Origin of the sequence: Paenibacillus intestini, assembly GCF_030803945.1 — a bacterium.
GTDB lineage: Bacteria > Bacillota > Bacilli > Paenibacillales > Paenibacillaceae > Paenibacillus > Paenibacillus polysaccharolyticus.
The window spans coordinates 346,029-576,714 of sequence record NZ_JAURUN010000002.1 but is presented as its reverse complement, the minus strand read 5'-3'; the positions used below and the strand labels follow the sequence as shown (position 1 = coordinate 576,714).

Annotated in this window: 197 protein-coding genes, 1 tRNA gene, 1 pseudogene and 1 riboswitch (2 of these 200 only partly in view); of the genes and pseudogenes, 172 read left to right on the top strand and 27 right to left on the bottom strand. The window is 45.8% G+C overall.

Annotated elements, in window-relative coordinates:
• A protein-coding gene (gene cimA, locus J2T16_RS07755) for a citramalate synthase (protein WP_221786527.1) crosses the window boundary here: on the bottom strand, positions 1 to 169 show its 5' end (the start). Its footprint begins 1,451 nt before the window's first position; 169 of the gene's 1,620 nt are visible here — the first part of the coding sequence; it begins with the start codon at positions 167 to 169; its stop codon lies off the left edge, out of view.
• Positions 170 to 526: 357 nt separating this feature from the next.
• Between cimA and J2T16_RS07750 the strand changes: the two genes are divergently transcribed.
• From J2T16_RS07750 to J2T16_RS07740, 3 genes are all read left to right on the top strand, one after another.
• Positions 527 to 1,804 carry a DNA polymerase IV gene (locus J2T16_RS07750; RefSeq protein ID WP_221786554.1) on the top strand — a complete coding sequence of 426 codons (1,278 nt, stop codon included), beginning with the start codon at positions 527 to 529 and terminating at the stop codon, positions 1,802 to 1,804.
• A gap of 120 nt (positions 1,805 to 1,924) precedes the next feature.
• Positions 1,925 to 2,167 (top strand): ferredoxin, encoded by a 243-nt coding sequence (locus tag J2T16_RS07745; RefSeq protein WP_090924741.1) that lies wholly within the window; start codon positions 1,925 to 1,927, stop codon positions 2,165 to 2,167.
• 174 nt (positions 2,168 to 2,341) lie between these two features.
• Positions 2,342 to 3,781, top strand: coding sequence for a L,D-transpeptidase (locus J2T16_RS07740; RefSeq protein WP_154960068.1), 1,440 nt, complete (start codon positions 2,342 to 2,344; stop codon positions 3,779 to 3,781).
• Positions 3,782 to 3,867: 86 nt separating this feature from the next.
• Here J2T16_RS07740 and J2T16_RS07735 read toward each other — a convergent pair whose 3' ends face one another.
• Complete coding sequence (locus tag J2T16_RS07735; protein WP_167375854.1) at positions 3,868 to 4,005, bottom strand: hypothetical protein; 138 nt, start codon at positions 4,003 to 4,005, stop codon at positions 3,868 to 3,870.
• Between the two features lie 255 nt (positions 4,006 to 4,260).
• Here J2T16_RS07735 and J2T16_RS07730 point away from each other — a divergent pair, with 255 nt between their 5' ends.
• The 3 genes from J2T16_RS07730 to J2T16_RS07720 all read left to right on the top strand — a co-directional run bounded on the left by J2T16_RS07730 (position 4,261) and on the right by J2T16_RS07720 (position 6,816).
• Positions 4,261 to 5,358 (top strand): quinone-dependent dihydroorotate dehydrogenase, encoded by a 1,098-nt coding sequence (locus J2T16_RS07730; RefSeq protein WP_499018194.1) that lies wholly within the window; start codon positions 4,261 to 4,263, stop codon positions 5,356 to 5,358.
• A 134-nt stretch (positions 5,359 to 5,492) separates the two neighbouring features.
• Positions 5,493 to 6,308: a GTP diphosphokinase gene (yjbM, locus tag J2T16_RS07725; protein WP_090924744.1), complete on the top strand. Its 816-nt coding sequence runs from the start codon at positions 5,493 to 5,495 to the stop codon at positions 6,306 to 6,308.
• A complete protein-coding gene (locus tag J2T16_RS07720) occupies positions 6,295 to 6,816 on the top strand; it encodes a DUF309 domain-containing protein (protein WP_090924745.1) in 522 nt (173 codons plus the stop codon). The genes yjbM and J2T16_RS07720 overlap by 14 nt, the downstream gene beginning before the upstream one ends.
• A gap of 107 nt (positions 6,817 to 6,923) precedes the next feature.
• On the opposite strand, the gene J2T16_RS07715 is transcribed toward J2T16_RS07720, so the two are convergent.
• The gene (locus J2T16_RS07715) at positions 6,924 to 7,472 is read right to left on the bottom strand and encodes a thioredoxin family protein (RefSeq protein ID WP_145412612.1); all 549 of its coding nucleotides are present in this window, start codon (positions 7,470 to 7,472) and stop codon (positions 6,924 to 6,926) included.
• Between the two features lie 220 nt (positions 7,473 to 7,692).
• Here J2T16_RS07715 and J2T16_RS07710 point away from each other — a divergent pair, with 220 nt between their 5' ends.
• The 6 genes from J2T16_RS07710 to J2T16_RS07685 all read left to right on the top strand — a co-directional run bounded on the left by J2T16_RS07710 (position 7,693) and on the right by J2T16_RS07685 (position 14,440).
• Complete coding sequence (locus tag J2T16_RS07710; protein WP_499018073.1) at positions 7,693 to 9,387, top strand: RsmB/NOP family class I SAM-dependent RNA methyltransferase; 1,695 nt, start codon at positions 7,693 to 7,695, stop codon at positions 9,385 to 9,387.
• Positions 9,384 to 10,145, top strand: a complete 762-nt coding sequence (locus J2T16_RS07705) for a pseudouridine synthase (RefSeq protein WP_336122312.1) — start codon at positions 9,384 to 9,386, stop codon at positions 10,143 to 10,145. The genes J2T16_RS07710 and J2T16_RS07705 overlap by 4 nt, the downstream gene beginning before the upstream one ends.
• A gap of 22 nt (positions 10,146 to 10,167) precedes the next feature.
• On the top strand, positions 10,168 to 10,971 hold the full coding sequence (locus J2T16_RS07700) for a Cof-type HAD-IIB family hydrolase (protein ID WP_253495647.1): 804 nt from the start codon (positions 10,168 to 10,170) through the stop codon (positions 10,969 to 10,971).
• A 129-nt stretch (positions 10,972 to 11,100) separates the two neighbouring features.
• Complete coding sequence (locus tag J2T16_RS07695) at positions 11,101 to 12,192, top strand: hypothetical protein (RefSeq protein WP_341181863.1); 1,092 nt, start codon at positions 11,101 to 11,103, stop codon at positions 12,190 to 12,192.
• A 204-nt stretch (positions 12,193 to 12,396) separates the two neighbouring features.
• Positions 12,397 to 12,942, top strand: coding sequence for a GNAT family N-acetyltransferase (locus J2T16_RS07690; RefSeq protein WP_341181864.1), 546 nt, complete (start codon positions 12,397 to 12,399; stop codon positions 12,940 to 12,942).
• Positions 12,943 to 13,315: 373 nt separating this feature from the next.
• Complete coding sequence (locus J2T16_RS07685; protein WP_336122316.1) at positions 13,316 to 14,440, top strand: glycosyltransferase family 4 protein; 1,125 nt, start codon at positions 13,316 to 13,318, stop codon at positions 14,438 to 14,440.
• A 68-nt stretch (positions 14,441 to 14,508) separates the two neighbouring features.
• On the opposite strand, the gene catA is transcribed toward J2T16_RS07685, so the two are convergent.
• Both catA and J2T16_RS07675 read right to left on the bottom strand, forming a co-directional pair.
• Entirely contained in the window at positions 14,509 to 15,159 is a 651-nt protein-coding gene (gene catA / locus J2T16_RS07680) for a type A chloramphenicol O-acetyltransferase (RefSeq protein WP_499018070.1), read from the bottom strand.
• A 148-nt stretch (positions 15,160 to 15,307) separates the two neighbouring features.
• Positions 15,308 to 16,366, bottom strand: coding sequence for a YkvI family membrane protein (locus J2T16_RS07675; RefSeq protein WP_154886543.1), 1,059 nt, complete (start codon positions 16,364 to 16,366; stop codon positions 15,308 to 15,310).
• Positions 16,367 to 16,570: 204 nt separating this feature from the next.
• Between J2T16_RS07675 and J2T16_RS07670 the strand changes: the two genes are divergently transcribed.
• From J2T16_RS07670 to J2T16_RS07655, 4 genes are all read left to right on the top strand, one after another.
• Positions 16,571 to 17,152, top strand: a complete 582-nt coding sequence (locus tag J2T16_RS07670; RefSeq protein WP_090924753.1) for a xanthine phosphoribosyltransferase — start codon at positions 16,571 to 16,573, stop codon at positions 17,150 to 17,152.
• 98 nt (positions 17,153 to 17,250) lie between these two features.
• The gene (locus J2T16_RS07665; RefSeq protein WP_024629266.1) at positions 17,251 to 17,580 is read left to right on the top strand and encodes a hypothetical protein; all 330 of its coding nucleotides are present in this window, start codon (positions 17,251 to 17,253) and stop codon (positions 17,578 to 17,580) included.
• A 118-nt stretch (positions 17,581 to 17,698) separates the two neighbouring features.
• On the top strand, positions 17,699 to 17,917 hold the full coding sequence (locus tag J2T16_RS07660) for a hypothetical protein (protein WP_090924754.1): 219 nt from the start codon (positions 17,699 to 17,701) through the stop codon (positions 17,915 to 17,917).
• Between the two features lie 180 nt (positions 17,918 to 18,097).
• Positions 18,098 to 18,427: a carboxymuconolactone decarboxylase family protein gene (locus J2T16_RS07655; RefSeq protein WP_090924755.1), complete on the top strand. Its 330-nt coding sequence runs from the start codon at positions 18,098 to 18,100 to the stop codon at positions 18,425 to 18,427.
• A gap of 138 nt (positions 18,428 to 18,565) precedes the next feature.
• Here the strand turns inward: J2T16_RS07655 and J2T16_RS07650 are convergent, their stop codons facing one another.
• Positions 18,566 to 19,030: a C40 family peptidase gene (locus tag J2T16_RS07650; RefSeq protein WP_145412618.1), complete on the bottom strand. Its 465-nt coding sequence runs from the start codon at positions 19,028 to 19,030 to the stop codon at positions 18,566 to 18,568.
• 5 nt (positions 19,031 to 19,035) lie between these two features.
• A riboswitch (cyclic di-AMP (ydaO/yuaA leader) is annotated at positions 19,036 to 19,167 on the bottom strand.
• 375 nt (positions 19,168 to 19,542) lie between these two features.
• Between J2T16_RS07650 and pelA the strand changes: the two genes are divergently transcribed.
• Together pelA and J2T16_RS07640 are read left to right on the top strand one after the other, a co-directional pair.
• On the top strand, positions 19,543 to 20,496 hold the full coding sequence (pelA, locus tag J2T16_RS07645) for a pectate lyase (RefSeq protein ID WP_244159453.1): 954 nt from the start codon (positions 19,543 to 19,545) through the stop codon (positions 20,494 to 20,496).
• Between the two features lie 199 nt (positions 20,497 to 20,695).
• Positions 20,696 to 20,780: transfer RNA gene (locus J2T16_RS07640), tRNA-Leu, on the top strand.
• Positions 20,781 to 20,972: 192 nt separating this feature from the next.
• Here the strand turns inward: J2T16_RS07640 and xynC are convergent.
• Positions 20,973 to 22,658: a glucuronoarabinoxylan endo-1,4-beta-xylanase XynC gene (gene xynC / locus J2T16_RS07635; protein WP_154887411.1), complete on the bottom strand. Its 1,686-nt coding sequence runs from the start codon at positions 22,656 to 22,658 to the stop codon at positions 20,973 to 20,975.
• A gap of 368 nt (positions 22,659 to 23,026) precedes the next feature.
• Here xynC and J2T16_RS07630 point away from each other — a divergent pair, with 368 nt between their 5' ends.
• The 15 genes from J2T16_RS07630 (at position 23,027) to J2T16_RS07560 (ending at position 40,808) form a co-directional block, all read left to right on the top strand.
• Positions 23,027 to 24,373: an extracellular solute-binding protein gene (locus J2T16_RS07630; protein ID WP_154983991.1), complete on the top strand. Its 1,347-nt coding sequence runs from the start codon at positions 23,027 to 23,029 to the stop codon at positions 24,371 to 24,373.
• Positions 24,374 to 24,489: 116 nt separating this feature from the next.
• The gene (locus tag J2T16_RS07625; RefSeq protein ID WP_090924368.1) at positions 24,490 to 25,371 is read left to right on the top strand and encodes a carbohydrate ABC transporter permease; all 882 of its coding nucleotides are present in this window, start codon (positions 24,490 to 24,492) and stop codon (positions 25,369 to 25,371) included.
• A complete protein-coding gene (locus tag J2T16_RS07620; RefSeq protein WP_154983989.1) occupies positions 25,371 to 26,195 on the top strand; it encodes a carbohydrate ABC transporter permease in 825 nt (274 codons plus the stop codon). The genes J2T16_RS07625 and J2T16_RS07620 overlap by 1 nt, the downstream gene beginning before the upstream one ends.
• A gap of 86 nt (positions 26,196 to 26,281) precedes the next feature.
• Positions 26,282 to 27,274 carry a substrate-binding domain-containing protein gene (locus tag J2T16_RS07615; protein ID WP_154983988.1) on the top strand — a complete coding sequence of 331 codons (993 nt, stop codon included), beginning with the start codon at positions 26,282 to 26,284 and terminating at the stop codon, positions 27,272 to 27,274.
• A 192-nt stretch (positions 27,275 to 27,466) separates the two neighbouring features.
• Positions 27,467 to 28,438: an alpha/beta hydrolase gene (locus J2T16_RS07610; RefSeq protein WP_336122317.1), complete on the top strand. Its 972-nt coding sequence runs from the start codon at positions 27,467 to 27,469 to the stop codon at positions 28,436 to 28,438.
• A gap of 119 nt (positions 28,439 to 28,557) precedes the next feature.
• Positions 28,558 to 29,535, top strand: a complete 978-nt coding sequence (locus J2T16_RS07605) for a carbohydrate kinase family protein (protein ID WP_336122318.1) — start codon at positions 28,558 to 28,560, stop codon at positions 29,533 to 29,535.
• Entirely contained in the window at positions 29,525 to 30,994 is a 1,470-nt protein-coding gene (gtfA, locus tag J2T16_RS07600; protein ID WP_499018192.1) for a sucrose phosphorylase, read from the top strand. The genes J2T16_RS07605 and gtfA overlap by 11 nt, the downstream gene beginning before the upstream one ends.
• A 27-nt stretch (positions 30,995 to 31,021) precedes the next feature.
• Positions 31,022 to 31,837, top strand: coding sequence for an alpha/beta hydrolase (locus tag J2T16_RS07595; protein WP_499018067.1), 816 nt, complete (start codon positions 31,022 to 31,024; stop codon positions 31,835 to 31,837).
• A 112-nt stretch (positions 31,838 to 31,949) separates the two neighbouring features.
• A complete protein-coding gene (locus tag J2T16_RS07590; RefSeq protein WP_499018066.1) occupies positions 31,950 to 33,713 on the top strand; it encodes a sensor histidine kinase in 1,764 nt (587 codons plus the stop codon).
• Positions 33,714 to 33,727: 14 nt separating this feature from the next.
• Positions 33,728 to 35,341, top strand: a complete 1,614-nt coding sequence (locus J2T16_RS07585) for a helix-turn-helix domain-containing protein (RefSeq protein ID WP_499018065.1) — start codon at positions 33,728 to 33,730, stop codon at positions 35,339 to 35,341.
• A 198-nt stretch (positions 35,342 to 35,539) separates the two neighbouring features.
• Complete coding sequence (locus J2T16_RS07580; RefSeq protein ID WP_336122322.1) at positions 35,540 to 37,075, top strand: ABC transporter substrate-binding protein; 1,536 nt, start codon at positions 35,540 to 35,542, stop codon at positions 37,073 to 37,075.
• 81 nt (positions 37,076 to 37,156) lie between these two features.
• Positions 37,157 to 38,080, top strand: coding sequence for an ABC transporter permease (locus J2T16_RS07575; RefSeq protein ID WP_336122323.1), 924 nt, complete (start codon positions 37,157 to 37,159; stop codon positions 38,078 to 38,080).
• A 12-nt stretch (positions 38,081 to 38,092) separates the two neighbouring features.
• A complete protein-coding gene (locus tag J2T16_RS07570) occupies positions 38,093 to 38,986 on the top strand; it encodes a carbohydrate ABC transporter permease (protein ID WP_154886526.1) in 894 nt (297 codons plus the stop codon).
• A gap of 30 nt (positions 38,987 to 39,016) precedes the next feature.
• The gene (locus tag J2T16_RS07565; protein WP_336122324.1) at positions 39,017 to 39,823 is read left to right on the top strand and encodes a Nif3-like dinuclear metal center hexameric protein; all 807 of its coding nucleotides are present in this window, start codon (positions 39,017 to 39,019) and stop codon (positions 39,821 to 39,823) included.
• Between the two features lie 112 nt (positions 39,824 to 39,935).
• Positions 39,936 to 40,808, top strand: coding sequence for a divergent polysaccharide deacetylase family protein (locus tag J2T16_RS07560; RefSeq protein WP_499018063.1), 873 nt, complete (start codon positions 39,936 to 39,938; stop codon positions 40,806 to 40,808).
• Here the strand turns inward: J2T16_RS07560 and J2T16_RS07555 are convergent.
• On the bottom strand, positions 40,783 to 41,532 hold the full coding sequence (locus J2T16_RS07555; protein ID WP_464680723.1) for an N-acetylmuramoyl-L-alanine amidase family protein: 750 nt from the start codon (positions 41,530 to 41,532) through the stop codon (positions 40,783 to 40,785). The genes J2T16_RS07560 and J2T16_RS07555 overlap by 26 nt on opposite strands.
• A gap of 191 nt (positions 41,533 to 41,723) precedes the next feature.
• Here J2T16_RS07555 and J2T16_RS07550 point away from each other — a divergent pair, with 191 nt between their 5' ends.
• Positions 41,724 to 41,921, top strand: coding sequence for a YqzE family protein (locus J2T16_RS07550; protein WP_221786543.1), 198 nt, complete (start codon positions 41,724 to 41,726; stop codon positions 41,919 to 41,921).
• A 116-nt stretch (positions 41,922 to 42,037) separates the two neighbouring features.
• On the opposite strand, the gene J2T16_RS07545 is transcribed toward J2T16_RS07550, so the two are convergent.
• The 3 genes from J2T16_RS07545 to J2T16_RS07535 form a co-directional block, all read right to left on the bottom strand.
• The gene (locus J2T16_RS07545) at positions 42,038 to 42,991 is read right to left on the bottom strand and encodes a hypothetical protein (RefSeq protein ID WP_499018062.1); all 954 of its coding nucleotides are present in this window, start codon (positions 42,989 to 42,991) and stop codon (positions 42,038 to 42,040) included.
• 129 nt (positions 42,992 to 43,120) lie between these two features.
• Positions 43,121 to 44,251: a YqhG family protein gene (locus J2T16_RS07540; RefSeq protein ID WP_464680724.1), complete on the bottom strand. Its 1,131-nt coding sequence runs from the start codon at positions 44,249 to 44,251 to the stop codon at positions 43,121 to 43,123.
• Between the two features lie 5 nt (positions 44,252 to 44,256).
• Positions 44,257 to 46,017, bottom strand: a complete 1,761-nt coding sequence (locus J2T16_RS07535) for a DEAD/DEAH box helicase (RefSeq protein WP_090924384.1) — start codon at positions 46,015 to 46,017, stop codon at positions 44,257 to 44,259.
• 227 nt (positions 46,018 to 46,244) lie between these two features.
• Here J2T16_RS07535 and J2T16_RS07530 point away from each other — a divergent pair, with 227 nt between their 5' ends.
• From J2T16_RS07530 to J2T16_RS07485, 10 genes are all read left to right on the top strand, one after another.
• Positions 46,245 to 50,126, top strand: a complete 3,882-nt coding sequence (locus J2T16_RS07530) for a ribonucleotide reductase barrel domain-containing protein (protein ID WP_499018061.1) — start codon at positions 46,245 to 46,247, stop codon at positions 50,124 to 50,126.
• Positions 50,127 to 50,466: 340 nt separating this feature from the next.
• A complete protein-coding gene (locus tag J2T16_RS07525) occupies positions 50,467 to 50,643 on the top strand; it encodes a hypothetical protein (RefSeq protein WP_221789920.1) in 177 nt (58 codons plus the stop codon).
• 111 nt (positions 50,644 to 50,754) lie between these two features.
• Entirely contained in the window at positions 50,755 to 51,240 is a 486-nt protein-coding gene (locus J2T16_RS07520) for a hypothetical protein (RefSeq protein ID WP_499018060.1), read from the top strand.
• A gap of 604 nt (positions 51,241 to 51,844) precedes the next feature.
• Entirely contained in the window at positions 51,845 to 53,941 is a 2,097-nt protein-coding gene (locus tag J2T16_RS07515; RefSeq protein ID WP_499018058.1) for an acyltransferase family protein, read from the top strand.
• A 294-nt stretch (positions 53,942 to 54,235) separates the two neighbouring features.
• Positions 54,236 to 55,549 (top strand): extracellular solute-binding protein, encoded by a 1,314-nt coding sequence (locus J2T16_RS07510; RefSeq protein WP_499018057.1) that lies wholly within the window; start codon positions 54,236 to 54,238, stop codon positions 55,547 to 55,549.
• A 152-nt stretch (positions 55,550 to 55,701) separates the two neighbouring features.
• The gene (locus tag J2T16_RS07505; RefSeq protein ID WP_499018056.1) at positions 55,702 to 56,583 is read left to right on the top strand and encodes a carbohydrate ABC transporter permease; all 882 of its coding nucleotides are present in this window, start codon (positions 55,702 to 55,704) and stop codon (positions 56,581 to 56,583) included.
• Positions 56,584 to 56,598: 15 nt separating this feature from the next.
• Entirely contained in the window at positions 56,599 to 57,474 is an 876-nt protein-coding gene (locus J2T16_RS07500; RefSeq protein WP_090924391.1) for a carbohydrate ABC transporter permease, read from the top strand.
• Between the two features lie 30 nt (positions 57,475 to 57,504).
• Positions 57,505 to 59,322, top strand: coding sequence for a cache domain-containing sensor histidine kinase (locus J2T16_RS07495; protein ID WP_154886500.1), 1,818 nt, complete (start codon positions 57,505 to 57,507; stop codon positions 59,320 to 59,322).
• Positions 59,319 to 60,920: a helix-turn-helix domain-containing protein gene (locus tag J2T16_RS07490; RefSeq protein WP_154886498.1), complete on the top strand. Its 1,602-nt coding sequence runs from the start codon at positions 59,319 to 59,321 to the stop codon at positions 60,918 to 60,920. Before J2T16_RS07495 ends, J2T16_RS07490 begins: the two co-directional genes overlap by 4 nt.
• A 20-nt stretch (positions 60,921 to 60,940) precedes the next feature.
• The gene (locus J2T16_RS07485; RefSeq protein ID WP_499018055.1) at positions 60,941 to 63,520 is read left to right on the top strand and encodes a beta-mannosidase; all 2,580 of its coding nucleotides are present in this window, start codon (positions 60,941 to 60,943) and stop codon (positions 63,518 to 63,520) included.
• A 106-nt stretch (positions 63,521 to 63,626) separates the two neighbouring features.
• On the opposite strand, the gene J2T16_RS07480 is transcribed toward J2T16_RS07485, so the two are convergent.
• Positions 63,627 to 64,757: an FAD-dependent monooxygenase gene (locus tag J2T16_RS07480; protein ID WP_499018054.1), complete on the bottom strand. Its 1,131-nt coding sequence runs from the start codon at positions 64,755 to 64,757 to the stop codon at positions 63,627 to 63,629.
• Between the two features lie 286 nt (positions 64,758 to 65,043).
• On the opposite strand from J2T16_RS07480, the gene J2T16_RS07475 reads away from it, so the two are divergent.
• Positions 65,044 to 65,526, top strand: a complete 483-nt coding sequence (locus J2T16_RS07475) for a MarR family winged helix-turn-helix transcriptional regulator (RefSeq protein WP_090924395.1) — start codon at positions 65,044 to 65,046, stop codon at positions 65,524 to 65,526.
• A 95-nt stretch (positions 65,527 to 65,621) separates the two neighbouring features.
• Here the strand turns inward: J2T16_RS07475 and J2T16_RS07470 are convergent, their stop codons facing one another.
• A complete protein-coding gene (locus J2T16_RS07470) occupies positions 65,622 to 65,921 on the bottom strand; it encodes a hypothetical protein (protein WP_499018052.1) in 300 nt (99 codons plus the stop codon).
• A 198-nt stretch (positions 65,922 to 66,119) separates the two neighbouring features.
• On the opposite strand from J2T16_RS07470, the gene J2T16_RS07465 reads away from it, so the two are divergent.
• From J2T16_RS07465 to J2T16_RS07450, 4 genes are all read left to right on the top strand, one after another.
• A complete protein-coding gene (locus J2T16_RS07465) occupies positions 66,120 to 68,150 on the top strand; it encodes a Na+/H+ antiporter (RefSeq protein ID WP_499018051.1) in 2,031 nt (676 codons plus the stop codon).
• Positions 68,151 to 68,229: 79 nt separating this feature from the next.
• Positions 68,230 to 69,021: a polysaccharide deacetylase family protein gene (locus tag J2T16_RS07460; protein ID WP_499018050.1), complete on the top strand. Its 792-nt coding sequence runs from the start codon at positions 68,230 to 68,232 to the stop codon at positions 69,019 to 69,021.
• Positions 69,022 to 69,313: 292 nt separating this feature from the next.
• Positions 69,314 to 69,526: a YwbE family protein gene (locus J2T16_RS07455; RefSeq protein WP_090924399.1), complete on the top strand. Its 213-nt coding sequence runs from the start codon at positions 69,314 to 69,316 to the stop codon at positions 69,524 to 69,526.
• Entirely contained in the window at positions 69,523 to 70,134 is a 612-nt protein-coding gene (locus J2T16_RS07450; protein WP_499018049.1) for a DUF4269 domain-containing protein, read from the top strand. The genes J2T16_RS07455 and J2T16_RS07450 overlap by 4 nt, the downstream gene beginning before the upstream one ends.
• On the opposite strand, the gene J2T16_RS07445 is transcribed toward J2T16_RS07450, so the two are convergent.
• Entirely contained in the window at positions 70,127 to 71,542 is a 1,416-nt protein-coding gene (locus J2T16_RS07445) for a hypothetical protein (protein ID WP_221789931.1), read from the bottom strand. The genes J2T16_RS07450 and J2T16_RS07445 overlap by 8 nt on opposite strands.
• Positions 71,543 to 71,842: 300 nt before the next feature.
• Here J2T16_RS07445 and J2T16_RS07440 point away from each other — a divergent pair, with 300 nt between their 5' ends.
• From J2T16_RS07440 to J2T16_RS07345, 20 genes are all read left to right on the top strand, one after another.
• Complete coding sequence (locus tag J2T16_RS07440) at positions 71,843 to 73,636, top strand: sensor histidine kinase (RefSeq protein ID WP_090924401.1); 1,794 nt, start codon at positions 71,843 to 71,845, stop codon at positions 73,634 to 73,636.
• A complete protein-coding gene (locus J2T16_RS07435) occupies positions 73,611 to 75,224 on the top strand; it encodes a response regulator transcription factor (RefSeq protein ID WP_221789905.1) in 1,614 nt (537 codons plus the stop codon). Before J2T16_RS07440 ends, J2T16_RS07435 begins: the two co-directional genes overlap by 26 nt.
• 181 nt (positions 75,225 to 75,405) lie before the next feature.
• Positions 75,406 to 76,392, top strand: coding sequence for an ABC transporter permease (locus J2T16_RS07430; protein WP_186809556.1), 987 nt, complete (start codon positions 75,406 to 75,408; stop codon positions 76,390 to 76,392).
• Positions 76,393 to 76,409: 17 nt separating this feature from the next.
• Entirely contained in the window at positions 76,410 to 77,318 is a 909-nt protein-coding gene (locus J2T16_RS07425; RefSeq protein ID WP_221789903.1) for a carbohydrate ABC transporter permease, read from the top strand.
• Between the two features lie 144 nt (positions 77,319 to 77,462).
• Positions 77,463 to 78,992: an ABC transporter substrate-binding protein gene (locus J2T16_RS07420; RefSeq protein WP_336122338.1), complete on the top strand. Its 1,530-nt coding sequence runs from the start codon at positions 77,463 to 77,465 to the stop codon at positions 78,990 to 78,992.
• A 177-nt stretch (positions 78,993 to 79,169) separates the two neighbouring features.
• A complete protein-coding gene (locus J2T16_RS07415; RefSeq protein ID WP_154886482.1) occupies positions 79,170 to 79,868 on the top strand; it encodes a hypothetical protein in 699 nt (232 codons plus the stop codon).
• Positions 79,869 to 80,378: 510 nt separating this feature from the next.
• On the top strand, positions 80,379 to 82,133 hold the full coding sequence (locus J2T16_RS07410; RefSeq protein WP_221789899.1) for a sensor histidine kinase: 1,755 nt from the start codon (positions 80,379 to 80,381) through the stop codon (positions 82,131 to 82,133).
• A 26-nt stretch (positions 82,134 to 82,159) separates the two neighbouring features.
• Entirely contained in the window at positions 82,160 to 83,788 is a 1,629-nt protein-coding gene (locus J2T16_RS07405; protein ID WP_221789897.1) for a response regulator, read from the top strand.
• Between the two features lie 124 nt (positions 83,789 to 83,912).
• Entirely contained in the window at positions 83,913 to 85,604 is a 1,692-nt protein-coding gene (locus tag J2T16_RS07400; protein WP_221789895.1) for a type 2 periplasmic-binding domain-containing protein, read from the top strand.
• A gap of 282 nt (positions 85,605 to 85,886) precedes the next feature.
• Positions 85,887 to 86,777: an ABC transporter permease gene (locus J2T16_RS07395; RefSeq protein ID WP_090924409.1), complete on the top strand. Its 891-nt coding sequence runs from the start codon at positions 85,887 to 85,889 to the stop codon at positions 86,775 to 86,777.
• Between the two features lie 29 nt (positions 86,778 to 86,806).
• The gene (locus J2T16_RS07390; protein ID WP_090924410.1) at positions 86,807 to 87,685 is read left to right on the top strand and encodes a carbohydrate ABC transporter permease; all 879 of its coding nucleotides are present in this window, start codon (positions 86,807 to 86,809) and stop codon (positions 87,683 to 87,685) included.
• Positions 87,686 to 87,717: 32 nt separating this feature from the next.
• A complete protein-coding gene (locus J2T16_RS07385) occupies positions 87,718 to 88,803 on the top strand; it encodes a glycoside hydrolase family 53 protein (RefSeq protein ID WP_336122340.1) in 1,086 nt (361 codons plus the stop codon).
• A gap of 54 nt (positions 88,804 to 88,857) precedes the next feature.
• The gene (locus tag J2T16_RS07380) at positions 88,858 to 90,930 is read left to right on the top strand and encodes a beta-galactosidase (RefSeq protein WP_336122341.1); all 2,073 of its coding nucleotides are present in this window, start codon (positions 88,858 to 88,860) and stop codon (positions 90,928 to 90,930) included.
• 273 nt (positions 90,931 to 91,203) lie between these two features.
• Positions 91,204 to 92,643, top strand: coding sequence for an NAD-dependent malic enzyme (locus J2T16_RS07375; RefSeq protein ID WP_154886469.1), 1,440 nt, complete (start codon positions 91,204 to 91,206; stop codon positions 92,641 to 92,643).
• Positions 92,643 to 93,311, top strand: coding sequence for an HD domain-containing protein (locus J2T16_RS07370; RefSeq protein WP_499018047.1), 669 nt, complete (start codon positions 92,643 to 92,645; stop codon positions 93,309 to 93,311). The genes J2T16_RS07375 and J2T16_RS07370 overlap by 1 nt, the downstream gene beginning before the upstream one ends.
• Before the next feature lie 318 nt (positions 93,312 to 93,629).
• On the top strand, positions 93,630 to 94,697 hold the full coding sequence (locus J2T16_RS07365) for an FUSC family protein (protein WP_221789892.1): 1,068 nt from the start codon (positions 93,630 to 93,632) through the stop codon (positions 94,695 to 94,697).
• A gap of 147 nt (positions 94,698 to 94,844) precedes the next feature.
• Positions 94,845 to 95,306, top strand: a complete 462-nt coding sequence (locus J2T16_RS07360) for a pyridoxamine 5'-phosphate oxidase family protein (protein WP_221789889.1) — start codon at positions 94,845 to 94,847, stop codon at positions 95,304 to 95,306.
• A gap of 271 nt (positions 95,307 to 95,577) precedes the next feature.
• Entirely contained in the window at positions 95,578 to 97,953 is a 2,376-nt protein-coding gene (gene helD, locus J2T16_RS07355; RefSeq protein ID WP_336122343.1) for an RNA polymerase recycling motor HelD, read from the top strand.
• A 387-nt stretch (positions 97,954 to 98,340) separates the two neighbouring features.
• Positions 98,341 to 100,143 carry an adenine deaminase gene (locus tag J2T16_RS07350; RefSeq protein WP_221789927.1) on the top strand — a complete coding sequence of 601 codons (1,803 nt, stop codon included), beginning with the start codon at positions 98,341 to 98,343 and terminating at the stop codon, positions 100,141 to 100,143.
• Between the two features lie 411 nt (positions 100,144 to 100,554).
• On the top strand, positions 100,555 to 101,484 hold the full coding sequence (locus J2T16_RS07345) for a hypothetical protein (protein WP_221789887.1): 930 nt from the start codon (positions 100,555 to 100,557) through the stop codon (positions 101,482 to 101,484).
• A gap of 143 nt (positions 101,485 to 101,627) precedes the next feature.
• Here J2T16_RS07345 and J2T16_RS07340 read toward each other — a convergent pair whose 3' ends face one another.
• Positions 101,628 to 102,560 carry a helix-turn-helix transcriptional regulator gene (locus J2T16_RS07340; RefSeq protein WP_499018046.1) on the bottom strand — a complete coding sequence of 311 codons (933 nt, stop codon included), beginning with the start codon at positions 102,558 to 102,560 and terminating at the stop codon, positions 101,628 to 101,630.
• Positions 102,561 to 102,732: 172 nt separating this feature from the next.
• On the opposite strand from J2T16_RS07340, the gene yicI reads away from it, so the two are divergent.
• From yicI to bcbE, 3 genes are all read left to right on the top strand, one after another.
• Positions 102,733 to 105,051 (top strand): alpha-xylosidase, encoded by a 2,319-nt coding sequence (gene yicI / locus J2T16_RS07335; protein ID WP_336122345.1) that lies wholly within the window; start codon positions 102,733 to 102,735, stop codon positions 105,049 to 105,051.
• A gap of 117 nt (positions 105,052 to 105,168) precedes the next feature.
• Positions 105,169 to 106,245, top strand: a complete 1,077-nt coding sequence (locus J2T16_RS07330) for a phosphotransferase family protein (protein WP_336122346.1) — start codon at positions 105,169 to 105,171, stop codon at positions 106,243 to 106,245.
• A gap of 95 nt (positions 106,246 to 106,340) precedes the next feature.
• On the top strand, positions 106,341 to 107,720 hold the full coding sequence (bcbE, locus tag J2T16_RS07325) for a bacillibactin exporter BcbE (RefSeq protein ID WP_499018044.1): 1,380 nt from the start codon (positions 106,341 to 106,343) through the stop codon (positions 107,718 to 107,720).
• A gap of 209 nt (positions 107,721 to 107,929) precedes the next feature.
• On the opposite strand, the gene J2T16_RS07320 is transcribed toward bcbE, so the two are convergent.
• The gene (locus tag J2T16_RS07320; protein ID WP_336122348.1) at positions 107,930 to 109,276 is read right to left on the bottom strand and encodes an MFS transporter; all 1,347 of its coding nucleotides are present in this window, start codon (positions 109,274 to 109,276) and stop codon (positions 107,930 to 107,932) included.
• Positions 109,277 to 109,305: 29 nt separating this feature from the next.
• Complete coding sequence (locus J2T16_RS07315) at positions 109,306 to 109,728, bottom strand: MarR family winged helix-turn-helix transcriptional regulator (protein ID WP_090924425.1); 423 nt, start codon at positions 109,726 to 109,728, stop codon at positions 109,306 to 109,308.
• A 210-nt stretch (positions 109,729 to 109,938) separates the two neighbouring features.
• Here J2T16_RS07315 and J2T16_RS07310 point away from each other — a divergent pair, with 210 nt between their 5' ends.
• The 4 genes from J2T16_RS07310 (at position 109,939) to J2T16_RS07295 (ending at position 111,953) form a co-directional block, all read left to right on the top strand.
• A complete protein-coding gene (locus J2T16_RS07310; protein WP_499018042.1) occupies positions 109,939 to 110,412 on the top strand; it encodes an RbsD/FucU family protein in 474 nt (157 codons plus the stop codon).
• A gap of 254 nt (positions 110,413 to 110,666) precedes the next feature.
• Positions 110,667 to 110,798, top strand: a complete 132-nt coding sequence (locus J2T16_RS07305) for a hypothetical protein (protein WP_260511013.1) — start codon at positions 110,667 to 110,669, stop codon at positions 110,796 to 110,798.
• Positions 110,788 to 111,279 (top strand): GNAT family N-acetyltransferase, encoded by a 492-nt coding sequence (locus J2T16_RS07300; protein ID WP_154960134.1) that lies wholly within the window; start codon positions 110,788 to 110,790, stop codon positions 111,277 to 111,279. The genes J2T16_RS07305 and J2T16_RS07300 overlap by 11 nt, the downstream gene beginning before the upstream one ends.
• Before the next feature lie 53 nt (positions 111,280 to 111,332).
• The gene (locus J2T16_RS07295; protein WP_499018041.1) at positions 111,333 to 111,953 is read left to right on the top strand and encodes a TraX family protein; all 621 of its coding nucleotides are present in this window, start codon (positions 111,333 to 111,335) and stop codon (positions 111,951 to 111,953) included.
• A 160-nt stretch (positions 111,954 to 112,113) separates the two neighbouring features.
• Here J2T16_RS07295 and J2T16_RS07290 read toward each other — a convergent pair whose 3' ends face one another.
• Both J2T16_RS07290 and J2T16_RS07285 read right to left on the bottom strand, forming a co-directional pair.
• Complete coding sequence (locus J2T16_RS07290; protein ID WP_336122352.1) at positions 112,114 to 115,818, bottom strand: non-ribosomal peptide synthetase family protein; 3,705 nt, start codon at positions 115,816 to 115,818, stop codon at positions 112,114 to 112,116.
• A gap of 43 nt (positions 115,819 to 115,861) precedes the next feature.
• Entirely contained in the window at positions 115,862 to 117,607 is a 1,746-nt protein-coding gene (locus J2T16_RS07285; RefSeq protein ID WP_090923961.1) for a methyl-accepting chemotaxis protein, read from the bottom strand.
• 510 nt (positions 117,608 to 118,117) lie between these two features.
• Here J2T16_RS07285 and rpiA point away from each other — a divergent pair.
• The 13 genes and pseudogenes from rpiA (at position 118,118) to J2T16_RS07220 (ending at position 131,446) form a co-directional block, all read left to right on the top strand.
• The gene (gene rpiA / locus J2T16_RS07280; protein ID WP_499018040.1) at positions 118,118 to 118,789 is read left to right on the top strand and encodes a ribose-5-phosphate isomerase RpiA; all 672 of its coding nucleotides are present in this window, start codon (positions 118,118 to 118,120) and stop codon (positions 118,787 to 118,789) included.
• A gap of 34 nt (positions 118,790 to 118,823) precedes the next feature.
• Positions 118,824 to 119,416: pseudogene (locus J2T16_RS07275) on the top strand (GNAT family N-acetyltransferase).
• 15 nt (positions 119,417 to 119,431) lie between these two features.
• The gene (locus tag J2T16_RS07270) at positions 119,432 to 119,893 is read left to right on the top strand and encodes a MarR family winged helix-turn-helix transcriptional regulator (RefSeq protein ID WP_123064387.1); all 462 of its coding nucleotides are present in this window, start codon (positions 119,432 to 119,434) and stop codon (positions 119,891 to 119,893) included.
• Between the two features lie 213 nt (positions 119,894 to 120,106).
• Positions 120,107 to 121,195, top strand: a complete 1,089-nt coding sequence (locus J2T16_RS07265; protein ID WP_154983924.1) for a cobalamin B12-binding domain-containing protein — start codon at positions 120,107 to 120,109, stop codon at positions 121,193 to 121,195.
• Positions 121,196 to 121,210: 15 nt separating this feature from the next.
• Positions 121,211 to 122,974: an ATP-binding protein gene (locus J2T16_RS07260; RefSeq protein WP_499018038.1), complete on the top strand. Its 1,764-nt coding sequence runs from the start codon at positions 121,211 to 121,213 to the stop codon at positions 122,972 to 122,974.
• Between the two features lie 83 nt (positions 122,975 to 123,057).
• A complete protein-coding gene (locus tag J2T16_RS07255) occupies positions 123,058 to 124,002 on the top strand; it encodes an alpha/beta hydrolase (protein ID WP_499018037.1) in 945 nt (314 codons plus the stop codon).
• A gap of 112 nt (positions 124,003 to 124,114) precedes the next feature.
• Positions 124,115 to 124,363 (top strand): hypothetical protein, encoded by a 249-nt coding sequence (locus tag J2T16_RS07250; RefSeq protein WP_336122355.1) that lies wholly within the window; start codon positions 124,115 to 124,117, stop codon positions 124,361 to 124,363.
• Positions 124,364 to 124,406: 43 nt separating this feature from the next.
• Positions 124,407 to 125,120, top strand: coding sequence for a class I SAM-dependent methyltransferase (locus J2T16_RS07245; protein WP_499018035.1), 714 nt, complete (start codon positions 124,407 to 124,409; stop codon positions 125,118 to 125,120).
• A 26-nt stretch (positions 125,121 to 125,146) separates the two neighbouring features.
• On the top strand, positions 125,147 to 125,581 hold the full coding sequence (locus tag J2T16_RS07240; protein WP_464680771.1) for a GNAT family N-acetyltransferase: 435 nt from the start codon (positions 125,147 to 125,149) through the stop codon (positions 125,579 to 125,581).
• A 210-nt stretch (positions 125,582 to 125,791) separates the two neighbouring features.
• Complete coding sequence (locus tag J2T16_RS07235) at positions 125,792 to 126,247, top strand: MarR family winged helix-turn-helix transcriptional regulator (RefSeq protein ID WP_499018034.1); 456 nt, start codon at positions 125,792 to 125,794, stop codon at positions 126,245 to 126,247.
• Positions 126,247 to 129,414: an MMPL family transporter gene (locus J2T16_RS07230; RefSeq protein ID WP_336122357.1), complete on the top strand. Its 3,168-nt coding sequence runs from the start codon at positions 126,247 to 126,249 to the stop codon at positions 129,412 to 129,414. Before J2T16_RS07235 ends, J2T16_RS07230 begins: the two co-directional genes overlap by 1 nt.
• Before the next feature lie 167 nt (positions 129,415 to 129,581).
• Positions 129,582 to 130,244, top strand: coding sequence for a GDSL-type esterase/lipase family protein (locus tag J2T16_RS07225; RefSeq protein WP_261764541.1), 663 nt, complete (start codon positions 129,582 to 129,584; stop codon positions 130,242 to 130,244).
• An 86-nt stretch (positions 130,245 to 130,330) separates the two neighbouring features.
• A complete protein-coding gene (locus tag J2T16_RS07220) occupies positions 130,331 to 131,446 on the top strand; it encodes a phosphotransferase enzyme family protein (RefSeq protein WP_499018032.1) in 1,116 nt (371 codons plus the stop codon).
• 111 nt (positions 131,447 to 131,557) lie between these two features.
• On the opposite strand, the gene J2T16_RS07215 is transcribed toward J2T16_RS07220, so the two are convergent.
• Both J2T16_RS07215 and J2T16_RS07210 read right to left on the bottom strand, forming a co-directional pair.
• A complete protein-coding gene (locus tag J2T16_RS07215; RefSeq protein WP_186809553.1) occupies positions 131,558 to 132,235 on the bottom strand; it encodes a tetratricopeptide repeat protein in 678 nt (225 codons plus the stop codon).
• Positions 132,236 to 132,338: 103 nt separating this feature from the next.
• Positions 132,339 to 133,217 (bottom strand): helix-turn-helix domain-containing protein, encoded by an 879-nt coding sequence (locus J2T16_RS07210; protein ID WP_154886423.1) that lies wholly within the window; start codon positions 133,215 to 133,217, stop codon positions 132,339 to 132,341.
• 194 nt (positions 133,218 to 133,411) lie between these two features.
• Here J2T16_RS07210 and J2T16_RS07205 point away from each other — a divergent pair, with 194 nt between their 5' ends.
• Both J2T16_RS07205 and J2T16_RS07200 read left to right on the top strand, forming a co-directional pair.
• Entirely contained in the window at positions 133,412 to 134,929 is a 1,518-nt protein-coding gene (locus J2T16_RS07205; RefSeq protein WP_308722046.1) for a tagaturonate reductase, read from the top strand.
• Positions 134,926 to 136,440: a UxaA family hydrolase gene (locus J2T16_RS07200; protein ID WP_499018031.1), complete on the top strand. Its 1,515-nt coding sequence runs from the start codon at positions 134,926 to 134,928 to the stop codon at positions 136,438 to 136,440. Before J2T16_RS07205 ends, J2T16_RS07200 begins: the two co-directional genes overlap by 4 nt.
• 129 nt (positions 136,441 to 136,569) lie before the next feature.
• Here the strand turns inward: J2T16_RS07200 and J2T16_RS07195 are convergent, their stop codons facing one another.
• Positions 136,570 to 138,600: a beta-galactosidase gene (locus J2T16_RS07195; protein WP_336122360.1), complete on the bottom strand. Its 2,031-nt coding sequence runs from the start codon at positions 138,598 to 138,600 to the stop codon at positions 136,570 to 136,572.
• A 125-nt stretch (positions 138,601 to 138,725) separates the two neighbouring features.
• Between J2T16_RS07195 and J2T16_RS07190 the strand changes: the two genes are divergently transcribed.
• The 17 genes from J2T16_RS07190 (at position 138,726) to coaD (ending at position 160,056) form a co-directional block, all read left to right on the top strand.
• On the top strand, positions 138,726 to 139,559 hold the full coding sequence (locus J2T16_RS07190; protein ID WP_154886420.1) for a helix-turn-helix domain-containing protein: 834 nt from the start codon (positions 138,726 to 138,728) through the stop codon (positions 139,557 to 139,559).
• 136 nt (positions 139,560 to 139,695) lie between these two features.
• Entirely contained in the window at positions 139,696 to 140,484 is a 789-nt protein-coding gene (locus J2T16_RS07185; RefSeq protein ID WP_251502892.1) for an alpha/beta hydrolase, read from the top strand.
• A 72-nt stretch (positions 140,485 to 140,556) separates the two neighbouring features.
• The gene (locus J2T16_RS07180) at positions 140,557 to 141,216 is read left to right on the top strand and encodes an SGNH/GDSL hydrolase family protein (RefSeq protein WP_090923924.1); all 660 of its coding nucleotides are present in this window, start codon (positions 140,557 to 140,559) and stop codon (positions 141,214 to 141,216) included.
• Between the two features lie 14 nt (positions 141,217 to 141,230).
• Positions 141,231 to 142,112 carry an SMP-30/gluconolactonase/LRE family protein gene (locus J2T16_RS07175; protein ID WP_253495480.1) on the top strand — a complete coding sequence of 294 codons (882 nt, stop codon included), beginning with the start codon at positions 141,231 to 141,233 and terminating at the stop codon, positions 142,110 to 142,112.
• 335 nt (positions 142,113 to 142,447) lie between these two features.
• The gene (locus tag J2T16_RS07170; RefSeq protein WP_499018029.1) at positions 142,448 to 145,522 is read left to right on the top strand and encodes a cellulose binding domain-containing protein; all 3,075 of its coding nucleotides are present in this window, start codon (positions 142,448 to 142,450) and stop codon (positions 145,520 to 145,522) included.
• A gap of 276 nt (positions 145,523 to 145,798) precedes the next feature.
• On the top strand, positions 145,799 to 147,340 hold the full coding sequence (locus tag J2T16_RS07165) for a response regulator transcription factor (RefSeq protein ID WP_499018028.1): 1,542 nt from the start codon (positions 145,799 to 145,801) through the stop codon (positions 147,338 to 147,340).
• Positions 147,341 to 147,363: 23 nt separating this feature from the next.
• Positions 147,364 to 149,133 carry a cache domain-containing sensor histidine kinase gene (locus tag J2T16_RS07160; protein ID WP_499018027.1) on the top strand — a complete coding sequence of 590 codons (1,770 nt, stop codon included), beginning with the start codon at positions 147,364 to 147,366 and terminating at the stop codon, positions 149,131 to 149,133.
• Positions 149,134 to 149,457: 324 nt separating this feature from the next.
• Positions 149,458 to 150,753 carry an extracellular solute-binding protein gene (locus J2T16_RS07155; protein WP_499018025.1) on the top strand — a complete coding sequence of 432 codons (1,296 nt, stop codon included), beginning with the start codon at positions 149,458 to 149,460 and terminating at the stop codon, positions 150,751 to 150,753.
• 130 nt (positions 150,754 to 150,883) lie between these two features.
• Positions 150,884 to 151,783 carry a carbohydrate ABC transporter permease gene (locus J2T16_RS07150; RefSeq protein ID WP_221790616.1) on the top strand — a complete coding sequence of 300 codons (900 nt, stop codon included), beginning with the start codon at positions 150,884 to 150,886 and terminating at the stop codon, positions 151,781 to 151,783.
• On the top strand, positions 151,776 to 152,606 hold the full coding sequence (locus J2T16_RS07145) for a carbohydrate ABC transporter permease (RefSeq protein WP_336122362.1): 831 nt from the start codon (positions 151,776 to 151,778) through the stop codon (positions 152,604 to 152,606). The genes J2T16_RS07150 and J2T16_RS07145 overlap by 8 nt, the downstream gene beginning before the upstream one ends.
• Positions 152,607 to 152,738: 132 nt before the next feature.
• Positions 152,739 to 155,789, top strand: coding sequence for a beta-galactosidase, LacZ type (gene lacZ / locus J2T16_RS07140; protein ID WP_499018023.1), 3,051 nt, complete (start codon positions 152,739 to 152,741; stop codon positions 155,787 to 155,789).
• Positions 155,790 to 155,986: 197 nt separating this feature from the next.
• A complete protein-coding gene (locus J2T16_RS07135; RefSeq protein WP_090923916.1) occupies positions 155,987 to 156,292 on the top strand; it encodes a hypothetical protein in 306 nt (101 codons plus the stop codon).
• Between the two features lie 431 nt (positions 156,293 to 156,723).
• A complete protein-coding gene (locus J2T16_RS07130) occupies positions 156,724 to 157,158 on the top strand; it encodes an Imm44 family immunity protein (RefSeq protein ID WP_221790610.1) in 435 nt (144 codons plus the stop codon).
• A 235-nt stretch (positions 157,159 to 157,393) separates the two neighbouring features.
• Complete coding sequence (locus J2T16_RS07125) at positions 157,394 to 158,236, top strand: AraC family transcriptional regulator (RefSeq protein WP_499018021.1); 843 nt, start codon at positions 157,394 to 157,396, stop codon at positions 158,234 to 158,236.
• A gap of 97 nt (positions 158,237 to 158,333) precedes the next feature.
• Positions 158,334 to 158,687 (top strand): DUF3021 family protein, encoded by a 354-nt coding sequence (locus J2T16_RS07120; RefSeq protein WP_221790639.1) that lies wholly within the window; start codon positions 158,334 to 158,336, stop codon positions 158,685 to 158,687.
• 252 nt (positions 158,688 to 158,939) lie between these two features.
• Positions 158,940 to 159,548: a 16S rRNA (guanine(966)-N(2))-methyltransferase RsmD gene (rsmD, locus tag J2T16_RS07115; protein ID WP_154886412.1), complete on the top strand. Its 609-nt coding sequence runs from the start codon at positions 158,940 to 158,942 to the stop codon at positions 159,546 to 159,548.
• A 1-nt stretch (position 159,549) separates the two neighbouring features.
• Complete coding sequence (coaD, locus tag J2T16_RS07110) at positions 159,550 to 160,056, top strand: pantetheine-phosphate adenylyltransferase (RefSeq protein ID WP_154887388.1); 507 nt, start codon at positions 159,550 to 159,552, stop codon at positions 160,054 to 160,056.
• On the opposite strand, the gene J2T16_RS07105 is transcribed toward coaD, so the two are convergent.
• On the bottom strand, positions 160,034 to 161,368 hold the full coding sequence (locus J2T16_RS07105; RefSeq protein WP_221790607.1) for a nucleoside recognition domain-containing protein: 1,335 nt from the start codon (positions 161,366 to 161,368) through the stop codon (positions 160,034 to 160,036). The two genes, coaD and J2T16_RS07105, sit on opposite strands and share 23 nt — an antisense overlap.
• A gap of 265 nt (positions 161,369 to 161,633) precedes the next feature.
• Here J2T16_RS07105 and J2T16_RS07100 point away from each other — a divergent pair, with 265 nt between their 5' ends.
• Positions 161,634 to 162,674: a SepM family pheromone-processing serine protease gene (locus J2T16_RS07100; protein WP_090923910.1), complete on the top strand. Its 1,041-nt coding sequence runs from the start codon at positions 161,634 to 161,636 to the stop codon at positions 162,672 to 162,674.
• Between the two features lie 314 nt (positions 162,675 to 162,988).
• Here J2T16_RS07100 and J2T16_RS07095 read toward each other — a convergent pair whose 3' ends face one another.
• Together J2T16_RS07095 and hmpA are read right to left on the bottom strand one after the other, a co-directional pair.
• Positions 162,989 to 164,233 (bottom strand): nucleotidyltransferase, encoded by a 1,245-nt coding sequence (locus J2T16_RS07095; RefSeq protein WP_221790605.1) that lies wholly within the window; start codon positions 164,231 to 164,233, stop codon positions 162,989 to 162,991.
• Between the two features lie 250 nt (positions 164,234 to 164,483).
• Entirely contained in the window at positions 164,484 to 165,719 is a 1,236-nt protein-coding gene (hmpA, locus tag J2T16_RS07090; RefSeq protein WP_499018019.1) for an NO-inducible flavohemoprotein, read from the bottom strand.
• 509 nt (positions 165,720 to 166,228) lie between these two features.
• On the opposite strand from hmpA, the gene J2T16_RS07085 reads away from it, so the two are divergent.
• From J2T16_RS07085 to trmD, 19 genes are all read left to right on the top strand, one after another.
• Positions 166,229 to 166,735, top strand: coding sequence for a YceD family protein (locus tag J2T16_RS07085; RefSeq protein WP_221790601.1), 507 nt, complete (start codon positions 166,229 to 166,231; stop codon positions 166,733 to 166,735).
• A 65-nt stretch (positions 166,736 to 166,800) separates the two neighbouring features.
• Positions 166,801 to 166,974, top strand: a complete 174-nt coding sequence (gene rpmF, locus J2T16_RS07080; protein ID WP_017689233.1) for a 50S ribosomal protein L32 — start codon at positions 166,801 to 166,803, stop codon at positions 166,972 to 166,974.
• Positions 166,975 to 167,370: 396 nt separating this feature from the next.
• Positions 167,371 to 167,919: a transcription factor FapR gene (gene fapR / locus J2T16_RS07075; RefSeq protein WP_499018191.1), complete on the top strand. Its 549-nt coding sequence runs from the start codon at positions 167,371 to 167,373 to the stop codon at positions 167,917 to 167,919.
• Complete coding sequence (plsX, locus tag J2T16_RS07070) at positions 167,916 to 168,911, top strand: phosphate acyltransferase PlsX (RefSeq protein ID WP_145329703.1); 996 nt, start codon at positions 167,916 to 167,918, stop codon at positions 168,909 to 168,911. Before fapR ends, plsX begins: the two co-directional genes overlap by 4 nt.
• Positions 168,912 to 168,919: 8 nt before the next feature.
• The gene (locus J2T16_RS07065) at positions 168,920 to 169,909 is read left to right on the top strand and encodes a beta-ketoacyl-ACP synthase III (protein ID WP_090923953.1); all 990 of its coding nucleotides are present in this window, start codon (positions 168,920 to 168,922) and stop codon (positions 169,907 to 169,909) included.
• A 25-nt stretch (positions 169,910 to 169,934) separates the two neighbouring features.
• Positions 169,935 to 170,876: an ACP S-malonyltransferase gene (gene fabD, locus J2T16_RS07060; protein ID WP_221790597.1), complete on the top strand. Its 942-nt coding sequence runs from the start codon at positions 169,935 to 169,937 to the stop codon at positions 170,874 to 170,876.
• Positions 170,877 to 171,133: 257 nt separating this feature from the next.
• Positions 171,134 to 171,883, top strand: coding sequence for a 3-oxoacyl-[acyl-carrier-protein] reductase (gene fabG, locus J2T16_RS07055; RefSeq protein ID WP_090923903.1), 750 nt, complete (start codon positions 171,134 to 171,136; stop codon positions 171,881 to 171,883).
• A gap of 151 nt (positions 171,884 to 172,034) precedes the next feature.
• On the top strand, positions 172,035 to 172,268 hold the full coding sequence (gene acpP, locus J2T16_RS07050; protein ID WP_024630176.1) for an acyl carrier protein: 234 nt from the start codon (positions 172,035 to 172,037) through the stop codon (positions 172,266 to 172,268).
• Between the two features lie 174 nt (positions 172,269 to 172,442).
• Positions 172,443 to 173,681: a beta-ketoacyl-ACP synthase II gene (fabF, locus tag J2T16_RS07045; RefSeq protein WP_090923902.1), complete on the top strand. Its 1,239-nt coding sequence runs from the start codon at positions 172,443 to 172,445 to the stop codon at positions 173,679 to 173,681.
• A 13-nt stretch (positions 173,682 to 173,694) separates the two neighbouring features.
• Positions 173,695 to 174,393, top strand: coding sequence for a ribonuclease III (gene rnc / locus J2T16_RS07040; protein WP_336122367.1), 699 nt, complete (start codon positions 173,695 to 173,697; stop codon positions 174,391 to 174,393).
• A gap of 189 nt (positions 174,394 to 174,582) precedes the next feature.
• A complete protein-coding gene (smc, locus tag J2T16_RS07035; RefSeq protein ID WP_499018014.1) occupies positions 174,583 to 178,152 on the top strand; it encodes a chromosome segregation protein SMC in 3,570 nt (1,189 codons plus the stop codon).
• A gap of 97 nt (positions 178,153 to 178,249) precedes the next feature.
• Positions 178,250 to 179,263, top strand: coding sequence for a signal recognition particle-docking protein FtsY (ftsY, locus tag J2T16_RS07030; RefSeq protein WP_154886398.1), 1,014 nt, complete (start codon positions 178,250 to 178,252; stop codon positions 179,261 to 179,263).
• A gap of 141 nt (positions 179,264 to 179,404) precedes the next feature.
• Positions 179,405 to 180,052, top strand: coding sequence for a PAQR family membrane homeostasis protein TrhA (gene trhA / locus J2T16_RS07025; RefSeq protein WP_221790595.1), 648 nt, complete (start codon positions 179,405 to 179,407; stop codon positions 180,050 to 180,052).
• 269 nt (positions 180,053 to 180,321) lie between these two features.
• Positions 180,322 to 180,672: a putative DNA-binding protein gene (locus tag J2T16_RS07020; protein WP_123064424.1), complete on the top strand. Its 351-nt coding sequence runs from the start codon at positions 180,322 to 180,324 to the stop codon at positions 180,670 to 180,672.
• Positions 180,673 to 180,739: 67 nt separating this feature from the next.
• On the top strand, positions 180,740 to 182,116 hold the full coding sequence (gene ffh / locus J2T16_RS07015; protein WP_090923896.1) for a signal recognition particle protein: 1,377 nt from the start codon (positions 180,740 to 180,742) through the stop codon (positions 182,114 to 182,116).
• A 54-nt stretch (positions 182,117 to 182,170) separates the two neighbouring features.
• On the top strand, positions 182,171 to 182,443 hold the full coding sequence (gene rpsP / locus J2T16_RS07010) for a 30S ribosomal protein S16 (RefSeq protein WP_056700527.1): 273 nt from the start codon (positions 182,171 to 182,173) through the stop codon (positions 182,441 to 182,443).
• A gap of 23 nt (positions 182,444 to 182,466) precedes the next feature.
• Positions 182,467 to 182,697, top strand: coding sequence for a KH domain-containing protein (locus tag J2T16_RS07005; RefSeq protein WP_090923895.1), 231 nt, complete (start codon positions 182,467 to 182,469; stop codon positions 182,695 to 182,697).
• Positions 182,698 to 182,988: 291 nt separating this feature from the next.
• Positions 182,989 to 183,501: a ribosome maturation factor RimM gene (gene rimM / locus J2T16_RS07000; RefSeq protein WP_154958970.1), complete on the top strand. Its 513-nt coding sequence runs from the start codon at positions 182,989 to 182,991 to the stop codon at positions 183,499 to 183,501.
• A gap of 1 nt (position 183,502) precedes the next feature.
• Entirely contained in the window at positions 183,503 to 184,264 is a 762-nt protein-coding gene (trmD, locus tag J2T16_RS06995; RefSeq protein ID WP_154886394.1) for a tRNA (guanosine(37)-N1)-methyltransferase TrmD, read from the top strand.
• A 98-nt stretch (positions 184,265 to 184,362) separates the two neighbouring features.
• On the opposite strand, the gene J2T16_RS06990 is transcribed toward trmD, so the two are convergent.
• A complete protein-coding gene (locus J2T16_RS06990; protein ID WP_499018012.1) occupies positions 184,363 to 185,310 on the bottom strand; it encodes a polysaccharide deacetylase family protein in 948 nt (315 codons plus the stop codon).
• 405 nt (positions 185,311 to 185,715) lie between these two features.
• On the opposite strand from J2T16_RS06990, the gene rplS reads away from it, so the two are divergent.
• The 8 genes from rplS to J2T16_RS06950 all read left to right on the top strand — a co-directional run bounded on the left by rplS (position 185,716) and on the right by J2T16_RS06950 (position 192,572).
• Entirely contained in the window at positions 185,716 to 186,057 is a 342-nt protein-coding gene (gene rplS / locus J2T16_RS06985) for a 50S ribosomal protein L19 (protein WP_024630190.1), read from the top strand.
• A 304-nt stretch (positions 186,058 to 186,361) separates the two neighbouring features.
• Positions 186,362 to 186,982 (top strand): signal peptidase I, encoded by a 621-nt coding sequence (gene lepB / locus J2T16_RS06980; RefSeq protein WP_221790589.1) that lies wholly within the window; start codon positions 186,362 to 186,364, stop codon positions 186,980 to 186,982.
• A 35-nt stretch (positions 186,983 to 187,017) separates the two neighbouring features.
• Positions 187,018 to 187,881 carry a ribosome biogenesis GTPase YlqF gene (gene ylqF, locus J2T16_RS06975; RefSeq protein ID WP_090923891.1) on the top strand — a complete coding sequence of 288 codons (864 nt, stop codon included), beginning with the start codon at positions 187,018 to 187,020 and terminating at the stop codon, positions 187,879 to 187,881.
• 412 nt (positions 187,882 to 188,293) lie between these two features.
• A complete protein-coding gene (gene rnhB / locus J2T16_RS06970) occupies positions 188,294 to 188,998 on the top strand; it encodes a ribonuclease HII (RefSeq protein ID WP_244159417.1) in 705 nt (234 codons plus the stop codon).
• Positions 188,999 to 189,044: 46 nt separating this feature from the next.
• The gene (locus J2T16_RS06965; RefSeq protein ID WP_499018008.1) at positions 189,045 to 191,144 is read left to right on the top strand and encodes a TP0910 N-terminal domain-containing protein; all 2,100 of its coding nucleotides are present in this window, start codon (positions 189,045 to 189,047) and stop codon (positions 191,142 to 191,144) included.
• Positions 191,141 to 191,452: an EscU/YscU/HrcU family type III secretion system export apparatus switch protein gene (locus tag J2T16_RS06960; RefSeq protein ID WP_090923889.1), complete on the top strand. Its 312-nt coding sequence runs from the start codon at positions 191,141 to 191,143 to the stop codon at positions 191,450 to 191,452. Before J2T16_RS06965 ends, J2T16_RS06960 begins: the two co-directional genes overlap by 4 nt.
• Positions 191,446 to 191,844 (top strand): YraN family protein, encoded by a 399-nt coding sequence (locus J2T16_RS06955; protein ID WP_154886390.1) that lies wholly within the window; start codon positions 191,446 to 191,448, stop codon positions 191,842 to 191,844. Before J2T16_RS06960 ends, J2T16_RS06955 begins: the two co-directional genes overlap by 7 nt.
• A gap of 176 nt (positions 191,845 to 192,020) precedes the next feature.
• Complete coding sequence (locus tag J2T16_RS06950; RefSeq protein WP_154983893.1) at positions 192,021 to 192,572, top strand: nitroreductase family protein; 552 nt, start codon at positions 192,021 to 192,023, stop codon at positions 192,570 to 192,572.
• Between the two features lie 284 nt (positions 192,573 to 192,856).
• On the opposite strand, the gene J2T16_RS06945 is transcribed toward J2T16_RS06950, so the two are convergent.
• On the bottom strand, positions 192,857 to 194,467 hold the full coding sequence (locus J2T16_RS06945; RefSeq protein ID WP_221790581.1) for a YifB family Mg chelatase-like AAA ATPase: 1,611 nt from the start codon (positions 194,465 to 194,467) through the stop codon (positions 192,857 to 192,859).
• 419 nt (positions 194,468 to 194,886) lie between these two features.
• Here J2T16_RS06945 and J2T16_RS06940 point away from each other — a divergent pair, with 419 nt between their 5' ends.
• From J2T16_RS06940 to J2T16_RS06765, 36 genes are all read left to right on the top strand, one after another.
• The gene (locus J2T16_RS06940; RefSeq protein WP_154886384.1) at positions 194,887 to 195,342 is read left to right on the top strand and encodes a MarR family winged helix-turn-helix transcriptional regulator; all 456 of its coding nucleotides are present in this window, start codon (positions 194,887 to 194,889) and stop codon (positions 195,340 to 195,342) included.
• Positions 195,343 to 195,590: 248 nt separating this feature from the next.
• The gene (gene sucC, locus J2T16_RS06935; protein WP_090923884.1) at positions 195,591 to 196,751 is read left to right on the top strand and encodes an ADP-forming succinate--CoA ligase subunit beta; all 1,161 of its coding nucleotides are present in this window, start codon (positions 195,591 to 195,593) and stop codon (positions 196,749 to 196,751) included.
• 63 nt (positions 196,752 to 196,814) lie between these two features.
• On the top strand, positions 196,815 to 197,744 hold the full coding sequence (gene sucD / locus J2T16_RS06930; RefSeq protein ID WP_090923883.1) for a succinate--CoA ligase subunit alpha: 930 nt from the start codon (positions 196,815 to 196,817) through the stop codon (positions 197,742 to 197,744).
• 240 nt (positions 197,745 to 197,984) lie between these two features.
• Complete coding sequence (gene dprA / locus J2T16_RS06925; protein ID WP_221790577.1) at positions 197,985 to 199,115, top strand: DNA-processing protein DprA; 1,131 nt, start codon at positions 197,985 to 197,987, stop codon at positions 199,113 to 199,115.
• Between the two features lie 94 nt (positions 199,116 to 199,209).
• Positions 199,210 to 201,309 carry a type I DNA topoisomerase gene (gene topA / locus J2T16_RS06920; RefSeq protein ID WP_221790575.1) on the top strand — a complete coding sequence of 700 codons (2,100 nt, stop codon included), beginning with the start codon at positions 199,210 to 199,212 and terminating at the stop codon, positions 201,307 to 201,309.
• Positions 201,310 to 201,325: 16 nt separating this feature from the next.
• Positions 201,326 to 202,669, top strand: coding sequence for an FADH(2)-oxidizing methylenetetrahydrofolate--tRNA-(uracil(54)-C(5))-methyltransferase TrmFO (gene trmFO, locus J2T16_RS06915; RefSeq protein WP_418792737.1), 1,344 nt, complete (start codon positions 201,326 to 201,328; stop codon positions 202,667 to 202,669).
• 24 nt (positions 202,670 to 202,693) lie between these two features.
• Positions 202,694 to 203,236, top strand: coding sequence for an ATP-dependent protease subunit HslV (gene hslV, locus J2T16_RS06910; protein ID WP_090923879.1), 543 nt, complete (start codon positions 202,694 to 202,696; stop codon positions 203,234 to 203,236).
• A gap of 116 nt (positions 203,237 to 203,352) precedes the next feature.
• Positions 203,353 to 204,759, top strand: coding sequence for an ATP-dependent protease ATPase subunit HslU (gene hslU, locus J2T16_RS06905; RefSeq protein WP_090923878.1), 1,407 nt, complete (start codon positions 203,353 to 203,355; stop codon positions 204,757 to 204,759).
• 1,003 nt (positions 204,760 to 205,762) lie between these two features.
• Complete coding sequence (gene flgB / locus J2T16_RS06900) at positions 205,763 to 206,170, top strand: flagellar basal body rod protein FlgB (RefSeq protein WP_090923877.1); 408 nt, start codon at positions 205,763 to 205,765, stop codon at positions 206,168 to 206,170.
• A 5-nt stretch (positions 206,171 to 206,175) separates the two neighbouring features.
• The gene (gene flgC / locus J2T16_RS06895) at positions 206,176 to 206,628 is read left to right on the top strand and encodes a flagellar basal body rod protein FlgC (protein ID WP_090923876.1); all 453 of its coding nucleotides are present in this window, start codon (positions 206,176 to 206,178) and stop codon (positions 206,626 to 206,628) included.
• A gap of 55 nt (positions 206,629 to 206,683) precedes the next feature.
• Positions 206,684 to 206,998 (top strand): flagellar hook-basal body complex protein FliE, encoded by a 315-nt coding sequence (fliE, locus tag J2T16_RS06890; protein WP_090923875.1) that lies wholly within the window; start codon positions 206,684 to 206,686, stop codon positions 206,996 to 206,998.
• Between the two features lie 131 nt (positions 206,999 to 207,129).
• Positions 207,130 to 208,716, top strand: a complete 1,587-nt coding sequence (gene fliF / locus J2T16_RS06885) for a flagellar basal-body MS-ring/collar protein FliF (RefSeq protein WP_154886378.1) — start codon at positions 207,130 to 207,132, stop codon at positions 208,714 to 208,716.
• A gap of 11 nt (positions 208,717 to 208,727) precedes the next feature.
• Entirely contained in the window at positions 208,728 to 209,744 is a 1,017-nt protein-coding gene (gene fliG, locus J2T16_RS06880; RefSeq protein WP_090923874.1) for a flagellar motor switch protein FliG, read from the top strand.
• Positions 209,737 to 210,594: a FliH/SctL family protein gene (locus J2T16_RS06875; protein ID WP_090923873.1), complete on the top strand. Its 858-nt coding sequence runs from the start codon at positions 209,737 to 209,739 to the stop codon at positions 210,592 to 210,594. The genes fliG and J2T16_RS06875 overlap by 8 nt, the downstream gene beginning before the upstream one ends.
• Positions 210,581 to 211,900: a flagellar protein export ATPase FliI gene (fliI, locus tag J2T16_RS06870; protein WP_145329755.1), complete on the top strand. Its 1,320-nt coding sequence runs from the start codon at positions 210,581 to 210,583 to the stop codon at positions 211,898 to 211,900. The genes J2T16_RS06875 and fliI overlap by 14 nt, the downstream gene beginning before the upstream one ends.
• A gap of 10 nt (positions 211,901 to 211,910) precedes the next feature.
• Entirely contained in the window at positions 211,911 to 212,360 is a 450-nt protein-coding gene (fliJ, locus tag J2T16_RS06865; protein ID WP_090923871.1) for a flagellar export protein FliJ, read from the top strand.
• Between the two features lie 43 nt (positions 212,361 to 212,403).
• Positions 212,404 to 213,342 (top strand): MotE family protein, encoded by a 939-nt coding sequence (locus J2T16_RS06860; RefSeq protein ID WP_336122372.1) that lies wholly within the window; start codon positions 212,404 to 212,406, stop codon positions 213,340 to 213,342.
• A 37-nt stretch (positions 213,343 to 213,379) separates the two neighbouring features.
• The gene (locus tag J2T16_RS06855; protein ID WP_499018002.1) at positions 213,380 to 214,843 is read left to right on the top strand and encodes a flagellar hook-length control protein FliK; all 1,464 of its coding nucleotides are present in this window, start codon (positions 213,380 to 213,382) and stop codon (positions 214,841 to 214,843) included.
• 19 nt (positions 214,844 to 214,862) lie between these two features.
• A complete protein-coding gene (locus J2T16_RS06850) occupies positions 214,863 to 215,420 on the top strand; it encodes a flagellar hook capping FlgD N-terminal domain-containing protein (RefSeq protein ID WP_090923868.1) in 558 nt (185 codons plus the stop codon).
• 50 nt (positions 215,421 to 215,470) lie between these two features.
• Positions 215,471 to 215,800: a TIGR02530 family flagellar biosynthesis protein gene (locus tag J2T16_RS06845; protein WP_418792798.1), complete on the top strand. Its 330-nt coding sequence runs from the start codon at positions 215,471 to 215,473 to the stop codon at positions 215,798 to 215,800.
• Positions 215,801 to 215,881: 81 nt separating this feature from the next.
• Positions 215,882 to 216,700, top strand: coding sequence for a flagellar basal body rod protein FlgG (flgG, locus tag J2T16_RS06840; RefSeq protein ID WP_221790561.1), 819 nt, complete (start codon positions 215,882 to 215,884; stop codon positions 216,698 to 216,700).
• A 66-nt stretch (positions 216,701 to 216,766) separates the two neighbouring features.
• Positions 216,767 to 216,988 carry a flagellar FlbD family protein gene (locus tag J2T16_RS06835; RefSeq protein ID WP_056700597.1) on the top strand — a complete coding sequence of 74 codons (222 nt, stop codon included), beginning with the start codon at positions 216,767 to 216,769 and terminating at the stop codon, positions 216,986 to 216,988.
• Positions 216,988 to 217,446, top strand: a complete 459-nt coding sequence (locus J2T16_RS06830; protein ID WP_090923865.1) for a flagellar basal body-associated FliL family protein — start codon at positions 216,988 to 216,990, stop codon at positions 217,444 to 217,446. Before J2T16_RS06835 ends, J2T16_RS06830 begins: the two co-directional genes overlap by 1 nt.
• Before the next feature lie 39 nt (positions 217,447 to 217,485).
• On the top strand, positions 217,486 to 218,484 hold the full coding sequence (fliM, locus tag J2T16_RS06825) for a flagellar motor switch protein FliM (RefSeq protein WP_090923864.1): 999 nt from the start codon (positions 217,486 to 217,488) through the stop codon (positions 218,482 to 218,484).
• Positions 218,474 to 219,775 (top strand): flagellar motor switch phosphatase FliY, encoded by a 1,302-nt coding sequence (gene fliY / locus J2T16_RS06820; protein WP_090923863.1) that lies wholly within the window; start codon positions 218,474 to 218,476, stop codon positions 219,773 to 219,775. Before fliM ends, fliY begins: the two co-directional genes overlap by 11 nt.
• A 28-nt stretch (positions 219,776 to 219,803) precedes the next feature.
• Positions 219,804 to 220,169: a response regulator gene (locus tag J2T16_RS06815; protein WP_090923862.1), complete on the top strand. Its 366-nt coding sequence runs from the start codon at positions 219,804 to 219,806 to the stop codon at positions 220,167 to 220,169.
• An 11-nt stretch (positions 220,170 to 220,180) separates the two neighbouring features.
• A complete protein-coding gene (locus tag J2T16_RS06810) occupies positions 220,181 to 220,717 on the top strand; it encodes a flagellar biosynthetic protein FliO (protein WP_090923949.1) in 537 nt (178 codons plus the stop codon).
• Positions 220,714 to 221,469, top strand: coding sequence for a flagellar type III secretion system pore protein FliP (gene fliP / locus J2T16_RS06805; RefSeq protein ID WP_090923861.1), 756 nt, complete (start codon positions 220,714 to 220,716; stop codon positions 221,467 to 221,469). The genes J2T16_RS06810 and fliP overlap by 4 nt, the downstream gene beginning before the upstream one ends.
• Positions 221,470 to 221,494: 25 nt before the next feature.
• Positions 221,495 to 221,764 carry a flagellar biosynthesis protein FliQ gene (fliQ, locus tag J2T16_RS06800; RefSeq protein ID WP_090923860.1) on the top strand — a complete coding sequence of 90 codons (270 nt, stop codon included), beginning with the start codon at positions 221,495 to 221,497 and terminating at the stop codon, positions 221,762 to 221,764.
• Positions 221,765 to 221,774: 10 nt separating this feature from the next.
• The gene (fliR, locus tag J2T16_RS06795; protein WP_090923859.1) at positions 221,775 to 222,563 is read left to right on the top strand and encodes a flagellar biosynthetic protein FliR; all 789 of its coding nucleotides are present in this window, start codon (positions 221,775 to 221,777) and stop codon (positions 222,561 to 222,563) included.
• 23 nt (positions 222,564 to 222,586) lie between these two features.
• Complete coding sequence (gene flhB, locus J2T16_RS06790; protein ID WP_499017999.1) at positions 222,587 to 223,669, top strand: flagellar biosynthesis protein FlhB; 1,083 nt, start codon at positions 222,587 to 222,589, stop codon at positions 223,667 to 223,669.
• Positions 223,670 to 223,693: 24 nt separating this feature from the next.
• On the top strand, positions 223,694 to 225,727 hold the full coding sequence (gene flhA / locus J2T16_RS06785; RefSeq protein WP_090923857.1) for a flagellar biosynthesis protein FlhA: 2,034 nt from the start codon (positions 223,694 to 223,696) through the stop codon (positions 225,725 to 225,727).
• Positions 225,724 to 227,091, top strand: a complete 1,368-nt coding sequence (gene flhF / locus J2T16_RS06780; RefSeq protein ID WP_499017998.1) for a flagellar biosynthesis GTPase FlhF — start codon at positions 225,724 to 225,726, stop codon at positions 227,089 to 227,091. The genes flhA and flhF overlap by 4 nt, the downstream gene beginning before the upstream one ends.
• Entirely contained in the window at positions 227,088 to 227,975 is an 888-nt protein-coding gene (locus J2T16_RS06775; protein ID WP_499017997.1) for a MinD/ParA family protein, read from the top strand. The genes flhF and J2T16_RS06775 overlap by 4 nt, the downstream gene beginning before the upstream one ends.
• A gap of 32 nt (positions 227,976 to 228,007) precedes the next feature.
• Complete coding sequence (locus tag J2T16_RS06770; protein ID WP_336122375.1) at positions 228,008 to 229,459, top strand: protein-glutamate methylesterase/protein-glutamine glutaminase; 1,452 nt, start codon at positions 228,008 to 228,010, stop codon at positions 229,457 to 229,459.
• Positions 229,460 to 229,491: 32 nt separating this feature from the next.
• Positions 229,492 to 230,686: the 5' portion of a chemotaxis protein CheA gene (locus J2T16_RS06765; RefSeq protein ID WP_253495433.1), read on the top strand. Its footprint extends 884 nt past the window's final position; 1,195 of the gene's 2,079 nt are visible here — the first part of the coding sequence; the start codon lies at positions 229,492 to 229,494; its stop codon lies off the right edge, out of view.

Sequence of the window (230,686 nt, the reverse complement as noted above, 5' to 3'; positions counted from 1 at the left end):
ACTCAATGTCTTTGGTATTGCTACCGGGAATTCCGCCTTCAATATAGTGAGCACCCAGGTCATCCAGCTTTTTGGCAATTTTGAGTTTGTCATCTGCTGATAAGCTGACACCCTCTCCTTGTGTGCCGTCGCGTAATGTTGTATCGAAGATGGAAATGGCCTTTGACATGAAGATCCTCCTTAAGGTAAAGCGCTTTTTTATAAGTTTTGATGGTATGGTTGAAAAAAGGTAAGAACGTTAATGGATAAATCCTTCGATGTAGCAACGCTACACTGTGTTAAACTGGTTAGATGGATTTGTCCCAAACTCGTGAATTTGTATAATTAATTATTATAGCATCATTATAGCCAAATGCTACATAGAATTCGCAGGTTGACGTAAACAATTTTGATTTAATTGTGAAAAAGGGTCCGGGGTATCAAAAGGCGACCTATGTTATAATTTTAACAACGACAATAAAGCGAACTCCCGGCCGGGAGGAGAGAAAGGGTGGGGGGCGTGAAGTCTTCAGACAACAATCCTCCAATGAATGTAAGCGAGTATTATCCAGCGGCTGGCAGAGTGATTCTGCATGTCGACATGAACGCCTTTTATTGCTCAGTACATGAAGCAGAAGAGCCGGCGTTATATAGAGGAAAAGCGACTGCTGTTGCGGGTAGCAGCGAGTTGCGTAAGGGTGTTATTGTCACTTGTTCTTATACAGCCCGAAGCAGAGGGATTTCAACCGGCATGGTTGTGCAACAGGCGATGAAAAAATGTCCTGATCTGATTGTCATTCGACCGGATTTCCACCTGTATCGTCAATACTCCAGAGCGTTTATGCAGATTGCGTATAGTTATACGCCTTTGCTGGAAGCAACCTCAATTGATGAGTGTTATCTGGATATTACGGGGTCGAAACAATTCGGTACACCTATTGAAATCGCTGAACAGATTCAGCAGAGAATCATGGAGGAACTTGGCCTGCCCTGTTCCATTGGGATTGCGCCGAACAAGCTGCTTGCCAAAATGGCTTCGGATCTGAAAAAACCGAACGGCATATCGATTTTGCGAATGAGGGACGTGCCGCGCATTTTATGGCATAGACCATGTAACGAGATGTTTGGTATCGGGAAAAAGACGGCCGAGAAGCTTAAAAAGCTGGGCATTGATACGATCGGCCAACTGGCTAAGTCGGACGAAAAAATGCTGATAGACCTGTTTGGTGTAAATGGAACTTGGCTCAAAAATTCGGCTAATGGCATTCATCACTCGCCTGTCGTTGCGGAGCGGGAAGCGAATAAATCGATTGGGCATACAACAACACTGCCAGCCGATGTCTCTGAAATGGGGGATATCCACCGCGTGTTTCTCAACATCAGTGATCAGGTAGCCCGAAGATTACGCAAACACGAAATGCTCAGTCAAGGCATACAGATCACGATTCGTACACCTGATATGAAAACGATCACGAGGTCCCGCATGATGGATATACCTACAGAGGACGCGGCAGTCATCTATCGTGAGGCCTGTAAGCTTTTTGCAAAACACTGGGGAAATGGAAAACCTGTACGAATGCTTGGCATCACGTTGCAGACATTGATTCCGCGAGAAGAGTCAGCTGTGCAGATGGATTTGTTTGAATATGAACAAAAGCCGAAAAAGGAAAGTTTAATTCGAATTATGGATCAGCTCCGGGATAAATTCGGTGAGAATGCGGTAGTGACTGCAGGGATGCTGGGGGATGACCCTTCCGTATTGCTTCGTAATCACAAAGTAAGGGGAACGTCACTGCAAAAAGATAACTTGCAAAGTTTCGACTAAACAGGGATAATGTAAAGTTGTGGTTGTTGCAATTTGATTTGTAATTATTCAAACTTTGGTTTAATATGTTTTTAGATAAAAACACGGTTCGTGGTGAACTCTAGGAGGAGAGATTGTACAATGAGTAAATATACTTGGGTTGAAAAAGACACATGTATTGCATGTGGCGCTTGCGGAGCAACAGCTCCAGATATCTATGATTATGATGATGAAGGTTTAGCAGAAGTGATCTTTGATGGCGATGCTAACAAAGGAATCAAGGCCATCCCTGATGATTTGTTCGATGATATGCAGGATGCATGCGATGGTTGCCCTACAGACTCCATTAAAGTAGCGGACGAGCCTTTTAATAAAGAAGGTTAAGTTTTTTCAGTTCATGTACATCAAAGCACATTTTTTGTCGCAGAGACAGGAGGTGTGCTTTTTTATATGTTAAATTCAAATGGTTAGTACCAAGTACTGAAGTCCTATGCATATTTTGACGCTGGATGCCGATATATAACTCTATAAGCTTAAGCCGGAATAGTGGAGGATTAGATGCAAAATACGGATCTAAGGTCATATGTCAAGAAACATCCAGATAATAAAATGGCATGGTATTTGTTAGGCAAAGAGTACCTTGGCGAAGGACAGGAAGGAAAGGCCAATTATTGTTTTCAGCAAGCGGGCGAAGTGTATGAAGCTTTCGAGCGGAGTAAAGCCCCTGCTGACATATGGATGGACTATCAGGATAAGTTAGTAGAGATGTCTGAGCTTAAGGAGAAAAAGAAACGCAGACGCAAAATGTGGCTGACTCTGTTAATGGTACTACTTTTAGCGGGTTTACCGCCTGCAGATGCCCCTGGTGCCCATAAAGGGGCGACGGATGCCCTGTCTGAAGCCCTGGAGTCAGAGGACGACACACCTCCTGCAGAGCTTGCTAAAGAGCAACAAGGAGTGAGTCCAACGTCCACAGAGCAGAGCAATGTATTCACAGCGGCCGGATTTGGCAATGGAAATGATGGAGGGGATGCTCTTGCTGCTGCCTGGTCCGGATCAGGTGCCGGAATGAATACGACGGCTGTTCTCGGCATGCAGACCTCAGAGAAATGGTCTGTCTGGAAGCGGGATATGCCAGTCAAATACATTATGCAGACCAATGAAAAAGGCAAGCTCACGGCCCAAAGTTATGATGCAGAACAATGTAACTGTGAACCGCCTAAAGTATCCTCTAAGATCAAACGTATGGCATCCGCGTGGACAGCTAAACAGGAGACAGCCGCAGCGTTGTCAAGTGCAATCCTTTCATATCATAAACAACACAAATCCTGGCCAAAGACTGTCACAGCACTGGCCCAGCCGTTTCCTAACAATATTTTGGGAGAAACTTCAGCTGAAATGAGTGAGATGTTTCCACAGCTGTTAGCCACTCATCAATCCAAGGCTCAAGAGGCAAGTTCTAACGGTAACGGGAAACAACAGGCTACCGGGTCATCCAAGACGAAAAAGGCACCGTTTGCTGATACGTTAGGGGGACAGCCTTTTTTTGAAGAGCCGTTTGAGATTGTGATCGACAAGAGTAACCACAGGTTGGCACTCATCAGCGGGGATACGATCATTCGAATGTATGAAGTGGGTCTGGGCGGAGAGCGGACGCCTGAGGGCTCTTATGTCATTACGGACAAAGTGGTTAATCCGAATGGCCACTCTAATGGAGAGTTCGGAACTCGAGGCATGCAGCTCTCGAATACGAATTATGCCATCCACGGGACTAATGAGCCTGATAGCATCGGCCTTGATGAGTCCCTTGGATGTGTGAGGATGAGCAAAGCGGATGTGGAAGAGTTGTTCGCTCTTGCTCCGCAAGGAACTCCGGTGCGCATTGGTAAAAATCTGCTCCCAGAGCTAACATCTGTGCCAAAAGCCGAACAGCGGTATAAGTACAAACTTGTTCCTCAGCAGAACAATCCAAACAAAACATATCACTGGCTAAATTGACCCTGCAGTTCTCTGATATAATCGTAAAGTTCCCTTTAAGCTCAGAGATTACTATATGTAAGTTCGGTTAGTGGATGCTGATTCAACTACATATTGGCAATAATAAGCAAAGCACCAATGATAACGATCAAACCGCCAACGCTGGCTGCTGTCCATATGATGGCTTTGCGATTGACCTCTTCTTTTTTTTGTTGCAATGCAGGTGGTTTACGTTTCTGAGCCATGGCTTTTTTTCCTCCTTCATAGGTATCGAAATGGTCTAGAGTAACCATGCTTTCATTGTAAAGAATTCAGCCTGCTATTTCCAGTGGGTAGGTCGATTTCTTATGCTTAGATCATCTGATTTGAAATTTGTTTGTCTATGCGTAAATGACTTTCTTTTTGAAGGAGAAACGGCTAGACTTGTGTGTAGAGTTTTTTTACATATAAGAGACGGAGAGCGGCCATATGGCGTACCGAACCAGAACGGAGTGAGTGATTTGTTATACAAAAGTCTTGCTAAACCTTTATTGTTTAAAATGGACCCTGAACAGGCCCATCATCTGATTATTGGTGGCCTAAGCGGTGTGGGTAGTGTCCGTCCAGTTCCATCCGGACTACGTGTCATGTACGGCGTGCGTGAAACCCCGGATCTGGCGGTGGACATGTTCGGTTGTCATTTTCCTACACCGGTTGGTCTAGCCGCAGGTCTGGATAAAAACGGACAGGCTGTTACCGGTTTCTCTTCGATTGGGTTCGGATTTATGGAGGTTGGAACGGTGACACCGCTCGCACAGTCTGGCAACGATCAACCCCGCCTATTCCGTTTACCGCCAGATGAAGCGCTGGTGAACCGGATGGGCTTCAACAATCTCGGTGCAGAAGCGATGGCAGGAGAACTGGCGCGTCTGCAAGAACGTCGTATCCCTGTAGCGGTCAATATTGGGAAAAATAAAGTCACTCCAAATGAGGAAGCTCATCTGGATTATGCGAAATGTATACAAGCGTTATATACTTATGCCGATTTGTTTGTGGTCAATATCAGTTCACCAAATACACCGGATTTGCGTAATCTGCAACATGGGAATGAATTGAAAGAACTGCTGGCTGCAGTGATGGAAGAGATGAATCGCCAACAGGCTAAGGTTGGTGGAGCAGCCAAATCCGTGCTTGTCAAAATAGCTCCTGACGTGAATGAGCAAGAACTCGAATATATGGTTGGGACGATTGCGGCGAGTGGGGTGTCGGGTATCATTGCAACGAATACAACGATTAGTCGTGAAGGTCTCTCGCATCAGCACGCGAAGGAAACGGGCGGGCTCAGTGGAAAGCCGCTACGTGAACGTTCAACAGAAATCATTCGTCAGGTATACAGACAGACTGAAGGCAAGCTCCCCATCATCGGCTCCGGTGGCATTTTTACCAGTGAGGATGCTTATGAGAAAATTAAAGCCGGAGCAAGCCTGGTAGAAATCTATACTGCGTTAATCTATGAAGGACCAGAAGTAAACCGTAAAATCCATGCTGGATTGCGCGAATTACTGCGTAGGGACGGATATCATCATATTTCAGAGGCGGTTGGTGCAGACCACCGTTAAAGAGCGATATACCCCCAGAACACGGAATAATAGAAGCGTGGGAGAGTGTAGAATGGATCGGGACTCTTCCCCCCGGCAAACATCATGTATAATGGATAAGAACAGGGGATGCTATAGAGACAGGAGGCTTAACGATGGACGGTAGAGACTGGGGTACATTTTTACTTCCTTATGAACAAGCGGTAGAGGAATTGAAGGTCAAATTCAAAACGATGCGGGCCGAATTGAAGAAACGGGAAGAATATGCCCCGATAGAATTCGTTACGGGCCGTGTCAAAAAAATCTCCAGTATTCTGGAAAAATCAAGACGTCTGAATGTGGCACTGGATGATGTGGAGACGGGGATAGAGGATATTGCGGGTATTCGGATTATGTGTCAATTCGTGGATGATATTCGGCGTGTTGCCGAGTACATCAGAGCACGGAAAGATTTAACCGTATTGATTGAAAAAGATTATATAACCAACTTCAAAGAAAGTGGTTATCGCAGTTTTCATATGATCATTGAGTATCCTGTACAGACGGCCTTGGGGCAGAAAAAAGTGCTTGCCGAAATTCAGATTCGGACACTTGCCATGAATTTTTGGGCAACGATTGAACATTCTTTGAGCTATAAATACCGGGAAAGTCTGCCGGAAGACATGCGAGCGAGACTTAAGAAAACAGCGGAGGCCGCTTTCGTCCTCGATAATGAGATGTCAGCGATCCGTCTGCAGATTCTGGAAGCGCAGAAGGCTTTCGAGGATGATTCCAATATTGTGTCAAGAACGCTCAGTATCATTCAACAGCTGTATTTCTATCATCTGGTTCATGAGGCAATTGAAGCACAGAGACGATTCAATGACTGCTGGGAACGGAATGATATGGAGGGGCTCAAAGTGCTGCTGGATGATGTGAAGGAACTTCTGAACAACGCCAGAAAGGGCGAAAATCCAGATGAGCAGTTATGAACCGCTCTACATTGATTATCTGATTTATTTTAATCGGGATCGGGATTATTTCGAGTGTCATGAGGTGCTTGAAGAATTGTGGTTGGAACGAGACCGAGACCCGCTATACAAAGGCCTGCTGCAAATCGCGGTGGGACTGTATCACTATAGAAATCGTAATTTTCGCGGTGGACGAATGATGCTGCAAAGTTCTCTCGAACTACTGGAATCGTATCCTGACAGTATTCTCGGTATCCATCTGGGCGATTTGAAAGCTGACGTTCACAGAATTGTAAACGAGTTACAAGATCATGATTCTGAAAAACTGGAGTATCGTGATCTGTCTATCCTTATTGAGGATAAGGCACTTGTACAGCATATACAGAAAAGGTCGCTGGAGCTGAAACCTAATGTTCCGCAACGGCGAAGTCCAACCCGGGGACGAATTTACGAAGAGAAAATGAAGGCACTACAGCAGACGGAGTTACATGAGCATGACGAGAACGCTAATCATCAAGCAAATAATTAGGGTCCTACATCCTATGTTTGTATAACAAGACACCCCGACGATTCCTTTACAGGAATGATCGGGGTGTTTTTGGTTTATTGAATTTAATTTTACCAAAGTTCATTGAACTAGCTTTTACTTGGAGTTGCACTGCCTTTATACTTATCAAAAAATTGCTTGTAGTCGTCCAGAGTATAACCGTTGTCGCTTCCGTTCTCTTTCAAACCGCCAACCATGCGGTCTTTCTCAACGCCATCTTGGTAATAAACGAGAGTAGGTGTGAATTCAATGTTGTAATCTGTCCAGCCGGATTCGAACTCGCGCAGGTTAAACTGTGGAAGCTTAATTCCTTCACTGTCTACCAGCGGCATCAATTGTGGTGTCGTTGCACGGCAGTGTGAACAGTCGGAAGCGAAGAAATAAACAAAGAAGCTATCCTTGTTATCGATTCTAGCTTTCAGATCAGCCGGCAGGATGATTTGTTGATAGTTGGGATCTTTGAGCAATTCCCGTGTAGCCGGATTAAGCTTGGAAGCTGCAATGCCATAAGCGTTTTCTACAGTATCCATCTGTTTCTTGGATTGTTGGTTCACGAGAACCAGCGCAGCAATCATGACGACTAGTATGCCGAGGAAGATAAGGATTGTGGCGCTTTTCTTTTTCTTCTTGGAATTCATTGTTCATCCCCCATTTTTCATATCGAGATAAAATTTGCAACAAAAATGCAGGCTGGGATAATATGCATAAACAACCGAATTTTTGCTGATAAAACAATCTATTAGCATTATACTACATTACACGCTGTAGTGGAATACACATGATAGGATAGGCAAGCAAAATCAGGATATGATAACATAGAGCAATATGTCATTTTAACAGGATAGGATGAGTGGAACTATGGCCGTACAGTTGCCTTTGGACTTCGCAGAGCGAATGAAACGTTTGCTTGGCGATGAATTTGAATCTTTTATACAATCGTATGAACAATCCCCGCATGCCGGGCTCCGCGTAAATACGCTTAAAATATCAATGGAACAATTTAAAGAGATTGCCCCGTTTGACTTAAGACCTATTCCGTGGTGCGAAACTGGTTTTTACGTGCCTCATGGGGTGAAGCCTGGCCTGCATCCCTATTACCACGCGGGTCTCTATTATATTCAGGAACCGAGTGCAATGGCTCCCGTGGAGCAACTGAACGTCCAGCCTGGAGATCGCGTACTCGACTTGTGTGCTGCTCCTGGGGGGAAATCAACCCAGATTGCTGCCAAGTTGCAAGGTAAGGGGGTGCTTGTCACGAATGACATTCATTCAGAGCGTACCAAAGCACTTGCCAAAAACGTGGAGCTGTACGGCGTAAGAAATGCCGTTGTGCTGAATGAGTCACCTGAGCGCATCGCGGATGCGTTTCCTCATTATTTTGATAAAGTGTTGATCGATGCACCGTGCTCAGGCGAAGGCATGTTCCGTAAGGATGAAGACATGGTGAAATCCTGGGAACATCATTCTGTGGAGAAGTGTGTGTTGATGCAGCGAGATATTCTCGAAACGGCAGCGCGGTTATTGGCTCCAGGAGGAACGATTGTTTATTCGACCTGTACCTTTGCGCCGGAGGAAAACGAAGCGATGATTGCCGAGTTTTTGAAGTTAAATCGTGATTTTGCTGTAGTTAATATTGCTGATACCGCTGGATTTGCCCCAGGACGTCCGGATTGGGTGCGTGAGATGTTGCCAGATCAGGCGACGGAGACAGAAGAAGTGCTGGATCAAACGCGCGGTACAGCCCGATTGTGGCCTCACTTGTTAGAAGGAGAGGGACATTATGTTGCTGTGATCAAACACTCTGATGAATCTAATCTAGAGTTAGGTAAAGAGTTACATGAAGAAAAACGTGGTGCTGGACAACGTGTGCCTGAGTCCGGATTGTTGCATGAACCGAGTGAGGATCGTTCCTTTTTACGATCGGCTTCGCTTCCTATAACCAAAGCCGATCGTAAAAAGGAACGTTTGTTACGGGTTGAATCTAGAGCAAGCAACGACAAAAGTACACGCGGTGGTAAACACACCGCGAAACCAGGCAAGAAAGGGAAAGAGGCTGGTGGTCGCAAGTCTGACCGAGGGCAAGGAAGAGCTTCGGATTCCAGCTCCGTTGATCCATTAGCGGTCTATGCTCAGTTTGTAAATGAGAATCTGGTTATACCGCTTGAAGGTGAAACGGTATGTTACGGGGATCGTGTATACCAGTCAACGGTAGGTGCTGCCCGTCTGGAAGGGTTGAAAGTGATTCGCCCCGGATGGTTTATGGGCACGGTTAAAAATGGGAGATTCGTTCCGTCCCATCCCCTGGCGTGCGCTTTGCGTGCATCCGAGGCACATCGAAGTGTGCATCTGTCTTCTGAAGATGGAGAAGCAGTAAGGTACTTGAAAGGGGAAACGCTGAATATAGAGCAAGAACGGCTTAACCTTCTGGAAGGAGCAGCGCCTAAGGGGTATGTGCTCGTATGCGTGGATGGATATGCGGCCGGCTGGGGCAAATGGCTGGATGGTGTATTGAAAAATGAATACCCTGCAGGATGGAGGTGGACATCGGTATGAGTGGGAAAGGCAAACAAACACAGCGATTGGATAAAATTTTGAGTCATATGGGTGTAGGTACACGCAGCGAGCTTAAAAAAATGGTGAAGCAGGGACGTATTCATGTGGATAGCAAAGCGGTAAAGGACAGCGGCATTCAGGTTGATCCGGCAATAAACATCATTGAAGCGGATGGTGAGCGGATTGTTTACCGTGAAATGATCTATCTGATGCTTCACAAACCGCCCGGTGTTGTATCTGCGACGGAAGATGCTCGGGATAAAACGGTGCTGGATCTGCTGCGCAAAGAAGATCGGATCTTTCAACCATTCCCGGTAGGGAGGCTGGACAAAGATACGGAGGGACTTCTTATTTTGACAAATGATGGCCCTCTTGCCCATGATCTGTTATCGCCTCGAAAACATGTACCCAAAACATACGAAGCACGGGTGCTCGGGAAAGTGGATGTGGATGACGTGCAGCGTTTCGCAGCCGGCGTTAGACTCGATGACGGGTATGAGGCCATGCCGGCGGAGCTGACTGTGCTGGGATATGAAGAAACAGATGAAGGCATCGTATCGCTTATTTCGCTTATTATCCATGAGGGGAAGTTTCATCAGGTCAAACGCATGTTCCAGGCTGTGGACAAACGTGTCATCTATTTGAAACGTGTAGCCATGGGAGAACTTAAGCTGGATTCCGATCTGGCAATCGGGAGTTACCGCGAGTTAACTGCAGAAGAGCTGACTTGTTTGCGAAATAACAATGCAACCAACTAAACACAGATGGGATGAGAAGCATATGACGTACAAATTGATTGCACTGGATGTTGACGGAACTTTATTGAATGATGATCATGAATTGACTGAATGGACACAAGAAACACTGATTCAGGCCTCACGCCAAGGGGCAGAGATTGTGCTTTGTTCAGGCCGAGGCCCGGCCAACACGATTCCTTTTATGAAACAGATGGGTCTGAATGGTTATGTTATCACGCATAATGGTGCGGTTACTGCGCATGTGGAGACACGTGAAGTTATTCATCAGTTTGCTCTGGATACCCAGGGACTTGAACCTATTATGACGTACTGCCGTGAAAATGATGTGCATTTTGACATCAATACCGCCTTTGGTCTATATGTGGATCAACCCGAAGGTTTGGAATTACAGGTAAGGCAGATGTATTATAATTTCCTGGCTGAGCCGCTTAAGCTACCCCGTTGGGCAGATATGACTGAACCTCTGGCGAAGTTTACAGCTTTTGGCCCCATCGAGCAGATGGATATGGTCCAGCGCGAGTGGACGTCCTGGAATCTGCCGTATTACATGACACGTAGCGGTGACTTTTTCATTGATCTGATGCATCCCGAAGCTTCCAAAGGTACGGCGCTTAAAAGGCTGGCTGATTCCAAAGGTATTGTGCCATCCGAGATCATGGCCATTGGTAACTATTTCAATGATATTACGATGCTCACTTTTGCCGGTAAAGGGATTGCGATGGATAACTCTCCAGAAGAGGTTAAGGCCGCATCCGATGAAGTGACCTTGTCCAACAATGATGAAGGGGTTGCGCACGCGATCCACAAGTATATTTTGTCCGTATAAATCTTCCGCTTCTTCCTTACTTGATCTACGAAAAAGGCTCCATCATCGTTCGAAAATGTACAGTGCCTCATAAACTACTGTCTCTAGGGGCATCCTAAGAGAATACGTTAGGAATGAGGAGGACTGTCAATGGTACAGATTGATTTAACGGCGGATCTGCGCACAGCAAGTGGTGAAGTGCAGGATATTATGGTAGATGGCAGATATACAGGCTCGCTTTTACTGATCTACAGAGAAGGGGAGCGTCTGTCAGGCAGCCTTCAACTGGAACAGGAGTCTATAGAAGAGGAAGTAGAGCAGCTCATTATTGATAAGGTACATGCTTATGTTCGTGCGCTTGCAGATGCGGTGGCGGCATCCTACTATGAAGTTTTGGTGACCTGTGGCGCGTTGTATTCCGTCCTGCAACCAGCGGAACGAAGTGAGGAGACGTTATGGTCTTATCGCGGAACTGCGGCTACGGAAGATGATGACCTGTATGACGAAGAGAGCCGTTATGGTGATGACTTTCCAGGCGAGCTGAATATCATTCCCGCATCTCGGGATGGATCGTTTACATATGAAGACCAGGAACATTTGCTGGAAATGGAGATGATCAGTGCCGGTCGTAACTTATCTAGCTATGTATTCAATGATGTTGAAGGGGAAGAGGTAGCAGAGGCTACGCTCAAACAGTATGGAGCCGATGCACAGGGGGAGATTCACTGGTACGAAGAACCTGACGACATGGTACAGGAAGCTGCGGCAGAATTGCTTGTACGGGAACTGGATGAGGAGATCATTGATACGATTACCATTCGGATATGGCATCAGGGGAACGAGTTGCAGACGCTAGAATGGGTGCATCGTGATTTTTCCGAAGAGCTGGAGGAAGATGAAGAGCAAGATAACTCCATTGATGCGATCGGAGATATGATTGAGCCAGAAGAGGCGGAAGAAGCATGTTATGTAATGCTCAGGAACAAGGATCGGGAGTTCAGAATCTATGATCTTTTCGTTCAGGAGCGCGGAGGTCTGCCCGTGGGCACAGCGACCATCGATACGTCACATTCCGATCTGACAGGTTATATGGATTACGATGTACCAGGCACAAGTGAACAGCGTAAAACCCTGGTAGAAGTGCTAATGAGGGAGCTAAACAGAGAGATTGAATTCGACTCATTACATCTCACCATGCTGTACAGGAATCAAATTATTGATGAAGCCAGAATGGATGGGTAAGAGGCGAAAGCCTTTTATCCATTTTTTTTGTCTTTATGCTTTTTGGTTTTGATTTTGACGAAAAAAACTTTTCTCGGTATATTACGACTAGTTCTTTAATTAATGAAGTTGCGATGGTATCGAATGGGAGCGACTTTTGGATTTGGACGTAGTCCAAACCAAGGGAAGCGAGCAGTCGAAACTAGAGCATATAGGAGGGACATGATGACACACACATTCACCATTCACAGCCAGTACATTAATGATGGCTTTGAAGCTGTTCAAGCACAGCCGGAGGACACGGAAGAGGTGCTCTCATTGCTTGCAGAGACGGCATCCTGGTTGAAAAGTAAAGGCTCTTCCCAATGGAATGCATTGTTACAAGGGGAAGATTCTCATGATACACCTTCGGCCATTCGCCGAGGGGACGTCTTTGTTTTCAAAAAAGAAGCGCAGATTGCTGGAATGGTCATTCTCATGCAGAAGCCAAGTCCATGGGATCTCAAGCTGTGGGGAGATCAGGCCCACGCGGAAGATGGGGCGCTCTATCTACATCGACTTGCCATACGAAGAAAATATGCTCGAACAGGTCTGGGGAAGTCCATATTGGAATGGTCGAGTCGTGGCATACAATTCGCAAATAAGTCTCTCGTACGATTGGATTGCGGGGCTGACAATGTCACATTAAACACGTTTTATGCAGGAAATGGATTCGGCTATGCAGGTAAGCATGATGGGTTCAGCATTTACGAGAAACCGGTTGAATTGTAGCAAGAATTCGTGACGAGTTGTTGAGAACGTCATGAGGAAGGACCTGGAAGCTGTTAACACTTGTGCGTCTAGTTTTCTATACTCAGCTTAGTCCTTTGATGAAGAGACAAATGTAAAACATAAGCTTCTGCATGTGGAGTTGACTGAATATGTTGTATATACGACTCAATAATTAAGTTGTCAAAGCGGTGGATGTTCTTGCTTTTCTATGTCATAATAAACATTAATGATATGCAATAAAATGCATGAAAATACATTTTCGTGTAAAGAACGGAGTTGGAGGCTCAAGAGCCGCTTTACTGAACATATGTTCTAATATATCATAAATAAATGTGGAAAAAGAGAAATGAAGTTGGAAAGGGGGATAATGACGTTGAAATTGCTACAGGCTCTATTCTTTCCTCCAGAGCAGCCCGGAGGTGTATCCTCTATGATTCCTTATATGCAGGAGAGGTTTGCAAGCCCAAGATGGGAGATGGACCTGTTTTCCTTGCCCAAACGTATTCGTAACAAAGGGAGAGAGGAAGTACAGTTTGATACGTTTGACTGGACCCTCTATCAGGATAGTCCTGTGGTACAAAAGTATATTCAGACATATCGTGACTATCTATGGTGGACCAAGCTTCGCATTCAGAAGCCCTATGATCTGATTCATGCGCATCATCCTATTGCAGGGCTTGCCATGAAGTCGGTGTTTCCTGAGGTTCCCCTCATTCAAACCATTCACTCCAGTTATGAGAGAGAGCTTATTTTGAATGGCCGTATAGAGCCTGATGGGCTGGAACATCAATTCCTGCAGGCCATCTATGGAGAGCTTGAGTATCGTGCCGAGCGTCTGCTAACGGTATCTGATTCGTTCCGTCGATATTTGAGCCCGTATGTGAAACATCCAGACCGCATCGGCATTATTCCTAATGGTTTTGATGAGAAGCGGTTCAAACCGATTCCCCATGATAATGCGGTCCCGCAACTGGTAACGGTCTGCCGGCTTGTTCCTGCCAAGGGGCTAGATATTTTGTTTAAAGCGTGTGCGGAGTTAAAGGATAGGGGACATGATTATGTACTTCATATTATTGGAGATGGACCAATTCGTCCTGATCTGGAAGAGCTCGCACAGCGTCTGGGAATTTATAATGAAACGATTTTTTATGGATATACGCTACATCCTGAAGAGTTTATGCCATTCTTTGATGTGTTTGTACTGCCATCGCGTGCAGAAGCCTTCGGTTCAGTGTTCGCCGAAGCGGCGCTTAGCTGTCTGGCGCTTGTAGGCACCGATGTGGGGGGAATCCCTGAACAGATTGAGGATGGTGTAAATGGACTGCTCGTACCGCCTGAAGATCCAACTGCGCTGGCTGATGCCTTGGAAAAGGTCATGCTGGACCCGGCATATCGCTATGAACTGGCTCGTTCCGCTTGTGAAAAAGCCAAAACATTTTACTCGCTGGGTAGATCGGTGAATGATTTGAAAAAAATGTACTTGCAATTTCAGGCGTAAAACGGGAAAGCAAATATATGAAACAAGCCGCTGTAGTGATACAGCGGCCTTTTTGTATATAACGGATTTTACAACAGCCAATCCTCTGGATTGTTTGCTAATTCCTGAACAGCATTCATGAACAATCCGGCATGGTACCCATCACAAACTGAGTGATGAACCTGTAGTGATAATGGTAAAAATACCGAATTACCTTTGTGGATGAATCCCCCTGCCGTAATGATGGGAAGAAGGTAACGGTTATTATTGTTGATATTTAAGTTAAATCCAGTAAAAGATGTCCAAGGAATCGTCGAAAGGGAAAACACATTTTCAGGTATAGGTGTCTTGGGAAACAATTTGCCTGAACGTTTATATTTTTCTACATCGATAATGTAGGCATCTTGAAACGTGTTGAAATCATCGGTAACACGAGTCCAAATGGCAGAGAACGACTCAGATGAGTGATCAAAGATGGTATAGAGCGGTTCCAGCATATCCCAATATCCCAGATCTCCATCCTTGTTGTAACCCGTTCTAAAAGCACGATTTGAGTTAACCACACTTGAAATTAAAAAGATAAATGCAGGATAGAATCGATATTCTTTTTGTTTGATGAGTTGATATACAGCAGTTACATCCATTTCATTGGTTAGGCTGAATGAAGTATTTTGATTCATATAGTGATGAAATATGTCTGTTCTATTCCAAGTGTTAAAATCAATTTTGTTAAAATTCATTAGATGAGCCTCCTAAATTTTATCTAAAACGAATTTAGGAGGCCAAGTTGTCTGCTTTTTTCATCAGAACCCATCCTTTACTAAGGTTTACTTTAAATTGTACCATAACTTTATCCATTTAAACGGCTTCAACCTCATATCTACGCCTTCAATTCATATTATTCCGACCACGAAATGTACCCCAGCGATCCCTAATGAGCTTACCCGCCCAAAAGAGTGCCATGCATCCGAAAATGGGATAAAGAACGGATAAAAGGGAGCTGAATCCAAATTGGCTAAACGAGTAACATAACATCATGATGACTAGTGTAATCAACCGGGGATGAACATCGATATGTTGTCTAAGTTGCAAAGTCATGCCGTAGATGTCGGCAACAAACGTTGTAAATATTTCCATGAAAATCAATGAGACATATACAGATTGCACTATCCATCCCAGTTGAAAAGCGATACTTCCCATAGGGATTTCAAACTGTACGATGCCTGGCATCTGGGCCGACATTGCAAAATGGGCTGCCATCAGCATAAAACCTACGCCAATCCCGCCTAGAATTCCGCCCCATTTTAATGTATTGCGATGACGAATCTGATTGCCTACAGGTACAAGTACCGCTTGAGCGAGCGCAAGGTTAAATGCAGTGTAAAGTAATGGGGAAATCCATACCTGAAACGGATTGCTATCTGTTGTCAGTGTGACAAAACGAAAGACACCCGGATGATGTAGCGTACTGAAAATCATAAGCAGGGACAGCAGAAGCATCATGGGTACCACAATACTGTTCATTTGCAGAATCGCCTGCATTCCGCGTCCCAGAAGAAGATATGTACCGATCAAAGTGATGATCAAACCTGTTTGGTAGTGCAAACCCAGATGTTCCATAAAGACAGAACCCGCCCCGGCGAGCATCACGCTGTTTACACCGATCAGAACAATAAGAGTAATCCATGTAATCCATTTGCCAGCTTTGTGACCAAACAGATGTTTGTTAAGATCCTCATAGGAACGCGAACGGGTATCATGAGCAATGAGCATCATTTTGGTTCCGAGCCAGACAAAGAGCATGGTGGACAAAGCAATGGTGATTGTGGCCCACTTGCCATATTGGGTAAAAAACTGCAATATTTCCTGTCCTGTGGCAAAGCCGGCCCCGACAACAGTTCCGATGTATGTGAATGCAATCTGTAGCACCCGGAATACCTGTTTCATGTGTTTCCCCTTTCAGGTCCCGGGATTGTTGGACATGCGGGTACCATAGTACAAGTTATGCTTGACCAATGAAAGTCATGACTGCAGGATCGGCTAATGACTCTGAATTATCAGGTTCTGTTGACTTAGGGTTGATTTCGCTTGAACTTGTAGCTGGATATATGATACTTTATACCTCATAGGATAGGCTTGGGAGGTCAAATCATGGACGTATTAAAACAACGAATTTTACAAGAGGGTGTCGTCATCTCGGATCAGGTATTGAAACTGGATGGTCTTCTGAACCATCAGATTGATCCTGCATTAACGATGGAGATGGGACGGGAGTTTGCTGCTCGTTTTCGCGAGAGTGGAGTTACTCGTGTGATTACGGTGGAATCATCAGGGATTCCGGTTGCTTTTGCCGCAGCACATGAACTGGGAGTACCTTTGGTATTTGCCCGCCGCAAAAAAACGCTTCTGGCCGATCCTGATGCCTACTGCGAACGTGTACCATCCTTTACGAAAGGAATCGTAACGGATATTATGGTGTCTCGCGAATACATTCATGAAAATGACCGCATTTTGTTCATTGATGACATTATTGCAAACGGAGATGCCGCCCGCGGCGTAATTAAAATTATTGAGCGTTCCGGCGCAGAACTTGTGGGATTTGGTGTTGTGGTGGAGAAGAGCTTCCAGGCTGGTGCTCGCACCATCCGTGAACAAGGGATTCCAGTAGAAGCTCTTGTACGAATTCGTTCACTGAATAATGGCACCGTGCAATTCGACGATAATGAAATGTGACTTTTTGAAGGAAATTGGGCCTAATTTTTGAAGTATGACTTTGCATGGTCTTAGATTTCCTTTATAATGGGGTTATGTTAGGGAGAGGAGGCAACACCATGGGGAACCAACCGGCAACAGAACAATTTTTTATTGATAAGCTGGCGGAATCGAAAGTTCATTTTGAACGTGCCCTGGATTGTAAACATACGGAATTCGATGACCTTTATCCCTATATGATTGAACATCCTCAATTTTTCTGGTACAAACGCTATGTTGCCTGGTCAGAATTACTGACGATTGTAGGCTTGTGTGAAGAGTTGTCCTTCTCTTGGAAAGAACAATTTACACCGCACCAAGTAGAGTACCTTGAAGAACGTGTGATGTCCGCCAAAGTGCTTGATTTTTGGTTCGAGAAGAACGACAGCAAAGAGCACGCGCAGCGGTAACTCTCAGTCGGGACATTTTTTTCGAATGACATGACAGTCCAATACAGTCACGTGAGACCTAAATGACTTTTCATTTAGGTCTCTTTTTGTAAAGAAATTTGAGTATAGGAGTTATGACATGATTAGTGATACAGAATTGGATGCCCTGCGTTTGTCAGGGGAGAAGGTAAGAGTAGTGCGGGATGAACTGGAGTCTAATGATGTAACGGGCATCGTGGTAGCTTGGGATGATGAGCAAGTACTTATTCGCAGGCAAAATCGCCGTGTTGTGAAGCTGGATCGGTCTTACCGTTATCAGCTGTTCAGTGAGCCTCGTCAAAGTGTTTTAAGTGAATAAATGACATGAGTGCTTAGCTTAACGGATTCACGTTACCGGAGCTCCTTCTAAGAGAATGTCTGCTACACCAAATGTTTGGAATTACCATCAGGAACAGGCATATTTGCGACGCACGCGAGAGAAGATAGGTACAGTGGAACAATTCGCTGTATTTACAGCCGAAAGGGTGTGCTGCAAGTCATGACATTGATGAATGATAAAGTTCATGCGTATAAGGATCAGATTGGCGCATTAAGCGACGTTCTCCCCGATGTGGTGAAATCATATCATGAGTTTACGGGAGAATGCTTCCAGCCGGGTGTGCTTGATGCCAAAACCAAGCAGTTAATTGCGCTAGGTATCGGTTTGTTTGCTAATAACGAAGTGTGCACGTTCTATCATGTGGAGGAAGCCCGGTCCAAGGGAGCGACCGATCAGGAAATCATGGAGACGGTAGCTGTCGCTGGTGCAGTGGGCGGCGGACATGCTCTGTCACAGGGAGCAATGAGGGTGCAGAAGGCGCTCCATTAGTGGATGAAGCAAAACAAAAATTAACAAGGTCATACACCTCTTTAATAGAGGCGTATGACCTTGTTTTTTTATAGCTCATCTTTACTTTCTTTACTGTAAGGAGGTAGCCAAAGGCTACTCCCCGTTCTTTAAATTCAATTAAAGTTTACCCAACATTTTGTTATACATAAATTGACCTGTCACCCGTCTTGCGGTTACATAACGATCACTGAAATACGGATTGGACAACTTGGTGATGCTGACACCTTTGCTGCTGGAGGCATGTGCGAATTGACCTCCACCGATGTATACTCCTGTATGTGAGATGCCTCTACCTGTTGTGTTGAAGAAGACCAGATCTCCTGTACGAATGCTTGCTTTGGAGACAGGTGTTCCGGCTTTCGCTTGTTGTTGCGACGTGCGAGGGAGCTCAATGCTATATTTGTTGAAAAGATATCTCATAAACCCGGAACAATCGAAGCCAGCCATGGTTGTGCCGCCCCATTTGTACGGGATGCCTGTCATATTGTTAACCATCGTATTAATTGTGCTTGCCTCTGTGCTTGTTGCCCCGGATGTAAATAGTACAGCAGCCCCAAAAATGGAAATAATCAGTTTTTTCAAAATCAATGTTCTCCCTTCGATGCCTACGGAGTTAGCTAAGGGTTCGGTAGAAGGTTCCCTATATTTCCTATGTATAAGAATAATTCACCCAAAATGGTTCCCCCGTTTTCAATCCTGAAACTCGGCAAATGAATAATTAAGTTTTTGTAACTATTTGAAACTATATTGCATAAATGCGTAATTGTCAAACCTGTTTAAAGGTGTTCATTTAGCCTCAATGTTAGCGGAATTATCGATTTTAGTTATCATTTTGTTGAAATTAGGGAGTTAAAGATTACAAAAAAGTCATTTGTGTTTCATATGAGAGAACTTGGATAATAAACAAGATTGTTATGAGCTAAAAAGGAAACCATTCTGTTTAACAAATTTTTTTGGTTTGTTGCATATATTGACAAAAATATATTTATTGCATATTATAACCATATTAAATACATAATTTGTATTTAAATTGTTTTCATTGGAATATATGTGATATAAGTAATCAAATTTGTGAATGGGGAGAGTGTTGTCGAGTGAAAGCAAAAAAATTAGTAACATTTGTACTGGCGTGTTCTATGGTATTCTCCGTAGCGGGAATGGCTATCCTTCCTGTACCGACCGTATCGGCAGCTGATGCTTCCGGTACAACGGCGAGTATGTCCGATATCTTAAAGAATCAGCGCCCCGATGGAGGCTGGAGAAAAGATTACAGTCAGACGTCAGGTGAATGGGCCAAATCAACGATCGATAACAAAGCTACATACTCAGAAATCAGAAGGCTAGCAAGTGAATTCAAAAAAACAAATGATCCGCGATACTCTGCTGCAGCGGTCAAGGGCATCAACTTTTTGCTTAATATGCAGTATTCCAATGGCGGTTGGCCTCAAGTCTATCAAAGTTCCGGCTATCATAAACATATTACCTATAATGATGATGCGATGATTAATGTGATGTACATGCTTGATGAAGTCGCAGGACGTAAGGGGAACTTCTCCTTTATCGACAGTTCTCTTGCAAATCGCAGTAAAAATGCAGTTTCCAAAGGAGTCGATGCTATCCTGAATACCCAGGTGGTATCCGGTGGGAAGTTAACGGCCTGGGGACAACAGCATGATTCCAGTTCACTTAGACCTGCGGGAGCCAGAATCTATGAAGTGCCTTCATTAACGGCAGGTGAAAGCGTGAACATTGTGAAGTTTCTGAAAACGAGACCGGCTAATTCAAGAATCACTGCATCTATCAAAGGTGCCGAAGCCTGGTTTAATAAAGTGAAAATTACAGGATATCGGTATGAGAGAGCGAATGGGGATAGCCGAATTATTGCTGATTCCAGTGCATCACCGATTTGGGCACGTTTCTATGAACTCGGTACGGACAAACCGATCTTTGTGGGACGTGATGGCGTTGTGAAATATAAGCTGAGCGATATAGAAAAGGAAAGAAGAGGCGGTTATGCATGGTACGGCAACTGGCCGTCCAAGCTGTAGAAAATTGTTTATTTAACCAATTTTCTAATAAGTCCACTACTTACGGATATATAAGCTTAATCTGAAGCAGGCCTGATAAGTGCGAATCGGATACATATCTGTTTCGCACTTATTTGGTGATGAATAGTTGTTGACATGTTAAACTACGCGTGGTATATTATTTCTTGTCGCCGATATTAGTTGGAAAGATACAATATATGCGGTCGTGGCGGAATTGGCAGACGCGCACGGTTCAGGTCCGTGTGGGCTAACCCCCCGTGGAGGTTCGAGTCCTCTCGACCGCATTAGATAGAAAAAGACCTCTTAGCAATAGCCTAAGAGGTCTTTTTCTATCTAATGATATAAAGAACAATCAACAGTCTTTAATTACAGTATTGTCTCAAAATAGACGAGTAGAGCAACTTAGGTCTATTCCACATGGGAGCTTGGCTACTTTTTGCCCAGCTAAAAAAGAAAAAGGTTTAGAATTAGATAACTTATGATGCTGCTGTCACCGTAATGTTATCAATGTTGGGTCCCTCTGTACCTGTTGTTACGATTCGGAGTGTATTCGTACCTGAATTCATAGGTACTTGAATTGTTTTTTCACCCCAAGTAGACCAGCTTCCTGTTTGAGTAAAGGGCTCATTACTGAGTACTTTTGTGCCATTAACATAAATATCTAGAGTCCGCGTACCACTTTCCAAAGCGTAACGAAACTTTACATTTTTGGTGCCTGTGATTGTGTTATTGATATCATTCCATTGGATTGCGGAGCCTGTATAAGCGTTGAAGTTAACATATCCAGAACCGGTGAAGCCCGGATAAGCTGTTTCAATGACTGCATCCGTAAGTGTTGTTCCTGTTTCGGCCTCATATGTGGTGCCCGTGCCTACATTGCCGCCACCGTTGCCGCCAGTAATATTAGCAACAAATGTTGTTACACTCTGTGCTGGGAGTTGAGCTGTGAATGCGCCATTGGAAACGTTAATTGGTGCAAGACTTGCCAGATTACGACTGCTGTCTGTTACATATGAAGATACAGTGGACGCATTGCCATTTTGCAACACAAAGCGTTGACTTTTTGCCGAAGTGCTGCGGTTAATGGCTACGATGACGACCTTGTTATCACCTTTGTAAGCGGACACGTAAGTATTTGTATCCGGATTTTTGGAAGCATCTACTCTGACATAGCCTGGGCGAACAAATTTGGAGAAATGGGCCATATTGTATCCGCGCTTACTGATTGTACCGTCTTCCTTCATTGGTCCATATTGCCTGCGGATATACCACCATACATAGGCTTGGAAGTCGCCTTCAACCATGGCATTATGCATGTGGTAGGAGACGTCTAAGGCTTCCGGCCAGCGGTCAGCGGAATTGTTGTCACTGTTTGGATAGTACACTTCGGTCATCCAAAGCTCTTTGCCAGCTCCTTTCTGTTTGAAAAGAGGATAGGCAAAATTGTTGACCTGTGTTCCATACAAATGCGCTCCCAAAATGTCCATGTTAGCAAGTGCCTGTGGATCATTCAGGATTGGGTCGGATATGTTTTTCAGGTATTGGAAGGATTCTGGAGCCATGACTTTGGTACCTTGGATGCTACCTGCATTTTCTTTCATGAAACGCAGGATTTCCTGTGGAGTCCACCAGGTCCAGTCATGGGCATAATCCGGTTCATTTTGAACGGATATGGCATACAGATTCACGCCGTTATTTTTCATAAATGTTACAAAGTCATTCAGATGTTGTGCGTAAGCAGCGTATTTGTCATAACGTAACCGCTTAGCATTGGTATCACCATTTCGATTAAACGTCTCAACCATGCTGCTTGGAGGGTTCCAAGGCGAGGCAAAAACGATAGCTCCCTTTTCAATCGCACGTTTGGCTGTAGCAACTTCAAGAGCCCAATTATTGGGGTTCGGGTCTACCCAGATTCGGAGTACAGAGAATCCTAGCTGATTCTGACCATTTCCGAAAGCGGTTTCACGTTGTGCTGCAGTTAAGTCACCAACCCAAACCGGATGGTTGATACCACCAAAGCCACGGATTACTTGTTTTTCCGAGGATAAGTTGATGTTGGCGTCACTTGCTGCAGATACGTTGGTTGGAGTCAACATTAGGGGGAGGGCAGTTAAGCAGGCTAACAACAGGTTGACTGATTTTTTAAATTTAAACTTCATCTTCAATGTGTTCACTCTCCTCAATATAAGTGACTTGCGAAAGCCTGGACAAGAAAAATAAATTTCTCGGCATAACTTCGAAAAGGGAGGCATCACATCCTCTCAGAAACGATTGGGATAGATCTTTTGACAAAAAAAAGGATTTGTTTTGTAAATTCTACTATATTATTCCTGTAAAAAATACCCGATATATTGCAGTTGTTTGTAATTTTTTATGTTTTTTTGACTCGAATGCTATTTTCATAGGATAACAGCGCTGTTTAAAATTTATGTCAACCGGTTGACATATTGAATCATCAGCGTTTATGATAAAGCTGTATTCAAAATGTAAACGCATTCATAACAAACATCAGGGGGGAAGTTAAGAAATGAAAAAGATGTGGGTACCGTTTGTTGGCGTATTGATACTGATGTTGGTCATTACCGCCTGTTCCTCGGGTAAAACAACGGATTCTTCAGCAAAGGGCTCTGACAAACAGGCTGGAGAGGCTTCAAAAGAGGTGAAATTGACCTTTTTTAACACATCCGCAGAAGTCAACGGTGTTTTTGAGAAATTGTTCAAGACGTATCATGAGCTGCATCCTGAGGTAACCATTGAGCTTATTCCTACCCCGATTGGTGGAGCGCAGCTGGAGAAGTTCCAATCCTTGCTTGCTTCAGGCAATCCGGCAACAATTGCCAATCTGGATGCAGGCACAATCTTGCAATATAAAGACAAATTCCTCAATCTGGATTCGGAAAAGTCAACGTATGAAGGGTTAACGAAGCCTGGTGCGGTAGATGGAGCGCTACTGGATGGTCAGTTTTTGGGTATCCCTTGGACAGCACAGGGGTATGGCCTTTTATACAATAAACGGGTTGTAGAAGAGGCGATGGGTGGCTCTTTTGATCCAAACAGCATTAAAACTCGTGACGATCTGGAAGCTGTTTTCAAAAAAGTAGAGGCGACTGGCAAAGCACCTGTCATGCTTCATGGCGCAGACTGGTCACTTGGAGCGCATTATCTGGGACTTACCTATTCTCTTCAATCGAGCAACGTGGAAGACAATCGTAAGTTCGTGAAGGACTTGGAAAATGGAACTGCGAAGCTCACGGACAATGCTGCATTTAACGGATTAATCGATACCTTCGATCTGCTGAAAAAATACAACGCACGTAGTAAAGATCCACTCGTGGCAGATTACACCAAGGATAGTACGGATTTCGCCAAAGGAGATGCGGCTTTTTATTTCATGGGTGACTGGACATGGGCTGTTATAGGTAATCTGGAAGGCCGCGACAAAGAGTTTGGCATTATCCCTGTTCCGATTAGCAACAACCCTGAAGATTACGGAAATACTCAAGTAGCTTACAGTGAACCGAAACTCTTTGCTATTGATAATTCAGGTTCTACGGAAGAACAACAGACTGCAGCCAAAGCATTCATTCAGTGGATGGTGACGAGTGATGAGGGGCAGGATGCGATTGTAGCGCAAATGGGGTTGGCACTGCCATACAAAGACGTCAAAGTGAAAAGCAGTAACATTTTATCTGAAGCAGTGAGTAGTTACGTAGACCAAGGTAAAGTGTTGAATATCAGTGTGATTAATTATTTACCACAGGATTATTGGGCAAAGACGGGTGCATCTATGCAAAAATATTTGGCTGGTGTAATTGATCGAAATGGACTGGCAGAGGAAGTGCAAGCTTACTGGGCTAGTCAGGCAGGAAAATAGAATTATAAACGTTCGAAAGGGGATGTGCATCCATACAGGGGGCGCATCCTCCATTGTTCCAATCGTTCATCAAATCTTTCGTCAAGCCGTTACCAAGGGAACCACAGGAGGTCAACATGGATAGAAAAATACGGATGAGAAATGCGGGAACCTTCTTACTGTTTGGAGCTCCTTCCGTTGTCGCTTTTCTCGCAGTGGTTGTGATCCCGTTTATCGTTGGATTGTACCTTACATTCACCAATTGGGATGTTCGTACCGGGGATAACACATTTATTGGTATATCCAATTATATCGCGGTTTGGCAGGATACCGTGTTCTGGACTCAATTATGGTTTACCCTTAAATATGTATTTTTCACTGTCATTATCGCAAACGCTGCTGCTTTTTTTATTGCTCTTGTGCTGACGGGTGGTGGGAGAGGCGAGCAATGGCTTCGCACTGGTTTTTTTACACCCAATCTGATTGGGGGCATCATTCTCGGATATCTTTGGCAGACTTTGTTCTCACAAGTACTTCCTTACTTAGGGCAAAAGTATGGCTGGTCCTGGTTTGAAACATCCTGGTTAACCAATACAGACACAGCTTTCTGGGCGCTCGTCATCACAACGTCATGGCAGTTGATTGGTTATCTCATGATCATCTATATTGCCGGCTTTGCCGGGGTTCCGAATGATGTGCTCGAGGCTGCCAGCATCGATGGGGCAAGCCGCATGGCAACGATACGCCGGATCATGTTACCGCTCACCATTCCAGCCATTGTGATCTGTGTATTTATTTCGATTTCCCGTTCGTTTCTGACCTATGATATTAACCTTGCGTTGACCAAAGGAGGGCCGTTTAACTCTACGGAGCTCGCGACTTATCATATCGTGCAAAAGGCATTTCTGTCTAACCAGTACGGGGTCGGCCAAGCGGAGGCTGTGGTGCTCTTCGCCGTAGTCGCCATTATTGCGTTGACGCAATCGTATCTGCTGAAGAGATTGGAGGTCGAGTCCTGATGTCGATCCGCCAATTCCTTCCTTCGTTGAAAAAAATACTGCTATACGTGTTGCTGTTTCTTTTTCTCACGCCGTTTTTGTTGATTATTATGAACTCATTCAAATCGACCCAGCAGTTCGTAGAAAATCCGTTATCGTTGCCAACGGGAATTCAACTGGACAACTATGTCAGTGCATTTGAGAATATGAATTTTCTGGATGGATTTCTGAACTCGTTGCTGATTACCGTCGGCTCCGTGTTGCTGATTCTTTTTTTCTCATCGATGACCGGGTATCTGTTTGTTCGTTTTAAATGGCGTGTGAATGGCATTCTTTTCTATGCGATGCTGGCTTCACTTGCTCTACCGTTTCAAGTTTTAATGATCCCACTGGTGATGTTATACGGCAATATGAGTCTGCTCGACTCCAAAATAACCTTGCTGTTTATGTACCTGGGTTTCGGTGTACCTTTTGGCGTATTTACCTTCCATGGATTTATCAAGGGTATCCCTTATGAACTCGAAGAATCTGCTTTTATCGAAGGGAGTTCGCGTATGCGGACGTTCTTCCAGATTGTGCTTCCCTTGTTAAGGCCGGTATTTGTGACATTAATTGTGCTGGATGTGTTATGGATCTGGAATGACTACTTGCTACCAAGCCTGGTGCTGTTATCGCCGGAGCACAAAACATTACCACTATCTACGTACAATTTCTTCTCGTCCTATTCAGTGGATTATGCGCCGCTCATGGCTGGGTTGATTATGACGATTATTCCGGTACTGATCATGTATTTGCTTCTGCAAAAACAGATTATCAAGGGGATTACAGAGGGGGCACTGAAATAGCACTGAAGTACCAAGAAGTGAACTGGAGTGAAATGGAAAACGATTAAGCTTATAATGGATTAAAAAGAGCAAGGTGGTTAACGGTTATGCCCAAGATTGATGATGTTGCCAAAAAAGCAGGAGTATCGGTTACAACCGTGTCCCGCGTATTAAATAATAGAGGATACATTAGCGAAGAAACGCGCGAAAAGGTCTATCGGGTAATGAAAGAACTTGATTATCAACCCAACGAGATGGCCAGAGCTTTGTTTCGTAAAAAATCGAATATGATTGGTCTGATCATTCCAGATGTATCCCACCCTTTTTTCAGTGAGATGACTTATCATCTGGAGTATTATGCGGACAAGTCTGGATATAAGCTTTTATTGTGCAACTCCAATCGAGATGTTAGTAAAGAAAGCAAATATATTGATATGTTGAAAAAAAACAAGGTGGATGCCATCATTACAGGCAGTTCTGTTCTTGATGTACAGCATTACCTGAATCTGAATCTTCCGATTGTTTCATTGGATCGTGAAGTGGCCGACAACATTCCGGTCGTTTCTTCGGATAACGAGATGGGGGGCAGGCTGGCTACGCAGCTACTCCTTGATAAAAATTGCAGCCAGCCAGCCTTTCTCTATCGAGGGATTGGAGGGCCACACCATGTCGCTTTGCTGGCAAATGGCCGAGCACAAGGATATGAAGCCGTGATGCAGCATGCAGGACTTGAACCGATTCATCTGCAACTGGATGCTTCAGCCGGGGATGAGCAGGAGATTCAAGAGGAGATCATAGGCTTCCTGGAGCAGCATCCAGCCGTTGATGGTATATTTGCGAGCAGTGATGTCATCGCTGCTGAAGCTGTGCAGGCTTCTCGCCAGGCGGGAAAACGTATCCCTGAGGATATGCGAATTATCGGTTATGATGATGTGAAAATCGCTTCTCTGCTCAGTCCACGTCTGAGTAGTATACGGCAGCCAATACAGGAGATGGCTGAACGAATCATCGGCTTGGTTCTACAACAGATTCAGGGAGAAGAAATTGCTTCGGGTACAAACCTGTTCCCAGTCCAGCTGATTGAGCGGGAAACGACATAGAAGGGGTGCTTTCAAGAAAGCACTCTTCTTGTTTGCTATATATGTCAACCGGTTGATATATAAGGTGTAAGCATATCTTTGTTCATTATATTTTTTGTAATAATGTTCTTGTATATATCGATTGTTCAACTTATATCGTTCATGACTATAGCTTCATTAATTAAACATTGGATCGAGACAGGGGGATACAGAATGGATTTTATGAGCAGGGTTGCACCGGAGCTAAGGGCGGGTCTGTTAGGACTTGAGGTTATACAGTTGCCTGAAGACCTGATGAGAGCACGTACAAATGCAGATCTGAATGCATCACAAGTTGATCAGACTTCAGACGCAGTTCAAATCGTAAATGAATATATTCAAGGATCGGATGGAGACGAACTGCAGCTGCGCATTTATACACCTGTACGTGAGAATACACAAGAGAGGCCGGCACTGCTATGGATTCATGGGGGAGGAATGATTCTGGGAAGTCCAGAGGGGGATGACCCGCTCTGTACGGATTTTGCGATTCGAGCAGATTGCATCGTTGTCTCTCCGAATTATCGATTGGCACCGGAACATCCTTATCCTGCAGGGCTTGAGGACTGTTATAGCACACTTCAATGGATGTCAGAAGAAGCCGAAGCACGAGGCATAGATCTGAAGCGTATCGCCGTTGGGGGAGCCAGTGCAGGAGGGGGGCTGGCGGTAGCCCTCACCCTTTTAACAAGAGATCGCAAAGGTCCTGAACTGTGCTTTCAGCTACCGCTGTATCCGATGCTGGATCATCGGAATGGCACATCGTCCAGCTATGAGATGACACATCCTTCGATATGGAATCGGGCGCATAATGTAGCGGCCTGGAAGATGTATCTCGGACACCAATTTAACATTGAAGTTCCTGTATATGCTTCTCCCAGCCTTGCTACCGATCTTACAGGCCTGCCGCCCGCGTATATTTGCGTGGGTGAGCTGGATCTGTTCCGGGATGAGATCTTAGAGTATGTGTCTCGTCTGTCCAGAGCAGGAGTTAAGGTTGAATTTCACTTGTATCCCGGGTGTTATCATGCTTCAGAGCATGTTGCTCCCGAGGCAGAGAGTAGTCAGCTGATTCGAACGGAGTATATTGAGCGTTTAGCTCAGGCGTTAAAACGTGAACCGGAGAGGGCAACCTCTGATTTTTGAAAAAAGTGATCGTCTTAATGAAAGTATTGTACAGCAGATAGCCCTACAATAAAGGAGTCATGTCAGTCAGGTGACAGCTTTTTGAATGAATACCGTGATTGGTTCAGGGAGGAATCAGGATGATTGGGCTGGATGAACGGATGAAACTGGAGGATCGCTTCAATGATCTCTTGGCCATAGGGGAACTGTTAGTAGACATGATATCGAATGAATATGGTGATCATCTGGGTTCTGACGGGTATACGCGTTTTGTTGGAGGCTCACCCTCCAACATTGCCATTAATGTCAATCGGCTGGGTATCCGTTCGCATATCGTCTCAGCTGTAGGGGAGGACGGATTCGGCACTTTTCTGCTGAATCGTCTGGGTGAAGCGGGCATGGATACTCGCGGGGTTCGGCGCGTTAATGAAGCGACAAGCATGGTTGTTGTTAGCAAAAGCAAGGGTACACCTGTCCCGATTTTCTATCGGGCGGCTGATTTTCAACTATCATTTGAGGCAACTCTCGTGGAATGGCTTCACAATTCCAAAATCGTTCATTTCTCTTGCTGGCCGTTATCTCGCCAACCTGCCAGAGAAACCATTGAAAAGGTTATTGTTGAAGCAAGGAAGCATGGTGTATTGATCGGTTTTGATCCCAATTTCCATAAGATGATCTGGCAATCGGGAGAAGATGGTGCGGCTTATGTGCAATCGATTATTCCGCAGGTGGATTTCATTAAACCTTCCAAGGATGATGCAGATCGTCTTTTTGGTGAAGCATCTGCCGAGGAACATCTGAAACATTTTCTAGCGTTAGGGGCACGATTGGTCATTCTGACGTTAGGTGAAGAGGGAGCACTGGTTTCGAATGGTCAAGAAACAGTGGAATTTGCGACCTGTGCAACGAAGGTTGTAGATACTACAGGAGCGGGTGACGCGTTCTGGTCAGGGTTCTATACAGGTCTGGTAAAAGGTTACACAGTTCAGGAAGCATTAAAATCGGGTTTTGCTGTAAGCGCGTACAAATTGAAGTATCACGGTGCAATTGTAGAACTGCCAGCTCTGGGGGCAATCAGAGAACAGTATGGACTGGAAGAGGGGGAGCATTTTGCTTAAAAATCAGGTTCAGTTAATTACCTATCCGGATTCGCTTGGTGGCAATCTGAGTACACTGAATCATTTGCTTCAGAACGAACTGGCTGGTCTGTTTACAGGAGGCGTGCACATTCTGCCGCCTTTTCCTTCATCAGGAGACCGTGGATTCGCTCCATTAACTTATCTGGAGATTGATCCTGCCTTCGGTACATGGGATGACATTCGATCAATAGGCGAACATACGGATATACTGGTTGATCTGATGGTTAACCATATTTCACAGCAGTCGCCTTATTTTCAGGATTTTCTGCTGAAAGGCCGATCATCCGAATATGCCGATCTCTTCTTGACTCTGGATAAGGTTTGGACGGATGGAGTGCCTGTGCAGAAGGATATTGACCAGATGTTTTTGCGTCGTGAGGTACCCTACTCTACGTTTAAAATCCATGAGAGCGGTGAAGAGGAGAAGGTATGGACAACGTTTGGCAAAACAGACCCCTCAGAGCAGATTGATCTGGATATACGTGCGGCGATCACACAGCAACTGCTGCGTTCATTTTTTGAGAACTTCAAAAGTAACAATGTCAAAATTGTGAGACTGGATGCCGTTGGTTATGTTATAAAGAAGCTGGGGACCAGTTGTTTCTTTGTTGAACCGGATATTTACGTTTTCCTTGACTGGGTGAAGTCACTAGCGGACGAACTGGAGATCGAGTTGTTGCCGGAGGTTCACGCCCATTACAGTGTACAGTACAAACTGGCCGATTTTGGCTGCTGGATTTATGATTTTATATTGCCATACCGGGTGCTGGAGACGTTAGTCAACCGCTCAAGCCGGGAATTACGTCATTATCTGGCGGACAGACCTGCCAATCAGTTCACCATGCTGGACTGTCATGACGGCATTCCGGTCAAGCCCGATCTTGATGGACTGATACGCACAGATGAAGCGCAGCGGCTGGTGGATATCTGTCTGGAGCGGGGAGCCAACCTTAGCTTGATTCTGTCAGATAAACATAAGTCAGAGGATGGTTTCAACGTGCATCAGATCAGGTGCACATATTACAGTGCTTTGAACGAGGATGATGATGCTTATCTGGCTGCGCGTGCCATTCAGTTTTTTGTACCAGGCATTCCCCAGGTCTATTATGTCGGACTGTTCGCCGGGAAGAATGATCTGGCACGGGTAGCCGAAACGGGTGAAGGTCGAGAGATTAATCGTCAGAATTACACAATGGATGATATCGAGCAGCAGTTGGACAAAAAAGTGGTGCAGCGTCTTATGGAGTTGATCCGTTTCCGCAACAGCCATCAGGCTTTTCAGGGCGAATTCAGCGTTCTGGATTCTCCGGATAATCAGCTCTGTCTGAACTGGAAGCTGGAAGGGCAACAGTGCAGTCTGACGGTTGACCTCCAAACGTATCAATCCATGATACACTACACGGACCCGTCAGGGCATCTCGAAGCTTATCGGATCTAAACCATAATCAGGAAGGAAATTGCTAAAATGGCTACAGTACAGGTGAACTTTTTCTCAAAAAGCATGCGCAGAGAGGTATCGTTTAATGCTCTGCTACCTTTAGACTTGCCTGTCATTCCGGGTCAGTCCGAAGTAGCGAACGAACAGGAGCCGCTGAAGTCTATATACCTGCTGAATGGATACTCTGGCAGCCAGTGGGACTGGATCACCTTCTCGCGTATTCGCGAGCTTGCTGACCGGCACCGGTTCGCTGTGTTTATGCCGGCAGGTGAAAATCATTTTTATCTGGATGATGAAGATAAGGGGGATCTTTACGGACAATATGTAGGCAAGGAATTGGTAGAATTCACACGCGGGTTATTTCCTCTCTCTATGCGCCGTGAGGACACATATATCGGCGGATTGTCGATGGGAGGGTATGGTGCGATCCGGAATGGTCTGAAATATGCGGAGCATTTCGGTGGCATCATTGCACTCTCCTCGGCGATTCTACCTTACAAAATAGCGAATGCGCAGCCGGGTTACTCTGACGGAGTAGCGGATTATAAATACTTCAGCCGGGTTTTCGGGGATCTGAGCCAGCTGCAAGGTAGTGATAAAGATCCGGAAGCTTTGGTGATGCAGTTAAAGGAAAAGGGCGCGTCGATCCCTGACATTTATATGGCCTGCGGCACCGAGGACTTTTTATTGGATGTGAATCAACGTTTTCGGGATTTCCTGCAACGTGAGCATGTTCCTGTGACCTACACGGAGAGTCCGGGGGTGCATGACTGGGATTTTTGGAATGTCTATATCGCTCTTGCACTGGAATGGGCAGGACAGGGCAGACGGCCTAACGAATAAGCGTTTATCATAGATCTATACCAAGCCTCTGGGGGGTCGTGTGTCATCAGCGACTGTTCAGGGGCTGGTTGATTATCCGGTCAAGCACGGAAGACAAGAGAAGAGGGAACGCATGAAGAGAAAATACTTATTCCGTAACAGAAGCATCGTATTCAGACTGTACACCCAGATCACGGTTATTTTGGTTATTCTCTTCGCAGCTCTTCTTTTGAGCAACATTTATTCGCTCCAAGTGGTTCAGAATCACATCGTTAGCAATTCGGAACACACACTGGCGATCTACACGGAATCTATTCATAATAACCTGGATATCTACGCCAAAGACCTGATGGAGGTGTTCGAGAATCAAGCCGATTTCGCCAGGGACTATGGGGAGCAATATATACGTGCTGGTCACGAAGGGGACTACTTTAAAGAAATGCGGCTGATCAACGCGCTCAAGTCCAAAATGACAAATAATTATGCCAGCGATGGCATGTTTGTTCAAATTGCACGTGATGAAAGACTGCTGACCTTGTTTGGCAATCGGATCAATTCCTCGAATAAACTGGCTTTATCCGACTTTTTGAAGCACCAGAACTGGCGGGACATTCAGATACAGGATCATAAGGATGGTCAGTGGAGTATTGTACAAGTGAACGATGTATTTTATTTGTTCAAATGTATCACGTACGGGGAAGTGAGCTTTGGGACGTTTGTTCAGGCTGATCATTTACTTTCACGCACAAGTCGGGAAGCAGATTCAGCCAGCCAATTTATGTTAAGTGGTCAAGAGGGTCGTATTCTGACAACGGTCAGTGGAAATGTCATGACAATAACAAAGGATTTGGCAGCGACCGAGCAGGAGCTGGGTAGTCGTTACCTTTTTGTGAGCAAACCGATTGCCGAATTCGGTCATATGACCAATATCGTTGCGAAACAAAGTGTATTTTCCGGACTGAAATTAATTCAATGGCTGATCATCGTGCTAGGTGTCGTCTCCATGGTCGTCGTGCCGCTTGTCATGAGATTTATCACCAAGGAGATGCTTCGTCCGATCCTGGAATTGGTCCGAGCTGCCAAAGAAGTTGAAAAAGGACAGACGTTATTCCCTCCTCCTTCCAGAGAGTATTCGCTTGAATTTATGAAACTGTTCCATGCATTTCAATCGATGGTTCATGAGATTACACATCTGAAGATTCAATCCTATGAAGAGAAAATTGAGAAGAGCCGCGCAGAGTTGAAAGTGTTACAGATGCAGATCAGACCTCATTTTTATCTGAATGCTATATCGACGATCTCCAGTCTTACCTATCAAAATCGGAATGAAGAAATTCGGCGTATGATCCAGATGTTATCCCAGCATCTCCGTTATATGTTCAAGGCGGAACAGATGCTTGTCAGTGTTGATGAAGAGATGGGGCATGTTGAAAATTACATTCGTATGCAGGAAATTCGCTACCCGGATCAGATCTTTTATATGACGGACCTGGAAGCGGCAGCGGGTGATATTCGTATTCCGCAACTGTTGATTCAGACATTTGTGGAAAATTGCTTCAAACATGCCCTTACGTATGGAGAAATGTTATCTATTTTTATTCGGGTACACATGGAGCGGACAGCAGATGATGGGGGTTATGTTCAGATCGTGATTGAGGACAACGGTGAAGGATTCCCGCAAGCGTGGCTTCAACAATTCCAAACATCCGTAAGGGCGGGGGATGAAGGTGAGCACGTAGGCATCGCAAATATTCATAAAACGTTGCAGTTATTATACAAACAGGATAATTTGCTGGTGCTGTCGAGCGGAGGGGAATCTTCAGGAGCCAAAATCGAAATACGGATACCTGTCTCCAACGAAACGAATCCGGTGTCCATTTCTGAGTCTAGCATGTGAGTGGGGGGAGCTTAATGAGGTGCATGTTGATTGACGACGATATCCCTACGGTTCAGGTGTTAACAGAACTTATCCCTTGGACAGCATATGGTTTTAACGAATTATCACAGGCTCACTGTGTTCAGGATGCACAGACGTTGTTTGCCGCAGGTATTCCCGATTTGGTCATTTGTGACATTGAGATGCCGAGAGGTTCGGGAATTGAGATGATTCAGTGGATCAGGGAACAAGGATATGACTGTGCATTTATATTTTTTACGTGTCACGAGAGTTTTGACTTTGCTTCCACTGCGATTTCATTTAATGCGGACTCTTATCTGCTCAAACCCTTGAATCAGGAGAAGCTCGAAGCGGCTGTCATGAAGGCGGTGGGTGGATTGAAGTGGAGAAGGCAGATGGGAGAGTATCAGAAATTCGGCATGGCGTGGCTAAAAAATAAAGGACTGGTCGAGGCCAGCTTCTGGACCGATATTCTGATGGCTACCATCTCGCCCCGGCTCGATCTGATTCAGGGGGAGATTCTTAAACGGGAGCTGACGATCAAGACAGAGCAGTCGTATGTGCTGGTGCTTGCAAGTGTATTTTTGTCCGAGATCGATGAAAAATGGAATGAAAGTACATTTCGATATGCATTTGCCAATCTCAGTTCCGAAATTATGCTGTTGCGACTTGAGTATGACCGGATTGTTTCTTATCAGAAAAATAGCATGTTGTATGTTGCTGTTATTTTGGACGAAGATGATACTAGCCAGGTTCAACTAGAAGAACGAGCTACATTGCTGATTCAATTGATGAATGAATACTTGAAATGTATGGGAACCTGTTATATTAGCGAGGCGAAACCGATTAACGAGCTGTCTGGTGTAAAGACAGAACTGGAACGCATGGATCATTCAAATGTGATGTTTCGAGGCAAAGTTCATGGACAGCATACCGTATTTCAACGAGAACAACCGGAACGATATGATCTGGATACAGAGATGTATACCAGCTTGTTTATCGAGCGGGAGAAAGCCCAGATTGTGAACCGGTTGAAAAAAGATTTGGAACAACTCGTTGCCAAAAACCAGCTGCATGCTGAAACGTTGCAAGTGATACGTGAGGATTTCCTTCAAGTGGTTTATGCAATTTTGGCTAAGAAAAACGTACAGGCACATCAGCTGTTTACGGATCAGCTTGCGCAGCAGTTGTATGTTAAATCGGAGCACAGCCTTTTTGATTTTATGAAATGGGCTCACCTTGTCACAGAACGTACAGTCGAAACGATTAAGGAAAGTCAACGTTCGGAAGGCATTGTCGATAAAGCGATGCGTTATATACAAGACAACTACACCAAGGATCTGAATCGTGATGAAGTGGCTGCTAGTGTATTTCTAACGCCGGACTATCTTGCGAAGGTATTCAAACAAGAAACGGGACTAACGATGAAGGAATATCTGAATGACTATCGAATTAAAGCGGCAAAACTTATGTTAATTGAAAGCCGCCTGAGTATCGGACAGATTGCGATGGAAACCGGATACGAAACGATTTCATACTTTTCTACCGTTTTCAAAAAGCTTACAGGAGAAACGCCCAACGCCTACAGATCCAGACAAAGTTATGACCAGGAGAAAAATGGAGTCTAACGTTTGGAATTCAGGGACATTTGCCCATAATGTACGACTCTGCTTCATTTTGAAGCAGGGTTTTTGTTTTAACTGAATTGATGCAAAATTTAAACCGTTTTTACGAAAAAACAGACCGTTTTTGTTAAAGCTGTAATCGCTCCAATTTTATAAAATGAAAACGAATACAAGCACGACATAAGGAGGTCATGAAGCAAGATGAAAACAAAGAGATTATGGGGTTCCCTGCTATCACTGGTGCTTTGCGGTTCTCTTCTGGCGGGATGCGGAACGGAATCTTCATCTTCAAGTGCGCAAGAGGGGAACGGTTCACAGAAGGTGGACAAAGTGGTGTTCGCCATGCCTTCATTTAACCGTATTCCCGATGATATCAGTAAAGTTACAGCCGCAATCAATGCCATTACCGTTCCGAAAATCGGGGTTGAAGTGGATTTCAGACTATATGGTCCGGCTGATTATGCTCAAAAAGTAAATCTTGCACTACAAAGTGGTGAGCAAATGGATGTGTTCACAACGTTGGGGCAATTCACGAACTATGCATCCAAAAACCAGTTATACCCACTGGAGGAACTATTGCCGCAATATGGTAAAGAGTTGACGCGGATTTTGGAAAAGGACTTTGGTCCGAATCTGCTTGAAGCAACCACGATGGACGGACATATTTACGGTGTTCCGGTAAATAAAGGCATGTCGCTGCCAACCAACATCGTATACAATGCCGACATGCTGAAGGAATCCGGTCTTACAGCGGATCAAATGACGTCACTGGATGATCTGCCAGCTGTATTTGAGGCAGTCAAACAAAAACATCCAGACGTGATTCCCTTCGGTCCAGTCAATGTGAATCCAAGTGATACCAATCTCGTTCTGGCGCTTAAAGGGATGCACAAGATCGATTTCCTGTCAGATACAACCGGTATTGGTGTGGTTGTAGGTAATGACGGAAAAGTTCAAAATTTCTATGACACAGATGCATTCAAACAGGGCACCAAGATGATGAGAAATTGGTTTGAAAAAGGGTTTCTAGAGAAAGATGCCGCGACGACATCCATTTCTTTCTCCGATACGATTGCTTCAGGGCGCGGTTTTTCCTTCCTGGGCGGATACAGCGGGATGGAAGCAGCTAAAGCGCTGAGTGCACAAACGGGCAAAAACCTCGAAATGAAACGTCTGGTGCCGTACTACTTTGATACCGGTGCAGTTAATCTGGTGAGCTGGATGGTGTCCAGTACAACCAAAGTTCCCGAAGGCTCCGTCAAGTTTCTGAACATGTTGTATACTGATCAGCAGTTGATTAATACGATTCTGTACGGTATTGAAGGAGAGGACTATGTCAAAGTAGATGAGCATCATGTGAAGTTTCCGGATGGCATGGATGCATCTACCGTTCCGTATACAGCGATGCTGAGCACGGGGATTGTAGGCTCGGAATCATTGCAATACCAGCTGGAGGGCGTTAATTGGTCGGATGTGGAGTTGAAACTGAAGGAGAACAAGGAGACAGAGCGCTCACCGTACTTCGGATTTATCTTTGATCCGAGTGAAGTGAAGACACAAATGAGTGCTGTTACCAATGTGGTCAATCAATTTTTACCTGCGCTTGTAACGGGTGTTCTTGATCCTGATGCGACGATTCCTCAATTCGTAAAAGCATTAAATGATGCGGGAGCTTCGGATATTATTGCGAGCAAACAGAAACAGCTGGATGAGTGGATCGCGCAGCAGAAGAAATAAAACGTGGATGAACGTTTAATGTGGGGCGCTGTATAGCTAAGAAGCATTGCAGCGCTTTGCATTAAGGATGAGAATGGAGCGATGACTGTGAAAACCAAATCCGGAGGGCTCAGAAAAACATTGCCGCTACTGCTGCTCGCTGCTCCTGGTCTGTTATATTTTCTAATCAACAATTATTTGCCAATGACCGGTATCTTTATCGCATTCAAAGATGTGAACTATGCCAAGGGCATATTCGGAAGTGATTGGGTAGGCTTTGATAATTTCAAATTTTTATTTCAGACGAGTGATGCCTGGATTATGACTCGCAACACTTTGTTATACAATTTGGCGTTTATCGTACTGGGGACGATGCTGTCGATCTTGATTGCAATTCTAATGTCGGAATTGTTAAAAAGCGTTTGGTCTAAGCTGTTCCAGTCGGGACTTGTTTTACCTAACCTGATTTCGATGGTGGTTCTGTCCTATATCGTGTTTGCCTTCCTGAATGCAGACAGCGGTTTTATTAACAATTCAATATTGAAACCCCTTGGTATTCCAGAGATTAACTGGTATTCCGAGGCCGAGTATTGGCCCTATCTGCTCGTGTTTATACAATTGTGGAAAACAGCCGGCTACGGTTCAATTGTGTATATCGCCTTTATCTCCGGGATTGACAAAAGTATCTATGAAGCGGCCAAGATCGACGGGGCAGGCAAACTCAAGCAGATTCGCATGATTACGCTACCTTTATTGAAGCCAACCATTATTATACTGACCCTGATGTCCATTGGGCGCATATTCAACTCCGACTTCGGCTTGTTCTATCAGGTGCCGATGAATGCCGGAGCGCTGTACAGCACAACGCAGACCATTGATACGTATGTGTACCGGGCGCTAATGCAGGTCAATGATATTGGGATGTCAGCCGCTGCTGGCTTGTATCAATCGGTTGTGGGATTCATATTGGTCATGGCTGCGAATGCAATTGTCAAAAAGGTAAATCCTGAAAATGCATTATTTTAGGGGGAAACACGAGTGATACAAACTAAAGGTGAACGCGCTTTTCATGTGTTTTCCATCGTCGCTATGGTTATGTTTACGTTACTGGCATTTCTACCATTTATGCTGATCATCATGGCATCCTTTACGGAAGAGTCCTCGTTAATTCGTAACGGTTACAGTTTCTTTCCTGAAAAAATGAGCGTGGATGCTTATGTATACATGTGGTCTTCTGCTTCTACATTTGTGCGGGCGTACGGTGTATCTTTTCTTGTTACTACATTGGGAACGGCACTTGGGTTGTTAATTACAAGCATGCTGGCTTACCCGATGTCGCGCCAGGATTTCAAATATCGCAATGTGCTGGCGTTCATTGTATTTTTCACGATGCTGTTCAGCGGAGGAATTGTACCTTCCTACATTCTGTGGACGAAATACTTTCAGATCAAAGATACACTGGCCGCCCTGATTATCCCGAATCTATTAACGAATGGATTTTATGTACTGCTTATTCGAAATTTTTATAAAAATAATGTACCTGTTGAATTGATCGAATCGGCTCAGATTGATGGAGCTTCAGAGCTCCGTATTTTCTACCGTATGATGCTTCCTCTGTCTGTACCCGTACTGGCAACAGTCGGACTGTTTATGGGACTGGCGTATTGGAATGACTGGATTAACGCCCTTTATTTTATTACGAAGCCCCAGTACTATGGAATACAAAACATGCTGATTCGTCTGATGAATAACATTCAGTTTCTCAAGTCAGGTCAGGCCAGCAGTATGCTTGGGGCCAATGCTGCTGATCTGCCAAGTACGGCAGTCCGCATGGCGATGGCGATTATCGGTATATTGCCTATTCTGGTCGTATTTCCTTTCCTTCAGAAGTACCTGACCAAAGGTATCATTGTGGGTGCAGTTAAAGGTTGATAACCATTTTAAAATGTAGGGGGAATCCACGTGAATGTACAGCAAGTGATGGAGACGGTTATGCAGGATTCCTGTGGAGATCAGCGTCTATCACCAACGGGCGATGTTCTTGTTACAGGAGAAGCGGACACTGTAGTGACAGGCATTGTGACGACGTATATGGCAACGGTCGAGGTTATTCGGCAGGCTCATGCAGCAGGAGCTAATCTGATTATTACACATGAGCCTACCTTTTATACCGGGGCAGATCAGCTCGACTGGATACAGCAAGATCCGGTATATGAAGCCAAGCGCAAGCTTATTGAGGATTACGGCATGGCGATCTGGAGATATCACGATTATATGCACATGGCGAAGCCGGATCGAATCTATACCGGTCTGATTCGAGAGCTGGGCTGGGAGTCAAATCAGGTTGATTATGCTTTTCCGTGGATTTATGAGATTGAACCCATGCAGCTTCGCGATCTGGCCGAAGAATTAAAGGGAAAGCTAAAGATAAATGTATTGCAGGTCGTGGGCAGCCAGGATATGACATGTTCCCGTATCGGAATCCTTGTTGGAGGCGGAAGCCTCGGATTAGGCAAAGAATCGATGCCGATGGAACTCATGAAAGAGCAACAACTGGACGTCATGATCTGCGGCGAGATTACGGAATGGACGTTGTGTGCATATGTTAATGATGCATCAATGCTTGGGTTAAACAAGGCTATGTTAGTCATTGGTCATGAACGAAGCGAAGAATGGGGAATGAAACATATGGCGGAATGGTTACAGCCGCTCGTTGGGGATATTCCGGTTCATTTTATCGATGCAAAAGAACCGTTCCTATATTTGTAACACAATCAACAACATTCAGATGCTCCTAGAATGAATTGGGAAAGGGAGCTTACATAGAACTGCGTCTGAAATCAAACAATGAGAACACCACGTTTGAAGGAGGCTGCAGGATATGATACGAAATCAAGCGAAACAGGGATATTCGGTTAAAATAAGGTTTCAAATGCGGATCTTCCTGTGTTTCATCATAGCTGTTATTGGAGCAGGAGGAACTGGGGTTTCTGCCAGGCCAGCCATGTTACCGGAGCCGGCTTCATCATCATCTCAGTTCAATCGAATGGCCATCATCATCGATGATGTGGGCAACGATATGAAGGGCACAGCAGAAATTCTCGATATGCCTGTGAAGCTGACTGTGGCTGTGATGCCTTTTTTGAAAACGACGAAGAAGGATGCGATCGCTGCACATGAGAAAGGCATGGATGTAATTGTGCATATGCCGATGGAACCCAAGAAAGGCAAGCCGGAGTGGCTTGGCCCAGGGGCAATTACATCCAATCTGACAGATGAGCAGGTTCGCCAGCGGGTTGAGAAGGCAATTGATGATGTGCCTTATGCCATCGGCATGAACAACCATATGGGTTCTAAAATCACATCGGATAAACGCATTATGTCCATTGTACTGGATGTATGCCTGGAACGCGGCCTCTTCTTTGTGGATAGCCGTACGAATTTTCGTTCCGTGGTTGGCGATCTTGCCATAGCCAAAAACATGCCGCTTGTGGGCAATGACATTTTTTTGGATGATCAAAATTCAAAGGCACATATTCGCAAGCAACTTGATTTGGCTGCTCAGCGAGCAGTTGAGAAGAAAAGCTGTGTTGTCATTGGTCATGTCGGTCATACAGGCATGAATACTTCGGCAGTGATACGGGAGTCGGTCTCCCGCCTGCAGAATCAAGTTCAGTTTGTAGGAATCGGTGATATGGTAAGGGATGTATGGCACTGGCAGGCCGCACCTACACTACCGACAGATAATAAATAATACCATCCGTAATCGACTGTGCAATTCGCTTTTGCTCTGTCGGGTCACTGATTCTGGCCCGGTCGGCTGGATTGCTTAAAAACCCGGTCTCCACAATGACTGCCGGATGTTTCACATAATTTAGCATGTAAAACGGTTTGCCCCAGACCACTTCACGGTGTGTACCGCACAATTGGTTCATGGCATCCTGTATCGATTGTGCCAGCAGATAACTGCGTCCCTCTTTCTGATGAAGCACTACCGGACCGTGCGTAGCTGAACGAGGGCTCCAGTTCGCATGAATGCTAACGACGATATCGGTGCTGACTTCCTCACTAAGGCTTTTGCGCTGTGCGAGATCCCTGATGTGACGTGAGCGACTGTTTAACCAACGGTTCTCATCACTAAGTGCGTAATCACCTAGACGGTTAATGATGACGGTGTAACCTTTGCCGCGAAGCAGTAAGTATATCTTTTGACTGATCGCTAAATTAATGTCTTTTTCCAGAACACCTGCTTCGGATGTTCCTCCGTCAATACCTCCGTGGCCAACATCCAGCAGGATAACGGGTGCCGCAAAAGCATGATGACTTGAATGATAGGAATCGCCATCGGTAATTGGCATGATCGACGGCCGATAGGCAGATGGATCGTGACGAGTCAGTGTAGAAGCAGAGGAGAAACCGGTCATAGAATAAACACTAATCAGCAGGGCTATAGAAGTTGTCAGAAGTAGCTTAAACATCGAATTATACACTCCTTCAAAATATAAGTGTTGAAGCGAAAAAGGCAGGATGGATACCTTTGGCATTAGACTGTGCATTTTAGATCATTTCATACGCTATTTGCACAAAAAAATGTTTAGTTCAATCACGTCTTGCGCACAATAGGGATAACGTTAGATCACGGATGTGCGGAAGAAGAGGAGGCTGCTTTATGGCTAAAAGTGATGAACTGGTTAAATATATTACGCAACGTGTTGTACATTACATCGACACGCCGAAGGATGAGCGAAAGGAACGGAGAGCACAAAGCAGAAGGAGAGAGCCCTGGTCCATGAAATGGTTTGGCATGATTCCATTTGCGGTATCCTTATGGGTAGACAAGAAGAAACGAAGATCAAAGAAGAGTTGAACCGCTTCCTTAAAAAAGATGAACACGAGTGCCAATTCAAGAAGACGCAATCCTGTATTAGGATGCGTCTTTTTATGAGTCATTTTGAGTTATAAAAAAGATTATGAGTGCATGTGCTAAGAATTAAACTTGTAGAAATGTCCATCATGCAAAAGCTTGTTCAAGGGAATGAAGCGTTGTGTGGAGTTGTAACCACCAAGACCAACGTAAAGATCAAACGTTGAACCTGCAATACTCCATATCTGGTATCCGCTTACTGGCAAAGGACCACCATAGAACAGATTCCATTCTTCTGCTGAGAAGACAAGGGCTTCACTATGGTTCTGCTGAAGCTGTTGCTTCACTTGAGAGGGTTGCAGAGGTTCAGATATCAGCCAGGTTAGTTGAGATGAAGGGTCAAAAGCAGGCTGTAGAATAACAGGACTCGTATGAAATCTTGTTGGTTCAGGTATGGCTATCTGTTGTTGCAACTCCTTCAAGTTGAAAAAATTCGTTCCAGAGCCAGTCTCTACACGTTCTAACCGATTAGCCGGCAACAAGTCTCCATTGGATGCATCAATGTACATCGCGGGATGATTTACACGTTCCACTTTCCAATAAGCCAAAAGAGGAGCAGCATATCGACGTGTAATCTTATCACCAGCAGTTTGTAATATTTTCATATTCAAACCCTGTCGTTCCAGAGCCTGTCCTAGTAGCTCGTTATTATATAGTGCTTGTTCTCCCTGACCATACTCACTGAGAAGGAGCTCCCCTTGCGGAGTTGTGGAAATAATCATATATCCAACGGGCTTGTCCTGAATGCTGGCATGCACAAACCAGCCATGGTTACCTGGCCCTAATGGATAATATTCAAGCTTCGCTGCAAGCCAATCTGGATTGGAGGTACCAAGTGCGCTCACTTGCAGTTGCGCGAATTGCTCTACAGAAGCGGGTGCAAACCTGTTAGTTGTTGCCGCTGCATGAGCCGTCGGCCAGATGGAGAGAAGAGCAAAGCAGATGATCATGCTCAAGAAGATCGATAGGCAATGCCCGATATTTCGTCGTTTTGACCGGGGCCGTTTTTTCATCGTAAACACCTTCTTCCTGACTTCATTGTAGAGGATAGGGGGTGCAAAGGGTGCTGCAACCTGTCGGTTCAACGGTTATGAATAAACACTACTTTTGCCAGCATTTGCAGGAAAAGTAGTGTCTTCGTCTTATCTTAAGTGAAACATGCCGCTGCTTATGGCAGTGACCTTCACCTTCGGCTCATATTGCCAGATCATCTCGGTTCGCCTGTTCTCATACTGCAGTTTCATCGCTTCGCGATCTATGACCGCCTGTTTTGCTTTTTCTTGCTCAGGGTCTACATCATCTTGCGTCTGTTGTATGGTAGATTCGGCGGCCAGTTCCACATCAGCTGGGACCGGTTCTAATATGCCGCGAACCCGATTAATAACAGGACGAGCCGTTTCATCTTCAGTAACCTCAGTAACCTCAGGCATGTCTTCTCGCAATACGGCTTCATAGTAGGCGTCCACCACATCGAGTTCGAGTTGCAGGCGTTCTTTCGCTTTTTCCGCCCAGCTATAATCGAGCCTGCTTAAGTGAGCGGTGAGGTGTGATTCGAGAGCAGCCCCTGCATCAGCGAGCGAAATTTTCGGTGACTGAGCATGCATATTTTCAGCCAGTCTTGGACTGAGATCACGCCGGCTCAGCTTGCTTCCGAACTTTTCGATGATTTCACCCGATCTTAGTGAAATGCCAAGGAAGTGTAATTCCTCCCGTTTCAGGTCACAAGCAAACTCGACTTTAAAACAAACCCCTAGCCAAGGTTCATATACAGCCGGAGATGTGGCCCTGATCTGGCGTTTGGCGGCTTGTTCAAACAGGTTTACGAAGGCTCCACCTTCGCGTGCTGCGGCAAATATCTGCTGTAATCTGCGGCTACCATACACAACATCTTCTCGCAGAATGCGTCCGGGACCAAGCTGCGGCATGGAAGGCGTGATGCCAAAATAACGTCCGAGTATCGTTTCTTTCGGAGCATCAGGCTTCGCTTCAGGTGGCGTTTGAACAGGCTGAGACGCTTTGGCCTTGGCTTGCGCCGCCTCAGTGATCTGCTGATAAGCTTCCGGGTCAAAAACAAAAGTAAATGACATGGTCTCAGGCTCCACCCCTACACGCTCGACAAATCCCCAGTAATACGGACGGTTCGTTAATGCCTTGTCTGCTTCAGGTGATAATTTAACCGTCACATGAGCAGGTGACCGCTCCATGATCTGGCAATCCAAAGCTTCCAGATAGGTTAGGACGTAAGCTTGGATCTCATGCGGTGACATTGTCATGGATATCAGTTGCCCCCTTTGTGAAGATCAAGTTTGGTGATTAAAGGCACCTCGTCAGCAACTTCGCGCTGAATTGTGTTCAGCGACTGTCCGAGCGAGTTCATTTTACGGCGAATATCCTCTTCGTTCTGCGATTCCAGCATAATTTTGTACAGACTCTTTTCGATCGATTCCTTTTTCTCCAGCCGTTCGAGAATGACATCCAGTCCACCGATGACCATCTCGAACATATTAATTTTTTCATGCAACAGATGCAGGATATGTTCCTCAATCGTACCTTTCGTAGACAGGTTGAAAATGTTAACGTCATTCTGCTGACCGAGCCGATGAACCCGGCCAATCCGCTGTTCTACCCGCATCGGGTTCCACGGTAGATCAAAGTTAATCATATGGTGACAGAATTGCAGGTTGATGCCTTCACCACCAGCTTCCGTTGCAATCATTGCCTGTACACGGCCGCGGAAAAGATCCATCATCCAGTCCTTTTTGCCTCGATTCATCCCGCCCCGATAGGGAACAGCCGTCAGTCCGTTGTTACGAAAATAGTTCAGCAGGTATTCCTGCGTCGCTCGGTATTCCGTGAAAATAATGACTTTTTCATTCATATCTCGAATCAGTTCCATCGTTTTTTCGGCTTTTGTATTTTCTTTAATCGCCTTGATATGAGCCACCAGTTCCCAGATTTTATCCCGCAGTGGGGAATCCAGCGGCAACTTTTTGGACAGATTCACGAGTGTTACAAACACAGCGTCCCGACTGCTACAGACTTCCCGTTGCAACGTAACGAGCGAAAGCATGCTGCTAAGGTTGCCGCCTGCTTCCTGGTATTGATCTTTGACAAACGAGGTTACCCCGTCATAGAGTGCTTGCTCTTCGGGCGAAAGTTGCAGATCCACGTTAGACACGTTGCGTTTTGTAAATTGCACGGGGCCTTCGCCACGCCTGTTACGGATCATGACTTTGGAAAGCTCATCTTTGAGCTGCTCCTGATTTTTTGGCACACGTTTATCGACGACAAAGTTGGCGGCAAAATCGCCTTGACGACCAAGCTGACCGGGCTTCAGCAGGTTAATGAGATTGAAAAGCTCGCTCATGTCGTTCTGCACAGGCGTAGCAGTGAGTAGCAGGCAGTATTTTTTGCGTAATTGCAGCATGAATTGATAATTGGTTGTTTTTTTATTTTTGAGTTTATGTGCTTCATCAATGATGATCATGTCATAGTCCATACTTAGTAACATATCTTTGTGCGGGTCTCTCTTGGCAGTGTCCATAGAAGCAACAACAACGTCATTTTGCCAGGAATAAGCCTTTTTCTGTGCAACTGCTGGGATGCCAAATTTGGAATTGAGTTCACGTACCCATTGCAATACCAGAGAAGCGGGGACAAGAATTAACACTTTAGATACAAGACCACGAACCATATATTCTTTCAAAATCAGGCCGGCTTCAATCGTTTTGCCCAGACCTACTTCGTCGGCGAGAATGGCTCGGCCTGACATTTCGAATAATACTTTGCGTGCCGTATCCATTTGGTGAGGAAGTGGGGTCAGATCTTGCAAATGTTTCAGACATTGAATTTCGTCAAAGTTCGGAATGAGATTCGTTTCTTCAGCCTGAATACCGAGTTGAAAGAGTCGGTAATCCCCCCAAGGACCGCCCTTGTCCAAACGAGATTCAAGCTGTTCCAGCCAGCTTCGATCAAACTCAAGAGGAACAGGTAAGTCAGCTACAGGTTGATTCATATGATGCGGATGTTTCCGGTTCATGATGCTTCCTCTCCGTTCTTGTGTTATTCGTAGGTAATAGTATGGACGAAGGAAGGCAAGTTCATAACCCGTTTCAGAGGATCTATGATATAGATCACATAGAAAATCAACATATAGTGTAATATAATGGTTATAAATCACTATATGTAGTGTCTAGGCATAAATTATTCTCAAAGACAGCATTGAATTTAAAATGAACGGTTTATTCGGGGAGGTTGATTGCAGAGATGGCATCCAACAATACAGGAACGAACCAACAAGTGAAGCATCATGAGAACAAACATAAGCTGGAAGGGCTCAGCGAGAAAATATTTCTGGATCGGTACGCATGGAAGGACGCTGATTCAAATCATGCAAAAGTCGGAGATGTAGTACTTGTATTAACGAAAGATGATCCCAAGTTTCCGGTGAAGGAAGTCGGTGAGATTGTTGAACGGCAGGCACAACTAGTTAAAGTGCGGACACGTAGCGATACGATCATTGAGACCGATGTGGAAAAGTTGACACTTACGATAGAGAAAACACCGGAAGAGATGTGGGATCGTCTTGCCCGAGCGATGGCATCTGTTGAATCGACACCTGAACAACAGGCTGTTTGGGAGAAGAAGTTTCGCTTGGTGCTGGATGACTGGAAACTGGTTCCTGGTGGACGTATTGCTGCTGGTGCAGGGGCAGGGGCCAGTGATGAGTTGACGCTGTTTAACTGTTATGTCATTCCTTCTCCGCAAGACAGCCGGGGCGGCATCATGAAGACGTTGACCGAAATGACTGAAATTATGGCTCGCGGCGGTGGCGTGGGTATCAATCTGTCATCCCTTCGTCCGCGGCGGGCTGTGGTGAAAGGTGTGAACGGCTCGTCCAGCGGATCGGTATCCTGGGGCGGTTTGTTCAGTTATACGACGGGGCTTATCGAACAAGGGGGCAGCCGCAGGGGTGCGCTGATGCTGATGATGAACGATTGGCACCCGGACGTGCTGGATTTTATTACGGTTAAACAAACGATGGGGCAGGTGACCAATGCCAATCTGTCGGTCTGCGTAAGCAATGCGTTCATGGAGGCTGTGAAGCAGGACGGTGATTGGGAGCTTGTTTTTCCCGATACGAGTGACCCGGATTATGATTCAGAGTGGGATGGGGATCTGGGCAAATGGAAAGCGTCAGGCCGTAACATTATTCCGTATCGTACCGTGAAAGCACGAGAAATATGGCATACGATTATTGAATCCGCCTGGAAATCAGCCGAACCCGGTGTTGTATTTATGGAGTATTACAATCAGATGTCGAACAGCTGGTATTTTAATCCGATCATTTGTACTAATCCTTGCTTCCATCCTAAAACAAGAATAGCTACCCAATATGGACTTATAACAATTGAAGATCTGTATAGAAGGAAAACAGGAGAGTTTTTTATGGTAGGTACGGATAATCGACTTATCGAAAAGGCCAAAGTTGTTGGCGGTCGTTCATACGAAATACCTGGATTACAGATGAGATCAGCAACAGTGTTTCCAACTGGAAAGAAAGAGACCATTAAAATACATCTACAAAATGGAATTGAAATTAGTGTGACTCCTGAGCATCAGTTGTACACTAATTTTGGGTGGAAACAAGCCAAGAACCTAGACTCTGAAGACTATGTTTATATTCAGTCAGCTGAAGGTGGATTTGCAGAAGAAGATCAACTTGGAGAGGAATGGGGATTATTTTTAGGGTGGTTAATTGGTGATGGATGGGTTTCTGCTCGTGGGGAAGTAGGCATGGTTTTTGGAGCTGACGATGAAGAGGTGATACCGCATCTTATAGATGTCGGTGAGAAAATATCGGGAATAAGGGCAAAGATCTATCAAAGAACAAATGGAACAAAACAAGTTTACTGGTGGAGGAAAAACTTAGTTTCACAACTCGCAAGTATTGGAGTAACTTCAGCAAAAGGACCGGAGAAGGTGGTTCCCGAGTTGATATTTACATCCTCGAAAAAAACAGTGACAGCTTTTTTACAAGCTTTGTTTAGCGCTGATGGTACTGTATATGAAAGAGATGAAATGCATCGAACAGCAAGATTAACTTCTAGCTCTAAAAAGTTGTTACAAGGTGTTCAGTTGCTGTTATTGAATTATGGAATCAATAGTTCAATTTATGCTCGCCCTAAATCTTCACAATCTTTATTCAATTACACAACAAAAGGTGGAGAATTTAGGACTTACAAGAGTAAGGGTTTCTACGAGTTGATAATATCAGGTAACAATCTACTTTGCTTCAAAGAAAAAATTGGTTTTAAATATGTTACGAGGAAACAACAGGCTCTAGAGCGAATTGCAAGACCGTCAAGAAAGTCAGAAAAGTTTATGTCGAGAGTGAAGAAGTTGGAAAAAGGAGAATACGTCACTGTATATGATATAACAGAGCCAGTTACACATTCCTTGATTGCTGGTGGAGTTGTGGCTCATAATTGTGGGGAACAGGGCCTTCCAGGCTGGGGCGTATGTAACTTGTCAGCAATCAATTTGTCCAAATTCTATGATGAAACAAACCACGATGTGGCATGGGAAGAGCTGGCGGAAACGACGCGCATTTCGGCAAGATTTCTGGACAATGTGATTGACGCGACGCCGTATCATTTTGAAGAAAATCGATTGAATCAGCATCGTGAACGCCGGGTGGGGCTAGGAACTATGGGACTTGCGGAGCTGATGATCAAACTGCGTATCCGTTATGGCAGTCTTGAATCGCTAGATTTTCTCAATAAACTGTATGGATTTATGGCAAAGGAAGCCTATCTCGCTTCAGCGGAGATTGCCGCGGAGAAGGGGGCGTTCCCGGCGTTTGAGGCAGAACCTTACTTACAAAGTGGATTTATGAAACAGATGATCGCGACGTACCCAGAGGTTGGAGAAGCGATCCGTGAAAAGGGAATTCGTAACGTGACGCTGATTACTCAGGCGCCTACAGGAAGTACTGGAACGATGGTGGGCACATCGACTGGCATTGAGCCGTATTTTGCTTTTAAGTATTTTCGCCAGAGTCGTCTTGGGTATGATGAACAGTTTGTGCCGATTGCTGAGGAGTGGCTGGAGCAACATCCTGGTGAGTCCCTACCGGATTATTATGTGACGGCGATGGATCTTTCGGCCGAAAATCATATTCGCGTGCAAGCTGCCATTCAGAAGTGGGTGGACAGTTCGATTTCAAAAACGGCAAACTGTCCGGCTGATTTTACGGTGCAGGATACGGCAGAGCTGTATGAGCTAGCTTTTGATCTAGGTTGTAAAGGGGTAACGATCTATCGGGACGGCAGTAGAGATGTTCAAGTACTTTCTACTTCGAAGAAAGAAGACACCTCAGCTATTGAGGGGCAGAATGCGGATAAAGAGGAATTCAACAGTCTGGTAGCTGAGTCCGTTTCGGTAGCAAATCCGGTGTATGCAGAGCGAGAGTCCAGCTTGCCAGACTTGGGAGAACAGACTACGGGTGTGGTGGATAAACAATATAAACGCCGTCCACAAGTATTGCGCGGAGCAACGTATAAGATGCATACGCCGTTTGGCATGGCTTACATTACGATTAATGATCTGGACGGAACACCGGGTGAGATTTTCCTCAACGTAGGCAAGGCAGGCTCAGACGTGTTTGCGATGGCGGAGGCACTGGGCCGTGTGTGCTCTCTATTCTTGCGATATGGCGATCATGGCCATAAGGTGGAGTTGCTTATCAAACATCTGAAAGGCATCGGAGGTTCAGGGGCTATTGGTTTCGGAGCTAACCGTGTGGAATCCATTGCCGATGCCGTAGCGAAAGCGCTGGAAAGCCATGTTCAGATGAATGAGCAAGTGAAAGAGGGTGATCCGCTTGAAGCACAGAGTGAAAAGAAGAACGAGGACATTGGAGTGAAGACCCCGAACAGTGCTAACAGTAGCAACAGCACCAACAATGCAAAGGGAGTTCTGCTGAACACACAGGCACCCACCGAACATCTGGGCGATGCGGGAGGTGAGGGGCAAAAAGCTTTTATCCAATCCATCGACTTATGTCCTTCATGCGGCTCGGCGTCCTTGATCAATGTGGAGGGCTGCAAAACATGCAGTAACTGCGGATACAGCAAGTGTAATTAAGCTATTCCAGAACAAATCTGGAGTAAATTGTTGCTCTAATGAGCCTGAACAGGGATGTTCAACCTAAAAAGTGTACAGACGAAGTGCTGACATACCAGCACTTCGTTTTTTTTGTTGCTAGACTTCAATTGAACTGCCTAGACGTCGATAGGTCTCTTTAGTCAACGGTGTACATTGAATCTAGTTTCCTCTGAATTATTTATTCAATAGACATCCCTTTAATCTTAAATATGTTAAAATAAGGACGGTGTTCTTACAAATCCAGTTAAAAGAGGCACATATTCCGTTTAAATGAATGTTCATGTCAGGTTCTGGACGAAGGAAGGAGGCAGCATCTATCATGAGTAAACATTGGAAAAAGTACTTGTTTTTGTTTGCTCTGATCGTGCCGATCTCAGTAGGTACCATTTTTACGCTCCCATATCACCATCGATATATTGCAGTAGTTATATTTCCACCTCTATTTTGGATGCTCTACTATTCATGGATCACATTAGAAAGAAAACGGGATCGTTAGTAAAGGTTGGTGGAAAGGTGACAATGAAGGCGTTCTTATCGCTATGGTCCGGCTACTTTTGTATTTTTTATGGGGATTATTTTCGTATACAGTGTCGTTCCGAATCCAGTAATGGCTAGTTATGCATTTTCAACAACATTTATTTTTATTATTTCTGTTGTCATTTGTTATACGTTGATTGATATGGAAACGACAAATCAGGAATCGGTAACGGTATTGCATAGTGGCAGTTTAGTAAAACTTTATGTTGCAAAATTGTTGTATTGCTGGTTTTTTACCATTCCACTCGCTCTGTATGCCGTTTCGTTCCCAGCCATTTTTCAAAAGTTTGATCGAAATCCGAGTGTTGAAGAGCTAGGCATGGCCCTGATTTATCATTTGGTTTCATCTTGGCTGGGAGTTGCTTTAGCCTGCTGGTTTAGTTCTAAGTTTGTTCGTTCCCGCGTCATGTCTTTTTTAATGCTGAGTGTGCTCATTGTTATTACACTTTCTGTGCAAGGTATAGAACAGGTGTTGCCAGAGGGATTTACACCAATGATTTATCTGTTGCCTCCTCTAAGTAGTACTATAGATGTGTTAATTAATTATGATGCATAAAGTCTATTTAAGAAGCTAATGGTAATAATTATATCGCTCGTATATGGTGCGATTACAGCAGGATTATTTGTTTTAATGATTTACAGACGCAAGCTGGATTCAATGCATTGATATTCTCGTTCCACCTCTAGAGTCCTAGGAAGGAAGAAGCAATTATAAGCAAAACTTTCAATCCGCTCTGAGTTAGGTTTATAATGGATAGTGGCTGCTGAGCAAGTCGGCGGCCTTTTTCTATTGAATAAGTTCAGGTAATTATGTCCAGTCGATGAAAAGCACTATATTAAACATTAAATATAGAGTATGATTTTACAGCTGATTATGCTGGCAGAAAAGGTTACATCGGTTAAACGGGTTTGTAACTATTCTTGTCAATTATGAAGTTGTTTTCAGGCGTATAATGCTAAACGTAATCGTGAAATCACGAGAAAATATAAGTTAGATTCACAATCAATACAACTAAATCTATAGGCAGTTCGTCTTCTTTATGTTGTAAATGAAAGATGGAAGGTGCAATACGTATGTTAATAACAACTAGAATGAGCCAGTGTAACAGGATGCCCCGATCTCGATGGATGTGGACTCGCAATAACAAGGAGGGGCGCGCATGTCACAATCAGTGAAAAAAAAGAGGCATATGAACGGACTGGATGGCTTACGAGCCATCGCGGTACTTGGCGTGATTGCTTATCATTTAAATTTGGATTTCATTCCGGGCGGGCTGCTCGGTGTAGGTATATTTTTTGTTCTGTCAGGCTATCTGATTACCGATATTTTGTTATCCCAGTGGCGGGAACATGGGCGCATTGCGCTTGGAGATTTCTGGTTAAGGCGGTTTAGGCGCTTGTTGCCTGGCATGCTAACCATGACAGCGGTTGTGATGCTCTGGCTGTTATGTACAGACTCGTCCCGGCTTGCTTCACTCAAAGGGGATATCTTATCCGGTGTTACGTACATAAGTAATTGGTGGTATATCTTTCACCATGTTTCGTATTTTGAAAGTTTCGGTCCACCATCACCTTTTGGACATTTCTGGTCACTGGCTGTTGAGGAGCAGTTTTATCTGCTTTGGCCGCTTCTGTTAATTGCAGCGATCGTTTTGTTCAAAAGAAAGGGATGGCTGATCGTCTCCATTGTCGTTGCAGCTGAACTTTCAGCTGGCGCCATGGCCATCATGTACAACCCGGATTTGGACCCGAGCCGTGTATATTATGGAACAGATACCCGTGCATTTGCCTTGCTTGCCGGGGCAGCGTTAGCTGTAGTCTGGCCAAGCCGGAAGCTGTCTGGCACATTGCCTGCGATGAATCGGCTCGTATTGGACGTATCAGGAATTGCTGCCTTAGCGGTGCTAATCTATATGATGCTGAATACGAGCGAATACGACTCGTTCCTGTATCAGGGGGGCATGGTGATACAAGCGATTGCCGCAACCCTGCTGGTGGCAGTACTTGCCCATCCTTCGTCTTTGCTGGCAAGGATTATTGGGGCAAAACCATTGCGCTGGATTGGTGAACGTTCGTATGGAATATATCTGTGGCATTATCCGATTATTGTTCTGACCAGTCCTGTTGTAAATACAGGCGGTGCACATCCTGTACGTATGTTGCTACAAGTCGTTGCAACGGTTGTACTTGCATCGATGTCGCTAAAATATATTGAAAACCCGATTCGTTATAACGGTTTTCGGGATTCCTTGTCAAAACTGTGGGGAAGAGGGCGTACCTCTTTCGTTCCCCGTCAGGTATGGTGGAAACGAACAGGCCTGCTGATGACGTTCCTGTTACTATGTTATGCCATATCGCAGACGGTACTGCCAGTAGCAGCCAATTCAGATTCACATTCGGTGTCCCTGTCTACGGTGTTCAATGGCGAAAAGTCTGCTGAAGAAAAGGGTCAGGACGTTGTACCCGTTACAACAAAACCTTCGAATTCCGAGGAAAAGAATCCATCTGTTCAGTCAGGTACGGAGTCGACGTCAGACGGGAAAACGAATGGGAGTCACAAGCCTGGAACTGCATCTACAGATGGGTCTAAATCGGCCAAGCCGGACGATTCATCCAGCGATAGCCGGGATCAGGGCAACTCACCCTCTAATCCTGACAATAATCCTGCTTCCAATTCGTCTGATTCAGGAAACAAAGAAACCGACCCATCGGGTTCGAAACCAGATGAAGGCACAACCGATGCAACGGATTCAGGGGCAACGGATAAACCTGCGACACCTGTCACTAAGAATGGAAAAGTCCAATATACAATTATCGGAGATTCCGTTATTCTGGATGCCAAGCCTTATCTGGAGCAGAGCATATCCGGTGTGTACGTAGATGGCCATGTCGGCCGTCAGATGTGGCAGGCTGGAGATGTGCTGAGGGATCTGAAGCGTAACAAGCAAATGGGCAATCAGGTGGTACTTGAGCTTGGAACGAACGGTTCCTTTAATTCCAAAAATTTAAAGTCCGTACTTGATGGATTGAAGGATAAAACACGGGTTTATCTTGTCACGGTACGTGTGCCGCGTCCTTGGGAGCGAACGGTGAACAAGGCTCTGACGGATGCAGCCTCCAGTTACAGTAATGTTTCTCTTATTGATTGGAATCAGGCTAGTGAAGGGCATGACGAATATTTTGAAAAAGACGGGGTGCATCTGACCGCCGAAGGTTCTGAAGCTTTTGCAGCATTGGTGAAAAACAGTCTTCAATAACCGAACGATTAACATGTAGAATCCTTTAATGCGAACTTATCCAGCTATTATATCTTTGAATCATGCAATACATGTTCAGCACATGGAGTATACGTCCAATTTTAAAGTCTCTCCCTGAGAGCAATGGGATTGAAGTTAGTCTTGACTTCATGACATTGTCCAGGGAGGGCTTTTTTGATATGTAAACAGGGAACCGATATTATTCACCCCTGCATCCGTGGATCGTCACCTTACGTTATGATAGCGTTACCATTTACAATACAGATATTAAGTGCTCAAGGGGGAGTAGAAACAATGTGGAAAAAATGGTTTTCAGGCATATTGGCACTAACTTTATTCGCTGTTATTTTGGCAGGATGCACAAGCGGTGATTCTTCCGAAGGCGGTAGCGGCAGTGACAAAGTCACCGTGACCATCTGGCATAACTGGACGGGGCAAGACGCCAAAGCGGTGGCCATGCGTAAAATTATTGAGGATTTCCGTACAGCACATCCAGATATCGAAGTGGTAGATGAAGGCTTGCCTACGGACGGACTCAAGACAAGGTTACGTACGGTTGCAGCAGCCAATGAGATGCCGGATCTCTTCGTGATGTGGCCGGATGCAATGACCAAGGAGTTTGTAAAAGGAGATCTGTTGCAGCCGATTAACGCAGATCTGGATGCGAAGCCGGAATGGAAAGAGAATTTTATTCCGAATGCACTGGATGGATACACAGTAGATGGAAATATTTATTCCGTTCCGATGAATCTGGCGCCCAGCTCTTTTATTTATTACAATGAGGCACTCTTCAAAGAGAATAACGTAAAGGTTCCTGAAACGTGGGCTGAATTGGAACAGGCGGTTGCTTCGTTTAACGAAAAAGGAATCATTCCGATGGCTCTCGGTAACAAAACGAACTGGGTTGCCCAGTCTACCATTTTCAGTACGCTGGCTGATCGGGTGACGGGTACAGACTGGTTTTTGAAAGCCGTAGCTCAGGATGGTGCAAGTTTCACTGATCCGCAATTTGTTGAGGCGCTGAAGAAAATGCAGGAGCTTGGAAACATGCAGGCTTTTCAGGACGGATTCAACAGTATTGATGAAACCCAGATGATGCAACTTTATTTTCAAGGGAAAACGGCGATGGTCATGAACGGTGGGTGGGCGCTCGCCAACCTCGTTAACAATGCACCGGAAGAGGTGCTGAAAAATACACATATTACGATTCTGCCTCCAGTTGAAGGTGGCAAAGGTGAACCAAGAACAACATCAGGCGTTGTAGGAACGGGTCTTGGTGTTAGCAAAAAGTTGAGTGGTGCTCAAAAAGACGCCGCGATGGAGCTATTCTACGCCCTGGCTGGTCCGGACGGTCAAAAAGCTACGCTGGACAGCAGTACATTGGTCAGCTATAAGATTGATCTGGATAAGGACAAAGCTCATCCGTTGTTTGTGGAATTGTACGATCTGATGCAAGAAGTGAAGATTACGCCGGTATACGATTCCAAGCTGGGATCGGCTACGGTTGAAGTGATTAATAACGGGTTACAGGAGCTGCTGATGGGCGGCAAAGCGGAAGATATTGCAGGCCGAATTCAAGCAGCTCAAGCGAATGCGATGAAACAATAGGTTGTTTCCTGCTTCTGGAGGCTGACTAACCTAACCTAAATAAAGTAAAGCACAGTTCATTCCCCTTCCCGGCAGGGGAGGGGTTTTTAGATAAGAAGTTAACGTCCGATACCGGACAGATTAGAAAGGCAATACGAGGGGAAGTGAAGCCATTGAACGCATTGCAAAGTCGGCGTTTTATTATGCTGGGGCTTGCACCGGCAGTTATTATCTATGCATTGTTTGTATTTGTGCCTGTTGTGTGGTCAGCATACTACGGCTTTTTTAACTGGTCTGGCATTGGTGCATCGACATATATTGGCCTCAGCAACTATGTGGAAATCTGGAATGACGCGATCTTTTGGAGGGCTTTGAAAAATAATGTCATTTTTGTGCTTGCTTCGGTGTTCGGTCAGATTCCATTAGCACTCATGTTGGCAGTTATGTTACACAAAAGCAACCCGCTCCAGCGCTTTCTGCGATCGGCCGTATTTCTGCCGATGGTATTGTCCACCGTGGTCATCGGCATGATCTGGCAGTATATCTACCATCCACAGATCGGTATCTTGAACTTCCTGCTGGATGCACTAGGGCTGGAGAGTTGGAAGCTGCAATGGCTGTCCGATGCAAAGATCGCCATATTTTCTCTTGTGCCACCCTTGCTCTGGAGTTTTGTTGGACTGTATCTGATTATTTTCATCTCCGCTTTGCAGAACATCCCGGGTGAAATCCATGACGCAGCCAAAATAGATGGCGCATCTGGACTCCGCAAACTGGTTTCTATTTCTCTGCCGATGATTTGGGGCACGGTACAAGTTGCAATTATCTTATGTATCTCAGGCAGTCTGAAGTCCTTTGATCTGGTCTACATCATGACCAAAGGTGGACCAGCTCACGCAACGGAGTTGCTCGCTACGTATATGTATAACTCTACGTTTACAACGTACCGATATGGTTTTGGTAGTGCGATCTCTACAACGATTGTTCTGATTTCCTTGTTACTCATCGGAACAAGCCAGTGGGTGACCAGTCGGAAGCGTAAAGAAAACGAATAGAAAGGAGGCACGCTCATGCGAACAACACCTGTGACTATATCAACACCACGAGGCCATGCAGGGCATTCCATTCGGCAGATTCGTAAAGGAATCTTTTGGACGCTGCTGACGGTCTATGGTATTTTAACATTGTATCCGTTTTATTGGCTTGTGATTAGTGCGTTCAAAACAAATGAGGATTTCTACAGCAGACCTTTTGGTCTACCGGCACACTGGAATGTGGCCAATTTTACAAATGCCTGGGAAAGCTCGAAGCTCGGAACGGCCTTTGGCAATTCACTAACCGTATCGATTGGCTCGCTGATCCTGACGCTGTTTATCGCGGCGCTGGCTTCATTCATTCTGGCACGATTCCAGTTTCGCTGGAAAGGGCTGATTATGACGTTTTTCGTTGTAGGCATGCTCATTCCTATTCATAGTACACTTGTTCCGTTGTTTATTTTGATGAAACAGATGTCCTTACTCAATACGTATTGGGCTTTGATCTTGCCGTATACTGCGTTTGCTTTGCCAACGGCAATCTTTGTGTTGACAGCTTATCTGGTCAGCATTCCGCGCGATATTGAAGAGGCAGCTTTTATGGATGGAACCGGCCTTTGGGGACTTTTTACCCGGATCATGCTTCCCATGTCGCTTCCTGCACTGTCTACGGTGACCATTTTGAGTTTTTTACATGCGTGGAACGACTTTTCCTTTGCCCTTGTATTTATTAATAAAACAGGATTGAAAACGTTACCGCTTGCCATTGCAAACTTCGCAGATGGATATCAGACCGATTATGGTCTAACGCTTGCTGCCATGACCCTATCGGTTATTCCTACGATCATTGTCTATTTAATCTTTCAGGAACAGGTGATGAAGGGCATGACAGCAGGTGCAGTCAAAGGGTAAGCGAGGGGCGCATCCAAAGGAGGAACAGATTTGGTTCGCTGGCTTACATCATCACTGCAACGAAAACTATCCGTGGTTGTCACAGCTTCGATGATTGTGCCACTTGTAGCGCTTGGACTATTTGCTTTCCTGTTCGCCTCACGCATTACGGAGGAAAAAACGAAGCTGTCCGGGATGGACACGTTGAAACAAGTGGAAGCGAATCTTCGTTATATGCTTCAGGATGCAGAGAATTTATCGATTTTCCTCATTGGAGAACGGGATATTCAGCAGTATCTAAGCCGGGACGAGGATCATGAAGCAGATCGCTTGGATATTGTGGGCCGAATGACCAATCTGGCCGCATCCAAAAAGTACATTGCGAACATTGCCATTTATCCCGGACGCTTTGATGCTGCGTTGTCCACGGCCACTTGGTATGAACCGGACGGAGGCAGTCTGTTTTCCCCATCTCTCCCTAGTGGAAACGCGGATAAAAGGTGGACGGGTGTATATCCCGTTCGCAATTATGCTGGAATTCAAAACGTCATTACGTTGATCAGGCCAATTCGCAGCATCCACAATTATCGTCCCATCGGCTGGCTTAGCATCAGTTTAAATGAAAATGCGATCTCTAAAGGATGGCCGGCGTTTGGACTGGGTAGAGGGGAAGGTAGCCTTGAAGTGATTGGCAACACAGGAGAGGTTCTGTCCTCCATGGATAAATCCCGGCTTGGGCTACATGTATCTGATCTCGAACCGGGACTGATTACGCGTATTCAGAAGGGGCATAGTGGGACGATTACTTATGGTGAGGAAGAAAGAAAACATACGGTCCTTTATTACCCTGAGGAACTGACGGGGTGGACGCTGGTTGGTATGGTTCCTTATGAGCACTACCGTTCAGAGAATAGTTACATTATCATTTTGACAGCAATTGCGGTTGCCTTGTCAGCGTTAATCAGCGGTGGTTTGGTCTGGTTCACGGTTCGCAGGGTTACGAGGCCGCTGCTTGTATTAACCAGACATTTGTCTCGAATTGATCCGAAGCGTCCCTTGCCGTTATTCCGAGCAGAAAGCGATGACGAGATTGGCAAGCTTGGGGAAAGTTACAATCTGCTTGGTGCACATATTGAATGGCTTAAGGAAGAGATCATTCGTGGGGAAGCTCGCAAAAAAGAAGCAGATCTACGTGTACTCCAGGCTCAGATTAATCCTCATTTTCTGTATAACACGCTCTCCTCCATTCATTGGATCGCGCTGATGTCCAAAGAAAACCGGATCGCGGATATGGTAGAGGGACTAAGTGATTTTCTACGAATCAGTTTGAATAAGGGACAGGATTACTGCCCGGTTGCCCAGGAGATTGCGCATATCCGTCATTATGTACGGGTACAGTCGATTCGTTTTCCGGATCAATTCGTGCTGCATTATATTGTTGATCCTGCATTGGAGCAACGAATGATGTTAAAGCTTCTGCTACAGCCACTGGTGGAGAATGCGATGATTCACGGGATTCAACAGGCAGGAAACCAAGGCACGATAACGATTATGATTCAGAAGGATTCCGCGGTTGAGCGCATGAACATTTTGGTACTGGACGACGGTGCGGGCATGGAACTGGAGCAATTGGAGCAATTGCGGGCCAGTATTATCCCCGCGGATGAGAGTAACATGTTGCCGCAGGGTAGTCATTCCCAAGGGAAGCAACTGGGGCAGTCGTTGTCCGATGGAGGGTATGGTCTCCGTAATGTAAACGAAAGACTGTTTCTTCACTATGGGACGGATGCGTTACTTGAAATACACAGCAAAAAGGGTGGGGGCACCCGAATTTCGTTCTCCATTCCAATTCTGGAGGAATCGCCATGAGATTATTGATTGTGGACGACGAAGTCATCATTCGCACAGGGCTCGCGAGTGTGATCGCCTGGCATGAACTTGGCATTGAGATTCTTCCGCCAGCTGCTTCTGCCGAGGAGGCTTTAACTCGACTAGCGGAGGAACGCCCGCATATTTTGATGACCGATATTCGAATGAACGGCAAGTCGGGGCTGGAGCTAGCGGAAGAAGCACAGCATCTGCTTCCGGAGCTGGAGGTCATTATTTTATCGGGTTACGATGATTTCTCTTACGCCCAGCAAGCGATCCGTAATGGAGTCACAGACTATCTCTTGAAAACGAGCAAACCGGAAGAGATCATCAAAACGGTGCTGCAGGCCAAAGGAAGAATTACAGAACGATGGGCAGAGAAGTCCCGTGAGGGACAATTGTTACGTGAGAACCGGGAGAGGAAGTTTGCCAGATGGGTGATCGAAGGTCATACGAATTCGGGGAGTTGCCCATCCTTTCTCGCATTTGATGAGGAACATGCGCTCCCCGTTCAATCCATAGAGCAAGTTAGTGGCGACAAACGGCCTGTGAGCAGGCAAGTTGTTGTGATTGAGGCAGAGGGTTGGGGCCGCTCTTCGGATGCGCTGCTCCGGTTTGCAGTGCAGAATATGATTGAAGAAGTGCTCCCAGGAACGATTGCTCAGGTTGACAAACAATATATTGTCTGTGTTCTACCTGTGGCTTCCGAAAATGAAGTAAGCGTATACAGGATCAAGGAAGGCATAGATCGTATGGAGGCATGGTTGAAATGTTCACTTCGCGCTGTGCTTGGTGAACCTGTTAACCACTCTTCTGAATTGCACCGTAGTTATCAAACGGCGTTGTTAGCTTTACAGTACCGTGGACTGCTGGATACCAAAGTGTGGCGATATCAAGAGGTTAACGGCAGGCGAGGTGGCAAAACGGTGTTGACACATGAGGAGGAGACTACCCTCGGTACGTTGCTCATGGACAATGATCCAGTCACACTTACAACATGGATACGTGAACTGATTACGAGGTTGATTGCAGAACCTGATGTCACACCAGGATCATATGTAGCTTGTCTACATTCGGTAATCATTGCAGGACACCGCTGGCTAGCGCGAACACTTCAAGCGATTGGAAGGGAACAACCCTCCAGGCTTGAGCCTTGGACTCCTGAAACCGACAAGAAACCGGCAGAGATCGGGGATGAATTGTTCCACCATTTATATGATGTGATGCAGGCATATCACAGTCGTATGGGACAAGGGCAGGCCGCACATGTGCAGAAAGCGATAGGTTATATTGAAAATGCACTGGCACAGGATATTAGCTTGCAGCAGGTGGCCGGACAGGTTCATTTGCATCCAGGACATCTTAGTGAATTGTTTAAAAAAGAAATGGGTGTAACCTTTGGTGACTTTGTTACAGATATGAGGATCAGGCGGGCAATGGATATGCTCGTTGTGTCTCCGGCAAAGGTCAGTGAAATCGCAGCAATTAGCGGTTATGAGGATGTGAAGTATTTCAGCAGACTGTTCAAAAAGCATACAGGCAAAACACCGAGTGAATACCGGGAGCAGGCACTTGCATTTAAATCTTCAGGCAGCTAGACGGGAGGAGCAGGAGTACAATGGTCAACGTTTGTCGTACAAGTCAGGATTTATCAGGACAGTGGAAGATACAACATTACGAGGTTGAAGAAAAGCGAGCAATGGATGTTGCCGCTGCAGCGCTGGATGACCGATTCTGGATCGGGGCAACCGTGCCTGGTGATGTTCATGGGGCACTTGCAGAGCGCGGCATTATAGATCCGATTTATTTTGGACATAACGATGTCAAGAGTCGCTGGATCGAGAAGAAGGAGTGGTGGTATCGCACCACCTTTAATTTGGACGCGGGTGCATCTTCCGAGGAACGTATTGAACTTGTGCTTGAAGGCTTGGACACGTTTGCAACGGTATATGTCAATGGACATGAGGTTGGAAAAACCGCTAATATGCTGATGTCTCATACATTGGATGTGACCCGTCTGGTGCGAAGCGGCTGGAATGCGATTGCGGTACGCTTTGACCCGCTTCATCTTCATCATCGTGAGAAGGAGACGTTTGACTGGTCTTCGTATACGAAAGAACGCCCGTGGCTGCGTAAAGCGGCTATGAATTTTGGCTGGGACTGGGGGCCACGCATCGTTACGGTAGGGATCTGGGGAGCGGTCCGTCTGGAGCGAAGCACGATTGCCAAACTGCAACATGTGTATGCCCGAAACAACGCCGTAAGCAAGGAACAGGCTCAAGTACAAGTCACTGCAGAGGTTCAATCTGTTTTATCTTTGCGTAGCAAGCAAGAACGGACACAGCCAGTTGTGACCACTTGTGATATCCGTCTTCTGGATCAGCAAGGAGAGGTTGTAGCCAGCGCTATTTCTTTGCCTGTAAAACAGGGGAAAGCAGATGTAACGTTAGATGTGGCTCATCCCTGCTTATGGTGGACTCATGATCTGGGGGAACCCTATCTGTACACACTTGAAGTTACGCTGTATGCAGATGATATAGCAGTGGATCGGTACTGTCAGTCATATGGCATACGGACGATTGAGCTAGCTTTGCATAATGAGCAGGGAGAGAGCCGGTTTGCTTTTATCCTGAACGGGGTCAAAATCTACGCCAAGGGAGCAAACTGGATACCTGCCGATCAGCTGATTGGAATGATTCCGAATTCGCGGTACCGCGAGCTTGTGGAACTGTCCGTTGAAGCACATATGAACATGCTGCGTGTGTGGGCAGGCGGCATCTATGAGAAAGAAGTCTTTTACGACGAATGTGATCGGCAAGGGGTACTTGTCTGGCAGGATTTTGCCTTTGCCAACGCTTTATTTCCGGATTTCAATCGTGACTTCATGCAAAATGTACAGCAAGAGGTCGAGAATAACGTACTTCGTTTACGTAACCGGGCTTCGCTAGCGATCTGGTGTGGCAACAATGAAATCGACTGGCTGTATGACATGAAAACAGCTAGCGGTGATATCGCAAGTCCGTTCTACGGCGAACAGATTTACCACAAACTGATTCCTGAGGCGTTGGAGCGGCTTGATCCGTCCAGGCCGTACTGGCCTTCTTCACCTTATGGCGCAGATCATGGACAGGATGCGAATGACCCGGATACCGGAGATCGGCACAACTGGCAAGTGTGGCACGGTTCTGTATACCCGAGGAAACAGGGAGAAGTACCTGTGCTGGACTATAGCATTGAAGGGGTCACGTTCAAAAATTATAAAAAGGATCAAGCACTGTTCAGCAGTGAATTTGGCATGCATGCTTCAGCTAATCGGTATACGCTGGAGAAAAATATACCTGCCGGCCAGTTTTACTGGGGGAGTCCCGAAATGGCCTATCGTAATAAGGATACGAATCATCAGAAAGGTATTTTGCTAATGGAAGGGTACACGGGCATTCCACAAAATGTAGAGGATTACATGAACTTCTCCATGTTGACCCAGGCAGAGGGGCTACGCTATGGGATAGAACATTTCAGGCGAATCAATGACCGTAACAGCGGTGCGCTGGTATGGCAGCTGAATGATAGCTGGCCGGGAACAAGCTGGTCGATGATCGATTATGAACTGCTGCCGAAGGCTTCCTTTTATTATGCCAAAACGTTCTTTCATCCTGTACTATTGTCGCTCGAGCATGAGCCAGGACATTCGCTTAACGTATGGGTAGTTAATGATACACAGGATGAAGTGGGAGGACAACTTCGACTGAATGTTTATGGTTTGACTGGAGAGCGACTGTACACTTCAGCATATGGAGTGAAGGTACCCGCTCAGTCATCTATGCAGATCACAGCTTTAGAGGAAGCCGAAGTGCTTGGAACCAAACGGGCGGAAGAAGTGATGGTGGAATTGCAAGCCGAAGGGTTTGTTGCACCCATGAATCGTTACTTTTTGCGTGATCCCAAAGATGTGATGTTACCGCACTCACGGCTCAGCGTTCATGTAAACGAGGAAGAACAATCCGTAACCGTTAATGCGAGTGTCGCCATTGCACGTATGGTGAAGCTGGAGTTGCCGGTTGGCCGGGTTCGATTCAGTGATAACTATTTTGATCTATTGCCAGGAGAGAGCCGCACAGTAACGCTACAGCATCCAGAGATGCAAGCTTTACCACTTAAAGAGCTGCGAGTAAGTGCGATGAATGCAAGCGAGGCTTGATTTAACCTCCAAAAACCTCCATTGGCGTGGAGGTTTTTTAGATTGAACGGAAAAATATATCACGAAAAAAGAAATCCGCTGATGTTGTGTATTCATGGATTCGCAATCAGCGAAAGGATTCATACCGTTGCTGAAAAGAGGACTCCATGTGCACTTGACGTGCTAGTTGTTGCTGTACTTTGGAGCCACGAATGACCTGCAGTTGCTGTAGCACATCGGAAGATGTGAAATCATTCTGTGCCATCTGCATAAGCAGTTCGGCAAGAACATCGGCATCCTCAAGCGCAGCATTCAAGCCAAATGCTCCTGTAGGTGTCATCGTATGAGCAGCATCGCCAATGAGTACGACATTATCCTCCGCCCACTTGGAGCTATAACTGCTCTCTACAGACAGTAGCACAAAGTCACTCCAGTCCTTAATATGCGCAGCGACAGAATCCGCAAGACAGGGGAAAGCTGCTACCAGCTTGCCTACAAAAGGAGCAAAGGGTTGTTCACGCAACTTAGCATATCCTCCTTCGGGAATGTTCCATCCAATCTGTACATAACCGCCGTATTGTGAAAATAACGCGAGTTGTTGCCCATCCATACTTGCCATACGAACGGCAGGTTCCCATCCTGGTGGGGCAGGAATACGAGCCCATAACAGATCGTAGCCGTGTTTGCGAATCTCGGGTGCAAGGCCGGCATGTTTGCGCACCGCCGAATATCTACCGTCAGCTCCAATAACGACAGATGCTCTAATGGAGGCAGGAACACCATTTTGACGCACGTTAATGCCAACAACATGACCATCTTTGTCCCGAAGCAACCCGGTCATGACTGTATTGAAGCGAACCTGATATAACGGGCTTAGCGCTTCAGTCTGGGCCGTAATCGCTTCGAGGAGATGATTTTGTGGTACGTGAACGCCAACATGATGCTCCCCTTTGCTTGGATCGGGGTTAATGGTATGGATGATGTTTCCTTCTTCCCAATATTGAATCTGCTCTAGATGCAACAAGCCCTGCTCTTGAATATGGGAATATAATCCGTGTTTGTTCAAAATAGCTTCGCCATCTGCATTCAGCAGTTCTCCACGGAATGATTTATGCAGATGAGGCTGTCGCTCAATGAGTAATGTAGAGATACCTTTCTGGTTAAGCAAATATGAAAGCAAGGCGCCTCCGGGCCCTGCCCCGACAATGCAGACATCCGTGTAGAGTGTATCGTTTGTCTGAGATTTCATCAATTTCATGTACATTATTCCCTTGCTATATAGTAGTGAAAATCTAGTAGTGGACGGAAGTTTACTTTATGATAACAGATTTATTTAAATCATTAAGTAACTAAAAGTAACTTAGTGGATATACGTTATTATAAACAAAGTGTTCTTTATATACAATAGGCCAAATTCAAATTTTTTATCAACATAAAGGGACGCAACCATTTTGCTCACTAGGCAATCTTTTTTTTCACAACCAAATGTGTGTAAATATGTTACAATATAAGGCAGGTTACAATGAAAGGCAGGAGGAACGGATATGAGCCCGAATACGGAGCGAAACTCGCAATTGGCAAACGTTGATCAATTGTTGGAGGCCTTCTTCAGATATAAAAATAAAGTATTGGATCAACAGCAAAAGTCAGAAACAAACTGCAAGCTGAATCCAACAAAAAGCCATATATTGGGCATGATTTTACGTGAAAAACGCTGCATGGCAGTTGATGTTGCGCGTCAGCTTAGTCTGTCCTCTGGAGCTACGACGATTGTACTTAATCAACTTGAAAGCGAAAATTTGATTCAACGTGAACGCAGCGAGGAAGATCGCAGAATCGTCTGGCTGTCCTTAACGGATGAGGGAGAGCAATTAGCCAGAACGTTGAATGCTAATCGTGGCCGCATGACATGGGAGCTGTTACAAGCGCTTACGGAGGAAGAACAGCAGTTAATGCTGGGCATGCTCAAAAAAATAGAAATGAAGCTGCTGGAAAATATGAAATCTTTCGAGCAGACCTATCGTTAATGCATATGACACCTGAAGACGTCAGTCCTCATGCATTCGTACCCGGTACCGGGTATGAATATGTGAAGACTGGCGTTTTGCGTGTTATAACAGAGCTATAGATGAAAGCGAGATACATGATCGTTCAAGCCTTCCTGTATAAGAATATCTTTTTGCCGGCTGCCCATTAAGTCAAAATGAGGGAAGGGCTGTCTTCGGTGAATATAACGCGGGTCTAACCCGTGTTCACGACACCATTGTTCCAGGCGATCAAGGTCTGCACAGCCTACTTTGGTGACACTGGTTATGCCGGGAAATCTGGAATCGATCCAGAAATGAGTGAGATAGGCGATTTCACCGCGAGCGACTCGTTCTTTCCAAGCTGTAAGTTCTTGCCGTTTAATCCCAAAAGCCATAGTTGAACGTTCCTTTCCGACTGAGTATGTCCTTAACATATTGTACATCTTATATATGAACTCAATCAAAATGTTTCGGCACGATGTGTATCAGCATGATTGAAGTGGGTAAATGAATATGAAAACTTTGTTATAAACATCAATGCTTTTGTTAAAATAAAACGATTCATGACTTATATAGCGGAAAGGGTTGTCATCATGGAACTATTCATTGCGGTACTTGCACTCCTCGGACTGATCGGTCTATCTAACGTGTTGAACCGGTTTGTCCCTTTTATTCCCGTTCCGCTTATTCAGATTGCACTGGGAGTAGCTGTAGCTCTGCTACCAGCAGGTGTACATCTACCATTGAATCCGGAATTGTTTTTTGTGCTATTTATTGCGCCCTTATTGTATAACGATGGAAAAAGAACGCCAAGGAACGAACTATGGAATCTGCGAGCACCGATTCTTTTGCTTGCACTGGGACTGGTATTTGTTACGGTTGCTGTTGCCGGATATGCCATACACTGGCTGATTCCGACCATTCCACTTCCTGCCGCATTTGCGCTTGCGGCCATTCTTTCTCCGACAGATGCAGTTGCTGTAGGTGCCATGGCCGGACGTGTACATCTGCCCAAAAGTATACATAGACTTCTTGAAGGAGAAGCATTAATGAATGATGCTTCGGGCCTGGTTGCATTTAAATTTGCTATCGCAGCTACGGTTACGGGTGTTTTCTCACTCACTCAAGCCACATTCAGTTTCATTATCATTGCCGTAGGAGGTCTGCTTGCTGGTGCGCTCATGTCTTTTTTGTTTATTCGGCTCGGGGTATGGATTCGCAGACTGGGCATGGAAGATGTAACGATTCATATGTTGCTTCAGATTCTGACTCCATTCGTCATCTACCTCTTGAGTGAAGAAATCGGGGTCTCCGGCATTCTGGCCGTGGTTGCAGGCGGGATCATTCATGCGATTGAGCGTGACCGGGCAGAATCGGTTCAGATTAAGATGCAAGTGGTGTCTGCGAGCACTTGGTCTGTTATTTTATTTATATTGAATGGTCTGGTGTTTGTCATTCTCGGCGTGCAGGTTCCCGATGTGCTTAGTAAGATCTTTGTTAACGTATCATTCAATAACTTCGAGGTGCTGGGTTATGTACTGATCATCTCCGTTCTACTTGTGTTGTTACGTTTCTTGTGGATTTATCTGTTCTGGCAAGTCAATGAATGGCTACGTGCGAAGTCCGCTATTGGCAAACCACGCTTCAAGGAGATTACTATTCTCTCTCTATCGGGAGTAAGAGGTGCAGTGACACTGGCTGGAGCATTTTCGATTCCATTTGTGCTTCAGGACGGGTCGCCTTTTCCCGAACGTGATTTAATTATTTTTCTGGCGGCTGGTGTTATTTTGTTCTCTCTGATTGCGGCGAGCGCGTTGTTACCTGTGTTAGCCGAGGAAGAGGGGAAATCCTCCGATGAAAATACACCTCAGAAATCTGAACGCAGAGCACAGGACATTATGCTGAATGCCGCTATTCGAGCAGTCAAGTCTGAAATGAACGATGAAAATAAAGCTGCCGCACTGGCCGTTGTGTCTGACCTGTCCAAATATATTAAACAGGCGACAGGGCAGTTTACAGCAGATAATCGTAAAGCAATGCAGAAGCAGGAAACAGCGATCAATCTAATTGCTACCCGGGCTGAGCGCAAAGAGATTGAAGTGATGATGGATGAAAATGCCCTTGGGCCTGAAGCGGCTTTCAAATGTGATAACTGGCTGGATCGTAAGGAGATGATGCTCTCCAACCGGACGAACACTCAACTGCTGGCGTCGCTCAATGAGATTGGACGAATGCTGGGTCAACTGTTCACCAACCGTTCCAGCAAACCAGATCAGCCCTTTATGCTTGAAAATGCCGAACTGTTCCGCAAGGTGAAGCTACGCACCTCTCAGGCAGCAATCAAAGCCATCCGGGCACATATGAATGACTCCAATCGTGTGGCGGCTCTCGCGGTTATTTCCAAATATGAACGGGTGATCGCAAAGTTACGTGCGTGGAATCAGGATAAGACGACGGAAGATCCGTTCAATCAGGATAAACTGGAACTTCAGATGGTAGCTATTCAGGAGCAACGCAATACAATACAACAGCTGTATGAGAACGGAGAGATTACACGCGATGTTGCAGCCAGATTACGTCGTTATATCAATGATGTAGAGGCAACAGCTCTTAAAAACGATTAATGGATTATTCATGAGTTCGCATGAATCGGGCAATGCTAACGTAGAGTTTGACGTATGAAATTCAAAGTGAGGATATGACATGAACCTGAAAGCTACCCGATTCATCGCATTGTTCGTACTGACTGGAACAATCCTTGGCAGTTCGACAAGTTGGGCGTATGCCAAGCCAGTGCAGAAGAACCGTCAGTATTATGAAGAACGGGGAGAGATCGTATGGGAAGTCCCCACGCAGGACAAACTGATCGCTCTGACTTTTGATGATGGACCAGACCCTGTTCAGACACCGCAGATTTTAGCTTTGCTCAAACAGTATCATGCGAAGGGAACTTTTTTTGTACTCGGCAAATGGGCAGAGAAATTTCCTGACATCGTCATGCAGGAGCAACGTGAAGGACATGAGATCGCAAATCATACATTTGCACACACGTATGCGGTTCGTTCAACAACAGCGGACAAGTACTTGAAAGACATGCAAGAGGCAGAAGCTTCGATTGTAAATGCTGGTGCGGAGCGCCCACTGTTGTTCAGACCTCCTGGGGGGTATTATAACGATATGGTGATTCAGGCGGCGAAGCAGAAGGGCTATACGATCGTATTATGGTCTTGGCATCAGGATACTCGAGACTGGGCTCTACCTGGTGTATCAGCGATTACAAACAAAGTATTAAATAATGCTCGTAATGGAGACATCGTTTTGTTTCATGACAAAGTGGAAAGTAAATCCCATACGATTGATGCTCTTCGAATGATTTTGCCCAAACTGCAGGAACAGGGTTATCAATTTGTTACCGTATCTGAACTTCTTGCTGTGAAAGCTCGTGAAGCTTCCAAGGGCGGGGTGTCGTCCTCATTACCACGAAAGCATCCGTAGTGCAGGCGATTGAGAGCGATTGAAAGATTCATCTGTAAAATCAGCTGCACCTAGAATGCGTTGGAAAGTAAGATTTTTTAGTAAGTCTAAAGCTAATCACAGCCGCAATCAAGCTGAACCAATGATGCTTTGCGGCTGTTTGTCGTGAAGTTATTCATTGAATCTCGGTTTGGCGGGTATGCTGCAAATTGATTGGAAATAAGTCCTAGGCTTTTGTTTTACAATCGAAACGTCTACAATAGATAAAGTCTTTATATCAGACAGTATTATGTTAATAGAGAAGGTGAACAAGTTGAATGGACAAAAGAGAGCTGACATCAGACCTGGTTTAGAGGTGGATATCGTACTGAAACAGGATCAATCCAGTGGCAAACTCACGAGAGGAATCGTCAAGGATCTGTTAACCAAGTCTCCTTCACATCCTCATGGAATCAAGGTGAGATTGACAAACGGTCAAGTGGGGCGAGTGAAACAAGTAATTTCTGCAGGAAATCATCCGCAATGAGTGTGAACGGGAGGCTGGATACAACCGAAAAAGTAATGGCGCACCTGTCGGTTGGCAATCAACAGCAACAAGATGCTTACCGTGTGTTGCAGGAGAGCGGACTACTTTTCATGCTTTCTACCCACGCTGCGTTCCCTGCGGGGACGGTACCGATTGACGTGCATCTTCCTGATAGTGATCTGGACATCCTGTGTTATTCAGAAGATCTGAACGCTTTCCAAGTTAAGATGACTAGGCAACTAGAGAGCATTGCGGTGAACGGAAGGACAGAGTGGACGTTCGGAGATCATGCCTTAGGTCAGAACGTATATGTCACATGTAAACTGAGCTTGGGATTATGGCCTGTTGAAATATTTGCCCAAGCAATTCCTGTCGATCAGCAGAATGCCTACTTACATATGCAGGTCGAATGGAGTTTGTTGCAGTTATGGGGAGAGGTAGGGCAACGCGAGATCCGCAGACTTAAGCAAGCAGGGTGGAAAACAGAGCCTGCCTTCGCCCATGTCCTAGGGTTAGAGGGTGATCCTTACATAGCAATGAGAGATCTAGCCAGCCTGCAGAAACCGGAGCTGTGGGACTTTGCCAATTCACGCGTCACATTTAAATGAGAAAGATCGCTACAATTGTAGTTACCGTTAATCCGATGATAACCGGTTTCAGATTACGCCTCGCAAGTTCAAACGGGCTGACCCCGCAAATTGCGGCAGCCGGAATTAATGCCCACGGAATCAACGTTCCGCCGCCAACCCAGATTGCGGCTACCTGGCCCAGTGCGGTAAGTACCGGAGCCGAGTTTGTCGTACCTGCAAACATGGCAGCAATGGAACCTACGAGGGAAATTCCCGAAAAACCAGAGCCATCCAGACCGGTTACAGCTCCAGTGACGGTCATCGTAATCGCCCCGACGGTTCCATTCATTGGCACAATCCCCGCAAATGCAACGCCAAGATCATTGACGATCCCGTGTGACCCTTCAGGAAGTGGATTCATAAATAACTCCGTTATAGCAGCATCCCCGAGATAAAAGAATGCGGCAATCGGAATGACCGGACCAAATACTTTGAATCCGAACTGGAATCCTTCGATAAGATAATTAGTAGTTTCCTCTGAACCGTTATGGCGGTGTGCGGCAATGGAAACAGCAATCAGAATAACGACGGCGGTTCCCCCGATTAGTGCCGTTGCATCCCCGCCCTGAAGGTTCAGCACAAACATCAGTACGACATCCAGTGCGAATAACAACGGAATGAGTATAGCAAATATTTTTCTCAGACGAAGAGGCAATGTGGTAACTGGTGCAGACTCATTTGGTTCTGACTGTGACTCAGACGCCGGCTGCTGTCGTGGAGCAAACTCCTGTTCCTTCCATTTGGGGGTCTTCATTTCTTTGCGAAGCATCCAAAAGGCGGTAAGAGTAGATATCGTGCCCATGACAACGACGAGAGGAACACTCGCAACCATTACTGACGTAACTGGAATACCTGCTGCGTCTGCAGTAAGTTTGGGAGCACCTTGGATAATGTAATCCCCTGACAAGGCAATGCCATGCCCAAACAGGTTCATTGCAATGGCGGCTCCAATCGGAGGTAAACCTACGCGAACCGCTACCGGCAAAAGTACTGCTCCAATCAAGGCTACTGCAGGAGATGGCCAAAAAAATAAAGATACGACCATCATGATAAGTCCAATGCCCCAGTATGCAGCTTGAGGCGTGCGAATAAATCGGGTGAGCGGTGTGACCATGATTTCATTAATACCTGTGCGGATCAGAACACGGCTCATCGCTACGATAATTGAGATGATAAAGATTGTACTTAACAATTCCTTCGTTGCATAGATAAAACTGTTAAAAACCCCGGTGACGGAGCCACTTAATGTTTCAGTTGCCAGCAGTCCGATGGTCATAATGCCTGCGACACAGATAATGGTTGTATCTTTGCGCCGAACCATGACAGCGATAATCAGGACAATAAATGCCAAATACACATAATGCAACGGGACAAGTTGAATATTCATCATGATGACAGCCTCCTGCATCCCTGGTCATTGATCCTGGGAGTGCTATATCCTATGCATGTCAAGCCTAGGTGTTCGTGGAGATGGCAGCAGGATTTTTTTTACATCCAGAGAATTATATGAGTGAAACGAGCAAACACACGACAGGGGACTACGACTATAGCAAGTCACGATAACACACATCAGCGGGTCACCGAACCTGATAGACAACGGCAAACTGAGGTGATTACAATATACATGCCATCTTCAGGTAGAAATTAGAAAAAATTCAGCCAGCCTGAATCAAAAGGACGTTAATGTATGAACTTGATCCGTTCATTACGCTTTAAATTTATTGTGGGACTTACGTTAATCATGCTACCGCTGTTTATGCTGTTGTACTATAACAATGTGTATGCCATGAAGGTCGTACGTGATAAGGTATCCCTCACCAATATGAATCATTTGGCCAAAAACGTGGAACAAAATGAGCGTGTATTACAGGAAACCAATCGATATTTATACAGCTTGGGTGAGCGTGACCCTGATATTATCTCGCTGTTTTTTCTGGAATACGGAAGCGGAGATTACATCATTGCCAAGCAGCGAATCATGAACAAGTTTATGACCGATATCGGTTTCTATAATCTTATCGATTCTTTTTATTTGTATGATGCGGTGAATGATGACCTGTTGCTAGCAACCGCGGGCAATTATGATATTAAAAAATCGGTGGTACAGCGCAATATGCCTGCACAGATGCGGCAGCTCGAAGGGGATATCCAAAGGCCGGAATGGAGCATCGTCCGCGGAGGATCATTTAATGCACTTGTGAAAACGGTACGTATCAATCAGCAGTTCTATGCTGGCGCACTGGTCGATATGAATGCGCTGAATGACACACAACAGTTTGCTGAATCAGGTGACAGAGGTGGAGCGGTGATCGTTACACCTGATGGCAGAGCATTATCTGATTCTACGTTAAATAAGGGGCAGATCAAGCTGGTCGGCGATCATTTGACCGATTTGGAGAGTCCGTATCAGGTCATCTCGGAGCCGGATAGTACTGCTCGTCAGTATTTAATGGTGGGCATTCCCTCAGCCATGTCGGATATGAATTATATCGTCTTGTTGCCAGAGGAAGATATGATGCGTAACCTGCCGTTTTTCCAACAGATCATCAGGCTACTTCCGATCGGGGCGGCCGTTATTTTGATCACAGCACTTTTCTTCCTAAGACAGCTTCTGTTCCGTCCAATGAATGCGCTTATTCGGGGAATGAGAAGGGTTAGCCGAGGGGAACTCGATGTAACGCTGGAGGCACCGTCTTCGTCTGAACTGGAGTTTGTGACACGTAGCTTCAATCAGATGATTCAGGAAATTCAACATTTGAAGATTGATGTATATGAAGAGCAACTGCGTACGCGAGAGGCGGAGTTCAAGCAATTGCAGATGCAGATTAATCCTCACTTTTATCTGAATTCCCTGAATATTATTCATAGCCTCGCTTCCTTGCAAAAACATGAACTGGTGCAACAGATGGCTGGTCATCTGGCTGATTATTTCAGATCCAGCTTAAGGGCTGGCAAACGAGTGATCACGCTAAACGAAGAGATGGAGCACATTCGACATTATCTTGAAATTCAGAAGTTAAGGTTCCCGAGCAAGCTGGATTTTGAACTGGATATTGATCCAGAGGTGGGACATGTTGTGCTTCCGCCGCTGACAATTCAGCCTTTTGTCGAAAATGCAATTATCCATGGTTTTCAACGCAGAATGCAGTCATTTGTGATTCGGATTACCGCACGTCTGACGGAAACGTCCAGTAGTCAGGCCGAAGATGGTATGCTCCTGCTACAGATTGTGGACAACGGGGTCGGGTTCAAGCCCGTGCTACTAGAACAACTACAACGGGGAGAATATGCCAAAGATCCCGGGGGGCAACACATCGGGATATGGAATGTTGCACATCGGTTACTGGTGAAGTATGGTCCGGAGGCCGGGTTAACGTTTGAAAATAGGATAGACGGAGGCGCTGCAGTAAGCATTTATTTGCCTGCTCAGACCGAGGAGCAAGAAGGAGGAAATCATGCGGAACCTGTTGATCGTGGATGATGAAGTGTATGCCCTGCAAGCCATGCTGGAGGGAGTGGACTGGAATGCAGCCGGAATTGACCAGGTATTCGGTGCATGTGATGTGGAGGAAGCTCGGCAGGTCATCCGAACCCATGCTATCGACATTCTGATTTGCGACATCGAGATGCCTGGGGAAACCGGGCTCGACCTGCAGAGCTGGGTATTGAAGCATGACCCTGGCATTCTGACGATTTTTCTGACAGGTCATGCGCTCTTTGATTATGCCCAGACCGCCATCAAACTGAATAGTTTTGATTATCTGTTGAAACCTGCTCCCGCAGACCAACTGCTCAAAGTAGTTATAAGAGCATTGGAGAAGATTAGAGACGGAGAGCAACGCACACGAACGAACGAAGTTTACGAAACCGTATACAAACGCTGGAAAACCCATAAACCACTCCTGACGGAACGTTTCTGGAAGGACGCAGTATCTCAGCGAAGTGCACTTACTCCACAACGGCTGCAAAAACTTGCTGAACTGTACGGTGCAGAGATTGATCCCGAGGTGCGTGTACTGCCCATCGTGATCTCTGTTGAAGAGTGGGTACGTGAATTTAATCTGCGCGATGAAGAGGTACTGGAATATGCTCTACGCAATGCAGCGAGAGAAATATTACTCGGAGAGAAACCGGGTGAAGTGTTCCAAGATCACAGTGGCTTAAATATAGTGCTAGCCTATGAGCAAGATGATGTCATCCTTGCTGCTAGTGAAGCGGAGCAACGTTGTCAGCGTTACATTCAGGAGTGCGGCACATACTTCTACTGCCGGCTATCCTGTTATGTAGGTGCACCGGTAGCTGTAACCGAATTGCAAGGCATGTTGAATGAACTCATGGACATGGAGCGCCGCAACATTAAAGAGCTCGAAGAGGTTTTTGTGTATGATGAGCGGGATCGGGATCAGGAGGATCGGTTTTTGCCTATCCCGTGGTTCTCGGAGCTGTCTATCCTTTTTGAAACCGGCAAGGTAGAAGATTTGCGAGAACGTGTGGATGAAATTTTTGATTTACTTGCTGCCCAGGATGGGTTATCTCCAGAGATGTTACGGCTCTATTATCATGCGATGTTGCACGTTGTCTATCCGCTTCTGCACCAGAATAATGTGTCTATTCGCAGCTTGTATCCCGGAGAACGGGAGCCGGAAGAAGCCGTAGTCACGAGGTCATTACCGCAGTTGAAACAATGGACTCTGGATCTCATAGATCGTGTCATTCCCGTATTGTACCCGGATGATCAGAACCCGATGTCGATTGTAGATCAGTTATGTATCTATATTGAAAACCACATTGGAGAAGAACTGATGCGGGAGGAACTGGCTGCTTTTGCCGGATTTAACCCGGCATATTTGTCACGTTTGTTCCGTAAAGAAAAGGGAATGTCTCTGTCCGAGTTTATCCTTCAGCGCAGAGTGGCCATGGCGAAAACGTTGTTATCTCAATCCACCGTCAAGGTAACGGATATTGCGGGTAAGGTCGGATACTATAATTACTCTCATTTTACGAAAATGTTCAAAAAATGTACCGGCATTACACCACAGGAGTTTCGCAAACAATCCAGAACCATGTAATCAGGCGCAGCATGCTGCGCTTTTTGTTTGTTTTTTATGGCATCAAAGTCATAATTTGATAACTGAATAGGTCACCACAGCAGATAGAGGACTTGATCGCCCCGCCGTATACTTGAACCACAGGAGGCGCACGGAGCTTCATCCTGAGGAAGAATTCAAGAGGAGTGAGGGAGAACACGTTATGAAGACACAACCCCAAGCGGGTAAGGGCGTACGGATATCGGAGATACCGGAAGGCACGGTTCGAAAGCGCAAGTCCGTGTTGTACAATCTTGGCAAGTACAAGGTACTTTACCTGATGTTTTTGCCAGGCATTCTGTTTCTGCTGGTAAACAATTATATGCCGATGTTCGGCGTTCTGATCGCATTCAAAAATGTAAACTACGCGGATGGAATCTGGGGAAGCCCGTGGAGCGGGTGGGACAATTTTAAATACCTGTTCTCGACCAGCGATGCATGGGAAATTACGCGAAACACCCTTGCATACAACACCGTGTTTATTGCACTCAATCTTACTGTCGGTGTAGGTCTCGCCATTTTGCTTAACGAAGTTAAAAACAAAGCGATGTCCAAACTGTATCAGTCGCTGATGTTGTTACCTTATTTTCTATCGATGATTGTGGTTAGTTATCTCGTTTTGGCTTTCCTCGGCAAGGACTCGGGATTCATGAACTCAACCATACTGCAAATGTTCGGAGGACAGCCAATTGACTGGTACTCGGAACCGAAGTATTGGCCGTACATCTTGCCGCTTGTGAATACGTGGAAAAATATCGGTTATTATGCCGTCATTTATCTGGCCGCTGTTGTGGGCATTGATGAAGAATATTATGAAGCGGCTGTGCTGGATGGTGCATCGAAGTGGCATCAGATTCGTTTTATCACCATTCCGTTTTTGATCCCGCTGATTGTTATTATGACATTGCTTCAGATTGGCCGGATCTTCTATGCAGACTTCAGCTTGTTCTATCAGGTTCCGCTGGAATCAGGTGCGTTGTTCCCTGTAACCAACGTTCTTGATACGTATGTATATCGGACATTCCTCATTGGTGGAGACATCGGGATGTCATCTGCGGCAGGTCTATATCAAGCGATTGTCGGATTTGTACTGGTGCTGGTGTCCAACACCATCGTCAGACGGATCGACAAAGATAATGCACTATTTTGAGAGGAGGCAAGTCAGTTGTGAAAACACGTGATCCATTAGCTGTATCCAAGCGTTCTGCTGCTGTTATTCATTTCATGTTTTTATTCTATGCCATTGCCTGTATCGTGCCGATCATACTGGTCTTCGCCATCTCTTTCTCCGACGAGACAACGGTTATTGCGAATGGCTACAAGCTTATACCGGAGCAATTCAGCCTCACGGCCTATGAATTCCTCTTTAAAGATATGGATCAGATCATCCACTCGTATGGAATTTCTATCATCGTAACGGTTGTTGGTACGGTTACGAGTGTTGCGCTGACCGCATTATATGCTTATCCACTATCACGAAGAGATCTGCCATACCGAGGCTGGTTCGCCTTTTTCATCTTCTTCACGATGTTGTTTAACGGTGGACTTGTTCCCTGGTATCTGGTTTACGTCAACGTGCTGGATTTGAAAAACTCGATTCTCGCTTTGATCTTGCCGTTGCTCTTATCACCGTTCTTTGTACTTGTCATGCGTACTTTCTTCGCGAACTCCATTCCCGTTTCGATTCTGGAATCGGCACGTATCGATGGAGCAGGTGAATTGAAAACGTTTTTGCGAATTGTACTGCCGCTTTCATTGCCGGTTATGGCAACCGTAGCGCTGTTCAGTACGCTGAACTATTGGAATGACTGGTATCTTAGTATGATTTTTATTTCGGATAACCGGACGATCAGCCTTCAGTACCTTATGTACCGGACGCTGCTCGATATTCAATATTTAACAACCAACTCTAACGTTTCTTCACAGATCTCATCGCAGGGCGGACTTCTCAATCTGCCAAACAAAACGTTGCAAATGGCGATGGCTGTCGTCGGTATAGGTCCAATCGTACTGGCGTACCCGTTCTTTCAGCGTTACTTCATCAAAGGTCTGACAGTAGGTGCTGTGAAAGGATAACTCCGGGCCGGTTAGGGAGGGAGTATGGTCAATCGAAGATAGACGAAAGGGCATATACAGAAAGCTTGCCGTTTATGAGGAATTGGGGAAGAACGGTAAACGTGTGGAAAACAAGGGTCCATTATATGAACAGGAGGGGTTCAATTGGTTCAATCGTTAAAAGTATGGTCACGTATGACGGCGGCGGCCATGGCACTGGCACTGGTGCTTGCAGGCTGTTCGTCAGACAAGGGAAACTCTGCAACACCTGGTGCTGAGGGCAGTACGCCGAACACAAATAATGAAAAGCCTTATGAGGTATCATTGTTCTATCCGGGCACACCTCAGAAAGATGTCGCTCTTGTGGAAGCGGAAATTAACAAAAAGATGGAGCCCAAGATCGGAGCAACGATCAAAATTAATGCTGTAGACTGGGGACAGTGGGATAACAAGCTGAATCTGATGATCTCCTCTGGAGAAAAGGCAGACATAATCTTTACCGCTGCTTGGCAGAACTACACGGTAAACGTGGCGAAGGGGGCATTCCTGCCGCTGAATGATCTGCTTGATGCGCATGGTCAAGATATCAAGAAAAATCTCGACCCAGCCTTCCTGGAAGGTTCCCAGGTGGATGGTGTGAACTACGGTGTACCTACAAACAAGGAGCTTGCAGCCACTCGCGGCGTGCTGGTGCGCAAGGATCTGGCTGATAAATACAAACTGGACCTGACAGCAGTTAAAACATGGGCTGATCTGGAACCACTGCTCAAAACAATTAAAGAGAACGAACCGTCTGTTACTCCGTTCTACATGTCCAATACGAATGGTAATGGACTCTTGGAAAATCTGGATTGGGATTACCTCGGTGATGCATCTGTACCTGGCGTAATCTCTAAGACCGCAGGAGAGACTACCGTTTTGAACGAGGTGGAAACACCGGAATTCAAAGAAGCAGCCGAACTTGCACGTAAATGGTATCAAGCGGGTTACATCAACAGTGATGCAGCTACGTCCAATGTATTCCCGAAAGATCAGGCGAAAGCGGGTAAAGCCTTCATGTGGACGGATGGTATGAAGCCAGGTAAAGACAAGGAAGAGGAAGGTTATGTAGGACATCCGCTCACGCAAATTGAGATGACCAGTCCAACGATTACAACTGGGGATGCCTCTGGTGCAATGCTTGCGATCTCCCGTTCTTCCGAACAACCGGAGAAAGCAATGCAAGTCATTAACTTGTTACACTCTGACAAAGAAATTAACAATTTGCTCAACTTCGGTATTGAAGGCAAACACTATGTAAAAGTAGAAGGTCAAGAGAACATCATTAAGTTGCCTGACGGCGTAGATGCAAACAGCCGTACCTACAATCCAGGTGCACAATGGCAACTGGGTAACCAGTTCCTGAACTATCTGTGGGATAACGAAGATCCACAGAAATGGGAAAAGTTCAAAGAGTTTAACGCAAAAGGTGTAAAATCTCCTGCCCTTGGTTTCACGTTTAACAGCCAGTCGGTTAAAAACGAAATTGCGGCCGTAAATAACGTCAACAAACAATTTAAGCCGGGAATGACTTCGGGTGCCGTTGATCCGAATGAAATGATTCCGAAGTATTTGGAAAAATTAAAAGCAGCAGGCATCGATAAGATTATCGCAGCCAAACAAGAGCAACTGGATGCATTTTTGGCTCAAAAATAGTAAAAAAGCTGTCCTGAGAGATCGCATGATTCCATCATCCAATGCATCTCATCAGGCAGGACTCCAAAAAGGGATGTTATCGGTAAAAACCGATAACTCCTTTTTTTTGTGTCTGGATCGTTAATCAAAAATAGGAAAAATATGATATAATCAGGTGGTTGATTAGGAGGTGCTTTCGTGTCGAGAACCAGGCTTGTGTTCTCAGGGGGATTATTGCTGTTTGCCATCATCTTTACCTTTAAACATCATCTCGGTTTCTCAGTAGGGGATTCGCTGTTATTATTCATTGGTATTTCTCCGTATACCACATCCTATTTAAGTGGTGTACACATCACGATGTACTTTGGACTTGGAATGCTTGCCTGTGGATATTATCTTACGCGTAAAGAGATCATGTGTACGTTTCCACTTGTGGCAAAAACGTTATGGATTGCTGTTCTGGCTATCATACTCTGTTATTCATTTATGACAGACAAGTTGATGTACGTGGTGAAATGGGGAGCAACAGGTATGAATAGCATATCTTACATGCAGAATGACAGCTCATGCACCTATGATGTGTCATCTAATGGATATGCCTTGGCAACCTGTGAATTGACGCTGAAAAATTACAGTAACTCTGCGGTTGCTGTAATGGTTAAACCTGATTTGTATGGAAGCTATTCAAATCAGGATGATCCGCTGTCCGAATCATTACAGTCGGTTCATCTAGAGGCGAGACCGATTCGGATTGAGCCGAGGAAGACATTCACGGGTACACTTGAATTTTCAGGTGTGGCGGAAAGCCCACTCGAAGTGAGGGGCAGATTGAAGGATATTGTATTAGATGTGGAAGTCGATGGAAGAAATACGGTTTTTGATTATGACATTCCTTAGTTCGTGATAAACAGACTCTAGTTTCAAGTACATAACATATATAATGAATCACTTGCAGAAGGAAAACATAAAAAAAGCTTTGCTTATACGGACGGAACCGGCAGATATGCCGGTTTTTTTCGTGTACAGAAGTTGAATTTAGTGCTGATAAATTGCTTTTATCTCCTTTTCCACAGGGGAGACAATGTTTAGGATAGATAGTGGGGCACTCTATTGATTTGGTTTGCCCGTGTGCAAGAAATAGATTGTAATTACAACCAATTTGATTACAATTAATGTCACGATATAAGTTAACTCTTTTTTACACGTTAACGGAGAGAACAGAAAAAACCTGGAAAAGCGAAGCGGTCGCCTTTATCACCGGATTTCCCCTTTTTTAAAAAGGAATCAAAAAATCTGGGGATAACAGCGAATGGAAGGTTATTCTGTCATCGGAGTGGATTGTGTAAAATCGTTAGTTCCACTTCTGTAGTAAAAGTAAAAAAACAAATAAAGCGAGATGAAACTTCCATGTCATACCGGACAAATCTGTTTTCCAAGATGGTCATTTTAATTCTGATCATGCTTATTCCCGTTGTGCTCCTGTACTGGTATTCCAATCATAAAACAACAGCCGTACTAAGGACTGAGCTTAATCGTTCGAACAGCAATCAGCTTGAATTTTTCCAGAATCAGGTCAATACCCATATTGAATTATTATCCTCTTGGCCGAACCTGCTGATTCATGACCCCGATATTGCGAGCTTTCGGCGCATATTTGCGGAGAGCCGTTATTTTGATCTGGATGCCATCAATCTCGTCAAGCGAATCCAGAACAAGCTGAGTATTCAGGAAAGCTCATCTAACTGGGAGACCAAATTATATCTGTACTCTCCATCGCTTGGCAGGGTGATCTCGGAACGGGATGCCCGTACTTATGACAAGCAGGCTTTAAAAGAAAGCCTCATCTCTGGCTGGGATGTGCACAAAATCGAGGATGGGCAGAATGATCGGTTCAAATTCAGCTGGATTACGGTGTCACCTTATGGCATCGAGAATCCTGCGGAGAATGCAGAAACGATTATCAAGCTGGAGTTCGATAGCGATAATATCCGTGACATGCTCGATAAATTCAAAGGCGACGGCAGGCATGACCCGTTCTATTTTCGCGAAGGGACTGGGGTGATCTATAACCGGACATCAGATCGTACGTTAACTAATCAATTAATCAAAGAATTATCTAGCCATACACTGCAAGACGTAGAAAATCGCACGATCGTCATTGGAAATGAGCCATACATGGTCAATTCTGTGAAATCGAGTACAACCGGCTGGTATTTGGTCGATTACATGCCGCTTTCAGATATTTTGAAACCGATTCACCAGTCGAATCAGCTGTTTTATTCTGCAATGATTTGTCTGCTGCTGATGAGTTGTATTGCGGCGTACTTGTTATATGTGCAAGTTCAAGTACCGGTAAAGCAACTGATTCGCGGTTTCCAGCGATTGAAGCAAGAAGATTATTCGGTTCGTATTGAGCCCAAAGGCCGTAATGAGTTCAGTTTTTTGTCTGAACGTTTTAATTCCATGGTGGAAAAGATTCAGCAGTTGTTTGAGCATGTATACCTTGAGCAAATCCATGTCCGGGAAGCACGTTTAAAGCAATTGCAGTCACAGATTAACCCGCATTTCTTCTATAATTGTTTTTCATTCATTACGAGTATGGCGAAGCTGAAGCGAGTCGATGCCGTTGTGGCTATGTCGCATAATCTGTCGAGGTATTACAGGTACACCACAAGACAGGAGCGGGATGTTGTTCCGTTATCTGAAGAGATTGAATTTGTGACCAACTATCTTGAAATTCAACGTATGCGTATGGAACGTATCCACTACACGCTGGATCTGCCAGAAGATATGTTGCGGATTGAAGTGCCTCCGCTAATCGTACAACCTCTGGTTGAAAATGCGGTCATCCATGGTATCGAAGCGGATGCAGAAGCCGGAGAGATCCGGGTGTCCGGTGAGCAACGAGGCGGTACACTTTTTTTGATTGTCGAAGATGATGGTCAAGGAATGACGCAAGAAGAGCGAGAAGCGATGTTGATCAAACTTGCAGGTACTATGGATCAGGAGATGGGCTGCGGATTGTGGAACGTGAATCAGAGGTTACAACTCAGGTATGGAGGGAAGGGTGGCATTGAGCTGGCGGAATCAGAGCTCGGGGGAGTTCGTGTGACCTTGTCATGGCCAGTGGAACAGCAACCTCTGCTGAAAGACAAAGAGTGAATATAAGGGACTAGGGAGTGACCACATTGATTGATATATTGCTTGTGGATGATGAAACATATGTAACAGAAAGTTTGGAGTTAACGATTCCTTGGGGGGAACTTGGAGTCACGACGGTGTTGCGTGCAGCATCGGGCAAGGAAGCGCTGGAGATTATGGAAGAAAATGCAGTGGACATCGTCGTGACGGATATTCGCATGCCAGGTATGACAGGCCTTGATCTGATTGCGGAAGTAAACCGGCGCTGGCCTCATGTGCGCTGTATTCTGCTGACAGGTCACAGTGATTTTGATTATGCTAAAAAGGCAATTCAATTACAGGCGGCTGACTATATTTTAAAACCTGTTAATGATGATGAGTTTATGAATTCGGTATCAGCGGCGATTACCTCTCTGCGGGATGAGTGGGATGAGTTCGACAAATATCATCGTCTGCTGTACAGTCGTAAATCCGACTACAAGATTCTGAGAGAGAATCTTATGCATGATTTGCTGCTTGGCCGAGAGGTTTCGTCGAAAGCGCTGCGCGAGCAATTAGAGCAATATGAGCTTCATATAGAGCCGGAACACCCTGCTGCGATGATGCTGATTCGTCTTGCTGGACGTTTTGCATCCATGGATCAGCAGTCCATTGATTTGATGGATTTTGCTGTTGGAAATATCGCCGAGGAAGTGCTCGGGGAGACCTATCATGTCTGGTTCAGCCGTGGGCCACATGATTGCTTGGTGATGTTCCTGCAGAACAGGGAACAGGCGGAAGAATCCCTGCTGGTTAACAGTCCATTACGTAATGTCGCCGAGACCTTCCGGGAGCATGTGGTGCGTTATCTTCAAGGAGATTTATCCATCGTTGTGACCCCTCCGTTTCCTTTTAAAGAACTCACCAACGTTTATCGAAAAAGCCTGGGTTCTCTTGTTCTTTCGGGACCGGAAGAACACAAGATCATCTATGTGGATATGGAAAATACCATAAACAAGCGCCCCGAAAATGATGCGGCTCAGGCTCTTGAAGAGTTGTACAAGCCACCGGTACTGCCGCAGCTACTGGAGACCAAACAATGGGAGACAGCAGCCGCCAAGTTGAATGCCGTTTTTGATGCGGCGGATCAGGTTTGCTTGTCCAGAGAGTATGTGTATGAGATGTACTTGTCGGTTACCAATGCTTTTATGTACATCGCCCACAAACAGGGTCACTTGGTGCACGAGATCGACCATGCGGGGTTTGACTTGTTGCTGGCTCATCAATTGATCCAATCTCCAGAGAAGCTAAGGCGCTGGGCCATGGATATGCTGGCGAAGCTGCAGGAGGAATTGTCCGATCAGGAGGGAGCACAGAGTCGTAGACATGTCATTAAACAGGTGCAGGAACTGGTGACCAGAGACACCGGGCAAGACCTCTCCGTGAAGATGATTGCGGATAAAGTCTATTTACATCCGGTATACCTTTCGAAAATATATAAAGCAGAGACAGGCGAGGGTCTGGGAGATTATATGATTCGCATGCGTATGGAACGGGCACTGTATTTGCTTAAAAATACGAATAAAAAAATATATGAGATAACGAGTGAACTCGGATATCAAAATCCGCAATATTTCAGCAAAATGTTCAAAAAACATTATGGGTTAACACCGAATGAATTCCGGGATCAGACATAAATACAACATCATTCGAGCATATAGGTTGGCAAAGGTGCAGAAATCTTGATTTCGTATCATAGGCTGATGTACCTGACCCGTCCTATAATGAAAGGGTAACCAAAACGATTTAAGGGGGAACAACATGAGAGCGCAATCAACGAAAAAGAGATTCTTGTCGCTTCTCGCTACAACGCTGTGTCTGACTGTCGTGCTTGCAGGATGTTCAGGTGGCAATGAAAGCAAAGAGAGTGCAACACCCAGCTCCACAGGAGCTCAAAATGAATACAAGGAAAAGTATGATCCAGCGGTAACGATCACGACGGCATGGGGGATTGACCCGGAACTGAAATTTAAAAACGGTGAATCCATGGAAAATAACGTAGCTACCAAATGGGCAAAGGACAAATTTGGTATTGATATCAAATCCCTGTGGTCCGTGACGGATACGAACAGTGCATTCGCAACAAAATTGCGTTTGGCGATGTCTTCCGGTCAGGAAATGCCTGATATCGTTACGGTTGGACAACCGGACAATCTGGTGGCTCAAGACTTAATTGACTCGGGTATGTATCAGGAAGTTGGACCATTGTTCGATAAATATGCTTCAGACACATGGAAAAAAGCGATGGAGCAAGATCCAAACGTATGGAATCAATACAGCCGTGACGGTAAAAGAATGGGTATTCCCGTACTGGATTACGCATACAACAACGACTACCTGCTCTGGATTCGTCAAGACTGGCTGGATAAGCTGAATATGAAAGCACCAACAACCATTGACGAGCTGGAAGTGGTTATGGATGCATTCAAAAACAAAAATCCGGATGGTCTTGCGCCGGATAAAGTAACACCCCTGAGCATTGGTTTCAAGAAATCCATGAATACATGGATGGGTGATCCATCTTGGATCTTCGGCGCTTATGGTACACTGCCTTCCCAATGGAATGTAGGTGCAGATGGCAAGCTGGAGTATGGTTCGATTAACTCAGGCATGAAACAAGGGTTGACAAAACTGAATGAATGGCTGACAAAAGGATACATTCCTCAGGAAGCAGCGCTGTGGGATGAGAACAAAACGGCTGAGCCGGCAGTGGCAGGTACAGCAGGAATTATCCCTGGCCCTTACTGGATGAGTGGATGGCCATTGATCGATACCGTGAAGAACGTACCAAGTGCCGTATGGAAGCCCATTGCTATCCCGGCTGGACCCGATGGTAAAGCAATGCGTCACGGAACACAGTTTGTTAACGGTGTGACATTGATCAAAAAAGATATGGCACATCCAGAAGCATTCTTTACGTATCAAAACTACCTGTTTGATAATTATGCAGATCCGAAGCCAGGAAGTGAATATGATAACGGTTTGTTTGATGGATACGACTATCAATTGGATGCCAACGGCAAACAGAAAAAACCGGATGAAATCGATGGTGGATATGTCAACGTCGTACGTTACCTGCTTGTTCGTGACGGCGCGCGTATTCCGGATGCTCAGATGAAAGCATTGATGAATCTTGCAGACGGTAAAGAGCCGCAAACGAAGCTGGAAAAAGACGTAGCAGTGAACTACGGACCTGAAACGCCTGCAGCAGCGAAAGTGTTGCTGGAACAGAAAGATATTTCTTTCAAAGACATGTTCACAGGGCCTACAACGAAAACGATGAAGTCCAAACTGGATTACCTCAACAAAATCGAGAACCAGACCTTTAATGAGATCATCTATGGCAAGAGTCCGGTCGATTCGTTTGATACCTTTGTTCAAACATGGAAATCCGGTGGCGGCGATCAGATCACTCAAGAAGTGAACGAATGGTATGACGGCGTGAAAAAATAATCGGCTATACACGATGAAAATGTAAAGCCAAACGTGACGCACAGACGATAAAAGTCTGTGCGTTTTTTCATTTTTCAAACCTTGAAGAATGCATAAAAAAACCTGCGAAACGGGGGAATACAGCTCCAAGAGTCCCTCTTTCCAGTACATGTCCAAAGTAGTTGCTTTTGTGCCATTTATATTGCTTTTATGCGCTGTTTTGGGGTGCTGGTAGGTTGATATAATTTGCCTATAGAGCCACTCAGGAGTACTTGAGTAGGAAGAATTACAGGGGGAGCAATCATGAGAACTTTAAAACGAACTTGGCCATTCCACGTAATGCTGCTGCCAGCCATCATCTTTCTGATTATTTTCAGTTATGTGCCTATGGGCGGAATCGTTATGGCATTCCAGGACTACAAACCATGGATGGGTATCAGCGGCTCGGATTGGGTCGGGCTTGATAACTTTAGATATTTATTTGAACGTGATGATAGTTTGCAGGTTATCTGGAATACCCTCATCATCGCGGTACTCAAACTGATTTTTAATTTGTTTGTCCCGTTTGTGTTCGCCATTCTGCTCAATGAAGTTCGCAAGATGGCCATTCAGCGTACGATCCAGACGCTCGTATATCTGCCTCACTTCTTGTCCTGGGTTATCCTGGGCGGAATTCTGCTTGATCTGTTGTCGACGGGAGGACTTGTAAACCGGGTGCTCGGCACATTTGGCCTCGGACCCTACTTCTTCCTTGGAGATAACAGTTTGTTCCGACCAACGATCATTTTGACGGATGTGTGGAAGGAATTCGGGTATAACATGATTGTTTTCCTGGCTGCCCTCGCCGGCATTAACCCGGCGCTGTATGAAGCGGCAGAGATCGACGGAGCAAACCGCTGGAAGCAAACGCTCCACATTACGATTCCGTCACTTGTACCGATGTTGATGGTCGTTGGAACGCTGGCTTTGGGTAACGTACTCAATGCAGGATTCGATCAGATTTTCAACTTGTACAATCCGCTCGTATATCAATCAGGAGACATCATCGATACATTCGTATACCGCTCGGCGTTGGAAAATGGAGAGATGGGCTTTGCAACCGCAATTGGATTGTTCAAATCCGTGATTAGTATGGTTCTGATCCTCGTATCCTACAGCCTGGCCAAGAAATACGCCGGATACCGCATATTCTAATCGAATGAACAGAGAAGGAAGGGACTACGATGTATCATAAATCACCATCATATCGCATTTTCAATGTCATCAATATCAGTTTTCTTATTCTGATTGCTATCATGTGTATTGTGCCAATGATTCACGTACTGGCTGTATCTTTCAGTAACAAGGCTGCGGCAGATGCAAATCTGGTCAGTCTCTGGCCGGTAGGGTTTTCCCTCGAAGCCTATAAAAAAACAATGAATAATCCGATTTTCCTGAACTCACTCTGGATTTCACTACTTCGTACCGTCATTGGTACAGGTATTACACTCCTGATTACTTTCCTGGCGGCATATCCGCTATCCAAGGAAAATAGTGAGTTCAAAGGCAGAACGGTATACTCCTGGATTTTCGTCTTCAGCATGATTTTCAACGGCGGTTTGGTACCGTTCTACATGGTTATTCAAAAGATTGGTCTAATGGATTCCTTCTGGGTGCTGGTGCTTCCGGGTGCAGTCAATACGTTCCTGGTCATCCTGATGCTTAACTTCTTCCGCGGCATTCCGAAAGAGCTGGAAGAGGCGGCACTGATTGACGGAGCGAACCATTTCAGAACCTTGTTCAGCATCTTCCTGCCGATCTCCATGCCTTCCATTGCAACGATTGCACTGTTCAGCATGGTGTTTCACTGGAATTCGTGGTTTGACGGTCTCTTGTACATGAACAATGCGAAAGATTATCCTTTGGCAACCTTCATGCAGACGGTCATTATCAAACGTGACATGAGCACGATGGCGATGAATCCGCAGGAAATGGCAACGATCTCGCAAACGACGGTGCGTGCAGCCCAAATCTTTATCGGAAGTGCGCCGATTCTCATTGTGTATCCATTCCTGCAACGTTTCTTTGTAAAAGGTATGACACTGGGCTCAGTAAAAGGCTGAGCCTCAATCCCTAATCACTGGAGGCTGATATTTTGAATTCATCAACCAATCAACCATTTGTTCTCGGCATGGATGTGTCATTTATGGACGAGATCGAACAGCATGGGGGAACATATCGTGATGTGGATGGCAAAGAAGAAGATCTGCTGACCATTCTCAAATTAAATGATACTAACGCTATCCGGCTTCGCATCTGGAATGATCCCGTCGGCGGATACTGTAATCTGGAGCGCACGGTAGAAGTAGCCAAACGAATCAAGGCACAGGGATTACAGTTTCTGCTCGATTTCCATTACTCTGATCGCTGGGCTGATCCCGCGAATCAGTGGAAACCGAAAGCATGGGAGAACCTGTCCTACGAACAGCTTAAACTGGCTGTATGCACATATACGGCGGATGTGCTTCGCACATTGAAAGAACACGACGCTTTGCCGGATATGGTTCAGGTTGGTAATGAAATTACGCCAGGCATGTTATGGGATGATGGGCGTGTCGGTGGTGAAGAGCATGATACAGACGAACAGTGGCAACGTTTTGCAGGGCTTGTGAAGTATGGTATTGCAGCGGTTAAATCCGTTGATCCCTCCATTCAAATCATGATTCATATTGACCGCGGCGGCGACAATGCCGAAAGCCGTAAGTTCTATGATCGTTTCGAGGCGTTAGGTGTAGAGTTTGATGTCATCGGTCTGTCTTATTATCCTTGGTGGCATGGAACGTTGGATGCCTTGCGTGACAATTTGAATGATCTTGCCAAACGCTACGGCAAACCAATTAACGTGGTTGAAACGGCATACCCGTGGACGCTGGAACAGCCAGAAGGCATCGAATGGATCATGAATCAGGAAGACATGCTGCTGCCAGGTTATCCTGCAACGGTAGAAGGACAAACCCGATATCTGAAGGATATGTTACAGATTATTCGTGATGTTCCCGGCGGTTTGGGCCATGGATTCTATTATTGGGAGCCTGCGTGGATTCCGAGTAAAGAAGAATGGTCTGTGGGGCACCCGAACAACTGGGGTAATCTGACGATGTTTGATTTTAAAGGGCGCAAGCTTGAATCATTTAAGGCGTTAACTGCGGCGCAAGAATTGAATGTTACAACTTTTGTTTAAAAGATATGCATTAGGTAAATTATCGTAATTCAACAGCAAGGGAGTTTTTCATAAATGACGTACAAATTTCCACCCGTAAGTTCCAAAGCCCCGCACATGCTTCATGGTGCTGATTACAACCCGGAGCAGTGGCTTCGTTATCCAGAGGTACTTGAAGAGGACATTCGTTTAATGAAACTGGCGAAGTGTAATGTGATGTCCATCGGTATTTTCTCCTGGGTATCCCTAGAGCCGGAAGAAGGCGTGTATACGTTTGAATGGCTGGATCAGGTGCTGGACCGTTTTGCCGCGAACGGGATCTATGCGTTCCTCGCAACACCAAGCGGTGCCAGACCGGCCTGGATGTCGGCAAAATATCCTGAAGTGTTGCGTGTCTCGGAAAATCGGGTTCGTAATCTGCATGGTTTCCGCCATAACCACTGTTATACCTCTCCGGTGTACCGGGAAAAAGTAACGGCGATGAACAGCAAGCTGGCGGAACGTTACTCGGATCACCCGGCTGTCATCGGCTGGCATATCTCGAATGAGTTCGGAGGAGACTGTCATTGTGATTACTGTCAGGAAGCCTTCCGCGGCTGGGTTCAAAACAAGTACAAAACACTAGATGAATTGAATCATGCGTGGTGGACAACATTTTGGAGCCATACGGTAACGGATTGGAGTCAAGTCGAGTCTCCGGCACCACACGGCGAAACTCAGGTTCATGCGATGAATCTGGACTGGCGTCGTTTCGTAACGGATCAGACAGCGGATTTCATTGTTCATGAAACGAAGCCACTCAAGGCGAAAAATCCAAATCTGCCGGTAACGACGAATCTGATGGAGTTTTACGGCGGTTTGAACTATTGGAAGTTCGCAGACATTCTGGATTTCCTCTCTTGGGACAGTTATCCGACATGGCATGATGCAGAGGACGATGCGAAACAGGCATCCCGGATTGCGATGATGCATGATATTGTTCGTTCAATCAAAGGCGGACAGCCTTTCCTGCTCATGGAGAGCACACCTAGTTCTACGAACTGGCAGGATGTAAGCAAGTTGAAGCGTCCTGGCATGCACCTGTTGTCCTCCTTGCAGGCGGTAGCTCATGGATCAGATAGTGTTCAGTACTTCCAGTGGAGAAAAAGCCGCGGATCAAGCGAGAAGTTACACGGTGCGGTAGTAGACCATGTAGGCACAGAGCATACCCGTGTGTTTCAGGATGTGACCGATGTAGGTACAGCACTGCAGAGCATGGAGGATATTGTAGGAACTACGGTTCCTGCTGAAGTTGCAATTATCTTTGATTGGGAGAACCGCTGGGCTGTCAATGACTCCCAAGGTCCACGCAACATCGGGGTGAAATACGAGCAGACGGTAGAAGCTCACTACGAAGCGTTCTGGAAAAAGGGCGTAGCGGTTGATGTCATCGATATGGAAGCTGATCTATCCAAGTACAAAGTGTTAGTGGCGCCGATGCTTTACCTCGTTCGTGAAGGAGTAGGCGAACGGATCGAGAAGTTTGTAGAGCAGGGCGGTACATTTGTGGCAACCTACTGGTCTGGCATTGTGAACGAAAATGATCTGTGTTTCCTGGGTGGATTCCCTGGACCGCTTCGTAAAACGCTTGGCATCTGGTCAGAAGAGATCGACGGATTGCATGATCGTGAACTCAATGGAATTATTCCAGCGCAGGGGAATGAACTGGGACTCACTTCGGAGTATGATGCAATTGAGCTTTGCGACCTGATCCATCTGGAAGGTGCGAGGTCACTGGCCGTGTATCGTTCCGATTTCTACGCTGGGCGTCCAGCATTGACGGTAAACGAGCTTGGCTCAGGGAAAGCTTATTACATGGCTGCTCGAATGAAAGCGCCGTTCTATGATGACTTTTACGGCAAGCTGATTGCTGAACTGGATCTGGAGCGTGGTCTGAAATCAGACTTGGCTGCAGGGACTACTGCACATGTTCGTACCGACGGTAATTCCGATTATGTGTTCATTCAGAACTACACCGAGCACGAGAAACAGGTTCAGTTGGACGGTCCGTCGTATACAGATGTACTTAGTGGAGAAGCGGTTGAATCAAGTCTGGACTTACAGCCATACGACATTCGTGTATTGCGCAGAGCGGCGAATCGTAAGTAAGTTTAACGGGAGATATGAATAGGGCATTGGAGTTTATCGGAAACATGAGCCTTAGGAATGCACTCCGATAAATGAACGAATGTTACACCTAGAGAGATATTAAAATGGATTGTCTTGAGCCTTCAAACAGGTGCCAGGACAATCCATTTTATTTTTTCTTTTATGGGACTTGAGGGCTTTTTTTGGACAATATAAAGGATAATCGTGTCCACGTAGCGAAGACAAACACGTAACTTGTCAACTTAAGACTTTCATTGTCTGGGAGGAATTGAAATGAATCAGAGAAATCTGGACGGCAACAGCATTATTATTCGGCTGGAAATGACAACGAAAGATATCAAGTTTGGCGAAGTGGCCTCGGCCATCTCGGAAGCTGGAGGAGACATTATTGCCATCGACGTCATTTCGACCAATCAGGATGTCAGTGTGCGCGACTTGACTGTCGCGGTCACCGATTCACAGGATAACAGCAAAATTATAGAAGCAGTACGCCAGCTTAAAGGCGTGTCCATCGTTAACGTATCAGATCGTACATTCCTGCTGCATCTGGGCGGCAAGATTGAAGTTACACCGAAGACACCGATTCACAACCGGGAAGATCTGTCCCGTGTGTACACACCGGATGTGGCTCGGGTATGTTCGGCTATATCAGAAGAGCCCGGCAAAGCTTTTTCATTAACGATTAAACGGAATACCGTAGCGGTGGTTTCTGATGGTAGTGCAGTGCTTGGACTTGGTAATATTGGCCCGCGTGCAGCCATGCCGGTAATGGAAGGTAAGGCGATGCTGTTCAAACAATTCGCAGGTGTGGATGCGTTCCCGATCTGCCTGGATACACAGGATACCGAAGAGATCATTCGCACTGTGAAAGCGATATCACCTGCATTTGGCGGCATTAACCTTGAGGATATTTCTTCTCCGCGTTGTTTCGAGATCGAACGCCGGTTAAATGAAGAGCTTGATATTCCGGTATTTCATGATGATCAGCATGGTACAGCCGTTGTATTGTATGCAGGTCTGATCAATGCGCTCAAACTGGTTGGCAAGTCTATCGACGAGGTGAAAATTGTCGTGTGTGGCATCGGAGCTGCGGGTGTAGCTTGCAGTAATATCTTATTATCTGCAGGAGCGAAGCGGCTGATCGGTGTGGATCGCGACGGAGCGATCGTACGCACGAATTCCTATGATAATGATGTATGGACGGAATATGCGGCACGTACCAATCCCGATCTGGAGACAGGTTCCCTACGCGAAGTTATCCGTGATGCCGACGTATTTATTGGATTGTCCCGCGGTAATCTATTGACACGTGAAGATGTGCAGACAATGGCGGACAATCCTATCGTATTTGCCATGGCGAACCCGGTACCTGAGGTTATGCCGGCTTTGGTTGAAGATATTGTTGCGGTCATGGCAACCGGACGTTCGGATTATCCGAACCAGATTAACAACGTGCTTTGTTTCCCAGGTATGTTCAGAGCTGTTCTCGATTGCCGGGCGACGGAAATTAATGAAGAGATGAAACTGGCTGCTGCTCAAGCGATAGCCTCATCCATCTCAGATGAAGAGCGTACGCGTTATTACATTATCCCAAGTGTATTTAATGATAAGATTGTCAAATCGATGCGCAATCGTGTTATTGAAGCGGCAATCAAGACAGGTGTGGCGAGACGTGTCCCTCGTGAACAAGCGCGTGAAGGCGGAGAATCCTGATGACTTTAGATTCATCCACTAATGAAACCATTTTGCTTGCGGCTCGTGCCTTCGTGCAAGAAGAGGCTTCCAAACATTCCGACGGACATGACTGGACACATATTCAGCGTGTCACTGTCCTGGCGGTCAGATTAGCACGGCACATGGGTGCAGATCCGTTTGTATGCGAGCTGGCTGCGCTATTGCATGATGTACCGGATGAGAAGCTCAATGACAGCTTGGAGGCCGGTATGGCAAAGCTGAACACTTGGCTGGACAACCAGCCACTACTAGAGCCTTCCACACGGGAAGTGGTAGTAAACATAATCAGTACGATATCCTATGCGGGTGGGCAAGGGGCTGCAGTCGACTCGTTGGAAGCACAAGTGGTGCAGGACGCAGACCGGCTTGATGCGCTGGGGGCGATTGGAATTGCCCGTACGTTTGCCTTTTCAGGAGCCCGTGGGCGTGAAATGTATGATCCATCCTTACCGCCGCGGGAACAGATGACCCGCGAGGAATATCGCAATGGGCGCAGCACTACGATCAATCATTTTTACGAAAAGTTATTCAAGCTTAAAGATCTGATGAATACATCCTACGGCAAGGAACTGGCGCAGCGGCGTCATGAGTATATGGTGCAGTTTGTGGAGCAGTTCAAGCAGGAATGGGAAGGCACGGACGTATAAATGTATAGAAGGTCACCATAGGTCTTTAAAGGCTAAGTGGTGACTTTCTTTCTTAGATTAACCCTTACATAACCAAGGTTCAGGACAAAAGAAACGGGAAGGAAGCTTCTTCTGTCTTCGTAGTGGCGGTATAAATAATTTACTTATTTGAAATCGTGTCTAAGACTTATGAGAATGAAGATGCAAAGCCATAAGCTCTCATGGTACAATAAATCGTTCTCCTGAACTCATTCGGGCAAAATAAGAAATATGGGGTAATAATGAACATGATCATCATCAAACGTAAACGAACAGGTCGGGAAAGAGGAGGGAGATGCCATGTCATTTGGAGCACGTGTACTTAAGACAGGTATAGCGGTCACGCTGGCTTTATATCTGAGCAGTTTGTTCTTGAACCCGCAATCTCCTGTGCCTGCCGCGATCGCAGCGATATTTGCCATGCAACCTTCCATCTATCGTTCATGGAAGTATTTCCTTGATCAGTTGCAGACGACCACGCTGGGCGCAATTGTAGCGCTACTGGGTGGGATGGTGCTGTCCAACGAGCCCATTGCCGTGGGCTTGATTATTGTGCTGGTTATTATGATTTGTCTTAAATTAAATATGGGTGAAACGGTTGGGCTAACACTGGTCACGGTGGTATCGATTATGGAAGCTTCAGGAGATTGGCACTTTGCGCTGAATCGCTTCTTGCTAACGCTTGTGGGCATTGTATCCGCCTTTCTGATTAATATCTCGGTGTTCCCTCCTAAACCGAAGGTGCAGTTTGTGAAGCAGATTCAGAGTGTGTTTAATGGGATGTCACTGCTTCTTCGTACATCGATCTCCGATGAGATCAAAGAGGTTGTTTTCCGGGAAGAGAAAAGCAATCTAGGCGGATCGATCAAGTCTTTATCTGACAAGTATCATTTGTTTGAAGAAGAGCAGAAGAAGATGAAACGTGCCAAGTTCAGTGAAACCCGTCAGATGGTTGTATATAAACAAATGCTGTTAAGTTTGCAAAAAGGATACGATGTACTGGATTCGGTAGAACGCCATTACTTTCAGGCACAGCGGACACCGGAAATGGATTTGTTTTTTGATACCCATCTCGAACGGGTTATTAAATTTCATGAGCATGCCTTGCTCAAATTTGAAGACAAACTCAAACCAAATGGCGAAGAGGCCGCACTGTTTGTAACCGAGAATGATCATTTCATGGAACAGGCCATTACCCAGTTTGATGTCGATAAGGACGGCATGTTAAGGTTATCTATTGTGGCTGCAGCTATATACGATTACGGATATCAGCTGGAGCGGTTGAATCGACTTGCGGACCATGTGCGCACTTCAAGTGAAGATAAAGAGTCGCATGACCACATGCTAAATTGGCTGAAATGGCCTTAGATGGCAAAATAAGATACAATATAGGCAATATAAAGCCCGGACAGTAGCGTCCGGGTTGTTTGTTCTATCGGTGAATGCAAGTGACTTGAATCGCTGAGAATCGATAGGAATCAATGGTAACCATTATGAATGAACTGAGGGGTAGAAATGGAGATCAAGCAGTTGGATGCAGAACTGTTGGAATGGTTAGGCGGAAGCGATCTGGAGAGCAAACAGCATGAAGCGATGCAGTTACTAACCGTCACTGGTGGACAATGGCCTCATCTGGCGATGATCAGCATGGGAGAAGTTATCGCTATAAGCCCTGATTGCCTTCGGTTGGCGCTCTGGCAAGGGACACAAACGAGTATGAATATGATGGAAACGGGTAAGGCTACGTTAATTGCAGTGCATGGTCAGCGTATATTGCATATTAGGCTTGAAGTCCGTTTACTTCCTGAACTCGGGGACACGATTCACCCGCGAGATCGGTATGAGTGTAACATCCTTCATATTCGGATCGATCAGGCACCATATGCAGAAATTACGTCTGGTATTACGTTTCAATTAAAAGATCAAACGGGGGCATTAGCACGCTGGAATGCAACCATTGAGGAGTTGAGGAAGTAGAGGGACAGGCACATGTGGGTAATACTGTGTGACGCGGTAAAGCTCCTAGATCAATGAACAAAGCGACAAGACCACAAGCAAAAATAACAAATAACGTCTCCGCTTGCATCGGGACGTTGTCACTGGTACAATATAAAATGGTTTTCAGAAAATTAGAATTAATTAACATAAAGTTAAAATGTTTACTTTCTAATAATTATACCATTGCCTTTTCGGGCTTGTCAAATGGATATTCGAAGACACAATCCGGGGAAAGAGAGGCGCATAACATATGAGTAATGAGCAACAGTGGAACCAGGAACAGGAGCGGGTGAATACCGTGACTGATCAGATTGAGCGCAAAATCGCTACATTGGAAGAAGAGGTAGGCTCCTTCCGTGACGAAGTGGTCGGGATGCGTAAGGATTTCTGGGATGAAGTCACAATGAACTTTAGTGAAGCCGATGATGTCGGGGAGACGTCAACGAGTATGCGGCAACAATCGCAGGTTTTGTCCGATCGTGAACGAAGTCATCTGAATACAGCTGCGGCTTTGGATAAAATGAAACGACTGCATCATTCACCTTATTTCGGACGAATTGATTTCAAGGAGGATGGATACCCGGAATCGGAACGTATCTATCTGGGTATTGCATCCCTGCTGGACGAGAAGGAGGAGTCCTTCCTGATCTACGACTGGCGTGCACCGATCTCCAACCTGTATTATGATGGTGCGCCTGGACCGATCTCTTACCGTACCCCAAGCGGCGAGATTAGTGGAGAGATAGAAATGAAACGTCAATTCGTCATTCGGGATGGGCGTATCCGTTTCATGTTTGATACAGGGGTAACGATCGGAGATCAGTTGCTTCAGGCTGTGCTGAGCCGAACGTCTGATGCACAGATGAAGAGCATTGTGGCAACGATCCAGAAGGAACAGAACCGGATCATTCGTAATGACCGGACGCGTATGCTGATTGTTCAGGGCGCAGCAGGAAGTGGCAAAACCTCTGCCGCTCTCCAGCGAGTCGCTTATCTTCTCTATAAATACCGCGAGCATTTGCAAGCGGATCAGATGGTTCTTTTTTCACCGAACCCGATGTTTAACAGTTATGTATCTACGGTACTTCCAGAGCTTGGGGAAGAGAATATGTTGCAGACGACGTTTCAGGAGTATCTGGAACGCCGTTTGGGACGGGAATATCAGCTTGAAGACCCATTCATCCAGCTGGAATATGTGCTGACAGGAACGGAGGAGCCTGGTTACGATGCACGAATGTCCAGCATACGATTCAAGTCCTCTGCATCATTTTTGAAAGTCATTACACGTTATAAAGAAAGCATGTTAACGGGAGACATGAAATTCAAGCCAGTTCGTTTTCAGGGTAAGGCGATTGTCGATGCGGAAGCGATGGCAGCGAAATTTTACAGCTTCGGTTCGTCTGTCAAACTTGTTAGCCGCCTGGAACTATTACGCGATTGGTTGCTTAAGGAACTTTCGACGTTTGGTAAAGGTGAACTAGGTGCACCGTGGGTTGATCAGCAGCTTGATCTAATGGAAGCGGAAGATTTGCAGCGCGCTTACCAACGCTTGAAACGTAAACAAAAGGGCAAATCACATACGTTTGATGATTTTCAGCAAGAAAGAGAGATTCTGGCGAGAATGGTGGTCAGTGACCGACTGAAGCCTTTGCGCAAATGGATCAAATCACTGCGTTTTGTGGATGTCCGTCAGTTGTATGCAAACCTGTTCGAGGATCAGGCGCAGATGGTTCGTCTGCTTGACAGGGAACCTTTGCCTGTCCACTGGGAAGAAATCTCGACCATGACGTTACGCAGATTAAGGATCCAGGAGTTGGCTTATGAGGACATTACGCCGTACCTGTATTTGCGCGAACTGTTGCTGGGATTCCATATTAATTCGAACATTCGCCATGTCATTATTGATGAAGCTCAGGATTATTCTGCCTTCCAGCTCGCTTTTATGAAAAGACTCTTTCCACACGCGAAAATTACGGCTCTGGGTGACTTTAACCAGGCTATTTACGCCCATTCATCCGTACTCAGCGGCACTGGACCATTAAGTGACTTATACGGGCCAGAGAACACGGAGGTTATTGTGCTGACACGCAGTTACCGCTCTACGATGGAGATAGTGGAATTTACACGCGGCATGGTTCCTGGTGGGGAGGAGATCATCCCGTTTAACCGAAATGGAGAGAAACCTAAAGTCATCGTGACTTCTGATCCAAAGCAGCATGTGCAGCAAATTACGGCAGATCTTCATCATCTGATGCAGGAGGGGTATGAATCCGTAGCGGTCATCTGCAAGACGGCAGAAGAGAGCCAGGAAGTTCACAACCTACTAAGTCAAAAGCTGAATACTGCCCCTAAGCTGATCAAAAAAACAACGCTGGCTTTTGAACAGGGCGTTCATGTGATTCCTGCTTATTTGGCGAAAGGTGTGGAGTTTGACGCAGTCTTAATCTATAATGGCTCCGCTGATGCCTATTCCCGTGAGCAGGAACGTAAGCTATTCTATACCGCCTGTACCCGGGCAATGCATTTACTGCATGTATACTCTTTAGGAAAACCAAGTCCATTTATCACCTCACAGTCAGAAGAGTGGTACGAGATGAAAGATATCCCTGCAACTCGTGTGGAGTAAAAAGAGCACTAATCTCCGAGCGATATGTTGGGGTGAATACTCTTGCAAGATGAGGTCAGCCAGACATGTTCTGGTTGGCCTTTTTTTGTGTATGCTATGAAGAGAAAGTTGCTAACAATAGTGACATAAGCAGACATATCTTAGTTGTTATTGATAAATAAGGTGAATCTCCTTGTGCATGTATTCAATAGATGTAATTTTTCTTTACACACGAAGCTCAGGCTCATATAATCGTAACAATCTATTTTTTGGAGCGTTGCATGATGATGGGGAAAAAAATTCATTGTATGAGTAACAAATACTTTAATTTTAAGAGCAGGCAACGGAACAGGGAATCTAACGAAGGAGGCAGGTAATTTGAAAACAACAGCTTTTGAGCGGCCGCTGATGGCCGATTGTGTACCGGATCTGGTCGCTACAGCCCGAGGAGATAAGAAGGCAACTTTGGTGATTCGGGGCGGTACTTTGGTTAACGTGATATCAGGGGAAATCTTGCCGGATATGTCTGTCGCTGTGCAAGGGGCACGAATTGCGTATGTTGGCAGAGATGTAAGCCATACGATCGGAGAACATACCCGCATTATTGAGGCAGATGGAAAGTATATTGCTCCGGGACTATTAGACGGTCATTGCCATATTGAGAGCACACAGATGAAAGTATCGGAGTTCGCAAGAGCTGTACTGCCTTCCGGTACGACAGGTGGATTCTTTGATCCGCATGAAATTTCCAATGTGCTTGGGCTTAAAGGACTGCGGCTCATGCTGGATGAAGCACGTACTACTCCCATGGCGGCTTACATGCAAGTAGCTTCATGTGTACCTTCAACTCACCCAGGGCTGGAGACTACAGGAGCTTATATTGGGCCGGAAGAGGTAGCAGAGGCACTATCATGGGGACCGGACATGATCGGCCTTGGTGAAGTGATGAACTTCCCGGGAGTGGTGTACGGGGATGAGACCATGATTGGGGAGATTCAGGCAACTCTGCGCGCTGGCAAAGTGGCTGATGGACATTTTACTTGGGCCTCGGACGACTGGCGTCTGCCTGCTTATGCGGCGAGCGGTGTGACAGGAGATCATGAGTGTGTTACAAAAGAAGATGTAGTGGAGCGCTTGCGGCTGGGGATGTATGCGAAGATGCGGCAGGGTTCTGCATGGCATGATGTCGCGGAGACGATTAAAGCATGTACGGAGCTTGGACTCGATACCCGGCGAATGATGCTGGTAACGGATGATCGAAGCTCGGAATCTTTGCTAAAAGAGGGTCATATGGACTTTGTCGTTCGACTGGCCATTTCCCAGGGCGTGAAGCCAGTAACTGCGTTCCAGATGGCTACGATTAATACGGCAGAACGTTTTGGTGTGGCGCGTGATATCGGGGCGGTGATTCCGGGTAACATAGCCGATATTATTTTGTTAGACGGACGCCTTGCGGATGTCCGTGTAGGCACAACGATTGCTGCAGGGCAAGTCGTAGCCGAGAACGGTAAAATGACAGCTGTGTGGGACACGTTCACTTATCCTGAGGAAGCGCTCAATACGGTGAAGCTGGAAGCAAACATCCAGCCGCAGGATCTGGAACTGTCTGCACCTGTTGTGGAGGGAACTATAGGCGCACGCATCATCCATGTGACGGAAAATCATGTGGAAACGAAGCAGAAGCATGTGCAAGTGAATGTGCAAGGCGGCAAGGTGGTTCTGCCTGCTGCTGGTGAGATATGCAAAATTGCCGTGCTTGAACGCCATAAACAAACGGGAAATCGCGCAGTGGCATTGGTCGGTGGGATCGGGTTCACTTCGCCAGCAGCTATAGCCATGACGGTAGCCCATGACAGCCACAATCTGTTAATCATCGGAAACGATGATGCACTTATGGCAGAGGCCGGTAATCGTGTCATTCGTATGCAGGGCGGTGTAGCTGTTGTAACAGATGCGGGTGTAACCGAGTTTCCTCTTCGGATCGCGGGACTGATGTCGGTGGAGCCCTTCGAAGTGGTAGCGGAACAATCGGCAGCAGTCAGTGAAGCACTGCAATCGGCAGGATGTACGTTGAACAATGCGTTTATGACCTTATCGCTGCTGGCGCTGGTGGTTATTCCTGAACTGCGTTTGTCTGACATCGGACTGGTACGCATCTCTGCAGAGGGCATTGAACGGGTCTCTTTGTTTGATGAAACGAATGTGGATTAAGCAGATAAAGCAAAGGTAAAGCATCAAATGAGAGATATCGAGTAATAAATATCAATGTTTCATTGCAAGCCTCGCCGCCTTCGGGCGGTTTTTTGTTTGGAGAAGAAAACGCTTCCTAGGTCTACAGAATCGAAGTATTAAAAGGAAATATAGACTGAAGTCGTAACTGAAATTCTGATTTTTTACATATAACATTAAATTTTGTGACTTTTGGACTATATATTCAGAACTGTGAATTCCCGAAATAAGTTATATGATTCTTTCGTCGTGAGTCTTAAAGGTGATGTTGCGTATAAAAGCAGTTTAAATTCATGGAACTTCCGTAATGATGCAAAAAATGAATCCTAAACGACATCCTTTCACCCGGATTTATACGTAAGAGCTGCCATAACTTCAAGGGAGTGTACAAATATGAAAACCAAAAAAGAATTTCGTTTTATTCTGCTGATGAGTTGTCTGGTACTGTGTTTAAGCACAGCCTGTTCTACCCGAGTGGATGCGGTAGGTTCGGTAGAACCGGTAGACAGTTATGCCACAATACATGGCAAGCTGGATCGGCCTGTGCGGGGGACGTGGGTGTGGGATACGACTCAAATCCGAAATAATGCGCAGGATATTTTAAGTTTTGCTAAGGCCAACAACATTAATACGATCTATCTGCAGATGAACCGGGACATTAAAATCCCTGAATATAAGAACTTTATCCGTCTTGCACGGGCTCAAAATATCGCTGTGGATATCATGGATGGACGTTCCGCTTGGGGACTGACTGAAAGCAGGGAACAGATAGCTTCCTTTATGGACTGGATTGAAGCTTATCAAGCACAGGCACTGGCTAACGAGAAATTTGCAGGTATTCATCTGGACATTGAACCTCATGTGCATCCGCAGTGGAAGATCAATCAAGCCAGCGTCATTACGCAGTGGCAGGGAAATGTAAATTATATTGTAGACCGTGCTGCGCGTATGAAGATGCCTGTGGCCGCTGATCTGCCGTTCTGGCTGGACAATTACAAAATTCCAGGTTCAACGATGGCTGTGAGTAGCTGGATGATCCGCAAATTTGATTCCATTACGATTATGGCTTATCGGGATACAGCTGCTGCTATCTACAATGTGGCAAAGGACGAACTTATCGATGCGGCCTCTGTAGGTAAGAAAATATCGATTGCGGTGGAAACGAAGCAAAGCAAGGAAGGCGACTTTATTACCTTTTACGAAGAGGGGGACGCCTACATGGAAGAACAGTTGAAGCTGGTAGAGAAAATGGCGAGTGCCCACGCTTCCTTTAATGGCTTTTCTGTACATGAGTATTCTTCATGGAAGACGTTAAGAAAGTAGAGCAAGCCACCGAACAATAGAGGTTAACGTAAATAAAAGGTGCTTGCAGCTTACGTGCTGAAGGCACCTTTTTGTTGACCTTGTAAACATATATTCTATCAAAAACTCATCAATGGTAACCGTCGATGTGATTCATTCCTTTTTTAAACCAGCAAAGTCTCTGTAAACGTAACAGGCACCAGTGTGATATTTTCGGAAAATATTTTACGATACTGAGACGGTGTTGTGTTCTTGTGTTTCTTAAAGGTAGTAATGAAATAACTCAAATGCTCAAATCCAACATCCATAGCGATATCAACAATCTTATGATCCGTATTCTCCAGCTGTGTGCAGGCCTGCTGTACCCGATAATAATTGATGTAATCGACAGGGCTCTTCTGCACCAACTTTTTGAAAAAACGACAGAAATGTCCCTCGCTCATATTGGCTTCATCCGCCAGGTCTTTCAGCTTCAGCGGTTCAGGATAATGCTTATGAATGTAACTGAGCACTAATTTTAGACGCTCCATCTTATCCGGTGTGCCCCCGTTAACTGCGCTTTTGAGCGGAAGCACCTTCCGCTGTTCAAACATGCGAGCAAGCATGAGATAGAGATAGGCTTTCGTGGATATCTCACAGGTGTCTGTCCCGCTCGCGTGATCTGCGAAGATGCGTTTCAGGTAGGCCAGAACTTCTGAACCCCAAGCTTCATTAGCTGTAATGTGATAGGGGAGCTGTATACTTTTTCGCAAAATAGGTCCAATAAACTTCTCCTGCACCGCATCAAACGTATGACTACCGAGCAGATCCGAATGAAACACAATGGAAGAAAATATACAAGGCTCATCGCCCATCAGATATCCTGCATGAATCTCACCTCGATGAATAAAAACAGCCTCTCCGGCCTTCACCTCAACCCGGTTCATGTCAATTTGAAACACAGCAGAGCCTTGCGTCACCATCGTAAACTCCATCTCATCATGCCAATGGCAATCGAGAATGCTGTCCCCATTTAATTGCTGAATGTCGGGATACACACTGACCGGATACATGGCATTGCCGTGGATTCGATCTTCCCGTAAATGTTCCCGTTCCATCATGGAACCTCCTTATGCATATAAATAGATGTAATCGTTTGCAAATTATTATAGGAATTCGTCAGAATTACGTTTGGAATATCAAAATACTGATATAAATGATCAAAATCCAAGAAGAAAATCGTCATTAATATCAATATCATTATAGTATAACCGAAGGAGGTAATCCAAGATGAAATTTACCGATGGCTACTGGCAGATCCGCGACGGATATCATGTTCAAAATCCGGCGGATATTCGAGATATTGTACAAAAGGGTGATTCCTTTACTGTATATGCAGCAACGAAACGCATTGAGCGCAAAGGCGATACACTGAACGGAACGCTGCTTAAAGCAACCTACAGCTCCCCGATGCCTGATGTCATTCGTGTGCAATTGAACCACCATAAGGGCAAAGTTAATCCAGGCCCCGAGTTTGAACTGAACACGCTAAATACCGATGTGCAAATTGCCCAGGATGAGAACGGTGCAGAACTGAAAAGCGGAAATCTTCGTGTAACCGTGAACAAAACAAAAGGCTGGGATATCGGCTTCCATTATAATGAAAAACGCCTGACAGGAAGCGGCTGGAGAGGCCCAGCGTACATTGAGTCAGCATCAGAAGGTGCGTTCTTCCGGGAACAACTGGAGTTGGGCGTGGGCGAGTATGTCTATGGCCTTGGTGAACGCTTCACTCCGTTTGTGAAAAATGGTCAGGTCGTGGATATCTGGAATGAGGATGGCGGTACAAGCAGTGAACAGGCCTACAAGAACATTCCGTTTTATCTATCGAACAGAGGATACGGCGTATTCGTCAACCATCCTGAGAAGGTATCCTATGAGATCGCTTCCGAGAATGTATCGAAAGTGCAGTTCAGTGTTCAGGGTGAGACGCTGGAATATTTCATTATCGGCGGTGCTAATCCGAAAGAGGTGCTGGATAACTACACTAAGCTCACAGGTAAACCGGCTCTGCCGCCGGCATGGACATTTGGTTTGTGGCTGACGACATCGTTTACGACAGATTATGATGAAGCGACCGTTAATCATTTTGTCGATGGCATGGCTGATCGTGATCTGCCACTATCCGTATTCCACTTCGACTGCTTCTGGATGAAGGAATATCAATGGTGTGATTTTGAATGGGACAAAGATATGTTCCCTGATCCGGAAGGCATGTTGAGACGGTTGAAGGACAAGGGACTCAAAATCTGTGCGTGGATTAACCCGTATATTGCCGAGAAATCCATTCTGTTCGATGAAGGTATGGAAAAAGGTTACCTTGTCAAGACAGCCGATGGCAGTGTATGGCAGTGGGATAAATGGCAGGCGGGCATGGGCCTTGTAGATTTCACCAATCCTGAGGCGACTTCATGGTACAAAGACAAGTTGAAAGGTTTGATTGACCAGGGCGTGGACTGCTTCAAGACCGACTTTGGCGAAAGAATTCCGACCGATGTTGTGTATTATGACGGTTCCGATCCGGTGAAAATGCACAACTACTACACCTTCCTGTACAACAAAGCGGTATTTGATGTGCTTGAAGAAAACCTGGGTAAAAACGAAGCCGCTCTGTTTGCCCGTTCGGCAACCGTAGGTGGTCAACAATTCCCCGTACACTGGGGTGGCGATTGCTCGTCCAACTATTCGTCCATGGCAGAATCACTGCGCGGCGGATTGTCGCTCGGTCTTTCCGGGTTTGGCTTCTGGAGCCATGACATCAGCGGTTTTGAAGCGACAGCCGAGCCTGATGTATACAAACGTTGGGTACAGTTCGGGTTACTCTCTTCACACAGCCGCCTGCACGGTAACGAATCGTATCGTGTGCCTTGGTTGTTCGATGAAGAGGCTGTCGATGTCGTGCGTGACTTTACGAAGCTGAAGCTTAGTCTGATGCCGTACCTGTTTAATTCCGCGGTAGAGTCCTCTGTACAGGGATTGCCAATGATGCGGGCGATGGTGCTGGAATATCCAGATGATCCGACTTGTGCGACACTTGACTTACAGTACATGTTCGGAGATTCTATCCTGGTTGCACCGATCTTCAACAAAGAAGGTAACGTTCGTTATTACCTGCCAGAAGGTACATGGACCAATTATCTGACAGGGGTAAAAGTTCAAGGTGGGTGCTGGATCAGTGAAAATCATGACTTCAAAACACTGCCAATGATGATCAGACCGAACAGTTTGATCGCGGTAGGTGCGATAGACAGCAAGCCGGATTACGATTTTGCGGACAACGTATCATTGCATTTGTTTGAACTTGCCGACGGGCAGACAGCGCAAGCAGTTGTTGTAAATCAAAGTGCCGAGCGTGAGTTGCAAGTGACCGTCACACGTAACGGTTCGAAGCTGGAAGTTCGAGCTGAAGGTGCAGGCAAGCCATGGAAAATCGTGCTTCGGGGCATTGATTCCGTATCCAACGTGGATGGCGGATCACAAGAAGCTGGCGAGCAAGGCATCATCGTAACGGCATCAGCAGATGCAAGCCAACTTACAATTGAGCTGTAACATGTTAGAATAGACCATAAAGGGACGGTGCCTGAAGGCGCCGTCTGTTCGTTTATTTATACGAAATAAATGCATAGTTCCTTCAAGGAGAGAACGGAAAGAGGGAGGCAATACAATATGGCACACCAACACTCAGATAACCAACAGCATGCAAATCAGAACCAACACCAACATTCGGGCTTACATAGCCCAATATCAGCAGAAGTTTTGCATGCACTGGTACATCGACATTTTGGAGATAAAGTTGTCGTAAAACAGTACGGACTGCTGCAGGGTGGTCTGTTTAACACGACGTATCGCATCCAACTGGAGCATACGGCGATTACGGACGTCATTTTGCGCCTTGCACCGGAGGGTGTACAACCACTGCAACTGGCAAACGAAAAGGGTGAGCAACTAACCGAGCATGATCCCTTATTTTCATTTGAACGCACAATGATGGCCGCGGAACCTGTCATCTATGAGCATTACCGCCTAGCTGGCATTCCCGCACCAGAAGTGCTGGCTTGTGATGACAGCGCTCAGGATGTTTCGCGAACCTATATGTTTATGGCGTTTATCCCAAGCGTGCAGCTTGATCATGCGTCTATCGAAGAGAAGGACAAAAATCATTTGTATATCCAATTAGGCATGTACACAGCCACCATGCATCGGATCGAAGGAGCATTATTCGGTTGGCCTCAGGCGGATGGCACGATTCGCGGATCGGAGCACTGGTCTGAGGTGTTGATAGCTATCGCTGATGAAACAAGCAAAAAAGCGGCCCTAGTAGGGTTTATGCCTGGCATAGGCGAAAAGATTACGGCAATCTTCAAGCAAAATAAAGCTCTTTTTGATCAAATTAAACAACCTGTGCTTGTCCATAATGACCTATGGGCAGCAAATGTGCTCGTGCACGGTAAACAAGGGGGAATGAGCATTGCCGCTGTTATTGATGGAGATCGCTCGATGTTCGCCGATCGGGAATACGAGGCCATCCTCAACACGGATTCTGCCGCATTTCACGCAGGTTACGGTTGTTCCCTTGAATCATCACCAGAAGGGCAAGCACGCCGGCTTGCATATCGTCTATTGTCCTCATACTTTAACGCCTACGTTCATCAGCATCAGGTAGACCAACCGGAAGATGGCCGAATATTTGAGGAGCGTACGCTGGATTTGTTGGAAAAGTGGGATATGGGACAATTCCGCTAATGGAACCTATCCATTTTGACATATGCTGAATAATCACCCCCGGATAAACCAACAATAACGCTGTTGTGTGTAAAATCTGCGAAGGTGGTTAGGGTATGTCTGATAAAAAGTGGGACCTCGTCGCACTTGCTTCCATCCCTGTCATTATGACATTGGGAAACTCCATGCTTATACCGATTTTGCCACAGATTGAACGGGAATTGAAGGTATCTTCATTCAAGGTCAGTATGCTAATAACGGTATATGCTGTAGTGGCCATCTTGCTCATTCCATTGGCAGGATATTTATCGGATCGATTCGGCAGGAAAGCCGTGATTATTCCCAGTCTTGTCATTGCAGCAGCCGGAGGTGCTGTGGCCGGGATTGCCGCATGGTTCATGAGCGGTAATATCGCCTATTGGACGATTCTTGGGGGAAGGTTTTTGCAGGGAGTGGGTGCAGCAGGCGCATTTCCGATTGTGATTCCTCTTGTTGGAGATATGTTCAAGAATGAAGATGAGGTTAGCAAAAGTCTGGGTATTATTGAAACTTCAAACACCTTTGGCAAAGTGCTTAGTCCGATTCTAGGTGCTGCGCTGGCGGTGTGGTTGTGGTATTCGCCGTTTTTAGCGATTCCAGTACTATGTCTCATTTCACTTGTGCTCGTAGTATTTTTGGTGAAAACACCGAAGAGGAAGGAAAAACCCCCTACATTTTCGGAATTTGTTGCTTCTATCCGTGACGTTCTCAAAGTAAAGGGACGCTGGTTGTACGCTTTGTTTGCGATCGGTGGAATTTGCATGTTTCTTATTTTTGGCGTCCTATATTATCTTTCTGAGACGCTGGAGAGTGAGTTTGCGCTCAAAGGTGTAGTCAAAGGACTGGTTTTGGCCATCCCTTTGGCATCGTTATGTCTGGCTTCGTTTTTGGCAGGCAAGTGGATTGGTAAAAATAAATCACGCATGAAATGGCTCGGTTTTGCCGGACTAGCCTTGGTAACGGTATCGCTGGGGGTCATCGGCATGTTCGATAATATTTACGTTGTGGTGGGATTGTTCACCCTAGGGAGTGCGGGTATTGGTGCTGCACTGCCATGCCTCGACACGTTGATTACAGAAGGTGTAGACAAAAAGCAACGTGGTACCATTACAGCCCTGTTCAGCAGCATGCGTTTTATCGGCGTATCGCTCGGTCCACCCATTGTTTCTTTGTTGATCGGTTCTCACCATTTTTTGCTTTTTGGCATTCTGGCTGCGTCAGGTGCTGTCGGAGGTCTGCTCACATTACTGGCGGTTAAACCAGAGAAAAAAAACGAGCCTACTTCTGGGAGTGATGAGAAGCAAGATGATCAGAAGAAGCAGGACGAAGAAGACAAGCACGGTAACAAAGAGAAGCAAGACGGTCAAGACAAGCTACCCAAAAGGCGTGTGCAAGAAAGTGAAACCGACCAAGGATACAGACCTTCGCCACTGCGCCGCAAAAAAAGTCCTTACTAACGGGTGGATGGGATGCTCCCTTACGTTAAAGGGAAACCTGAAAACGCGTTTACGTCTCAGAAAGCAGCTTAGCTGCTTGCCAGATGTAAACGCGTTTTTTGTACTGACAACGTCACAGGTGATATTGTCAGTGTGGATATTTTTATGAACACCCATGTTAAGGTAAGGCCTCAGTAAATACATATTATGAAGGAAAACGTAATTATCTATTAGTTTCTTTTATCAGGTGCTACTTGCACATCACTCGTATCATGTGAAGCAGCGCTATCCGTTGCCGTGATATGTGTATGGGATAACAGCGGATGTGTTTCGATCTGGAAACTGCCACTTCGTTTACCCTGAATCAGATAGATCAGCAGGAACAATGCCATAAATAAAACAGAGTAGCGATACATTTCCGTATAACTTGTCAAGGAAGCGATAGCGCCAAGCAGAAGTGCACCCGTAGCAATACCAAAATCAAGTGTGTTCAAAAACATCCCGTTCGCCATCCCCCTTTGAGCAGGGGCGACGACTTGAATCATCCAGGTCTGTATGGATGATTGCATAGAGCCATATCCAATACCATAGATAAAAGCAGCGACAAACAAGATGGGCATCGTCGTTGCCCAGGAAAGCGTGACAAGTCCAAGTGCGATACATATTGCCCCAGGAATCAATAAAGCTTTAGGACCCTTACTGTCGTAAATTCGACCTGCGAACGGTCTGACGAGTAGAACAGCCAGTGCATTAAACAGGAAAAACAGCGCTGGGTTAGCGAGATGCGCTTCTTTGCCATACAAAACGATAAATCCAACCAATCCGCCGTAGGTAATAGACAGCAAACCGTTCAGCACACTTGGAAGGATCAGTTTTCGGTTAAACGGAGCCTTTTCTTTAGAACTCGGTTTTGCTCCTGAAACAGATGCAACATCGCGAGTAGCTTGCTCTTGATGTGACGGTTGCATCGAAATAGCCTGCGTAGTCTTTTTCTTGGCTATTTTTTTACGTGTCAGGCTGTAACTGAGTGGATAGATCACAGCAATCACTCCGGCTGTACTGAGCATAAGGGTGACAAACCCAGCTCCTTGTAGCAAAGTGACGCCGATAATCGGCCCCATGGACATCGCCAGACTGGTGGACAAGCCAAAGTAACCCATGCCTTCGCCCATTCGTTTGACGGGTACAATATCAGATGCCATGGTCGGAAATGCAGTACTGCTGAGCCCGAATCCAACCCCAAACACCATGCGGAGCAGAAGCAGAACAGCGATACCCGCAGCAAAATAATAGCCGAGCGTAGCAAGCAGGGCTACAGACAAGCCAATATAGATCATCGCATTACGAAAACCTTTCTCAAGCGCTTTCGCAGAAAAGAGTCGTGCTACGATGGCACTTAATGCAAACAGGCAGGTGAACAGGCTGACTTGAAATGCATTGGCATGGAATCGATCCTGTACATAGGAAGGTAATGGTGAAACGATCATGTGTAGCTGCAGAAATAATAGAAAATTACACAGCATGAGCAAAATAAAATCGGTCGTCCATAATCGGACAGGTGCAGATTGTTCTTTCATGGTGAAACATTCCCCCTGAGTTGTAATAGTTACAGATTGTGATTGATGAGGGAAAGAGTATGTTTAAATGCTTCCATCTGGTCTTCCGGTATACCTTCAGCAAGTTTTTTATTCATTTCTCTTTCAATTGGAACAAGCACATCAATTAATGCTTTGCCATCTTTGGTAGGATACAGCAGATAGGCTCTACGGTCCTGGTCGCTCGTGCGGCGCTCGACCCAGCCTTTTTTCTCCAGTAAATCGATAATCCGTGCGGTGGTGGGCTGGTCTTTGAACACAAACCCTGCCATTTCTTTCTGATTAACGCCTTCCTTACGTACCACATTAAAAAGCACAGAAAATTGCTCTGTGGTAATATCGTAGGGTTTAAATTGTGCCGCTAGAAGGGCAGATGTTTTGCGGTGGGTGAGTCCGAGCATAAATCCGACGGACTGCTCCAGAGAATAATCCATGTATTGATGAACCTCGCTTCCGTAGAAAATGTCTCTAAAATTCATATAGTTGTTATAACAACTATATGTGGAACAAGTAATTTTGTCAAAGGAAATGGTAGTGCCGCAGGAGCGGAGCACATCGATGCAAAACGTTAAAAATCCTGCTAGAATAGGGATGAAACGGCTTCCAAAGTAATAAAAAATTTGTTATGTAAGGAGCGTTTAATAATGCTGAAAAATATTCCTGCGATCCTCCCGCCAGAGTTGCTTAAACTGATGTCCGAAATGGGACATGGGGATGAACTTGTGCTAACGGATGCGAACTTCCCTGCAGCCAGTCATGCTGAACGTTTAGTACGCTGTGATGGCATAGGCACTGTACAGCTATTGGAAGCTATATTACACCTATTTCCGCTAGACACCTATGTAGAGCGACCAGCCGCTGTCATGCAGGTGGTTAAAGGTGATCCGGTCATTCCGATCATCTGGGAAGATTATCGGCGGTTAATCGAGGAATACGAGGATATGAGCGAAGCACTTGAATACGAGGATCGTTTTGATTTTTATGATCGTGCCGCCAAAGCTTATGTCATTGTTGCAACGGGTGAACGTGCTCAGTATGCAAACCTCATTTTAAAAAAGGGAGTTATTTTCCCTGAACCAGGACATGTTCAAGAGCGGCTGAATTCAGAAACCTATTAAAATCCATATGCGTTTAGGGCGACGGAGCTGGCGAGGCTTTCGTCGTTTTTTTACGTTTGCCTGATCATTCCGCTTACGATCTGCTGATCAAGTCTGATCCGAATTCGGTTCGTGCAGCCACTTCAAGCAATGGTTACCGTATTTGTCAGTGAACAACGATCACTATAGTGTGCAACAATTGGGTAGAAATATACTTTATGCCTGGCATGTTTCGGGAAAGGGGACATAAATGCAAACTTTACGCCTGTTGATGAATGGGGGAAAGGTATGATTTCTTTTACAATGAACTTAAGGAAGATTTGATTCGAGGGATGTATCGTAAGGAAAAGAATGAAGCGAAAGAGGGGAAAAAAGTACGTGGAAAATACAAAGAGAATGACAATTAAAATTAGACAAGCGACTTTAAATGATATTTCGGAAGTATCGAGACTTTTTAATGAGTACCGCATATTTTATGGTCAACATTCGGATCTAGAGACAGCTACCTTTTTCATTAAAGAACGAATGAGTAAGCAAGAATCAATGATTTTTGTTGCTGAGTGTAACGAAGGGAGAGAAGAAGGTTCAGTCGCAGACACAGTCATGGGTTTGGTACAGATTTATCCCAGTTATAGTTCCGTCTCGATGGGACCGATCTGGATTCTCAACGACCTTTTCGTGGATTCAACATATCGGCAGCAGGGGATAGCCCGAAAGCTGATGCAGGCCGTGATGAAGCAAGCGAAGAAACAGCAGATTCTTCGTATTGTACTTTCTACGGCGATCAGCAATCGGCAGGCACAAGCATTATATGAATCCGAAGGATATACACAGGATCAAAGCTTCATGTATTATGAATGTAACGTCGAGCGTGAACATGAATCCTGATTAAAATGCTATAGATCATCTGGTATTGTCGGGATGAGGAGGGATAACCAGATATGATGCAGTGGATTGCGATGATTACGATGTTGATAGATCATATCGGAGCTGTGTTTTTTCCACATGTGGTTGAACTGAGAATCATCGGTCGTATCGCTTTTCCAATCTATGCCTTTGCCGTATATATCGGCTACAAGCATACACGTAATGTTCCGAAATACATATGGCGGTTATTCTGGATTGCAGTAATTTCCCAAGTTCCGTTTATGGCTGCGTTTAATCATTTTTCGCTAAATGTCGTCTGGACCCTGTGGTCAGCACTGTTGGTGTTGCTGGCTCTGGATAGGTTTCCTTCCAAGCTGATTAGTATCCCGATTGCGATCGGGGCGGGATGGTTAATGGAATGGTCACATATGGATTATGGTATGTATGGCCTGCTTCTCGTGCTGTTATTCTGTTATTTCAAAGGGCCGGTGCTAGTTATGGCACATGTTATATTAAATGCCCTTTACCTGATGCTGCACCATAGTTTTCTGCAGATGTACAGCGTAATTGCAACAACTGGTATTGCCATCGCACAGTACTACCAGGCAGGTTTCCGTTTGAAAGGACCCCGGTGGATCTGGCGTTATTTCTATCCGGCTCATCTTGCTATCATTGCAATAATCCGCTGGCTATAGTTTTTGTGATGCAAAGGGTAGCGTATAAAAGGAGAAGGTTATGATGACGGGCTAGCCATTTTTGACTCATCTTTATGCAAAAAAGCCACTTATCGCCGTAACTCGATAAAGTGGCTTTTGCTTTATTAATTTCTATTGATATCGTTATCCGACATATCGTTTAATCTGCAACCGTTGTTGTACCGTAATTCGGACGGATCGCTGCGGGGAAATAACCGATCTGAACCGCATAGCCCAGCATGGTATGAATGAATCGCTCATCGGTCTTGGCGCAGAAGATTCCTGCTGGTTCGACATAAGCCGTTGTTACCGGTGATGCATACGCATATGCTGAATCCTTCGCTCCGTCACCTTCCAACTGAGCGATCGCAAGTTGAAGAGCTTCTGGCTCTTTGGCAATGGTTGTATCAAACAGCCAGTGTTGATAGTCTTCAAACGGCATCGTTTCGACATCGTAACCTGCACGCTTCACGGCTTCTACTAAGGCATCATACCGGATCGGCTCCGGATTACAGATGTGGAACACACGTCCAGCCGTATCCTGACGTAAGGCCAGATGTACGATTGCTTCGCTGGCATAATTGATCGGGGTAAAGTCCATCAGCCAGTCCGCGGCAGGGGCTTTGCCCAGCAATAACATGGCCTTGATCATGCGGTAGATCGCATTGCTATCGATATTGGTCTGAAAACGACCCGTACGAGAATCACATGTCAGGTTGCCTGCACGGTAGATACTGACTGGCACGCCTTCTTCTGCGGCAGTCATGAGTACTTTCTCCGCTTCGAGCTTACTGTCGGAGTAAACATTGTCCACATGTAATTCTTCCGGGAAACGGTCATATTGCAATGTAGATTCCCATTGTCCACTGAGGGCCAGATCTTCGGGTATGCCCATCGTTGATATGTGATGGAACGAAGCCCCTTTTTTGTTACGTATCAGGTCTAACAGAGCAACTGTGCCTTCGACATTGGTTTTAGCGAACTGCGCCGCCTCCCCGAAATGACGAACATCAGCCGCGCAGTGAATGATACGGTCAATCCTTGACTCAAGCAACGATTGTTGCTCAGCGGCAAGACCCAGGTTCTTTTCCTCCAAATTCCCCTCAACGATCACAACACGATCTTCAAGCTGGTCAGCAAGTTGTTTGCCGAAATAACCCTGCATCACTTTGCTTAAACGTGCCATTGCTGTCGTGCCATCGCCTGGGCGACGAACAAGCGCGTAGATCCGTGCCGAAGACGTCACAATTAACTGTTGCAGTACATGTGAGCCCAGATAACCGGTCGCACCCGTCAATAGCACATGCTCAGGCTGAAGAATGTTCGGATATCCAAGCTGTGGAGACAGTTCCACCGGATGTTCGGAAAGCTGCGTGATGATGCCATTTGCAGTGGTTGTCCGTTTCGCTGGTTCACGTTGCTCCGTTAAAAGTATGGCTCGGCGAGCAAGAGCACGAATTGTTTTTTCCGCAAAGAAATCAGCGATTTTCAGCTGCGGATAATGTGGTTTCAGAAGAACCAGTACGTGGATGACTCGCAGGGAGTCGCCACCAATACTGAAGAAACTGTCTTCGACACCAAATTCTTCGTGTTGTAAAATCTCCTTCCAAGCATGGAAGAGTATAGATTCCGTTTCTGTCTCAGGCATCACGCGGTCTGGCTGATCGGTATGACGTTCAGCATGTGGCATGGACACCATGGCCTTGCGGTTGATTTTCCCTGTTGGGGCAATAGGCATCTCATCCAGCTGGCAAATCCATTTCGGTACGAAGTACGATGGAAGTTTCTCTGAAAGTGTTGCTTTGATATCCGTTACGGAAAGGGTGCTTCCATCTTTGGACGTAAAGTAACCCACGAGCATGTTTTGGCCGTCCGCTTCCTTCTTTGCAATAACGGCAACATCCTGGATCTGTTCCAGTCTGGCCAGATGATCTTCGATTTCACCGATTTCGATTCGGTGACCCCGAATTTTCAGCTGAGAGTCACTGCGTCCCACATATTCCAGTAATCCGGTATCCAGCATTTTGGCAATATCCCCGGACTTGTAGATTTTCTCACCAATCGCAAACGGATTATCAATAAAGGATTGCTCTGTGCGTTCTGGCAGGTTCAAGTACCCTTTGGCAAGTGCAGGAGTTGCGATATACACTTCGCCTGGTACGCCTACAGGGCATAACTGGTGCTCTTCGTTGACAATGTATACTTTGTAATTATGAATAGGTCTGCCAATCGGAATATTAACAACGTGTCCCGGGACCTGTTCACTAATCCGGTGTGTCGTGGTGGCCACGGTGCATTCTGTTGGCCCATATACATTAACGATGTCAATCTGATTGCCAAATTTGCGTTGGAAAGCCCGAACCTGCTCCCCGTAGAGAGCTTCCCCAGCTACGGTGATGATACGGACTTTTTCCAGTTTATGAAAGCCTTCATCTGACAGATAAGAGGCCAGTTGATTAAAGAAAATCGTTGGCAATATCGTAATAATGGTCGTCCCTGTTCTTTGGATTGCACTTGCAAACTCTTCAATAGATACTCGTTCTTCCGCCGATAACAGATAAAGCTCGGCTCCATAGAACAGAGCACCGATCGTATCCCATACGGATGCATCGAAGCTGTATGTGGCAAACTGCGTTAACACATCGCCAGGTTGAATGTCGCAGTCACGCTGTACAACACTGCCCAGATTGGTGACACCCCGGTGAGCGATCAGTGCGCCTTTCGGTCTGCCAGTAGAGCCTGAAGTATAGATGACGTAAGCGAGATCATCAGGTTTGATATCCAGGTTCGGATTGCTGGCAGCAAATCCTGCAAGTCGTCCGTCCACGGAAAGAATGTGACGTACCGTAGAAATGCCGGAAAACAATGCTTTAGCTTGATCGAACGAGGCTTCTGTTGTCAGTACAAACGGAGAAGCCGTATCTTCGACAATGTAACTGTTCCGTTCTTGCGGATGTTCGGGATCAATCGGCACGTAGGCACCGCCTGCTTTAAGAACACCGAGCAACGAGATAATCGTATCCAGGCTGCGATCCATAAAAATACTTACAAATTCACCTTGCTTTAATCCGTTGGATATTAACACGCGAGCAACCTGATTCGCGCGTTCATTTAATTCCCGGTACTTATAACTCGCTGAAAGTGAGGTAATCGCCGGAGAATTCGGGTATGCCGCAGCAACGGCTTCAAACCAGCCATGGATGGTCGGATGCGCTGGCTCAAGTACCGCGGTGTCATTCATTTCCCGATAGAGCAATCGGTCTGAAGCAGTCAGGATGTCTACTGCACCGATTGCTTTGTGATCATCACGCAAGAGAGCGAGAAGTAATGTTTGAAAATACTCCGCATATCGCAATATCGTTGATTCTTGTAACAACGAACGGTCATAAAACAGATCGAGAATCATCTCGTTCTGATCATAACGAACGTTCCAATTCATCACCTGAGGTGCCTGAGGCAACTGGACACTGTTTAGCATAAACAGTGTCTCAGGATATCCTCCGGTTTGTTGTATATAAGGAATCTGAAGTTGCCGTGTAATTTGTTCGAATAATTCACTGAAAGTTGTCTTGCCCTGAAGCTCTAATGAAAGATAAGAAGCTGCCTGATCCGGAGCAAGTACTCCAATCGCGAGCTCCTCTTCAGCAGACAATCGGAATAACAAGGCTGCATAAGCTGAAAGGAATGCAGGGTACACCATCTGTTCCCCAAACTTCTGATTAAGTTCACGACTCAATGACGCTTTCAATGTAATATGAGTAGACTCATAAGAGAATGTTTGCTGGCGACGTCCATAATCCAATGGAATCTGAAGAACAGGCAAGCCAGATTCCACGGAGTGGGAGAAAGATTGGTTTTCAATCACTTCAGGTATCCTCCTTGGTTGAAACCGAGTGTTAGTTATTTTTTTATTGCTGTTTACTTACATTGAAATGAGAAATCAATTCCTGTAGTTCTTCAGACATATCGTTGAGTCGAGTAGAGGAGTCTACCAACGTAATCAGAGAAGCCTTTTGCTCGTCTACAGATACAGAGATCTTTTCACTGCTATCAGCTGTCTTGCTTACACTTGCAGACAAGTCATCCGCTGTTGCGGTCATCTCTTCTGTGCCTGCTGAGATTTCCTGGGTTGCACTTGAAACTTCCTGGATTTGGTGGGATACCTTTTTCGCTGCTTCTAGGATTTCATCAAATAATTGACCGGTTTGATCCGCTACGGAGAGACCTGTATCTACTTCAGAAGTACCTTGTTCCATGGCTTGTACAGCTTGTTTAATACCGGCCTGAATCTCTTGAATCAATACGCCAACCTGACTGGTTGCCTGTTCGGACTGTTCGGCGAGCTTACGTACTTCGCCAGCAACTACCGCAAAACCTCTTCCTTCTTCACCTACACGAGCCGCCTCAATGGATGCATTAAGAGCAAGCAAATTAGTTTGGCTTGAGATCCCCGAGATTATGTTCAGAATATCACCGATTTCCTGTGAACGGCTCTCCAGCACTTCGATCGCTGAAGCTGTATTTTTCACAGATTGCGTAATCAGGTTCATTTGCTCGGATACCTGACGAACTACAGTATTACCTTGTTGTGAACGACGCTCCATCTCATAGGCTTCGTCCGCAACACTTGCGGAACTACTCGCAATGGTCTGGATTACGGTAGCCATCTCGGACATTGCGCGTGCACTATCACGGGTAGCCTGTTCTTGTGAACGGATGTTTGTACTAATATGAGTAACGTTATTGTTAATGGAGTCTGCATTTTCACTGTTGCGCTCAGAGACTTCATAGAGTTCCTTCGCAGACTGGTTTACTTCCTGGGAGGTCATTTGCACTTTAACGATCGTGTCGTTGATACGGCGTACCATGACATTGAATTTTTCGTTTACAAGTCCCAGATCGTCTTTTCCTGTCGGGATGTTGACATCCAGATTACCTCTGCTGACTTCATCGATGCCTTTGATCAGATGACGAATCGGAGAGAGGGTATTTTTCACGACAAGATATTGAATAATGAGGAACAGAAGCAAGAACGCTACCAGAATAATAACTCCATTTAATAACAAGGAATTCAGACCTTTTGGAACTGCGCTGGCATCCGCATCCACAGCGAAGTATGCGAAAATTTTGCCGTTGCTGTCTTTGATCGGATAAGCAATGGTCGTCCAGGTTCCGAAGTCATCGGAATAAAAGGTGGTGAACGTTGGACGATCGGTATTTAGCATCTCTTTCAGAGCATTGGCTACAACGACAGGTTGTTCGTACATATCGCCAATATTTACATTGTCGCTCTGAAAAGCCTCTCTCAGGTTTGTTGGCATCGCAACAAGGGAAGTTAACCGTTTGTTGTCGCCGCCAAGCTCCACACCGAAGATATAGGCTTGTGCAATGTTAGGATAATATTTTTGCATTTCGTCGAAATAAGCTCTTAGTTTCGTCTGAGCAGTACCTTCGTAGCTGCGCTCTGTAATTGCAGTTTGTACATCTGCCGCATTGATATCTTGAGCCCACTTTTTCGTAATCTGCGCTACTTGTCCATGCAGTTGATCAACCAGAATCGTTCTTTGGAAGTAATAACTGCTTGCAATCAGAGCCACGCCAATAATGATGATGTTGGTAAATGAGAGCAATAGGTTTTTAGAGAAAAACGACATGTTTTTCCAACTCAATGATTTCACTAAACTCCACTCCTGATCTTCTGTAAATTAAAAATCTGTAAGATGCGCTTTTGGAGCAAAAAGTTACTTCATTCTGTCATCTCCTTCTAAAGGGAAAGTGCGACAATGGTCTTGGTTTTCTTAGTCACTATGCAAGACTTATGTACCTTTTGAAACCAGTGTGTCTAATTATTAAAACACATCTATATCTATTATGTCGTGTAAAATGTCGTTAATTTGAATAGTTTTGTTAAAACTTTTTTAATATTTTACGTATTTATGGACATATCTTTCTTTTTATAGGTAATTAGTACTGTTTATTTTTAAAAATTGCCATTTTTTAGTTTCATTCTGTATTCTATAACATAGCGGGAAAAATTACACCATTTATCATCAGAAAGTCGATCTTAATCTGTTCAGGAAGCTTGGATATACATCGGATGAGGTTTTATCTATAATAACTACATAATGGTTTATACAAATTAATGAGCAGGCGGGGGTTAAATAATGAATCTGAAGCAGATTGCAGCAGAACATGCGGCAGCGTTCGTTGAAGATGGAATGAAAGTTGGTTTGGGCACAGGCTCAACCGCATATTATGCGATATGTCGAATTGGGGAGCGGGTTCGGGAAGGTCTGAACATTCAGGCAGTAGCTACCTCAGAGGCTTCAGACAAGCTGGCACGAGAATGGGGTATTCCGATTATTCCTTTTGACCAGATTGGACGACTAGATCTGACGATTGATGGGGCGGATGAAGTGGATCCAGATTTTAACCTGATCAAAGGCGGTGGCGGAGCTCTATTGCGTGAAAAAATAGTGGCAGCAAATAGCGATAAGCTGATCATTGTTGCTGACGGTAGCAAGGCTGTTCAAAAACTGGGGAAATTCCCTTTACCGGTAGAGGTTGTACCCTTTGCATCGGAATGGACTTTTCAGGCGCTTGAGAACATAGGATGTCAGCCGGAGTGGCGGATGGATGGGCAAAAACAATACCTTACGGATAACGGAAATCTGATTGCAGACTGCCATCTGGGGGCCATTGCCGATGCTTCCGAACTTAACGTACAACTGAATATGTTACCAGGTGTCGTGGATAATGGACTATTTGTGAAGATGGCGGACGTTGTGATCATTGCCAAAGAAGACGGCAGTATCGACGAACTTCACCGTCCGTAACGAATTTGACGGAAAGTTGGTGTCATGATCTAGAATGAGAGAATTTCCCCTTAGAGATGATGAGCTTGTTCTTCGAATCGTGGAGCAAGATGACCTTACTGAACTATATGAGCTGATTTATAAGGATGACAATCCCGAATGGAAAAAGTGGGATGCACCTTATTATCCGCTGGAGCATGAGCCATACGAGCGTTTTGTGCAGCATACACTTGCACGGTTGGAAGCAGATCAAAAAGCAGGGCGGCCAGCATCCCTTCGAATCATTGAGGCAGACGGAGAAATCGTTGGGCTGATCAGTTTGAAGATCCGTTATCGATGTGGCTTGAGATGGGAATTATCATCTACAAACCTTCTCGATGGGGGAGGGGGATCGGTACACTTTCACTTTATATGTGGTCAGGTCATTTATTTGAAAATCTGCCCATCGTGAGGGTTGGACTGACTACGTGGTCTGGTAATGAGCGAATGATGCAGGCTGCAACAAAAATCGGACTGCAAATCGAGGGGCGGATGCGGAAATGCCGGCTCGTTCTTGGAGAGTATTATGATTCCATTCGGATGGGCATGCTCCGCGAGGAGTGGGAGCAGAAGTTAACCGGTGAAACGGACGGAAATGTATATAACTGATGGAGGATTATAGAAATGCTGAAAACGGAGGATAACCGGGAGTTGTCATTGCAATTGTTTGTGGTTCTTATTCGCGCATACAATTCAGTGACATCACGTTCCAATCGGGACATCCAAAGCCATGGACTCAATTCCACAGAATTCGGAGTACTTGACTTGTTATATCATAAAGGACCACAGGCTTTGCAAAAGATCGGTGAAAAAGTATTAATGTCTAGTGGCAATATTACGTATGTTGTTGACAAGTTACAAAACAAGAATTTGCTTTTTCGGCGTCCCTCCAAGGAGGATCGCCGGGTTATATATGCGGAATTGACGGAAGAAGGGAAACAGTTATTCACGCAAATATTTCCACAGCATCATCAAGTCATTATTGACATTCTGGAGGGGCTTGAACCATCCGAAAAAGTTGAGGCGATACGCCTACTGAAGAAACTAGGGCTTGCTGCAGAAGGCAAAACGGACCTGCGTATATAACGTGGATCCGTTTTTTTTTTGTGTCTTCAACATACCTCGGATACTGGCTATATGGCTTGCGTATAGCTACATAATATAGGAAGATTGTTTTATATCATCGAAATGATATAGAACTCTTCATGTATACTAGATTAGTAGAGTTTCCTAAACGGAATGATATACATGATATAGATTTATGCGGCACAGGATGCAGGGCAAAGGAGGAATGCGTCGATGAGTCATCGGGAGGCCGGAGAACGTTTACTTCAAGATGCAGAAATCTTGGCTGAGAAAATAACCGAAATGCAGTATCGGTTGCAGCCCGACTTAATGGAACGTTTCGGTCCAATTGGAAAAATAAGAACCAAGCAGGACTCACAGTACAGTCTGAGCTATCTGGCAGAAAGTGTGCTTGTGAAAAGTCCCGGTTTGTTCACTCACTATATATCGTGGTTAAAAGTTCTGCTTGCCGGCTATCAGGTATCTGCGGAAGATCTGGAAATGAATCTTCAGTTGATTAAAGAGGCGTTAAATGAAGAAATCGAACAACCTCACCGTGAGTTTCTATTGGAATATCTGGAGATGGGGATCGATGTAATGAAGCATATGGATACCCAGGCCAGCTTTATTCATGCATCCATGCCCTACGGGCTCGAAGCAAAGACGTATTTGCAACATTTGCTAGATAATAAACGCAAGGAAGCTTTCGAAATTGTAGAGTCAGAACTGAATGATGGTGCAACGATCCGCGATATGTATCGCTACATTTTTCAGCCTGTTCAATACGAGATCGGTCGGTTGTGGCAACGGGGACAGATTAGTGTTGGTCAGGAACACTTTTGCACAGCAGCAACACAATCATTTATTTCTCGTTTGTACTCCAGATGGCTGATTGGACCGAATAAGGGGAAAAAACTGGTTGCAGCCTGTGTGGGGAGTGAACAGCACGAGATTGGGTTACGCATGCTTACAGATGTATTCGAAATGGAAGGCTGGGATACGTATTATCTTGGAGCCAATGTTCCAAATGGAAGCATTGTGGAAGCAATCAAGCGACATGAGAGTGATGTAATAGCGATTTCGGTGACGATGACTTATCATCTTCATCTGGCTAAAGAGTTGATTGAACGTATTCGCAACCATGCAGAAACGGCTCATGTCAAAGTGATGGTTGGCGGTTATCCGTTTAATATAGACAAAGAATTATGGCGAACAGTCGGTGCTGATGGTTATGCACCTGGAGCAGAAGAGGCTGTTGCTATTGCTGAGCGTCTGCTTAATCATCCGGTGTCGCTTGACAATGTAAGTACGGCAAGTGAATAGGAAAGGGATGAAGGGATGCCGAGTGACAATGAAGAGATACAGAGACTGCGTAAAACGATTGAGCAGTTATCTGACCAACTGATTCGAAGCAAGGAGCAAGAGGAACGCACTCTTTCAGCATTTTCTGATATGAATAATGAGCTTGTGACGCTTCAGCGGCAACTTTCCAAGAACAATGCGGGTCTTGAGTCAGCACGTCAGAAGGCTGTAGCATCTGACGAATCCAAAAGTGCTTTTATGGCGGTCATCAGCCACGACTTTCGGACCCCGTTAAACGGAATACTGGGGATGGCTGAGTTGTTAACGTTATCGCCTTTATCGGAGGAGCAGAAGGATTCAGTAATTGTTATCCAGGAGGCAGCCAAGCTTTTGCTCAAATTAATTCAGGATCTTCTGGATTTTTCCAAGCTTGAAGCAGGTCAATTGCGTCTTGAACAAGGAGAGGTAAAGCTCCAAGAGATTATGGATTACATCTTGCGTCTGCTTAAGCCCCAGATTGATAAGAAAAGAAATCGCATGATCATGGATTGTGACCCAGAAGTCGCCGCCGTGCTTGAAGGAGATTCCACCCGAATTACACAAATATTGATTAACCTGATTCAGAACGCAAACAAATTCACTACCGATGGATATGTTAAGGTGGAAGTTAAGCTTGTAAGGCAGCAGGTACGCACTCAGCTTGTACGCTTCGAGGTGCATGATACGGGAATTGGTATTTCAGAAGAAGATCAGATAAGTTTGTTCGAACCCTATATGCAGACAGAGCAGGGACGTTCGAAAGAGTATGAGGGTACAGGTCTTGGTTTATCGATCTGCAAGTCACTTGTTCAATTAATGAACGGAGAGATCGGAATCAGGAGTAAGGAAGGGGAAGGTTCCACTTTCTGGTTTGAGCTTGAACTTGGGCTACACTTGGTGGAAAGCAAAGAGAGTGCCAAGTTAACGGTAGCTGACGAAACTTCGGATCTTACAAATGATGCCAAAAACGATGTTGGTGATGCAACGAAGAACAGCTCTAAGGATGCACCTGAGCAAGATGCTCGCACCTTGCCCATTCTACTGGCTGATGATAATGTTATTAACCGTCAGCTTGTTCAACTGCAACTCAAAAAGCTGGGTTTTACTGAACTCGAATGTGTATCCAGTGGGGAAGAGGCTGTAAATGCGTTTCGTGATAAAACATACAGTCTGATTTTGATGGATAGTATGATGCCCGTTATGGACGGGATTGAAGCAACACGCCAGATCCGTGCAATAGAGCAGGATGAGATGCGTCCAGCGACGCCGATTATTGCAATGACAGGCAATGTAATGCAAAGTGAGAAGGACAAGTGTTATGAGGCTGGAATGAATGACTTTATCGGTAAGCCATTTACGTTAGAGGTGCTCGATACGACGATTCGGAAGTGGCACTCGGCATCGAAACCTGTACAGATTCTGAATATGGACGTTGTCCGTGAGATTGCTGAATTAAATACGGATGGTAGCCAAACGTTGCTCAGTATGTTGCTGGAGATGTACCGGGCGGAAACGCCAGGTAAAATTGAGGATTTGCGCAGACATGTTGTTTCAGCCGATCATAAGGCGGCGGCCGAGACTGCCCATGACTTGAAATCAGGAAGTCTAAGCCTCGGAATTAGTTATCTCTCAACGTTGTTCAGCCAGATTGAGAAATACGCGAAACAGGAACTAACCCATCAAGCAGAACCACTGCTTGATAAGCTACTTCCCGCGTACCAGGCCGCTTGCGGAGCGCTGCAGCAGGCTAATAAAAGTTGAAGCATGCTAGGTTATGACGGCATTATAATTGATTTAAATATGGAGTCGCTTTAACTCATAGACTGAAATGGAGGATTTTTTACATGATATTTTACGGGCTGGCGGCTCTCATCATCATCATAATAGCTCTGCTGTGGGTTGGAGGACTTTATTTCTTCAAGACAGCGATTCGGCGTACGCCGAAAACATTTTTGGCGGATAATCCGAATCTTAAAACGGAAGTGGAAGATGAACTGATCAGTTCTGTTGCTGATTTACAATGGCTTGATGCTCAGGATACCAAGACCGTGACCATCCAGTCTCAAGATGGATTGAGACTCTCTGGCATCTGGCTTCCTTCCAAGAACAAGTCTGCAAAGACAGTTATTCTGGCTCATGGCTACTCGGGGAAAGGCAGAGAAATGGCGGGCTTCGCCCGATTTTACGCTGAAACCCTGGGTTATCACGTATTAATGCCGGATGATCGCGGACATGGTCAGAGTGAAGGAGAGGTCATCGGATTTGGCTGGCTAGATCGGAAAGATTATGTTCAGTGGATCGGATGGGTGCTGGGACATGTAGGACTAAATACAGATATTGTTCTGCATGGCATATCGATGGGAGGTGCGACTGTGCTGATGACAGGCGGGGAAGAGCTGCCTGATCAGGTCAGAGCTATCGTATCGGACTGTGCCTATACATCGGTTGAGGAAGAACTGACATTCCAATTGAAACAGTTGTACAAGCTACCGCCTTTTCCATTCATTCCGGTGACCAGCTTGATTACAAGATGGAAGGCCGGATACTCATTTAAAGAAGCATCTGCACTGAAACAACTCGCCAAAGTTAACGTACCGGTCCTGTTCATCCATGGTGAGGCGGACACGTTTGTGCCAACGGAAATGGTATATCGCTTGTACGAAGCCTGTAAGGCAGAGAAGGAACTGCTGACGATTCCTCGTGCAGGTCACGGAACGGCCTTTCAGGTTGATCGCGAGAAATATAAAGCGTTGCTGGGAGCTTTTTTGCAGAAACATATGCCACTTTGAGATAACGGTTCACTGATGGAGGAAGATAGATATGCCACGTTTTTCAAGAGAATGCTCGTATTGTCATCAACCTATGAGAGAAGATGAATTCAAATGTAAGTCGTGCGGCAATATGGTAACGACCAAAACGGCCAAGCCAGATCAGCCATATATGTCGGAGTATGAAGAATCGACATTGGATCGTTATTCTATGGTGCTGCTCGTGATCATGACGATATTTTTTGCGCCCATTGCAATGACCATTGGTGGAATACTGTTGTTTAATGACTATGCCAGTAAACGGGATGCGGGGAAAATACTTGTCACGGCCAGTTTAATTATGATAGTAATTTATATGATTCTTTTCTTCGTTTTTAGGTGAACGTTACTGTAAAGGTCTAAATCCCATTGCAGGAGGTAACTGAATGCGGGAAGAACAATTTGAGGCTGCTCGTCAAGCCGAAGCGGGATATCATTCTAACTTTTATAAAAACAATGAATTGTTTGAAGACGGAACATGGATGTCCAGACCCATGCCTATGGTGATGGAGATGTTGGAACGTTTGCTTGTTCATAAACAGGAATTACGTGTACTTGACCTGGGATGTGGTGTGGGCAGACATACGATTCCGATTGCACAACGTCTGGCAGATACAAACAGCGAGGTTATTGGCGTGGATCTGTTGGATGAAGCGGTAGACGGACTTCGCAAGTATGCGAAACAGTATGAGGTGGATCACATCGTTCAGGCCGAAAAAGCAGATGTTGAGCATTACCGGATTCAACCGAAAGCTTTTGACTTTATTGCGGCCTGTTCCTGTCTCGAACACACATCTAGCAAAGAGGCTTTTCTTGAAACAGTGGAACGATTAAAAGAGGGAACCCGGCTCGGAGGTATCCATTGTATTACGATGAGTACCAGTGTGGAGGAAAAAGAAATCCAGACAGGCCGTCAGATTGAGCCATTGATTGAATTGAACCTGCCGACATCCGAAGTCATGGCTTTACTGGAACAAGCCTACGAGGGCTGGAATATTCTGTTTCAGGAGCATGTAATCCAGACGATCCAAGAAGAGAAATATGATAAACCGACAGAGTTTCGTTGCGAGTTGCTTCGGTTTGCTGTGCAGAAAGACTAAGTACTTATATTGGAGGAATTGTTTTGTTGAAAAATTTGAAGCCACGACTGCAGGAGCCGGAGGTACAGGAGCTGCTCTCTTATGCTGTATTCCCAGACCCGGATCAGGTTAATGAAACGGTACAGCAATATGTGACACAAAGTAACCTGTTTCTGACGGGATATGAGGATGAAGAACAGCTGGTTGGTCTAATTGGCTATGAACATACGGGAGCGAGCGAAATTACCATTCGCCATATTGCAGTTCTGCCCGAGAACCGTTTCAAAAATTATGGGCGGGGCATGATTTCACAGCTTCTTGCAGAGTACAATCCGGATACTTTGATCGCAGAGACAGATCAGGAAGCGGTGGAGTTTTACCGAAACACAGGATTTGTCGTTTATAGTCTCGGTGAACTGTATCCAGGCGTGGAGAGATTCCGCTGTGTGCTTGAGAAAGAGGACGATGAGCAGGAAGCTTAACAAGGGATGTGCTTTAAAACGTTTTGCGTATAATCATATACGATTAAATCAGATAGGATATTTGGCTTGGCAAAAGTGCTGAGCCAGATGTCCTGTTTTTTTGTTTAAGGAGTAGGAAAAAAGTATTGCTTCACAACATAGTTTCATTATAAAATTGTTTTATTGATGAATAGTTCGTTAAATGAACTAGTTTTGAAAGGAGAAAAATATATGAACATTCCAGATGCCAAAAGTTTGGTGAATCGTTATCTGGATGCGTCTTTCCTGGTTACCAAACGGTTTGATACCCAGATACGTGAAAAGGTAGGGCAAACGGTCACAACGGATCAGTTTTGTGCACTGCGCCTCATACATGAAAAGCCTGCCTGCACCCCGTCGGATCTTGCGGAGCTCCTATGTGTGGGCAAGAGCAGCATTACGGCTCTGGTAACCAAGCTGGCTGACCGGAATCTGGTGCATCGTGCAGGAGATGAACGTGATCGTCGTGTTATCTATCTGACTCTGACCGAGGCCGGTCTTCAGATTTACAAGGAGACTGAGCTGGAGATTCAGAAGGTTCTTGAACCTTACTTGAAACATTTTACACCAGAAGCGGTCCAGAACTTTATTGAATCTTTTGAGAAGCTTGCAGCGTTACTAACACAAGAAGAAGGGCTGGAGAAGTAATGAGAGCGATATTAAAAGGACGCTGGTGGATCATGGGGCTGTGGATTGTCGCCGCAGCTGTATTGATGTTTACCGCGCCAAACATGAGCGAATTAATTCGTGAAAAAGGACAGTTTTCCGTGCCGGAGGGGTACTCTTCCACAAACGCAGCGGCAATTTTGAATGAAGCCGCAGCCCAAAATGGAGAACAAAAAGGAACTTCTATTGCACTGGTGTTTTATAATCCAGATGGTCTTGGCACAACAGGTAAACAAGAGGCGGAAAAGGCGGTTAAACTGCTTGAGGCCGATAAACAAAAACTCGGCATTCTGTCTGTTCTGGAACCATTCTCACAGCCGGAACTGTCAGACAAAATGATCTCGAAGGACGGTAAAACCATTCTGACTTCACTCTCCATTGAGATGGGTGACCGCACGGTAAAGGAAATGCGGAACGATCTGAATGATGCGCTGGAATCAGTGAATGTCGAGCATTATATTACAGGTAAAGGGTTAATTGATGAAGATACGATTGAGAGTTCTCAGGAAGGACTCAAAAAATCGGAATACATTACGGTTGTCTTTATTTTGCTTATTCTGTTCCTCGTGTTCCGCTCGTTCGTGGCACCATTCGTACCGCTGCTGACGGTGGGCATCAGTTACATCGTATCCCAGCAGATTGTTGCGTTCCTGGTCGATGGGGTTAACTTCCCGCTCTCTACGTTCACACAGATCTTTATGGTTGCAGTCATGTTCGGGATCGGTACAGACTACTGCATTCTATTGATCAGCCGGTTCAAGGAAGAACTTGCGCACCATGAGAACACATGGGATGCCATTATAGCTACATATCGCACCGCAGGTAAAACAGTATTTTTCTCTGCTCTGGCAGTGCTGGTTGGATTCGTGGCCATCGGTTTCGCCCAGTTTATGTTGTACCGTTCTGCGGTCGCTGTCGCTGTAGGGATTGCCGTGATGATGCTGGCACTCGTGACGATTGTGCCATTCTTTATGGCTGTGCTGGGCAGAAAGTTATTCTGGCCATCCAAAGGATCACTTGAACATGCCGAGAGCAAAATCTATGGGGCTGCGGGCAAATTCTCACTTAAACGTCCGTGGGCAGCTCTGCTGATTGTTGCCGCAGTTACGGTGCCTCTTTTGTTGACATATGACGGGAAATTATCATTCAACAGTCTGGATGAGATTGGTGACAAATACGATTCGGTCAAAGCTTTTAATATTATTTCAGATAGCTTCGGGCCAGGAGAATCCCTGCCGGGTCAGATCGTCATTCAGAATGACGAAACGATGGATAATGCCAAATATATGGCTGTGGCAGAGAAGATCAGCCGCGAAGTAGAGAAGGTTCCCGGTGTTGCGGGTGTTCGTAGTATGACACGTCCAACGGGGGATGAGATCAAAGATTTTGAAGTAACCAAACAGGTAGGTACACTATCGGATGGTCTGGGCGAGGGCAAGACAGGTCTGGATAAAATCAGCGATGGTCTTAGCAAAGCTAGTAATGAATTGAGCAAAAATGAACCACAGCTTAAAGAGGCAGCAAACGGAGCAGGTCAGCTAACCAAGGGAACAAGCCAGCTGCAATCCGGTATTACGCAGCTTAGCGACGGACTAAAGCGCATTGAAAAAGGGATTCGGGACGGATCGTCTGGTGCAGGGGATCTCAAAGCCGGACTTCAACAAGCCAAAACCAGTGCAGACCAGCTAGCCAAAGCGAATGATCAGTTGTTGCAAGCCTACCGTCAGGCAGGAGCAGGTGTTGCTGCGCTGGGGAATGGAACGAAGGAACTGGAGCAGCAATTGACAGGTGTTTCAACAGCTTTGACGAGTCTTACAGCATCTTTCTCTGCTCTGGAAGAGCGTTTCCCTGAGTTGCAGCAAGATGCTGACTATCAACGCATCAAAGGCACGATTGGTCAAACCGGTTCAGGCACTGCGCAGCTTGCGCAAGGACTTTCCCAAATTCAGACGAATCTGAGTGCAGCGGCGGCTGGAATCAATCAAGCGAATGAAGGTTTTGCTTCCGCAGCGTCCGGACAGAAGGCTTTGGCCGATGGTCTGGGTCAGATTGTAACAGGTATTGGTCAACTGGAAACAGGATTGAAACAGGCTGCTGATGGTCAAGGTAAGGTGATCAAAGAAATCCCTTCTATCCAGAATGGTCTGGGTCAGCTTCAGGGAGGGCAGGAGAAGATCCAGAAGGGCTTCTCGGATCTCAGTGGTCAATTAACACAATTGACAGATGGCTTGAATCAAAGTGTTGATGGAATCAAGAAGGTGTCGGGCGGTCTCGATTCCGCTCAGGATTATCTGACACAACTGCAAAATTCACCGGATTCCGATCTCGCAGGCTGGTACGTTCCTGAAGAAGCCTTGAATAACAAGGACTTCAAAAAGGTATTCGATACGTATCTGTCCAAGGATCGCAAGACGATGACACTGGATGTTATTTTTGCAGAGAATCCGTATGGTACAGAAGCGATTGACCGTGTGCCGGATATCGAAGCGGCAGTGCATCGTGCAATTCAGGGCAGTGCGCTTGAAAAAGCCGATGTTGCCGTAGGCGGTGTAACCAGCACGTTTGCCGATTTGCAGTCGATCTCGAACAAAGACTACACACGTACCGTTATGCTGATGCTCGCAGGAACATTTATCATCTTGGTAATCCTGCTTCGTTCCGTCATCATGCCGATTTATCTCATTATTTCACTTCTGCTTGCGTACTTCACATCGATGGCACTTACGGAAGTGGTCTTTGTGAATATCATGGGTTATGCCGGAATCAGTTGGGTTACGCCATTTTTTGGATTCGTTATGCTGATTGCGCTTGGCGTTGATTACAGCATTTTCCTTATGGATCGATTTAACGAAAACAAAGGAATGAGAGTACAGGATGCAATGTTATACGCGATGAAAAACATGGGAACCGTCATCTTGTCCGCGGCGGTCATTCTAAGTGGAACTTTCGCGGCGATGTACCCGTCTGGGGTACTCTCGATGATGCAAATCGCTACCGTTGTGCTTAGTGGTCTGATTCTGTATTCTCTTTTATTCCTGCCATTATTCGTACCTGTAATGGTGAAGATGTTCGGGCGGGCGAATTGGTGGCCGTTCCGTAACAAGGAACAGTCGGAATCTTCCGAATCGAATCATACCGTTGGTATGTGATCATCATTGATGTTGATATTTCATATGGAAGGAAGGCTCTGCCGCATGATGCGGCGGGGCTTTCTTTTTTTATAATACTCATCATGGACACAAAGATTGGTGTTTGCCTAAGGACACTATCCCGCGCTTTGTCGAATCGATCTTCATAGGATATAGGGAGTTCATGAATGATCAGGGAGATCAGCAGAGAGAGGAGCGGCGGGATGGTATATCGTTATGTAGCTATAGGGGATTCCTTGACGGTAGGTACAGGAGCTTTGCTCGGAACCGGATTTGTTCCAATCTATCGCCGTATGGCGGAAATGAACCTTCGTACATTTGTCTCTATGGACAATTTGGGTGTGAACGGACTAACATCGGCAGAACTTCAGCAGATGATTAACGGACATCCTCGGGTGCGTCAAGCGATACGTGAAGCAGATATGATTACGGTATCCATTGGTGGTAACGATCTGATCCGTACATTTAAAGCTAGCGGAGGTATTCCAAATGCCGGGAAAATGACACAAGTGCTTGGTGAAACACGTCATCATGTATCTCAGGTTATGCGACAAATTCGGCAGTTAAAAGGGGATCAGAAGTACTTTGTTCGTTCCATTGGATTGTACAACCCGTATCCACAATCAACCGAAGCTGCATACTGGGTGCGACAGTACAATTCTTATCTGAATGGTGCAGGTTCAGGTAACTATGCATGTGCTCAGGTGTACGACAAGTTTGAAGGACGTGAGCGAGAATTGCTGTTCTGGGACAGAGTCCATCCAAACGCAAGAGGGTACCGGATTATCGCGGAGCAGTTGAATCGAACGGGCTATGTTCCTTTTGCTTGAAGCCTGAAGAAAACTAGACCCGCCTTACAACTTCCGATATGATGAAAGAGTTCATTCAAATTATCGTAACAGGGGAGTTCAAATCGGTGTCTAACAAACAGCAAAATTCTCTTCTTCCATCGGAAAAACAATTAATCTCTGAAGTGTTAGCCTTATACGGCTTCAGATCGGATTGGCAAGGTAAGCGCAGCAATGGAGGTATGAATAATTCTACTTTTGTACTTCACACCCGTGATGCAGATTATGTTATGAGACAATACGAAACACATAATGATCAAGCGAAAATAGCTTTTGAACATGGCGTGCTTATCGCACTGTCCAATACAGATTTTAAACTTCATTCGCCAACACCAGTCATTTCATTATCTAGTAGTAGCGGCAAGACCGCGGATCAAGAATCGAAGGAAATTAACCATTCTAATGAGGAGAATAGGCAGACTTACCAGATTGTACAAGATCATATCACGGGAACTTTTAAAGTCGTGGCTCTGTTTCGTTATTTGGAAGGCGTAAATCCGGTATGGGATTCCCCCGAGCAATTGCTTCCTTTGGGGCGGGCAGCGGGAAATCTCTCAACAGCTCTTGCCAAGCTCGAATTGGAACTTAAGCCGGTATATCCGCCATATTACCGGATCGACGAGGCTTATCCGCTGTGTACACCAGAACGTTTACTGGGAATGTGCGCTTCGCCGCCGGAAACGCTGAAGGCTTGTGCCGAGGAGTTAGAGCAGTTGCTGGTTGAACTGCCAGGTTTGTTCAAAGCATTGCGTGGAATGGAGCAACTTCCGCATCAAATCGTGCATGGTGATGTGAACGCATCCAATGTGCTGGTAGACCCAGAAGGCAACATGAGTGCGATTCTTGATTTTGAGTTTGCCACCTGGGATGTGCGGGTCATGGAACTGGCTGTTCCGATGTCTGACATGCTGACCATGGACAAGAGCGAAGAATGGATGTGGCAGGCGCAGGCTAATCTGGTGCAGGGCTTTCGAGAAGAGGTTGAACTCACCGCTGACGAACTGAAAGCAATCCCGCAGCTGATTTTGCTGCGAAGTCTGGATGTGGTTATGCATTTTATCAGCCGGATGCTGGAAGGGACGGATAAACCAGAGGTGGCTACAGAGCAAATTGTGAAACTCAAACAGCGAATGGACTGGATGGGGCGGCATGAGAATCAATTACGTCAATTGTTAACGAATTAACATGCGTGGCAAATAAATAAGTGTGCTGGTTCTGCTACGGACAAAAGAGCAGAACCAGCACACTTATCTTTCTTTTATAGGATGCTTGCTGATATACGAAGGTAGTTCAATCTACAAAGCACGTTTGCGGAACCAACTGCGGACAGCCCAGCGCCGTTCCTGACGTTTTTTATATTTGGGCAAGGAACGATACACATTCAGGGATTGATCATATGCTTGTTTGGCATCTTCATTACGCCCTAGCGAACGGTATACCGAGCCAAGCAGATAAAAGGCTTCACTGGAGGAAGAATGGATTTCCTGAAACTGCTGCACATAATGAAGGGCTTTGTCACGATCCGTATCCTTGAAGGCTGTAGCCAGATTCAGATAAGGCTGTCCGTACTTGACTCTGGGGTTAATCTCAAGTGCATGCAAGATATGACGTTCGCCTTCCGAGATTTTGCCGAGATACAGTTCAGTTGTGCCCAAAGCTTCCCAGTACTCAGCAGACTGTTCGTAAGGGCGTTCCAGTTCAAGCAAAAAGGCATGTGCCTCACTGTAACGTTTGCGTTCAATGAGCAATCGGGCCAGTTCCAGCTTGGAAGATACTTCGTTAGGGTTCAGCGCTAGCTGTTGTTTCAACCTGGAAATGTTACGCAACCGTTTAAGGGGTTTGGTGAAGCTTGGAAATACGCCGACAAAACGACGATCCAGGAAATACAGGATGACGAGCAGAATCAGAATGGCGATGAACGGATTGCCAACGATCTGCCAGAGCAGGCCAAAAATAAGAAATTTAATAATCACAGGTTCAACTCCAGTAACAATATAATCGTGTTGCGCAAACCTTGAATATCATACCATATCCTCTCTTGGAATAATATGTGTGTGCATATCTCCGTTTCACATCCTAGCGATGTTGTACCATCGTTCTGCGATATGCGGCCGGTGTCGTACCCGTCAGTTTCTTGAACTGTCTGTAAAAATGAGGCAAACTGTCAAATCCGCAAGCATCTGCGACAGCAGCCATCGTTTCATCCCCATTCAGAAGATGCTCCTTCGCCATAATAACTCTACGAGCGAGTACATAATCCGTTAGCGTCATTCCGGTGTAACGCTTGAATGCCCGGCTAAGATGAGCAGGAGATACGGCAGCTTGTTGTGCAAGTTCAGGTAAAGTCAATCGATTGCGCAGTTTAAGATCAATGTCAGACAGAATGGAGGACAGCCATGACGGTGTAGGTAGTGATGTTGTAGCATGGGCAGGACCGGTAGCTGAATCCAGACGTTCAAGGAAAATAAGCAAGAGCTGCAATCGGAGCAGTGCGGCGTGAGAACTCAGATGATGATCGGAACGGAACTCGGCATGAATATCATCAATGAAGGCAGACACTTGTGTCTGCTCGGCATGGTTTAGATGCCTTTTGTATATTCGCCGTTTGCGACAGCGTTCAAATGGGTGTAGCAAGGAGGAGGACATGCCTCCGGCGGTTGAAGCCAGTAACCCCGGACTGAAGAACAGTGCAGAAGAGGTAACCGGATTACCTGCATCAGGCAATGCACGGTGCACGGTACTGCCTGGAATAAGAAATAAATCTCCCTCCTGCATATCTTCGAGACCTGCATCGATAAAAATACTTCCCTGTCCCCTATAGACATATATAATTTCATGCCAGTCGTGCAGATGATCCGGTAATTCATTTTGTGGAGATTTCGTATCACTATAGACAAGGCGGAACGGTATGCCCGATTCGGTCTGAATGGTGGTGCGAACTGGTGAATGTTCCATTGGGACTCCTTTGGGAGACAAATGTCTCAGATAAGATGTCAATTCTGATCAAAAAACAGTATATTTAACGCAATATAAGCAATTTAATTTCCTTTTATTGATGATACAATGAATTTAAAGCGTTTACAATAAAAGGATGCCAGCATATGCTGTTCGCATTCTGAGTTCGCAAATAATCGGTGAGGTGAGTGTCCATGTCTGCAAGCACAAAGCGGCCAAGATTGAAGATGCATCTGCTCGGCAATGATAGTCAGCGCAAATGCAAAGAAATGATTGAACGTCCCGTCAAAGTTTTGCAGATCGGGGAAGGTAATTTTTTACGGGGATTCGCAGACTGGATGCTTCATGAGAGTGCTCGGCAAGGCAAGTTTCACGGCTCTGTAGCCGTGACACAGCCTCGGCCTGGGGGCAAGGCCAAGCTGGAGCAGATTCGTGATCAGGATGGATTATATACAATGATTACGCGTGGTCTCTCTGAAGGGAAACGTGTGGAACGTACGGAAATGGTCTCTGTCTTCTCCCAATTTATTAATCCATACGAGGAGTGGCAGACGTTTCTGGAACTTGCGGAGCTGCCATCGCTGGAATTTGTAATCTCGAATACGACAGAATCCGGCTTGAAATATATCCAATCAGACTATATCCCAGGAGAGCCCGTTCAATCTTTTCCTGGTAAATTGACGGTTTTCTTGCATCAAAGATATGTACGTTTTGCTGGAGATCCATCGAGAGGACTCATTCACCTGCCATGTGAATTGCTGGAGGGCAATGGTGATGTTCTGCGAGAATGCGTGCTCCGTCATAGTGAAGATTTCGGATTCTCGGACAGCTTCCGCTCTTGGATCGAACATCACAATCAATTCCTGAACAATCTGGTAGATCGTATTGTGACGGGTGCGCCAACCCAGGAAGAGGCAGATACACTTACGGAACGCTGGGGTTATGAGGATCAACTGATTAATACGGCAGAGCCTTATCATTTCTGGGCGATTCAAGGCGAGGAGTCGCTGGACAAGCGCCTTCCATTGAAACAAGCAGGGCTCAATGTGCACTGGGTTAAAGATTTGAAGCCATATCAGCTTCGTAAAGTGCGCATCCTGAACGGCTCACACACCCTGATGTCTTCTCTGGGCTTGCTTCGCGGTAAACAACATGTAAGAGAAACCATGGAAGATCCGCAGTTTAGTTCCTGGATTAGGCAAGCGGTGCTTGAAGAGATTGTGCCTGCTTTGGATATGCCTGAGCTGGGATTGGAGCCATATGCGGAAGAAGTCTTTGAACGTTTCTTAAATCCATATATTGATCACAAGTTGCAGGACATTGCACTGAATACGGCCGGTAAATTCAAAGTACGTGTACTGCCAACCCTGCTCGCCTATGAACAGAGTCAAGGAAGCTGGCCTGAGCGGCTAATACAAGGTTTTGCCGGATTCCTCTATTTATATCGCCCATTGCAGACGCAAGAGGGCTACAGAGCGCAGCTTTTGAGCGGAGAAACGATTCCACTAAGAGATGACCCTGATGTACTGGCAGCTTTGGCTACTCATTGGGAAGGTTACGATCACTTGACCAGTGGAACGGCTGAATTGGAGAAGAGGGTTGCTGCGGTTCTCTCCGATGAAGTGATCTGGGGAGAGAATCTGGATGCAAAAGAAGGATTGCGAGCAGCACTCGTACATGAAATCAGTAAACTGGAAGGTGAAGTGAAATGAGTACAACAAGCACAATCAACGACTGGATTGCGATCCAGCCTCAGGACGATGTCATCATAGCACTTCGCGATTATGTGAAGGGAGAGCGTATCGATCTGCCGGATGGTCACTCGTTCACACTGCAAGATGATGTACCTAAAGGGCACAAAATCGCTGTGCACGATCTTGCACAGGGAGCAGATGTGATGAAATATGGTTTTTCCATCGGCATCGCCCAGGAAGCAATTGCACAGGGGAGCTGGATACACAGCCATAACTTGAAGACAGGTCTGCATGGTTTGCTTGAATATGAATATCAGCCAGGACAACCGATGACGATAGACATGCCTCCGGAACATTTACGAACATTCGATGGGTATTTGCGTCCGAACGGGGAAGCGGGAATCCGCAATGAAATCTGGATCGTCAATACCGTTGGATGCATTAACAAGGTGTGTGAAGCTCTTGCACGGATGGGGCAGTCCCAATTTGGCCGTCGGGTGGACGGTGTGTTTCATTTTCCGCATCCTTTCGGCTGTTCACAGCTAGGGGACGACCTGAAATATACTCAACAGTTGCTGGCCTCACTGGTCGAGCATCCAAACGCTGGTGGTGTGCTGGTCATTGGTTTAGGTTGTGAGAATAACCAGGTGGATCAGTTCCGTGAGTGCATCGCACCGGAGTATCGGGAGAAGGTACGTTTCCTCAAAGCGCAAGAGACCGACGATGAGTTGGAAGAAGGATTGCGTTTAATGGAAGAGCTGGTTGAGATTGCTGAGCAAGAGAAACGTCAGCCTCTGCCACTGAGCAAACTGAAAATTGGATTGAAATGCGGAGGCTCGGATGGCTTATCCGGCATTACAGCGAATCCGCTCGTAGGCGCTGTCGCGGATCTGCTCGTTGCTGCGGGTGGAACAGTGATTCTGACTGAGGTTCCGGAGATGTTTGGAGCGGAAACCATTCTGATGAACCGTGCGGCAGATGAGCATGTCTTCAACGATTTGGTAGACCTTGTGAATGGTTTCAAGCAATATTTCGTGAATCATGGTCAAAATATCTACGAAAATCCTTCGCCGGGTAACAAAGCAGGCGGAATTACAACACTTGAAGAAAAATCACTCGGATGTACGCAAAAGGGAGGACGCTCCTCGGTTGTCGATGTGCTCCGTTACGGTAAACGGGTGAGCAAAACGGGTCTAAACATTGTAGAGGCACCCGGAAATGACCTCGTTTCCGTGACAGCTTTATCTGCGGCAGGAGCGCATATCGTGCTGTTTACGACAGGACGCGGCACACCGTTTGGCGGTCCGGTACCTACGGTCAAAATTGCAACGCAATCGGACCTGGCGAACCGTAAAAAGCACTGGATTGATTTTAATGCCGGTCAGCTGCTTGAAGGACAGACGATGGAACAAGTCAAAGAACAATTATTCAGTCAGATTATTGATATTGCTTCTGGACGTGCGCAGACTCTTAGCGAACAGCATGGTTTCCGGGAGATCGCGATCTTCAAAGACGGAGTTATTCTCTAACCTCATCTACGTGTTGCAAAATAAAACAAGACAACAATCCGGCGAGTTGTAATAAACTGCCGGATTGTTTTTTTATTTCGTTTCGAAGTCTTATGCACGCGTAGCGGTGCAACAATATAGATTATACCGCTACGTTGTGCGTTCTAAAATGTGCACGCCGCGGGCTTCAATACTAATCTCTCCAGTGTATTCCTTGCCTGTTAACAACTCACGGACCCTTGAATCACCGAGATCATATGACTGCGGGGAAGCATTGTGGTTCATGACAAAAAGATAAGTTAACCCGTCTTTCGTACGTGCGCTTACCTCTACACCTTGCGGGGTTTCGAGCAAAGGTTTAATATTTTTTTCGGCCGCAAGCTCTGCGAGTAAACCTTCGAGGAAAATGTTTTCCGGATCAGTGGCGACGTACCAGGCTTGCCCTTGACCAAAGGTATTACATGTAAGTGCAGGCATGCCTTGATAGAAGTCTTCACCGTACTCGGCAATCACTTCTGCACCTTCACTGTGAAGGAGGTCGCACAACATACCGCATTCGTATACGCCTTCAAGTGCGCCCCATGTTTCCTTCAGAACGATGCTATTCTTCTGTTCGGGTAGGAGAGCATCAATCTCTTCGACCCAGATGCCAAGCAGGTTTCGAAGCTCACCGGGGTAACCGCCAGTGGTCACGAGATCATGCTCGTTAACAATTCCGCTAAAGAAGGTGGTCAGGAAGGTACCGCCGGCCGCAACGAACTGCTCCAATTTTGCAGCAAAGCCTGGTTTGACCATATATAGCACAGGCGCAAGAAGCAGATCGTATGAGCTGATATTGCTGTCTACACTTATAATGTCCACTTGAATGTTGCGGTGGAAAAATGCCGCGTAGTATTTGTGAATTTGCTCGACGTATTTCAAAGCCACCGTTGGCCCGCTTGATTTTTCAATTGCCCACCAGTTATCCCAATCGAATACAATCGCTACCTTGGACTGAACTCTGGCATCAAGCGTGGTGTCGCCGAGGATCTGCAGTTCCTTGCCGAGCTGTGCGACCTCTCTGAACACCCTTGTGTTTTCGTGTCCTGCATGTTCAATGACGGCACCATGGTACTTCTCGCATGCACCGATGGAACGGCGAAGCTGGAAGAACATCACGGTATCCGCGCCGTGTGCGACTGACTGATAACTCCATAGACGCATGACACCAGGGCGTTTCAGTGAGTTATACGGTTGCCAGTTCTGCTGACTGGGTGTCTGTTCCATTAGCATAAATGGCTGACCGTCTTTGAGACCGCGCATGAGATCATGAGCCATGGCGGTATAGCTGATTGGTGTCGCAAGACCGGGATAACTGTCCCAGGACACGATATCCATATATTTAGCCCATTTGAAATAGTCGATCTGTTTGAAAAAGCCCATCAAATTCGTTGTGACGACAGAATCGGGAATATGCTTTTTAATGGCATTGTACTCCAGCAGATAACATTCGAGCATGCTGTCCGAGTTAAAACGGGAGTAGTCCAGTGAGATGCCTTGGAATGATGAACTGTTGTGACCCCAATGTTCACTCAGATTGCTTGGAAGCACAATCTCGTCCCAATCATAGAACGTATGGCCCCAGAAGTTGGTGTTCCATGCTTTATTGACCTGTTCTATGGTTTTATAACGTTTCTTGAGATATACACGGAATGCTTTTTCGCAGTTTTCACAATAACAATCCCCGCCATATTCATTGGAAATATGCCAGACAAGGACTGCGGGATGATCTTTGTATCGCTCGGCCAGTTTGTCTGCGATGATTTCGGAGTACTTCCGGTAGGTCGGACTGTTCGGGCAGGAGTTATGCCGTCCGCCAAATTTCCGTTTGCGTCCGTCCGCGTCTACGCGCAGGACATCGGGGTATTTTTTGGCCATCCATGCTGGGTGCGCGGCGGTACTTGTGGCAAGGCAGATATAAACCCCATTTTCATACAAACGATCAATCAATTGATCCAGATATTCAAAATTATACGTCACCTCGTCAGGCTGAATTAGTGCCCAGGAAAAAACGTTAATCGTGGCCATATCAATGCCCGCCAGTTTAAACATGCGGAGGTCTTCCAGGTGGGTCTCATGATCCCATTGTTCAGGATTGTAATCGCCTCCATAAAACATTTTGGGTAATTTGCTGCTGATCAATGTGCTCACCTCTTGTATAAGAATAATCCTATACTATATGATACATATGACTTTTAAAATATAATAAAAGTGATGATGCATATAAGAATATGGAACTGGATTCTATTGTATTTAAGGAGGTTATCATGCTCATCTCACCGGGGCATCAGCGTTTTTTTATGACACCGCGGGATCAGCCGCTCCCACTATATATCGAGAGTATAGGATATAACGGAAATCAGGAAAAAGTCTCCAGAACTGCGGGTTATCCGTATTACCACTGGCTGCAAACGGTCAAGGGAGCAGGAGAGTTCAAGCTGTCAGGGACTTCAGCAATTGTTGGCGAAACCTCGGGTATTTTGCTTCCCCCAAACCTGCCTCATGAATATGCTCGTGTTCAAAACGAGTGGGAGACCATTTATATTACATTTGGTGGTTCGCAGTGTGCCGCCATCGTAGATTCACTTGGGTTGGGTGAGGCCGATATTCGCCAGTGGGAAACAGATAGTCCACTAAACGATTATGGTCAGCATGTGCTGAGTTCGATCGGGAGTGATCAGGATTTATCCGGATTGGAAGCCTCGGCGGACATGTATCGTTTCTTGATTTTGCTGAAAAAACACGGAATGACTGGCAATCGCTCTTCCATCTCCCAAGCTGTAGCAAGGCTTGCTCCGCTGCTTGCCTTTATGGAGGAACATTACGGCGACCCGGACATCGGGTTAGAACAAATGGCATGCATTATCGGAATCTCATCCAGGCATATGAATACGCTGTTTAAACAATCCTTCGGCATAACGGCCTACAGTTACTTCATTTTGCTTCGCATACGTAAAGCCAAAGAAATGCTGACGGGCAGTATGGAACTTACGATCAAGGAGACTGCGGCACGGGCCGGGTTCCGGGATGCCAGTCATTTTGTTGCCACATTTCGCCGGATTGAAGGGGCCACACCTGAACAGTTTCGCAACTTGTACTAATTACGCCAAGGTTGAACAAAAAGATCAGAAGGGTATTGATGCTTCTTCCTGTTGCCGTTATGATGGTATCGAATCCTAGAATCGAAAACGATTAAACGAATCTATTCCATATACATGAGAGAGGATGAGTCCGATCATGAGTTCAATTATTCCTTTGTGGGAGCAGGCGGCCCCATACGCGGCTACAGGCCATGAAGACGAAATGCCACATCTGATTCCTTTTATTCAACCGGGTTCCGAGAGCGCTATCATTGTATGTCCAGGGGGCGGTTATGGCCATCTCGCTGACCATGAGGGTGCGCCCGTTGCTGAGTTGCTCAATCGAGCTGGCATTAGTGCTTTTGTGCTCAAATATCGAGTAGCACCGCACAGTCATCCGGCGCCTCTGGCGGATGGGCAACGTGCAATCCGTTATGTAAGAGCTCACGCGGAACACTACGGGATCAACCCGTCCAAAATTGCAGTACTTGGCTTTTCGGCAGGTGGCCATCTCACAGCAACATTGGGTACGCAGTACGATGATGGACAACCGGGCCATGAGGATCCGATTGAACAGGTAAGCTCTAGGCCGGACCGTGTCATTCTCTGTTATCCGGTTATCACAATGGAGTCTTATGGACATGAAGGCTCGCGTATCAACTTGCTAGGCGAGGATGCAACCGAAGAACAGGTTCAAGCGTTCAGTGCAGAGCGACAGGTTAGAGCAGATGCTCCTGAAGCATTTATTTGGCATACGAGTGATGACCAGGCTGTACCCGTGGAGAACAGTTTACGGTATGCTTTGGCTTTGGGTGCACATGGGATTCCATATGATCTTCACATCTTTGAAAAAGGTCCACATGGTTTAGGACTGGCGGAGCATGATGCTACGGTTCGAGTGTGGTCTGATCTATGTCTCACTTGGCTTAAAAATCAAGGTTGGTGACGTCGGCAACGGCACAAACTCTATTTTGCCAGTGAACTAACCGATCAATATCCAGCAAAGGAGAACAACGCCATGAAATTGCAAAAGAATGACAGACTTCTTTTTATCGGGGATTCCATTACCGATTGCGGACGAGCACATCCTGTAGGTGAAGGAAGTTCAGGGCTGGGACATGGGTATGTGGCACAGGTGTATGCTTTATTGCGGTCCATTTATCCCGAACTGATGCTGAGATTGCAGAATGTGGGTAATAGTGGGAATACCGTTCGTGACTTGAAGCAACGCTGGCAACAGGATGTACTTGATCTGAAACCGGACTGGCTCACAATTATGATCGGTATTAACGATGTGTGGCGGCAGTTCGATCACCCACTGGCTGACTCACAGGTGTTTCTGGAGGAATACGAGGCAACATTGCGTGAACTGGTCGCATCCGTGCGCCCGAATCTGAAAGGGCTTGTGCTTATGACCCCGTATTATCTGGAAGCGAACCCGGAAGATCCGATGCGGGCGACGATGGACATCTACGGAGAAGCGGTTCGCAGAGTAGCATCGGAATATGACGCGTTGTTTGTAGATACGCAGGCAGCATTTGCGCCACTGTGGGATCATTTTTATACATCGGTTCTCACACATGATCGAGTACACCCGGATGCTACGGGTCACATGGTACTTAGCAAAGCTTTTCTAGATGCGATTGGATTTGAATGGACGAGAAATACGAAATCCTAAGAAGGAGCGATAATATGAGTCATGTAACTGTAGTTGTGGATACACCAGCACAATTGGGAGAAGGACCAAGCTGGGATGCGGAAAATAGTCGTTTGTTATGGGTAGATATTGAAGGGTTTAAAGTACATGCATACCATCCCGAGACAGGTGAGGATCAGGCTTATGATGTGGGTGAACATGTCGGAGCGGTGGTGCCCTATCGTGGGGATGAAGTGATCGTTGCACTCCGAAGCGGCTTCTATACATATCATCTGCTCACGGGTGAGAAGCAAGCGATCGCGGACCCTGAGCAAGACAAATCTACCAATCGGTTCAATGATGGAAAATGTGATGCATACGGACGTTTTTGGGCCGGTACGATGAGCCTGAACAACGAACAAAAGGCTGGATCGTTATATTGTCTGGAGGAAGGGAAGCCTGTACGCAATATGGTGCAGCAAGTATCCACCTCTAACGGTCTGGGGTGGAGCCCGAATCGGGAGTTCATGTATTACATCGATACGCCGACACGTTCCGTGGATCGTTTTGATTTTGATCTGGCTTCGGGTACGATCTCCAATCGGACGAGTATCATCTCAGTGCCGGAAGACATGGGATTCCCGGATGGCATGACTGTGGATGCGGAAGGTATGCTGTGGGTTGCCCATTGGGGCGGAGGAAGAGTCACCCGCTGGAACCCGGAGACAGGGGAACTGTTACAGCAGATCGAAGTGCCTGCAGATCAGGTGACTTCCTGTTGTTTTGGCGGCCCGGATCTCGAAGATTTATATATTACTACTGCACGTATAGGAATTAAGGAAGAGCGCTTGCAGGAAACGCCGCAAGCAGGTGCATTATTTGTTGTTAAGCCGGGTGTTAAAGGGCAGGAAACACATGTCTACGGACGAAAAGCGTAAGCAAAGTGAGCAGGAAAAATCATAGTGGGTTTAAAGGTGCTGTGTGAACAGCATCTTTTTTTATTTTACCAGAGGATTACAAATTTTTTTTGAAAAGTGGATATTTACACAGAGGGGAAAAACGTTTTCTATCGAATGTTATTATTGAAAGAATTATCCATTTTGTGGTGGCGTTCGAAAAATTTTGTAAGCGCTTAACCGCAAAGTGAAGGGAGGTGGGTCTCCTCTAAGGGAGAAGGTATGGATTCGTCTGATACGCCATCATCAGCAGGTGAGACAGCGGGGATAGACCGAATTGCCAAAATGTACAAATGCGAAAAGGAGGAGTAGTTGAGATGAAAAGGTGGATGAGCAAGTTACGAATCCTGAGTTTAAGTGTGGCTATTGTTACAGCTTCACTGGGTGGTCTGGGGATGGCAGGAACTTCAGAGGCTGCGCCGAGTGAGGCCTACGAATGGAAAAGCGTCGTTACTGGCGGAGGCGGAGGTTTTATACCCGGCATTATCTTTAATGAATCTGAAAAGGACTTGATCTATGCACGCACTGATATAGGTGGAGCTTATCGCTGGAATCCGGTGGACAGTAGCTGGACTCCGCTTACTGACTTTGTAGGCTGGGACGACTGGAACAATAATGGAGTAGATGCGCTCGCCTCCGACCCTGTTGATCCAGATCGGGTGTACATGGCTGTAGGGACGTATACGAACTCATGGGTGAAGGACAACGGATATATCTTCCGTTCCACTGATCGCGGAGATACGTGGGAGAAAACCGAGCTACCCTTCAAGGTAGGGGGAAACATGCCCGGACGTTCCATGGGTGAGCGTCTGGTTGTGGACCCGAATGATAACAGCATATTGTATTTCGGAGCCCGCAGTGGCAACGGATTATGGAAAAGTACAGATTCTGGAGTAACCTGGAGTGAAGTGACCAGTTTTCCGAATCCGGGTAACTATGTTGAAAATCCTGCTACGGAGTATACAAGTGACATTATAGGTCTCGCCTGGATTACTTTTGATGAAAGAAGTGGCTCTGCGGGACAGGCTTCACAAACCATTTATGTCGGCGTAGCTGATAAAAGTGAAAGCATCTATCGCAGTACCGACGGCGGCTTGACCTGGACTGCTGTTCCCGGACAACCAACGGGTTATCTGCCTCATCATGGGAAAATGGACGTAGATGGAAGTTTATATATTACTTACAGTAATGGTGCGGGACCCTACGACGGAACGAAAGGGGATGTCTGGAAGCTAAACACAGCAACCGGAGTATGGAAGAACATCAGCCCAGTTCCGAGCAGCAGTTCAGATAACTATTATGGTTATGGCGGCTTGGCTATTGATGCACAGGAGCCTGGAACGATAATGGTCGCAACGCTGAATTCCTGGTGGCCTGATGCTATTCTGTTCCGTAGTAAAGATGGTGGAGATACCTGGACACGAATATGGGACTTTGAAGGGTATCCTGACCGAAAATTCAGATATACACAAGACATTTCCGCGGCGCCTTGGTTAACCTTCGGTGTGAATCCTGCACCGCCGGAAATTTCGCCTAAGCTGGGCTGGATGATTGCTGCTCTGGAGATTGATCCGTTTGATTCCGACCGATTGATGTATGGAACGGGGGCAACCATCTACGGAACCAACAATCTGACGGATTGGGACGAGGATAAGAAAATTAACATTTCCGTTATGGCCAAAGGCATTGAAGAAACCAATGTCATGGATTTGATTAGCCCGCCAAGCGGAGCGAATCTGCTGAGTGCACTCGGTGATGTTGCCGGGTTCCGTCATGATGATCTCACCAAAGCTCCAGCAACGATGTTTACGAATCCGAATTATCCTTCAACAGAGAGTATTGATTTTGCCGAATTGAGCCCGAACACCATGGTACGGGTAGGGAAAGCAGATTACACGGTTGATCCCAATGCGAGATCCATTGGATTATCCAGCGACGGAGGAAAAACGTGGTACAAAGCAAGCGCAGAGCCGTCAGGTACTGCCGGAGGTGGAACTGTTGCCATCTCGGCGACAGGCAACCGTCTGGTCTGGAGCACATCGGATCGCGGGGTATTCCACTCTGTAGGCGGTAATTCCTGGACGGCAAGTACAGGCATACCAGCAGGCGCCAAAGTCATTTCCGACAGAGTTAACCCGAGCAAGTTCTATGGCTTCGCTGCAGGGAAAATTTACGTCAGTGTTAATGGTGGAGCATCGTTCACTGTATCTCCAGCTACTGGGCTTCCTGCCTCAGGTAATTCAGACCTCGACGCTGTGCCAGGTGTGGAAGGAGAACTGTGGTTTGCTGGGGGCAATGAAGAAGAAGGGCCCTACGGCTTGTGGCACTCAACAGATTCCGGAGCGACCTTTACGAAGCTCGCCAATGTAGAAGAAGCGGACAGCATCGGTTTTGGTAAAGCAGCTCCTGGGCAAAGTGTTGTCTCTTTGTATGCCGTTGCACAGATTGATGGGACTCGCGGATTTTTCCGTTCTGATGATGGTGGCACGAACTGGGTGCGAATTAACGATGATCAGCATCAGTACGCCCGTGTGACCACAATTACAGGTGACCCACGTATTTATGGCAGAGTATATCTAGGTACCAACGGACGCGGAATACTCTATGCGGACCCGGTTAATGGCAATGGGGGCACACCTACAGTACCTAATTCGACCATCACCCCGGTAACGGCTCAATTTGATCTGAATGTGGATCATCAGGCCAATATTCCTGTCACGTTAACACTTAATGGCAATACACTGACCTCTATTCGCAACGGAAACGCGATACTTGTAGCCGGAACCGACTATACCGTTGCGGGTAATCAGGTTGTGCTGTCCAAAAACTATTTAGCCACATTGTCTAAAGGTGCAGCTGTGTTGACTTTTCAGTTCAGTGCAGGCAACCCTGCGGTGCTAAATCTGACCGTTAAGGATACAACTGTGGTCATCCCAGGTGGAACAATTCGTATCGAGATGTACAATGGAACAACGGCAGCTACGGGCAGTTCCATCACTCCCAAATTCAGACTGACCAATACCGGTACAACTCCACTACATCTGTCCGATGTGAAAATTCGATATTACTATACGATTGACGGTAGTCAGCCTCAAAATTTCTTCTGCGATTGGGCTGCTGTGGGAAGTGCCAATGTTACCGGTACGTTCAGTTCCATTAATCCTGCGTTGCCAGGAGCGGATCATGTGTTAGAGGTTGGATTCAAGGCAACTGCGGGAATGTTAAACGCAGGACAGAGCACGGAAATCCAGACTCGCTTTTCCAAAGACAATTGGACCAATTACACTCAAACGGATGATTACTCCTTTGAAGGGACACATACCTCTTATGCTGACTGGTCCAAAGTAACTGGATATGTTGCTGGACAACTTGAATGGGGAATGGAGCCGTAACATTCGGTTTATGATTGAATTGAGAAAATAATAATGAACAAGAGGTCTCAAGATGCCAGAGTAGGTCGCGGCGTTTTGGGACTTCTTGTTTTGTCGAATTATAGTGTAAACTATAGGTAGTAACTATTGCTTAAACATAGGATTTAAGATATAACAATATGTACGATTATTATATTGTTCATGTAACCGCTAACAAGGGGAGAGTTCGATAACCAACATATAGAGGGCTAAACCGTATAGATATAGAGTGATAGATGAGACAGGGGGGTCGCGATCATGAACCGGTTATGCAAGGTGCTGATTGTTGACGATGAATTTTTGGTTAGACAGGGCATCAAGCATCACATGAATTGGGAAGCTGAAGGATTTAATATTGTTGGAGAAGCATCCAATGGTGAAGAGGGCTTGCAACAAGTGGAGCTTCTAAAACCGGATATTGTCATTACCGACATTGTAATGCCTGTTATGGATGGTGAAACGTTTGTTCGTACACTCAAAGCGGGGTATCCGCATATTGAGGTCATTGTGCTGAGCAGTTTCAGTGAGTTCGAATATGTTCGATCTACATTGCAGCATGGAGCGGCAGATTACATATTGAAGCCCAAGCTGGACACCAATGAACTTCTGGAAGTGCTAAGACGTACGGCTGGTAAAATACCTGAGCTTCAATACGAGCCTTCTCATGATGGCTGGCGGCTTGGTCAATTAATGGAGAAAATGTTGTCTGGTTTTACGCTGGATGAAGACAACGAAATGCCGGTCATTCGTGAAAGTTTCCCGTTAGGTGCTTTTCGTTTACTGGCATTTCAGCCTGCTGATCGCCATTTGAAAAATCAGGATCATGAACAGATTGAAGCTCAAGTCCGGCGTCGTATGCCTGAGATCGAATGTGCCGTTTTACCAGCAGATAGCCGACTGCCTGTTATGTTGTTAAATGTAAAACCTGAGCAAGACGCAGGTATGGTGGATCAGATCAAGGAATGGGCCGAGGAAGCAGGAACTGGGCAAAATGCTCCAGTGTGGGTGCTCAGTGAGAGATTTAACTTATTTGAAAAGATGGGTGAAATCTACCGTGATCGTCTGATTAAACTAATGGAGTTTTGCTTCTATTATACGAATCGTTCTATTTTGATTGATGGTGAGCTTCCACCGATGCATCCTGCAGGGTATCAATTCAACGTTAATATGTTCTTGCAACATGTGAAACGCAATCGGGTGGAAACAGCCAGAGAATATTTGCATGAACATGCAGCGACACTTGGGAGAGACTATATTGCTGATGTATTTGAGATCAAATCATTTCTGGGTAACTTGATCTTCAATGTTACGATTACTCTGGCAGATATGGATGTGCAGTCAGCTGGGCTTGAAGAGGGTAAATATACGTATTTTAAAAATGTGGATGGAGCCTCGACCCTTACCGAAGTGATGCTGGTTCTGGATCAATTCATGACGGAGGTTCAGGAATGTGTTTCCGGTTCAGGAAGCAGACGAAGTGACCCGAATATGACGATGTTGCTTGATTACATGCATGCAAACTATGACCAGCCCTTGGGGCTGTCCGAAGTGGCCAAACACTTTCATTTTAACCCGTCATACCTATCCAGTTACTTCTCTTCTCATAAAAAAGAAGGATTTAATGAATATCTGAACAAGATTCGCATTGAAAAAGCGGAGGAATTGTTGCGATCGGATGATGTCACGATATCGGAAATTAGCAGCATGGTAGGCTATTCAGATCACAGTTACTTCTGTAAAGTGTTCAAAAAGTTCACAGGACTATCTCCAAGTCGTTATCGGCGTAAATTTTGGGCTTAACTAGAAATGGATGAGATTACTTCATGAAAAAGTGGAAAAATGGCTTGTCGCGCCTCGGATTATTCCCCAAGATAATATCGGTTATGGTTGTCAGTATTGTCCTGGTTTCGGTGCTTATATTGTGGACAACAATTCATATGTCAACCAACCTGTTTACAGAAACGTTCAGTATCACGAATTCGAAGGTGCTCAGCCAGATCAAAACGAATTTTGATGCGTTTAACGATTCCATCGCTGCGGTGACTAACAATGTGGCCCAGAGTGGAGCGATTCGAGGGTTCCTGTCGGATGGAGATGGGAATTCGGTTACCATGTCCAGATCGTACTACAGTATGCGTGAAACGATGAAGCGGGTTCAATCCATCATTGAGTTTTATGAAGTAGGTATTACGATTGCGGGTGTCAATGGACGAAGTTTTTCTACGAATCCTTCATACATTCAGAAAACAGCGGAAGAATTGAAACAGGATCAGATCACGAAGGCAGCGACCGAGTCGCCGAGCCGTCTGATCTTTGATGACTATCAGGCCCAAACCAAAGAGGGTAAATTGCAAATGATCTCTGCGACCAAAGCGCTGACAGATCGAGCGAGAAACCGGATTTACGGTACCGTTTATATCACGATGAGAGAAGAGTCGTTTCGTAATTTCTATGCCAATTTTACAAGCCGAGGCAATGATGTCGTCATTATGAACGAAAAAGGGGAGATCGTATCCTCTAACCGGGAAGACTGGATCGGTACGACGCAACGTGAACTGTTATCTTATGCCCAGACGATGAATGAAACAGCACCCAAAAATATTACGGCAAGAGTCATGGGGCAGGAAAGCATCATCGTATCTGAATATTTACCATTTTACCGTTTGTACATGGTGAACATTGTGGATAAAGAATCTGCGATGGGACAGCTGATTGATATGAAAACGGTCGCCTTGATCTGCGCTGCAATTGTGTTTGCGGCTCTGTTGCTGGTGTTCCTGATTACAAGTCAGATGACGAAATCACTGCGCAGACTGGTCAAACAGATGTCCAACATTACGAAGAGTGATTTGGATAACTATATCCCGATCAGTGGCAGTTATGAGAGCAGACAACTGGGGCATGCATACAATTACATGTTAGACGAACTGCATGATTATGTGGACCAGTTGGTACAGACGCAGCGAGAGCAACGTAATGCCGAGCTCGCGGCGCTGCAAAGCCAGATTAATCCTCATTTTCTGTATAACACTCTGGCTTCTGTCAAAGTTCTGGTACAGCAGGGCAATAAAGATCGGGCCGCGGAAACGATTAATGCGCTAATTGGTTTGTTGCAAAATACGATTAGCGATGTCAGAGAGACGGTAACAGTAGAGCAAGAGGTCGAGAACCTGAAAAATTATGTCTTCATTAACCATGTGCGCTATGGCGGACGGATCAAAGCAGCTTTTTACGTGGCTCCGGACTGCACGCACTTTCATGTTCCCAAGCTGGTGATTCAGCCATTTATCGAAAATGCCTTCTTCCATGGATTTATCAAAAAAGAAACGGGTACGATCCATGTGATGGTTTCCCGCGCAGGGGAATCATTGGTTTGTGAGATCATGGATAATGGGGATGGTATTGAAGGACTTAATATGGAGGGGGCACTGCCCAATCCGAAAAATAACCGTCAGCTATTCAGCGGTATAGGTATTCGAAACGTCCATGACCGAATTGAGCTTCTGTATGGCTCACCTTATGGTGTGACGATTATGAGCACCGTTGGCGAGGGAACGAGAGTCACTGTAACGTTGCCGTTGATTACGAGTTAATAAAAAGTCTCAAAATACAACAACCCTTCATTTCTGATCCCCGGAGATGAGGGGTTTTTCATATGCAAAATCACGGACTCACTGCATATTTGTAAAATTTTCAGCTCAAAATAGTACAAAATCAAAAGAAAGTACAAAAAACCAAATTAAGTGCAACCGTTTTCTGTAAAGGTTTTCATTGTGGCAATAAGAAGACAAATCTGCACAAAATTTTTACTAACGAATGGAGAAATGGGAATGATAAGATGAATACATCGGAAGCAACCGCTTTCAGAAAACGCAAACAAATTTACAAACAAAGAGGTCGAAGGGGAGTTGAATGTTTTGAAAAAAATGTGGGTATTGATGCTCGTAACCGTATTGCTGTTGTCCGCATGTTCATCCGGCGGTGGAGGTAAAGAAGCTGCTAGCGGTGGTGGCGAGAAAGCAAAAGAAATTACGATCTGGGCTTGGGATAAAGCATTTAACGTTGCTGCTCTGGAGCAAGCTAAAGCCATTTATCAAAAAGAAAACCCGGATCTGAAAATCAACATCATTGAGAATGCTCAAGATGCGATCATTCAAAAGCTGAACACTGGATTGAACTCCGGAACAAGCAGCGGTCTGCCAAACGTAGTTCTGATTGAAGACTATCGTGCACAAAGCTTCTTGAGCGCTTATCCAGATGCGTTCAAAGATTTGTCTTCCACAATCAAAGCATCCGACTTTGCAGAGTATAAAATTGGACCAACTTCTTATGAAGGTAAACAATACGGTATTCCGTTTGACTCCGGCGTAGCTGGTTTGTACTACAGAACAGACTTGCTTGAGGAAGCAGGCTACAAAGCTGCTGACCTGCAAGATATCACGTGGGATGATTACATCACAATCGGTGAAGCTGTAAAAGCAAAAACAGGTAAAGAGCTTCTGTCTCTTGACCCGAACGATCTGGGGATCATCCGTATGATGATCCAAACTGCAGGTAAATGGTACACAGCTGAAGATGGTAAAACACCTGATCTGAACAACAACCCTGCATTGAAAGAAGCGTTCGAAACATACAAAAAAATGATGGATGCTAACATTGTTAAATTGCATTCCGACTGGAGCCAATTCGTTGCCAATGCCAATAACGGTGCTGTAGCAACAATTCCTACAGGTAACTGGTTCTCACCATCCGTTCGTCAAGAAGCTTCCCAATCCGGTAAATGGGCTGTAGCTCCAATGCCGAAAATGGCTGGTCAAGCAAACTCTGTACATGCATCCAACTTGGGTGGTAGCTCTTGGTACATCATGAATGATGTTCCTGGTGCAGATCAAGCGGCTGACTTTATGGCTAAAACTTTTGGTTCCGACAAAGAGTTGTATCAAGAATTGTTGACTAAAATCGGTGCAATCGGTACGTACACACCGGCTGTTGATGGTGATGCATACAACAAACCAGACGAGTTCTTCGGAGGTCAAAAAATCTTCGCTGATTTCGCTAACTGGACTAAAGAAATTCCAAAAGTAAACTATGGTAGCAACACTTATGCAATCGAAGATATCTTGGTTGTTGAAATGCAAGCATACCTGAACGGTAAATCAATCGATGACGTTCTGAATGATGCACAAAAACAAGCTGAGGCACAATTAAACTAATATCCCAAGGTAACTTATAGAACCTAGGAAACAACGGAGCCGTCTCCCTTGTCTGGCGCAAGTCGAGCTGGACATGGCGAGAGGCTCTGTAGGTTCTAACCATGTTGCATGGAGAGAGAGGAGCCATACTGTGAAAGCCATAAATACAGGAGACAGTCTCCAAAAGAAAAATAATTTGACTGGATGGGCTTTTGTTTTGCTGGCTGTTGTCGGAATCGTAGCATTCTACTTCTATCCGATGATTCAAGCGCTGCTCTTATCATTCAAGTCAGGCAAAGGTGCCAACCTTGAGTTTTCGGGCCTCGCGAACTACAAAAGATTGCTCGTGGATACAACATTCCGGACGGCTTTATCGAACACATTCATTTACTTAATCATTCAAGTACCTTTAATGATCATTCTCGGTTTGTTCATTTCCGTATTGCTGAATGACAGCACACTTCGTTTCCGCAGCTTTTTCCGTACTGCAATTTTCTTGCCTTGTGTAACTTCACTTGTTGCTTACTCGGTTGTATTCAAATATTTGTTTGCACCGGATGGTATGGTGAACCAGGCATTGCTGGGGATGCACATTATCGGCACTCCAATCCAATGGATTACTGACCCGTTCTGGGCTAAAATTACGATCATAATCGCCGTTACTTGGCGTTGGACCGGATATAATATGATTTTCTATCTGTCATCCTTGCAGAACATCGACCAATCGATCTATGAAGCAGCGAAGATTGACGGAGCGAATGCTTTCACTCAATTTTTCAAAATCACTGTACCATTGCTTAAACCGATCATTCTCTTCACGTCCATTACATCAACGATTGGTACATTGCAAATCTTCGATGAAATTATGAATATTACCAAAGGTGGTCCGGGTAACGCGACCATGTCGATCTCACAATACATCTACAACCTTTCGTTCAAATATTCACCGGACTTCGGTTATGCAGCAACCGTTTCGTATTCCATCGTAATTCTGATCATTATATTGTCCATTATCCAGTTTAAAGTGGCAGGTGATAATAAAAATGGCTAAATCAAGAGCAAAACGCATTTTCACATATGTTTTCCTGTCCATCGTCGCTTTTATTTCCATCTTCCCATTTTTCTGGATGATCGTCAGCGCTACAAATAAATCGGTAGACGTAACTAGAGGCACTTTGCTACCGGGCTCTGCTTTGATTGAAAACATCAACAAATTGCTCGACACCACGAATCTGGTGCAAGCTTTGGGGAATTCAGCGATAATCTCGATCGTTTCCACGATTCTGGCTCTGTTGATTGGTTCCATGGCGGGTTACGGATTTGAAGTGTTCCGTACGAAATCCCGCGATGTCGTGTTTAACATCCTGTTGATGTCGATGATGATTCCGTTTGCAGCGATTATGATTCCGCTCTATCGGATGTTTGCAACCATTTCGAGTGTAGCACCGGTAATCGGTATTAATACGATGGCTTCCGTTATTATCCCGACCATCACAACAGCGTTCCTGATTTTCTTCTTCCGTCAGAACACCAAAATGTTCCCGAAAGATTTGCTGGAAGCAGGACGTATTGACGGTCTGAGCGAACTGGGTATTTTCTTGAAAATTTATATGCCTACGATGAAAACAACATACGCAGCAGCAGCGATAATTACATTCATGAGTAGCTGGAACAACTACCTGTGGCCGCTCATCGTGTTACAAACTCCGGATCAGCAAACCATTCCGCTCCTGATCTCCAACCTGGGCGCAGGTTATGCTCCGGATTACGGGGTTATTATGACCGCAGTTGTTATTGCAACACTGCCAACCGCAATTGTGTTCTTCATTATGCAAAAACACTTTGTTGCAGGTATGGTTGGTTCTGTAAAATAAGCATTAACCGCGTATCACGTCCAGATGGACGAATGCAGGAAAGAAGAGAGGACGCCTGTACAGGCGTACCTCTATCTTTTTTGTATAGATGAAAAAAAATTATGACACGATCAGCAGAGGGAGAGAGAGCCGATGAAAGCAACAAAGGCAGATATCAACTGGTTAGGTGACGTAAGCGTATTTGAGGTCAACCGTCTTCATGCCTATTCCGATCACCGTTATTACAGCACGATGGAGGAAGCAAAGGCTTCCGCTGCAATGTCAATGCGTTACGATCTGAATGGAACATGGAAATTCAACTATGCAATTCGTCCGGATTGCCGCCCAGAACTATTTTATTCTTCCGAGTACTCCAGCGAAGGCTGGGATGATATTGAAGTGCCAGGACATATTCAGCTACAAGGGTACGGACAGATCCAATATGTGAACACGCAATATCCGTGGGATGGATTGAATGAACTCCGTCCGCCAGCTCTGCCGCAGGATAAAAACGCGGTGGGTAGTTACATTCGCACATTCCATCTGCCAGCAGGCTGGGAAGCGAATCCGGTATACATTTCGTTCCAAGGTGTGGAATCCGCATTTTATGTATGGCTGAACGGACAGTTCGTAGGGTACGGGGAAGACAGCTTCACACCATCTGACTTTGACCTGACACCGTTCCTTCAAGATGGAGAGAACAAACTTGCGGTTGAAGTATACCAACGCAGCACAGGTAGCTGGTTAGAGGACCAGGACTTCTGGCGTTTCTCCGGTATCTTCAGAGATGTATATCTGTACACCGTTCCGGCTGCACATATCCGTGATGTTCATGTTCGTACCGATTTGGATGCTTCATATACAAACGGTACATTGGAACTCGATCTGAAACTGGAAGGAAAAGCGGCAACAGGTGCACGGATCGAAGCCGAGCTTCAGGACAAGGACGGAAATACAGTCAAAAGTTTTGGCGGTAATGTAGTCGATAATGGTCTGGTACAACTGCGTGAAGAAATTGGCCAAGTTAACCTCTGGAGTGCAGAGATTCCGTATCTGTATCGTCTGTACATCCGTGTGTATGATGCAGCAGGCAAGTTTGTGGAAGTAGTTCCTCAAGCCGTTGGTTTCCGTAAATTCGAAATGATCGACAAAGTGATGCACATTAATGGCAAGCGTATTGTGTTCAAAGGCGTAAACCGTCACGAGTTCAACCCGCGCCGTGGTCGTGCTGTAACGAAGGAAGACATGCTGTGGGATGTGCGTACGATCAAACAAAATAATATGAATGCTGTCCGCACATCACATTATCCGAACCAAAGTTTGTGGTATGAGCTCTGCGATGAGTACGGACTCTATGTGATTGATGAGATGAACCTGGAAACGCACGGTTCTTGGCAAAAGCTCGGCGCTGTTGAGCCTTCATGGGTAATCCCTGGCGATAAGCCGGAATGGCATGACATTGTTATGGATCGTGCAATTTCGATGGTAGAGCGTGACAAAAACCATCCGTCCATTCTGATCTGGTCTTGTGGTAACGAATCCCATGGTGGTGAAGTGATCTACAAAGTGTCTCAATACTTCAAATCGGCAGACCCGACACGCATGGTTCATTACGAGGGTGTGTTCCACGACCGCCGTTTCAATGACACAAGTGATATGGAATCCCGGATGTATGCAAAACCGGCTGACATCGAGGAATTCCTGAACGATAACCCGACCAAACCATATATCAGCTGTGAGTATATGCATGCAATGGGTAACTCCATTGGTGGTATGCATAAATACACAGAACTTGAAGATAAGTACCCGATGTATCAAGGTGGATTCATCTGGGATTACATCGATCAATCGATCTACAAAAAAGACCGTTACGGTAAAGAGTATCTGGCTTACGGCGGGGACTTCGGGGATCGTCCATCAGACTATTCGTTCTGTGGCAACGGGATTGTGCACGCAGATCGTAAAGTGACAGCTAAAATGCAGGAGGTTAAATTCCTGTATCAAAACATTAAACTGTTCCCAAGCCGTGACGGCGTTAAAATCGTAAACCAGAACCTGTTCGCAGATACTTCCGCGTATGAACTGGTGTACAGCCTGGAGCGTGAAGGAAATGAAGTATTGCGCGGTACACTGGATGTAAATGTTGCTGCGGAAAGTGAAACTGTGATAGAACTTCCTTTGAATGCAAAGGCTCTTGAAGGTGGCGAATATGCTGTTAACGTGGCGTTTGTACTGAAAGAAGCAACGCTGTGGGGTGACAAAGGTGACGAAGTCGCGTTTGGCCAGTTTATTTTCACACAAGAAGGTAGCCAAGCGGCTGTTGTAACGGATAAAAACGTTGTGAGCGATATTCAGGTGGTTGAAGGTGACGTAAACATTGGTGTTCGCGTTGGTCAAACGCATGCGTTGTTCTCCAAGCAGTTTGGAACACTCGTTTCCCTGAAATTCTCCGGTCGTGAAACGATTGCGATCCCGCCTGCACCACTGTTCTGGCGTGCAACGACAGACAATGATAAGGGTACAGCAATGGGCTTTGAGCTTGGTGCATGGTATGCTGCCAGCCTGTTGCCACGTTCTGTAGAATGGAAACATGAACAAAAATCGGATCAGTACCGGATTGAGTTCACCTATAAATTGAACATCTCGACCGATGTAGAAGTGAAAGTGACCTATACGGTGCTTGCGGATGGAAGTGTACACGTGCACAACACGTACAAAGGTACCGAAGGATTGCCAAACTTGCCGATCCACGCACTGTCGTTCAGAACGTCTCCGGATTATGAGAACGTGGAATGGCTGGCAATGGGACCAGAGGAAAACTATTCGGATCGCGCATTTGGCGCTCGTCTGGGTATCCATGGTAGTAAGGTTGCAGATACGATGGCTCCATATCTTGTACCGCAAGAGTCGGGTAACCGTACAGGGGTACGCTGGGCTAAGTTGACGGACAATGCAGGACGCGGTTTCAAAATCGAAGCTTCCGGTGCACCGGTTGAATTGAATGTGTCACCATATACAGCGTTTGAACTGGAGAATGCGCAGCATGTGTATGAGTTGCCACCAGTGCATTACACTGTCGTTACGGTAGCCGGTAAACAAATGGGTGTTGGCGGTGACGATAGCTGGGGCGCTCCGGTACATCCGGAATATCAAATTCCTTCCAATGGTGAACTGAGCTTTGAATTCGTTATTCGTTCACTGTAAAAGGGAAGTATACGGTAAGAACAACGAGTGATGTTGCCACCCGTGTCAATGTAGTGGTAACTTGAATTGAAACGTGATTATATCAGAGGCAGAGGTTCCCTTGGATGGGGGCCTCTGTTTTTTTGCTTTCCCTTATTGAAACCGTTCTCGCTTCATTCTCGTAGAGTACTGCACAAAGATACTGAGGAGGGGACAGGATGAGCAGAAAAGCAAAAACAGGGGTGTGGGTGACAGTGATCGCCGTTCTGGGCATCATTGTTGGATCATTTATATGGTATTTTAATACGGCTTCAGGTGAACGTGCACTCAAAACGATGAGATCAAATAATGCTGGCGGTTTGGAACGTGTAGTTAAGGTATATAGTAATTCGGGTGAGCTGATTCAGACTTACGAAGGCAAGATTGACGTACAGGATACGGAGTATGGCAATAAAGTACTGTTTGACCTGAACGGGAAACGGGTTGTGATCTACAATGCTACGATTGTGACCGAGGAGAAGTAAAGTGAAGTGAGGTGACAAGTACTCTGGTGATCCAGAGTACGTAGACAGATTCAAGAGACATAATTCTACTTCTGTAGTAAAATTAAGGAAAAGTATGAGAGTTGAGTGATTCAGAATGATGATGTTAATCGTTGCTCTTTCCTTGCTGGGTATGTTAGCGTTCTATAGCTTAATTGCTTACGTCTTGATTCGTTTAATATCAAAAAAGACTTTTAAAGTGACGTTAACGAAGTTGGAGATAATTGAAATCATAACTTGGCTTGCACTGATTTTTGTTGCTTTCTATGCGATCCGATCAGGATCATCTTCTATGTTCTTGCCGTCTGTCCTACTTTTTATAACGTTAATGAATATGCGAATCTCGAATCGAAAAGCAAGAGAACGTGTTAAACAAGAATGTACTTGAGTTGTCGGGACAAGGAGGTTGTACTTTGATTCTGGACAAAACAACCGATACGTCAGGGTTGACACAAGTTGCTGACCTATCCGATGAATTGCAGCCTGTTTTCGACAAAGCCGCTGAAAAATATGCTTCGTGTGATATTGAACTGTACTTTGTGTTCCGCTGCCTTCCCGATGAATATGGGCGCAAATCAAACGTCAGACATGTGAAGGCAGAAAAGGTAATCTATTTCGATATGACGGTTAGTGAAGACCGTTATAAGACCTGGAGCAAAAGTAAACAGCGATATGCATTAAGCCGTGCGTTTTATACGTTTGTGAGCGACAAGATGAAGAAGTATAAGATAGATCATCTGGATAGGGATGCATTTATTGCAGATATGGGTGCGTGGCTTAAAGAAATTGGATGGTTGCAGACGGAAGAGGAAGCAGAGTTGAATGAGATGCAGGAGAAGTATGAGTAGAAACGGGTGAGTCCAATCATTCTTAGAGTATCCTATAAGAAATAAGTTAAGTGTCAAAATAGCAGTATCTGGCCGACTGATTAGTCGGTTTTTTTAATAATAGACAAATCAGAGCATTTCTGAGCAAGAAGATGCCAGAGGGTTCTTTTACACTGTAAAAGAAAGGAGATGAGAGATCCTGGAAATATTTAAACAGCTTCACCAATCGATTGATTATGTGGAACGACATCTTCATTTGCCAATTGAGATTGAAGATATTGCTAGGGCAGGCATGAGTTCGAAGTATCACTTTCAGCGAATGTTTCATGCAGTAACCGGCGTAACGGTTACCCAGTACGTAAGAAACAGACGTCTCACACTTGCGGCTCAGGAGTTAGCAGGAACAAACTGTAAAGTTATTGATGTTGCACTTAAGTATGGTTATGAAAGTCCAGCAGCTTTTACAAAAGCGTTCCAAAGGATGCATGGGGTAACACCTCTTGAGGCGAAGAAAATGAATGTGAAACTTAAAGCATTTCCTCGAATCTCCTTTCAAATTCAGGTTAGAGGGGAATCAGAGATGAATTATCGATTTGTCGAGGAAAAAGGCTCTATTGTATTTGGAAAAAGCGTTATCATCCATGAAGATGCGTATAAAGAGATACCCGTATTTGTGGAGGGCATTTGGAAAGATGGGACCCATGGTCAGATACTCAATTTGTTAGAGAAACCCGCTGGAACATTGTTATATGGGTATCATTATGATTTTGCGGAGAATGGTTCGAGGCGGTATTTGATGGGAGCAGAAGTGCCAGAGGGCATTCAGGTACCGGATGAATTTACTGTCCTTCCTATACCTGATCAAACTTATGCTGTTTTTGACAGCCGAGGGACGATGGCAGATGATGTCGAAATTGATGTAAGCATTCAGGATATTTGGAAACGGATCTACACCGAGTGGTTCCCGTCAACAAGTTTTGAACAAGTGGAAGGACCCTGTATAGAAAAATATTACTGGGTGGATGAACGGGAGAAGGATTTCATCACTGAAGTATGGATTCCGGTTCGTAAAATGGAAGAGGACATTAAATCATTGTAAGGAATGATTACCGTATAAAGAAGGAAGATGCCCAGCAATTGATCCAAAATATATTGTTATCTATTTTTTTGAGAAAAGAAGGTTGGAAATCTTGGTGATGAATGCACTATTAAGAGGTGGAATACCCTTCGTGATTATGAACGGTATCGCTCTAATCCTTTATTCTCAAGGGAAATATGCTGACGCTAAAGGCACATTTGTTGCAAGTCTGATTGCTCTTTTTGTCGGTGCTGCAACTGTTATTTATAACATAGAACATTGGACTTTGGCGAAAAAAAGCGGTGTCCATTTTATTGTAATGCTTGTAACCATTTATCCGATCCTGTTGTTAAGTGGCTGGTTTACGATTCATTCTGTTTTCGATGCTTTTAAAGTTTTCCTGTTTTTTATCTTTGTTGGGATCATTTTATGGTCTGTACTTTTCACATTAACCCAATTTTTCTCTCGATAAATTGCTCAACAAAAAGAAGCCCTCTTTCGAGAGCTTCTTTTTCATGGGAGAGGAGAAACCGGACGAAGAGCTTATGGGGAAACGTAAGTCTTCTCCGCGGTTGTCTACGACACTTGTGATGTCGATAATTATAGAATGGCCCAAGGGTTTCCTTTTTATACATATTGCTCAACAGTATTTTTCAAACGGAACCTGATTGTGGTACGATAGCTTTATCAATAAACTTACATAGAGAGAAAAGGTGACACATTCGTGAGAGTGGTATCTGGAAGTGCGAAGGGCAGGCCGCTGAAGGCTGTTCCCGGCACAGGTACGCGTCCAACCACTGATAAGGTGAAGGAAGCGTTGTTTAGTATGATTGGTCCTTATTTTGAGGGCGGGGCAGCATTGGATCTGTTTGCAGGCAGTGGAGGTCTCGGTATCGAGGCGCTGAGCCGCGGCATGGACAAGGCTGTTTTTGTTGATCTGGAATCGAAAAGTATTGAAGTGATCCGCGAAAATCTGAAGGCAACAAGGCTGGAGGATCAGGCGGCTGTATATCGGAATGACGCAGGTCGTGCGCTCAAAGCGCTGGCTAAACGTAACGCAACATTTGATCTAGTGTTTCTCGATCCGCCCTATCGCATGAAGAACGGGCACGAGTTAATGTTAACGATGCACGAACTGGAGCTGCTTACCCAAGGTGCGACCATCGTGCTTGAGTATGAATCCAAACATGAATACCCGGAGCAATTTGGTCCGTTTGAACAAACGCGTAAAGCGGTGTACGGGGAGACAGCTGTATCGATTTACGATTATGTACCCGGTGCGGCAGAGGATGAAGAAAACAGCATCACAGAAGAGGAGGCTCCTCATGACTGAAATGATTCATCGGCAGGAACGCATTGCCGTATACCCAGGAAGCTTTGATCCCGTAACGATGGGACATCTCGACATTATTGCGAGAGCGTCTAAACAGTTTGACCGTGTAATCGTCGCTGTATTGAACAATATGAGTAAAAATCCGCTGTTCACGGTAGAGGAACGCAAAGAGTTAATTCTTACTGTAACCAGCCACCTGCCGAATGTGGAAGTGGATAGCTTCCGTGATCTGACCGCTAATTATGTACGTCAAAAGGAAGCGCAGGTTATCGTTCGCGGCATCCGCTCCGTAACCGATTTTGAATATGAGTTGCAACTCGCGTCGACCAACAGCAAGTTGAACCCGGATGCGGAAACGATTTTTATGATGACCAACCCGAAATACTCCTACCTCAGTTCCAGTATCGTTAAAGAAATCGCTCACTATCATGGGGATGTAACGGATCTGGTATCGCCTGAAGTTGAAGCTGCGCTTCGTCAGAAGATCAGCGAGAAAAAAGGCGGTTAATCCATAAGGTAAGGCCCGAGAGACTAATCATTACCCCAAGAAGTAAAGCGAGACTTAGGGCTGCTACAGGGAAGCTGTTCCAGATGAGTTGCCATGTACTTGTGGTGTCTGGAAATTGCAGAAACGGCCAATAGAATAAAGAGTTTGAGCGCTCTACCACAGTGGTCTGCCATGTGGTCGATACTTCTGTGCTGTAACGGCTGAATGGTTCCCACAACCAGAGGGTAAGGATAAAGGCGGTTAACCCATGTCCTAATCGAACGATAATGAAAAAGAGCATGGAATGCAGTCCGGGGATGGCTGCTCTTAGCATCGACGAGACTTGTAGGTGCGAGCATACGCCTCCCCAGCCAAGCGCACCTGCCAGGAATGCCATCAGTAGGGCGGGTGCTATTGCTGTTTTGCTAATGTGGTATGTCCCCAGGTGAAGCTCCAGCACAGAAGGCCAAACTGCAGCTGAAATACCGGGAGTCAGATAGAGTGAGAGTAACCGGATAAATACAGCAAAAACGATGATGTATCCTCCAGTTAATAATAGAATTTGTACGGCCTGAGATACGGTGTCCCCCAGTAATTTGCCAAACCCTCGTGCGTCCCGGCTATGTGCTTCTCTAGCGGCTCGCAACATGCGCGAACCGATGCGGAGTTTCTGAGAATCTGGAGCTAAGGGAGGCAATTGCTTCTTTTCTGTCTCTGTGTGATCTTGGGCTGGAGAGAGAGAATGGACATCTGTATTAGGTGACATAGAGTCTGGTACAAGTTTTTTTTTGCGGGATGCAGGTATAAAACGAATGGCAACGGCGGCTGCAATCCAGCCACTGATCCAGTGTGAAATGAGGAGAAAATATCCAGCGGCAGGATTATGAAGAAAAGCACCTCCAACAACAAGCAGAATCATCATGGGGTTGGCAAAATGAGCTGCTGCCGTAATAATAACCGCCTGTCTGGCGGTCATTTGTTGATCCTTGAGTAATCGAGATACGGCATCTACGGCGGTTGGAAAACCTCCACACATGCCCACAGCGAGAGCGAAGCCGGTATGGCCGGGTAGCTTGAACAAACGCCTCATCAGGGGCTCTAGCAGAACTCCCAGGGCGTGGGTAAAGCCAAACGCGGTCAGCATTTGGGATAACATCAGGAACGGCAGCAGGGCAGGAAAGACAATTTTCCACCAGATGTCGAGTCCTTGAATGGATGCGTCGAACGCTTCTTTCGGAGATGCAACTATTGCAACAACCAGCATGAATGCACTGGTGCTCAGGAATACGGTTCGTACCAAACCCGGACTTCGAACCTCACTGGATACGGTCATCGTTTCACCTCATATCAATTAACGCCCCTCGGGCATTGGGATTATAGTGGACGGCCGAATCACGTTCGTAAACGGTTCGGCCTTGACCGGATAGACGGCGAATCATCCTGCGGCCTATCCGGCCTGTACCATTGTATGCAGGAACAACAAGGTGTTAGACTTGGATTGTAATCATGTGGAATAAGATGAGCTAAATGAATTACTCAAAGCAACTCTTGTGGAGTGGGTTCAGCTTGTATAGAGATAAAGAACGGAGGCTCATGAGATGAATCGGTTCCGGAAAACAGGTGGTTTCAGAGCTTCGATCTACGTGATCGCGGTGGCTCTTATTGTCTATCTTACGGTGTACATGCCAACGCCGTATATTATTTATAAACCTGGCAGTGCGGATGAAGTTAAACCCATGGTTACCGTGAAGGACGGTGACAAAGATGAAAAAGGCGTATTCATGATGACCACCGTGTCGGCAACGTATGCCAATTTATTTTTGCTAGGCACTTCGTATTTTGATAAAAATGCACAAGTGGATAAAAAGGAAGATCGTCTGCGTGGCAAAAGCGAGGCGGAATACTCCGCTGAACAGGTCTGGTTCATGAGTGATTCGCAATCCTCTGCCATGGAAGCGGCCTATGAGAAAGCGGGTATTGCATACTCCATTGTGCCTGAAAACATCTTTGTGTTTGGTCTTTCGGAAAATCCCAAACCGGATGGAGATATTGAACCCGGAGACATTATTCTGGGTGTGAACGGTACAGCTACACCGGATAATACGGTGCTTGCCAAACAGCTGGAAGGAAAAAAAGCCGGGGATACGGTGGAGATGCAATTGGAGCGCGGCGGTGAAACGATTAGTCGGGATATCACGCTGGTTGAGGTGAAAGACAGCAAGACAGGCAAGATGCGTACTGGACTTGGGGTGATGATTGGTGCGGTGCAGAAGGTGAAGCCGGAAGACCCGAACAAACAAATCACATTTTCAAGCACGCAAGTGGGAGGTCCTTCTGCCGGGTTAATGTTCACGTTGGAGATTTATAATCAGTTGACTCCTGGTGATCTGACCAAGGGACATCGGATTGCTGGTACAGGTACGATTACGAAAGATGGTGTTGTAGGAGCCATTGGCGGTGTGCAACATAAAATTGTCGCTGCCGACCGTAAAAAGGCAGAAATTTTCTTTGTACCTAAAGACAACTACAAAGAAGCTGAGGCCAAAGCAAAAGAAATCAACACTCCAATGAAGCTTGTGCCCGTAAGCACACTTGATGATGCGTTAGCCTTCTTGAAAACTCTGTCTGTGAAGTCTTAAGTGAAATAAGAGTATCTTACTAGAAGATTGGACTTAGAAGAGCTTGGGCAGTGACCTCTTTTAAAATAAGAAGGTACGCTCGGAAAAACAGTTATAGGAGATTCATAAAAAAGAGCGAGAAAGCAATGAGAAAAAGGGATGTAAATTAAGTGTCCAGGTCAGGTTGAATAATACGATAAGTGTTATGCATTGGTAGGTACATGTGTAAGACGTTGCTTTTAAAAAATCGAAATGACAAAATCCCTTGTGATGACAGCCAAAGGCTGGGCACAGGGGATTTTTTGCTGGTTCTATAGTTTGTAGGGCGAGATGAGTCAGATTCTCACGGGTGATTCGTAGTAGTCGCTATACATTATGCGTGATATGTTGCGCGAATCCTGTTGGTCATGGGCAAGAGCATAGGCGGCTTGCGCCTGGATATCCAACTCCAGTTGAGCATGTTCAAACGTTGAGGGTTTCATTACAACAGGCAGGGTGGCTGTTTTTTTCATCTGTTTCAGCAGACTCTGGCCTGTTGAAGTAAAGCCGAGGACACGCAGATATCCGGGTCCGGTGGCTAATCGCTCTGGTGAACACTCTTCTTTTGTGTGGTACAGGAGCAGGTGAGCGAGCATGCGCTGCAGTTTGGTGCGCGTGTAACGCCGGGTTTTGAGCGCATTCAGGAGAGTTTCGACTGAAGGCTCGGGGAGCTGGGCGAGTGCACGTATGAGCCGATGCTCCAGTCCTTCCGTGACTTCGGCGATACGTTCCAGCTCGGAGGCACGGCGGGTGGCCGCGATGTGCAGCAGCGGCTGGGCAAAGCGCTCCCAGTGCATGGGAGCGCGTCCTTCTTGCCATTCGTGATGCAGAATGGCGAGGGTTGCCGCCGGCACATATGGTGCGGCGGCTTTGGGCCCGTCCGCCAGTAGCAGGCGGCGGACAGCTGTGGCACTGGCGATCGCCCCCGGACCCGGCGTCGCTTGGTGATAGGCGGCACCGGTACGTGCCGCCGTCAAGGGCTGGATCGCGCTGCCAAGCCGTTGCAGCGCGATGAGGTAGTGCAGCCCAAGCGAATTGTTGGGCTGCTCCAGCAGTGCCGCGGCGTCGTGAGCATCGACGCCGCCGGGCGCCAGCGCTGCCGCCGCGCCTGCGTACGCGGCGGGGTAGCTGGCGCCTTCCCGCAGGCGGCGCGCGATATCCTCGCGCAGCCCTGCGGGCTCCACAGCCAGCACGCGCGCAATGCGCTGCAGGCTGTCGATGTCGCCGGACTCGCTGCCAAAGCAGAGCGAGTCCACAACCCCGGTGCGGTGCAGCAACGATACCGCACCAAAGGCAAACCACTCCGCCGGTTGAACCGCATAGGCAACCGGCAGTTCAAGCACGAGATCGGCGCCAGCATGAAGCGCCATCTCGGTGCGTGCCCTTTTACCAACGATGGCGGGTTCGCCACGCTGGAGAAAAGGGCCGCTCATCACGGCAACAACGGCATCTGCTGCGCTAAGCCGCCGCGATTCATTCAGATGATGCACATGTCCGTTGTGCAACGGGTTATATTCCACAATAACGCCTACAGCTTTCATGAGCGTTACTCCTTCCTGCCGCGTTGAAATCTCCCATTGGGTCGTTAATCACGCGGGTCATTACATTTTTACAATATGGGATAGCATACATTAGTTTGTTCACCGTCAAAGCTCATTTTACCTCTTTCATCATAGAATAGAGCTGGCATTAGAGCAAATGATGAAAAAAGGCACAGAACCAGCATCCGCAGATGCAGCCTGTACCTGAAATATAGCTGTTATTATCTTTCTTTCCGACTGTATTTTATGCTCACACATTCTCCGTAGCAGGAGCAAGACTGGCTTTTGGCCCGAAAAATTCATAATGGATACGATCTTCTGCAACACCAATGGACAGAAGTTCTGCATATACCGAACGCATAAACGTGACAGAGCCGCACAGATAATAGTTCGCATCCGGTTCTTGAATGACTTGACGAAGCCATGCCGCATCCATGTATCCCTGTTTGTAAACCAGCTCATTTTCCAGATCGGAATCGGCAGGAGAAGTGTAACAATAGTGTGCGTTGAGATTAACATGCTCCTGAGCCAGTTGACTTACGTGATCGCGGAACGCGTGCGATAATCCGTTCGGGCTAGCATGTAAAAAGGTAATGGAACGCTGATCATCCGACTCCAACATTGTATTCAGCATGCTGACCATAGGGGTTATCCCTGCACCTCCGCTTAACAGCACAACAGGACGCGGATCTTCCATATCCAATGTGAAATCACCCGCAGGAGCGGAAAGTTCGACCAGGCTCCCCTCTGTAATATGATTGTGAAGATAATTGGAAATTACACCGTCAGGGCGATCCGATCCGCCCGACTCACGTTTCACGGATATACGATAATAGGGTTTGCCAGGTGCGTCGGAAAGGGTATACTGACGAATCTGAGTGAATTCCTGTCCGGCAGGCTGGATTTTAATGCTGATATATTGTCCTGCCTTGTATGAAGAGATAGACTTGCCATCCTCCGGTATCAAATAAAACGAAGTGATGAGTTCGCTTTCTTGTACTTTTTTGGCAACTTTGAAGGTTCTGAAACCGTCCCATCCACCCGTTTGATTTGCGGCTTCGCTGTACATATCCTGCTCAATGCCTATAAAGGCATCTGCAATCACTTGATAAGCATCGCCCCAAGCAGCTAAAATTTCATCAGTTGCGGCATCACCGAGTACATCTTTGATGGCTTGAAGCAGATAAGTGCCAACGATAGCGTATTGTTCAGGTACAATGCCGAGGCTACGGTGTTTATGAGCAACCTGACGAACGGCTGGCAAAATAGCTGCGAGGTTATCGATGTGCATTGCCGCGGTGTAAACCATGTTGGCGAGTGCGGCTTGCTGACGGCCTTGTTTTTGATTTGCGTGATTGAAAATGTTTAATAGCTCCGGGTGAGCCGTAAACATCGTTTGATAGAAATGGCGTGTAATGGCTTCTCCATGAACTTCAAGTACGGGTACTGTAGATTTGATTACGTCAATCGTTTGTTGGCTTAACATGTAATTTCCCTCCCGATTTTCTTTGAAATATCAATAATGGATGGTTATAAAAATGGTTGTGAAAGTTACTTTGTGATTGAATCTACGACAAGTATAGGCATCAGGTTTAGCGACCTGTGTGACATAGATCACACCATTCGTTAACGATTGGTGACCGTTGTAAGGAGTAGAGAGCATCAGATATAAGTAAGGGATAGAATTGTAAGTATAGATCCTATAGATGACTTGTAGTTATGATGGAGTAGGTCTATAATAGATCAGATGTGACGGTTGAATCGGAGTGATCGTTTTCCAGAAAGGGTGTAAAGTTAAAAGTGTTGACAAACCTCTTGGAAAATCGGTATAATGATTTTTGTTTGTTAAGTCAGTTTCATAAATCTTTTGTGAATGACAGACAGCATACATACAGTCAGGAATGAACGCACATATTAGGATCGTCTTGAACTGTATACTGCCGCCATTCGTTAGACAACTATTTATGAAATTGGTTTCGTTTGGAGTGATAGAACATGATAATGCCATTTCGCAAAGTGGCAACCAGTGATCGCCCCCTGCGCTTTAACGAACAGTGGGATATCAAACATCTGGTTTCTAACCGACAAGATATCACAGCCGTTACTCCGCTGACTGCAGATTTGTCTGCAGAGATCAGAGAGGAGAACGTTGTGGATGTTCATGGCAAACTGACAGTAGGGGTGGACATGTTGTGCTCCCGTTGTCTCAAGCCGCTAAGTGAACATTTTCATATTGATTTTCATGAGCAATTCAAGCAGGGAAAACAACCAGAGGAATTATCTGAGGATGACGATACACTCTATGTGGATGGGGATAGCGTTGATCTGAAGGTTTATGCCGAGGGAGCTTTTCTGCTGGATCTTCCGTTTGTGCCGCTCTGCAGTGATACATGCAAGGGGCTCTGTCCCAAGTGTGGCCATGAGTTGAACGAAGGTGACTGCGGTTGTGATACCCAGGTTATCGATCCGCGGCTTGCAGGACTCAAGGATTTTTTTAAATGAGCATGATTGAAAATCGAACGTAACAACTACCTGCAAAGGTTGATTTTGATAAGGAGGTGGGAATAATGGCAGTACCTCAACGGAGAACGTCCAAGACGCGTCGCGACAAACGTCGTACTCACTTTAAATTGGCTGTACCGGGCATGGTGAAATGTGAACAATGTGGCGAACTTAAACTGAGTCACCACGTGTGCAAAGTGTGCGGAACGTACAAAGCAAGAGAGATCATCTCTCAATAATAGCTACACATCAAGCAACACTTCATTTCGATGAGGTGTTGCTTTTTTGTGTAAAGAAAAGCGAACGCATAAGCTTGTTCAAGCGGGTATGTATGCTTGCTACACATATTCATCAGCACTGTAATGAAGTGATGTGAATTTGTTATACTAGCCTTTCTTTTTGACACAGGATGAGATATACTATAGTTTAGTACCAGGTTCTAAGATTTGACGTTACATACAGATCATCATACACTTTTATTTAGAAGCTCCCTGAATAAGCAGGGCTACAGCATATAAGAAGTAAGGCTTGGAAGAACGAACTTGACCTAGAGGTGGGTTTTGGAAACGATACAGCGGGGGGTGTCAGGCATCGAGCGTTTACCGAAGAGACAGAGGCAACAGCAGTTAACCAAAATGATAGACGAGAATCCGTTTGTGACCGATCAGGAGCTTACACGTCAATTGAAGGTAAGTATCCAGACGATCCGACTTGACAGGCTGGAACTTGGCATACCGGAGCTTCGGGAACGGATGAAACTGATGGCGGAGCGCTCGTATGATCAGGTGCGATCACTGCCCCTGCATGAGATTATCGGTGACATTGTGGATTTACAGCTGGACAAGAGCGGGATATCCTTATTTGAGATCAAAGAGGAACATGTTTTTTCAAGAACAGGTATTGCCCGCGGGCACTATGTCTTTGCACAAGCGAATTCACTTGCAGTCGCTGTCATTAATGATGAGATTGCGTTAACTGCTTCGGCAGATATACGTTTTGTTCGCTCTGTTCGTTTGGGAGAAAAGTGTATTGCCAAAGCTTATGTGAAATCAATCCCCGGTCAGAAGGGGAAAGCCAAAGTTGAAGTGTTCACCTATGTTGGAGAAGAAATGGTGTTCCAAGGTAATTTTGTGATCTATCATTCAGATGGAGAAGACAGCAAAGAAGGAGGTCATTTGGGATGAAAATCGTCATTGATGCCATGGGAGGAGATCATGCTCCTGCGTCAACCGTAGAAGGGGCTATTGCCGCAGCTACGGAATGGGCGGATACACAGATCGTCCTGGTTGGCGATGAAGCCAAGATTGAACCTCTTTTAAGTCAGTCAGGAACAAGACCGGCCAACTTGAGCGTTCGGCACGCTTCCGAAGTGATTGGTTCAGATGATGAACCGGTAAAGGCAGTAAGGCGCAAAAAGGATTCTTCCATGGTTGTAGCCGGACGTATGGTCAAAGAAAAGGAAGCCGACGCCATGATTTCGGCAGGAAATACAGGGGCGTTAATGACGGCTGGTTTGCTTGTTGTAGGCCGGATGGATGGAATTGAGCGTCCTGCACTTGCCCCCATGATTCCCACGATGGATGATGTAGGTGTGCTTGCGCTAGACCTCGGTGCGAATATGGATGCTAAACCGGAACACTTGGCACAATACGCGCTGATGGGCAGTTTGTACCGGCAAAAAGTACAAGGCATTGCCTCCCCGAGAGTGGGCTTGCTCAACGTGGGGACAGAGCCAGGCAAAGGCAATGAGTTGACCAAACATGCCTATCCGCTCTTAGAACAGCTTCCGATTCGTTTTGTGGGGAATGTAGAGGCACGTGATGTGCTAACTGGTGCCTGTGATGTGCTGGTGTGTGACGGGTTTGCCGGCAACATCCTGCTGAAATCATTGGAAGGCGCGGCAGGAGCGATTTTTGGCCTGCTCAAAGAAAAGTTCACTTCATCCTTCAAAAATAAATTGGCTGCGGCGGTACTCATGCCAGAATTGCGTGGGTTAAAGAGCAAACTTGATTATACGGAGCACGGTGGTGCCCCATTGCTAGGTTTGAGTGGACTGGTCGTCAAAAGCCATGGTTCCGCTGACGGCAATGCGATCAAAAATGCCGTGCGTCAGGCACGGATTGCAGTACAAAACCAGTTGGTGGAGAGTATATCTAAGGAAATTAGTGGGAAGTGAGTGACGATATGAATAATTTGCGCCCAGTAGGGATTATTGGTACAGGTAAATATGTGCCGGAGAAAATTTTGACAAACAGTGATTTGGAAAAAATGGTCGATACGAATGACGAGTGGATTGTCAGTCGTACAGGAATTAAGGAGCGGCATATCGCTGCACCGGATCAAGCTACTTCTGATCTAGCCTATGAGGCAGCAATAAAAGCGCTTGAATCTGCTGGCATGACAGGCAGTGATCTGGATCTGATTATCGTTGCTACGATTACACCGGACTCCTCTTTCCCGTCGACAGCTTGCATTCTGCAAGATAAACTGGGTGCCAAGGGCGCTGCTGCATTTGATTTGTCTGCTGCTTGTTCCGGGTTTGTATACGGCCTTGCAACGGCAACCAGTTTCATTCAAAGCGGCATGTACAACAACGCGCTTGTTATTGGTGCAGATTGTTTGTCACGTATTACAGACTACACAGACCGCAACACTTGTGTTCTTTTCGGTGATGGAGCAGGAGCCGTCGTTGTTGGTGAAGTTCCGGAAGGCCGTGGTTTCAAAGCATTTGATCTCGGTGCAGAAGGGGCAGGAGGCAGTCTTCTAAACATTGAAGGCGGTGGTTCACGTCTGCCAGCAAGTGCGGAAACGATTGAGAACAAAAAGCATTATATCTATATGAACGGCCGTGAAGTGTTTAAATTTGCTGTTCGTGTCATGGGTACGGCAACGATTGAAGTTCTTCGCAAAGCTGGCATGGATCGCACGGATGTTGATTTGTTCGTTCCACATCAGGCGAATGTTCGAATTATTCAATCGGCTATGCAACGACTGGAACTTCCAGAGGAGAAAGTGGTTGTCAATGTAGACAAGTATGCGAATACGTCGGCGGCATCCATTCCACTTGCACTGGTTGAAGCTGCAGAAGAAGGCCGTATGAAAGCAGGAGATACTGTTTTGATGGTTGGTTTCGGCGGCGGTTTGACTTGGGGCGCATCCGTACTCGTATGGTAAACTAGACAGCTGGAGGATGAATGAAATGGGTAAAATCGCTTTTGTATTCCCTGGACAGGGATCACAAAAAGTAGGTATGGCCAAAGATGTATATGAGTCTGTACCTGCAGCCACGGAAGTTTTTCGCACAGCAGATGAGGCACTGGGCTTCTCGCTGAGCAACCTGATCTTTGAAGGACCAGACACGGAGCTGAAACAGACATCCAATACACAGCCAGCACTGCTCACCGCGAGTATTGCGCTGCTGGAGGCTTTCAAAGAAAAAGGGATTGAGGCAGACTACGCTACAGGTCATAGCTTGGGTGAATACAGTGCACTAGTGGCAGCTGGTGTTCTTTCCTTTGAGGATGCTGTGCAAATTGTCCGGGCACGTGGTCAGTATATGGAAGAAGCTGTTCCGGGTGGACAGGGAGCAATGGCTGCTGTACTGGGTGCGGATCGGGAAGCGCTGGGGGTGCTTTGCCGTGAAGTGTCAGAAAGTGGACATGCAGTTGAACTTGCCAACATTAACTGTCCTGGACAAATCGTTATTTCAGGTGTAAAAGAGGGCGTTGCTGCCGTGTCAGAACGGGTGAAGGAAGCAGGTGGCAAGCGTGCAATTGCACTAGAAGTAAGTGGTCCGTTCCACTCTTCATTGATGAAAGACGCTGCAGATAAGCTGGCGGATAAGCTGAGTACAGTGACGTTCTCACCTGCGAAGGTTCCTGTGGTAGCTAACGTAACCGCAAGACCTGCTGAAGATGGACAATTTCAGAACTTGCTCACGACTCAGGTCTATTCTCCGGTTTTATGGGAAGACAGTGTGACATGGTTGATTGAGCAAGGTGTGGATACGTTTATTGAGATTGGTTCAGGCAATGTATTAACCGGTTTGATTAAAAAAACAGATAAAACCGTAAAATTATACAATGTAAACAGTCTTGAAACCTTGGAAGCAACTGCTGCTGATCTTAAAAATAATAATTAAATCACATAAGTAGAACCATTTATTTACACTTTAACGGAGAGGACAGAAAAAACCTGGAAAAGCGAAGCTGAAAGCTTTCTGAAAGAAAGCTGCATCGGAAGCGTAGGCCTCGCCTTTATCACCAGATTTTTCCCTTTGGAAAAGGGAAACAAGAAAATCTGGGGATAACAGCGATTGAAAGGTTATTCTGTCATCGGAGTGGCTGTGTAAATAATCGAAGTTCAACTTATGTAGATTCAGGGAGAGGAGGAATGGTTATGTCTAAACCGTTAGAAGGTAAAAATGCATTAGTAACCGGAGCATCCCGCGGAATTGGCCGCAGTATTGCACTTGCCCTGGCTGAAGCCGGAGCGAATGTTGCTGTAAACTATGCGGGCAGTCAGGCTGCGGCAGAGGAAGTGGCCGAAGAGATTCGTGCAAAAGGTGTGCAGGCGATTACGATTCAGGCGAATGTAGGTCAGATGGTTGAAGCGGAACAGATGGTGAAAACAACGCTTGAAGCATGGGGCAATGTCGATATTCTGGTGAATAATGCGGGGATTACACGGGACAACCTCATTATGCGGATGAAAGAAGAAGAGTTCGATCAAGTTATCGAAACGAATCTTAAAGGGGTGTTTAACTGTCTGAAGGCAGTAACACGTCCAATGATGAAACAACGTTCAGGAAGAATTATTAACATCTCTTCTGTCGTTGGTGTGCTGGGTAATCCGGGTCAAGCCAACTACGTGGCTGCCAAAGCGGGAGTTATCGGTTTAACGAAGGCTTCTGCTCGAGAACTTGCTTCTCGCGGAATTACGGTGAACTGTGTTGCACCGGGCTTCATTGAAACCGATATGACCAAGGAATTGTCTCAGGAGCTGGTCGATGGTATGCTTAGTGGCATTCCGTTGTCCCGTCTTGGACAGCCGGATGAAATTGCTGGTGTGGTTACATTCCTTGCATCAGAAGCTTCATCTTATATGACAGGTCAAACACTGCATGTCGATGGTGGCATGTACATGTAAATTTCCTGGACTTTGAATCAAAGTCGGGGAACAGGCGCTGGACGATCCGAAATGCCGGAAAAAGGCCGGGTTCCCCGGCCGGGAGCCGCATATGTCTTCTATGGCATTTTGCCTGCGATTCTCGTATAATACCAAGGAGGAGGTGAACCGGATGTCCGATGTATTGGAGCGTGTAAAACGCATCGTCGTCGACCGCTTGGGCGCAGACGAAGCTGAAGTTACACTTGAAGCATCTTTCAAAGAAGATTTGGGTGCTGATTCTTTGGATGTAGTGGAATTGGTCATGGAATTGGAAGATGAATTCGATTTGGAAATCTCTGATGAAGATGCAGAAAAAATTACGACCGTAGGTGAAGTTGTAAACTACATACAATCTCATACCTAAAGTCAATTCAGTCCCGCTCCTGTTTTCGAACAGGCGGGACTTCTCATCATTCATTGGTTTTTCACATCCCGCAGACAAGGTGTTTGCTGATCTTTGGAGAGGCGTCTTGCATTCGAGTCTGCGGATATTCCCACAAAATACTTGCGTAATGCAGTCGATATAGAGGTGAGTCGGTTGAAACAAAGAGTTGTAATTACCGGAATGGGCGTAATGACATCGCTCGGAAAAGATATAGAGACGTTCTGGGGCAGTTTAATGGCAGGAAAGTCCGGAATTTCTCAGATTGAGGCATTTGATGTTAGTGAATACACGACACAGATTGCAGCCGAGATCAAAGATTTCAACCCGGAAGAATATATGGATCGAAAAGATGCACGGAAGATGGATCGTTTTGTACAGTTCGCTGTGGCAGCTGGTTTCAAAGCTGTGGAAGATAGTGGTCTGAAAATCAACGAAAACATTGATGCAGAACGTTTTGGTGTATCGATTGGTTCTGGTATTGGTGGATTGGGAACTTGGGAAGATCAGCACAATGCGCTTTTGCAAAAAGGCCCTAAACGTGTGAGCCCGTTCTTTATTCCGATGATGATTTCGAATATGGCATCCGGACAGATGTCCATTTCACTTGGTGCCAAAGGACCGAACATCAACGTTGTTACCGCTTGTGCGACAGGAACACACTCCATTGGAGATTCGTTCAAGTTAATTGCGAATGGTGATGCAGATGCGATGATCTGCGGCGGTGCTGAAGCAACCATTAGGCCAACTGGACTTGCGGGTTTCTGCGCGATGCGTGCGATGTCTACACGTAATGACGATCCTACGAAGGCAAGCCGTCCTTTTGATACAGGTCGTGACGGATTTGTTATGGGTGAAGGTGCCGGAATTCTGATTCTGGAATCTCTGGAACATGCTCAGGCTCGTGGCGCACGAATCTACGGTGAAGTAATCGGTTACGGTCTGACAGGTGATGCACACCATATGACAGAACCAGATCCAGATGGAGCAGCACGTTGTATGACGATGGCGCTTCGCAATGCAGGAATTCAGCCGGAAGAAGTGGATTACATCAATGCACACGGAACTTCAACACCAGTAGGTGACCGTTCCGAAACGTTAGCCATCAAAAAGGCGTTTGGCGATCATGCGTACAAGCTTGCCGTAAGTTCCACCAAGTCCATGACAGGCCATATGCTTGGCGCTGCAGGTGGTGTAGAGGCAGTTATCTGCGGATTGTCCCTGACACATCAGACACTGGCTCCAACGATCAACCTGGAAGATCAGGACCCTGAATGTGATCTGGATTACGTGCCTAACGTCCCACGTCAAACCAAAGTGAATGTGGCAATGTCCAATTCATTTGGATTTGGCGGTCACAACGCTACCATTATTCTCAAAAAATTTGAAGCATAAGGGGCTAGTTCGTTTGAGTGAAGATCTGAAGCAGTTACAACAAAAACTTCAAATCAAATTTGACAACAGGCAGCTTCTAAAACAAGCGTTTACCCATGCTTCTTACGTAAACGAACACCGATTCAGTCAACATCAGGATAACGAACGTCTGGAGTTTCTGGGCGATGCTGTATTGGAGTTGACTGTATCGGAGTACTTGTATCATCTGTATCCTAACCGTCCGGAAGGAGAACTAACAAAGATGCGGGCATCCATTGTCTGTGAACCTTCCCTGGTCAAATTTGCTGAAGCGCTTAGTTTTGGACAATATGTACTTCTTGGAAAAGGTGAGGAATTAACTGGAGGACGTACACGTCCAGCTCTTCTGGCGGATGTGTTCGAGTCATTTATAGGTGCGTTATACCTGGATCAGGGTCTTGAACCTGTGCGAGCATTTCTGGATGAGCATGTGTTTCCGTTAATCGTTGTTGGCAGCAAGCTGCAAATGAGTGATTACAAAACAGAGTTGCAGGAACTCACACAGCATCACAATATGGGGGCTCTGGAGTACCGGATCGTCGAAGAGCGGGGACCAGCCCATGAACGTGAGTTTGTCTCGGAGGTCCATATGGGCCAAGAACGACTTGGCCGAGGTACGGGACGCTCCAAAAAAGAGGCGGAACAACAGGCAGCATCTGCGGCGCTTGAACGATTGAAGCTTCCGGAGGCCTGAATTGTACCAGGCAGCGCTTAGACAAACGAAGAGCAAAGAGCAGCCCGCGGGCCCGCCCCGGCGGAAGTAATCGGCCGGACTGCTTTTTGCTCTTTTTTTTGTAAAGAGACTCGGGAGGCATTATCGGATTTTTTACTAGGTGTCGAAGGCATTATTTGAAATTCGCAAGAGGAGGTGACGAGAAGCCCTATGTTTCTGAAACGAATAGAATTGGGTGGATTCAAGTCATTCGCCGACAAAACGGAAATGGAATTTGTTCGTGGCATTACAGCGGTTGTAGGTCCGAACGGAAGCGGTAAAAGTAATATATCCGATGGTATCCGCTGGGTATTGGGGGAGCAAAGCGCCAAGTCACTCCGTGGCGGTAAAATGGAAGATATTATTTTTGCAGGCAGTGATGCGCGTAAAGCTGTCAACTACGGAGAGGTTTCCCTTACACTGGACAATGAGGATCATGCACTCGCTTTGGATTTCGGTGAAGTAACCGTGACCCGTCGTGTTCATCGCAGCGGGGACAGTGAGTATTTTATCAATAAACAATCCTGTCGCTTGAAAGATATCACAGAACTGTTCATGGATACGGGGATCGGTAAAGAGGCTTACTCGATTATTGGACAAGGACGCATTGAGGAGATCTTGAGTACTCGTTCAGAGGATCGCCGTGGAATCTTTGAAGAGGCTTCAGGAATCGTTAAATATAAATCCCGCAAACGGGATGCAACGCGCAAGCTGGATGAGACAGAGCAAAATCTGCTACGTATTCACGATCTTGTAACCGAACTGGAAGATCAGATTGGCCCGCTGAAAGAACAATCCGAGAAAGCCATGCATTACAAGCAACTTCGTTCCGAACTCAAATCAAAGGAAATTTCGATGTATGTGTGTCAGATTGAACAGATTCATGCTTCCTGGAGCAAAGCGAGCGAACGTCTGGAGTCGCTAAAACACGAAGAAGTTGGATTGGCGGCGATTGTATCCACACATGATGCGAAGCTGGAGAATGATCGCAATGCACTGCGTCTGCTGGAAACGGAGACAGAAGAACTTCAGGCTGCTTTGTTGCAATTTAGTGAGGCAACAGAGAAAAGCGAAGGGCATGGAGAACTTCTTCGGGAACGTTCGCGTAATCTGCAAGCGAATCAAGAGCAACTGAGGGAAACGCTGGCGGTGAGCGAGCAGAGACATCAGGAGCGTGAAGCTGAGTTGATTGCCTTGCGAGAGAAGTTTGGCAAGCTTGAACTGGAACTGGCTGATGTAAAAAATCGTTTGTCTGAAGAAGAAGCTAAGCTTATCGGTGTTACGGGTGGAATAAGTCAGCAGCAAGAGGAGAGCCTCAAAGGGAACTTGCTGGAACTGATGAATCAGATGGCGCAGGCACGAAACGAAATACGGTATGTGGACCAGCAAAAAGAAACGCTGGAGCGCAGAATGAACCGTGCATCAGAAGAATCCGGCAAATGGGAAGAACAGAAAGAGACGTTAGAAGGCCGTAAAGCAGAGATTCAGAAAAAAGTGGTTCGGTTAGGTAAGGAAATCAGTGAACTGCGCGGGGGCTATATTTCGGAAAGCGAACGGCTGCAGTCTTTGCAAAAACTCCTGGAAGAGAGCCGTGGTACTGTACGTAAATGGGAGCAAAAGCGCGAAGCACAAGTGTCCCGCCGGGATACGATGAAAGAAATGCAAGATGATTTTGACGGCTTCATGCTGGGCGTAAAAGAAGTGCTCAAAGCTTCTCGAAAGGGGACGCTAAACGGAGTACATGGTGCTGTGGCAGAACTCGTCAAAGTTCCCGAAAAGATCGAGCTTGCGGTAGAAACAGCGATGGGGGCTGCGCTACAGCATATCGTCATGGAGAACGAGGCCGTATCCAGACAGGCTATTGCTTTCTTGAAGCAACGTCAGTTGGGACGTGCAACCTTTCTTCCGTTGGACGTTATTCGTCCTCGTTCAATCGGTGCAGGTGAACGATCGATGGTTGAGGGTATGGACGGTTTTGTTGGCATCGGTGCTGAACTTGTACAGTATGATTCAAGATATGCCTCAATTATCGGTAGCTTGCTCGGAAATGTCATCATTGCAGAAACGTTGGAGTTTGCGAATAAAATTGCGGCACGTTGTCAGTATCGTTTCCGTGTTGTAACCCTCGAAGGGGATGTCGTCAACGCTGGCGGTTCCATGACTGGCGGCAGTCAGCACAAAAAAAATGGCAGTCTGCTCAGCCGCAAGCGGCAACTGGATCAGCTGGATCAAGATATTGTGGATACCGAGCAGCAGATTGTGAAACTGCATCGCAGTGTGGAAGATGTCAAAGCTCAGCTGGAGCAGTGTCAGGACAAGCTGGATCAGCTACGTCAGTCTGGTGACGATACCCGAAATGCAGAGCAACAGGCCTCGATGGAGATGAAGCAGGTTGAGCATGAACTGCGCCATGTATTGGAGCAGGTCGCTGTGGCAGGTCAGGAAAAGAACGGCTTTACGGAAGAAATTAAGGAACTGGACAAATCCCGGGTTGAAGCGGAGAAAAAACTTGAGCAACTTGAGGAAGAGGAGAAAGCAACTCATCGCGCTATTCATGCAGCAGAGTTTGCCCGGAAGGCCAATGAGTCTGCAAAAGAAGAGTTGCAAACACAGCTGACCGAACTGAAAGTCCGGGAAGGTAAGCTGGATCAGGAACGCTTCTCAAATGAAGAGCAATTGCGGAGATTGGAGCGAGAGGTTGATTCACTAGTCAAAGATCTGCGACAGAATCGTACGTTGCTCGCTTCGATGGAAGCTGATTTTAAGAAAACACAGAGTGAAAGTGTAAAACAGATTGAAGATTTAAACGAGTACAAGCTTAAAAAGGCACAGGCATCTCAAGAATTGGACTTCAAACGTGCCGCGCGCAGTGAACTGTCGAAAAAGCTGGAGCTGGCCGAGAGTGAAACGAAGGAGCAGCGCACACAGCTCAAAGCGGTGGAAGAGCAGATGCGTCAGACTGAAATTTCCGTGAACCGTCTGGATGTTGAGCTGGAAAATATTTTGCGTAAGCTGACAGATGAATATGAGTTAGGCTATGAGCTTGCCAAAGAACGTTATCCAGTGCCTGAAGATGTGGAGAGCACACAAGCTGAGGTACAGAAGTTAAAACGTGCAATATCCGCTCTTGGCGATGTGAATCTCGGTGCAATCGAAGAGTTCCAGCGGGTGAATGAGCGGTATGAGTTCCTGAACGAACAGAAGAATGATCTGGTGGAAGCCAAAACGACACTGTATCAGGTTATCAAGGAAATGGAAGATGAAATGGCGAAGCGATTCAAATTTACATTTGACGCGATCCGTCGTGAATTTGGTACCGTCTTTACGAAGCTGTTTGGCGGTGGACGTGCTGATCTGGTTCTGATGGACCCTGAGCGACTCCTTGAAACAGGTATTGATATCGTAGCCCAGCCACCGGGTAAGAAACTGCAAAATCTGCAACTGTTGTCGGGTGGAGAACGGGCATTAACGGCGATGGCGTTGCTCTTTGCCATTCTGCACGTGAAACCTGTGCCATTCTGCGTATTGGACGAAGTTGAGGCTGCACTGGATGAGGCGAACGTCGTTCGTTTTGCCCAATACTTGCGTGAGTTCTCTGAACAAACCCAATTTATTGTGGTTACGCACCGGAAAGGCACGATGGAAGAGGCAGATGTCCTATACGGAGTTACGATGGAAGAGGGCGGAGTATCCAAGCTCGTTTCGGTTAAACTGGATGATGAGGAAGCAGACATCGCCTAATTGCATGGAGATTGCTGTGTGCTTCAAATAGGATTCATTTAATTTTACAAAATCATGACCATTTACGATTTAATTATCTACACGATGGAGGGGCTTTATGAGTTTCTTTAAAAAGCTACGGGACAGCATTGCAAGTAAAACGGAGTCGGTTACTAAACAGTTTAAGGATGGCCTAGAAAAGACACGCAAAGGGCTTGTGGAAAAAGTAACCGATCTGGTCATTCGCCGCAAAAAAATTGATGAGGAATTTTATGAGGAACTTGAAGAAATTCTGATCGGGGCAGATGTAGGCGTCAATACGGTCATGAATCTGATTGAAGACCTGCGCGCAGAAGTGAAGAAACGCAAAATTGAGGATGCGGCTGAGTTACAGCCTGTGTTGTCCGAGAAACTGACAGATTTGCTTCGTGGGGAACAAAACAATGAACTGAAAATGAATCCGGATGGCATTACGGTTATTTTGTTTGTTGGTGTGAACGGTGTTGGTAAAACAACGACGATTGGCAAGCTGGCTCACCGTTTCAAGCAACAAGGGAAAAAAGTAATTATGGCAGCGGGCGATACGTTCCGAGCTGGAGCGATCGAGCAACTTGAAGTATGGGGCCAGCGTGCTGGCGTAGATGTGATTAAACAGCAATCGGGTTCTGATCCGGCTGCTGTTATGTACGATGCAGTACAGGCGGCAAAACAGCGCGGAGCTGATGTGTTGTTATGTGATACCGCAGGCCGCTTGCAAAATAAAAGCAACCTGATGGATGAGCTGAACAAAATCTATCGTGTGATTCAGCGTGAGATTCCAAGTGCGCCGCATGAAGTGCTGATGGTGCTGGATGCGACGACGGGACAAAATGCGCTGAATCAGGCCAAACTTTTCGGAGAGAAAAGTGGAGTAACGGGTCTTGTGTTGACCAAGCTTGATGGAACAGCTAAAGGTGGTATTGTAGTGGCAATTCGTCAGGAGCTGGACCTGCCTGTGAAGCTCGTTGGTCTTGGGGAGAAAATTGATGATCTGCAGGAATTTGATTCTGAACAGTTTGTTCACGCGTTGTTCGCAGGATTAATTCAGGAGCAACCAGCAGAGAATGCCGAAGAAGAGAATACACAATCCTGATCCTGATCTTGGGTCGTAAATGAATAATCATGTTCACCGTATTGCCGCTGCATCATGTGAGAGCTCACGTGTAATGTCATCGGCAATACGTGTATAATGAAAGGTAACTGATATTGTAATGGGTTAGAAAGGAAGGTTGATATGGCCAATACCTATACCTATTCCCGTCGTGAAGAGGTCGCCAATGCCGTGACACATGGAATCGGTGCTGCGCTTAGTGTAGCTGCGTTAGTGTTGTTAATTGTATTTTCCAGTATGAAAGGTACGGCCTGGCATGTTGTTAGTTTTACTATCTATGGTATTACCATGCTAATGCTCTATACGAATTCAACGTTGGTGCACGCGCTCAAAGAGGGGAAGGCAAAAGACTTGTTTGAGTTTTTTGACCACTCTTCCATCTATCTGTTTATTGCAGGCACATATACGCCGTTTTTATTCGTCGCAGTTCGCGGAACACTGGGCTGGACTCTATTCGGTGTCATTTGGGGCATTGCACTGGCCGGAGTGATCTTCAAAGCCTTTTTCACCAAGAAGTTTCTGTTTATGTCGACGGTCTTCTATATCGCGATGGGGTGGCTGATCGTTATTGCTTGGCAACCGCTTGTGTCAGCGATTCCCACAGGTGGGATTGTACTATTGGTTGCAGGAGGCCTGATGTATACGCTGGGGACATTGTTCTATGTATGGAGAGGTTTCCCGTTTCACCACGCGATCTGGCATCTGTTTGTACTGGCAGGCAGTATTCTGCATTTCTTCGCAGTCTTAATCTATCTGACACCACTTCGTTAGAAGCATTAAACGAAGCGTCTCTTCTTTAGGGATGTTTCGTTTTTCTTTTTGGTTCTGGTTTGAAAGACTTCTAGTTTACGTTATTGAATGGACAGAAAATAAGGCTTTATAACGTCTAAAGATAGCATTTTTAAACTGTACATGGCAGGCGTAGCGTCTCTTTTTATTGTGACAAGTATTTTTGCTTGACATCCTGATTTGTTTTAGGTATTATTAGGAACGTTGCAAGAGTGTAAAGTGTTTTTCCTTGACGAAGGGAGTGCCCTGATATGAGTCAAGAAAACCGGCTTGAGAAAACAAACCGGATTAACTTACTGTTTGCCTTTTATGAATCACTGTTGACAGAGAAACAGCAAACGTTTCTGAAATATTACTTTCATGATGATTTTTCACTTGGTGAAATTGCAGCCGAGTTTGAGATCAGCCGCCAGGCGGTATACGAACATATCAAGCGTGCTGAACAAGTGCTTGAGAACTATGAAAGCAAGCTTGGCTTGCTTGAAAAGTATGAAAGACGCAGCCGCTGCCTTGAAGATTTACAACAAGCACTGGAACGCGCTGGCGTTACCGTGGATAACAACAAACCAATACACGATCTCGTTGCTTTACTGGGAGAATAACCATTGTTTGCAGTGAAGTGAGACGAATCGGTCTTAAAATGGAATGAAGCATGAAGGAGGTGGGATCATGGCATTTGAAGGATTAACGACCCGATTGCAGAATGTGTTCAGCAAGTTGCGCGGCAAAGGCAAGGTGTCTGACGAAGACGTAGCCGAAGCGATGCGCGAAGTACGTCTGGCATTGCTTGAAGCGGATGTAAACTTCAAAGTGGTCAAGGAATTCATCGCCAAAGTGAAAGAGAAGGCTGTCGGCAAAGAAGTAATGGACAGCTTTACACCCGGAATGGTCATCATTGACATTGTTAACAAAGAATTAACAGAGTTAATGGGTGGAAGTCAAGCTAAGCTGGCGAAGTCGAATAAACCACCTACAGTGATCATGATGGTTGGTTTACAGGGTGCGGGTAAAACGACGACTTCCGGTAAACTGGCAAAAATGTTGCAAAAGCAAAATAGCAGACCTTTGCTGGTTGCAGGCGACATTTACCGTCCGGCTGCGATCAAGCAGTTACAAGTACTGGGAGAGCAGTTGAAGGCGCCAGTGTTCACCCTCGGTGATCAGACAAGCCCGGTGGAGATTGCTCGCCAAGGTTTGCAACACGCAAAAGATAACGGACATGATTATGTGATCGTGGATACAGCCGGACGTTTGCATGTTGATGAAGAACTGATGGAAGAGTTGCGTCAGATTCACAGTGTAGTGAACCCGGATGAAGTATTACTCGTTGTCGACAGTATGACAGGTCAGGATGCCGTTAATGTGGCGGAACACTTTAATCAGCAACTTGCCCTGACCGGAGTTGTACTGACCAAACTGGATGGCGATACACGTGGTGGTGCGGCACTGTCTGTTAAAGCAGTTACAGGTTGCCCGATCAAGTTTGCCTCTCTGGGGGAGAAGCTTGATGCACTGGAGCCATTCCATCCGGAACGTATGGCTTCACGTATTCTTGGTATGGGTGACATGTTGTCCTTGATTGAAAAGGCACAGTCCAATATCGATACCGAGAAAGCGAAGGAAATGGAACGCAAGATGCGGAATGCAGAATTCACGTTCGAGGATTTCCTGGAGCAGATGGATCAGGTGAAAAAGCTTGGACCAATTGACCAGATCATGGATATGATTCCGGGTATGGGCAAGATGAAACAAGCGAAGGACCTGAAGGTCGATGATAAACAGATGGGCCGAATCGAAGCGATTGTCTATTCAATGACAACGGAAGAGAAGCGTAACCCGGATATGATTAACCATAGCCGCCGGAAACGGATTGCTACCGGAAGTGGAACGTCACTCGCAGAGGTGAATCGTCTGATCAAGCAGTTTGATGAGATGCGCCGTATGATGAAGCAATTCTCGGATATGATGGGTCCTAAGGGTGGCAAGAATAAAGCAATGAAACAGTTGAAAGGTCTCGGTAAAGGAATGAAGTTTCCTTTCCGTTGATTGAACAGCCGTTTACATGAGAACCAGATTTCATTGAAGGAGGTGAATTTTCAAATGGCAGTTCGTATTCGTCTGAAACGTATGGGTGCTCACAAAGCTCCTTTCTACCGCGTAGTGGTATCGGATTCCCGTTCCCCACGTGACGGTCGTTTTATCGAGGAGATCGGTTACTACAACCCGGTTGAACAACCGGCTGTTGTTAAGATCGATGAAGATAAAGCATTGCAATGGCTTCAAAACGGTGCGCAAGCATCCGACACTGTCCGCAACTTGCTGAGCAAAGCGGGCGTGATGAAGAAATTCCACGAGTCCAAATTATCTAAATAAGGTGCTGATTCGGAGGGTCATCTATGGAAGAATTAGTAAGCATAATTGCTAAGGCTTTGGTCGATCATCCGGATGATGTGGCGGTTCGGACGATTGAGAAAGACCGGCTTGTCGTTTATGAGTTGACGGTTCATCCCGACGATGTCGGAAAGGTGATCGGAAAACAGGGACGAATCGCAAAATCTCTTCGCACGGTCGTCACATCAGCAGCAGTTAAGATGGATAAACGGGTTACCGTTGATATCATATCTTAAAGATATACGAAAGGGGGTTAGGATGCATGTCCTAGCCCCTTTTCGTGCATGCTGAACTTATCATTTAATTGTTTAAGGGAATTTAGGATTAAAATTAATTTGGAGATTACACTTTAACGGAGCGGGCAGAAAAAATCTGAAGAAACGAAGTGTTCGCCTTTAGCACCGGATATCAACCTTTTGATAACTTATTCAAAATATCCGGGGATAACAGCGATCGGAAGATGTTTCTGACCGTGGAGTGTGCGGGTAATCGCTTATCATTTTGATTGAATTTCGTAGGAGGATTGTATGGCAGAGTTTATGAATGTAGGGAAAGTTGTGAACACGCATGGAATTCGTGGAGAGTTAAAGATCATGCCTTTGACTGATTTTCCAGAAGTACGTTTCGCCCAAAATGCTGAATTGTTTTTGTTTACTCCGGATAATCATCCGGTGCCAGTTACAGTGGAATCTGCGCGTCTGCATAAAAATATGTATATCGTTCGTCTGAAAGAATACGGCAACATTAACGAAGTGGAAAAGTTCAAGGGGGGGATAGCGAAAGTATCCAAAGAAAACCTTGCTGAACTTGAAGAAGGGGAGTATTACTTCCATCAAATCGTAGGATGCGCTGTCATTACGGAAGAGGGAGAGTCACTCGGGACGATTTCGGAGATTCTGACCCCAGGTGCGAATGATGTATGGGTAGTCAAAACACCGGCGGGAAAAGAAGTGCTAATTCCGGTGATTGACGATGTTGTTCTGGATGTGGATGTAGAGCAGAAGCAGGTCAAGATTCACCTGATGGAAGGACTGCTGTAACATGAAGGTGGATGTATTAACGTTATTCCCGGAAATGTTCGATGGTGTGTTTGGCACAAGCATTCTGGGTAAAGCGCAGGCCAAGGGGCTTGTCTCGCTTGGGGCGACCAATTTCCGAAATTACGCAACCAATAAACATAACACTGTGGATGACGCACCATATGGCGGCGGTGGAGGTATGGTGCTCAAACCTGATCCGATTTTTGCTGCCGTAGAGGATGTTTTGCAACAGCGCGGAGAAGCTGCCGCCACAATGAAAGCGCCCCGGATTATTCTGATGTGTCCGCAAGGTGAGACATTTACACAGAAAAAGGCAGAAGAACTGGTTCAAGAAGATCATCTGATCTTTATCTGCGGTCATTATGAGGGATATGATGAACGAATCCGCGAATTTCTGGTGACGGATGAACTATCTATTGGTGACTATGTTCTGACTGGCGGAGAACTACCTGCTATGGTGGCCATTGATAGCATTGTACGGCTGATTCCGGGGGTGCTCGGTAACGAGACAAGTGCAGTGACGGATTCATTCAGTACGGGGTTGCTGGAGTATCCTCACTATACTCGCCCGCCTGAATTTAGAGGCATGAAAGTGCCGGATATGCTCTTGTCTGGACACCATCTGAATATCGAGGCTTGGCGTAGAGAACAATCGCTGATTCGTACGTTGGAGCGCAGACCTGAACTGTTGGAGTCGGCAGATCTGACGGAGAAAGAACGGAGATGGCTGGAGCAGTACCGGGCTGAACAAGATAAGAAATAGGTAAAGATAAAGCCGAGTGGACAGCTTAGACTGCATCCATCGGCTTTTTTGATTTAATCAAGGCAGAATTGAATTATTCGTTTGAAAGTATTACTAATCTAGAACCGCTCACTGAGTATATTGGAACCCGTTTGTAGCAGGGTAGGGAGATCGGTATCATTTGTAACGGTTAAGCGAGGTAAAACCATGGGTGAATCCCCAGGGTGAACAAATCCGGGTCTAACCGTGAATCCCATGCGATATCCATGCTGATGGAGTTTGTAAATCATTTGTTCACTGAAATATCCATAAGGGTAGGCGATATATGGCGTATTGATACCGATATGTTTGATCTGCTCAATATCGTGATCCAGCAGGCTGGTATCCAGCGTAACGGGCAGATCGTCTCCACATACCATATATCCTTTGTGATGCAGGTTAAAGGTGTGGCTATTATACTCAAATACATCGCTTCCTGCAGCCATCTCTTGCTTGGAGATATCGCTTTTTTTACTAGGTTTAAAAGCGACTGGTGTGGACTGAATCCGGCTACCTATGACAAAAAGGGAAGCATGGAAATGATATTTTTTGAGTATGGGATAAGCCAGCGTATAATTGTTTTGATATCCGTCATCAAAGGTAATGACAAATGATTTCTCAGGTAGCGAGATTTCACCGTTAACGTATTGTTCAAGCTGAGCCAGAGTAACGGTTCGGTACCCATTTTCGTGTAAATATTTCATATTCTGCTCGAACACATCCAGGTCAATGATGGATTTATTCTTTGGCTCGTGATTGTCAACTTTTGGTGTAACATAATGATACATGAGAACAGGAACTTTTGTAGCCGTGCCTTGTTTGATAACAAAGTTAGAGCGATCCAGCTTGGAATGCAGCGAAAAGTCCGAGTGAGTTAATGTGAAGAATTTACGTTGTACGATATTCCAAGACGAGCAGGCCTTGTGAGATAACGCGTTGGTGGGATGATTAACAGCATAAGCGTATAATGTAACGGTGCATGTGAGCAAAGCAAGTGAGGCTAGCAATAATTTTCTGATGTGTTTCATGTCTCTCCTGGTTCTCCTTTAGAATTCATCTATTTCTTAAAATTCGTTACGCTGCTCGTGTAATGAGCTTTTAAGTATATGATAGACGATCTTCTATGTCGGAAAGTTACATTATTTTATCCACGAGAGTGGTTGACTTTTTAAAAATGGACCAAAACTTTTCACCTATTTACTAATTAAGAGAAGAAATGGATAAGAGAATTGCGAACTATGGGCTGTTAATAAAAAACACAGATGGATGTAAGACGATCTATTATAAATTTGGTTATTTAGCTTGTGTTTTAATGTGCCACGTGATACAATAGTTCTGTTATGTGGAATACGGCGGTCCTCTATGGATAATGAAAGAGACAAGGTGATCTCTGGAAGAAGTATGAACGCCTGTACGGAAGGAGGGAGTCATAGATGAATATCGTTCAAGCGATTACACAAGAACAACTTCGCAAAGATATTCCGAGTTTTCGTCCTGGTGACACTTTGAAAGTGCACGTTAAGGTAATCGAGGGAACTCGTGAGCGTATCCAATTGTTCGAAGGTGTTGTGATTAAACGCCGTGGTGGTGGAATCAGTGAGACTTTTACAGTTCGTAAAATTTCTTACGGTGTAGGTGTGGAAAGAGCTTTCCCGCTTCATTCCCCTAAAATCGATAGAATCGAAGTGGCTCGCCGTGGTAAAGTGCGTCGTGCGAAGCTTTATTATCTTCGTGAACTACGCGGTAAAGCAGCGAGAATTAAAGAAATTCGTTAATATAACGGATACCGGGAGGGGCTTGGAGACAAGCCCTTTTCGTTTTTGTCCGGGAAAAGTTGAACCAGAGGTACACTTCCGAGTAAAATGGTATGGCGGATATGCGGCGTAAAGTCCGGGAGGATTGTGACATCAGTTATCCAAGGAATTTGAATTATTGTTCAATGTACGGTTGTAATGCTTGGCTTCAAGAATTACATAACTGAGTTGAATAATTTGTTTTCTCTAGTTCTATATAGGGAGGAAGCAAAAAGCTGAATGTATACTGCTATAATCATGTACTGTGAAGAGAGGAAGATCTTGAATGGAACAAGAAGTCCAACAGGACCAGAGCTTACCTGCGGAAGAAAAAAATAATCGATCCCAAAAAGCAAAAAATGAAATTGTCGAGTGGCTGAAGGCCATTGTCATTGCACTCGTACTGGTTATTCTGATTCGCTGGTTACTTTTTAAACCATTTGTGGTGGACGGGCCATCCATGCAACCGAATTTCTCGACAGGAGAACGTGTCATTGTCAATGAGATACTATACGATATCCGCGAGCCAAAACGTGGTGAAGTGATCGTCTTCCATGTACCTTCCGAAGGACGGGATTTCATTAAACGTGTTATCGCAGTTGCGGGAGATACGGTTCAGGTTCAGGGAGACACCGTAACGGTAAATGGACAAAAGGTGAATGAGACCTACATCCAGGGTGCTATTGATGCGGCTGAAGCGAGTGGCGGAACGTATAACGTGAAGGATTTCCCGAATGAACAATTCCCAGACGGAAAGGTGCCAGCGGGTCATGTGTTTGTTATGGGGGATAATCGACCTAACAGTACAGATAGCCGAATGATCGGTTATGTATCCCTGAAAGAGATTATTGGCCGTGCTGATGTTATTTTCTGGCCTATTGGAGAAATTAAGTGGATTAACCACTAAAACTTAAAGTATGTATTAAATGAGGTGAAGACAAGGTGACGATACAATGGTTTCCAGGTCATATGACCCGAGCCAGACGCCAGATTCAGGACAAGTTGAAGCTCATTGACGTGGTCATCGAACTATTGGATGCCCGTCTGCCTGTCTCCAGCCGTAATCCGATGATTGACGAGATTTTGATGGATAAACCCCGCATGATTTTGCTCAATAAGTCGGATTTGGCGGATGCCAAAGTGACGCAAGAGTGGATTGAGTATTTTAAAAAAGAAGGCATTACAGCGTTCCCTGTGGATGCTTCAACAGGTACCAATGTCAAAGATATTCCTGCTCAGGCAAGACTTCTTCTAAAGGAGAAGATTGATCGTCAATTGGCAAAAGGCATTAATCCCCGAGCCGTTCGGGGATTGATTGTCGGTATTCCTAACGTAGGTAAATCCACATTGATCAATCGTTTGGCTGGACGGAGCATTGCTGCAACTGGAGATCGCCCAGGTGTAACTAAAGGCCAGCAATGGATCAAAGTAGGCAAGGAAATGGAACTGCTGGACACCCCAGGTATTCTGTGGCCGAAATTTGAAGATCAGAATGTGGGTTACCGACTTGCTGTGACGGGTGCGATCAAAGAAGAAATCCTGAATGCAGAAGATATCGCATTTTTCGGAATCAGTTATCTGATGCGTTATTATTGGGATGCGCTGGAAGAGAGATATGGTCTTCAGGAGTTCTCCAAAGATGCGGACGATTCGGACAGTGTTATTGCCATTATGGAGCAGGTTGGCCGAATTCGCGGTTGTGTTATCAGTGGTGGACGGATTGATCTGGAGAAAGCATCACGAGCGTTTCTGCGCGAATTACGAGCAGGCAAGATGGGGCGTTTCTCTATGGAAGCTCCTTACTGATCGAAAATATCCTTACAAGAGCCGAAAGAAGCGGCCGTTACCGGATTACCGGGAACGGCCTTTTTGTGTTTTGAAGGCTAAGGGGATATAAACCTAGCATGAATATGGTAAAAAAATGAAGTTAAGTGTGCTTGGTGGAATTGTTTGTTCTGTATAGGAGGTGTCCTGAAATCATGCTATGATAAATGATGTTGAAAATTTGCAGAACATCAGTTTGTATGTATTCAATTTAACGCTATGATAACCGATAAATGAAGACATCAGGATATTTTTTAAATCATACTTTTAACACGAAACATTGTGCAGGAATACGATTAATCAGAACAAATATGCGATAGCCTACGTCTAATTAATTATATACATTACATGGGATTACACAGCTACACGAAACATGGGTGAGGAGATGAACAGAATGACAGCAAACCATGAAATGCCGGAGCTTGCATTGCCAGAACTGCAACGCAAACCGAAGAAAAAGAAAAAAGAAACTAGCGAACCTCGGGATCTTTTGGTGTATGAGCGGGAGTATTGGGGTAGCGGGTTTGAATATATCGCAGGAATTGATGAAGTGGGACGAGGATGTTTGTTTGGGGATGTGGTTGCGGCGGCCGTGATCTTGCCTCAAGGGCTTATTTTGGAAGGGGTCAATGATTCCAAAAAGTTGTCAGAAAAGAAACGTGATACGTTATATGACATCATTATGGAGAACGCGCTGGCTGTAGGTGTAGGATATGCAGATGCGGAAACGATTGATCGTCTGAATATTAAACAGGCCGCCAGACTGGCCATGAAACGTGCGGTAGAGGCACTTGATGTAACACCTCATTACATGCTGGTGGACGCGGAAAAGGTGGATTTGAATATACCGCAGTTATCTATTATTAAAGGGGATGCAAATAGCCAATCGATCGCAGCGGCTTCTATTGTGGCCAAGGTAACGAGAGATCGGCTGTGCAAGGAAGAATGGGATACGTTATACCCGGAATATGGTCTGCCCGTACATAAAGGCTATGCAACTCAATTTCATCGGGAACAGATTATGGCACTCGGCGCAACACCGATGCATCGGCGGAGCTTTCTCGGTAATTTATTAGGTGAGCAGCATACGTTGTTTTAATTGAAAGGGAACGGAAAGGAGGGAGAACGAGTTGAATGTCAGCTCTATGATTCGTGGTTTAATGGGAGACAGTAAGCCCGGAAACGCCAAGCCGCTCGAATTAAAAGAAGGTCAGGTCGTTCGTGGGTCTGTCGTCAGTGTATCGGATGATGGTGGAGAGGCAGTGCTCCAGATTCAAGGGGTGCAGGTGCGTGCCAAACTGGAGACACCGCTCCGTCCGGGTGAGACGACGCTTCTGCAGGTTCAACCTCCAGGTGAAAACGGCATAACGGTAATGAAACCTGTTGCTGGCTCGCTTGCGGAGCTGCCGCAGGCTTCACTGAATAATTTGTTGCAAGAGGTAGGTTTGGCGGATACCAAAGACAACCGTGAATTGTTACTTGCTATGCAACGCAGTGGGCTTCCGCTGACCAAGGATAACGTAGCCATGGTGCAAAACATGATGGTAGCCAAACCTGCACAGGTGCCTGTGGAGGAATGGGTACAGGCGGCGGGCATTGCTTTTCAGAGGGGCCTGCCTATTACGGCCGAAACGGTGAAAGGTTTACATCAGACCGTATTTGGGCCTCCTTTGCATCAGTTGTTAAGTGGTCTTGCGGATCAACTGGAGTCGTTTTTGTCTCAAACGGTGGCAGGTAAGCCGTTTCCTGGCGGCGAAGCAGCAGCAGGCTTAAAAGCGGGGGCGTCCACAGGACAGGCGGGAGCTTCTGGAACTTTTACTAATGTTGCTGTTCAGCCAGAAGAGGGAGCGCCAGCGGTAAATGTGAGCAGGCCAGGAGTCGGAATACCCGTAGCCTCTCCTGTAGCGTCACAGCCGAATCAGGTTCAGACCACTCCAGCGGCGGGTGCAGGAGTGACTACAGATGCTGCTGAAGGTGCGGCATCAGACCAGGGGCAACAAGCCAAAGGTAACGTGCCGCTGAATGCAGGCCAGGCGAATGGTGGACAGACAGCAGGAGCTGAGACTGCTGCGAAGAGTGTTTCCAGCCAAGCGGAAACGGCTGGCAAAGGCAATGCAGGTATTCCGGCAGGTACCGGAATACCTGGTGAAGGCCCGCCGCGCGTTGCGGATGCGGGCCAAGTTGCGAGCCGCCCGGGAACACCTGGGACGGCGGATGCGGCGGCTGGCCGTGCAAGTGCGGGCCAGCCGGAAGGTGCGGCCGTGCGTGCAGACGGCCGCGCAGACACGCCTGCTGCTGCGGCGACACCTGCCGCAGCAGGGCAGGCCGCGCCAGCAGCGCCTACGCCAGCACAGCTGGCGCCAAAGCTGCTGGCGCTGCTGGACGCGCTGCGCAGCGCGTCCACTGCCGCACCGGCACAGCCGGGTGCGGCAGCACAAGCCGCCCCTGCTGCGCAGCAGGGCGGTCAAGTGGCTGCGGCTGCCGCAGGCTCGCCGCAGCCCTTGCCAGCCGGCGCTGATGCGCAGCCGGCTGGCGGTGTTGCCGCCGCTCCCGCAGGTGCGGCGGCAGTGCACACGCCCGTCACCCACGGAGGAGACCCGTGGGTGGGACGCGTGCTGAAGCTGCTCGGTGCGGAGCACGAGCAGCAGGCCGTTCACGGCGCGGCGATGCAGCCGCGCGTGGGTGAGGCAGCGAGTCCGGCGAACACGGACTCGCTCAAGGGTTTGCTGCTGCAGTTGGCCAGCAGCGACAGTGCCCCGGCGGCGCTGAAAGATGCCGCCAATCAAGCCATACAATACCTGACAGGTCAGCAACTATTGCTCACAACCGATCGCGGTGCAGCGTTTGCGCAAATGCATTGGTTTATCCCCATCACAGGTCCGGACGGTGAACAGACAGCCTCTGTGCAGATTCAATCACGCCGCGGTCAGCGCGGGGAATTGGATGCCTCGAATTGCCGTCTGCTGTTTGACTTGGATATGAGAAGTTTGGGTCATACCCTTGTCGATGTACATGTGGTCAATAACATTGTCAGTTTGCGTGTACTTAATGATCGGGAAGAAATGGGAGCTTTGATGGAGAGTGGACGTGAAATCATTCATCAATCGCTCGACAAGCTTGGATATCAGTTATTGACCTTCCGGGCAGAACCTTGGCCAGCAGGGCAGGAGCTCGGGATGGAGCGGAAGATGACTGCTGCAGATTATAGCCCTGAGCGATACAAAGGGGTGGATTTCAAGGTATGAAAGAGGAATTACCACAGCCGGAGCTTTTATCCAAAAAAGCAGTTGCATTAAAATATGTCCCGGGAGAAAGTGAAGCACCTGTTGTCGTAGCCAAAGGCCGCGGCAAAGTGGCTGAAGCCATACTGGACAAAGCTAAGGAAAACGGCGTACCCGTACAGGAAGACGCAGCTTTAGTTGAAGTGCTCTCCAAGCTGGATCTGGATGAACAGATCCCGACAGAATTGTATCAGTTGGTAGCAGAAGTGCTTACCTATGTTTATCGAGCCGATCGGCTTGCCTCAGGCCGAAGTGATAACGAATCATGGTAGAACAGGGATCTGGCCAGAAACCTAGTGGCAAGTTGACCCGTCAGCAGAAGGGAAAGATTGGCGAGGAGGAAGCTTGCCGCTGGTTAGTGAAACAGGGTTATTCTATCCTCCAGCGAAACTGGCGTTGTCGTAGCGGAGAAGTCGATATTATCGCAGTACGTGAAGATTTGTTAATATTTGTTGAGGTGCGAAGCCGAAGTTCCAATTCAGGATTCGGAACTCCACAAGAGTCTGTCGATCAGCGCAAAATGCAACAGGTTCGTTCAACGGCTGGAGTCTACATCCAAATGAGCGGAGAACATACTCGTCAAATTCGATTTGATGTTATTGCGGTGATGATGAACCATTTTGGCAAGATCATGTCCATAAATCATCTAGAAAATGCATTTTAGCTTGGAGTTAGTTGATAAAAAGAGATGAGCGTTTAGACGAGTATAATGTCTATAGTTCATCTTTTTCTATTTGATCCGGAACTCTCTTATCTGCCGTCCTTTGAATCTGGTTAACAGAGAGGTGTATAATGAAATTGCAACCTGGTGTGTACCATTTGGAGAGGGAGGCATGACCCATGAGTAAAACGACGAAGACAATCAACGAAGTCCGCCATGCGATCGAGAATCGCCGCACCGTCAAAAAATTCAAGAAAGATCCTGTTCCAACGGAGCAAATCATCGATTTGCTGGATACAGCCGTTTGGGCACCTAACCATAAATTGCGTGAGCCGTGGAGATTTGTGTTGTTCAATGGCAAAGGACGTAAAAAGCTCGCAGAGGCCATTGAAGCCGAGATGGGTGAGGATAACAAGTTTTCGGGGAGTGTACAACAGGTGCCTGCTATTTTGCTTGTTGTGCTGGAGGAAGATCCGAGACAAGCGATTTGGGATGAGGATTTCGCCGCAGTCAGCGCCATGGTTCAGAACTTTATGCTTGCAGCATGGAGCGAAAATATAGGCACGTTTTGGGTGACCAAACCATTTTTATATGCACCTAAATTTCGGAAGCCACTAGGTATCAAGGCAGGAGAAAAAATTATTGGAATGATCTATATGGGATACCCCGATGTCATTCCATCAGCGAAAGAGCGTACACCTGCCAAGGAGAAGCTAACGTTATTTGAATAAAAGAACTTCATTCGAGACCACATACATGTGGTCTTTTTTTATATGATCATTTTCAAATAGTGTTTTGTCATAAACCAAATTCCTGTCACTGTTTGATGTTCCCACGATATCTCCTCCGATAAGCTTTTTTTGAAAAGAGACATTCATTTATCTTATGATTTACGTGTAACTGCCAATTCAATTTTTGGATGTGCTTATGATGCCAACCAAGCCGTATAGGTACTCTTCATTAACATGTAAGCAGAGTTCAAATACGGCTTTTGTTTAGCAACTGAATATCCGTATTAAAATAAACTCAAGTCTAACTGCCGATATTGTATTGCTTCCGCGACATGGGCAGTCATAATCTCACCTTCATGATCCAAGTCAGCAATAGTTTGTGCCATTTTCATAATTCGGTCATGGGCACGCATACTCAGGTTCAACGTCTGTATCGTTTGATCCAATAAATGCTCTGCTTCACGAGGTAGATGGATTGTCTTCCGTAAAAATGTGCCAGAGAGCTGACTGTTCCAGCGCACTGAGCCGTTCGTGTACCGTTTGGCCTGAATGGAATGGGCAGCCATCACTTTGGACTGCATCTCGACAGATGAAGGAGAAGTGCCAGCCATACGCCAATCTCCTGGTGGGGGAACTTCGACTTGGAGATCAATACGATCCAGCAGTGGGCCCGAAATTTTGGCCCTGTATGCTGCAACGCGAGCCGGGCTGCAGATACAACGCTGCTCCTCCGCCTGTGCCGACAAATATCCGCAGGGACAAGGGTTCATTGAACAAGCCAGCATAAATTGTGCAGGAAATGTGAACGCAGCTCTTGCCCTACTGATTGTAACCGTCTGATCTTCAAGCGGCTGTCTTAGTACTTCAAGAACTTGACGCTGGAACTCCGGTAGTTCATCCAGAAACAAAATTCCGCGATGGGCTAGACTGACCTCGCCTGGCTTTGGAATGCCGCCACCCCCAATCAAGCCGGAGGTGGATATCGTATGATGAGGTGACCGGAAGGGTCTGTCTGCAATCAGTCCTTGAGGAGCTTCTTTTAGATGTCCCGCCGCACTTAACACTTTAGTTACTTCGAGTGCTTCTTCTTCCGATAAAGGGGGTAAAATTGTCGGTAATCGTTTAATCAGCATCGTTTTGCCTGTACCAGGTGGGCCAACCAGCATGATATTATGCATGCCCGCAGCGGCAATCATAAGTGCACGCTTGACATGATGCTGTCCAAGTACATCACTATAGTCTTCATGTGGATAAGAGAGAATTTCTCTACCTTGATTGGACCGTGCACTGGAACGTCCTGAGATATGAAGGTGACTGTAGTCTTTTAAAATGATTGGCCCCGCACTCGTTGTTCCCCCTAAAGTGTTGCCATTTAAACCTTGGGATGTAAGGGTATGACCAGGAGCAAGGTCCTTCAGATGTTGAAGCCCATAGATCCCGATTCCACGAATCAAACGCGCCTCCTCCACGTTCTCATAAGGGAGCAGAACCGAAGTAAAGCCTTGCCTTTTGGCTAGATCAACCATCGACAATATTCCGGGAACGGGCCGGATTGAACCATCCAGTGCCAGTTCCCCGAGAACTAAAGTGCGTTCCTGCGGGGGAAGAACAAGTTGACCGCTGGTCGTAAGTAAAGCAATGGCAATAGCAAGATCAAAGGAGGAACCTTCCTTACGCAGATCAGCTGGGGCCAGATTAATCGTAATTCGTTGCAAAGGATACTGATATCCACAGTTTTTAATCGCCGCCCGAACGCGTTCCACAGCTTCTCTGACCGCCGAATCCGGTAGTCCGATAATTGAAGTCAGAGGCAACCCATTAGATAAATCCGTTTCAACTTCAATTAATACACCGTCAATTCCATAGAGACACGAGCTATACAACTTTCCATACATAACAAAGAAACACCTCTCTCGAATGTTGGGCTACGCGCAGGGCGAGCCAGTCTCGAATTAAGGTGCTTCCTCAGCTTCTACTAGCATTTTATATAAAAGGAATCAGAGCGTCAACCCGGTGTGAATTGAACTGCAATGAGTTTGTCTGAATCCTGAATTGTTCTGGTGATTGTTCTGATGATCCTCCCTGAAGTAGATTATCCGTCCTATTGATCACCTGTAATTATATTTTATACAACTAAATTTAACATGATTAAATAGCAATGTAAAATAATTTGTGCTCAATTATTCTTTTTTTAATCTATTTTGTGATAAGATAGTAATGGGGAACTCAATTTCGCCGCTAATAAAGGTGAAGCAGGATGATTAGCCCATGAGATATGCAATTTAAAGTACATTAGGCAGGTGAGATAGCTAACATGCAGACAGACCGTTTAAAGCTGGATAATCAATTATGCTTCGCCATATACGCTTGTTCACGTGAAATTACAAAATTGTACCAGCCCTATCTGGAAGTGCTTGGTGTAACGTACTCTCAATATCTGGTATTAATGGTATTGTGGGAGCGGCAGGAATGTACCGTTAAGGAAATTGGTGAAGCTCTGTACCTCGATTCAGGTACGCTGACGCCTCTTCTCAAACGGTTGCAGTCAGCCGGGTTCATCCACCGTGAGCGCTCTGCACAAGACGAGCGTAAAGTGTTGATTACACTAACCGATGCGGGACGTGAACTTAAGAATAAGGCATTATCCATACCTGAAGCCATTCAGGGAGATGCTTGCTTGAACAGCACAGAGTTTGAAGCACTACTTGGGCAGTTTAAAGGCTTGCTCGAGAAAGTTCATGAATCGAATATAAATGCCGCTAAAAAATAATAATAAAAGTCTCCATGTGATGAAAACCTTAGCCTAATCGGTTGAGGTTTTTTCCATATATATCCAAGCATTCACAAAAAGGGATCATATCCATATCAAAATGCTGTCTATTAACCATTACTTTTTTAAGGAAAGCGTTTTAAAAACATGTTACAATGAATTGGGTTTAAGTGAAAATAGTCAACATATGTCTTTTGTTCGTCTACCAGCCCGCCTTGTTGCAGTCATGTTGATAGGAGGATTCGAGAATGAATATCCATGAATATCAAGGAAAAGAAGTACTGAAACAGTATGGAGTTACCGTTCCAAACGGAAAGGTTGCTTATACAGTCGATGAAGCGGTTGCGGCCGCAGAGGCACTGGGCAGTCCGGTGACTGTAGTTAAAGCGCAAATTCACGCAGGGGGTCGGGGTAAAGCCGGCGGCGTGAAAGTAGCAAAAAGCACAGAGGAAGTTCGTGCCTATGCATCCGAAATTTTGGGCAAAGTATTAGTAACCCATCAGACAGGACCAGAAGGTAAAGAAGTAAAACGTCTTTTGATTGAAGAAGGATGCGATATCCGCAAAGAGTATTATGTGGGTGTTGTTGTCGATCGTGCTACAGGACGTGTAGTCATGATGGCTTCCGAAGAAGGCGGAACAGAGATCGAAGAAGTAGCTGAAGCTACACCTGAAAAAATTTTCAAAGAGGTAGTTGACCCTGCGATCGGGTTGCAAGTGTTCCAGGCACGCAAACTGGCTTACAGCATTAACATTCCGAATGAACTCGTGAATAAAGCTGTGAAGTTCATGCTTGCGTTGTACAAGGCATTTGTCGAAAAAGATTGCTCTATTGCCGAGATCAACCCACTGGTTGTTACCGGAGATGGAAACGTTATCGCGCTGGATGCAAAGCTGAACTTTGACTCCAACGCTCTCTTCCGTCACAAGGATATTCAAGAACTTCGTGACTTGGATGAGGAAGATGAAAAAGAAATCGAAGCTTCCAAATACGACCTCAGCTACATAGCGCTTGACGGCAACATTGGCTGTATGGTTAACGGTGCGGGACTTGCGATGGCTACGATGGACATCATCAAATATTACGGTGGAGACCCGGCCAACTTCCTTGATGTTGGGGGCGGTGCAACAACAGAGAAAGTTACGGAAGCATTCAAGATCATTCTGTCTGATGCCAAAGTAGCCGGTATCTTTGTTAACATCTTTGGTGGTATCATGCGTTGTGATGTCATTGCCAACGGTGTTGTTGAAGCAGCGAAGCAGCTTGGCCTGACCAAACCGCTGGTTGTTCGTCTTGAAGGAACTAACGTGGAACTGGGCAAACGTATTTTGGGTGAATCCGGCCTGAATATCGTTCCTGCTGATTCCATGGCCGATGGAGCACAGAAAATTGTTGCCCTCGTAAAATAGGTTCATTCCTTCGTACCGGAGCTGTCCGGGAATTGAAAAATAACCGTAAGGATGTGAAGCAACGTGAGTATTTTGATCGATAAAAATACAAAAGTCATTACGCAAGGCATTACGGGTTCAACGGGAATGTTCCACACGAAGGGCGCATTGGACTACGGAACCCAAATGGTAGGCGGTGTTACGCCAGGTAAAGGCGGAACCAATGTTGACATCACGCTGGAAGACGGTTCAGTAGTCAGCTTGCCGGTATTCAACACGGTGCAGGAAGCGAAGGAGGCTACTGGCGCAACAGCGAGCGTCATCTATGTTCCTCCAGCATTTGCGGCGGATTCCATTATGGAAGCTGTTGATGCGGAACTGGATTTGGTCATCTGTATTACTGAAGGTATTCCGGTACTGGATATGGTCAAAGTAGACCGTTTCATGGACGGAAAAAATACAGTATTGATTGGGCCTAACTGTCCAGGTGTGATCACACCGGGCGAGTGTAAGATCGGCATTATGCCTGGATACATTCATATGCCAGGACATGTTGGTGTCGTTTCACGTAGTGGAACACTGACGTATGAGGCTGTTCATCAGCTCACAACTCGTGGTATTGGCCAATCTTCTGCGGTAGGTATCGGAGGAGACCCGGTTAAGGGTTCCGAGTTCATCGATATCTTGAAACGTTTTAATGAAGATCCACAGACACATGCTGTCATCATGATTGGTGAGATCGGTGGTACTGCGGAAGAGGATGCAGCAGAATGGGTAGCGGCTAACATGACTAAACCGGTGGTAGGATTCATCGGTGGTGTTACAGCGCCTCCAGGCAAACGTATGGGTCATGCGGGTGCGATTATCTCTGGCGGTAAGGGTACAGCCAAAGAGAAAATTGCGAAGCTGGAATCATGCGGTATTAAAGTTGCTCCGACACCAGCGGAAATGGGCTCCACTTTGGTAAGTGTGCTCGAAGAACGCGGTATTTTGAATTTGTGCACGACACATTAATCCTATTCCGTTATAATAGAAGAAACAGCACGGAAATGATTCATTTTCGGAGCCGTTGATTCATGAGACGGTAAAGGTAAGCAACCTTTTGTCCTTTAAACAGGGCGAAGGGTTGCTTTTTTGCGTTTTTTTAGAAAAATGAGGACGAACTTTAGTGTGCAAAATATGTTAACGTGTGCAATTTATCGTTGTTTATCACACAAATAGAGGGCAATTTGCCCTCTCACAGGAGGCAGAAACATGGAAGAACGTTGGATTTTGCTTGGACTCTATGAAATGGAAGGCATCGGTAAGAAAAGTGTTGCAAAATTGATGACAGGTCAGCACTCGTTGCGGGAGTTGCTTTATTACGAGGAAGGAGACTGGATTGAAGCTGGACTGAGGAAGGATCAGGCGACTCGTTTGGCTAGAGAATTTAATGCCGGCTGGATTGAGAGTAGAAGAGAGCAGGTTTATGATCGCGGGATCGAGGTTATTACTTATCTGGATTCAAATTATCCTATATTAATGAAGGAAACCGCTCAGCCTCCCTGGGTGATGTACACTCGAGGAGACACTCGGTTATTACATCAACCTTCGATTGCGATGGTAGGAACAAGGATGCCTACAGTTTATGGGCGTAAAGTTGGGGAAAAGCTTGCAGAACAATTATCTCTTGCGGGGGTAACTATTGTCAGTGGACTTGCCAGAGGTATTGATCGTGTGTGTCATGAAGCTGTATTACGAGCAAATGGTAAAACAATTGCTGTTTTTGGTACAGGGGTAGATATGGTTTACCCACCTGAAAATACGAGCCTTGCAGAACAAATTGCTGAAACGGGTCTACTCTTGTCAGAGTACCCTCTAGGAACCAGGGCTCGTCAGGGCCTTTTTCCCGAGCGAAACCGGATTATCGCAGGATTAACATTGGGAACGCTCGTTGTAGAAGCGGATGTACGAAGTGGTTCTCTCATCACCGCAGATGCAGCACTCGAGGCAGGCAGAGATGTATTTGCAGTTCCAGGGCCGATTACTTCGCCGAAGAGCCGAGGGGCACATAATTTAATACGACAGGGGGCCAAATTGGTCACTTGTGCTACTGATTTATTAGAAGAGTATCGTTTGGACTTGCCAAATGCAGAACAACTTCCTTACAATAGAGGACGTTCGGCAGAAATGTCAGGACATGCGGAGCAAGGTTTATTTCCAAAGGTGGAACTTTCTACAGATGAACGACGTATCATCATTTTACTTGAGCAGGAAGAGCAGTCTTTAGATCAATTGATAGATCGGTTGGGTTGGGATTTTGGACATTTACATTCAGTTCTGTTATCTTTAATCATAAAAAAGCAGATTAGCCAATTACCAGGAACCAAATATGCTAGGGTATGACGATGCTGCAACCTGTGCAGTATGTGGAGTATATAATACGAAGTATGAAGTGAAGTACAAGAAACAGTTTCATGACTGAGAGGAGGATGGACCTATGGCGGATGCACTCGTAATCGTGGAGTCGCCCTCAAAGGCGAAGACGATCGGCAAATATTTAGGCAGCAAGTTCATCGTGAAAGCTTCGATGGGACATGTACGCGATTTGCCAAAGAGTCAGATCGGCGTTGAGGTAGAGAATGATTTTAATCCGAAATATATTACGATCCGCGGCAAAGGTTCAGTATTAAAGGAACTTAAGGATGCACGAAAGAAAGTGAAAAAAGTGTATCTCGCAGCCGACCCGGATCGTGAGGGTGAAGCCATTGCCTGGCATTTGGCACATGCACTTGAACTGGATGACACGGCTGATTGCCGAGTTGTATTTAATGAAATCACCAAACAAGCGGTTAAGGACGCATTCAAAACGCCGCGTAAAATAAATATGGATTTGGTCAATGCACAGCAAGCTAGACGCATTCTGGATCGGCTCGTGGGTTACAAGATCAGTCCACTATTATGGAAGAAAGTAAAAAAAGGATTATCAGCAGGACGAGTTCAGTCTGTTGCCGTCAAAATTATTTTAGATCGTGAAAATGAAATTGACGAATTTGAACCGGAAGAGTACTGGAGCATTACAGCCAAACTGAGTGCAGATGGCAATCCGTTCGAGGCGAAGTTTCATAAGTTGAACGGAACGAAAACAGAGCTTGGCAGTGAAGCTGAAGTACAAGCGATTTTGAAACAGATCGAAGGTGCTGATTTTACAATCAAGGAAGTGAAGGAGAAAGAGAGAACTCGAAATCCTTCGGCGCCATTTACGACAAGTTCACTGCAACAGGAAGCGGCACGTAAACTTAATTTCAGGGCTTCCAAGACGATGTCGGTTGCGCAACAGCTTTATGAAGGTGTAGACCTTGGAAAAGAAGGCACAGTCGGTCTCATTACGTATATGCGTACAGACTCGACTCGTATCGCTGCTTCCGCACAGGAAGAAGCCAAAGAATATATCGTTGGAAAGTATGGTGAGACATTTGCACCAGAGAGCCCGCGGAACTATTCCAAAAAGGCTTCCAACGCTCAGGACGCGCACGAAGCGATTCGTCCGACTTCCATTTTGCGTGACCCAGATTCGATAAAGTCGTTTATGAGTCGTGATCAGTTCCGTTTATATAAGTTGATATGGGAACGTTTTGTAGCAAGTCAGATGTCTTCGGCTATTCTGGATACACTTTCGGTTGACATCGCTGCAGGAGATACGATCTTCCGTGCTGCGGGTTCCAAGGTGCGCTTTCAGGGATTCATGAAAGTGTATGTAGAAGGCAATGACGATGGTACAACCGAGGAAGATCGTTTGTTGCCTCCGCTCAAGAGTGGAGATGTGCTGAAAAAGCAGGAGATTGAGCCTAAACAGCACTTTACGCAGCCGCCGCCACGTTATACCGAAGCACGGTTGGTTAAAACCTTGGAAGAGCTCGGCATAGGTAGACCAAGTACTTATGCGCCAACACTGGAGACCATTCAGAAACGTGGATATGTTGCGATCGAAGAGAAGAAATTTATGCCGACTGAGCTGGGAGAGCTGGTCATTGAGCAGATGGAAGAGTTTTTCCCGGAAATCCTGAATGTGGAGTTTACCGCGAATATGGAAGGCGATCTCGACCATGTGGAGGAAGGCTCTGAAGATTGGGTTAAAGTGCTGGCTGAATTCTATGAATCTTTCGAGAAACGGCTAGAGTTTGCTGAGGAAGAAATGAAAGAGATCGAGATCGAAGACGAGGTGTCGGATGAGATCTGTGAGAAATGTGGCAAGCCGCTCGTATATAAACTTGGTCGTTTCGGAAAGTTCCTCGCATGCTCAGGATTCCCTGACTGCCGTAATACGAAACCGATTATTAAAGACATCGGTGTAACTTGTCCGAAGTGTAAGGAAGGACATGTGGTGGAACGCCGCAGTAAAAAAGGACGTATTTTCTATGGCTGTGACAAATATCCGGAATGTGATTTTGTATCTTGGGATAAACCTTCCGCTAAACCTTGTCCGAGCTGTGGATCGTTAATGATTGAGAAGCGAAACAAAAAGGGAACAAGATTGCAGTGTACTTCATGTGATCATCAGGAGCCGGTGGAAGAATCGGATGATGATTCAACGGATTAGCATATGATGGGGGTAAATGATTTTGACAAGTGAACAACAAGTAACGGTTATCGGTGCGGGATTGGCTGGATCAGAAGCAGCGTGGCAGATCGCCAGTCGCGGTGTGCGAGTGAAGTTATATGAGATGAGACCGGTTGTCAAAACGCCGGCTCATCATACGGATAAATTTGCAGAACTCGTCTGCAGTAACTCTCTTCGTGCCAATGGACTGGCTAATGCAGTTGGCGTGTTGAAAGAAGAAATGAGAATGTTGAATTCGCTCGTACTCGGAGCAGCTGATCGACATGCTGTTCCGGCAGGAGGAGCCCTGGCTGTGGATCGGGATGGCTTCTCGGGTGAGATTACATCGACTTTGCATCAGCATCCGCTGATTGAAGTGGTGAATGAAGAACTTACTTCACTTCCAGAGGAAGGCATTGTTGTTGTAGCGACCGGACCACTGACTTCGCCGGCATTGTCCGAGCAGATTAAAGCATTGATGGGTGAGGAATACTTCTATTTCTATGATGCTGCAGCGCCGATTATTGAAAAAGATTCCATAGATATGAACAAGGTATACCTTGCCTCTCGTTATGATAAAGGAGAAGCGGCTTATCTCAACTGTCCAATGACAGAAGAAGAGTTTGAACTCTTTTATGAGGCTCTGATTACTGCAGAGGTTGCTCAGTTAAAAGAATTCGAAAAAGAAATTTATTTCGAAGGTTGCATGCCGATTGAAGTCATGATGAAACGGGGCAAACAAACAGCATTGTTTGGACCGATGAAGCCGGTAGGTTTGGTTAATCCGCATACGGGTGAATTGCCTCATGCTGTAGTACAGCTTAGACAGGACAATGCGGCGGGAACGTTGTATAACTTGGTAGGTTTCCAAACGCACTTGAAGTGGGGAGAACAGAAACGTGTCTTCTCTCTGATTCCGGGTCTTGAGAATGCTGAGTTTGTGCGCTACGGTGTCATGCACCGGAATACATTTATTAACTCACCGAAGTTGCTTCGTCCAACATACCAATTCAAAGAGCGCCCTAATTTGTTCTTTGCTGGTCAGATGACAGGGGTAGAAGGATATGTTGAATCTGCCGCATCGGGTCTTATTGCCGGCATGAATGCAGCTAAAGCAGCGTTAGGACAAGAACTTGTTGTACTGCCGGTAGAAACGACACTAGGTAGCATGGCAGAGTATATTACAACAGCGGATTTCAAGCATTTCCAGCCAATGAATGCTAACTTCGGTTTGTTACCGAAATTGGAAACTAGAATCCGTAACAAAAAAGAAAAAAATGAAGCACTTGCAAATCGTGCCCTGGATGGTATCGCCAAGTTTATTGCTTCAGAAGGTCTAACCGTTCCGGAACGCGTATAAATTATTCGTGGGGGAGCTGATATCATGGATATGTCATTTCATGCGACGACGATCTGTGCTGTCCGTCATAATGGCAAGGCAGCGATTGCGGGCGATGGTCAGGTAACTATGGGCCAGAGCGTTGTGATGAAGAATACAGCCAAAAAAGTAAGACGTTTATATCGTGGACAGGTTGTTGCTGGCTTTGCCGGTTCTGTAGCTGATGCAATTACACTGTTTGAAAAATTCGAAGGTAAACTGGAAGAGCACCATGGCAATCTGCAACGGGCGGCGGTTGAACTTGCAAAAGATTGGCGGCAGGATCGCATACTGCGGAAGCTCGAAGCTTTGTTGATTGTGATGGACAAAACAGGAATGTTGCTTATTTCAGGTGGCGGCGAGATAATCGAACCGGATGATGATATCATTGCGATCGGTTCAGGTGGTAATTTTGCTTTATCCGCTGCGCGGGCGCTGAAACGTCACGCTGGACAGATGGAAGCGAAAGATATTGCGCGTGAGTCTCTTCAGGTGGCTTCCGAGCTGTGTGTATACACGAATAGTAATATTATCGTCGAAGAATTGTAGGAACAAAGAAATCTCCCGTACAGGAACTAGATGCTACATCTGCTCCGGTTTACGTTAAGGAGATTCTTTGCTCTTGTGGCTGAATTGACGTCAACATACTTGTAGGAGGGAAGCTTATGAATTCTCAAGCTTTAACGCCAAGACAGATTGTTACGGAACTGGATAAATATATCGTAGGTCAAAAACAGGCGAAGAAATCAGTGGCAGTAGCCCTTCGTAATCGCTATCGACGTAGTCTTTTGCCAGAACACACACAGGATGATATTGTACCTAAAAATATACTGATGATTGGGCCTACAGGCGTCGGTAAAACGGAAATTGCGCGTCGTCTTGCGAAACTGGTAGGGGCACCTTTTGTCAAAGTCGAGGCAACCAAGTTTACCGAAGTGGGATATGTTGGACGTGATGTGGAATCCATGGTTCGTGATTTGATTGAAACATCCCTGCGTATGGTCAAGCTCGAACGAACTGAACAAGTGAAGGACAAAGCGGAAGAAGCGGCTAACGAGCGCATTGTACATATTTTGGCTCCTTCTCAGTCCAAGTCTAAAAATCAGCGTAATCCGTTTGAAATGATCTTTGGGAACAACGGGAATGGAAATGCCCCTCAGGATCAGGACGAACCTGAACCTGACGCAAACGTTGCTGAGCGTCGCCGTAAAATCAAATTCGATCTATTGTCTGGTAAACTGGAAGATGACATCATTGAGATCGATGTAGAAGACAATACGCCGAACATGATGGATATGTTTGCTGGCCAGGGTAATGATCAGATGGGCATGAACATGCAGGAGATGTTTGGCAGTTTGTTGCCGCGCCGTACGAAGAAACGTAAGTTGGCTATTAAGGAAGCACGTAAAGTGCTTATTCAAGAAGAAGCGGGCAAATTAATTGATATGGATGATGTGACTCAAGAGTCCATAAGACGTGCAGAGCAGACAGGCATTATTTTTATCGATGAGATTGATAAAGTAGCCAGTCAAGGTCGTGGAAGTGGTCCAGATGTTTCCCGTGAAGGCGTTCAGCGTGACATTCTACCGATTGTTGAAGGATCAACGGTCATGACCAAGTATGGGCCTGTCAAAACGGATTATATTCTGTTTATGGCGGCTGGTGCATTCCATGTGGCTAAACCTTCAGATCTGATTCCGGAGCTTCAGGGACGCTTCCCTATTCGTGTAGAGTTAAACAGTCTTACCTTGGAGGAGTTTGTTTCTATCCTAACGGAACCTCAGAATGCGCTAACGAAGCAATATGTCGATTTGCTCCGCACAGAGAATATTGAGATTGAGTTCTCGGAGGATGCAATACGCGAGATTGCCAAGCTCGCGGAAGCTGTTAACCAAAACACAGAAAACATTGGGGCTCGCCGTCTGCATACTATACTGGAAAAACTTCTGGAAGACTTGTCCTTCGAGGCTCCTGAGCTTACGTTGGAACGTATGGTGATTACACCAGAGTATGTACGTGAGAAATTACATGATATTGCGACGGATCGAGATTTAAGTCAATACATCCTTTAAGTAAGAGCAAAGGGTAATGAATGTAGCTTCTAGTATCACATGATAAGATGGTCGTATGGAATAAAACATGGGGTATGTACCATAAACAGTGAACATTAATCAAGATGTTCTGTACTTTTATACAGAGCATGCTGTGTTAGATGTCGTGTTTATGCATACATATCCTTATTTATATTATGGTCTAACCTTTTCTGATGATTGGACCGATAATAGAGAGGTGGCGATCATTTATGCTAGAAACTAGGACTTGGGCCGCATGGATAATTGTATAAAGGGTAGCGGATTAGTTGGTATTCCTATTTTTATGCAACCATGTATTTCCATTAAAAGAATTTTAATTATTTAAATGTTATCTGGTGCTAAGCGAATAAACCGGAATATTTTGCGCAAATGTGCAAAACGTCGTTTTGTGGGAAATGGAGAAGGCATCAATTGTTTTCTAAATATAAAATAGTAGTGACCTATACAATTGTTAAGAAAGTGTTGCGTCAGAAATGATAGTTCCAATGAATTTTCATACATAAAATGTGAAATAAAGTAGAGTTGGCTACATAAAAATACAGTGTAATATAAGCTTAAAACCCTAATATGACGGTAAAAAATGCTAAACTTAACAAATTGAAATCCTTTTGCGGAAAGGTACATTTAAAGGTGCTCAGACTGAAATACAGGCTGGAAAAATGAGTTTTATTTTAAGAATGTTTAAGGGCATGCCTCAAGATTGTTAACACATTTTTGATTTGGGACTGAATATTTACGAAAAAAATCATATTTTGCAGAAAATACACAAAAAGCCCTCTCTTTAAGAAAAGATAGGGCTTTTTTCTTATTGTAATATATCCCAAACTCGAAGAAACTTATGTTATACGACAACATCAGAGTTAATTCTACTTAAGTCCTAGAAAACCGTGTAAACACGAATGTTTTTGTCGAAAAAACAACAGCAGTTTCACGTGAAAAGATTCAATCTTTTTCCATATATACTAATGAGAGGAGGGATGTTGTGAATCTTTTAAACGATATTAGCTTTAAAAGATTACAAGGTGCGCTCGATGCGTCGAACATGCGACAACGAACGATAGCTGATAACGTAGCGAACGCCGATACCCCGTATTTCAAGCGATCAGACGTTTCTTTCGAAGAAATGTTACAGGATCAGATGAGCGGTGATTTACCTGTTCTTAAAGGGAAAGTAACGGATCCAAGGCATTTTGTCATAGGTCCTTCCTCTTTAGTACCAACACCAGTAGTTAATATGGACCAGTCCACTTCCATGAATAACAACCAGAATAATGTGGATATTGATCGAGAGATGAGTCTTCTGGCGGATAATCAATTGCGTTACAACGCTTATATCCAGCAAGTGAACGAACAAATTAAAATGATGCGAGTAGGCGTAGAAGGGAGATAACCGCGTTGAACATTAGCAACAGTTTTGGAATCAGTGCTTCGGCTCTTACAGCTCAACGTTTGCGTATGGACGTCATTTCTTCCAATATAGCAAATGCTGAAACCACGCGCGCGAGCATGTCGAATGGGGTCGCAGTTCCATATAAGCGGAAAATGGTAGTGCTTGAACCGAATAAAACATCCTTCAGCACGATGTTACAAAACCAGATGCGTGGTGGAGGTTCAGGTGATGGTGTAAGGGTAACCGAGATTCGGGAAGATCAGTCGCCATTCAAACCGGTTTATGACCCGACTCATCCAGATGCAAACGCAGAAGGGTATGTGTTCATGCCTAATGTGGATATTGCAAAAGAAATGGTCGATATGATCTCGGCTTCACGTTCTTATGAGGCTAACGTTACTGCACTGAATTCAACCAAAGCGATGATTTCTAAAGCGTTAGAAATTGGAAAAGGTTAACTGTTGCATTCTTCGACAACGAACTGAAAAGAAGAGATAAAAGGGAGGGACATTTATGATTCAGAACAATATGTTTAACGCTCAGGGAGTTCAGCCGTTGCAAATGAAAAGTGTAGGAACTGAAAATAAATCTTCTACACCGGCCGAAAGCATTCAGAGCTTCGGTACATACTTACAAAATGCACTGGGCTCTGTAGCCGCACAGGAAACCCAGGCTCATGAAATGTCAAATCAATTTTTGGTAGGTAAAGCGAATGTAGATCAGGTGTTGATTGCTTCCGAACAAGCCCTGCTTAGTCTGCAACTTACCACTCAAGTACGTAACAAAGTGGTTGAGGCATATCAAGAGGTTATGCGCACACAACTATAAGAGTTCATTTGCGCAAACAGTAGCGCTGATCATTACGACAAGCAGCTGCGATGCTGCTCCTGATCAAAGCTAGGAGAACGCTCAAGCTTTTGTCAGGACAGACTAAGCAAAGTTTCGGATGGGGTGACAGAGTGAATGAGAGAATTGCCCAGTACAGGGACAAGGCATCACAGTACTGGAATAGCTTTAGCAAAAAGCAGAAAACATTATTTATTTCAACCTTCTTATTTCTGATTTTGGCAGCAGTGGTTCTCACGATGCAGTTATCCAAGACAGAATATGAAGTGGCGTTCACAGATTTAAATGCAAGTGATTCAGCTGGTGTCATCAATTATCTGAACTCATCTAATATCCCATATAAACTTAGCGCGGACGGAAAAAGTATTTCTGTACCCAGTACAGATGTAGCGCTGACCAAAGTGAATATCGGATCCCAAGGCATCATACAAAATGGTTCCCTTGGTTATAAAGCGTTTGAAAGCTCATCATCACCAATCGGTATGACAGATAAAGAGTTTGATGTGAAATACAACAATGCATTAAACGGAGAAGTTGAAAAGCTACTCCAGCGTATGCAGGGCATTCAGGATGCCAAAGTCCTTGTTAACATGCCAAAAGATAATATCTTTGCAGGTTTGGAAGAACAGGACAAAGCTTCGGCTTCCGTAGCATTGCAATTTAAACCGGGGTATCACCCGAATCAGGCAGCTGTAGATGGATACTTTAATTTGGTTAAAACAGCTGTTCCGAACCTGCCCATCGAGAACATCACGATCACGAACACGGATGAGGCTGAACTCGTTCCAACCGCTCGCGGTGGCAGTGGTGGCTTGTCATCTGAAGTGCAGGAGAACATGGCATTACAGAAAAAGTTTGAGAGTGACGTGCGAAATAACGTGAAGCAATTCCTCTCTCAAATTGTAGGTGAGGATAAGGTCAACGTTTTGGTGGCCTCCAAACTGAATTTCGATAAAGTGACAAGCAAAGAAAATCTCGTTACACCTGTTGATCAAGAGAACATGAAGGGGATCGAAATCAGTGTACAGCAAATTCAGAAGAGCTACACTGGTGGGGGAACTCCGACAGGTGGTGTAGCAGGTACCGGCCAACAGGACGTTCCAGGGTATCCTTCTTCTGATTCTAATAGCAATGCGAATTCGGAAGAATCATCAAGCACGATAAATTATGAAGTGAATCGAATTGCCAAAGATATCATTTCAAGCCCATATACTGTAAAAGATTTAACCATCAACGTGGCGGTTGAACCACCCGCAGGGCAAAACGAATTACAACAGCCTGTTCGAGATGCGATCGAAAATATTCTAGTTAATATCGTTCGCGCGTCATTGGCAGACTCAGGCACAACAATAACTGACGCAGACCTGACAAAAAAAGTATCAGTCATGTCACAGGGCTTTGCAACAGCTGCAGATGCCAATACGGGCTTCCAGTTGACACCTGCAATGATGTGGGGTGGCGGAGCACTTATTGCGGTCCTGATCGCTGCGGTAGTGATCTTGTTAGTACGTCGTCGTCGTAAACAAAATGAGATCCAAGAAGAGGAAGAAATCCCGCTTCCAGTAGCAACAGAGTTCCCGTCCATAACATTGGACAGTGTGACGAACGAAAGTCAGGTGCGCAAACAATTGGAGAGTTTGGCCAAGAAAAAGCCGGACGAATTCGTCAATCTGCTGCGTACGTGGCTGGCTGACGAATAGAGGTGAACGCATTGGCAAAGGCAGGCAATGCCGGATTAACTGGCAGACAAAAAGCAGCAATATTATTAATTACATTAGGTCCGGAAGTGTCTGCTCAGATCTTTAAACATCTCCGTGATGAGGAGATTGAGCAGCTTACGTTGGAAATTGCCAACGTGCGTAAGGTTGATGCATCCGAAAAGGACATGATTATGTCCGAGTTTCATCAGATTTGTTTGGCACAGGAGTATATCTCTCAGGGCGGTATTACCTATGCAAAGGAAATTTTGGAGAAAGCACTCGGCTCCTCCAAAGCGCTTGAAGTTATTAATCGTTTGACAGCTACGCTACAAGTCAGACCTTTTGACTTCGCACGTAAAGCTGATCCGAATCAGATTCTGAACTTTATTCAGAATGAAAGTCCGCAAACGATTGCGCTTGTACTTTCTTATCTGCAATTTGAGCAAGCTGCGGCCATTCTGTCCTCTCTCCCTCAGGAGAAGCAAGCAGATGTTGCTCGTAGAGTAGCTGTGATGGACAGCACTTCACCAGAAGTTATTTCACAGGTGGAACGTGTGCTGGAACAAAAGTTGTCTTCTACAGTGACGCAGGATTACACAAATGCAGGCGGTATCGAATCCATCGTTCAGATTTTGAATGGTGTCGATCGGGGGACGGAACGTACAATTTTGGACTCCCTTGAGATTCAGGATCCGGAACTTGCAGAAGAGATCAAAAAACGGATGTTTGTTTTCGAAGACATTGTCAATGTGGACGATCGCTCCATTCAACGTATTATTCGGGATATCGACAATGCCGACCTGCAACTTGCACTCAAAGTCGCAAGCGAAGAAGTACGTGAAGCTGTGTTCCGTAATATGTCGAAACGGATGTCCGAAACTTTCAAGGAAGAGATGGAGTTCATGGGCCCTGTGCGGCTACGTGATGTGGAGGAAGCTCAGACACGTATCGTAGGTACGATCCGCAGACTGGAAGAAGCTGGCGAGATCATTATCGCACGTGGTGGAGGAGATGATATCATTGTCTAATTTGATTAAATCTTTCCAGTATGTACCGGTAGAAGACCATAAAAGGCTCGAAAATCATCACTATTATGGCGGTGAAGATGAGACTGGATTGGAAGAGGACGGTGCAGCAGTTTCTGAATCGGAAGTGCTTCAGGCACGAGTCGATGAAGAGACAGAACGTCTTACTGCTGAGATGCTGGAAGATGCCAAGGAGTTTGCGGAAAAGCAGGTGCGTGATGCTTCGGAAGAGGCGGAGCGAATGCTTCAGGAAGCCCAGGAACAGATTGAACGCTGGTGGCAGGAGCAACGAGAGCAGGATGAACATCTGACTGAAGCTCTCCGCGCTCAAGGTTTTCAGCAAGGGTTTGAAGAGGGAAGAGCACAAGCTGAACTGGATCTCCAGGTGAAGATCGAAGAGATGATGAAAGAAGCACAAGGGGTGCTTCAGGAAGCGTATGTTGCCAAAGAACAGATTATTCAGGAAGCCGAGCCGTTTCTTGTTGAACTTGCTTGTGGCATTGCGGAGAAAGTGATAGATAAGCAACTTACGGTAGAGCCTGAACAAACGATTGAGCTGATACGTCAGAGTTTGTCCAGAAAAAGGGAGCAAGGACAGATCGCGCTCTGTGTGGCGCCTGAGCAGTTTTCTTTTGTACAAGCTTCAAGGGAGGAACTTGCTCTTTCCATTGATTCGCAGGCAGAGTTACAGATTTTGCCTGATGCTACGGTTAAAGATAAGGGCTGTGTTATCCGTTCTTCATTTGGAAGTGTTGATGCAAGAATTGATACACAGCTTGCCGAGATCAAAAAGGAACTGATCCGCATAGCACTTGAGGATGAGGAGCGAAGAAATCAACATGAAGGTTCTTAGTTCACAGCGTTATATGGAGCATCTGCGGCAGTTTGATCCTGTGCGTATAAATGGAAAAGTAACCCAGGTCATTGGGCTTATGGTGGAATCAGAAGGACCGGATGCCAGCATTGGCGACGTATGTTACATCTATCCTGGCAAATCAGCTAAGCCGCTACAGGCTGAAGTTGTGGGGTTTCGGGATAACAAGGTGTTGCTTATGCCGCTTGGAGAACTTCAATCCATTGGTCCGGGTTGTGACGTGGTCGGAACCGGAAAACCTTTAGGAGTACAAGTAGGCTCTGAATTGCTTGGTAAAGTGTTGGACGGACTGGGACAGCCGCTTGACGGTTCATTGTTACCATCCCGAATGCCGATGTACTCTACTTCCAATACCCCTGTTAACCCTATGGATAGACCGCGTGTTCTTGAAACGATGAGTGTAGGCGTGAGGGCAATTGATGGCTTGCTCACTGTAGGCAAAGGACAGCGTGTGGGTATATTTGCCGGTTCAGGTGTCGGAAAAAGTACATTGATGGGCATGATCGCTAGGAATACCGCTGCGGATGTGAACGTGATTGCACTGGTAGGTGAGCGTGGACGGGAGGTTCGTGACTTTATCGAACGGGATCTTGGTCCGGAAGGCCTGGAACGGTCTGTCGTCATCGTGGCAACATCAGATCAACCTGCTCTAATCCGAATCAAGGGTGCTGTCATAGCAACGACGATTGCGGAGTATTTCAGAGATCGAGGCATGAACGTGATGTTAATGATGGATTCGGTGACCCGTTACGCCATGGCGCAAAGGGAAGTCGGTTTGGCAGTAGGAGAACCGCCGGCGATGAGAGGTTATACACCTTCCGTTTTTGCAAGTCTACCGAAACTGTTGGAACGTGCAGGAACAGGTCCCACTGGCTCGATAACGGCATTCTATACTGTTCTCGTCGATGGGGATGACATGAATGAACCAATTGCAGACGCAGTCCGAGGGATATTGGATGGTCACATCGTGCTGAACCGTGCGATAGCGAATAAAGGTCATTTCCCCGCGATTGATGTGCTTGCAAGTATCAGCCGTGTCATGAAGGACATCGCTCCTGAAGAGCAGATTGATGCGGTTAACAATATGAAACGTCTGATGGCAGTGTACAAAGAGTCTGAAGATTTGATTAACATTGGTGCGTATCAACGGGGATCAAATGCAGCTATAGATGAAGCGATGGATCAGATTGATCATATCTGGGATTTTACGAAGCAAAAAGTTGATGAAAAGGTAACGTTAAGTGAAGTACAGGAGCGTTTGATTCTTGAATTCGCAAGGAGATGAAGGGTAAACGATGAAATTTCGATATCATTTCCAGAAGGTTGTTGACCTGAAAAGCAATGAGAAGACACAGGCAGAATGGATGTTATCCACAGCGATCGGTAAACTTCAGACGGAAGAAGAGCATTTGTTGCAATTGATTAATGATCGAAATAATTTGATGAACATTATTCAAGCGGCAACTGAAAATTGTGCTTCCGTATCCAGTTTGCAGGAAATGCAACGATATGCATATCACCTTGACGAATGTATATCGCGTAAGAACAGTGATGTGGAGCATGCTCAGGTCAATGTGCAGCGGAATCAGAGCTTTCTGAATGGTAAAGTAGTTGACGAAAAAGTGTGGCTTGGAGCGAGAGATAAGGCTAAAGGCAGATTTCAGCAGGAGATGCTCCTCCGGGAACAGAACGATCTGGACGAGATGGCTACTGTACGCTTCGCCGCCAAAGCCCGCGCGAACTGATGTGAGCCGGATGCGAAGTTGTCTCGTGAAGGAGGAATGAACGGTGGCTGTAAAAGACACTGATATCGAAAAAGAGTCCGGGAGTGGATGGGAAAAGTTTCTCATGATTTCGATCCCGATTGTATTCACGGTTGTGCTCTTAGGTGTACTGCTTACTCTATTTAATGTAGATATTCGAAATAACGCGCTCGAACTTGCCAAAAAAATTCCTGTAGTCAAGAATTGGGTACCTGATCCGGTGCTTGATCCGGAGAAAGAGAAGTTGGAAAAGAGCGAAAAGCAGGTTGAAAGTGCGGAAGCAACGATTGAAAAGCTAAAATCTCAGGTCACAGCGAAAGAAGCAGAGCTGAAAGCGGCCAAAGATGCGGCTACTGTGGAGACGCAGAAAACAGCTGATTTGCAAAAGAAATTGGATGATGCAAATAAGGCTTCTGAAACAGCTGCAACTTCTGAACCGGAAACCGAAAGTGATTATCAGAAGCAGATTAAAAGTCTGGCTAAAATGTACGCTGATATGAGCCCAAGTAAAGCCGCTCCGATTTTGCAAAATATGACGAATGAAGAAATGGTGCTTATGTTGAGCGCGATGCAGTCGACTGCCCGGACGAAGGTGCTGGAAAAGATGGATCCGAAGACTGCAGCGGATGTGACCATGCTGATGAAGGATGCGAAGCCTTCAGGCGATCTTGCCTTGGATGCCCTGCAGTCCCGATTGAAAAAGGAAACAGCAGCAACGACCACGACAACAGGAACTAATAGTAAAAATTTGGATAAAAATCAGTTAAGCCAGACCTTTGCTTCGATGTCTGCGTCAAGCGGAGCCAAACTATTGCTCGAAACCTATAAAATTAGTCCGGATAAAACACTGACCATACTCAATTCAGTTAATGATGCAACACGATCCCAGTTGCTTGAGAACATGTCTAAAGAAGATTCGGTTGAGACAGCCAAAGTGTTGAATCGGCTAATGGGCAATAAGTAACAACTCTATTCTTAATGCATGGAGGGGAGGTGAAAAAATGTCACTCGTATATCAAATGAACGCTGGGGCTTATTCCAAAACTTCTGGTTCAACACAGTCATCAACAGCGCAGTCTAAAGGTTCGGTTACAGGAACTGGAGCTGAGTTCTTGCAGACGCTGGCACAGTCATTGGCTGGGGGAAGCGGAACTGGTGAGGGTACTGATGGAACGAATGGTGCAGTAACAACAAAGACGTCTGCTCCGTTGATGTTTACTTTTGCCTCAGAAAATGAAGAAAATAACACATCTGTAACGGACGCGTTAAGTTCACTATTAGTTGGTACGGATTCGTCAGGTTTGATGGAAATGCTTGAAAAATTATTTGGTGATCTGGATACGTTAGACAAAGCTCTGGGAAATGATCCGGCCTTGCTTGCAGGTCTTCAATCGTTGATCCAGCAATTGTACGCATTATTAAATAAAGATTCAGATGGAAATCAGCAAGCTTCACTAAGTGAGGTTGGTTCTAATTTAGATCAAGCTCCTACATCTGCATCTGCTGTTGAACTGTCTCAGCATCCAGCTGCAGTCCGTTTTGTATTACAGGATGTGCTGACACAATTGGCAACGGAAGTTCTTAAACCAGGTCCTAATGTAGTCAAGAGTGCTCCGGAATTCCAACATTTACTTCAGCAGTTGCAGAGTCAGTTGAAGGAAGCTGGAGTCGAAACGGATGGGAAAAAGGGTTGGTCTGAACTCAAATCGATACTGAATACATTCTCAGCAATAAAGGATGCAGCTGTTCAAACACCTAACGGTGCTCCGACTACAGCGTCCAAAACAGATGGGATAACACCTCAGACGACTGCATCAGCAACAGTTCAAACAGAAGCTAAAGCAACAACAGTGACGGTTAAAAATGACTCAACACCCGTTGCCGATGCGCAACCTGCAATCCATCATTCAAACATTGTAACAGCTGGCGAGTTGTCCTTGCGAAGCTCAGGTACAGTCGTGAGCAAACCCGCTGAGCCTGTCATGCAAGCAACGAATTTTGCCAAAGAAATGACGCAATTTGTGGTTAGCAAGCTGGATATCGTGAATCAAAAAGGATTTTCTGAAGCCACAATCTCTCTCCGCCCTGAACATTTGGGAAAATTGGATGTACAGATTACGTTGCAAAACGGACAATTGGTTGCCAGGTTCATGACTGAACATGTCATGGCGAAAGACATGCTTGAACAACAGATGATGCAGTTACGTTCCTCGTTACAATCTCAGGGCATTCAGGTGGAACGGCTCGAGGTCACTCAGAACAGTTCGCTCGGATCTGAAATGTATCAGGATGGCGGACGTCAACAAGGAAATCAATCTCAGCAACAAAAACGTTCCCGTGAGCGTGGGGAGCATACCGATGAAGCTGTGACAGCCGCGGGGCTGCAGGAAGAGTTGCGCAACTGGCGTAGCGAGCAGGTGGAAGGTAGCGAAATTCAGAGAGAGTCATTTACTGCAGAGGCTTAAACAGGGATGAGGTGAATATATGGCAAATGAAATTGTTTCTACTAATAATACTTGGCCTAATTACGCGGCTGCAAATAGAGCCACAACAAGTGCTGCAACGAAAGAACTTGGTAAGGATCAATTTCTGAAAATTTTGATTACACAGTTGCAGAATCAGGATCCGATGCAGCCGATGGAAGATAAAGAGTTTATCGCTCAAATGGCGCAATTTAGCTCAGTGGAGCAACTGGTTAACATCTCTACGCAGCTTAAAACGTTAAATCAGTCACTTGGAGCGGTATCGGGTATGATCGGTATGGAAATCAGTTGGCTTTCTTCTGATAAAACAGACAGTGGTACGCTTCGTCAGGGGACTGTAGATTCAATCATTGTGCGAGACGGCGTTCAGTATGCGAAGGTGGGCAACGACGAAATTAAACTGGATGAAATCATTCAGGTGAATCGTGCCAAGCAAGCTGAGGAAACGAAGTCAGCTGCCCAGAACGTTCAAAGTGATGCTACAAATACTAATGGTAGTAACCCGTCTGATGTGAATGCCGGGACGAGTGAACCTGAAGATCGAGAGCAGAGCATATGAGTGACCGTATAACCGTTGGACAGTTATATACGGGTCCTGTTACTCCAAATATGCTTCGCAAACCCCAAACGGGAGACACATCTGGCACACCGTCTAAACCCTTTGCTCAAGTACTGGAAGATAACCTTTTAAAACTCAGCAATCATGCAGCTAAACGATTAGAACAACGTGGTATCGAGTTGAAAACCGAACAAATGAAACAAATTGGTTCTGCACTGGACAAGGCTGCTGCCAAGGGGGCAAAAGAGTCACTCATTTTGATGCAGGATATGGCTTTTATCGTCAATGTCAAAAATCGTACTGTCGTTACAGCAATGGATAGTGAAAGTATGAAAGATAATGTCTTTACTCAAATCGATAGTGCTGTAATTATTTCATAGCCGGCTGGCCCTTCTCGGGAGCCGGAATGCCGCTGACCGACTGATGCGGCAACCAATTTAAGGCTGGGAGGATTTTGTAAAATGTTGAAATCGATGTACTCAGGCGTTTCCGGGATGAGGGGTTTTCAAACCAAACTCGATGTCATTGGTAACAATATCGCGAACGTAAACACGGTTGGATTTAAAGGAAGCCGAGTGATGTTCAAAGACATTATGAGCCAAACGACTAAAGGGGTAACGGCTCCAACGGATGCACCTTCTGGTGGTGTCAATGCACAGCAAATCGGTCTAGGTGTTTCAGTAGGGTCGATTGACACAATGCATTTGGCTGGTAGCCCGATGACCACCAATAATCCTACTGACCTTCGAATTAATGGAGATGGATTTTTTCTGGTACGCTTGAGTGATGCGCAAACTGTACCTTACTTGACTCGTGCGGGTGATTTCCATGTTGATGCTGCCCGGAACCTGGTAACTTCTGATGGCTTGTTCGTATTGGATAATGGTGGTGCCAACATTACTCTTGAGGATGATGTGGTTTCATTCACAATCGGTCAGGATGGTTTTATCAATCAGACGATGGCTGATGGAACGGTTCAAGCCGGAGCGCAGCTGGGGATTGGTAAAGTTGTTAATCCTGCAGGTCTTGAGAAAATTGGCGGCAACTTGTATCGTATGACGGCGAATGCCAATCCGGATGGGGTACTTGATCCAGTTACAGCAAATAGTGCAGAAGACGGTACAGGGGCTATCATTGCTGGTCAGCTCGAAATGTCCAATGTTGATTTGACGAATGAGTTTACCGAGATGATTGTGTCACAGCGTGGCTTCCAAGCGAACTCCCGGATCATTACAACATCAGACGAAATTCTTCAAGAGGTCGTTAACCTGAAACGATAATAACTGATTAGTGATTTTGAAATGGTGGGGGAGCTTGCTCCTCCACTATGATTGAGGGGGCTTGACATGATTTCAGTTACGCGGTTAAATGGTTCTCCCATGTGGTTAAATGCGCTGATGGTCGAAATCGTGGAAGAGACGCCGGACACGTATATTACTCTGGTAACGGGAAAAAGATTAATCGTGCTTGAAAAGGCCGATGAAGTGATTTCCAAAATCAAAGAATACAACCGTGAAATTGGAGTTCAGGCAGCCACGATTAAAGTGCAGCAAACGGAGGAGTCCTGATGAAAAAGATGATGCCCTGGATTGCAACAACGTTGCTTGCAATCACACTCATTGTGGTCGTAGTTTTTGTATTTATGCAAAGTCAAAACAAGAACGACAATACACATACAGCGGCAGCTGCTGAAGAAAAAAAGCTGACAGCAGATGAAATTGTAGAGGTTTCATCCGAGCTTGGACAGATTAAGACCAATTTGGCTGATGCAGATCGTATTATTATGGTTAGTTTCTCTTTCAAGTTGTCGGATAAGAAAGCTAAAGAAGACTTTGAGAAAATTAAAAGTATTACGGTTAAGCCAATCATTATTGAGACGCTTGCGGATACCAAGGCTGAGGCACTGAGTTCGGCAAAAGGTATGAAACAATTCAATGAGAAACTAACGGGGCTAATTAATGAGGCATTGCCTGAGCCGAACTTGAAAAGCACAAGTGTTTCAGACATTGTTATAGCACCAATGTAATGAATAGAACAAGCTGTAGACCTGTAAGGGGGTGAGAACATGGTGGATGTATTATCACAAAACGAGATTGACGCCCTATTAGCAGCCCTTTCTTCAGGCGAAATGGACGCCGAGGAATTGAAAAAGGAAGAAACTCAGAAGAAAATCAGGTCTTACGATTTTAAACGGGCAGTGCGTTTCTCCAAGGATCACATTCGAAGTCTGACGCGTATTCACGAAAACTTTGCTCGTTTTCTCACCACTTATTTTTCGGCCCAGCTGCGGACGTTCGTTCAGATCAATGTTGTGCAGGTAGAACAGTTGCCTTATGACGAGTTTATCCGTTCTATTCCCAAGATGACGATTTTGAACATTTTCGAAGCAGAGCCATTACAGGGACGAATGGTCATGGAGGTTCACCCGAATGTGGGATATGCGATGCTGGATCGTCTGCTAGGAGGTACAGGCAGTGCTCCGACCAAAATTGCAAGCATGACAGAAATTGAAACGACGATTATGGAACGCATATTCAGCCGAGCCTTCGAAAGTTTGCAGGAAGCCTGGAAGACGGTACTGGATATCTCGCCTAGAATGGAAGCACTGGAGACGAATCCTCAGTTTATGCAGATTGTATCTCCCAATGAGACCATTGCCTTGATCTCGCTAAGTACCAAAATCGGCGATACCACAGGCATGATCAATTTGTGTATACCGCATGTCGTTCTTGAGCCTATTATGTCCCGGTTATCAACACATCAGTGGTTTGTTTCAGAGAAGAAAACGAGAGCTCCGGAAGAATACGAAGCGCTGAGATCACGTGTAAACAAAGCCAAATTACCTGTTGTAGCCGAACTTGGTGAATCCAGAATTTCGATAGCCGAGTTTTTAGGATTATCGGTTGGCGATGTCATTACGCTGAATAAACCGGTGGAAGAGGGGCTTTCCATTAAAGTTGGTGACAGACTGAAGTATATTGGCAGTCCGGGAACGATTAAGGACCGTGTGGCTGTGCAAATAGATCAAATTGTCACCGAAGGAGTTGAAGAATTTGACGAGTAAGGATTATTTATCCCAGGAAGAGATCGACGCTTTGCTTCGGCAATCGGAATCCATCTCGAGTTCTGAACCCGCTGAGAAAACGGTTGATGATTTTCTGACGGAGCTGGAACAGGATGCCTTGGGGGAGATTGGTAACATCACTTTTGGCAGTGCTGCGACTGCGTTGTCCACACTATTAGGCCTTAAAGTGGATATTACAACACCTAAAGTATCAATTATTAGCCGAACACAGTTCGAAGAAGCGTTCCCTAAGCCACATGTTGCTGTTCATGTGAACTATGTGGATGGATTCGAAGGCATTAACTCACTGGTTATCAAAAAGAGAGATGCGCAAATTATCGCTGATTTAATGCTGGGCGGTGAGGGGAATCCGGTCGACGAAGAATTGAACGAAATTCACATTAGCGCGGTACAGGAAGCGATGAACCAAATGATGGGGTCTTCTGCCACATCTATGTCGACCATCTTCAACCGGTTTGTTAATATTTCTCCTCCAGGGATTGATATTCTCAACTTGGAAAGCGGCGAAGGTGTGACCAATCTACCACCAGATGAAACACTCATTCAAGTTTCATTCCGTCTGTTAGTAGGGGATCTGATTGATTCGAATTTGATGCAGTTGCTTCCTGTACATTTTGCGAAAAACATGGTGGATATGTTAATTGGAGGTGCTCAAGAGTCGACCTCCAGTGCTCCTGTAGCTTCAACACCCGAGCCTGCTCCGGCGCCAGTGGCACCACCAACGCCGCCACCGGTTATGGAACAGCCGCCGGCTCAGCAACAGATGCCTCCACAGGCTCCACAGCAGCCTGTTCAGGACTATAGTGGATATGGTCAAGCTCCGATGGGGATGCCTCAAGGTATGCCTCCACAGCAACCATACGGTATGCCACCGCAGCAACCATATCATATGCCACCACAGCCAGCCTATGGTGAGCCTCAACACTATGGTGCTGCGCCAAATAGGAATGTGAATGTACAGCCTGTTCAATTCGCCAATTTGCAAAATGGGGCTTTTGCTAATGTAGACGAGAACAATTTGAATTTATTGATGGACATTCCCCTTAAAGTCACCGTAGAATTAGGAAGGACCCAAAAGCAAATTAAAGATATATTGGAACTATCACAAGGTTCGATTGTCGAACTGGATAAGTTGGCTGGTGAACCTGTTGATATTTTGGTAAATAACAAACTGATCGCCAAGGGTGAAGTTGTCGTCATTGACGAAAACTTTGGTGTTCGTGTTATAGATATTCTAAGCCAATGGGACCGTATTCAGAAATTACAATAAGCACAATTCAGGGAGGATTTGAACCAACATGGCAAACCGAATTTTAGTCGTAGACGACGCTGCATTTATGAGAATGATGATCCGGGACATTTTGTCCAAAAATGGGTACGAAGTCGTAGGAGAAGCACCAGATGGTGCACAAGCCGTTGAGAAGTTCAAGGAACTTCGTCCGGATCTGATTACAATGGATATTACAATGCCTGAGATGGATGGTATTGCTGCTCTGAAAGAAATTAAAAAAATTGATGCAAATGCAAAAGTAATTATGTGTTCTGCAATGGGCCAACAAGCGATGGTTATTGATGCCATTCAAGCTGGAGCCAAAGATTTTATCGTTAAACCTTTCCAATCTGATCGGGTTATCGAAGCAATCAGCAAAACACTGGGAGCTTAAGAAGCATGTTGATGGCTCAGGGGGGTACTCCAGAACCAGCTGGCGCAGGAATCAATTATTATCTACAGCTAGTATGGGTGATTGTTGTCCTGGCCGTCATCCTGGTTCTTATTGTCTACCTGATCCGATTCTTGAACAAACGAAATCAGCAATGGTTTCGAAGCGGAACCATTCGCATTTTGGGCGGGGTCGGACTAGGACAAAACAAGTCACTGCAAATTTTAGAGATTGGCGGAAACGTTTATTTGATCGGTGTGGGCGAGAATATACAGCTGCTGGATAAGGTTTCGGATTTGGAAGAAGCACAGAGAATTGTGGATTCCTTTGAACGGGATGCTGTTTCACAGCAAGGAAACCTCCCACCCATCATAGCCAAGCTCGCTAAACGTCTTCGTAAAGAAGAACCGCCTCGGGAAATGGAAATTGAGGACACTGCTTCTTTTCATGAGATGTTTGAATCCAAACTTCGGCAGATGCCAAACCGTAAAGAGAAGATGGAGAAGCTCCTGGATCAAGACAATACTACAGATCGGTCGAGGGATTCATGAAGAAAAAGATTTGGTTAGCGTGTTGTTTCGTAGGACTTATCAGCCTGGCATCCGTTACGGTGGCTTTTGCCGAGCCGATTCCTAATATTGATATACAGATTGGGAACGGTGATGGCAGCACGCCAAGTACTAGTTCATTATCTATTATTCTATTAATTACGGTGCTTAGCATAGCCCCGGCATTGCTGGTACTGATGACCAGTTTTACTCGGATTGTGATTGTGCTTGGGTTTGTCCGAACTTCACTCGGAACCCAGCAGATGCCTCCGAATCAGGTATTGGTCGGTCTGGCCCTTTTTCTTACACTTTTCATCATGTCTCCTACGTTATCTTCTATTAATCAGGTTGCATTACAGCCTTATCTTAAAGGAGATTTGACACAAACGGAGGCGCTGGAAAAGGCAGCAGATCCGATTAAAAAATTTATGTTTACTCATACACGTGAGAAGGATATCTTGCTGTTCATGAAATACAATCAGGCGGAACAGCCGAAATCGTATCAGGATATTCCAATCACGGTAATGGTACCGGCATATGCAATCAGTGAGCTCAAAACAGCTTTCCAGATGGGATTTATGATATTTATTCCTTTCCTGGTGATCGACATCGTTGTGGCGAGTACACTCATGGCCATGGGTATGATGATGCTTCCCCCGGTCATGATCTCATTACCTTTCAAAATACTGCTCTTTGTTCTGGTGGACGGGTGGTATCTGGTAGTCAAGTCACTGTTGCTGAGTTTTAATACTTGAACCGGAGCGTTAAAGGAGGACGGTCATGACTTCGGAGTTTATTATCGGTCTGGCCGGAAAAGCAGTATACACGTCATTGCTGGCCAGTGCACCTATGCTTATACTAGCTCTGGTTGTAGGACTTGCTATTAGTATTTTTCAAGCAACGACTCAAATTCAGGAGCAAACGCTCGCCTTTGTACCCAAAATTGTTGCAGTACTGTTAGCAGTACTTATGTTTGGGCCTTGGATCTTGAATATATTGATGGATTTCACGTTTAACATACTCGATAATCTATACAGATACGTAGGGTAGGCTTTAGCCGATGGAGACATTGCTGCAAAGTTTCCCTGTTGCTCTGCTTATGTTTTGTCGAATAGCCTCATTTTTTGTAACAGCACCGGTTTTTTCAGCTCGAAATGTACCAACTTCATTTAAGGTGGGCATATCTGCTTTTGTTACGTTGACAGTTTACATGACCTTTGGCATTAACCAAACTGTACCGACTGACTTGAGTTATATCCTGCTGGTTATCAGAGAAATCATTGTTGGCCTGCTTTTAGGGTTTACAGCCTACCTTCTGATGACTGCAGTCCAGACAGCTGGTACATTCATCGATCTTCAGATCGGTTTTGGTATGGCTAATGTTTACGACCCCATGACTGGTGCATCTGCACCGCTTACAGGTAACCTGAAATACGCTTTTGCGATGCTGCTCTTTTTGACAATGAATGGTCATCATTATTTGTTAGATGGAGTTGTGTACAGTTACCGCTGGATTCCATTATCCAATCAATTTTATATGAGACTGGCAGACGGAAGTATAGCAGAATTTTTGGTGCGAACGTTGGGACAATCTTTTATGTTAGCCTTTCAGATGGCAGCTCCCATTGTTGTAGCGTTATTTTTGACAGATGTAGGCTTGGGGTTTCTGGCCAAAACGGCTCCACAATTTAATGTTTTTGCTGTCGGAATGCCACTTAAATTGCTTGTTGGTTTGGCCATTTTGCTTTTGCTTGTTCCCAGCTTTGGATTTATATTTAGTCAATTATTTGAAGCGATATTCAAATCCATGGAGAAATTGCTTGGCACAATTGGGCAAAGGCCGGGATGAGGGAAATGGAGGGTAAAACTCACATGAAACTTCAACTCGACCTCCAGTTATTTTCCGGAGAGAAGACGGAAAAAGCCACTCCCAAGAAGAGAAATGATGCCCGTAAAAAGGGACAGGTTGTTAAGAGCACAGAAATATCAGGAGCATCCATTCTGCTTTTTACATTTTTAATCCTTATGACTTTTAGTGATTTTTACAAGGTGCGTATCGTTCGATTATTCACGGATATTTTCATGAACAGGCTGAGCATGGAAGTGAATAGTGAGAATGTGATGGCTCTGATGATGCGGTATGGAATAGAAGTTATGTTATTGCTTGCACCTGTTTTGATTGTTGCTTACCTTGTAGCCTTACTTGTGAACTATATGCAGGTTGGATTTCTCCTCGTAGGTGAGGGATTAAAGCCGAAGCTTGAGAAGCTGGATCCGATTAAGGGCTTCAAAAATATATTCTCGCTGAATTCATTGGTAGAATTCGCCAAGACAGTCTTTAAAATGACAATTATTGGTTACATGGTATACAGCACCCTTATCAGTTACAAGGCAGACATAGCAGGACTTTCCCATTTCTCACTGGATGCAATTTTACACTTTGCTGCTTCAATAACCTTGAACCTCGGTGTTAAGATTTCCGTAGCATTAATGGTTTTGGCTATATTCGACTACATCTACAAAAAGTATGACAACGAAAAAAAACTTCGTATGTCCAAGCAAGATATTAAGGATGAGTATAAGAAAATGGAAGGCGATCCGCTAATCAAGGGCAAAATTCGGGAGCGTCAGCGTCGTATGGCTATGCAGCGTATGATGCAGGAAGTACCAAATGCGGATGTAATCATCACAAACCCGACACACTTTGCTGTAGCATTGAAGTATGAAGGGTCTGAGATGGAAGCTCCGCAAATTATTGCTAAAGGGCAGGATTATGTGGCTCTGCGCATTAAAGAAATTGCCAAAGAACACGGTGTGATAACAATGGAAAACAAACCACTGGCACGGGCATTGTTCCAGAGAGCTGAGATTGGTGACGCTATACCAGCCGATTTGTTCCAAGCTGTAGCCGAAGTGCTGGCTTATGTATATAAACTTAAGGGCAGAACGAAATAACAGGGATCGGAGGCCATACATTCATTGAAAACAAAAGATTTAGCTATCCTTGCGGGGATTATCGGCATTGTGTTGATGATGATTCTCCCGATCCCGGTCTGGCTGCTCGATATGCTGCTTGTTGTCAACATCTCTATTGCTTTGATGATCTTGCTTGTTGCCATGAACAGCAAAGAAGCGTTGCAGTTTTCCATATTTCCGGCTTTGCTGCTCATTACTACTTTGTTCCGTTTGGCACTAAATATCTCAACCACGAAGCTGATCCTTGGTAAAGGGGATGCGGGAGCCGTTGTTGCTACCTTTGGTAGCTGGATAGCTGGCGGGCAGATAGCCATCGGGTTTGTCGTGTTTTTGATCCTGGTGGTGGTACAGTTTATCGTTATTACCAAAGGATCTGAGCGTGTGGCTGAAGTAGCAGCAAGGTTCACCCTTGATGCAATGCCCGGTAAACAAATGAGTATCGATGCGGACTTGAATGCTGGATTAATCAACGAACAGCAGGCCCGTGAGCGTCGTTCCAAAATTGAACGTGAAGCTGACTTTTACGGGGCGATGGATGGTGCCAGCAAATTCGTAAAAGGGGATGCGATTGCAAGTATTATCATTCTCCTGATTAACCTGATCGGTGGCTTTATCATCGGTATGACAGTACATGGTTACGATTTTTCAACATCACTCTCCACATACTCGGTTTTGACGATAGGGGACGGATTGGTTAGTCAGATTCCTGCGCTTCTCATTTCGACAGCAGCGGGGTTGATCGTGACTAGAGCCTCATCGGAAGGAAACTTGGCGGATGACATTACTGGCCAGTTGTTTACATATCCGATACTCATTTATATCGTAGCTTTTGTTATCGCGATGCTGGGATTCTTCACTCCAATTCATGTGATTACAACGCTCCCGCTGGCAGGTGTTCTTGCTTATGCTGCCTGGCGAATGCAGAATAATCTGAATTTGAAACAGGAAGCAGAAGAACAAATGGAAGAAGAACAGCAGATCGAAGAAGTCAGAAGTCCTGAAAGTGTTATTAATTTGCTTCAGGTAGATCCGATAGAATTCGAGTTTGGTTACGGGCTGATTCCACTGGCTGATAATCAACAAGGTGGAGACTTGTTGGATCGAATCATTATGATCCGAAGACAATGTGCTCTTGAACTGGGTTTGGTAGTACCAGTCATCCGTATTCGTGACAATATTCAACTAAGACCTAATGAGTATGTGATCAAAATTAAGGGTAATGCGGTTGGTGGCGGAGAACTGCTGCTGAACCATTATCTTGCGATGAGTCCTGGATATGATGAAGAATCTGTAACAGGAATTGAAACAACAGAGCCGGCATTTGGTTTGCCTGCGCTATGGATTGATGAAGTGACTAAAGATCGGGCAGAGCTCGCTGGATATACGGTAGTCGACCCGCCTTCTGTCGTTGCGACTCATCTAACAGAACTAATCAAGAAACATGCGCACGAATTGCTTGGAAGACAAGAGACGAAGGCACTTGTGGACAACCTTAGAGAGAATTATGCTGCACTGGTGGATGAGTTGATTCCTTCCGTTCTCTCGATTGGTGATGTACAAAAGGTACTAGCCAAGTTGCTACGTGAAAAAGTATCGATTCGAGATATGGTTACCATTTTTGAAACACTTGCAGACTATGGAACTTATACGAAGGATCCAGATGTGTTAACGGAGTACGTTAGACAATCGTTATCTCGTCAGATTACACAACAATTCTCGCAAAAAGGCGAAACCCTTCAAGTGATCACGGTAGGACCAGGACTTGAGAAGAAAATTGCTGAAAGTGTGCAACAATCGGAGCAAGGTAGCTATCTTGCACTGGATCCGGTCTCTACTCAAAGTGTGTACCAAAAGCTGAGTGAACAAGTAAATCGATTAATTCAATCGGGTCAACAGCCCATCGTGTTAACTTCTCCAACCATTCGAATGTATCTGCGTCAGGTGATTGAAAGAACGATGCAGGATATTCCGGTGCTTTCCTATAGCGAGTTGGAGCCGAATGTTGAAATTCAAAGTATCGGGGTGGTGAACTTATGAGAGTAAAACAATACGTTGTTGAGACCATGCCCGAAGCTATGCTTCAAATTCGCAAAGACCTGGGAAGTGATGCCGTCATTCTGTCCACCAAAGAAATCAAGGTGGGCGGAGTGCTCGGGATGTTCCGCAAAAAACGTATCGAAGTGGTTGCAGCAGTAGATAAAGAGCAGCCTAATCAGGCGAATGGTTCTTCTGTTAAGAAGGCGCAAAATTCATTTACGCCTGTGCCTCGTTCGTTTGTACCTGAAGCTTATGCTCAGACCGCTCGTTCGTTTGTAGGGGGTTCCGATGCAAGGGAAACTGTAGCGGCGGTGGACCAAAAAGGGCAGGAGAAAACGGCGGCTGTTCCATCTGTATCCAAATCAAGTGGAATAGATGAAAAAATGGATTACGGCTCAGATTTTCTGAGCAGTGAGCATAAACCGCGACCGCAAGGGGCGGATTTTTCGGGTTCAACGCCTAGTATCCAAGATCGTGGTATGGATCAGCAGCAGGATATGCTGTTGAACGAGTTACAGGACTTGAAGCAGATGATGACCAAGCTTTCCAAGCAAGGAACAGTTGCGACAACAATTCCTGAAGAATTAATGAAGAGCCAGGAGCGGCTTGCGGACCAAGAAATTTGGCCGGAAGTATGGGAATCCTGGTTTGAACCTATTGAGCAGGGGTTAGCTGAAGGTAAATTGCAAGAATCGGATGTTGAAGAGGCACTTCGGTTGGAGATAGCGACTTTTCTGAAAGACCGTATTCAAGAGGGCATCATGCCTAGCACTCGAATTGTATATGTGGCTGGACCTACAGGAGTAGGAAAAACAACAACGATTGCCAAACTGGCTGCGGAGCAGATGTTTAAAAAACAGCGTAAAGTTGGTTTTATTACGTCAGATACGTACCGTATCTCTGCAGTTGAACAGCTAAGAACGTATGCATCGATTCTGAACGTGCCGCTTGAAGTTGTGCAGTCGCCAGGAGATACGCAACGTGCCATATCACGGCTAGAAAACTGCGATCTGATCTTTATGGATACGGCAGGCAGAAACTATAGAAATGAATTGCTTGTCTCCGAACTGCAGAGTTTACTTGCTCCAGTTGAGAACAGTGAAACCTTTCTGGTGATGAGTATGACTGCGAAAAGCATGGATATGGTACAAATTACTGAGCATTTCAGTAAATATGGATTGGATAAAGTGATCTTTACCAAAATGGATGAAACAGGAACTTGCGGTCCGCTCTTTAATCTTCTACATCGTTTCCCGCTCAAACTTGCTTATGTGGCAAATGGTCAGAATGTTCCTGATGATCTGCTGAAGCCCAATGTGGAATGGTTGTCCCATGCGTTATTGGGAGACGGGACACAACAATGAAGGATCAGGCAGCATCACTCCGAAGTTTGGTCTCCGCGCCACTCGAGAGCGATAAAAGCAAAGTGAGTAGCCGTTCCTCCAAAATTATTACGGTAGCTAGTGGTAAAGGTGGGGTAGGCAAGTCCAATTTCACATTAAACTTTGCACTGACTCTTCATTCTATGGGTAAAAAAGTGCTGGTGTTTGATGCAGATATCGGTATGGCAAATATCGATGTTTTAATGGGAACTTCTTCTTCCTATAATCTGTATCATCTTTTATACCGACATAAAACTATAAGGGAAATCATACAACTTGGTGCTGATGGCCTGCCATATATTGCGGGGGGGTCGGGGATGAAGGAATTATTCTCCTTGTCTGATCGGGATCTGGAGTTTTTTGCCAGTGAGGTGGAGGACATTGCGCAAGAGATGGATTACGTCATTTTCGATACCGGGGCTGGCCTTTCCAGGGAAAATATGAGATTCATCGGCGCTGCTGATGAATGCCTGATTGTAACTACTCCTGAACCGACTTCAATAACAGATGCTTATGCCTTAGTTAAAGTCATGCACGGCGAGGAGCACGCAACTCCTTTTCGAATGATTGTAAATCGGGTTGAAGATGAAAGGGAGGCGGAGCGTGTAGCAGATAAAATAGCTGGAGTGGCGAGAAGGTTTTTGCAAACAGATATCCCGCTTCTTGGGTATATTTCAGAGGATGCTCAGGTTGTGACAGCAGTAAAGAAACAGATGCCTTATCGATTAGCCTATCCTCATTGCAAGGCTTCTAAAGATATACAAAAACTTGCTCTTCGATATCTGGCTGTACCTGCAGCTCCGGAATCCGGAACCTTGTCAGGAATCAGAGGATTTATGAAAAAGTGGCTTAAACGAACAACATGATTTCTGAAAAAAGGAAACAGAGGTGACACAATATGGCGGTCTATCAAGTATTGGTTGTCGATGATTCCGCTTTTATGCGCAAAATTGTGACGGATTTAATTGAAGCGGACTCAGAGTTCAAGGTTACGGCCACAGCGTCAAATGGCAAAGAAGCTATACAAAAAGCATTAGAGTTGAAACCTGATATGATCACAATGGATGTTGAAATGCCGGAAATGAATGGGCTGGATGCGCTTAAATCCATAATGGAGGATTCCTTCATTCCTGTGATTATGCTCTCTGGTATTAATGAACAAGGTATGAAAGAGACAATTATGGCTCTCGAAGCTGGTGCATTTGACTTTATTCGTAAGCCGTCTGTTGTGCATGATCAGGATATTGCTCAGGTTGGTAAAGCATTGGTTGAACGAATGCGTGCTGCCATGCATGAAGTGAAGCGAAAAGCTGAGCGTAAAGAATCGATCAAAAAAATGGAGGCTTCCCGCAATACTGTAATTCCTCCAGCACAACCGGTAAAGAAGGAAGAAACGTCGAAGGAAGTTGTTGAACCGCTTCAAAAAACAGTTCCGCCGATACTTCCAAAAAGAGAGAATTCATTTGAAGAGCGTACTGGAGTCTTACAGGCTAAAAAGCAAGCGAGTGTCCCGCTTTCTCCTCCGAAATCGGAGCGTACGATCACGAAAAAGGATGGCTTAGGCAAGCCTGATCAATCTGCTCGTGCGAAAACGGATATACCAAGTAAGCCACCTGTGAGTTCACTGCAAGCTCGTAAAGAGGTCAGATCGGCAGAGGTGCCTCGACTCCAGACGAAACAGCCAGCAACCAGTTCTGCGTCTGCACCTGTTCCTGCGAAGGAGCCAACTAAACTTAATACGGCTTTTAAAACTTCAGCGGGATCGGAAGGATCGTTCAACAAACTTGTTGCGATCGGTTCTTCAACCGGTGGACCAAGAGCTCTCAAGACTTTATTGGAGCAGTTGCCATCGGATTTGCCGGCGCCAGTTATTATTGTGCAGCATATGCCGCCTAATTTCACCCGTTCACTTGCACAACGGTTGAATACATTTAGTCCGCTCCATGTAGTCGAGGCAGAAGACGGTATGGTGCTTAAAAAAGGAACGGCTTATATCGCACCTGGTGGTTTCCATTTGAGAGTTCACAAGACAGCAGATGGAAGGTTTATCTTGAAGTTGAGTGAGGATCAACAGGTGAACGGTCACAGACCTTCAGTGGATACGATGTTTGAGTCGCTTCTGCCGTTTACATCTTTACAACGACATCTTGTTCTTCTGACAGGTATGGGGAGCGACGGGGCGCGTATGATGAAAAAATTATACGAGACTGGAGTCACATCAACGTTTGCCGAAAATGAAGAAACTTGTGTTGTCTATGGTATGCCGCGTTCAGCTGTGGAGCTGCAATGCGTGCGTCATCTTCTGCCCCTGCAGGAGATTGCGCCAAAACTTGTTCAAGCAGTGAAATAACGGAGTGTAACTTACGGAGGAGGTGCCTCACAATGGACATGAACCAATATTTATCCATGTTTATTGATGAGTCTAACGATCATCTACAATCTCTTAACGAAAACATGCTACAACTAGAAGCGAATCCGGAAGATCTGGGTATAGTGCAGGTCATCTTCCGTTCAGCTCATACTCTCAAAGGTATGGCGGCAACCATGGGATTCGAGGATTTGGCTTCACTGACACACAAAATGGAAAATGTACTGGATATGGTTCGTAATGAAAAGCTGAAAATGCAGGATTACATTTTTGACACCATGTTCAAGAGTTTGGATGCTTTGGAGACTATGGTTCAGGATATTACAGGTGGCGGTGAAGGTAAAGCGGATGTCTCCTCCATTGTTGCTTCGCTTCAGGCTATTGAAAGTGGCGAATGGACAGGAGGCAGTGCTCCTGTTGCAAAGGTAGACAAGCAAACGAACTCCTCGATCTCCAATGCTGTAGAACTGGATGAATTCCAATATTCAGTTCTTGATCAGTCGATCGCAGAAGGTCACCGTGTATTCTACGTTGACGTCCTTGTGAGTGAGCATAGTCAGTTAAAAGGTGTTCGGGCATACATGGTATTTGACATGCTTGAGCGTTCAGGTGAGGTTGTTAAAGCCTATCCTTCTGTTCAGGATATCGAGCAAGAGAAGTTTGAGCGCAGTTTCTCGTTGTATTACATAACGACCAAAGAGGCGCAAGAACTGGAAAAGGGTATTATGAGCATCTCGGAAATTGAGAGTGCCAAATTGATTCAGCTGGATCAAGAAACGTTGCAACAGATGACCAATCAGGCGGCAGCCGCGGTTGCGGTAGAAGCAGCACCAGCACCAGCACCTGAGGTTGGTAAGGATACGCCTGTTTTAGATTCTAAACCTCAAGAAGAAGGCAAAGCAGCTCCCGCGAAGGCAGCAACGCCAAAACAGGCAGCCGCACCTTCACGCACAATTCGTGTTGACATTGAGCGTCTTGATGTGCTGATGAACTTGTTCAGCGAATTATTGATTGACCGTTCACGCCTTGAACAATTAGCAAGTGAGACAGGCAATAACGATCTGTCGGATACTGTAGCTCACTTGAGCCGTGTGAGTACGGACTTGCAGAACATCGTACTGAAATTGCGGATGGTTCCGGTTGATACCGTCTTTAACCGCTTCCCACGGATGATTCGTGACTTGGCTAAAACATTGGATAAAAAGATCG

Excerpts from the sequence above, each read along its gene's own strand:
- J2T16_RS07750 (WP_221786554.1), top strand. The coding sequence starts at position 527 with ATGAATGTAAGCGAGTATTATCCAGCGGCTGGCAGAGTGATTCTGCAT.
- J2T16_RS07745 (WP_090924741.1), top strand. The coding sequence starts at position 1,925 with ATGAGTAAATATACTTGGGTTGAAAAAGACACATGTATTGCATGTGGC.
- J2T16_RS07740 (WP_154960068.1), top strand. The coding sequence starts at position 2,342 with ATGCAAAATACGGATCTAAGGTCATATGTCAAGAAACATCCAGATAAT.
- J2T16_RS07735 (WP_167375854.1), bottom strand. The coding sequence starts at position 4,005 with ATGGCTCAGAAACGTAAACCACCTGCATTGCAACAAAAAAAAGAAGAG.
- yjbM (WP_090924744.1), top strand. The coding sequence starts at position 5,493 with ATGGACGGTAGAGACTGGGGTACATTTTTACTTCCTTATGAACAAGCG.
- J2T16_RS07720 (WP_090924745.1), top strand. The coding sequence starts at position 6,295 with ATGAGCAGTTATGAACCGCTCTACATTGATTATCTGATTTATTTTAAT.
- J2T16_RS07715 (WP_145412612.1), bottom strand. The coding sequence starts at position 7,472 with ATGAATTCCAAGAAGAAAAAGAAAAGCGCCACAATCCTTATCTTCCTC.
- J2T16_RS07710 (WP_499018073.1), top strand. The coding sequence starts at position 7,693 with ATGGCCGTACAGTTGCCTTTGGACTTCGCAGAGCGAATGAAACGTTTG.
- J2T16_RS07705 (WP_336122312.1), top strand. The coding sequence starts at position 9,384 with ATGAGTGGGAAAGGCAAACAAACACAGCGATTGGATAAAATTTTGAGT.
- J2T16_RS07700 (WP_253495647.1), top strand. The coding sequence starts at position 10,168 with ATGACGTACAAATTGATTGCACTGGATGTTGACGGAACTTTATTGAAT.
- J2T16_RS07695 (WP_341181863.1), top strand. The coding sequence starts at position 11,101 with ATGGTACAGATTGATTTAACGGCGGATCTGCGCACAGCAAGTGGTGAA.
- J2T16_RS07690 (WP_341181864.1), top strand. The coding sequence starts at position 12,397 with ATGACACACACATTCACCATTCACAGCCAGTACATTAATGATGGCTTT.
- catA (WP_499018070.1), bottom strand. The coding sequence starts at position 15,159 with ATGAATTTTAACAAAATTGATTTTAACACTTGGAATAGAACAGACATA.
- J2T16_RS07675 (WP_154886543.1), bottom strand. The coding sequence starts at position 16,366 with ATGAAACAGGTATTCCGGGTGCTACAGATTGCATTCACATACATCGGA.
- J2T16_RS07670 (WP_090924753.1), top strand. The coding sequence starts at position 16,571 with ATGGACGTATTAAAACAACGAATTTTACAAGAGGGTGTCGTCATCTCG.
- J2T16_RS07665 (WP_024629266.1), top strand. The coding sequence starts at position 17,251 with ATGGGGAACCAACCGGCAACAGAACAATTTTTTATTGATAAGCTGGCG.
- J2T16_RS07660 (WP_090924754.1), top strand. The coding sequence starts at position 17,699 with ATGATTAGTGATACAGAATTGGATGCCCTGCGTTTGTCAGGGGAGAAG.
- J2T16_RS07655 (WP_090924755.1), top strand. The coding sequence starts at position 18,098 with ATGACATTGATGAATGATAAAGTTCATGCGTATAAGGATCAGATTGGC.
- xynC (WP_154887411.1), bottom strand. The coding sequence starts at position 22,658 with ATGAAGTTTAAATTTAAAAAATCAGTCAACCTGTTGTTAGCCTGCTTA.
- J2T16_RS07630 (WP_154983991.1), top strand. The coding sequence starts at position 23,027 with ATGAAAAAGATGTGGGTACCGTTTGTTGGCGTATTGATACTGATGTTG.
- J2T16_RS07625 (WP_090924368.1), top strand. The coding sequence starts at position 24,490 with ATGGATAGAAAAATACGGATGAGAAATGCGGGAACCTTCTTACTGTTT.
- J2T16_RS07620 (WP_154983989.1), top strand. The coding sequence starts at position 25,371 with ATGTCGATCCGCCAATTCCTTCCTTCGTTGAAAAAAATACTGCTATAC.
- J2T16_RS07615 (WP_154983988.1), top strand. The coding sequence starts at position 26,282 with ATGCCCAAGATTGATGATGTTGCCAAAAAAGCAGGAGTATCGGTTACA.
- J2T16_RS07610 (WP_336122317.1), top strand. The coding sequence starts at position 27,467 with ATGGATTTTATGAGCAGGGTTGCACCGGAGCTAAGGGCGGGTCTGTTA.
- J2T16_RS07605 (WP_336122318.1), top strand. The coding sequence starts at position 28,558 with ATGATTGGGCTGGATGAACGGATGAAACTGGAGGATCGCTTCAATGAT.
- J2T16_RS07595 (WP_499018067.1), top strand. The coding sequence starts at position 31,022 with ATGGCTACAGTACAGGTGAACTTTTTCTCAAAAAGCATGCGCAGAGAG.
- J2T16_RS07590 (WP_499018066.1), top strand. The coding sequence starts at position 31,950 with ATGAAGAGAAAATACTTATTCCGTAACAGAAGCATCGTATTCAGACTG.
- J2T16_RS07585 (WP_499018065.1), top strand. The coding sequence starts at position 33,728 with ATGAGGTGCATGTTGATTGACGACGATATCCCTACGGTTCAGGTGTTA.
- J2T16_RS07580 (WP_336122322.1), top strand. The coding sequence starts at position 35,540 with ATGAAAACAAAGAGATTATGGGGTTCCCTGCTATCACTGGTGCTTTGC.
- J2T16_RS07575 (WP_336122323.1), top strand. The coding sequence starts at position 37,157 with ATGACTGTGAAAACCAAATCCGGAGGGCTCAGAAAAACATTGCCGCTA.
- J2T16_RS07560 (WP_499018063.1), top strand. The coding sequence starts at position 39,936 with ATGATACGAAATCAAGCGAAACAGGGATATTCGGTTAAAATAAGGTTT.
- J2T16_RS07555 (WP_464680723.1), bottom strand. The coding sequence starts at position 41,532 with ATGTTTAAGCTACTTCTGACAACTTCTATAGCCCTGCTGATTAGTGTT.
- J2T16_RS07550 (WP_221786543.1), top strand. The coding sequence starts at position 41,724 with ATGGCTAAAAGTGATGAACTGGTTAAATATATTACGCAACGTGTTGTA.
- J2T16_RS07545 (WP_499018062.1), bottom strand. The coding sequence starts at position 42,991 with ATGAAAAAACGGCCCCGGTCAAAACGACGAAATATCGGGCATTGCCTA.
- J2T16_RS07540 (WP_464680724.1), bottom strand. The coding sequence starts at position 44,251 with ATGACAATGTCACCGCATGAGATCCAAGCTTACGTCCTAACCTATCTG.
- J2T16_RS07535 (WP_090924384.1), bottom strand. The coding sequence starts at position 46,017 with ATGAACCGGAAACATCCGCATCATATGAATCAACCTGTAGCTGACTTA.
- J2T16_RS07530 (WP_499018061.1), top strand. The coding sequence starts at position 46,245 with ATGGCATCCAACAATACAGGAACGAACCAACAAGTGAAGCATCATGAG.
- J2T16_RS07525 (WP_221789920.1), top strand. The coding sequence starts at position 50,467 with ATGAGTAAACATTGGAAAAAGTACTTGTTTTTGTTTGCTCTGATCGTG.
- J2T16_RS07520 (WP_499018060.1), top strand. The coding sequence starts at position 50,755 with ATGGCTAGTTATGCATTTTCAACAACATTTATTTTTATTATTTCTGTT.
- J2T16_RS07515 (WP_499018058.1), top strand. The coding sequence starts at position 51,845 with ATGTCACAATCAGTGAAAAAAAAGAGGCATATGAACGGACTGGATGGC.
- J2T16_RS07510 (WP_499018057.1), top strand. The coding sequence starts at position 54,236 with ATGTGGAAAAAATGGTTTTCAGGCATATTGGCACTAACTTTATTCGCT.
- J2T16_RS07500 (WP_090924391.1), top strand. The coding sequence starts at position 56,599 with ATGCGAACAACACCTGTGACTATATCAACACCACGAGGCCATGCAGGG.
- J2T16_RS07490 (WP_154886498.1), top strand. The coding sequence starts at position 59,319 with ATGAGATTATTGATTGTGGACGACGAAGTCATCATTCGCACAGGGCTC.
- J2T16_RS07485 (WP_499018055.1), top strand. The coding sequence starts at position 60,941 with ATGGTCAACGTTTGTCGTACAAGTCAGGATTTATCAGGACAGTGGAAG.
- J2T16_RS07480 (WP_499018054.1), bottom strand. The coding sequence starts at position 64,757 with ATGAAATTGATGAAATCTCAGACAAACGATACACTCTACACGGATGTC.
- J2T16_RS07475 (WP_090924395.1), top strand. The coding sequence starts at position 65,044 with ATGAGCCCGAATACGGAGCGAAACTCGCAATTGGCAAACGTTGATCAA.
- J2T16_RS07470 (WP_499018052.1), bottom strand. The coding sequence starts at position 65,921 with ATGGCTTTTGGGATTAAACGGCAAGAACTTACAGCTTGGAAAGAACGA.
- J2T16_RS07465 (WP_499018051.1), top strand. The coding sequence starts at position 66,120 with ATGGAACTATTCATTGCGGTACTTGCACTCCTCGGACTGATCGGTCTA.
- J2T16_RS07460 (WP_499018050.1), top strand. The coding sequence starts at position 68,230 with ATGAACCTGAAAGCTACCCGATTCATCGCATTGTTCGTACTGACTGGA.
- J2T16_RS07450 (WP_499018049.1), top strand. The coding sequence starts at position 69,523 with ATGAGTGTGAACGGGAGGCTGGATACAACCGAAAAAGTAATGGCGCAC.
- J2T16_RS07445 (WP_221789931.1), bottom strand. The coding sequence starts at position 71,542 with ATGAATATTCAACTTGTCCCGTTGCATTATGTGTATTTGGCATTTATT.
- J2T16_RS07440 (WP_090924401.1), top strand. The coding sequence starts at position 71,843 with ATGAACTTGATCCGTTCATTACGCTTTAAATTTATTGTGGGACTTACG.
- J2T16_RS07435 (WP_221789905.1), top strand. The coding sequence starts at position 73,611 with ATGCGGAACCTGTTGATCGTGGATGATGAAGTGTATGCCCTGCAAGCC.
- J2T16_RS07430 (WP_186809556.1), top strand. The coding sequence starts at position 75,406 with ATGAAGACACAACCCCAAGCGGGTAAGGGCGTACGGATATCGGAGATA.
- J2T16_RS07410 (WP_221789899.1), top strand. The coding sequence starts at position 80,379 with ATGTCATACCGGACAAATCTGTTTTCCAAGATGGTCATTTTAATTCTG.
- J2T16_RS07400 (WP_221789895.1), top strand. The coding sequence starts at position 83,913 with ATGAGAGCGCAATCAACGAAAAAGAGATTCTTGTCGCTTCTCGCTACA.
- J2T16_RS07395 (WP_090924409.1), top strand. The coding sequence starts at position 85,887 with ATGAGAACTTTAAAACGAACTTGGCCATTCCACGTAATGCTGCTGCCA.
- J2T16_RS07390 (WP_090924410.1), top strand. The coding sequence starts at position 86,807 with ATGTATCATAAATCACCATCATATCGCATTTTCAATGTCATCAATATC.
- J2T16_RS07380 (WP_336122341.1), top strand. The coding sequence starts at position 88,858 with ATGACGTACAAATTTCCACCCGTAAGTTCCAAAGCCCCGCACATGCTT.
- J2T16_RS07375 (WP_154886469.1), top strand. The coding sequence starts at position 91,204 with ATGAATCAGAGAAATCTGGACGGCAACAGCATTATTATTCGGCTGGAA.
- J2T16_RS07370 (WP_499018047.1), top strand. The coding sequence starts at position 92,643 with ATGACTTTAGATTCATCCACTAATGAAACCATTTTGCTTGCGGCTCGT.
- J2T16_RS07365 (WP_221789892.1), top strand. The coding sequence starts at position 93,630 with ATGTCATTTGGAGCACGTGTACTTAAGACAGGTATAGCGGTCACGCTG.
- J2T16_RS07360 (WP_221789889.1), top strand. The coding sequence starts at position 94,845 with ATGGAGATCAAGCAGTTGGATGCAGAACTGTTGGAATGGTTAGGCGGA.
- helD (WP_336122343.1), top strand. The coding sequence starts at position 95,578 with ATGAGTAATGAGCAACAGTGGAACCAGGAACAGGAGCGGGTGAATACC.
- J2T16_RS07350 (WP_221789927.1), top strand. The coding sequence starts at position 98,341 with ATGGCCGATTGTGTACCGGATCTGGTCGCTACAGCCCGAGGAGATAAG.
- J2T16_RS07345 (WP_221789887.1), top strand. The coding sequence starts at position 100,555 with ATGAAAACCAAAAAAGAATTTCGTTTTATTCTGCTGATGAGTTGTCTG.
- J2T16_RS07340 (WP_499018046.1), bottom strand. The coding sequence starts at position 102,560 with ATGGAACGGGAACATTTACGGGAAGATCGAATCCACGGCAATGCCATG.
- yicI (WP_336122345.1), top strand. The coding sequence starts at position 102,733 with ATGAAATTTACCGATGGCTACTGGCAGATCCGCGACGGATATCATGTT.
- J2T16_RS07330 (WP_336122346.1), top strand. The coding sequence starts at position 105,169 with ATGGCACACCAACACTCAGATAACCAACAGCATGCAAATCAGAACCAA.
- bcbE (WP_499018044.1), top strand. The coding sequence starts at position 106,341 with ATGTCTGATAAAAAGTGGGACCTCGTCGCACTTGCTTCCATCCCTGTC.
- J2T16_RS07320 (WP_336122348.1), bottom strand. The coding sequence starts at position 109,276 with ATGAAAGAACAATCTGCACCTGTCCGATTATGGACGACCGATTTTATT.
- J2T16_RS07315 (WP_090924425.1), bottom strand. The coding sequence starts at position 109,728 with ATGGATTATTCTCTGGAGCAGTCCGTCGGATTTATGCTCGGACTCACC.
- J2T16_RS07310 (WP_499018042.1), top strand. The coding sequence starts at position 109,939 with ATGCTGAAAAATATTCCTGCGATCCTCCCGCCAGAGTTGCTTAAACTG.
- J2T16_RS07305 (WP_260511013.1), top strand. The coding sequence starts at position 110,667 with ATGGGGGAAAGGTATGATTTCTTTTACAATGAACTTAAGGAAGATTTG.
- J2T16_RS07300 (WP_154960134.1), top strand. The coding sequence starts at position 110,788 with ATGACAATTAAAATTAGACAAGCGACTTTAAATGATATTTCGGAAGTA.
- J2T16_RS07295 (WP_499018041.1), top strand. The coding sequence starts at position 111,333 with ATGATGCAGTGGATTGCGATGATTACGATGTTGATAGATCATATCGGA.
- J2T16_RS07285 (WP_090923961.1), bottom strand. The coding sequence starts at position 117,607 with ATGTCGTTTTTCTCTAAAAACCTATTGCTCTCATTTACCAACATCATC.
- rpiA (WP_499018040.1), top strand. The coding sequence starts at position 118,118 with ATGAATCTGAAGCAGATTGCAGCAGAACATGCGGCAGCGTTCGTTGAA.
- J2T16_RS07270 (WP_123064387.1), top strand. The coding sequence starts at position 119,432 with ATGCTGAAAACGGAGGATAACCGGGAGTTGTCATTGCAATTGTTTGTG.
- J2T16_RS07265 (WP_154983924.1), top strand. The coding sequence starts at position 120,107 with ATGAGTCATCGGGAGGCCGGAGAACGTTTACTTCAAGATGCAGAAATC.
- J2T16_RS07260 (WP_499018038.1), top strand. The coding sequence starts at position 121,211 with ATGCCGAGTGACAATGAAGAGATACAGAGACTGCGTAAAACGATTGAG.
- J2T16_RS07255 (WP_499018037.1), top strand. The coding sequence starts at position 123,058 with ATGATATTTTACGGGCTGGCGGCTCTCATCATCATCATAATAGCTCTG.
- J2T16_RS07250 (WP_336122355.1), top strand. The coding sequence starts at position 124,115 with ATGGTAACGACCAAAACGGCCAAGCCAGATCAGCCATATATGTCGGAG.
- J2T16_RS07245 (WP_499018035.1), top strand. The coding sequence starts at position 124,407 with ATGCGGGAAGAACAATTTGAGGCTGCTCGTCAAGCCGAAGCGGGATAT.
- J2T16_RS07235 (WP_499018034.1), top strand. The coding sequence starts at position 125,792 with ATGAACATTCCAGATGCCAAAAGTTTGGTGAATCGTTATCTGGATGCG.
- J2T16_RS07230 (WP_336122357.1), top strand. The coding sequence starts at position 126,247 with ATGAGAGCGATATTAAAAGGACGCTGGTGGATCATGGGGCTGTGGATT.
- J2T16_RS07225 (WP_261764541.1), top strand. The coding sequence starts at position 129,582 with ATGATCAGGGAGATCAGCAGAGAGAGGAGCGGCGGGATGGTATATCGT.
- J2T16_RS07210 (WP_154886423.1), bottom strand. The coding sequence starts at position 133,217 with ATGGAACATTCACCAGTTCGCACCACCATTCAGACCGAATCGGGCATA.
- J2T16_RS07205 (WP_308722046.1), top strand. The coding sequence starts at position 133,412 with ATGTCTGCAAGCACAAAGCGGCCAAGATTGAAGATGCATCTGCTCGGC.
- J2T16_RS07200 (WP_499018031.1), top strand. The coding sequence starts at position 134,926 with ATGAGTACAACAAGCACAATCAACGACTGGATTGCGATCCAGCCTCAG.
- J2T16_RS07190 (WP_154886420.1), top strand. The coding sequence starts at position 138,726 with ATGCTCATCTCACCGGGGCATCAGCGTTTTTTTATGACACCGCGGGAT.
- J2T16_RS07185 (WP_251502892.1), top strand. The coding sequence starts at position 139,696 with ATGAGTTCAATTATTCCTTTGTGGGAGCAGGCGGCCCCATACGCGGCT.
- J2T16_RS07180 (WP_090923924.1), top strand. The coding sequence starts at position 140,557 with ATGAAATTGCAAAAGAATGACAGACTTCTTTTTATCGGGGATTCCATT.
- J2T16_RS07175 (WP_253495480.1), top strand. The coding sequence starts at position 141,231 with ATGAGTCATGTAACTGTAGTTGTGGATACACCAGCACAATTGGGAGAA.
- J2T16_RS07170 (WP_499018029.1), top strand. The coding sequence starts at position 142,448 with ATGAAAAGGTGGATGAGCAAGTTACGAATCCTGAGTTTAAGTGTGGCT.
- J2T16_RS07165 (WP_499018028.1), top strand. The coding sequence starts at position 145,799 with ATGAACCGGTTATGCAAGGTGCTGATTGTTGACGATGAATTTTTGGTT.
- J2T16_RS07160 (WP_499018027.1), top strand. The coding sequence starts at position 147,364 with ATGAAAAAGTGGAAAAATGGCTTGTCGCGCCTCGGATTATTCCCCAAG.
- J2T16_RS07145 (WP_336122362.1), top strand. The coding sequence starts at position 151,776 with ATGGCTAAATCAAGAGCAAAACGCATTTTCACATATGTTTTCCTGTCC.
- lacZ (WP_499018023.1), top strand. The coding sequence starts at position 152,739 with ATGAAAGCAACAAAGGCAGATATCAACTGGTTAGGTGACGTAAGCGTA.
- J2T16_RS07135 (WP_090923916.1), top strand. The coding sequence starts at position 155,987 with ATGAGCAGAAAAGCAAAAACAGGGGTGTGGGTGACAGTGATCGCCGTT.
- J2T16_RS07120 (WP_221790639.1), top strand. The coding sequence starts at position 158,334 with ATGAATGCACTATTAAGAGGTGGAATACCCTTCGTGATTATGAACGGT.
- coaD (WP_154887388.1), top strand. The coding sequence starts at position 159,550 with ATGATTCATCGGCAGGAACGCATTGCCGTATACCCAGGAAGCTTTGAT.
- J2T16_RS07105 (WP_221790607.1), bottom strand. The coding sequence starts at position 161,368 with ATGACCGTATCCAGTGAGGTTCGAAGTCCGGGTTTGGTACGAACCGTA.
- J2T16_RS07100 (WP_090923910.1), top strand. The coding sequence starts at position 161,634 with ATGAATCGGTTCCGGAAAACAGGTGGTTTCAGAGCTTCGATCTACGTG.
- J2T16_RS07095 (WP_221790605.1), bottom strand. The coding sequence starts at position 164,233 with ATGAAAGCTGTAGGCGTTATTGTGGAATATAACCCGTTGCACAACGGA.
- hmpA (WP_499018019.1), bottom strand. The coding sequence starts at position 165,719 with ATGTTAAGCCAACAAACGATTGACGTAATCAAATCTACAGTACCCGTA.
- J2T16_RS07085 (WP_221790601.1), top strand. The coding sequence starts at position 166,229 with ATGATAATGCCATTTCGCAAAGTGGCAACCAGTGATCGCCCCCTGCGC.
- rpmF (WP_017689233.1), top strand. The coding sequence starts at position 166,801 with ATGGCAGTACCTCAACGGAGAACGTCCAAGACGCGTCGCGACAAACGT.
- fapR (WP_499018191.1), top strand. The coding sequence starts at position 167,371 with ATGATAGACGAGAATCCGTTTGTGACCGATCAGGAGCTTACACGTCAA.
- plsX (WP_145329703.1), top strand. The coding sequence starts at position 167,916 with ATGAAAATCGTCATTGATGCCATGGGAGGAGATCATGCTCCTGCGTCA.
- J2T16_RS07065 (WP_090923953.1), top strand. The coding sequence starts at position 168,920 with ATGAATAATTTGCGCCCAGTAGGGATTATTGGTACAGGTAAATATGTG.
- fabD (WP_221790597.1), top strand. The coding sequence starts at position 169,935 with ATGGGTAAAATCGCTTTTGTATTCCCTGGACAGGGATCACAAAAAGTA.
- fabG (WP_090923903.1), top strand. The coding sequence starts at position 171,134 with ATGTCTAAACCGTTAGAAGGTAAAAATGCATTAGTAACCGGAGCATCC.
- acpP (WP_024630176.1), top strand. The coding sequence starts at position 172,035 with ATGTCCGATGTATTGGAGCGTGTAAAACGCATCGTCGTCGACCGCTTG.
- smc (WP_499018014.1), top strand. The coding sequence starts at position 174,583 with ATGTTTCTGAAACGAATAGAATTGGGTGGATTCAAGTCATTCGCCGAC.
- ftsY (WP_154886398.1), top strand. The coding sequence starts at position 178,250 with ATGAGTTTCTTTAAAAAGCTACGGGACAGCATTGCAAGTAAAACGGAG.
- trhA (WP_221790595.1), top strand. The coding sequence starts at position 179,405 with ATGGCCAATACCTATACCTATTCCCGTCGTGAAGAGGTCGCCAATGCC.
- J2T16_RS07020 (WP_123064424.1), top strand. The coding sequence starts at position 180,322 with ATGAGTCAAGAAAACCGGCTTGAGAAAACAAACCGGATTAACTTACTG.
- ffh (WP_090923896.1), top strand. The coding sequence starts at position 180,740 with ATGGCATTTGAAGGATTAACGACCCGATTGCAGAATGTGTTCAGCAAG.
- rpsP (WP_056700527.1), top strand. The coding sequence starts at position 182,171 with ATGGCAGTTCGTATTCGTCTGAAACGTATGGGTGCTCACAAAGCTCCT.
- J2T16_RS07005 (WP_090923895.1), top strand. The coding sequence starts at position 182,467 with ATGGAAGAATTAGTAAGCATAATTGCTAAGGCTTTGGTCGATCATCCG.
- rimM (WP_154958970.1), top strand. The coding sequence starts at position 182,989 with ATGGCAGAGTTTATGAATGTAGGGAAAGTTGTGAACACGCATGGAATT.
- trmD (WP_154886394.1), top strand. The coding sequence starts at position 183,503 with ATGAAGGTGGATGTATTAACGTTATTCCCGGAAATGTTCGATGGTGTG.
- J2T16_RS06990 (WP_499018012.1), bottom strand. The coding sequence starts at position 185,310 with ATGAAACACATCAGAAAATTATTGCTAGCCTCACTTGCTTTGCTCACA.
- rplS (WP_024630190.1), top strand. The coding sequence starts at position 185,716 with ATGAATATCGTTCAAGCGATTACACAAGAACAACTTCGCAAAGATATT.
- lepB (WP_221790589.1), top strand. The coding sequence starts at position 186,362 with ATGGAACAAGAAGTCCAACAGGACCAGAGCTTACCTGCGGAAGAAAAA.
- rnhB (WP_244159417.1), top strand. The coding sequence starts at position 188,294 with ATGACAGCAAACCATGAAATGCCGGAGCTTGCATTGCCAGAACTGCAA.
- J2T16_RS06965 (WP_499018008.1), top strand. The coding sequence starts at position 189,045 with ATGATTCGTGGTTTAATGGGAGACAGTAAGCCCGGAAACGCCAAGCCG.
- J2T16_RS06960 (WP_090923889.1), top strand. The coding sequence starts at position 191,141 with ATGAAAGAGGAATTACCACAGCCGGAGCTTTTATCCAAAAAAGCAGTT.
- J2T16_RS06955 (WP_154886390.1), top strand. The coding sequence starts at position 191,446 with ATGGTAGAACAGGGATCTGGCCAGAAACCTAGTGGCAAGTTGACCCGT.
- J2T16_RS06950 (WP_154983893.1), top strand. The coding sequence starts at position 192,021 with ATGAGTAAAACGACGAAGACAATCAACGAAGTCCGCCATGCGATCGAG.
- J2T16_RS06945 (WP_221790581.1), bottom strand. The coding sequence starts at position 194,467 with ATGTATGGAAAGTTGTATAGCTCGTGTCTCTATGGAATTGACGGTGTA.
- J2T16_RS06940 (WP_154886384.1), top strand. The coding sequence starts at position 194,887 with ATGCAGACAGACCGTTTAAAGCTGGATAATCAATTATGCTTCGCCATA.
- sucC (WP_090923884.1), top strand. The coding sequence starts at position 195,591 with ATGAATATCCATGAATATCAAGGAAAAGAAGTACTGAAACAGTATGGA.
- dprA (WP_221790577.1), top strand. The coding sequence starts at position 197,985 with ATGGAAGAACGTTGGATTTTGCTTGGACTCTATGAAATGGAAGGCATC.
- topA (WP_221790575.1), top strand. The coding sequence starts at position 199,210 with ATGGCGGATGCACTCGTAATCGTGGAGTCGCCCTCAAAGGCGAAGACG.
- trmFO (WP_418792737.1), top strand. The coding sequence starts at position 201,326 with ATGATTTTGACAAGTGAACAACAAGTAACGGTTATCGGTGCGGGATTG.
- hslV (WP_090923879.1), top strand. The coding sequence starts at position 202,694 with ATGGATATGTCATTTCATGCGACGACGATCTGTGCTGTCCGTCATAAT.
- hslU (WP_090923878.1), top strand. The coding sequence starts at position 203,353 with ATGAATTCTCAAGCTTTAACGCCAAGACAGATTGTTACGGAACTGGAT.
- fliE (WP_090923875.1), top strand. The coding sequence starts at position 206,684 with ATGATTCAGAACAATATGTTTAACGCTCAGGGAGTTCAGCCGTTGCAA.
- fliI (WP_145329755.1), top strand. The coding sequence starts at position 210,581 with ATGAAGGTTCTTAGTTCACAGCGTTATATGGAGCATCTGCGGCAGTTT.
- fliJ (WP_090923871.1), top strand. The coding sequence starts at position 211,911 with ATGAAATTTCGATATCATTTCCAGAAGGTTGTTGACCTGAAAAGCAAT.
- J2T16_RS06855 (WP_499018002.1), top strand. The coding sequence starts at position 213,380 with ATGTCACTCGTATATCAAATGAACGCTGGGGCTTATTCCAAAACTTCT.
- J2T16_RS06850 (WP_090923868.1), top strand. The coding sequence starts at position 214,863 with ATGGCAAATGAAATTGTTTCTACTAATAATACTTGGCCTAATTACGCG.
- J2T16_RS06845 (WP_418792798.1), top strand. The coding sequence starts at position 215,471 with ATGCTTCGCAAACCCCAAACGGGAGACACATCTGGCACACCGTCTAAA.
- flgG (WP_221790561.1), top strand. The coding sequence starts at position 215,882 with ATGTTGAAATCGATGTACTCAGGCGTTTCCGGGATGAGGGGTTTTCAA.
- J2T16_RS06835 (WP_056700597.1), top strand. The coding sequence starts at position 216,767 with ATGATTTCAGTTACGCGGTTAAATGGTTCTCCCATGTGGTTAAATGCG.
- J2T16_RS06830 (WP_090923865.1), top strand. The coding sequence starts at position 216,988 with ATGAAAAAGATGATGCCCTGGATTGCAACAACGTTGCTTGCAATCACA.
- fliM (WP_090923864.1), top strand. The coding sequence starts at position 217,486 with ATGGTGGATGTATTATCACAAAACGAGATTGACGCCCTATTAGCAGCC.
- J2T16_RS06815 (WP_090923862.1), top strand. The coding sequence starts at position 219,804 with ATGGCAAACCGAATTTTAGTCGTAGACGACGCTGCATTTATGAGAATG.
- J2T16_RS06810 (WP_090923949.1), top strand. The coding sequence starts at position 220,181 with ATGGCTCAGGGGGGTACTCCAGAACCAGCTGGCGCAGGAATCAATTAT.
- fliP (WP_090923861.1), top strand. The coding sequence starts at position 220,714 with ATGAAGAAAAAGATTTGGTTAGCGTGTTGTTTCGTAGGACTTATCAGC.
- fliQ (WP_090923860.1), top strand. The coding sequence starts at position 221,495 with ATGACTTCGGAGTTTATTATCGGTCTGGCCGGAAAAGCAGTATACACG.
- fliR (WP_090923859.1), top strand. The coding sequence starts at position 221,775 with ATGGAGACATTGCTGCAAAGTTTCCCTGTTGCTCTGCTTATGTTTTGT.
- flhB (WP_499017999.1), top strand. The coding sequence starts at position 222,587 with ATGAAACTTCAACTCGACCTCCAGTTATTTTCCGGAGAGAAGACGGAA.
- flhF (WP_499017998.1), top strand. The coding sequence starts at position 225,724 with ATGAGAGTAAAACAATACGTTGTTGAGACCATGCCCGAAGCTATGCTT.
- J2T16_RS06775 (WP_499017997.1), top strand. The coding sequence starts at position 227,088 with ATGAAGGATCAGGCAGCATCACTCCGAAGTTTGGTCTCCGCGCCACTC.
- J2T16_RS06770 (WP_336122375.1), top strand. The coding sequence starts at position 228,008 with ATGGCGGTCTATCAAGTATTGGTTGTCGATGATTCCGCTTTTATGCGC.